The sequence below is a fragment of the Aeoliella mucimassa genome, assembly GCF_007748035.1.
In the GTDB taxonomy this organism is placed as follows: Bacteria; Planctomycetota; Planctomycetia; order Pirellulales; family Lacipirellulaceae; genus Aeoliella; species Aeoliella mucimassa.
The window spans coordinates 4,844,400-5,075,085 of the sequence record NZ_CP036278.1 but is presented as its reverse complement, the minus strand read 5'-3'; the positions used below and the strand labels follow the sequence as shown (position 1 = coordinate 5,075,085).

Annotated in this window: 182 protein-coding genes and 3 tRNA genes (2 of these 185 only partly in view); 107 read left to right on the top strand and 78 right to left on the bottom strand. The window is 58.5% G+C overall.

From position 1 onward, the window contains the following. The 3 genes from Pan181_RS19880 to Pan181_RS19870 all read left to right on the top strand — a co-directional run. Window positions 1–2,695 carry the 3' portion of an ATP-binding protein gene (locus Pan181_RS19880; RefSeq protein ID WP_145249395.1) on the top strand. Its footprint begins 3,377 nt before the window's first position, so 2,695 of the gene's 6,072 nt are visible here — the last part of the coding sequence; the start codon falls outside the window, past its left edge; it ends in the stop codon at window positions 2,693–2,695. 92 nt (window positions 2,696–2,787) lie between these two features. Continuing rightward, window positions 2,788–4,227 (top strand): GGDEF domain-containing response regulator, encoded by a 1,440-nt coding sequence (locus Pan181_RS19875; RefSeq protein ID WP_145249393.1) that lies wholly within the window; start codon window positions 2,788–2,790, stop codon window positions 4,225–4,227. Between the two features lie 135 nt (window positions 4,228–4,362). Next, window positions 4,363–4,448: transfer RNA gene (locus tag Pan181_RS19870), tRNA-Leu, on the top strand. A gap of 7 nt (window positions 4,449–4,455) precedes the next feature. Here the strand turns inward: Pan181_RS19870 and Pan181_RS19865 are convergent. Both Pan181_RS19865 and Pan181_RS19860 read right to left on the bottom strand, forming a co-directional pair. Continuing rightward, window positions 4,456–5,634, bottom strand: coding sequence for a tyrosine-type recombinase/integrase (locus Pan181_RS19865; RefSeq protein ID WP_197528535.1), 1,179 nt, complete (start codon window positions 5,632–5,634; stop codon window positions 4,456–4,458). A gap of 282 nt (window positions 5,635–5,916) precedes the next feature. After that, window positions 5,917–6,321, bottom strand: coding sequence for a hypothetical protein (locus Pan181_RS19860; protein ID WP_197528534.1), 405 nt, complete (start codon window positions 6,319–6,321; stop codon window positions 5,917–5,919). A 189-nt stretch (window positions 6,322–6,510) separates the two neighbouring features. Between Pan181_RS19860 and Pan181_RS19855 the strand changes: the two genes are divergently transcribed. Then, on the top strand, window positions 6,511–6,810 hold the full coding sequence (locus Pan181_RS19855) for a hypothetical protein (protein ID WP_145249387.1): 300 nt from the start codon (window positions 6,511–6,513) through the stop codon (window positions 6,808–6,810). A gap of 83 nt (window positions 6,811–6,893) precedes the next feature. Here Pan181_RS19855 and Pan181_RS19850 read toward each other — a convergent pair whose 3' ends face one another. From Pan181_RS19850 to Pan181_RS19815, 8 genes are all read right to left on the bottom strand, one after another. After that, complete coding sequence (locus Pan181_RS19850; RefSeq protein ID WP_145249386.1) at window positions 6,894–7,415, bottom strand: hypothetical protein; 522 nt, start codon at window positions 7,413–7,415, stop codon at window positions 6,894–6,896. Window positions 7,416–7,785: 370 nt separating this feature from the next. Then, window positions 7,786–8,058 carry a hypothetical protein gene (locus Pan181_RS19845; protein WP_145249385.1) on the bottom strand — a complete coding sequence of 91 codons (273 nt, stop codon included), beginning with the start codon at window positions 8,056–8,058 and terminating at the stop codon, window positions 7,786–7,788. 86 nt (window positions 8,059–8,144) lie between these two features. Beyond that, window positions 8,145–8,528 carry a hypothetical protein gene (locus Pan181_RS19840; RefSeq protein ID WP_145249384.1) on the bottom strand — a complete coding sequence of 128 codons (384 nt, stop codon included), beginning with the start codon at window positions 8,526–8,528 and terminating at the stop codon, window positions 8,145–8,147. Then, entirely contained in the window at window positions 8,529–10,349 is a 1,821-nt protein-coding gene (locus Pan181_RS19835; RefSeq protein WP_145249383.1) for a hypothetical protein, read from the bottom strand. A gap of 652 nt (window positions 10,350–11,001) precedes the next feature. Beyond that, complete coding sequence (locus Pan181_RS19830) at window positions 11,002–11,679, bottom strand: hypothetical protein (RefSeq protein WP_145248505.1); 678 nt, start codon at window positions 11,677–11,679, stop codon at window positions 11,002–11,004. 341 nt (window positions 11,680–12,020) lie between these two features. Beyond that, entirely contained in the window at window positions 12,021–12,941 is a 921-nt protein-coding gene (locus tag Pan181_RS19825; RefSeq protein WP_145248503.1) for a S49 family peptidase, read from the bottom strand. Next, window positions 12,938–13,537 (bottom strand): hypothetical protein, encoded by a 600-nt coding sequence (locus Pan181_RS19820; protein ID WP_197528533.1) that lies wholly within the window; start codon window positions 13,535–13,537, stop codon window positions 12,938–12,940. The genes Pan181_RS19825 and Pan181_RS19820 overlap by 4 nt, the downstream gene beginning before the upstream one ends. 1,355 nt (window positions 13,538–14,892) lie before the next feature. Further along, a complete protein-coding gene (locus Pan181_RS19815; RefSeq protein WP_145249381.1) occupies window positions 14,893–15,126 on the bottom strand; it encodes a hypothetical protein in 234 nt (77 codons plus the stop codon). Between the two features lie 392 nt (window positions 15,127–15,518). Between Pan181_RS19815 and Pan181_RS26265 the strand changes: the two genes are divergently transcribed. Beyond that, window positions 15,519–15,615, top strand: a tRNA-OTHER gene (locus Pan181_RS26265). Between the two features lie 371 nt (window positions 15,616–15,986). Here the strand turns inward: Pan181_RS26265 and Pan181_RS26665 are convergent. The 4 genes from Pan181_RS26665 to Pan181_RS19795 all read right to left on the bottom strand — a co-directional run bounded on the left by Pan181_RS26665 (window position 15,987) and on the right by Pan181_RS19795 (window position 22,993). After that, window positions 15,987–17,141, bottom strand: coding sequence for an eL24 family ribosomal protein (locus tag Pan181_RS26665; RefSeq protein WP_231943651.1), 1,155 nt, complete (start codon window positions 17,139–17,141; stop codon window positions 15,987–15,989). Between the two features lie 47 nt (window positions 17,142–17,188). Next, window positions 17,189–20,710, bottom strand: coding sequence for an efflux RND transporter permease subunit (locus Pan181_RS19805; protein WP_145249380.1), 3,522 nt, complete (start codon window positions 20,708–20,710; stop codon window positions 17,189–17,191). Continuing rightward, complete coding sequence (locus Pan181_RS19800; RefSeq protein WP_197528532.1) at window positions 20,700–22,169, bottom strand: efflux RND transporter periplasmic adaptor subunit; 1,470 nt, start codon at window positions 22,167–22,169, stop codon at window positions 20,700–20,702. Before Pan181_RS19800 ends, Pan181_RS19805 begins: the two co-directional genes overlap by 11 nt. Window positions 22,170–22,477: 308 nt before the next feature. Continuing rightward, window positions 22,478–22,993 carry a hypothetical protein gene (locus Pan181_RS19795; protein ID WP_145249378.1) on the bottom strand — a complete coding sequence of 172 codons (516 nt, stop codon included), beginning with the start codon at window positions 22,991–22,993 and terminating at the stop codon, window positions 22,478–22,480. 124 nt (window positions 22,994–23,117) lie between these two features. Here Pan181_RS19795 and Pan181_RS19790 point away from each other — a divergent pair, with 124 nt between their 5' ends. From Pan181_RS19790 to Pan181_RS19730, 14 genes are all read left to right on the top strand, one after another. After that, window positions 23,118–24,548, top strand: coding sequence for a TolC family protein (locus Pan181_RS19790; RefSeq protein ID WP_145249377.1), 1,431 nt, complete (start codon window positions 23,118–23,120; stop codon window positions 24,546–24,548). A gap of 100 nt (window positions 24,549–24,648) precedes the next feature. Then, a complete protein-coding gene (locus Pan181_RS26260) occupies window positions 24,649–24,789 on the top strand; it encodes a hypothetical protein (protein ID WP_197528531.1) in 141 nt (46 codons plus the stop codon). A gap of 27 nt (window positions 24,790–24,816) precedes the next feature. Further along, on the top strand, window positions 24,817–25,218 hold the full coding sequence (locus Pan181_RS19785) for a hypothetical protein (protein ID WP_145249376.1): 402 nt from the start codon (window positions 24,817–24,819) through the stop codon (window positions 25,216–25,218). A gap of 993 nt (window positions 25,219–26,211) precedes the next feature. Continuing rightward, on the top strand, window positions 26,212–26,664 hold the full coding sequence (locus Pan181_RS19780) for a Fur family transcriptional regulator (protein WP_145249374.1): 453 nt from the start codon (window positions 26,212–26,214) through the stop codon (window positions 26,662–26,664). 249 nt (window positions 26,665–26,913) lie between these two features. Then, the gene (locus tag Pan181_RS19775) at window positions 26,914–28,152 is read left to right on the top strand and encodes a GTP-binding protein (RefSeq protein ID WP_145249372.1); all 1,239 of its coding nucleotides are present in this window, start codon (window positions 26,914–26,916) and stop codon (window positions 28,150–28,152) included. Window positions 28,153–28,649: 497 nt separating this feature from the next. Beyond that, on the top strand, window positions 28,650–29,642 hold the full coding sequence (locus Pan181_RS19770; RefSeq protein WP_145249370.1) for a glycosyltransferase family 2 protein: 993 nt from the start codon (window positions 28,650–28,652) through the stop codon (window positions 29,640–29,642). Window positions 29,643–29,855: 213 nt separating this feature from the next. Further along, the gene (argC, locus tag Pan181_RS19765) at window positions 29,856–30,869 is read left to right on the top strand and encodes an N-acetyl-gamma-glutamyl-phosphate reductase (RefSeq protein WP_145249368.1); all 1,014 of its coding nucleotides are present in this window, start codon (window positions 29,856–29,858) and stop codon (window positions 30,867–30,869) included. Between the two features lie 103 nt (window positions 30,870–30,972). Further along, on the top strand, window positions 30,973–32,106 hold the full coding sequence (argJ, locus tag Pan181_RS19760) for a bifunctional glutamate N-acetyltransferase/amino-acid acetyltransferase ArgJ (protein ID WP_231943650.1): 1,134 nt from the start codon (window positions 30,973–30,975) through the stop codon (window positions 32,104–32,106). Then, on the top strand, window positions 32,103–33,101 hold the full coding sequence (locus tag Pan181_RS19755; protein ID WP_145249364.1) for a potassium channel family protein: 999 nt from the start codon (window positions 32,103–32,105) through the stop codon (window positions 33,099–33,101). The genes argJ and Pan181_RS19755 overlap by 4 nt, the downstream gene beginning before the upstream one ends. Window positions 33,102–33,404: 303 nt before the next feature. After that, complete coding sequence (locus tag Pan181_RS19750; protein WP_197528530.1) at window positions 33,405–34,310, top strand: DUF1571 domain-containing protein; 906 nt, start codon at window positions 33,405–33,407, stop codon at window positions 34,308–34,310. A 390-nt stretch (window positions 34,311–34,700) separates the two neighbouring features. Further along, window positions 34,701–36,269 (top strand): citramalate synthase, encoded by a 1,569-nt coding sequence (gene cimA, locus Pan181_RS19745; protein WP_145249361.1) that lies wholly within the window; start codon window positions 34,701–34,703, stop codon window positions 36,267–36,269. A gap of 56 nt (window positions 36,270–36,325) precedes the next feature. Beyond that, window positions 36,326–36,568 carry a hypothetical protein gene (locus Pan181_RS19740; protein WP_145249359.1) on the top strand — a complete coding sequence of 81 codons (243 nt, stop codon included), beginning with the start codon at window positions 36,326–36,328 and terminating at the stop codon, window positions 36,566–36,568. A 13-nt stretch (window positions 36,569–36,581) separates the two neighbouring features. After that, on the top strand, window positions 36,582–36,770 hold the full coding sequence (locus Pan181_RS19735) for a PIN domain-containing protein (protein WP_145249357.1): 189 nt from the start codon (window positions 36,582–36,584) through the stop codon (window positions 36,768–36,770). A gap of 120 nt (window positions 36,771–36,890) precedes the next feature. Next, a complete protein-coding gene (locus Pan181_RS19730) occupies window positions 36,891–40,085 on the top strand; it encodes a valine--tRNA ligase (protein ID WP_145249355.1) in 3,195 nt (1,064 codons plus the stop codon). 34 nt (window positions 40,086–40,119) lie between these two features. Here the strand turns inward: Pan181_RS19730 and Pan181_RS19725 are convergent, their stop codons facing one another. Further along, complete coding sequence (locus Pan181_RS19725; protein ID WP_197528529.1) at window positions 40,120–41,406, bottom strand: radical SAM/SPASM domain-containing protein; 1,287 nt, start codon at window positions 41,404–41,406, stop codon at window positions 40,120–40,122. Between the two features lie 405 nt (window positions 41,407–41,811). Here Pan181_RS19725 and Pan181_RS19720 point away from each other — a divergent pair, with 405 nt between their 5' ends. Further along, window positions 41,812–43,293, top strand: a complete 1,482-nt coding sequence (locus Pan181_RS19720) for a B12-binding domain-containing radical SAM protein (RefSeq protein ID WP_145249351.1) — start codon at window positions 41,812–41,814, stop codon at window positions 43,291–43,293. 574 nt (window positions 43,294–43,867) lie between these two features. After that, the gene (locus tag Pan181_RS19715) at window positions 43,868–44,263 is read left to right on the top strand and encodes a hypothetical protein (RefSeq protein WP_145249349.1); all 396 of its coding nucleotides are present in this window, start codon (window positions 43,868–43,870) and stop codon (window positions 44,261–44,263) included. A gap of 53 nt (window positions 44,264–44,316) precedes the next feature. On the opposite strand, the gene Pan181_RS19710 is transcribed toward Pan181_RS19715, so the two are convergent. From Pan181_RS19710 to Pan181_RS19665, 10 genes are all read right to left on the bottom strand, one after another. Further along, window positions 44,317–44,901 (bottom strand): SMI1/KNR4 family protein, encoded by a 585-nt coding sequence (locus tag Pan181_RS19710; RefSeq protein WP_145249347.1) that lies wholly within the window; start codon window positions 44,899–44,901, stop codon window positions 44,317–44,319. A gap of 402 nt (window positions 44,902–45,303) precedes the next feature. Then, window positions 45,304–46,866: an FAD-dependent oxidoreductase gene (locus Pan181_RS19705; RefSeq protein WP_145249345.1), complete on the bottom strand. Its 1,563-nt coding sequence runs from the start codon at window positions 46,864–46,866 to the stop codon at window positions 45,304–45,306. Continuing rightward, window positions 46,866–49,430 carry an NAD(P)H-dependent oxidoreductase subunit E gene (locus Pan181_RS19700; protein ID WP_145249343.1) on the bottom strand — a complete coding sequence of 855 codons (2,565 nt, stop codon included), beginning with the start codon at window positions 49,428–49,430 and terminating at the stop codon, window positions 46,866–46,868. The genes Pan181_RS19705 and Pan181_RS19700 overlap by 1 nt, the downstream gene beginning before the upstream one ends. Next, complete coding sequence (locus Pan181_RS19695; protein ID WP_231943649.1) at window positions 49,427–50,479, bottom strand: 4Fe-4S binding protein; 1,053 nt, start codon at window positions 50,477–50,479, stop codon at window positions 49,427–49,429. The genes Pan181_RS19700 and Pan181_RS19695 overlap by 4 nt, the downstream gene beginning before the upstream one ends. 23 nt (window positions 50,480–50,502) lie before the next feature. Further along, entirely contained in the window at window positions 50,503–51,120 is a 618-nt protein-coding gene (locus Pan181_RS19690) for a 4Fe-4S binding protein (RefSeq protein WP_145249339.1), read from the bottom strand. Then, window positions 51,117–51,956 carry an NHL repeat-containing protein gene (locus Pan181_RS19685; RefSeq protein ID WP_145249337.1) on the bottom strand — a complete coding sequence of 280 codons (840 nt, stop codon included), beginning with the start codon at window positions 51,954–51,956 and terminating at the stop codon, window positions 51,117–51,119. Before Pan181_RS19685 ends, Pan181_RS19690 begins: the two co-directional genes overlap by 4 nt. An 11-nt stretch (window positions 51,957–51,967) precedes the next feature. Continuing rightward, window positions 51,968–53,428 (bottom strand): PQQ-binding-like beta-propeller repeat protein, encoded by a 1,461-nt coding sequence (locus Pan181_RS19680; RefSeq protein ID WP_197528527.1) that lies wholly within the window; start codon window positions 53,426–53,428, stop codon window positions 51,968–51,970. Between the two features lie 398 nt (window positions 53,429–53,826). Further along, the gene (locus Pan181_RS19675) at window positions 53,827–54,294 is read right to left on the bottom strand and encodes a hypothetical protein (protein ID WP_145249333.1); all 468 of its coding nucleotides are present in this window, start codon (window positions 54,292–54,294) and stop codon (window positions 53,827–53,829) included. 12 nt (window positions 54,295–54,306) lie between these two features. Beyond that, a complete protein-coding gene (locus Pan181_RS19670; RefSeq protein ID WP_145249331.1) occupies window positions 54,307–55,488 on the bottom strand; it encodes a DNA polymerase Y family protein in 1,182 nt (393 codons plus the stop codon). Window positions 55,489–55,718: 230 nt separating this feature from the next. Then, window positions 55,719–57,053: a Gfo/Idh/MocA family oxidoreductase gene (locus Pan181_RS19665; protein WP_145249329.1), complete on the bottom strand. Its 1,335-nt coding sequence runs from the start codon at window positions 57,051–57,053 to the stop codon at window positions 55,719–55,721. A gap of 132 nt (window positions 57,054–57,185) precedes the next feature. Here Pan181_RS19665 and Pan181_RS19660 point away from each other — a divergent pair, with 132 nt between their 5' ends. Then, complete coding sequence (locus Pan181_RS19660; RefSeq protein ID WP_145249327.1) at window positions 57,186–58,292, top strand: FAD:protein FMN transferase; 1,107 nt, start codon at window positions 57,186–57,188, stop codon at window positions 58,290–58,292. A gap of 8 nt (window positions 58,293–58,300) precedes the next feature. On the opposite strand, the gene Pan181_RS19655 is transcribed toward Pan181_RS19660, so the two are convergent. The 5 genes from Pan181_RS19655 to Pan181_RS19635 all read right to left on the bottom strand — a co-directional run bounded on the left by Pan181_RS19655 (window position 58,301) and on the right by Pan181_RS19635 (window position 63,006). Beyond that, complete coding sequence (locus Pan181_RS19655; protein WP_145249325.1) at window positions 58,301–58,642, bottom strand: DUF5615 family PIN-like protein; 342 nt, start codon at window positions 58,640–58,642, stop codon at window positions 58,301–58,303. Beyond that, entirely contained in the window at window positions 58,623–58,943 is a 321-nt protein-coding gene (locus Pan181_RS19650) for a DUF433 domain-containing protein (RefSeq protein ID WP_145249324.1), read from the bottom strand. The genes Pan181_RS19655 and Pan181_RS19650 overlap by 20 nt, the downstream gene beginning before the upstream one ends. An 80-nt stretch (window positions 58,944–59,023) precedes the next feature. Next, window positions 59,024–60,700, bottom strand: a complete 1,677-nt coding sequence (locus Pan181_RS19645) for a DUF1598 domain-containing protein (protein WP_145249322.1) — start codon at window positions 60,698–60,700, stop codon at window positions 59,024–59,026. Window positions 60,701–60,789: 89 nt separating this feature from the next. Then, complete coding sequence (locus Pan181_RS19640) at window positions 60,790–62,133, bottom strand: M20 metallopeptidase family protein (protein ID WP_145249320.1); 1,344 nt, start codon at window positions 62,131–62,133, stop codon at window positions 60,790–60,792. Window positions 62,134–62,337: 204 nt separating this feature from the next. Then, window positions 62,338–63,006, bottom strand: a complete 669-nt coding sequence (locus Pan181_RS19635; protein ID WP_145249318.1) for a PEP-CTERM sorting domain-containing protein — start codon at window positions 63,004–63,006, stop codon at window positions 62,338–62,340. Between the two features lie 628 nt (window positions 63,007–63,634). Here Pan181_RS19635 and Pan181_RS19630 point away from each other — a divergent pair. Next, window positions 63,635–64,666 carry an acyl-CoA desaturase gene (locus tag Pan181_RS19630; RefSeq protein ID WP_145249316.1) on the top strand — a complete coding sequence of 344 codons (1,032 nt, stop codon included), beginning with the start codon at window positions 63,635–63,637 and terminating at the stop codon, window positions 64,664–64,666. A gap of 20 nt (window positions 64,667–64,686) precedes the next feature. Here the strand turns inward: Pan181_RS19630 and Pan181_RS19625 are convergent, their stop codons facing one another. After that, a complete protein-coding gene (locus Pan181_RS19625; RefSeq protein ID WP_145249314.1) occupies window positions 64,687–64,878 on the bottom strand; it encodes a hypothetical protein in 192 nt (63 codons plus the stop codon). Window positions 64,879–65,185: 307 nt separating this feature from the next. Next, window positions 65,186–65,800 carry a non-canonical purine NTP pyrophosphatase gene (locus Pan181_RS19620; RefSeq protein ID WP_145249312.1) on the bottom strand — a complete coding sequence of 205 codons (615 nt, stop codon included), beginning with the start codon at window positions 65,798–65,800 and terminating at the stop codon, window positions 65,186–65,188. Between the two features lie 199 nt (window positions 65,801–65,999). Here Pan181_RS19620 and Pan181_RS19615 point away from each other — a divergent pair, with 199 nt between their 5' ends. From Pan181_RS19615 to amaB, 12 genes are all read left to right on the top strand, one after another. Then, complete coding sequence (locus Pan181_RS19615; RefSeq protein ID WP_145249310.1) at window positions 66,000–69,095, top strand: glycoside hydrolase family 2 TIM barrel-domain containing protein; 3,096 nt, start codon at window positions 66,000–66,002, stop codon at window positions 69,093–69,095. Between the two features lie 407 nt (window positions 69,096–69,502). After that, a complete protein-coding gene (locus Pan181_RS19610; protein ID WP_145249309.1) occupies window positions 69,503–70,453 on the top strand; it encodes a LysR family transcriptional regulator in 951 nt (316 codons plus the stop codon). Window positions 70,454–70,559: 106 nt separating this feature from the next. Beyond that, complete coding sequence (locus Pan181_RS19605) at window positions 70,560–75,239, top strand: glutamate synthase-related protein (protein WP_145249307.1); 4,680 nt, start codon at window positions 70,560–70,562, stop codon at window positions 75,237–75,239. Window positions 75,240–75,328: 89 nt separating this feature from the next. Beyond that, entirely contained in the window at window positions 75,329–76,900 is a 1,572-nt protein-coding gene (locus tag Pan181_RS19600) for a glutamate synthase subunit beta (RefSeq protein ID WP_145249305.1), read from the top strand. 6 nt (window positions 76,901–76,906) lie between these two features. After that, entirely contained in the window at window positions 76,907–77,119 is a 213-nt protein-coding gene (locus Pan181_RS19595; RefSeq protein WP_145249303.1) for a SlyX family protein, read from the top strand. 88 nt (window positions 77,120–77,207) lie between these two features. Continuing rightward, window positions 77,208–79,256 carry a DCC1-like thiol-disulfide oxidoreductase family protein gene (locus tag Pan181_RS19590; protein WP_145249302.1) on the top strand — a complete coding sequence of 683 codons (2,049 nt, stop codon included), beginning with the start codon at window positions 77,208–77,210 and terminating at the stop codon, window positions 79,254–79,256. 27 nt (window positions 79,257–79,283) lie between these two features. Further along, entirely contained in the window at window positions 79,284–80,051 is a 768-nt protein-coding gene (locus Pan181_RS19585) for a (Fe-S)-binding protein (protein ID WP_145249300.1), read from the top strand. 51 nt (window positions 80,052–80,102) lie between these two features. Next, entirely contained in the window at window positions 80,103–81,476 is a 1,374-nt protein-coding gene (locus Pan181_RS19580; RefSeq protein ID WP_145249298.1) for a lactate utilization protein B, read from the top strand. A 42-nt stretch (window positions 81,477–81,518) separates the two neighbouring features. Continuing rightward, complete coding sequence (locus Pan181_RS19575; protein WP_145249296.1) at window positions 81,519–82,124, top strand: LutC/YkgG family protein; 606 nt, start codon at window positions 81,519–81,521, stop codon at window positions 82,122–82,124. Between the two features lie 188 nt (window positions 82,125–82,312). Then, entirely contained in the window at window positions 82,313–83,113 is an 801-nt protein-coding gene (locus tag Pan181_RS19570; protein WP_145249295.1) for a DUF1338 domain-containing protein, read from the top strand. Between the two features lie 71 nt (window positions 83,114–83,184). Then, a complete protein-coding gene (locus Pan181_RS19565; RefSeq protein WP_145249293.1) occupies window positions 83,185–84,330 on the top strand; it encodes a saccharopine dehydrogenase family protein in 1,146 nt (381 codons plus the stop codon). A gap of 37 nt (window positions 84,331–84,367) precedes the next feature. Continuing rightward, a complete protein-coding gene (amaB, locus tag Pan181_RS19560) occupies window positions 84,368–85,909 on the top strand; it encodes an L-piperidine-6-carboxylate dehydrogenase (protein WP_145252352.1) in 1,542 nt (513 codons plus the stop codon). A 62-nt stretch (window positions 85,910–85,971) separates the two neighbouring features. On the opposite strand, the gene Pan181_RS19555 is transcribed toward amaB, so the two are convergent. Next, on the bottom strand, window positions 85,972–86,391 hold the full coding sequence (locus Pan181_RS19555) for a TFIIB-type zinc ribbon-containing protein (protein WP_145252351.1): 420 nt from the start codon (window positions 86,389–86,391) through the stop codon (window positions 85,972–85,974). Window positions 86,392–86,449: 58 nt separating this feature from the next. Further along, a complete protein-coding gene (locus Pan181_RS19550) occupies window positions 86,450–87,205 on the bottom strand; it encodes a peroxiredoxin-like family protein (RefSeq protein WP_145249291.1) in 756 nt (251 codons plus the stop codon). A 235-nt stretch (window positions 87,206–87,440) separates the two neighbouring features. Between Pan181_RS19550 and Pan181_RS19545 the strand changes: the two genes are divergently transcribed. Beyond that, a complete protein-coding gene (locus tag Pan181_RS19545; RefSeq protein WP_145249289.1) occupies window positions 87,441–87,632 on the top strand; it encodes a DUF6800 family protein in 192 nt (63 codons plus the stop codon). Between the two features lie 48 nt (window positions 87,633–87,680). On the opposite strand, the gene clpB is transcribed toward Pan181_RS19545, so the two are convergent. From clpB to dnaK, 4 genes are all read right to left on the bottom strand, one after another. Further along, window positions 87,681–90,326, bottom strand: coding sequence for an ATP-dependent chaperone ClpB (clpB, locus tag Pan181_RS19540; RefSeq protein WP_145249287.1), 2,646 nt, complete (start codon window positions 90,324–90,326; stop codon window positions 87,681–87,683). A 464-nt stretch (window positions 90,327–90,790) separates the two neighbouring features. Then, a complete protein-coding gene (locus Pan181_RS19535; RefSeq protein ID WP_145249285.1) occupies window positions 90,791–91,111 on the bottom strand; it encodes a type II toxin-antitoxin system RelE/ParE family toxin in 321 nt (106 codons plus the stop codon). Next, the gene (locus Pan181_RS19530; RefSeq protein ID WP_145249283.1) at window positions 91,112–91,330 is read right to left on the bottom strand and encodes a hypothetical protein; all 219 of its coding nucleotides are present in this window, start codon (window positions 91,328–91,330) and stop codon (window positions 91,112–91,114) included. Between the two features lie 158 nt (window positions 91,331–91,488). Continuing rightward, the gene (gene dnaK / locus Pan181_RS19525; RefSeq protein ID WP_145249282.1) at window positions 91,489–93,399 is read right to left on the bottom strand and encodes a molecular chaperone DnaK; all 1,911 of its coding nucleotides are present in this window, start codon (window positions 93,397–93,399) and stop codon (window positions 91,489–91,491) included. A 413-nt stretch (window positions 93,400–93,812) separates the two neighbouring features. Here dnaK and pheA point away from each other — a divergent pair, with 413 nt between their 5' ends. The 11 genes from pheA (at window position 93,813) to Pan181_RS19470 (ending at window position 103,472) form a co-directional block, all read left to right on the top strand. Further along, window positions 93,813–94,862: a prephenate dehydratase gene (pheA, locus tag Pan181_RS19520; RefSeq protein WP_145249280.1), complete on the top strand. Its 1,050-nt coding sequence runs from the start codon at window positions 93,813–93,815 to the stop codon at window positions 94,860–94,862. Between the two features lie 121 nt (window positions 94,863–94,983). Further along, the gene (gene aroF, locus Pan181_RS19515) at window positions 94,984–96,009 is read left to right on the top strand and encodes a 3-deoxy-7-phosphoheptulonate synthase (RefSeq protein WP_145249278.1); all 1,026 of its coding nucleotides are present in this window, start codon (window positions 94,984–94,986) and stop codon (window positions 96,007–96,009) included. A gap of 131 nt (window positions 96,010–96,140) precedes the next feature. Then, a complete protein-coding gene (tpiA, locus tag Pan181_RS19510) occupies window positions 96,141–96,893 on the top strand; it encodes a triose-phosphate isomerase (RefSeq protein WP_197528526.1) in 753 nt (250 codons plus the stop codon). Between the two features lie 95 nt (window positions 96,894–96,988). Continuing rightward, window positions 96,989–97,366, top strand: a complete 378-nt coding sequence (gene secG / locus Pan181_RS19505; RefSeq protein WP_145249276.1) for a preprotein translocase subunit SecG — start codon at window positions 96,989–96,991, stop codon at window positions 97,364–97,366. Window positions 97,367–97,446: 80 nt separating this feature from the next. Further along, complete coding sequence (locus Pan181_RS19500) at window positions 97,447–98,319, top strand: YicC/YloC family endoribonuclease (RefSeq protein ID WP_145249274.1); 873 nt, start codon at window positions 97,447–97,449, stop codon at window positions 98,317–98,319. Window positions 98,320–98,391: 72 nt separating this feature from the next. Continuing rightward, on the top strand, window positions 98,392–98,979 hold the full coding sequence (gene gmk / locus Pan181_RS19495; protein WP_145249272.1) for a guanylate kinase: 588 nt from the start codon (window positions 98,392–98,394) through the stop codon (window positions 98,977–98,979). Continuing rightward, a complete protein-coding gene (locus Pan181_RS19490; RefSeq protein WP_145249271.1) occupies window positions 98,976–99,242 on the top strand; it encodes a DNA-directed RNA polymerase subunit omega in 267 nt (88 codons plus the stop codon). The genes gmk and Pan181_RS19490 overlap by 4 nt, the downstream gene beginning before the upstream one ends. Window positions 99,243–99,320: 78 nt before the next feature. Beyond that, entirely contained in the window at window positions 99,321–99,860 is a 540-nt protein-coding gene (locus tag Pan181_RS19485; RefSeq protein ID WP_145249269.1) for a flavoprotein, read from the top strand. A 134-nt stretch (window positions 99,861–99,994) separates the two neighbouring features. Further along, window positions 99,995–100,630 carry a phosphopantothenoylcysteine decarboxylase domain-containing protein gene (locus tag Pan181_RS19480; protein ID WP_145249267.1) on the top strand — a complete coding sequence of 212 codons (636 nt, stop codon included), beginning with the start codon at window positions 99,995–99,997 and terminating at the stop codon, window positions 100,628–100,630. 275 nt (window positions 100,631–100,905) lie between these two features. Continuing rightward, window positions 100,906–101,703 carry a hypothetical protein gene (locus Pan181_RS19475; protein WP_145249265.1) on the top strand — a complete coding sequence of 266 codons (798 nt, stop codon included), beginning with the start codon at window positions 100,906–100,908 and terminating at the stop codon, window positions 101,701–101,703. 251 nt (window positions 101,704–101,954) lie between these two features. Further along, window positions 101,955–103,472 (top strand): SHD1 domain-containing protein, encoded by a 1,518-nt coding sequence (locus Pan181_RS19470; protein ID WP_145249264.1) that lies wholly within the window; start codon window positions 101,955–101,957, stop codon window positions 103,470–103,472. 917 nt (window positions 103,473–104,389) lie between these two features. Here the strand turns inward: Pan181_RS19470 and Pan181_RS19465 are convergent. The 4 genes from Pan181_RS19465 to Pan181_RS19450 all read right to left on the bottom strand — a co-directional run bounded on the left by Pan181_RS19465 (window position 104,390) and on the right by Pan181_RS19450 (window position 110,231). Continuing rightward, window positions 104,390–105,337, bottom strand: a complete 948-nt coding sequence (locus tag Pan181_RS19465) for an outer membrane beta-barrel protein (RefSeq protein WP_145249263.1) — start codon at window positions 105,335–105,337, stop codon at window positions 104,390–104,392. Between the two features lie 226 nt (window positions 105,338–105,563). Further along, window positions 105,564–107,522, bottom strand: a complete 1,959-nt coding sequence (gene acs, locus Pan181_RS19460) for an acetate--CoA ligase (protein WP_145249262.1) — start codon at window positions 107,520–107,522, stop codon at window positions 105,564–105,566. 252 nt (window positions 107,523–107,774) lie between these two features. Continuing rightward, window positions 107,775–109,055 carry an aldo/keto reductase gene (locus Pan181_RS19455; RefSeq protein ID WP_197528525.1) on the bottom strand — a complete coding sequence of 427 codons (1,281 nt, stop codon included), beginning with the start codon at window positions 109,053–109,055 and terminating at the stop codon, window positions 107,775–107,777. A 45-nt stretch (window positions 109,056–109,100) separates the two neighbouring features. Continuing rightward, the gene (locus tag Pan181_RS19450; protein WP_145249261.1) at window positions 109,101–110,231 is read right to left on the bottom strand and encodes a 6-phosphofructokinase; all 1,131 of its coding nucleotides are present in this window, start codon (window positions 110,229–110,231) and stop codon (window positions 109,101–109,103) included. Window positions 110,232–110,588: 357 nt separating this feature from the next. Between Pan181_RS19450 and Pan181_RS19445 the strand changes: the two genes are divergently transcribed. Beyond that, window positions 110,589–111,971: a sigma-54-dependent transcriptional regulator gene (locus tag Pan181_RS19445; RefSeq protein ID WP_145249259.1), complete on the top strand. Its 1,383-nt coding sequence runs from the start codon at window positions 110,589–110,591 to the stop codon at window positions 111,969–111,971. Between the two features lie 67 nt (window positions 111,972–112,038). On the opposite strand, the gene Pan181_RS19440 is transcribed toward Pan181_RS19445, so the two are convergent. Genes Pan181_RS19440 through Pan181_RS19430 form a run of 3 tightly spaced genes read right to left on the bottom strand, consistent with a single transcriptional unit; the run spans window position 112,039 to window position 113,152 of the window. Next, complete coding sequence (locus Pan181_RS19440) at window positions 112,039–112,344, bottom strand: type II toxin-antitoxin system RelE/ParE family toxin (protein WP_145249257.1); 306 nt, start codon at window positions 112,342–112,344, stop codon at window positions 112,039–112,041. Window positions 112,345–112,352: 8 nt separating this feature from the next. Continuing rightward, window positions 112,353–112,664, bottom strand: coding sequence for a hypothetical protein (locus Pan181_RS19435; RefSeq protein ID WP_145249255.1), 312 nt, complete (start codon window positions 112,662–112,664; stop codon window positions 112,353–112,355). Then, the gene (locus Pan181_RS19430) at window positions 112,661–113,152 is read right to left on the bottom strand and encodes a DUF6960 family protein (protein ID WP_145249253.1); all 492 of its coding nucleotides are present in this window, start codon (window positions 113,150–113,152) and stop codon (window positions 112,661–112,663) included. The genes Pan181_RS19435 and Pan181_RS19430 overlap by 4 nt, the downstream gene beginning before the upstream one ends. Window positions 113,153–113,300: 148 nt before the next feature. Here Pan181_RS19430 and Pan181_RS19425 point away from each other — a divergent pair, with 148 nt between their 5' ends. Continuing rightward, window positions 113,301–114,806: a hypothetical protein gene (locus Pan181_RS19425; protein ID WP_145249251.1), complete on the top strand. Its 1,506-nt coding sequence runs from the start codon at window positions 113,301–113,303 to the stop codon at window positions 114,804–114,806. Between the two features lie 15 nt (window positions 114,807–114,821). Here the strand turns inward: Pan181_RS19425 and Pan181_RS19420 are convergent, their stop codons facing one another. Next, window positions 114,822–115,667 carry a hypothetical protein gene (locus tag Pan181_RS19420; RefSeq protein WP_145249249.1) on the bottom strand — a complete coding sequence of 282 codons (846 nt, stop codon included), beginning with the start codon at window positions 115,665–115,667 and terminating at the stop codon, window positions 114,822–114,824. A gap of 396 nt (window positions 115,668–116,063) precedes the next feature. Between Pan181_RS19420 and Pan181_RS19415 the strand changes: the two genes are divergently transcribed. Beyond that, window positions 116,064–117,209 carry a HEAT repeat domain-containing protein gene (locus Pan181_RS19415; RefSeq protein WP_145249247.1) on the top strand — a complete coding sequence of 382 codons (1,146 nt, stop codon included), beginning with the start codon at window positions 116,064–116,066 and terminating at the stop codon, window positions 117,207–117,209. Window positions 117,210–117,421: 212 nt separating this feature from the next. Here Pan181_RS19415 and Pan181_RS19410 read toward each other — a convergent pair whose 3' ends face one another. Then, window positions 117,422–118,663 carry a hypothetical protein gene (locus Pan181_RS19410; protein ID WP_145249245.1) on the bottom strand — a complete coding sequence of 414 codons (1,242 nt, stop codon included), beginning with the start codon at window positions 118,661–118,663 and terminating at the stop codon, window positions 117,422–117,424. Between the two features lie 242 nt (window positions 118,664–118,905). Between Pan181_RS19410 and Pan181_RS19405 the strand changes: the two genes are divergently transcribed. Further along, window positions 118,906–119,313, top strand: coding sequence for a bifunctional nuclease family protein (locus Pan181_RS19405; protein ID WP_145249244.1), 408 nt, complete (start codon window positions 118,906–118,908; stop codon window positions 119,311–119,313). A 16-nt stretch (window positions 119,314–119,329) separates the two neighbouring features. Beyond that, window positions 119,330–120,148: a hypothetical protein gene (locus Pan181_RS19400; RefSeq protein WP_145249242.1), complete on the top strand. Its 819-nt coding sequence runs from the start codon at window positions 119,330–119,332 to the stop codon at window positions 120,146–120,148. A gap of 55 nt (window positions 120,149–120,203) precedes the next feature. On the opposite strand, the gene Pan181_RS19395 is transcribed toward Pan181_RS19400, so the two are convergent. Beyond that, on the bottom strand, window positions 120,204–121,994 hold the full coding sequence (locus Pan181_RS19395) for an aspartate kinase (RefSeq protein WP_145249240.1): 1,791 nt from the start codon (window positions 121,992–121,994) through the stop codon (window positions 120,204–120,206). Between the two features lie 24 nt (window positions 121,995–122,018). On the opposite strand from Pan181_RS19395, the gene Pan181_RS26255 reads away from it, so the two are divergent. From Pan181_RS26255 to Pan181_RS19370, 7 genes are all read left to right on the top strand, one after another. Further along, window positions 122,019–122,231, top strand: coding sequence for a hypothetical protein (locus Pan181_RS26255; protein WP_197528524.1), 213 nt, complete (start codon window positions 122,019–122,021; stop codon window positions 122,229–122,231). A gap of 28 nt (window positions 122,232–122,259) precedes the next feature. Further along, window positions 122,260–124,293 carry a YgiQ family radical SAM protein gene (locus tag Pan181_RS19390; protein WP_145249238.1) on the top strand — a complete coding sequence of 678 codons (2,034 nt, stop codon included), beginning with the start codon at window positions 122,260–122,262 and terminating at the stop codon, window positions 124,291–124,293. A gap of 380 nt (window positions 124,294–124,673) precedes the next feature. Then, a complete protein-coding gene (locus Pan181_RS19385; protein ID WP_145249236.1) occupies window positions 124,674–125,585 on the top strand; it encodes an ABC-three component system protein in 912 nt (303 codons plus the stop codon). Further along, entirely contained in the window at window positions 125,582–125,842 is a 261-nt protein-coding gene (locus Pan181_RS27070) for an ABC-three component system middle component 6 (RefSeq protein ID WP_391483962.1), read from the top strand. The genes Pan181_RS19385 and Pan181_RS27070 overlap by 4 nt, the downstream gene beginning before the upstream one ends. A gap of 205 nt (window positions 125,843–126,047) precedes the next feature. After that, window positions 126,048–127,580 (top strand): ABC-three component system protein, encoded by a 1,533-nt coding sequence (locus tag Pan181_RS19380; RefSeq protein ID WP_197528523.1) that lies wholly within the window; start codon window positions 126,048–126,050, stop codon window positions 127,578–127,580. Window positions 127,581–128,531: 951 nt separating this feature from the next. After that, the gene (locus Pan181_RS26250; protein ID WP_197528522.1) at window positions 128,532–128,945 is read left to right on the top strand and encodes a CBS domain-containing protein; all 414 of its coding nucleotides are present in this window, start codon (window positions 128,532–128,534) and stop codon (window positions 128,943–128,945) included. Between the two features lie 64 nt (window positions 128,946–129,009). After that, entirely contained in the window at window positions 129,010–129,411 is a 402-nt protein-coding gene (locus tag Pan181_RS19370; protein ID WP_145249230.1) for a hypothetical protein, read from the top strand. Between the two features lie 79 nt (window positions 129,412–129,490). Here the strand turns inward: Pan181_RS19370 and Pan181_RS19365 are convergent, their stop codons facing one another. From Pan181_RS19365 to Pan181_RS19355, 3 genes are all read right to left on the bottom strand, one after another. Continuing rightward, window positions 129,491–130,717, bottom strand: a complete 1,227-nt coding sequence (locus Pan181_RS19365; protein ID WP_145249228.1) for a cofactor-independent phosphoglycerate mutase — start codon at window positions 130,715–130,717, stop codon at window positions 129,491–129,493. Between the two features lie 51 nt (window positions 130,718–130,768). Then, entirely contained in the window at window positions 130,769–131,110 is a 342-nt protein-coding gene (locus Pan181_RS19360; RefSeq protein ID WP_231943879.1) for a GxxExxY protein, read from the bottom strand. Window positions 131,111–131,217: 107 nt separating this feature from the next. Continuing rightward, entirely contained in the window at window positions 131,218–132,540 is a 1,323-nt protein-coding gene (locus Pan181_RS19355) for a homoserine dehydrogenase (RefSeq protein ID WP_391484001.1), read from the bottom strand. A 220-nt stretch (window positions 132,541–132,760) separates the two neighbouring features. Between Pan181_RS19355 and leuS the strand changes: the two genes are divergently transcribed. The 8 genes from leuS to ppk1 all read left to right on the top strand — a co-directional run bounded on the left by leuS (window position 132,761) and on the right by ppk1 (window position 144,755). Then, window positions 132,761–135,445 (top strand): leucine--tRNA ligase, encoded by a 2,685-nt coding sequence (leuS, locus tag Pan181_RS19350; RefSeq protein ID WP_145249224.1) that lies wholly within the window; start codon window positions 132,761–132,763, stop codon window positions 135,443–135,445. A gap of 61 nt (window positions 135,446–135,506) precedes the next feature. Continuing rightward, on the top strand, window positions 135,507–136,046 hold the full coding sequence (locus Pan181_RS19345) for an REP-associated tyrosine transposase (protein ID WP_145249222.1): 540 nt from the start codon (window positions 135,507–135,509) through the stop codon (window positions 136,044–136,046). 257 nt (window positions 136,047–136,303) lie between these two features. Next, window positions 136,304–137,257, top strand: coding sequence for an IS110 family transposase (locus Pan181_RS19340; protein ID WP_145249220.1), 954 nt, complete (start codon window positions 136,304–136,306; stop codon window positions 137,255–137,257). A 67-nt stretch (window positions 137,258–137,324) separates the two neighbouring features. Next, a complete protein-coding gene (locus Pan181_RS19335) occupies window positions 137,325–138,620 on the top strand; it encodes a glucose-1-phosphate adenylyltransferase (protein WP_145249218.1) in 1,296 nt (431 codons plus the stop codon). A 181-nt stretch (window positions 138,621–138,801) separates the two neighbouring features. Continuing rightward, window positions 138,802–139,668 (top strand): toxin-antitoxin system YwqK family antitoxin, encoded by an 867-nt coding sequence (locus Pan181_RS19330; RefSeq protein ID WP_145249216.1) that lies wholly within the window; start codon window positions 138,802–138,804, stop codon window positions 139,666–139,668. A 143-nt stretch (window positions 139,669–139,811) separates the two neighbouring features. Beyond that, the gene (gene ftsH / locus Pan181_RS19325; RefSeq protein ID WP_145249215.1) at window positions 139,812–142,079 is read left to right on the top strand and encodes an ATP-dependent zinc metalloprotease FtsH; all 2,268 of its coding nucleotides are present in this window, start codon (window positions 139,812–139,814) and stop codon (window positions 142,077–142,079) included. 42 nt (window positions 142,080–142,121) lie between these two features. After that, on the top strand, window positions 142,122–142,448 hold the full coding sequence (locus tag Pan181_RS19320; RefSeq protein WP_145249213.1) for a Dabb family protein: 327 nt from the start codon (window positions 142,122–142,124) through the stop codon (window positions 142,446–142,448). Window positions 142,449–142,550: 102 nt separating this feature from the next. Further along, a complete protein-coding gene (gene ppk1, locus Pan181_RS19315) occupies window positions 142,551–144,755 on the top strand; it encodes a polyphosphate kinase 1 (protein ID WP_145249211.1) in 2,205 nt (734 codons plus the stop codon). On the opposite strand, the gene Pan181_RS19310 is transcribed toward ppk1, so the two are convergent. Further along, window positions 144,752–145,516 carry a hypothetical protein gene (locus Pan181_RS19310; protein ID WP_145249209.1) on the bottom strand — a complete coding sequence of 255 codons (765 nt, stop codon included), beginning with the start codon at window positions 145,514–145,516 and terminating at the stop codon, window positions 144,752–144,754. The genes ppk1 and Pan181_RS19310 overlap by 4 nt on opposite strands. Before the next feature lie 1,112 nt (window positions 145,517–146,628). Beyond that, window positions 146,629–146,841 carry a hypothetical protein gene (locus Pan181_RS26245; protein ID WP_197528520.1) on the bottom strand — a complete coding sequence of 71 codons (213 nt, stop codon included), beginning with the start codon at window positions 146,839–146,841 and terminating at the stop codon, window positions 146,629–146,631. A gap of 507 nt (window positions 146,842–147,348) precedes the next feature. Here Pan181_RS26245 and Pan181_RS19305 point away from each other — a divergent pair. The 3 genes from Pan181_RS19305 (at window position 147,349) to Pan181_RS19295 (ending at window position 149,838) form a co-directional block, all read left to right on the top strand. After that, window positions 147,349–147,894, top strand: coding sequence for a CbrC family protein (locus Pan181_RS19305; protein ID WP_145249207.1), 546 nt, complete (start codon window positions 147,349–147,351; stop codon window positions 147,892–147,894). 397 nt (window positions 147,895–148,291) lie between these two features. Next, window positions 148,292–148,948 carry a hypothetical protein gene (locus Pan181_RS19300; RefSeq protein WP_145249205.1) on the top strand — a complete coding sequence of 219 codons (657 nt, stop codon included), beginning with the start codon at window positions 148,292–148,294 and terminating at the stop codon, window positions 148,946–148,948. Between the two features lie 407 nt (window positions 148,949–149,355). After that, the gene (locus Pan181_RS19295; RefSeq protein WP_145249203.1) at window positions 149,356–149,838 is read left to right on the top strand and encodes an FKBP-type peptidyl-prolyl cis-trans isomerase; all 483 of its coding nucleotides are present in this window, start codon (window positions 149,356–149,358) and stop codon (window positions 149,836–149,838) included. Window positions 149,839–149,915: 77 nt separating this feature from the next. Here Pan181_RS19295 and Pan181_RS19290 read toward each other — a convergent pair whose 3' ends face one another. Then, the gene (locus Pan181_RS19290) at window positions 149,916–150,242 is read right to left on the bottom strand and encodes a hypothetical protein (protein ID WP_145249201.1); all 327 of its coding nucleotides are present in this window, start codon (window positions 150,240–150,242) and stop codon (window positions 149,916–149,918) included. Continuing rightward, window positions 150,236–151,189: a DnaJ C-terminal domain-containing protein gene (locus Pan181_RS19285; protein ID WP_145249199.1), complete on the bottom strand. Its 954-nt coding sequence runs from the start codon at window positions 151,187–151,189 to the stop codon at window positions 150,236–150,238. The genes Pan181_RS19290 and Pan181_RS19285 overlap by 7 nt, the downstream gene beginning before the upstream one ends. A 135-nt stretch (window positions 151,190–151,324) precedes the next feature. On the opposite strand from Pan181_RS19285, the gene Pan181_RS19280 reads away from it, so the two are divergent. Beyond that, the gene (locus Pan181_RS19280) at window positions 151,325–152,863 is read left to right on the top strand and encodes a CehA/McbA family metallohydrolase domain-containing protein (RefSeq protein ID WP_145249197.1); all 1,539 of its coding nucleotides are present in this window, start codon (window positions 151,325–151,327) and stop codon (window positions 152,861–152,863) included. Between the two features lie 96 nt (window positions 152,864–152,959). After that, window positions 152,960–154,363, top strand: coding sequence for a DUF2092 domain-containing protein (locus Pan181_RS19275; protein ID WP_197528519.1), 1,404 nt, complete (start codon window positions 152,960–152,962; stop codon window positions 154,361–154,363). A gap of 44 nt (window positions 154,364–154,407) precedes the next feature. Here Pan181_RS19275 and typA read toward each other — a convergent pair whose 3' ends face one another. Then, the gene (typA, locus tag Pan181_RS19270; protein WP_231943647.1) at window positions 154,408–156,246 is read right to left on the bottom strand and encodes a translational GTPase TypA; all 1,839 of its coding nucleotides are present in this window, start codon (window positions 156,244–156,246) and stop codon (window positions 154,408–154,410) included. Window positions 156,247–156,687: 441 nt separating this feature from the next. Here typA and Pan181_RS19265 point away from each other — a divergent pair, with 441 nt between their 5' ends. From Pan181_RS19265 to Pan181_RS19255, 3 genes are all read left to right on the top strand, one after another. Further along, a complete protein-coding gene (locus Pan181_RS19265; RefSeq protein WP_231943646.1) occupies window positions 156,688–158,442 on the top strand; it encodes a hybrid sensor histidine kinase/response regulator in 1,755 nt (584 codons plus the stop codon). 49 nt (window positions 158,443–158,491) lie between these two features. After that, window positions 158,492–159,652, top strand: coding sequence for a metallophosphoesterase (locus Pan181_RS19260; RefSeq protein ID WP_145249191.1), 1,161 nt, complete (start codon window positions 158,492–158,494; stop codon window positions 159,650–159,652). Window positions 159,653–159,730: 78 nt separating this feature from the next. Then, window positions 159,731–160,387, top strand: a complete 657-nt coding sequence (locus Pan181_RS19255; protein ID WP_145249189.1) for a DUF2306 domain-containing protein — start codon at window positions 159,731–159,733, stop codon at window positions 160,385–160,387. Between the two features lie 6 nt (window positions 160,388–160,393). On the opposite strand, the gene Pan181_RS19250 is transcribed toward Pan181_RS19255, so the two are convergent. Genes Pan181_RS19250 through Pan181_RS19240 form a run of 3 tightly spaced genes read right to left on the bottom strand, consistent with a single transcriptional unit; the run spans window position 160,394 to window position 162,846 of the window. Beyond that, the gene (locus Pan181_RS19250) at window positions 160,394–161,161 is read right to left on the bottom strand and encodes a DUF1559 family PulG-like putative transporter (RefSeq protein WP_145249187.1); all 768 of its coding nucleotides are present in this window, start codon (window positions 161,159–161,161) and stop codon (window positions 160,394–160,396) included. A 57-nt stretch (window positions 161,162–161,218) separates the two neighbouring features. Then, on the bottom strand, window positions 161,219–161,992 hold the full coding sequence (locus Pan181_RS19245; protein ID WP_145249185.1) for a DUF1559 family PulG-like putative transporter: 774 nt from the start codon (window positions 161,990–161,992) through the stop codon (window positions 161,219–161,221). A gap of 44 nt (window positions 161,993–162,036) precedes the next feature. After that, on the bottom strand, window positions 162,037–162,846 hold the full coding sequence (locus Pan181_RS19240) for an enoyl-CoA hydratase/isomerase family protein (RefSeq protein WP_145249183.1): 810 nt from the start codon (window positions 162,844–162,846) through the stop codon (window positions 162,037–162,039). 158 nt (window positions 162,847–163,004) lie between these two features. On the opposite strand from Pan181_RS19240, the gene uvrA reads away from it, so the two are divergent. Both uvrA and Pan181_RS19230 read left to right on the top strand, forming a co-directional pair. After that, the gene (uvrA, locus tag Pan181_RS19235; protein ID WP_145249182.1) at window positions 163,005–165,869 is read left to right on the top strand and encodes an excinuclease ABC subunit UvrA; all 2,865 of its coding nucleotides are present in this window, start codon (window positions 163,005–163,007) and stop codon (window positions 165,867–165,869) included. Further along, window positions 165,862–166,185, top strand: a complete 324-nt coding sequence (locus Pan181_RS19230) for a hypothetical protein (protein ID WP_145249180.1) — start codon at window positions 165,862–165,864, stop codon at window positions 166,183–166,185. The genes uvrA and Pan181_RS19230 overlap by 8 nt, the downstream gene beginning before the upstream one ends. A gap of 15 nt (window positions 166,186–166,200) precedes the next feature. On the opposite strand, the gene Pan181_RS19225 is transcribed toward Pan181_RS19230, so the two are convergent. Further along, a complete protein-coding gene (locus Pan181_RS19225) occupies window positions 166,201–166,446 on the bottom strand; it encodes a hypothetical protein (RefSeq protein ID WP_145249178.1) in 246 nt (81 codons plus the stop codon). A 221-nt stretch (window positions 166,447–166,667) separates the two neighbouring features. On the opposite strand from Pan181_RS19225, the gene Pan181_RS19220 reads away from it, so the two are divergent. From Pan181_RS19220 to Pan181_RS19205, 4 genes are all read left to right on the top strand, one after another. Further along, window positions 166,668–167,705: a hypothetical protein gene (locus Pan181_RS19220; RefSeq protein WP_145249177.1), complete on the top strand. Its 1,038-nt coding sequence runs from the start codon at window positions 166,668–166,670 to the stop codon at window positions 167,703–167,705. 66 nt (window positions 167,706–167,771) lie between these two features. Then, the gene (locus Pan181_RS19215) at window positions 167,772–168,233 is read left to right on the top strand and encodes a DUF6717 family protein (RefSeq protein WP_197528518.1); all 462 of its coding nucleotides are present in this window, start codon (window positions 167,772–167,774) and stop codon (window positions 168,231–168,233) included. A gap of 112 nt (window positions 168,234–168,345) precedes the next feature. Then, window positions 168,346–168,669: a hypothetical protein gene (locus tag Pan181_RS19210; RefSeq protein WP_145249175.1), complete on the top strand. Its 324-nt coding sequence runs from the start codon at window positions 168,346–168,348 to the stop codon at window positions 168,667–168,669. A 136-nt stretch (window positions 168,670–168,805) separates the two neighbouring features. Next, window positions 168,806–169,795 carry an N-acetylmuramoyl-L-alanine amidase gene (locus tag Pan181_RS19205; RefSeq protein ID WP_197528517.1) on the top strand — a complete coding sequence of 330 codons (990 nt, stop codon included), beginning with the start codon at window positions 168,806–168,808 and terminating at the stop codon, window positions 169,793–169,795. 32 nt (window positions 169,796–169,827) lie between these two features. On the opposite strand, the gene Pan181_RS19200 is transcribed toward Pan181_RS19205, so the two are convergent. After that, complete coding sequence (locus tag Pan181_RS19200; RefSeq protein ID WP_145249171.1) at window positions 169,828–170,742, bottom strand: ThuA domain-containing protein; 915 nt, start codon at window positions 170,740–170,742, stop codon at window positions 169,828–169,830. A gap of 143 nt (window positions 170,743–170,885) precedes the next feature. Here Pan181_RS19200 and Pan181_RS19195 point away from each other — a divergent pair. Next, a tRNA-Ser gene (locus tag Pan181_RS19195) sits at window positions 170,886–170,974 on the top strand. 168 nt (window positions 170,975–171,142) lie between these two features. On the opposite strand, the gene Pan181_RS19190 is transcribed toward Pan181_RS19195, so the two are convergent. Both Pan181_RS19190 and Pan181_RS19185 read right to left on the bottom strand, forming a co-directional pair. After that, window positions 171,143–174,475, bottom strand: a complete 3,333-nt coding sequence (locus tag Pan181_RS19190; protein WP_145249169.1) for a M60 family metallopeptidase — start codon at window positions 174,473–174,475, stop codon at window positions 171,143–171,145. A 147-nt stretch (window positions 174,476–174,622) separates the two neighbouring features. Next, the gene (locus Pan181_RS19185; protein WP_197528516.1) at window positions 174,623–175,681 is read right to left on the bottom strand and encodes a helix-turn-helix domain-containing protein; all 1,059 of its coding nucleotides are present in this window, start codon (window positions 175,679–175,681) and stop codon (window positions 174,623–174,625) included. Window positions 175,682–176,170: 489 nt separating this feature from the next. Here Pan181_RS19185 and Pan181_RS19180 point away from each other — a divergent pair, with 489 nt between their 5' ends. From Pan181_RS19180 to Pan181_RS19170, 3 genes are all read left to right on the top strand, one after another. After that, entirely contained in the window at window positions 176,171–180,226 is a 4,056-nt protein-coding gene (locus Pan181_RS19180) for a PEP-CTERM sorting domain-containing protein (protein ID WP_145252341.1), read from the top strand. Window positions 180,227–180,384: 158 nt separating this feature from the next. Further along, window positions 180,385–181,434 carry a DUF1559 family PulG-like putative transporter gene (locus tag Pan181_RS19175; protein WP_145249165.1) on the top strand — a complete coding sequence of 350 codons (1,050 nt, stop codon included), beginning with the start codon at window positions 180,385–180,387 and terminating at the stop codon, window positions 181,432–181,434. Beyond that, the gene (locus tag Pan181_RS19170) at window positions 181,421–182,086 is read left to right on the top strand and encodes an EF-hand domain-containing protein (protein WP_231943645.1); all 666 of its coding nucleotides are present in this window, start codon (window positions 181,421–181,423) and stop codon (window positions 182,084–182,086) included. The genes Pan181_RS19175 and Pan181_RS19170 overlap by 14 nt, the downstream gene beginning before the upstream one ends. A gap of 17 nt (window positions 182,087–182,103) precedes the next feature. Here Pan181_RS19170 and tsaB read toward each other — a convergent pair whose 3' ends face one another. Next, window positions 182,104–182,808, bottom strand: coding sequence for a tRNA (adenosine(37)-N6)-threonylcarbamoyltransferase complex dimerization subunit type 1 TsaB (gene tsaB, locus Pan181_RS19165; protein ID WP_145249161.1), 705 nt, complete (start codon window positions 182,806–182,808; stop codon window positions 182,104–182,106). Between the two features lie 205 nt (window positions 182,809–183,013). Here tsaB and Pan181_RS19160 point away from each other — a divergent pair, with 205 nt between their 5' ends. The 4 genes from Pan181_RS19160 to Pan181_RS19145 all read left to right on the top strand — a co-directional run bounded on the left by Pan181_RS19160 (window position 183,014) and on the right by Pan181_RS19145 (window position 188,475). After that, window positions 183,014–183,766: a metallophosphoesterase family protein gene (locus Pan181_RS19160; protein WP_145252339.1), complete on the top strand. Its 753-nt coding sequence runs from the start codon at window positions 183,014–183,016 to the stop codon at window positions 183,764–183,766. A 193-nt stretch (window positions 183,767–183,959) separates the two neighbouring features. Further along, window positions 183,960–186,281 (top strand): YidC/Oxa1 family insertase periplasmic-domain containing protein, encoded by a 2,322-nt coding sequence (locus Pan181_RS19155; RefSeq protein ID WP_145249159.1) that lies wholly within the window; start codon window positions 183,960–183,962, stop codon window positions 186,279–186,281. 3 nt (window positions 186,282–186,284) lie between these two features. Beyond that, the gene (locus Pan181_RS19150) at window positions 186,285–187,622 is read left to right on the top strand and encodes a tRNA modification GTPase (RefSeq protein ID WP_145249157.1); all 1,338 of its coding nucleotides are present in this window, start codon (window positions 186,285–186,287) and stop codon (window positions 187,620–187,622) included. A gap of 127 nt (window positions 187,623–187,749) precedes the next feature. After that, on the top strand, window positions 187,750–188,475 hold the full coding sequence (locus tag Pan181_RS19145; RefSeq protein ID WP_145249155.1) for an SMI1/KNR4 family protein: 726 nt from the start codon (window positions 187,750–187,752) through the stop codon (window positions 188,473–188,475). 445 nt (window positions 188,476–188,920) lie between these two features. Here Pan181_RS19145 and Pan181_RS19140 read toward each other — a convergent pair whose 3' ends face one another. The 3 genes from Pan181_RS19140 to Pan181_RS19130 all read right to left on the bottom strand — a co-directional run bounded on the left by Pan181_RS19140 (window position 188,921) and on the right by Pan181_RS19130 (window position 193,532). Next, the gene (locus Pan181_RS19140) at window positions 188,921–189,718 is read right to left on the bottom strand and encodes a phosphoribosylformylglycinamidine synthase subunit PurQ (protein WP_145249153.1); all 798 of its coding nucleotides are present in this window, start codon (window positions 189,716–189,718) and stop codon (window positions 188,921–188,923) included. Between the two features lie 66 nt (window positions 189,719–189,784). Beyond that, window positions 189,785–192,700, bottom strand: coding sequence for a phosphoribosylformylglycinamidine synthase subunit PurL (gene purL, locus Pan181_RS19135; protein WP_145249152.1), 2,916 nt, complete (start codon window positions 192,698–192,700; stop codon window positions 189,785–189,787). Beyond that, window positions 192,684–193,532, bottom strand: coding sequence for a prephenate dehydrogenase (locus Pan181_RS19130; RefSeq protein ID WP_145249150.1), 849 nt, complete (start codon window positions 193,530–193,532; stop codon window positions 192,684–192,686). Before Pan181_RS19130 ends, purL begins: the two co-directional genes overlap by 17 nt. A 441-nt stretch (window positions 193,533–193,973) precedes the next feature. Between Pan181_RS19130 and Pan181_RS19125 the strand changes: the two genes are divergently transcribed. Both Pan181_RS19125 and hemW read left to right on the top strand, forming a co-directional pair. Further along, window positions 193,974–195,071: a DUF1573 domain-containing protein gene (locus tag Pan181_RS19125; protein WP_145249148.1), complete on the top strand. Its 1,098-nt coding sequence runs from the start codon at window positions 193,974–193,976 to the stop codon at window positions 195,069–195,071. Between the two features lie 36 nt (window positions 195,072–195,107). Then, window positions 195,108–196,241, top strand: coding sequence for a radical SAM family heme chaperone HemW (gene hemW / locus Pan181_RS19120; protein ID WP_145249146.1), 1,134 nt, complete (start codon window positions 195,108–195,110; stop codon window positions 196,239–196,241). A gap of 20 nt (window positions 196,242–196,261) precedes the next feature. Here hemW and Pan181_RS19115 read toward each other — a convergent pair whose 3' ends face one another. Next, window positions 196,262–196,828, bottom strand: coding sequence for a hypothetical protein (locus Pan181_RS19115; protein ID WP_145249144.1), 567 nt, complete (start codon window positions 196,826–196,828; stop codon window positions 196,262–196,264). 626 nt (window positions 196,829–197,454) lie between these two features. Between Pan181_RS19115 and Pan181_RS19110 the strand changes: the two genes are divergently transcribed. Then, window positions 197,455–199,248, top strand: a complete 1,794-nt coding sequence (locus tag Pan181_RS19110; RefSeq protein WP_145249142.1) for a YXWGXW repeat-containing protein — start codon at window positions 197,455–197,457, stop codon at window positions 199,246–199,248. A gap of 96 nt (window positions 199,249–199,344) precedes the next feature. Here the strand turns inward: Pan181_RS19110 and Pan181_RS19105 are convergent, their stop codons facing one another. Further along, entirely contained in the window at window positions 199,345–199,752 is a 408-nt protein-coding gene (locus tag Pan181_RS19105; protein WP_145249140.1) for a GNAT family N-acetyltransferase, read from the bottom strand. Between the two features lie 776 nt (window positions 199,753–200,528). Here Pan181_RS19105 and Pan181_RS19100 point away from each other — a divergent pair. Further along, entirely contained in the window at window positions 200,529–200,753 is a 225-nt protein-coding gene (locus tag Pan181_RS19100) for a hypothetical protein (RefSeq protein WP_145249138.1), read from the top strand. 17 nt (window positions 200,754–200,770) lie between these two features. On the opposite strand, the gene Pan181_RS19095 is transcribed toward Pan181_RS19100, so the two are convergent. Then, window positions 200,771–200,995 carry a hypothetical protein gene (locus tag Pan181_RS19095; RefSeq protein ID WP_145249137.1) on the bottom strand — a complete coding sequence of 75 codons (225 nt, stop codon included), beginning with the start codon at window positions 200,993–200,995 and terminating at the stop codon, window positions 200,771–200,773. A 327-nt stretch (window positions 200,996–201,322) separates the two neighbouring features. Here Pan181_RS19095 and Pan181_RS19090 point away from each other — a divergent pair, with 327 nt between their 5' ends. Then, complete coding sequence (locus Pan181_RS19090; RefSeq protein ID WP_145249135.1) at window positions 201,323–204,349, top strand: CHAT domain-containing protein; 3,027 nt, start codon at window positions 201,323–201,325, stop codon at window positions 204,347–204,349. 266 nt (window positions 204,350–204,615) lie between these two features. Further along, window positions 204,616–206,211, top strand: a complete 1,596-nt coding sequence (gene pckA / locus Pan181_RS19085; RefSeq protein WP_145249133.1) for a phosphoenolpyruvate carboxykinase (ATP) — start codon at window positions 204,616–204,618, stop codon at window positions 206,209–206,211. Window positions 206,212–206,319: 108 nt separating this feature from the next. Here pckA and Pan181_RS19080 read toward each other — a convergent pair whose 3' ends face one another. Continuing rightward, entirely contained in the window at window positions 206,320–207,069 is a 750-nt protein-coding gene (locus Pan181_RS19080; RefSeq protein ID WP_145249131.1) for a 4'-phosphopantetheinyl transferase family protein, read from the bottom strand. 2 nt (window positions 207,070–207,071) lie between these two features. Further along, window positions 207,072–207,851 carry a thioesterase II family protein gene (locus tag Pan181_RS19075; protein ID WP_145249129.1) on the bottom strand — a complete coding sequence of 260 codons (780 nt, stop codon included), beginning with the start codon at window positions 207,849–207,851 and terminating at the stop codon, window positions 207,072–207,074. 561 nt (window positions 207,852–208,412) lie between these two features. Between Pan181_RS19075 and Pan181_RS19070 the strand changes: the two genes are divergently transcribed. The 8 genes from Pan181_RS19070 (at window position 208,413) to dnaB (ending at window position 216,609) form a co-directional block, all read left to right on the top strand. Then, window positions 208,413–210,632 carry an AMP-binding protein gene (locus Pan181_RS19070; protein WP_145249127.1) on the top strand — a complete coding sequence of 740 codons (2,220 nt, stop codon included), beginning with the start codon at window positions 208,413–208,415 and terminating at the stop codon, window positions 210,630–210,632. A 263-nt stretch (window positions 210,633–210,895) separates the two neighbouring features. Beyond that, window positions 210,896–211,846 (top strand): ribose-phosphate diphosphokinase, encoded by a 951-nt coding sequence (locus Pan181_RS19065; protein ID WP_145249125.1) that lies wholly within the window; start codon window positions 210,896–210,898, stop codon window positions 211,844–211,846. Window positions 211,847–212,071: 225 nt separating this feature from the next. Continuing rightward, window positions 212,072–212,704, top strand: a complete 633-nt coding sequence (locus tag Pan181_RS19060; RefSeq protein WP_145249123.1) for a 50S ribosomal protein L25 — start codon at window positions 212,072–212,074, stop codon at window positions 212,702–212,704. Window positions 212,705–212,767: 63 nt separating this feature from the next. Then, a complete protein-coding gene (gene pth / locus Pan181_RS19055) occupies window positions 212,768–213,325 on the top strand; it encodes an aminoacyl-tRNA hydrolase (RefSeq protein ID WP_145249121.1) in 558 nt (185 codons plus the stop codon). A gap of 50 nt (window positions 213,326–213,375) precedes the next feature. Beyond that, entirely contained in the window at window positions 213,376–213,771 is a 396-nt protein-coding gene (gene rpsF / locus Pan181_RS19050) for a 30S ribosomal protein S6 (RefSeq protein ID WP_145249119.1), read from the top strand. A 113-nt stretch (window positions 213,772–213,884) separates the two neighbouring features. Next, window positions 213,885–214,352, top strand: a complete 468-nt coding sequence (locus Pan181_RS19045) for a single-stranded DNA-binding protein (protein ID WP_145249117.1) — start codon at window positions 213,885–213,887, stop codon at window positions 214,350–214,352. 78 nt (window positions 214,353–214,430) lie between these two features. Next, a complete protein-coding gene (gene rplI, locus Pan181_RS19040) occupies window positions 214,431–214,955 on the top strand; it encodes a 50S ribosomal protein L9 (protein ID WP_145249116.1) in 525 nt (174 codons plus the stop codon). A 193-nt stretch (window positions 214,956–215,148) separates the two neighbouring features. Continuing rightward, window positions 215,149–216,609, top strand: a complete 1,461-nt coding sequence (dnaB, locus tag Pan181_RS19035; RefSeq protein ID WP_145249114.1) for a replicative DNA helicase — start codon at window positions 215,149–215,151, stop codon at window positions 216,607–216,609. 28 nt (window positions 216,610–216,637) lie between these two features. Here dnaB and Pan181_RS19030 read toward each other — a convergent pair whose 3' ends face one another. Together Pan181_RS19030 and Pan181_RS19025 are read right to left on the bottom strand one after the other, a co-directional pair. After that, the gene (locus Pan181_RS19030) at window positions 216,638–217,294 is read right to left on the bottom strand and encodes a potassium channel family protein (protein ID WP_145249112.1); all 657 of its coding nucleotides are present in this window, start codon (window positions 217,292–217,294) and stop codon (window positions 216,638–216,640) included. 66 nt (window positions 217,295–217,360) lie between these two features. Further along, on the bottom strand, window positions 217,361–218,779 hold the full coding sequence (locus Pan181_RS19025) for a TrkH family potassium uptake protein (RefSeq protein ID WP_145249110.1): 1,419 nt from the start codon (window positions 218,777–218,779) through the stop codon (window positions 217,361–217,363). Window positions 218,780–220,119: 1,340 nt separating this feature from the next. On the opposite strand from Pan181_RS19025, the gene Pan181_RS19020 reads away from it, so the two are divergent. Both Pan181_RS19020 and Pan181_RS19015 read left to right on the top strand, forming a co-directional pair. Continuing rightward, window positions 220,120–223,005 (top strand): BamA/OMP85 family outer membrane protein, encoded by a 2,886-nt coding sequence (locus Pan181_RS19020; protein WP_231943644.1) that lies wholly within the window; start codon window positions 220,120–220,122, stop codon window positions 223,003–223,005. A gap of 61 nt (window positions 223,006–223,066) precedes the next feature. After that, a complete protein-coding gene (locus Pan181_RS19015) occupies window positions 223,067–224,203 on the top strand; it encodes a cellulase family glycosylhydrolase (RefSeq protein ID WP_197528513.1) in 1,137 nt (378 codons plus the stop codon). A gap of 24 nt (window positions 224,204–224,227) precedes the next feature. On the opposite strand, the gene Pan181_RS19010 is transcribed toward Pan181_RS19015, so the two are convergent. From Pan181_RS19010 to Pan181_RS18995, 4 genes are all read right to left on the bottom strand, one after another. Then, the gene (locus Pan181_RS19010) at window positions 224,228–224,488 is read right to left on the bottom strand and encodes a hypothetical protein (protein ID WP_145249107.1); all 261 of its coding nucleotides are present in this window, start codon (window positions 224,486–224,488) and stop codon (window positions 224,228–224,230) included. Between the two features lie 27 nt (window positions 224,489–224,515). After that, window positions 224,516–224,968 (bottom strand): hypothetical protein, encoded by a 453-nt coding sequence (locus Pan181_RS19005; protein ID WP_145249105.1) that lies wholly within the window; start codon window positions 224,966–224,968, stop codon window positions 224,516–224,518. 138 nt (window positions 224,969–225,106) lie between these two features. Next, window positions 225,107–225,988, bottom strand: coding sequence for a sigma-70 family RNA polymerase sigma factor (locus Pan181_RS19000; RefSeq protein ID WP_145249103.1), 882 nt, complete (start codon window positions 225,986–225,988; stop codon window positions 225,107–225,109). A 313-nt stretch (window positions 225,989–226,301) separates the two neighbouring features. Beyond that, window positions 226,302–228,128, bottom strand: coding sequence for a 30S ribosomal protein S1 (locus Pan181_RS18995; protein ID WP_145249102.1), 1,827 nt, complete (start codon window positions 228,126–228,128; stop codon window positions 226,302–226,304). Window positions 228,129–228,531: 403 nt separating this feature from the next. Here Pan181_RS18995 and Pan181_RS18990 point away from each other — a divergent pair, with 403 nt between their 5' ends. Together Pan181_RS18990 and Pan181_RS26660 are read left to right on the top strand one after the other, a co-directional pair. After that, window positions 228,532–229,221 (top strand): 3-keto-disaccharide hydrolase, encoded by a 690-nt coding sequence (locus Pan181_RS18990; RefSeq protein WP_197528512.1) that lies wholly within the window; start codon window positions 228,532–228,534, stop codon window positions 229,219–229,221. A 102-nt stretch (window positions 229,222–229,323) separates the two neighbouring features. Further along, window positions 229,324–230,686, top strand: the 5' portion of a protein-coding gene (locus Pan181_RS26660; RefSeq protein WP_231943643.1) for a family 16 glycoside hydrolase. Its footprint extends 131 nt past the window's final position; 1,363 of the gene's 1,494 nt are visible here — the first part of the coding sequence; the start codon lies at window positions 229,324–229,326; its stop codon lies off the right edge, out of view.

Genomic DNA, 230,686 nt, shown 5'->3' with positions numbered 1-230,686 from the left:
AGCATTGAAGGTAACCTCCGAAGCGGGCGTACAAAACGCGTATACCATTGCACCGTACGCTTGGGGAGCCACTGCGTTACGAGTGGCTGCCGAGACCAGTTCAGGAGCGACTCCGTTCTATCGTGAAGAATGCCTGAAAAAGGCCGAACGCTACGCCCGGGCAGCCGGGCGGGCGGGCATGGTTTGCAAGAACGACTTGCCACACGCTTACCGCGAGTTGGGCCTTGTGCTCTGCATGCGGGGTAAGCTTGCCAAAGGCAAACGGGCGTTCCATCTAGCCATTGCATGTGCTGAGAAGTTGCAGCAAACCTTGCAGAAAGCCGAAACGTTGCTGGCAGCTTCGCGTATCGGTCACGAGGCCGGTTGGCACGAAGCAGGGCAATTCGAACGACAAGCCCGTCGCATTCTGGCCGAGTCGCAAAACGACTCGTTGTCGACCGAGTCGACAAGTAACCAAGGGCCAGAGTTAAGCCTTTCGCTCATCGATCGATTCGATACCGTGCTCGACGCAGGCCGCGCGATCGCTTCGTCGTTGCTGCCGGAGAACATTCACTCACACGCGCGAAGTGCTGCTCTGCATATGTTGCGGGGCGAGGTGTGTCACGTGATTCCCGTTTCTCGAAATGGCGAAGTAGGCTGGAAGCACTGTTCGATCGATCGTCCTGGAACGATTGCGATCCAAATCGCCGAGCAGGCCATTCAGACCGGCAACGTGATGCGTACCGGCGATATTGATTCGACCCCCGACGAAATCGCTGCAGCCGAAGAAACGGCGTTCTCTGAACTGTGTGTACCGATCTACGTGCGAGGTAACGTGGAGCTATTGCTCTACGTCGCTCACTCAGGTATTCGAGGTTTGTTTGGTCCCGACGAAGCTCGCCTGGCGGAGTTCATTGCCACGATCACTGGCGCGGCACTGGAGAACGCCGAAGGGTTCGCTCAACTGCAAGACTTGAACATCACCCTGGAAGAACGGGTTGCCGAGCGAACCGCTGCGGCCGAATCACGGGCCGCCGAGTTGGCGATCTCGAACAAGGAACTCGAAAGAACCGCTCGCGAGCTGTTGAATACACGAGACGAACTGCGTGCGGCCAAAGTGGCCGCTGATCAGGCCAACGAGGCGAAGAGCCGATTCCTGGCAACCATGAGCCATGAAATTCGCACGCCGATGAATGGCGTGCTCGGCATGACCGAGTTAGTGCTCAACACCCCACTCGACAATCAGCAGCGAAATTACCTCTGCACAGTAAAGCAGTCGGGCAATGCGCTGTTGTCGTTGTTAAACGACATCCTCGATCTCTCCAAGATCGAAGCCGGTCGGATGGATTTGGAGCGTATCGAGTTTAGCTTGCATAAAGTCGTAGTTGACGCAGCGCGGTTGATGGCGGTTGCCGCATTCGGTAAAGGTATCGAACTGGTTTGCCAGGTCGATCCTGCGGTGCCTGATCATCTGCTAGGCGATCCAAATCGCGTGCGTCAGATCATCGTGAATCTCATCAGCAATGCAGTGAAGTTCACGGAGAAGGGACACGTCTCCGTTTCGATTGAAGTAGAATCGACCCGCCATACGGGTTGTACGCTGGTGTGCCATGTGCAGGACACCGGTGTCGGTATTGCCAAGGATCGGCTCAATGACATCTTCGAGGCCTTCCGCCAGGAAGATAGCTCCACCACCCGCAAGTATGGTGGTACCGGATTAGGTTTATCGATTACCCAGCAGCTCACTTCGCTGATGGGAGGCGAGATGTGGCTCGACAGCGAAGTTGGCGTCGGCAGTTGTTTCCACGCCCGACTTCCCTTCGATACGGTCGAAGTCGAAGGCGATTCAACAAGGTCGCCAAGCGTCAATGGTTGGAATGTGGCCGTGGTCTCCGATAGCACATTCACGGCCGACATCGCTGCTTCGCAGGTAAACCAAATAGGCGGACAAGTGGTCAAGCAACTAGTCTGTTCTGCGACTAACGCTCGATCGCAAGATCTCTTTGCCGATGTCGCAGATGCCGACATGCTGCTGATCGATGTGACCGCCGAGCAACTCAGCGATCTTGAAGCGGTGGAGTCGATTCTGAGTCAGGCTCAATCGTCGTCGCTGCCAATCGTGGCATTGCTGCCACTGGGCAATGTGGAGGTGGTGGAACTCTGTCGCACGCTAAATATCGATCACACCGTGATGAAACCCGTCGACTGCGACGAATTGATCGAAGTCGTAGCCGCTTGCCGCGAAGAATCGAAGAAAGAGCAATTCAGCACGAATAACATGGAGTCCGACTGTGCCCAACCGCTGAGCATTTTGGTGGCGGATGATAGCCCTGTAAATCAGGCGGTCGCCAAAGGCATGCTCGAACTACTCGGTCACGAGGTTACCTTGGCCGACAACGGGCAGTTGGCCTACGACGCGTTTATCGTTCAGTCGTTTGATCTGGTGCTTATGGACATCGAGATGCCGGAACTCGATGGTTTCCAAGCAACGGAGAAGATACGCGAATACGAAGAAGCGAATCCACGGCCGAGGGTGCCGATCTTTGCCCTCTCGGCTCACGCCAGTGCGGATTTCTGGCAACGTTGTAAAGAGGCTGGCATGGAAGGCTGCCTCGCCAAACCAATTGATGTGCAAGAACTACTTCAGGCGACAAATGCGATATGTTCGGTCGCTCCGAGCACCGTCGCTCAATACGAGGAGAGTTCTATCGGATAAGTCGGTAGTCATTGCTTCGGCAGTAATAACAGCACACTTTTAACTTCCCATTAGTTGCTGTCGAAGTTTGTAACTTTGTTGAGCTAACTTCCATGCCCCCTTTTGCATTTCCCTATCAACCGGTTTCGAATGATCATCGTTCGGAGCCCTTGCACGACACGTATCATAGTCAGGCGTTTTCCACCACTTCCACGTTCTCGCGTCGATGCCAGGTGTTGATCGCCGACGATGATCCGATTAGTCGTTCCGTATTGGCAAACATCTGTTCTTACATTGGCGCTCACTGCGAAGTGGCCGCCAGTTACGAAGAGGCTACCTGGAAACTAAGCTGCCAGGAGTTTGACTTTGCGGTGCTCGATCTGAATATGCCGCCGCACAATGGCCTAGAAGTGTTGCGAGTTATCCGTCAACACTATAGCGAAGCGGTGCTGCCGGTCGTGATTGTGACTTCCGACAGCGATCGACAAAGTGCTATCGCTGCTTTCGAGCTAGGCGCGAACGACTACATTACCAAGCCATTCGACTCGGCCACGGCGATCGCCCGCATTCGTACCCATTTGCGGATGCAACAAATGCAGCGCCAGTTGAGCGAGAGTATTCTGCGTTATCAGCTGGCCATGCAAGGTACCAACGACGGTATGTGGGACTGGGACCTGCTCGGCGATTGCATGTATTTCTCCCCCCGCTGGCAAGCGATGTTGGGCTTGGAGGAACGAGAGCACTTCGGCGCACCGAATCACTGGTTCAATCGTATCCATGAAGACGATCGCGATCAGATTTTCCAAGGTCTCAAGGCCCATCTGAATGGTGAGACTACGCACTTCGATTCGGAACTGCGGATGCATCATGCCAACGAAGAGTATCGCTGGATGCTCTGCCGAGGCAAAGCCGTGTTCGATGCAAATGGTCGCGCGACTCGCATGGCGGGATCGCTTACCGACGTGACCGAAGGGAAGTCGGTCGACGCGTTGACCGGGCTGCCTAATCGGGCGTTGTTCCTCGAGCGAGTCATGCGACGGTTCGCCCAGTTCCAGCGCGATACCAGCCGAACATTTGCGATTGTGTATATCGACGTCGACGACTTCAAGCTCGTCAACGACAACTTCGGGCACGCTGCGGGCGATTCTATCTTGGCTTCGTTGACCTACAACGTGCAGGCAAATATTCGCCGGCCAGACTCCGTGATCGCCCGACTGGGAGGCGACGAATTCGCGATTCTCATTGAGGATCTCAATTGCCGTCAGGCGGGCTACGTGATTGCCGACCGTTTATCAAAGGCCATTGCGAGTCCTTGCTCGCTGCCAGGCGAAGTGTCGTTTACCCCTTCGGCCAGCATCGGCGTCGCCTTTGCCGATGCGACGATGAACTCGTTTCACGATTTGCTGGACTCGGCCGATCAAGCGATGTACCAGGCCAAGCGTTCCGGAAAGAACAGCTATCACATTAGCGAACCAGCAGCCAGTGGACCACCTCAAGTCGACCGCGACATGCTCCCCACTCCCAGGCCCACCTGGCATAAACCACTGGGGTAGTAGAGCCGTGCAGACGGGGCGATCTTGCAGTGACGCCATAGCCGAGATTCCGCTCGACCGGCAAAAAACGACGAAAACATAACCCCTTTGACCTGCCGCCTAACCACGGCGTACCATATTGCTACCGATCACCACGGCCGAGTGGCGGAATTGGCAGACGCTCTGGACTTAAAATCCAGTGTCCAGAAATGGGCGTGCGGGTTCGAGTCCCGCCTCGGCTACTGGTTTTTAAGTAGTTTTGTGACCCCCGCCTTTACGACGGGGCTTTGATTTCTGCTTACTGTTACCTAAAGTGTTACCTGATTCGCGTTCTGCGGCTCTCCACAGCTCGTCGGCGGTGCTCTCGGCATTCTGCCCAACGTAGTAAGCCATGGTTGTTTGGATCGACGCGTGCCTCATCAGTTCCTGCAGCACTGGCGGCATGACCCGGCGTGACCAGCGGAATCCGAACCCACGCCGAAGGTCGTGGGCACTAGCAAACTTGCGAACTAGCTTCTCGACCGGGCGGCCCTTGTCGTCGTTGGTGCGCTTCATTCGCTCGTCGACCACGACGCCAGCTTTCTTGCCGATGCTAGTGATGACCGGGCCAACCGAGTGACGTGACCTGCTGTGTGGTGCCCCCGAATCATCCGTGAGCTGAAACACCCAACCACGCCGGTACCGCTTAGGGACTGTCTCAAGGTGCTTGGCAAACTCCGGCGTCATGGGTAGCAGCTCGTCGGTCCCTCGCTTCTGGGCCGATCCAGGGATACGAAATAGGGGTCGGCGCCCGTCGAAGTCGACCACGATCGCGCCGGGGCGATCGTCCCAGCTCAACAGCAGCGACTCACCAAGCCGGAACCCGCATTCCCACAGGCCGCGAAGATAGAACACCCAGGACTCGGCAGCTTGCTCGCCCACCACCTTCGCGGCTGCTTGTTCGATGCGCTCGAACTCCTCGGTGGTGACCGGTCGCCCCTTCATTCTTTTCTTAGTTCGCTGCTTCGGCATTTCGAACTCTGGAAGCTTGACCAACATGCCTTGCTTGTGTGCCCATCGACTGGCCCTCTTGAGCGATCGCAGCGTGCCAGCAATGTAAGCCTCTGCGCTTCCCTCGGCTCGCATCTTGGTAACCAAGGCGGTCATGCGGTGGGTGGTCAGGTCGCCAACGCGCTTCGGTCGGAAATACTCTCGGAACTTATTCAACGCGAGTACGTACCCGTAGGCCGTCGCCGGTGCCAGGCCACCGAGTGCATTCTCTTGGTAGTCTTCAACGAACTCCTCCCAGGTCACTCTCGGCGACCTCACGTAGCGACCTTCGCGGAGTTCGGCCTCCCAGATCGCGGCCTTTTTCTCGGCGGCTTTCTGATTGGAGGTTTTGGTAGATCGGGCGATATGCTTGTTCTCGATCGGGCAAAGGTACCTCATGTAGAGATTCGTTCTGCCCATGTCGACAACGTGGACCGTTATCTCCTCGTGCATCGCTGGCTTGCCTCCAGGTCTCAAGGGTCGGGTTTGTTGCTTCCATGCGATTCTGACGCATCCTGTGGCTGCCTTTCTGGCAGTTTTCACTTTCAACGTAGGTTGTCGACGTAGGTAGCTGACATACGTTGACAACCTACGTGGACGGCGGGAAGGTTCAGCCATTTTTGGCTGAACCTTTCGCCCTCTGAAACTGGTGCCAAAATTGGCACCGGTTTCCCAATGGGACTACATCATCGAAACGGCTTGCTCCCACGCTTCGATCGCCCCTTCGAAGAACCCTCGCATGAACTCACCCTCGTCGTAGAGCGTGACATTCTCTTCTCCGATCGCGTCGTCAAAGAACTCTGAAATCTCGTTTGGCTCTACCTCTTCAGGGTCATCCGAGACGATCGCCGCAATCACGGTTCCGATGGGGCCCAAGTGCGACCACTGAATCGACGAATTCTCCTCGTGAAAGTGCGCTGTCCAATACTCGTCAGCGTCTTGGCGATATTTCCAGAGCCTCTTTAACTGCGGTGCTTCGGCAATTTTTGAGGCCCAATCGAATCCCTCTACACGCCCCTCTCGGTACAGCTCCGCCTCAGAGCCTTCAAGGGACTTACGCAACCGAGCAACGTCGACTTGGGACATTTTCAACTCTCTGGGTCGTTTGGGTTGATGGCGGTCTGCCTCCAGGGAGAACACCTCCGCTGCGAGTGCTGACCAGTTCGTAGATTTGGGGCAGCGATCCATCCGCTTCCGAACGTCTGCCGGAATACTGATGGTCATCCTCACGTAACTTTGTGGCATAGCTAACTCCTGCTTTGCAGTACGTAACGGATGCATAATACGTATCGGGTACGTATTGGTCAACCCATGCCGGCCGCGACCGTTGCCGCGGTCTACGCTGCGGCCGGCGTGGGTCTCTCTACCTTAAATCAAGCCAAGCTCGGCCAGGCTCACTACCTGAATCTCGACGCGCTCGGGTTCTTCGACGTGGTGGCCGTGCCTCCTGCGGATCGCCTCGCAGTGGCGTGCGATCTCTTCGGGGGATGGGTCGGTGCCCTTTCCCTCTGGCCAGATTTGCTCTCGCTGGTAGCCGTGACAACCCCGTGCAACCAGATGGACCGTGGACGGTGAAACGCCGAGCCTTTCCGCTATCGCTCGTTGGGTGCCGTTGTTCGAATCGAGTTCTCGCTTGATTCGGTTGAAGTGTTCTCTTGTTATGCGTTCTTGCACGGTGCCCCTCCCTCCTGGACGGACCCGACGATTGGGGGGAGGTCGAGGTCAGCAATGCGATTCTTGCTTAGCTCAACCCACTCGCTCTTGGCCTGCTCGCGTTTCGTGTCCGGCTGAGTGCAGACCAGGTTATATAAAATGGGCAGCATGCTTGCGCGAATGCGTTCCCCTTGGGCGACGATCTTCGCCGCCTTGTGCATGTTGCAATCGCCTCCATGCATAACACTGCTGGCCATGTTGCCGAAACTCGTGAAGTCTCGCCTCTCCTGCTCGCTAATGACGCCCTCAGCCAGCAAGAACTCGGTCAATCTATGGATCTGCGGTCGACGAAGCGTTCGCCAGCCAGGGCACATGAGCGCCACGCGCTTAAGCAACCGCTCGACGGCCGTTCGCGACGTGCTGACGGCCGCGGCCCGGTATCCAGCATTCAGCAGGAACATGGCCTCGGCGAACTGATCGCCGGCGCAGAACTCTGCTCGGAGTAGTGGCCGGTAGCGGTTGGGCATTCGCCGCCAGGTCCACCGGAAAGCTACGAAGTGAGCCAGCCAGCACTGGAGATTTCGTGTAAGGGTAATTGCCATCGTTGGCGCACCTTCCCTGGTCCCAGCAGATTGCCGGGTCCATAAAGAAAGCGCGACCGCGCACAGGCTTTGCTAGGCGGCATCTGATACCGCCCGGGGTCCTCGCGGATTCCCCAAACCTGCGCGCGACCGCGCTCTGATTTCAGATAGGGATTTAGCATTTTCAGATGTCCTCTAATGTCGAACCACGGCTGGAAGGGGGCAACCATTTCGCTCGCGTGCTGCTTCCGATGCGGCTTTCGCCTGCCAATCAGATGCAGCGTGCGAGCTTCCTGGTAACACCTGTCGCCGTTGGTCAAACGGGTTTAGCATTCATGATCTTACGCACTTCTCCAGAAAGTTCAAGCGTACTTTCTTGGTGTTCACTAGCGATTTGTCCGGGCAACGTTGCCGGACCTTTTTTGCCACCGATTTCGCTACCCGACTTGCCGCTTACGCCAACTGTCTTTCCGGCTGCGTCGCGGGCGTCCCTAGAAATCCCCGGTAATTTTTCCGGCGATTTTTCCTCCCCCTTTTTTGGCCTTCCGACATTAGCGTCATAGCTGGCCTTCGCCGCCTTGTCGTACATGTCACGAGCGCGAGCAGCGACCATCCTGTGGGTCAAAAATCTCCGCCAATTTTGGCGGCAATTTCCAGTCGATCGACCACCACCGCCTACGGCGGTGGCACCAGGCCGACCTCCTGTTTCAACAACGCCAACTCCTCACGCAGCACCTTATTCGCGTTATCGATCGACTCGCGAGCGACGGCCTGCAATTCTGGCGGCAACTGTGCGATTCGCTTTTCCGCGACCTCGCTACCGAGCGTGAGCAACTCTTCGAACGTGCTGCACGCGCGGACCTCGTCGACGGTGACCAGGTCTTCAATCAGCCAATCAATGAAAGCCGCGGTCATGTGCTCGGCGGCCTGGTGCATCCGAACATCGATGTGGGGCAAGCCGACGTAGCAATCTACGAAGAGCTTGCGAATGTGTTGGTCGATCGTCATGGCTTTATTCTTGTTGGGAGGTGCCGGTGCGAGCGTAGAGGATTTCGTCATTTAGTTCTCCTGCTTCGTCGTTCCGCCGGCCGGCTCGCTCGTATTACTTTCTTTTTGCTCTTGAATGCCGAGGCTACGCTTCTGCACCTCCAATTGCTCTTCCAGCAGCGGAATGAGCCTTTGTAGAATGATCGCTTCGTTTGCGTTGCCGGGAGTCGACTGCAAATACTTCGCGTACCCAAGCCGGTTCTCAAGACCGATATATTCGTTCCGCGCCGCGCCTAGCACGATACTGCGATCATAACCTAGCGAATCTTGCGTGTTAGTCACGCCGCGACCGATCGCGGCCATGGTTGGATGGCCTCGGCGTAGCCATGATGCTTCGATGTCGTTCGCGGCCGCCTCGCTCGCCGATTCAATGTCGCCATACCGAAGCGCCGCGTCTTTCAACCGACCCGCCGATGCGGGCACCATATTGGCCGCGCTTACGCTAGGATCGACTTCGATGAACCGGCGAGCATCTAGGTAGCCATCCGCGTTTGCCAGGTTGCTACGAATGCGAGCGAAGCCTTCCCGATCGTTTTGCAACGCCGAGAACGCCATCGCCGCGTTCGATTCGCCCAACACATTGATAGCCGTACTGCCAGCATCTACTTGCGATTGAATGCTATCGAGCGTTTCAACTAGCGTGCCTTTAGCCAGGCCGCGACGGAGAAGCGAATTATAGAACGCGCCGAGCTGCGTTCCCGCCTGATCGATATTCCCCGCTTGCTTTTCCAACACCGCCAGAGCCGCCATCGACGAATCGCCGGCGTAGCCCAGTTCTCGCGACTGCTGCCCAAACTTGGTGGAGGCTTGGGCGGTCTCAGCCGCCGACACCTGCGTTTCCTTTGAGCTAACGCTGACTCTGTCGGCGATTTCGCGCAATGAATACCGGCCATCGTACAGATTGCCGACTTTGCTAGCCGACTTTCCGAACTCAATGAGCTTGTCGCCAGCGATTTGCCTGCTTTCGCCGATATCGAGGAGCGCCCTCACGTCCTCTTTCGAGTAGCCTGCATTCTTCACAGCGATCGCGAAATCACCGCCCTGCGAGTAATTCTCGAAGATGCCGCGTTTGACCGCTTCCCGAGCCACGCCGAGATTAGCTAGGTAATCTTCCGGCGAATCGCTGACCTGCTGCAGCTCGCCCAAGCTGCCGAGGCTTTCGACTACCGCGCTGCTGGCCGACTGCGCGGTTTGCTCCATTTGCCGAAGGGCCTGCATGGCCGTACTGGCCGCCGAGCCCACGCCCAGCAGGCCAGTCACGCCAGCTGCCAAACCGCTGAGCACCTGCTTACTGAACATACCCTTCGTGGCCGAAGTTGCCGCGTGCAGCTCGCCACGAAGCTGAGCGATCCTTCGGCGCCGCGTTTCGACGCTGATCGCATCCGCCCGGTGCAGCTTGATCGTTTCACGTAGCTGGCGGTTGAACGATTCCTGCGGGGTTTCCAGCGACTGCCTGAGCGTTTCACCCTGCTGCCGCAGCGCCTGCTTTACCCGTTCCGACTCCGCTGCCAGCTTGCGTTCGCTCTCGGCCGCCTCTCTCAGCTTCGGATCAAGCCGATCAAGCTGCTGACGCCAGCGATTCGCAGCGGCTTCGGCCTTGCCTTGCTCCAAGGCTCCCTTCTCGACGTAGTGGGCGAGCCGGGCGAGCTTGTGGTTGTACTGCTCGACCTTGTCGCCAGTCGCCGCGAATCGCTCCGCCTCGCTCTTGAGCTTCGCGAGGCCTTTCGCCGCGTCGGCCCCTTGCTGTTCCGACTTGTCGAGTTCCGCGTTGAGCTGACGAATCAACTCGACCGCACCGCGACCGGAACCTTGAAGTTCGAACTTTGTGCCCATGGCTGGAATCCTTTCTAAGAGCCTCTGCAAGTAAGTGATTCGGCGGGGTGTAAGTGCTGGAATCCCAGAGAAAACGCCCTTTTGGGGGCATTCGCCGCGCCGACTTACTTACTTACCCTCTCTGCCTCGAACAAATAAAAGTGCCGCGATTGCGGGCGGAGCCCACTGCGGGAGGGGGGGCGGCAAAGGACCCTTGGCCCCCGGGGGGGGTGGGGGGTGCCCCAGGGCTCGCCACAGCTCGCCTGCCAACGCCTCGCGTTGGCTTTTGCTTTGGCTCATCACCTGAGCCCTTTTCGTCAACCCAACGCAATAGCAGCCCGCTGGTGAATTCAAACGGCAGCGGGTGGCTCACACCTGTCCGACCAAAGCAGAGCCAGCCCGCCGCCGCCACACTCACCACGACTACCGAAACGCCTTCGGGGCAGGCGCGCTGAACGCGTCACACGCAACCCCGCCGTACCGCCTCTTGACCTCAAGGCAAGCCTCGCTCCAGCGGCAGTTCTTCTCCTGCTGGTACGCGGTCGCGATGGCTACCAGCTTCGCCTTCCGGTCCGCTTCAGGGGTAGCTTCGATCGATGCTTTTGTTGGAAATGCAAACATGTCTTTTTTCTCTCTCTGTGTAACAAAGTGGGGGGGAGTGGTTTGTTTTGCTTTACTCGGAGTCGTCGGCGATCATAGACACTTCAAGCCGCTTCATTCTCATCCACGCATGGATCGGCTCGCGAGCTGCCAGCGCTCTTTCGTCGAACTCGGCCTGCAGTTGATCTCTGCGTTCGATCTTTTCAGGCAGCGCCGCTTCGATTTCATTCAGCCAGGCAATCCATACCTCGCCATCTAGCTTGGGGTTATTTTTTTCTCGTTCATCGATCGCTGCCGGGCAATATAATCGAACCGCTTCCCAAACGATCAAAGCGTGGCCGCCGGTACTCGCCCAACGCCGAAGTGATTGCGATCCTTCGATTGAAACCCAACCTTTGTGCTGCTCGATTTCATCTTTCAATATGAATAGCTCGGAGAACTCTGCCTTTAGTTCACGCCGCGTGAACGCGACCTTGTCGCGAAGCGGCTGAGGTGCCCTTTCGAGAAGCCGCTCATAACAACTTTGAACACTCTCAAATGCGGCTCTCTTTTTATCGCGAATCGCTACCAGCTCTCGCAGCTTTTTTGCAAGCGAACTTGCCTGCTGCGCGAGCACCGGCTCGCGCGACCCCTCGGTAACATCAAGGTCTTCCATTTCGGCTCTGGTATTCGCGAGGGTCTTCTCGGCGGCGTCGAGTTCTGCCTTCGCAGCAACGACTGCGTTGTAGTCGCCGCCGAGTTCTTCGAGCATTCGCATGGTGCCTGCTCGCGAGCGAAGCAGCATCGCCAATTCGTGGACGCTCTCGACCTTCCTCTGGAGGTGTTGTACTTGGTGCGACTTTAAAAAGGACCACTCAGCAGGCGTGACGATCAGCTCGCCAGATACAAAATTACCATCGTGACGGTCCACCAGCTCATCCAACAGTTGCTCCAGTGCGACAAGCCTTATCAACTCATTGTGGCGTTCCGATTCGACGATCGCAGTGGCCTCGTCAGTGACAGGCTTTTCTCGTTTGCCGGCGGGCTTGGTTTCTGTTGCGTTTCCCATTCTTCAATCCTTGTAGTGGTGGGGGGGAGAGTGATTTGCTTTTTCTAGTGGAGCCGCCGGTAGTCGTCGGCAGCTTCGGCAAGTGTTGGGTATTTGCGTCGCAAAGCAGCCTCCTGTGATTCACTGAGGTCTGCCAAAAAGTCAACGCCGGGGTGCGCGGCGAGAGCCAGCTCGGCGTACTTGTCGTAAGCATCCTTGCCGCGGAGGTCGGCGTGCTTGTCGTTCGCGAGTACCGCCGCGATGGCCTGCTCGGGGGCTGCCACCTCGTCAACGAAGCCCCGCTTCAACGCTTCCTCTGCATAGTAGGTTTCGGCGGAAATCGCATTCAGTACCTGGTCGGAAGTCATGCGGCGTCGGCTGCACTTGGGAGGCACGCGATTGATGTATTGCAGGAACCATCTGCTAACTTCCTCGACCTGTGCGCGAACCGCTTCGATATCGCCCTCAGTGACAGGCACGCCGGGCATTCCGCGATGCTTCGCATTTGCCGAGGCAACCGGAATCACTTTAATGCCAGCCGCTTCATAAGCGGCGCTCGAATCGGTGAGCACCGAAATCACACCAACGGAGCCCACCACCGTTGAAGGCGAAGCGATGATTGTGGTGGCTTGCGAAGCGATCCAGTAGGCGGCGCTCGCTAGGTACTCACTTGCTATAACAGTTACCGCTTTCGCTTCGCTGAACTCTCGCACCAAGTCGGCCGTTTCAGGCACGCCTGCGACTAGACCACCCGGCGAACTCATGCGAATTATCACATGGCCAACAGCATCATTACGCAGAATCGAGTACAGCCTCTCGCGCACCCGCTCCAGATACCAAGGCGTCAACACGCCTTCGACCCAGCAGGTGGCGACCAGCTTCGAGTCCTCGCGAAAACGCACAACCTGGTGCGTTGGCGAAATCGCCAACGCTTCTTGAAGTTCAGCCGCCGCGGCCGGCAGCACTGCTGCCAATTCGTGTTTCATTGTGAATTACCTCGCGTAACTTCGGTGAACGTTTCGAATGCAAACGCTTCATCTCGGGAAAGCAACAGGCCGAACAACGACTCGGCCAACTCCGCGCCGATGCGATTGTCCCGCAGCCACAACAATCGTTCGCGTGACACCTGCCAGCCGACACCGGGGCCGGGCACCTGGGCGTCGTGCCACCGCCAGCCGGTTGCCAGCTCGGCGTCGAGCGTGCGCGCTGCGGTCATACCAACCGTTGATTCCGGCACGATGAACACTACATCTGCGAGGGTGGCCAACTCGAGCCCGTAGCCGCTACCATTACGAAGCAACAGGCCAACCGGAAGCTTGCGTAGATCTCGCAGCCAGTCGATTTCCTGACGAGCGAACGCGAATCCCTGCGTGGCTTGGGTGGCTGAGTCGAAAACGATAAACGTCGGCCGCGTGAAGCTCTCAATCAGGTCAGCCGCTTCCACCCACCGATCGAAATCAATCGTGCCACTCATTCGAAGCACGTCGAGCGACGGGTGCCACTCCTGAAAAACCTCGCCTGCAGCCTCGCCGCGGCCGACGTCGCCAACGAAAACTAGTTGCTTGCTGCTCGTGTTGTTCATCGCTTCCACCTGGACACGGGTTCGGCCCTGTTCGAGATAATTCCCAGCAATGAAGCCAACGCGATTCCCTTTGGTGGCTCGTTCGGTGGCCAACTGTTCAAGATCGCACTCGCAACCAATGGGTAGTTGTCTCGCAGAAGTGTTTCAGCTTCGTCGCGGCCAAGCTTCCTAACCTGTGCGTAGTGATCTCTGTGAAAGGGATCTACGTCGTTGGGAAGCACGCTCAGAGTTCTAACCATCAGATTTCAACCGTTTGTGGCACTGGTGAGTAATCGGAATCGCTTTCCAAGATTTGCACGATGGATCGATAGATTTGCTTTCCATCCCCTTTGTGTTCAGGGTGGTCAGCCACAACCCGTTCGGCCCACCGTCGTTTCTCGCGCTTGTCCCAACCTTCAATAACCGGGCCCCACTTCTGATGAAGCATTCGCCAGCGAGCTTCCTCCTGCTTTGATCGTTCCACCTCTGGTGGTGTGTACCCGTCTCGCCACGAGGGCCAGCCTTGATCGGCGTCGGTACTTGGCTCGCATCTTCGAATGCGGTTGTAGAGAGCAGCTTCTGGGTGGTCGAAGCCACCGCGGTGTTCTTTCCACCAGGCAAGCACCTCGCGAACCTGTGATGGGGGGGAGCCATTCGATCGAGCATCGGCAGTGCATCTGCTTGCATCGTTTACACCCGCCTTGAAAACCTCCCCCTCCACCTCCTCCCAGTCGTCTGCGGTGGTGGTGGAGGTTTCTTTTGTATCTATTCCTATATAGGGGGGGTCAATCTGACCCGGGGGTAGGGTCAAATTGACCCGGGGGGTAGGGTCAATCTGACCCCCCGGGGGGTCAAGTTGACCCGGGGGGTGGTCACTGTGGTCCGGTGCCTTTACCGGTGTCGAAGTGGTGCGGTTGTATTCTCTCTGATGCGAGTATTCGGCACTGCGATTAATCGCAAGATGACGAACCGCATTCCAGTCGATTGAGAGCTCGTTGGCAGCTTGGGATCCGTTATAGTTAGTTCCGGTGGTCAGAGTGACCAAGCCAGACTTTATCGCGTCAGCAACAGCACGCTTCGCGGTCGACCGTGAGTAACCATGTTTCTCCGCGATCGTTTGGTAGCTCCACCTAAGGGGCTTTCCCGTGCTGCCACAAACGCTCTCGATCGTTCGGATCAACGCCCATACCTTTGCAGACGCACCAGAAATTCGTAACGCCGATTCAAGCATCACATACCGTTCGCGCTTCCTAGACTCAAAATCTAGCGGCTTTTGGCTAGCATCAATGCCCATGGTCTGCTACACTCCGTGTGCTACACGATGTTCGCCCCGCCGAGGTGTTCCACTCACTCGGCGGGGTTTTTTTGTTCAGCCCTCACCCGCAAATCGGCTTTGGTAACTTTTCGAGTTCGTCGAGGTAACGAATCGCGTCCTCGCCGTCGATGTAGACCCGCTTGCCAATCCGCTTCTTGCGAAGCGAGACACCCTTTTTCGCCGCTGCGAGAATCAGCTTGTCGCCCACGCCAGCCGCCTGCTTGAATCCCAAGAGCGTGTAACGCATTCGCGGGTCGATTCCGATCGCTTTCTGGTTTGTGAGTTTCCTTGGCATTACCCAAACTCCCTTGCAAGTATTGGTGGTGTTGTTGGTGGCGCTTCCGTAAGCACCTCTTACGCTCTTTCGGCGCAAATCTCAAAATCTCGACACTTAAAGTTCAAAAACAAAAATCGCTTCGGTGGGCTACTGAGTAGGCAATAAAAAAAGCCACCAGGGTTCCACGTGGGAACTCTGGTGGCTTTGTTAAGTCAGGTGCCGCTGCTACCAAATTGTTGCGGCAAGGAATGTAACAGGTGTTCCTAGCTAGCGTCAAGCATGGGGGGGCAATCGTAATAACGACCGGCACCGCCAACCACTTGCGATAGCGACTCCAAGTGTTACCTTGGGTGTTACCTGAAATCAGTTTTTTGCATCGCTCAGAACGTGAAAAGAGAGCAAAAAACGCGAGCCTGGAGTGCATGGCAGTAACCTGAACGTACATTCAGTACACTTAAAATCCAGTGTGGGGTAACCCACGTGCGGGTTCGAGTCCCGCCTCGGCTAGTTGTGAACGGTGTTTCGCCTTGGGCATATCCCTTTTTGGCGATTCGTGGGGTTCAGTCGGTACCAGGCGAGGTGCAGTTCCGTACCATTCCGACGATTGCTGCACCAGATTTTGCAGCGTTTCAGGATCAGGCTCCATGACGGGGGAAGTTGGGGCAGTCAGTGGAGCTTTGTGGAAAGTCCTGCGCATTCCTTGAGAATGCACGGGGCATCCGGAATTGCTATCGCACAGCGAACCGACCACGATGGTTCCGTTCGATTGGTCTGTTATGGCAAGTTGGTTTCCAAACTTGTAACCATGGTTATTCATTAATCAGGGGCAGAGTAGGCCATGGCCTGGCTCTGCCCCTGTTTCGTAGTTGCGCTTGCAGCTACTTGGCCGCAGGCGGGGTGATACCCTGCTCCTTCAGCTTGGCTAGGTACTTCTCGGGCTCAGCGTTGAGCATCTTTGCGCAACCAGGGCAGCAAAGATAAACAACCTTGCCTTCGACAACGGTCTTGTAGGGACCGCCCATCGCGTCGAGCGGTTCATCCATTACCGGACAGAGCTTCTGTGCTGCGACAAAGGCCGCGTCGTCCTTCGTTGCCAGGACCACTACCGGCTTCGGAGTAGGCAGCGGAGGAAGTTTTGCCAGGTACTTCTCGGGCGATTTCTCCAGTGCTTTCAGGCAACCTTGGCAGCAGAGATAGACATCGCGATCAAGCCCGGTCACTTTGATCGGCGATCCCATCGATCCAAGAGGAGCCTCGGTCACCGGGCAGGTCTTCTGCAGTTTGATCGCTTCGGCGTCGGCCTCGGTTGCCGGCGCGGCGACGATCTTTTGCTCGATCTTCTTCAGGTACGTAGCAAAGTCGGCTTTTACCTTGTTGACACAGCCCGCGCAACAGACGTAGATGGTCTGCTCGCCTTCGGTCACGGCGATCGGTTCGCCCATCGAGCCGAGTTGCTGTCCACTAACAGGGCAGATACCTTGGGCGGCGATGGCTGCTGCCGTTTTCTGTGCTTCGGAAAGCGGACCCACAAACGGGGTCGAGAACGACACCGGGCGACGATTCGAACTCGCCAGGCCTGCCAGTTGGAACGTCAGCTCACCTTCGCGACCTGCTACACGACTCAAGTCGACCGAAACACTCAGCGACTTGGCCGATTTGTCCTGCTCCACCTCGGGATAGAGGTCGTAGCGGTAGCGCTTCGCGTCGCCCTTCAACTGCAGGGTGGCCGCCCCGCGAACTTGCTGAACATCAAGCGGTTGCCCCTGGGCATTGTAGGCAAATAGATGGATACCTCCCGATTCGAGCAGTGTCTCAAACTGGAAGTCGCCTGCCTGACTCACGACACCGCCGTGAGGGCCGGGGAGGGCCTGCTTTGGCTCTTCAGCCATCTCATGCCCAGCGTGGCTGGCGTCGGTTGCCGGAGCCATCTCGTGAGTAGCCGGCGAAGGCGACTCGCTCGGTTGTTGGGCATTCGCAGCCGAAGCTCCGAACAGTGTGAGTAGCACAAAGCTAAGCGTAAATCGCAAAACCATTTCTACCTTCCTTTCTCGTTGGTAAAAAACAAAACCAATCCCGCTGCTTATCCTTCTGCAGCAGGAACCAATGAATCGAGTGGGCTTTCCTCTTCGACACCTTCCCAGTGCCGATCAGCGAGTCCCATTTGCATCTTGAACTCTTTGTAGGCGCAGAACACCACCGGTACGACGAAGAGCGTAACCAGCTCGACAAGCATGCCACCGAACACGGGAATAGCCATCGCTCTGGCGACATCGGCTCCTCGGCCGGTAGACACTAACACTGGCAGCAAAGCCAGCACGGTAGTAGCCGTGGTCATCAAGCAGGGACGAATCCGTCGTTTGCCCGCTTCGATCGTGGCGAAGCGAATGTCTTCGACACTCGTGAGCTTGAGTCGCGTGAACACCTGGTCGAGGTACGTGGCAATCACCACACCGTCGTCGACCGCAATCCCGAACAGAGCAATGAACCCCACCCAAACTGCGGTATTCATTTCGGTGCCATAGATGGCCAGCAGAATCATTCCACCAGCGAAGGCCACTGGAATACCGGCAAAAATGGCCAGCGTGATCGGCCAATGGCGAAACTGAAGACAAATAATCAACAGGTTGATCAGCACCACGAGCGGTACCAGCCAAAACAGCCGCTGATTGGCCTCGATCTGGTTGCGGAAGCTGCCCACGGCCTCGAGCGAATATCCAGGTGGTAGCTCCAAGCGATTGGGGTCGCCGGCAGGCAAGTTTTGCGAGGCGTGCAAGTCTTCTTGAATCGCCGCGACCGATTCCAGCGCACCCGCCTTATCGCTCGTGGCAAAAGCGACGTGTGCCACGAGCCGAGCGTTCTCGCTATTGATGGCACCTGGTCCCCAGGTCGTCTCGAGCTTTGTAAGTTCCTCAAGGGGAACTACCGACCCAGCGTGGGTGACTACGGGCACTCTTGCGAGCTCGTCAATTCGTTCGCGAAGGTCGCGTCGATACCGCAAACGCACTGGATATCGCTCTCGGCCTTCGACGGTGTTGATCAGGTTCATCCCGCCGAGGGCAGTTTCCACCACACTGTTGACCATCTCGACGGTCATGCCATAGCGGGCGGCCGCTTCGCGATCTACGGTGAACTCAACATAAGGTTTGCCCAGCACGATGTCGGGACTAACTGTGCCGGGGTCTACGTAGGCAGAACTTCTCAGGTGATCTGCGACGGAAAGTGTTGCTTTGGCAAGGTCCTCCAGGCGGTCGCCGTAGATGCGGATAGCCATCGGGGCTTTGATACCACTTTGCAGCATGACGACTCGCCCTTCGATCGGCTGAAGTGGGCTGGCCTTGGTAATGCCTGGCAGGGTGGCAACTGCTACAATCTCGTCCCACACCTGCTTGGCGGTGATGCCCTCGCGCCACTGATCCTCCGGCTTCAGCATGATGTAAGTCTCAATCATCGCCGCTGGGGCGGGATCGAGTGCCGACTCGACGCGGCCGATCTTACCGAGTACATCCTTAACCTCGGGGATCTGCTTAATCAGATGATCTTGGGCCTGAAGCACCTGCATCGCTTGGCTAAAGCTGGCCGCCGGGTAAAGCGTTGGCATATAAAACCAACTTCCCTCGTCGAGCGCAATCCAGTCGTCCGATTTCAATCCACCAAACTCATCCTTCAGGTCTGCGTATCCAGGGAATTCATCGGGACGGACACCAAGTGTTTCTGCCACCTGTTCAAAGGGGCCCATAATCTTGGGCAAGCCGAAGTAGCCGCCAAGTCCCAGCAGCAATATCGTGATTGGTATCAGTGAGAAGAAGAGTTTGTGGGCGAGGAACAATCGCAAGATCGGCACGTAAGTCGCCACAATCGATTTGCTGACGATGCTCTCGTCGATCGGGCGAATGCGTTCCCGGCCCATCTGCCAGCCAGCCGCCGCGGCCAATGCGGTGACAATGCTTGTTGCCATCCATGGAGATAGACCGTATGCGGCGGAGATCTCGTCGGCCCACACGAAGTAGACCAACAGACCGGCCAGCAACGCAGTGGATATTGCGAGGGCGAAGCTGGTGAGTCGCTTGCCACTGGCGGTCCGCAGGATCAACCGGCACAACGCGGGCACAAATGTAATCGCAACAATCAACGCCGAGGCGATGGCAAACGTTTTGGTCCACGCCAACGGGCTGAACAGTTTGTAGTCTCGCCCAGTGAGAAAGAACACCGGCAAGAAGCTAACAATCGTCGTTGACACGGCGGTTACTACCGCGGGAGCTACCTCAGCCGCGGCGTTCGCGATCACCGTCAGCCTTGGAGTTTGTTCATTGGACGGTTCTTCCTGTTCCCAATCGGCCAGGTGTTGGTAGATGTTCTCGGAGACAATGATCCCCATGTCGACCATCGTACCGATCGCGATGGCGATGCCCGCTAGCGACATAATGTTCGCGTCGAGGCCGAACACCTTCATCCCGACAAACGACAGCAGCACCGCAACCGGCAACGTCGAGGCGACAATCAAGCTACTGCGAATGTGCAACAGGAATAGTAGAATCACGACCGCGGTAATCACGATCTCTTCCTGTAAGGCCGTGGTTAGCGTGCCGACCGTCTCGTCGATCAAACCCGTGCGGTCGTACACTGGCTTGATGGTGACCCCTTCGAGCGAGGGAGTAATCTGTTCTATCTTGGCCTTTACTCGATCGATCACCGCCCGAGGGTTTTCGCCATAGCGCATGACGACTACCCCGCCGACGGCTTCGCCGCCGTTGTAGTCGAGCGCACCGCGGCGGAAATCGGGGCCAAGCTGCACTCGGGCGACATCTTCGATCCGCAATGGCACCCCCTCTCGCTGCTCAATCACGGTTTGTTCGATGTCGCGAATTGCCTTGGCGGTGTCTCCATCGGTGCCGAGAAAGCCTTTGCCGCGGACGATGAACTCCATGCCCGACGATTCAATCGTCTTCGCTCCCACGTCGACGTTGGAGCCCTTGATCGCCATCATCAAACGATCGAGGGGGACATTGTGGAAACGAAGCTTGTCGGGATCAACTTCAATCTGGTACTGCCGGACGTACCCACCGATCGAGGCCACCTCGCTTACACCTTCCACCGCTTGAAGTTCGTACTTAACGACGAAGTCCTGCATCGATCGCAGGTCGGCCAGGCTCTTTCCCGATTCCGGCGGTACCAACACGTAGTAAAACACTTGCCCTAGACCGGTTGCATCGGGGCCTAACTGGGGAGTCACCCCCTCTGGCAGTTGGGCGGAAGCGGAGCCAAGTTGCTCTGATACCCGGCTACGCGCCCAATAGAAGTCGACCTCGTCTTTGAACGTAACTTGCACAAACGAGTAGCCAAACATGCTCTTGCCGCGCACGCTCTCAGCACCAGGCACCGCCAGCAGCGAAACGCTAAGCGGGTAAGTGACCTGATCCTCGATGTCTTTCGGCGAACGCCCTGGCCAGGGAGTCAGCACGATCACCTGGTTCTCGCCGATGTTGGGAATCGCATCGATCGGAATCGACCGGAAGCTATACCAACCAAAGGCGACGATCCCGATGGCAAGCAGCACCACCAGGGGTGCTTCCTTCACGCAGAACTTGACTAAACTAGTGAGCATGGGGTGCCTCCTGACTCATGGTCGTCGAGTCCTCCGAACCCTTCGAGGGATCGATTAGCGAAGGCTTGTTCTGCAGTTGCATCTGCGAATCGATGAGAAAATTGCCATCGATGGCGACCGATTCACCGACTTCCACTCCGTTTTCAATCACCACCTGGTCCGAAGTCATCGCCCCCACGGTGACCTCACGAAGTTCAAACACACCGGGTTCCGCTTCCACATAGACCACCGAATTGTCCCCCGCCATCAGCACTGCGGTGCGAGGAACAACGGTCACCTTCTGTTCTGGCAGCGGCACCTCGGAGTACCCCAGGTCCGACGCAGGGATCAGATCCATTCCACAGATCGGGCAGCTACCTGCTGCGTTGCGGATGATCTGCGGGTGCATCGGGCTTATCCATTTGCCTGCGAGGCCTGGATCGTACACCTCGTCTTGCGGAATAGCAGGCACGCGAATAGTCGCGGTTGCGTAGTCGCCCGGCTTCAGGCGATGGTCGAAGTTCGACATCTCCACTCGTACGGCCACGGTGCGCGATTTCTCGCTCACCAGCGGATCGACGAACGCGATGCGGCCGGTGTAAATCTCGCCGGGCAGCGATGCCAGTTCGGTTTCGACTTGCTGGCCAAATCGCACCGTCGCGGCATCGCTCGGGTAAAGATCAAGCATCAACCACACGGTGTTCAAATCGGCCACTCGATAAATCGGTTCGCCGGTCTTGATGTAGTCGCCTTCGACTTTGTGCTTGGTGATTACGGTCCCACCAATCGGCGAAGCAATTTGCAAGCGTTTCTGGGCTTTGCCGCTAGCCTGAAGCTCCTCGATTTGTCGATCTGTCATCCCAAGTTCGCGGAGATTATCGCGGGCGACCTCGCTTAAATTGTCCCCGGCAGCCGCCAACGTGTTGAGTGAAGGCGTGTTGAGGCTCGAGAGAAACTCCACCTGCGCGGAGTACAAGCTGGGGCTGTAGAGCACCACCAAAGGATCTCCTGCGGCAATTTCCACCCCTTCGTAGTCGGCCATTAGCTCTTCGAGTCGGCCATCGACGTAAGCCGCGATGGTAGCTACTCGCTCTTCGTCGTATTCGATGCGTCCAACCGTGCGGATGGATCGGTACACCATGTCTCGTTTGGCCTTCGCGGTACGAATGCCAATGATCCGCCGGGTCGCGGCATCAATCGACACGCTTCGTGCCCCTGAATCCGACGACATCTTCACAAGCTCCATCCCGCAGACTGGGCAGTCACCTGGTTCTTCGCTCGGCGTCGTACACATCATTGGGCATGCGTAAAGCTCTATGTCTTCCGGCGCTGGTGGGGCAGGAGCCGAGCCTGCAACCGTTTGCGGTTCGAGTTTCATGCCGCATTTAAAGCATTTGCCAGGAGTGTCCTGACGAACCTCTGGATGCATCGGGCATACGTATTCGACACGGGTGCCATCTGCAGTCGAATCAGAGGACATGTTATGAACGTGGTGTTCGATTTTGATCCAACCGAAACGCTGGCCGAGTCCGATCACGATCAGACAGACAACCACCGTTGCGATGACCAGTGCGCATTTGATTGCAAACTGCGCACTACTCGACACGAACTGAGTAAACCTCGACATAGCACTCGACCTGGAGCGATAGTGGATGAAGCGAAGGGATAGCAGAACGTTGCAGGCTAGGATGGGCGAGCAACGGCTTGGAGAATTACCACCGGAGAGAATCGCTCAAGACATGCAGCAGCCTTTGGACCGCTAGAGAGCGCGCACCGGTAGCCTTCGAATCAGATCCGCCAGACGCAGAGTCGTTGTTGGGCGCCGTCGGAGAGAAGAGTCGCGGATAAAGATTCCTGGCGACCTGTCGGCAGTTTGCAAGCTTCGTCGTTGCAGAGTGCCAACGAATCGCCGACCATTGTTAGCTTAAGTACTAGCTGTTGAGCGACTGGTTGCTGCTCGGGCGAGGGAATCGCCGGAACTCGGTCCGACAGCCCGCAAGTGCATACATCCAGTAATTCCGGGGCCACGTCTTTTTGCTCTGTGTTGAGCGATTCTTGCTCGCAGCAGCTCTTTGCCAGATCTTGCTCAGGCTTCGCGGTTGCTTGCTTCGGTGGGCCGCAGCAGCAACAGCGATCGTCCGGTCCATTTACCGCACAGCACCCACACCCTTGGCAGGTGGTGGACTCGGCTGGCTGGGCCTCGCAGTCCATTCGCGTTGCAGCCGGCAATCCAGCGGCCGGCAGCAACAACGCACCGGTTACGCAAAGATTAACGGCTAATCGGAATGAACGGGATTTCATCATCGAGAGGGACGATAGGTTAAAGCGTGTTTCGCGACAACAGGAACATTATCGCGTGGACGGCTAGCCTAATCAATGTTAGCTCGAAACCGCCTTTCATAAAGTCCCTTTTTACGAAAGCAAGCTCGTGGCCCCCCCCAGAGTCGCTGTTTTCTGCTGGATTCTGGCCGCTACGCTACTTGCGTGCGGATGCCGGCAGGACCCAGTATTCCAAGCTGCAGTCGACACTACCGCTCCTCCCACTGTCGTTGCTGGTGACGAGGAATCGTCGGACCTTCAACTGGTGCAGCACGAGATGGCAGAAGGGGAGGAATCCATCGTCCAGCTTCCCGAGAGCCCGATCAGCGAGGCGCGACCAGTCGATTACTATGTCAGTCTCGCTCGCTCCACTCATCCCAGAATCCAGGCAGCTCGGGCGCGAGTCGCCGCGGCGAGCCAACGGGTTCCTCAAGCCGAATCGCTAGAAGACCCGCTGCTGACGAACAGTTTCTATCCGATCTCCGACCAAGCCCTGCAAACTGCCGCTGGCCGCGCCGGCAACACGCTCTCGGTTTCCCAGAAATATCCCTGGCCAGAAAAGCGGTGGACAAAGGGAGAGATCGCCAGTCGCGAGACTCAAATCGCCGCCTCGATGCTTGAGAAGACCGAGCTGGAAATCGAGGAGTCGGTAAAGCTCGCGTACTATGAACTCTGGTTTGTGCAGCGGGCCATTTCGATCAACGAGAAGAACCGAGAGATTGCCGTTGAGCTGATCACGCTCGCCAAGGCTCGCAATCAGGCGGGCGGTAGTCAGCAGGACGTCCTTCGGGCGGAATTGCAAGTCGACAACATCGACGACCAGCTTATTCAGCTTCGGCAACGCAAAGGTCTGGCCCAAGCTGACTTGGCCGCGCTCATCCAGCAGCCAGCCGCCGAGGGCATCGTCGCGGTCGACCAATTGGATAGTTCTTCGACCTACGACGAGGTGGATGCCCTGTTTGCAGCAGCAGCCGAGTGCAGCCCGAAGCTCCGCGAGCTTCGTTGGGCAGTGTCGCGGGACCGCGAGAAGCAGAAGCTGGCTTGCCTGAACACTCGCCCCGACTTCGTGTTGGGGGCCGGCTGGCAGTCCATCACTGAGACCGATGCCGTGTCGCCAGTAGCGAATGGCCGCGACAATGTGAACTTCATGGTAGGGGTAACGCTTCCCGTCTGGAGAGACCGAATCGACGCCTCGATTCGCGAAGCCTCGGCCGCGGTGTCCGCTTCTTCTCGCGAGTATGACGCCGCGCGGGATGATACCTACCGAGAGATTCGTCGACTTACCGAGCAGGTGTACGCTGCCAGTGAGCAATTGCGATTGTACAACGAGCGAATCTTGCCCCGAGCAAGAACCGCTCTGCAACTTGCCTCGGCCGACTACCGCGGCCGCCTGGTCGACTTCGGCGAAGTGACCGACGATTTCTCCGACGTGCTGATGATCGAACTACAAGTCGCCCGAGCCGAGGCCACCCTCGCGGGAGCGATGGCCCAACTGCACCGCACCGTGGGATGCGAAGTCTCCTTGCCAGCTCAACTTTAATGGCGTAGCCTGTTGCCGAACTGGATTTCGTATTACTTGCGCGAATCAGGGATCTTGGCAACAGTGCCGATGCGTCGCTTAGGTCCAAAACGGCGGACAGATGAACACGTTGTCGACCCTTCCGGCGACGACCGCCAGTAGCAGTGCGAAGCTCTTGGCCGACGAGCAGGTGCATTGGGACAACACCGCCAGCTTTTCACCGAAGTACGTCGACCACTCTACCCGGACCACTAAACCTTAAGCCTTGGGCACGTACGAGAGCGAACCGATGATTTCACTTGGCAGCGTACTAAAAGGGCCTGAGTTATCAGGTTCCCAAATCGACAGTGCGATAATGGCGGCAACCAAGGCGGCAGCAGAACTTCGAGGGGAGTTCAAGTTCGGCAGCAGTCCCGCTGTGAATGTCGTGTTTCACGTGCCAGGGAGTACGGGAAGTCCTGACTGGGATGGACTGCAAAACACCAAATTTTCGCGTCAGCAGCAGCTGCTTATGGTTGTGGTTGCGGTACCTGAGAACATTGTTAATTCTGCAAATCCCGAAGACTTTGTGATCAAAAGTCTCTACGGCGCCAATGCTGTTGCATTCGAGTTCTTCCGACAGAAGGACATGGATTTTCCGTTAGTAGAGGCGGAGCAACTGGTAGCAAGCATCAAGGCTCGCATAACATAGGCAGCGTAGCTTAGACTCCATTACCATCGCTCACACGATTCGGACAGTCACCTCATCGCTTGTGGCAGAAGGGGGCACTTAACCATTCTAGTGCCTAATCGCCATGAGTGATCACTGCTCCTTTCTGAGGACAGAAAAGCGGACATTCAACGCCTCTTCGGCCCATTGTTTGCCCAGTTGAGTGTGTGGGGGTGTGTCCGGTCAGCAAGACCAAGACGCAAGTGGTTGGGAATTCGTTGCGCCGAGATTATCTGCAACGGACAGGACCTGTGTGAGGTCCTCGGCGGGCGCAGCGGAGCCTGAAGGAGGGTGGCCACGACAGGCTATCTTTTCTTATCAGTTTTTGCTGGAAATTGGCCACCGGTGGTGTTCTAATGGATAGGTGGTGTGTGGTCCGTTGTTAGTCGTCAGTAGTCCGTTGTTGGAGGATGGAAAAATGTAACCGAGTGAACATGAAATTCAGTGAAACCATCTGCCACGCAAGCGCGCTGTAGGAGCGGTATCTGACCGCGATGGCCCTTGTGTTGGGTTCGCTGCTGCGCGGGTGTCAAAACTGTAGGCTTTAGGCTGTAAGCGGTAGGCTGAGATCTTTCAGTCGCTGGAAGCTCCCGTCAGGATGACATTCCGCTATCCCAAATCCCCAATTGTCTGCCAACTCAAAATACTTTCCCACCCATGGGAATCTATTTTAGGCACTTTCCGTGGAGGTGTTGATGCAACTTCTTACTGGTAAACGACTTGCGATATATTCCCAGCGAGAGAATAGATTCCCACTCGATGCGTTTTGGGAAATGGGAATCTATTCGAGCGCGAAAACCACTGGTTTTGTAGCGTGCGTGCAGATTCAATTTTCCCATTGGTGGGTAAATTGGGAATCTATTCGTCGAAGGTCTCCTGTGGACCTACATACAGTCTGCTTGCATTTGCAATGAACCTGCAATTGGGGTACTTTTAGAGTCCTCTATCTCACCTGTTTTCTCGGACTCGCGTACCATGAAATCCGCCGACCAAGACTTCACTGTTGCCTGGGCAAAAGGGCTCTTAAAGGGGGCGGGGCTGCGGAGCACGGCAGCTCGCGTTGCGGTGATTCAGCAACTTGGCAGAATCGGCACTCCGGTGAGTCACGCCGAGGTGGTGGAGTGTCTCCGTGACTTTGGGTTCGACCAATCCACCATCTTTCGTTGCTTGCAGGAGCTATCCGACGCAGGTCTGGTGATTCGACTCGACCTTGGGGATCAGGTTCGCAGGTTCGAACTGCGCACCACGGAAGGTGATCAGGAGCTAAATCACCCGCACTTCATGTGCGTTGATTGTGGCACGCTCTCGTGTCTTGAGGAGTTCACCTTCTCGCTTTCCCCCAGTCGAGGCCCACGTCGCAACAAGATTGGCGAGATTACCGAAGTGCTTCTGAAGGGGCACTGCGGCAACTGCCTCGCGAAACAATAGATGCTTGCTGGGCGTACTTGCAATTCAATTGCACGTGGGTAATAATTTCGCGTGTTGTGTGGCTCTGTCCCCTGGCGAGATGTGCGCTGCGAGTCGAGTGTGAAGTGTATCTGAGTGTCACTGCGCGCATGCGCTGGGGCTGCCCGTCTGCTTGCCATCCTCGCTGCAATTCGACGCTCGCGAACTTCTCGCATCTAAGCCACGCCCGACGAACACAATAAACGCAACTCCAAATTAGGAACTCTTGATATGAATAAACTACCTGTCACGGTACTCTCCGGATTCTTAGGAGCCGGAAAGACCACCGTTCTGAATCATGTGTTGGCAAATCGCCAAGGATTACGCGTAGCGGTGATTGTCAACGACATGAGCGAAGTAAACATCGATGCTTCGCTCGTGCGTGGTGGTCAAGCCTCGTTGAGCCGAACTGAAGAGAAGCTAGTCGAAATGACGAATGGATGCATCTGCTGCACACTACGTGAAGATTTGCTCCAAGAGGTCGCAGAATTGGCCAGGGAAGGCCGCTTTGATTATTTGCTGGTCGAATCGACCGGCATTAGCGAACCGATGCCGGTTGCCGAAACGTTTACTTTCGCCAACGAAGAGGGGCAGAGCCTGTCGGACGTGGCACAGCTCGACACGATGGTAACCGTGGTGGATGCGTGCAACTTCTTTCGAGACTTTGGATCGTCTGAAAGCCTCGTCGACCGCCGCATCGGGCTAAGCGACGAAGACGAGCGGAACATCGTCGACCTGCTGACCGACCAGGTCGAGTTTGCCAATATCATTTTGCTGAACAAGTGCGATCTGATCGACGAAGTGGATAAGAAAACACTGCTCGGAGTGCTTCGCAATCTCAACCCGAAGGCTCGCATCATCGAAACCGTGCGAGGGCGTGTCGAACCTTCGATGATTGTCGGCACCGAGTTGTTTTCGCTCGATGAAGCGAGTGCCCAGCCAGGTTGGTTGGAAGTTCCCCGTGGTCAGGAGCAGCCAGAAACCGACGAGTACGGTATCACCAGCTTTGTCTATCGCGCGCGTCGTCCGTTTCACGCTGGTCGCCTGTGGGAGAACCTGGATTATGTGGATGGCATTCTCGCTGGCGTGGTACGCTCCAAGGGATTTCTCTGGCTTGCTTCGCGTCACGACCAGGCGTTTACTTGGTCGCAGGCGGGCGTCTCGGTGCAACTCAATCCAGCGGGCATCTGGTGGGCAGCAGCACCCGACGATGCATGGCCGCTCGACTCTCCGGAGAATGCTGAGATACTCGAGGAAATCAAGAAGGAGTTTGAGGGCCCCTATGGCGATCGCCGGCAGGAGATTGTGTTCATCGGGGTCGACATGGACCGACCGGTCATTGAGTCGTTGTTGGAGGAGTGCTTGCTGACGAACGACGAATTGAGCCAAGGCCCCGCTGTCTGGAGCACCTATGAGGATCCGCTGCCGACATACGAATGGGGTGAGCCCGATGTGGTAGCCGAGGAATAGGCTGGTCATCGCGTCCGGCGAAGATTCATGCGGAACTACCAGGCAGGCATTGTTGGTCGTCGAGACGGCCAGCAATGCCTGTTTTGCTCTTCCTCTTCTTTCGGAACTTGCTATTCCGAGCAACGTGGTGGCTTTGCTATGGTTCCGATTCGCGACATGCGGTCTTAAGAAGCTACCTAAGCAGCTTGCTCTCGATCGGTTGCGATGTAGAGTACTCGTGCACTGCCCGTTTCGGGATCGATAAGTACTGGTTTTATAGTGATTGTCGCTTGGTGGGATTCTCCGCTCCGTTGGAAGGGATGCCAGTCGATCGGATTGCCATACTTGCCGGCAGGCAACGTGGTAACGGTATTCCGTGTGATGAAAGATGATGTCACTTAGCCGATAAGTCCCACATCGGGGCGACAGTGGTTTTGTTGCTGGCGGGCCAGATGCTAGCAATGCAGGCAAGATGGGGCGGTGAGTGATGGGCGGTTTCGTCGGAAGCTGATCAGCAAATGCGAACGACTTGTTTAATTAGCAATTTTAACTATCGCAGTTTTGTGTGCGAAGCAGTCGATAGTGCGCTCGACCAATCGGTCCCCTTCGATGAGATCGTCGTGATCGACGATGGGTCGGAAGACGGTAGCCTTTCGCATCTCAAGGAACACTATCGCAACGAGTTGCGGGTGGCCGTGTTCGGTAAGGCCAACGGCGGGCAGCTTTCCACCTTCAATAAGGGGTTTCAGCGGACCACCGGCGAAGTGCTCTTCTTCCTGGACGCCGACGATCGCTATCGCCGGCAGTATGTCGAGCAAGCGCTCGATGCTTACCAACAGCACGAAGCCGACTTCGTGATTGCAGGAGCCGCGAACTTTGGCTGCGATCGTCTTGGCCAACGCAAGACAGCGCCACGACGCGACCTTGGTTACTCCACCATTGCTACCCTGCTTGGCAATGCGTACGTGGGGGGACCAACGTCGGCGCTTTCGATGCGGCGGAGCATCGCTGAGTTGGTGCTGCCTTATCCGGCCGAGAGCGAATGGCGTACCCGGGCCGACGACGTGCTCGTACTGGCCTCATCGATTGTCGGTGCCCGCAAGTTTCATTTAGGAGAGTCGCTCATCGACTATCGGGTGCACGAATCGAATCACTTTGCAGGGCAGCAGTCGGATAGCGTGACCAAGCTGCAGCACGCCATGGCAGTGAATCGCTTGAAGCAGTGGTACGCGAATAAAATGGGATATGGCGTCGAGAGTCTTGCGCCGGCATTGCATCGTGAGTTCCAGACCATCCAGCGCCCAACCCTGCAGCAATGGCGGAGCTATATGTCGATTTCGTGGCACACTCGTATGCCATGGCTGGTGCGAGCCAGGCACTTTGGCGAGACCGTAAAGCACTATTGGAGCCAGCGTTTGCGGGGACTCTCGACTCCGAAATCGAACAATGGCGAGGCGATATCGCCTGAAGACCTGCCGAGTTCCGAATCGGTGGCCCGCCAGGTAGCCTGACCGCTGATCGCCATCATTCTCGGCTCGTCCGGCGAATGCTCGTCCCACTCAAACCCTGCTCGCAGCGGACGTTTAGCGAACCCCTGGGCACTTTCACGGGTCTGTTGGCCATCCGAAAGCGTGGCTCCCTCCTGTAGCGATGGGCCTCGGAAATCGCTAAAATCAGATGCTTTATCGAGCGTTTGCGTCCGTTTACTTTGAGCGAAGGTTGTCATGAAAACTCGTGTTGCGATCCTTGGAGCCTCCGGGTACACCGGTTTGGAACTCGCAAGACTACTACTCAGGCATCCTGCGGCGGAGATCACCGCGCTCGGTACGCGTTCGGAAGAAAGCCCACACGTGTCCGAGGTACATCCCTCGTTGACTGGTCAGCTCGACCTGCGCCTCGAACCACTCTCGGCCAAGCAGCTCGCCGAACGGGCCGATGCGGTATTCTGTTGTTTGCCACATGCGGCCAGTGCCGAGGCAGTGGCTGGGTTGCTAGCCGAAGGACTCAAGGTGGTCGACCTGAGTGCCGACTACCGACTGCGCGACGTCGCGGTGTACGAAGAGTGGTACAAGGTGACCCATCCCGATCCCGGGCGGCTGGCCTCGGCCGTGTATGGCCTGCCCGAATTGTACCGCGATCAAATCAAGCAAGCCGACTTGGTAGCGAATCCCGGTTGTTATCCGACGTCGGCCATTCTTGCACTATATCCTTTGCTAAAAGCTGGCGCGATTTCCGGTGAGGGAATTATCGTCGACAGCAAAAGCGGTGTCTCAGGCGCTGGTCGTACGCCGAAGCCGGCGTTCCACTATCCTGAGTGCAACGAAAGCCTCTCCGCCTATGGCGTCGGGACCCATCGTCACATGCCGGAGATCGATCAGTTTCTCACTGAAGCGGCCGGCAATGCGGTGGAAGTGATATTTACCCCTCACCTGATACCGATGGATCGTGGTATTCTAAGCACTAGCTATGCGTCGCTTGCCAAGGGTACAGATACCGGTGGCTTGCTCGAAGTGCTGCGAGAGTTTTATCGCGATGAGCCCTTTGTGGATGTCATCGACACGCTGCCGGCGACCAAGCATGTTGCGTTTACCAATCGCTGTCATGTGACCGCCCGAGTGGTTCGCGGCCGAGCGGTGGTGGTGAGCGCGATTGATAATTTGATAAAAGGTGCGAGTGGTGCAGCAGTGCAGAACTTCAACCTTATGTTTGGACACGACGAGATCGCAGGGTTAATCTAGAACCTCTCCATTCCTAAATACTGCCCTTAGACCCTAACCATTTATGACCGCTCGATTCCCCACCGGATTTTCAGGTAGCGCAGTTCACGTTGGCATTAAGAAGATGTCGACCAAGGAGGACGTCGCGCTCGTGGTATCGGACCGCGCGGCCGTGGGAGTGGGAGTCTATACCCAGAATCTAGTTTGCGCCGCGCCGGTCGACTTCGATCGGCAGTTGACACCGAGCGAGACAATTCGCGCGGTCGCTATCAATTCGGGCGTGGCCAATGCCTGCACCGGTCAGCAAGGTGAAGAAGATTGCCAGGAAATGGCCCGCTTGACTGCCGAAGCCTGTGGCCTCGACGAGCGGCAAACCTTGGTGCTCTCCACCGGCGTGATCGGCGTGCACCTGCCGATGGAGAAAATTGCCAAGGGAATTAGCCTGTCGTCGGCAACTCTAGCCAACGACAACGACGCCCTCGAACGAACCGCGCGAGGTATGATGACCACCGACACGGTCACCAAGATTCGAGGACGCGACTTCAAGGTGGACGACGTAGCTCTGAACGTCACTGGTCTGGCCAAAGGGGCGGCGATGATTGGTCCCAACATGGCGACCATGCTGGCCGTGGTGATGACCGACGCGAACGTGACGATGCGCGACGCCCATCAGGCGCTCAAGGACGCGGTAAGCGAAACCTTCAACTGCATTAGCGTCGACGGACACACCAGCACGAATGATAGCGTGCTGCTCTTGGCCAACGGCGCGGCCGGCGGCCCGGTGCTCTCGGGTCGCGGGCTCGACATGTTCCGGACGACGCTCTTCGAAGTCTGCGAAGACCTGGCCCAGTCGATTCCAGCCGATGGCGAGGGTGCCACCCATCTGGTCACGGTCGAAGTGCATGGCTGTCGCACGCGGGCCGAGGCGGTGAAGATTGCCAAGACCATCGCCGATAGCCCGCTCGTGAAGACGGCTATCGCTGGTGCCGATCCGAACTGGGGCCGAATCGTTTCGGCCGCTGGTTATGCAGGGGTTTCGTTCGACCCCCGCAATGTAAGCCTGCATATTAATGCCATGCTGGTTTACGAACGCGGCGCACCGGTCAAGTTCGACGAGCAAGTCGTATCGCAATCGATGGCAAGCGAGAAGGAAATCAGCCTGCTGCTGATTCTCGACGAAGGTTCGGCCGCCGCTCGCTTCTGGACTACCGACCTTACCGCCGAGTACGTTCGCCTGAACGCCGACTACACCACATGACGGCTCTGATCCGAATCCGCCAAGCTGTGCTGGCACTGGCCATCGTATTCGTCGTGGCCGTGGTGGGGCACCACTGGCTTACTGGTAAGCCGTGGTTGGAGAGTATCTATTACTTCGTGATCACCGTGTCGGGTGTCGGATACACCGAGGAAAGCGGCGTCGAACCAAAGCTGCAGCTCTTCTCGATCTTTGTCATCCTGATCGGCATGTTCGTACTGGGTTACACCATTACGCTGCTATTGCAGGTGATGATCGAAGGCCAAATCAATCGTATGTTGGGTATTCGACGCATGAATCAAGAAATCGAAAAGCTGAAGGGGCACACCATTATCTGCGGCCTGGGACGCATGGGGCAAACCTTGGCCGACGAGTTCGATCGCCGAGGTGTGCGCTACGTGGTGGTCGAGCACGATAACGACGCTGCCATCGCCGCCCGGGCGGAGAACATGCTGGTCGTCACCGGCGATGCCCTCGACGAGGAAACCCTGATGGCCGCCGGCATCGAGCGGGCGGCTACGTTTGTTGCCTCGTTGCACTCCGATGCCGACAACGTGTTTCTCACCCTGACTGCTCGCAATCTGAATCCGGAGCTACGCATCATCGCCCGCGGCGAGCTTTCCACCACCGAGAAGAAGCTTCGCCAGGCGGGGGCCAACGAAGTGGTGCTGCCCGCGCTGATCGGAGCCCGCCGGATGGCAGCCATGGTCACCCGTCCCCACACGGCGGAACTCATGGACCTGATGGCCGGCAACAAGTCGATGGACGCCGACCTGGAAGAAGTGCTGATCACCGACGAAAGCCCGATTCTCGGCCAGACCATCCGCGAGATAGCGCTCCGCAGCACCCACCAAGTGCTGGTGATTGCCATTCGCCGGATCGACGGGGAGATGCTGTTTGCACCGGACGCGAACACCCAGTTTGAAACTGGGGATACGATGATCGTAATGGGCCGGCACACGGACATTGTGAACTTCAAGAAGGCGAATAAGGTCTAAGTTGGGCGTCTGGGGTGTTCGGGTGGTCTGGGGGTGCTAGCACTCCAGCGATCCATCTTGCGATTTGCTCCGTACTGTTTTAAGTGTTCGCGGTCGCGGAGAGCGTGCGTTAAACTGCACCTGTTCTGACGGTTGTGACGACAAGTGCAGGCGAGAAATTGCGGGGGCACCCTCGCTTGAGCATGGGAGACCTTACCTATGACCTACAATCAATCAAGGTCTTTTCTACCGACGGCGACATCGAGGTCGTTGTTAGCTCATCAAATTAGGAGTCATCGGATGGTATTGCGCACCCATAAGATAATGCTACTCAGAACATTCGCTACATTCGCGGCCATGTTGGCCTTGGCTTCTAGCTCTTCGCTCCTCGCTCAAGAGGAGGAAGCAAAAGAAGAGCACGCCGAAAAGCTGGCTTCGTACGTGACTCCCCTTACCGAGCCCAGGACCGAGCGGCAAAAACACCCGCTCTATCCGGCGCTCAAGTTGGCCGAAGAGTCGCTGCAGTCGATCAACGAAAACGTGCAAGATTACACCTGCAATATCGTTCGTCGCGAGCGGATCGAAGGCCAACTGCGTAGCTATGAGTTCATGCGTGCCAAGGTCCGTCACCCGCAGCAGAGCGACGAGACCGACGTGCCGTTCAGCGTGTATCTGCGATTTGAAAAGCCTGCGTCGGTCGAAGGTCGCGAAGCGCTGTACGTCGAAGGCGAGCATGCCGGCAAGGTGTTTGTTCGCCGCGGCGGGCAGCGGATGTCGTACATGAGCACCTACATCAAGCCCGACAGCCCGTTGGCGATGAGGGAGAACCGGTACCCAATTACCGACATCGGTTTCAAGCGCATGATCGAGCGACTCGTCGAGGTGATCGAAAACGACATTCAATACGATGAATGCGAAGTAAAGTACTTCGAAGGGGCCAAGGTCGGCGATCGTAAGTGCACTCGCATCGAGGTGATTCATCCGGTTAAGCGTGATCACTTTACCTTTTACCGTGCGATGGTGTTCGTGGATGACGAAGACAAATTGCCGGTCGGTTACGCGGCTTACTATTGGCCTCGCGAAGAGGGAGGTCCGCCTCGCCTGCTCGAAGAGTACATCTACACCGACGTAAAGCTGAATGTTGGACTCACCGACGAGGACTTTGATCGCGATAACCCCGATTACGAGTTTAGCCACGAAAACGAGGAAGAAACCGCCGAGGACGAGTAGTCGATCCGTCGCGCCTGCGAGCCATCGCTCGGTGGTTTGCGGCTTGCCTCGGCTTGATTCTCCTGCATCCGGTAGTACACTTGAGGGCTTACCAGCCGTTTCCCGCGAGAAACTCCCATGACCCAAGTCCGCCAAATAACCGATCGGCCCACTGCGATTCGCGGTCGAATTATTATTGGCAACCCACGGCGGTCTTAGGGCGGTACGGCAAAACCCGGTACAATCCCAACCCTGAGGCCACAAGCCTCGGGGTTTTTTTGTGGACTCGCCGGTCGACGTAAGAAGCTGGCACTGCGTTTGACGAAAACAAGCTGATAGCCAATGAGGCAAAGGCTCGAAACCCGGATCACTACTCCCTGACCCCTGTCCCCCGACCCCTGAATCCTCCCCATGCACATCGAAATCTACGACACGACGCTTCGCGACGGCGCCCAAGGTGAGGGTGTTAATTTCTCGCTGGAAGACAAAGTGCTCATCGCCCGGCGGTTGGACGAGATGGGATTCGACTTCATCGAAGGGGGATACCCGCTTTCGAATCCGAAGGATGCCGAATTCTTCCAGCGCATGGTGGCCGAGCCCCTTAAGCACAGCAAGGTCTGCGCGTTCGGCATGACCCGTCGCAGGGGGGTGAAGCCGGCCGACGACCCCGGCATGAAAGCACTCATGGAGTCGCAAGCTCCGGTGATCACCATCGTCGGCAAGACCAGCGACTTTCACGTGAAAGAAGTGCTGCGGGTGTCGGAGCAGGAAAACATCGACATGATCGCCGAGACGGTCGAGTATTTCGTGCAGCAGGGCCGAGAGGTGATTTATGATGCCGAGCACTTTTTCGACGGCTGGAAAGCCAACGCGGAGTACGCCGCGAAGACGATCGCTGCGGCTGCTTCGGCCGGGGCGATGCGTATCGTGATGTGCGACACCAACGGGGGGACCATGCCGGAAGAAGTCGCCCGCATCGCCGGCGAGGCGGCCGCGAAGGTCGATAAGCCGCTCGGCATTCATACGCACAACGACTGTGAACTGGCCGTGGCCAATTCGCTGGCCGCGATCGACGCCGGCGCGATCCACGTGCAAGGCACCATCAACGGCCTGGGCGAACGGTGCGGCAACGCCGATCTGATTTCGGTGGTCGCTAATCTGGCCCTCAAGAAACAAGGCTACGAAGTGCTCGAGCAGGGCGAGCTCGATCACCTTACCGAGCTGTCGCGCTACGTGTACGAAATCGCCAACATGAGCTACCGCATCAACCAGCCGTTTGTCGGCTCGAGCGCGTTCGCTCACAAAGGTGGCATGCACGTTCACGCGGTCAACCGAGTCGCCGAGAGCTACGAGCACATCGCCCCCGAGACGGTCGGCAACGAGCGTCGGGTGCTGGTGAGCGAGTTGTCGGGGCGGTCGAACATCATCGCCATGACTACCAAACACGATATCGACGAAGACAAGGCGCTGATGGATCGCATCTTGCGCGAAGTGGTCGACAAGGAGAATGCGGGCTACCAGTTCGAATCGGCCGGCGCTTCGTTCGATTTGCTCGTCAAACGCATCTCGGGCACCTATGCTCCTCACTTCGAATTGGTGAAGTTCCACACGTCGGTCGAAAGCCGAGGAGGCCAGCCGGTGACCGAGGCCACGGTGAAACTGCTGGTCGACGACCAGGTGCGACACGAAGTGGCCGAAGGCGATGGTCCCGTGAACGCGCTCGACGCGGCACTGCGAAAAGCCCTGAACGGTTCGTTCCCGAACCTGCGGGGCATGCAACTGGTCGATTATAAAGTGCGGGTCATCAACAGCGAGGCAGCCACCGCGGCCAGCGTGCGGGTGGTGATCGAAAGCCGCGATGCCGATGGCGAAGTCTGGGGCACCGTCGGGGTGGACGAAAACGTCATTCAAGCCAGCTGGGACGCCCTGGTCGACAGCATCGAATACAAGCTTTGCAAAGACGAGGGGAAAATGGCGTAGCGTAGCGTAAACTGCGATTTGCTTGATACACTTCGAGCGTGGGGTAGAAAACAGCAATGGATTACACCATACATAACGTGAACGATTCCCTCGACGCCGCCATTCAGGAGCGGGCGCGAGAGGAGTCGAAGTCGGTAAATGTCGTGCTGCTCGAAGCACTGACACGTGGGCTATCGTCCAAACCATCAGCCCCGGTGGCCGGAGAACTCGCCGACATTTTTCCGGGTGTTCCGCTGGAACCTGAAGTTCTGAAGGCGATAGGAGATCAGCGTCGTGTCGAGCCGGAAATCTGGCAGTAGAAGCAGGTGAGTCGTGCTGTTGTTGGCCGACGAATCGACGACTCACTACTACAGCGATTTGTTTGTCGCTCTCAGGAAGTTGGGTAAGCAGATTCCCACGAACGACCTGTGGATCGCCGCCCTGGCATTGCAGCACGACCTGCTGCTCTACACCCGCGATGTCCATTTTCAGTCGGTTCCGGGGCTTAAACTCGTGGATTGAGGACTGTTGGAGCCTGATTTTGGGGTGCCGAAGGCCTGCGATCACCCTTTGCGCACCCGCGATTTTCCGCGAAAATCGACGTTTTGCCCTCTGCCCTTTCCCTATCCGAATCGCCTTTTCATGAAATCCCTGCCCTCGCAGTACGATCACGCCGCCGCCCAGGAAAAATGGTACCCATTCTGGGAAGAAAAGGGGTATTTCCACGCCGATCCCAAGCTGTCGCAAGTTCCCGATGGCAAGCCGCCTTACACGGTGGTCATCCCTCCGCCGAACGTCACGGGGGCCCTGCACCTGGGGCACGCGCTTAACAATACGCTGCAGGATATTTTGATTCGCATGAAGCGGATGCAGGGATACAACACCTTGTGGATGCCCGGCACCGACCACGCCGGCATTGCCACCCAGGCCCGCGTCGAGAAGCGACTGCTCGAGACCGAAGGCAAGTCGCGGCACGACCTCGGCCGCGAGGGACTGGTCGACCGCATCTGGCAATGGAAAGATCAGTACGAAGCCCGCATTCTTGGCCAGCTCAAGCAACTCGGTTGCAGCTGCGACTGGGAGCGAACCCGCTTTACGCTCGACGATACCTGCGCCCGCGCGGTTCGCGAAACATTCTTCAAGCTGTTTCGCGATGACAAAATCTATCGCGGCAAGCGGCTGGTGAATTGGGATACCTACCTGCAGACCGCCGTGTCGGACGACGAAGTGTTCCACGAAGCCGTGAAGGGGCACTTCTGGCACTTCCGTTATCCGGTCATCGATCCCAAGCCCGGCGAGCCGACCCACGTGACGATCGCCACCACCCGGCCCGAAACCATGCTGGGCGACACCGCGGTGGCGGTGCATCCCGACCCGGCGAAGCAACTCGCCAAGGTCGAGGCCGAACTGCAGGAGAAACTGGCCGCGGCCCCTGCCAAAGAGAAGGCTCCCATCGAGGCCCAGCTCGAAGCCCTGGCCGAGCGCAAACAAACCAAGCTCAAGCAGCTCGAAACCCTTCGCGATATGGCCCTCCGTGGAGTGCAGCTCGAATTGCCGCTCACCGGGCGTACCATTCCGCTGGTCGCCGACATCTGGGCGAAGCCAGAACTCGGCTCTGGCTGCGTGAAGATCACCCCCGCGCACGACGCGAACGACTACGACGTCTGGCAACGCAATCTTGAGATCGGCGCGATCAACATCCTCAACCCCGATGGCACCCTGAACGATAGCGTGCCCGAGAAGTACCGCGGCCTCACCATGAAGAAGGCCCGCGAAGCGGTTGTCGACGACCTTACGGAGCTGGGCCTGCACGATCCCGAGACCGATCGCGAAGACCGCGAGATAGACCTGGCGCACAGCGACCGCTCGAAGACCCCGATCGAGCCTTACCTGGCCGACCAGTGGTTCGTGAAGATGGACGAGCTGGCGCAGACCGCGATGGACGCCGTGACCAACGGCAAGGTGAAGATCGTCCCCGAGCGGTACGGAAAGACCTACCTCGACTGGCTGAGCGAAAAACGCGACTGGCCGGTTGGGCGCCAGTTGTGGTGGGGCCATCGGATTCCAGTGTGGACTTTGACTCAGCCTGATCCCAGTGGTTATACGCAGGAAGAGCTCTTGGCCAGAGACGAGGTAATCGAAGATAAGATTGAACACTGGAAAGAGGAAGGAAGAGTTGCAGTTATAAATCGGGGAAGAACTGAAGGATTGAGTTCTGCACAACAAGAAGCTGAGGTTTTGGATCCTCGCTATAGTTTTGAAATGTTGTGTGTAAGAGATGATGACCCTGAAATTATTGGTGAACTTGAAGCAATGGGACTTTGGAAGCAAGACGAAGAAGTCCTTGACACTTGGTTCAGCTCCGCCCTCTGGCCGCACTCGACGCTGGGTTGGCCCGAAGAGACCGACGAGTTGCATGCGTTCTACCCGACCACCACGCTGATTACCTCGCGCGACATCATTACGCTGTGGGTCGCCCGCATGGTGCTGATGGGTGAGTACAACATGGGCGAGGTGCCGTTCCACGAAGTCTACATTCACCCCAAGATCCTCGACGGCTTTGGCGAGACCATGAGCAAGTCGAAGGGAAACGGTATCGACCCGCTGGACGTGATCCAGAAGTTCGGGGCCGACGCCTTGCGGTTTGGTATTGCGTACCTCACCACCGAGACGCAAGACGTTCGCATGCCGGTGGAGTTCGAGTGCCCGCACTGCGATGCGCTGATCAAGCAGACCAAGAAAAATCGTGTGCTTCCTGCGATCAAGTGCGATAAGTGTGGAGAGTCGTTCAGCACGCAGTGGGCCGAAAGCGACGAGGACCTTGCTCTCAAACGCGGGGCGGTGGTGAGCGACCGCTTCGAGCTGGGCCGCAACTTCTGCAACAAACTGTGGAACGCCGCGCGGTTCTCGCTGACGAATCTCGAAGATTACACGCCTGGCAAGGTGACCGATGCCGATCTTCTGCTCGAGGATCGCTGGCTGCTGTCGCGGCTGGCGACCGTCACCCGGCAGACCTCGCACGCGCTGAACACGTACCGCTACGCCGACGCCGCGCGGACGCTGTACGACTTTGCCTGGGACGAGTTCTGCAGCTTCTACATCGAGATGGCCAAGGCCCGCTTCGATGTGCCCGAGCAACGCCCCACGGCCCAGCGAGTGCTGGCTTACGCGCTCGACACGCTCGTGCGTTTGCTGCATCCGATGGTTCCTTTCTTGACCGAAGAAATCTGGAGCTTGCTAGGTAAGGTTTGCCCCGAACGTGGTGTGCCGACCCCGGCCGCGGCCGAAGAGAGCGTTTGCATTGCCACCTGGCCCGAGTTCCGGGATATGCGGGGTTGGGTCGATCACGACATCGAAGCCCAGTTCGCCGAGTTCCAAGCAGTGCTCGGCGCGGTTCGCGAGATTCGTAGTCGGCAGAATATCAACATGAAGGACTCGCTGGAGTTCCGAGTGAACTGTCCGCCGCAAGTCGCTGAGCGACTTGACGCGATGCAGCCCTATTTTGCCAAGATGGCCAACGCCACGGCGACGGAGCTAAGCCCCAAGGTCACCGCGCCGGACATCGCCGCGAGCATCCCGCTCGCGGGCGATCTGGTTGGCATCGAAGTGCATGTGGACGTGAGCCAGTACATCGACGTCGAAGCCGAGACCAAGCGGCTCGAGTCCGAAGAAACGAAGCTGACCAAGTACATTGGTTCGCTCAACGGCAAACTCAGCAACGAGAAGTTCGTTGCCAACGCTCCGGCCGAAGTGGTAAAGGCCGAGCGCGACAAACTGGCCGACGCCCAAAAGCAACTCGACAGCATCAAGCTAGCGCTCGAGAAGCTGAAGAAGTAAGCCAGGCGGGTCGCCATGCGTAATTAAGGCTGGTTTAAGCCGCGTGCATATCGCCTGACTTCAGGTCGGCGAAGAATCGCGGTAGCTGCCCACTATTGCAGTTCGCGCACAGTTCCACCGCTTCGTCCCCCACCAGCGGCAGGTTCTTGCCTTGTAGCTGTCGGGCGGCGGTGCGGGCCAGGCACTCGGTGCGCGGTGCGCGGGCTGCGCAGTTCATCTTTTGGTAGAGTTCCGCGACAGGTTGCTCGAGCACGTTGCCAAACGACGCCGGCACAAAGTCGCAAGGCCAGAGCTCGCCAGTCGAGCTAATATACGAGTGCATCACCCCCGCTCCGCAGCCGAACTTCTCCGGTCCCTCGGTAAAGGTAAACGAGCTGACCTTCGGCAGGTCGAGGCGTAGCTCGTTGATCTCAAACTGCAAGTCGTGCAGCATCTTGATATCGTCGGGCGTGTAGAAAATGTCCTCGGCTTCTTCGGTGTCCGACAGCTCACCGCTCGGCACTGGCTGGTGGATGCGCACCTCGTGAGCACCATGCTCTCCAGCGGTGCGGAACAACTGAAGCAGGTTGTCGCGAGTCAGCAGGTTCTTGTAGACCACCGCGGAAACAATGGTGTAGAGCCCCGCCCGCGACGAGTTCTCGATGCCGGTCAAAGCGTATTCGTACGCCCGCGGATTGCGACGAAAGCGGTTGTGCTCTTTCTCATCCGGCGAGTCGAGACTCACCGCCAGGTAGAACAGCCCGCTCTCTTTGAGCGACTCCGCCCGCTCTGGCGACAACGCTCTGGCGTTGGTGAACAACAGCGTCGTGCTGCGGTCGTCGATCGAGCGAATGATCTCCTCCAAGTCGCGACGCAACAACGGCTCCCCGCCCGAGATGCCAAAGTAGGCGACTCCCAAATCCTGCAGGTCGGCGAACACCTTCTTCCACTGGTCTCGCGACAACTCGCTGCACTTGTCGGGCGTGGTTGCTCCGCAGTGCTCGCAGCGATACTGGCAGCGCGTCGTGATGCAAACATGCGTCGACAGCGGAGCCGAGCGTCGCCCTTGGGACAGGTCGCTGAACATCGTTTCGGTGTTGGCCGCACCGCTTAGGAACGTCTTAAACGCCGGCGATGGCATCGGCGGAAAGAACGAACTGACCACGTACTTGTCGTCGAACGGGATGATCCGTTCCCCGCGCGCGGCACCTTCGAGAATCTTGAGCTGGCTTCGCGAACGGTAACTCGGGTCGTTGCGGAACTCGCGATCCATATCCACGATGAACTGCAGGTACTTGTAATCGCTCAGCATGGCTTGAACATCTTGGCGGTGGGTTAGCATCACGGTACTCCTACTCGACAAGTGTTGAGATAGATGCAACGAAGGGCACAACTGCGGCCAAGCGAGCTGCGCAACGTTTGGACAAGGAAGCGACAAGCTCGAATCAATGTACTCGCGGGTCGGAATCAACCCAAGAGCGCATTGGTTCGTACTAATACTATCGGGCGTGTCGTCGCGGTATCTCAATCGCTTTCGCCGCTGGCGAAGCGTATCGACCCGATTGCGGAGTGTGCGGTGTGCGATCGTGGCACATGCTACCACGCAAATCGTGTCGCTTCCGCCCGCTAGCGAGTGCGCAGCGTAAGTTCGCTCTCGTGCGCAATCGCTACAAGGTGTAAAGTTCAAGTTCGCTGGTGTAATCGCGGTAAGTGGTTGCACAATGTTTAAACGGATAAGGAGATGGCCATGCGTGCCTTGCTTATTGCCCCCCAGTTCCCCGACACCTTTTGGTCGTTTCGCCATGCGTTGCGATTTGTGCGCAAGCGAGCGTCGTTCCCGCCGCTGGGGTTGTTGACTGTTGCTGCGTTGCTGCCGCGTGAGTGGGAGCTGCGTGTTGTTGATACCAATGTGAGTACACTGACCGACGAAGACATCGCCTGGGCCGAGTCGGTGTGGATCGGCGGCATGACCATTCAAAAGGAGTCGGCGCTCGACATCCTGGCGCGTTGCAAAGCGGCCGGAGTCACTACGATCGTCGGCGGACCGATGGCGACCTGCGAGCCCGATATGTTTGTCGACGCGGATCATCTGGTGCTCAACGAAGGGGAAGTGACAATTCCGCCATTCCTGGCCGACTTGCAAGCCGGCGAGGTCGAGCGGGTGTATACCAGCCCGCTCAAGCCGGAGCTTGATAGCTCGCCGACTCCGCGGTGGGATCTGATTAACATGAAGCATTACGCTTCGATGAGCCTGCAGTTCAGCCGTGGTTGTCCGTACGACTGCGACTTTTGTAACGTGACTGCGTTGCTCGGCAAAAAGCCGCGTACCAAGCAGCCGGCGCAGGTGATCGATGAACTCGACGCCCTGTATACCGCTGGCTGGCGGGGACCGGTGTTTTTTGTCGACGACAATCTGATTGGCAATCGCAAAGAGGTACGTAGGCTTTTGCCGGAGATCGCTACCTGGCGCAAAGGTAAGAAGCCGCTTCCGCTGTACACCGAAGCAACCATCAACCTGGCCGACGACGAACCGTTGCAAAAGGCGATGGTCGATGCGGGCTTCGATACCATTTTCGTGGGCATCGAGACTCCCGACGAGACCGCCTTGAAGGAGTGCAAGAAAACCCAGAACAGCAGTCGCGACCTGACGGCCGACGTTCGTAAGCTGCATCGCGCGGGTCTGCAGGTGCAAGCAGGTTTTATTGTGGGATTCGATTCGGATACGCCCTCCATATTTCAACGCCAGATTGATTTCATTCAAAACAGTGGTATCGTGACCGCGATGGTGGGATTGTTGCAGGCGCCGGTCGGCACGCGACTGTACGAAACGTTGAAGGAGCAAGGCCGGCTGCTCACCAACATGACGGGCGACAACGTCGATGGCTCGACCAACGTGATTACGAAGATGCCGATCGATCTGTTGAAAAATGGGTATCGCAGCATCATGGATAACATTTACTCGCCGGAGGCTTACTACAAACGGGTGAAAGTGTTCCTCAAGGACTACAAAGCGCCCGACGTTTCGAAGGGCATCGCGTGGTCGCAAATCGCGACGCTAATCCGCAGCATGTGGGGCCTCGGCGTGGTGAATCGCGGCCGCTGGCAGTTCTGGCGGTTGCTCGGCTGGACCGTCGCCCGCCGGCCCCAGCACTTCGCCCTGGCGGTGCGGCTCTGGATTTACGGGCATCACTTCCGCGAGGTCTGCCGACTTCGTTTGGCGTCGCCTTAGTCGGCCGACTCCCCTCACTCGCTCGACAGTAGCGAGCTAGCAAAGCACCGTGGTTGCGACCGTCGGATCTCTCCACCCGAGATTCGGCGGTCGCTTTTGTTCCCCCATTTCCCGAAAAACGATCCGTGGGGGCATTTCTTACGACACCGTGCGATCGCGTAACCTGCGTCATTGCAACCACTTGCGACACAGGTCGTTGTCGTAAGTCGAAGTTCAATTGTCCCACTGGGGGCTTTATTCGAATCATGGGAAACCAATCCTTAGAAATGGACGCGCGGCAAGAAGTTAGCAACCGCGCAGTAAGACAGCATCTCCCCCAGCAACAGCGGCTGGCAGAGTGCCCAGCAGCGCGGCTAGCGGAATGAGAATAGGAGTGAGTTGTGCATGTGACAGTACGGAACTGTCACGTGTACATTAGCACATTTGGTGGCCAATTGCTATCGAAAACTTGAGAGATGACGAGCGACAAAATGCCGCAAATAGGCCGGAATCTGCTTGATGCCATCGAAGCATTTCGCGGATGGGATGTTATCGCGTGAGGTCTGCCTGTCCTTGGCAATAGTAGGAGAAATCGATGGCAGCAGCTTCCAGGCTTCCAGTTCCAGAGTCACTCGCCATCGCGGTCGACGATCACGACCGGGCTGCGATTGAACGGTGGTGGAACGAACTCACCGCCGCGCAGCAGGCGGAGTTTCTGGAAGTGGCAACCTACGAACCCGATCGTATTGCTACCAGAGTCGACACGACAGTTGGCGAAGGGGCTGACCCTTACGACGAGTGGTACGAATATCTCGTGAATCAGGATCTGCGCTTTTACTTCGACCGCTCCCAGCCGATTGGGAGCTACAACGTCGTGTTCCCCATTCTTCAACCGCTTAGTGTGGCAGCCGACATTAAAGTGGTGAGCCATTTACTCACCCGGGGCGTGAACCCAGATCGTGCGGGCTCCAAGGAGAACGACACGGAATAACATCCTCACAGGTACACAAGCATCTGGGCGTGCAGCGAAGTCGTTTGAAATAACTATACGTAGATGAGCCCTTCGTCTTCATCGTAGGTAAGTGCCCCGCTCTCGACTCCCTTCACGATAAGTTGGAGATAGGCAGCCCACGAAGGAGCGATCAGTTTGCGTTCGTCCATGTCGTGCGGGGCATAGATGACTTGTCCAACGCTGCCTTCCGAAGAGGGCTTCATGTCGACACAGATAAAGTCGCCACATCCGTTGCCGGCAACCGGTATCCAGCCTTCGCTCCACCACACCTCATCAATACCCGTGTCTGGATCGGCGGCGGCGTCATCGAAGTCTCCGTCGTCGATCAACTCTTTCCAAATCTTCCACTCGTCGCCGATCTGTTCAATAGGTAGTAGGCAAAATGCCATCTCGTCAGCCAGCCCAGGGAAGATATTCAACTCGCCTTCCCCATATTCCACACCATTCTGAGTGAGGTACGATTCTTTCAAGTCTGCCGGGAATGCGAACCCTATCCTCTTTTCAATAGCCTGGATGGCTTGTCCTGAAGTAGGACCAGGCAAAGCGTCTGCCAAACTGGGAACGTTCTCGGCCAACCATGCTTCCAGTGATTGCCAGGATGCTTGAATATTAGACATTGTTGAGGCCTACCAAATGGGATAGATGCTTGAACGGAAACCAGTGAAGATGCTGCCTAGAAATTGGAAGAGAATGCGAGGATAGCGCGACGCGACCAGTACGAGGCGAGTGCCGTTTTAGTCGCCCTCCGATTCCGCAACAAAAGTCGTGCAACTAGAGTGCATTGGAACTGCTTTTCGTGCCTAAGGCTAGTGACCCCGATACCTGTCAGCAACCGAGAGCAAACCAGGTAAGGGGGGAGGGGGAAATGGTTGTGGAGGAAGAGAAAAATCCGCATGGTACCATCGAAGTCGCGTGGGAACGTGGTGTCGAATTGTAATACGAATGAGAGTCGTGCAAACACTTGGCTGGTACCTAACACGTGGGCGGTAGGTGCTTGGGAATCCTGTTTGCGATCCGCTTTAAACCGGCATCTTTAGCAATTGAATTGCCCCGGTGGGGCACGACTCGGCGCACTCGCGGGCGGCAGAGCCGAGGGCCTGGTCGAGCGTGTAGCCGGGCGGGGGGGCGAGGCGGGTGTGGATGCTGCGGCCGATGATCGCCAGGCCGGCTGCGTCGGGGGCCTCGCGGGCGAGCGTCACGCAGATGCCGCAGAGAATGCACTTGCCCGACTCGAGTTGCACGTCGGTCCCCACGATCTTGCCTTCGTAAGGTCGCCCTTCGTGTCGGTAGTGATGACTATCGCACTCGTACATGGCCGCGTAGTGATGCAGCAGGCAATTGGCCAGTGCGCGGCAGTCGCACTCCAGGCACCGCTCCGCTTCGCGGCTGGCGGCTTCGTCGGAGGGTTCGATGGTTAGTAACTTCGGATCGACGCGCGGGGTGTCGACGGTACCATCACAAAAGTCGCAAAGCTCCTGGTTCGTGAGTCGGGCGAGTCGCGACTCGAAGGTCCGCCGGCGGTCGGGAGGATCGACTCCGCGAAGCCAGTGGTCGATGCACTCGGCGGCCAGTTTGCCTTCGGCCACCGATTGCACGACGAGCTTGTAGGTGCGAACCGCGTTGCCGGCCGCGAACACCGCGGGGCGACTGGTCATGCGAGTTTGGCCATCGACCTGAATGCCGCTCTTGGTGGTCGCGATGTCGGCCTCGACGAGCCACGTGAGTTCCACCCGCCCGGTCGCCAGTAGCACCGCGTCGGCTTGTTGCTCGAGCGCGGTGAAACGCTCGAACGAGTCGACCGCGTGGAGCGACTGCGTTTCGACCCCTTGGGCGAGGGCCACCGAAGCCTCGGCCCGCAGCACTTCGGCCGGCAATTTGTCGGCAAAGTCGTTAGCGAGCCGACCGCCTGGCTCCGGATGGTCGTCAATCATTTGCACCGCGTGCCCACGCTGCGACAGATGGTACGCGGCCGTGAGTCCGGTGGGGCCGGCACCGATCACTACCACGCGTTTGCCAGTCGAGCGGGCGATCGGCGGGGCGTAGCGATCGTCGCTCGCCAAGTCGCGATCGGCCACGAACTGCTTGATCTTGCAAATCGCCGCTGGGCTGTCGTGCTGACCCCGGCGGCAAGCATGCTCGCATACCTCGGGACAGACTCGCCCCAGGATGGCAGGCAGGGCAATCTCGCGCTTCACGGTTGCCAAGGCTGCGCGATACTCTCCATCGGCGACCAGACGCAGCATGTTTGGCACGTCCATGTGCGCGGGGCACGTGTTCTGGCACGGCGCGCGGCAGTCGCCTGCGTGGTCGGCCAGCAGGAGTTCGATGCTCATCCGCCGCAGGTCATGGATCTCTGGCGTTTCGCTGGCCACCTGCATGCCGTCGGTGACCTGCGTCGAGCACGAAGGGACCACGCCCGAGCCTTCGACTCGCACCAGGCAGGCCATGCAGGAGTTGTGGGCTTTGTGACCATCGAGCTTGCACATCGCTGGCACGTCGAGCCCGATTTGCCGGGTCGCTTCGAGGATGGTCGAGCCATCAGGCACTTCGACCGGCACGTTATCGATGTGTAGTTTTACCATCAACTCATCCCCACTGGTTTGCGCGGCGCGGCTTTCGCGCGGGGACTCACGGTTTCGATCGCCAGTTCGGGACAAGTGGTTCGGCAGGCATCGCAGCGGGTGCAGAGATCAAGGTCGATGGTGTGCTGCTTGTAGGGCGTTGCTTCGATGGCGGCCACCGGGCAATGCTGGGCACAGAGCGTGCAGCCGACGCAATCGTGGGTCACCACGTAGTCGACCAGCGGCTTGCATCGCGCGCTCGGGCAATGCCCCTTGAGGTGGGCTTCGTACTCGTGGCGGAAGTATCGCAGCGTGGTGATCACCGGGTTCGGGGCGGTTTTGCCAAGGCCACACAAGCTGCCGAGTGTGATGCCGTGGGCGAGCGATTCGATTTCGTTCAAATCGTGTGGCGACGCTTTCCCTTCGCACAGCTTGTTCAGCAGGTCGAGCAGTTTGCGGGTGCCGACTCGGCAGAACGTGCAGTGCCCGCAAGATTCCTGCTGGGTGAACTCGAGGAAGTAGCGGGCGACATCGACCATGCAGTCGGTATCGTCGAGTACCACCAAACCGCCGGAGCCCATGATCGCGCCGAGTTCGCGGAGGGCTTCGTAGTCGACCGGCGTGTCGCACAGCTCCGCGGGGATGCATCCGCCGGAAGGGCCGCCGATCTGCACCGCCTTCAGGGTACGACCTTCGGGCACGCCGCCACCGTAGTCGTCGATCAGCTGGCGGATCGTAGTACCCATCGGGGCTTCGACCAATCCGCCACGGCGAATCTTGCCGGCGAGCGAAAACACCTTGGTTCCTTTGCTGGTGGTGCTTCCCAGGTCGGCGAATGGCTGGCCGCCGTGCCGGAGAATCCATGGCACCGCGGCCAGGGTTTCGACATTGTTGACCAGCGTGGGGCGGCCCCACAAACCTGCGACCGCAGGGTAGGGGGGGCGATGGTGGGGGGTGCCGCGGTGGCCCATGATCGACTCGATGAGCGCGGTCTCTTCGCCACATACAAAAGCGCCGCCACCTTCGACGAGCTCGATGGAAAAGTCGAACGAACTGCCGAGGATACCTTGGCCGAGATAGCCTTTGGCCTTGAGTTGCTCGATGGTCTCCCGCATCCGGCGAACAGCCACGGGATACTCGCCGCGGACGTAAACCACCCCGCGACTCGCCCCAACCGCGTAGCCAGCGATGAGCATGCCTTCGAGCACACTGGCCGGCGACGTCTCCATGATCGAGCGATCCATGAACGCGCCGGGGTCGCCTTCGTCGCCGTTGCAGACCACGTACTTGTCGCCGGAGCCATCGGCCACGATGCGCCACTTGCGGACCGTGGGAAAACCACCCCCGCCGCGGCCGCGGAGTCCGCTGATGTCGATCTCGCTCAGCACCTCTACGGGCTTGAGAGCCGAAAGGCATTTGGCCAGCGCGGCGAAGCCCCCTTGTTGCTCGTACTCGTCGAGCGACTGCTGACGATTGCCCGCCCAGAGTCCGGTGATAATGCTGGTATCGCTGTTCGACTCCGCGCTGGAAAGCAACTCCGCAGCGGGCACTGCGTGCGCCGAGTCGTCGGCGGGGGACTCTCCCCCCAGGCGGCGGGCGCACCAGTCGAGCAGTTGCTGCCAGGAGAGTTGCCCATTCGCGGTTGCGTTGTTGCCACCTTTGCGCGGGCGGTACTTGCGGCTCTTCGGCGACTCGAGGCACGCCTCGACGATCTCCGGCAAGTCTTCCACACGCACGTGGGCCGAGAGTTCTCCGTCGCGCGATACGACCGGCGCGAGGTCGCAGCAGCCGAGGCAGCCGACCGTTTCGACCGTCACCTGCTGGGCGAGGTCGGTGTCGTTGCCCGGCGCGATGCCGAAATGGCGGTAGAGTTCTTCGACTACGCGGTCGGCCCCCGCGACATGGCAGGCGGTGCCGCGGCAGACCTCGACGCGATGCTTGCCGCACGGCGTAGTGCGGAACCGAGCGTAGAACGAAGCCACCCCGGCGACATGGGCGGGCGTGGTGCCGGTGATGCGGCAGAGTTCGTCGAGCGCTTCGGTCGGCAGGTAGCGGTACTCCTCCTGAATCGCATGCAACTGGGCGATCAGCTGCTGCGGTGTGTTGCCAGTGCGGTCGACAATGTCGCTAACCTTCGTCAGGTCAATCGGCGGTGGAGCCTGCCCGGTGCTCGCAGGTGCAACGATGGAGGGCTCGTCGCCGGTGCTGGTTGGAGTCGTGTCGTTCGGTCGCGGAAGGCTGTGCTGAATGGTTTCTGGCAAAGCGGGCTGGCCCGTCGCTGGGCTGCGGAGCAGCAGCACCATGACGGCCGTCGAAACGATCGCTCCCAGGCTGAACGTACGAATCCGGCGGTCGCGGGCGAGCGACTCGTCGGTTTGCTGTTCGACCAACGAGTAGAGTGCGTCGTTCGCTGTGGGAGCCTCACGAGCAGCCTGCTCCGCCTGGTCGAGGCTCTCGCGACTCGCAGCGTAGGTGTTGCTCCAATGGACCGAATCTACCAGCAACACCACCAGGCAAACCGCCAGCACGGCCGCGGTCGCGTAGCCGGCGAGTCGTCGCAGTCGTGCTGGGAGAGCAATCCTCACTTGGCGGCCTTTGCGGTGGCGGGATCGCTTGCTGGTTTCTGCTCGCTAACCAGGTTTTCGATGTCGACCAGCTCGATCTGGCCCCACTTGAGTTGTTGCCGAGGGCAATGGGCAAAGCACCGCCCGCACGCCAGGCAAGTCGATCGCTTGGCGCGAAGGTCTTCGATCGCACCGAACGGGCAGCTATCGACGCAGAGCCCGCAGTCGAGTTCTTCGTCGGGGGTGATGCTGACTGGCCAGAACGAGAACCGCGAGACGATGGCCAGCAGCCCGCCGTACGGGCAGAGGAATCGGCAGTAGGGGCGGCCGATCACGGTGCCGATGAGCAGCAGCGCGACGCCGAGGCCCATTAGCCAAGCGACGCCGGTCATGCGGAAGAAGCCGACAAACGGATCGAACCGGCAGATGATGAAGTCGCGCTGCTCGGCCGGCAGCACCGCGAACCAGATTGCCAGCCCAAGGTAGACGTACTTAAAGAGTCCTCCCCAGCGATCGATCCAGGCGGGCAGTTGCATCGGCCGCAAGAGCACGACGTCCTGAATCGCTCCCAGTGGGCAGACTCCACCGCAAAACACGCGGCCGAACAACAGCGCGGCGAGCAGCGGTAGCAAGAAGAACACCAGCACCACCATCGGCACGGCCAGTTCGGGATCGACGATCGAAGCGGCCACGTTCTGCGTTGCGCCGATCGGGCAGACACAGCCTTGGCGGTAGAAACCAAAGTAGGCGAGCGAACCGAGGGTGACCACCGTGATGACCCACCGCCGACGCCCGCGATGCACCGCGTAGGCGATCGCCCCCATGCCGGCGATCAGCAGTATTACGTCCAACCCTTGTAGCCAAACCGAGCGAGGGAGCGACTGTTGCACTTCGGGCAAAGCGTAGTCGCCGCCGATGTCGTCAACCTGCGGAGCGGTGGTTGCCTGGCGGGTGTATTCCTGGTGCGTATAGTCCTGCGCCTGCGCTAAAGCGTAGGGTAGCAGGGCGAGTAGCACGAGCACGGCCATGAGTTGCCGCGCAGTCCAAGTTCGATCCTTCTGGTTTGCCATGTTGCACCCGCAGTCCGCGTTTGTCACGCGTGACCTCCCTCGAGGGTGGTCGGCGGGGCGGGCTCGGGGCCGACGCGTCGGTACGCGTCTTCGGGGCAGTTGGTCGCGATCGTGCAGCGATTGCATCGCAAGCAGAGGTCGGACCGCACTTCGAGCCGAATCGAACCAAGCCCGGCCGGCGCTTTGCATTCCATCACGCACCGCCCGCAGCCGTTGCACTTCTGCTCGTCGATGGTGTACTCGTAGTAGTTGTTGAGCGGGTCGTACTCGTCGAACACGCCGATCGGGGTCCGCGTGATCGCGTCGCGGGGGCAGAGCTTCTTGGTTGGCAGGCCATCGGGGCCTACGGGGCTCATCACGTCGAAATACGCTGGACAAATGCAGCAGCGGCCACACTCCGCGTGGTTGTTCACCGCCCGCACGGCGGAGAGTGGCAGCACGCAGCTTGTCGCACATTCTTCGCACACGTTACTGGCCCCGGCGACTCCCAAGCGGATATTCACGCAATGATTGGGAGAGATGGTCCAGATGTCGTGCTCCGACGCTCGCCGGCCGAGCTGTACCGCCACACCGCCTATGGCAGCGGCACAGGCGACCTGGCCAGAGCGTTGGAGGAACGTACGACGATTGGTTTCGCTCATGGGATGGCGACTTCCTCCGCAACTAGCGAGAACAGTTCGATGGCTCGACGGGCTGGGTCGCTTACGTAGAGATTGCCAGTGGAGTCGAAAGCCAGGTCGATGTTCGCCGTGTTGGGATTGAACAATGGCGATTCGATGAGCGTCAGGTACTCGCCGACGCTACTGTAAAACTTGACGCGGGGCGGGGCCTTCTCGCTGACAGCGATCACGCCGTCGGCCGCCACGGCGATGTTCGTCGGGTTGCAGCAGCCGCCAAAATCGGCCGGCGAGTGCATGCCGAACTTGCCCCACTTGTCGATCAGCTCGCCAGCGTCGTTGAAGCGCTCGATGCGATGCTTCTGCGGATGGGCAACAAGCAGCGTTTCGGTGCTGGCCTCGCTGCACAGGTCGAGCAGCCCGTTGGGAATCATGTAGCCGCGAGTGTTCGCCTTGGTGCCGACTTCGCCGAGGTATTTACCGTCGCGGGTAAACTCGTGAATCGTGCGATTCGTGGCATCGGCCAGCAGCAGGTGATCGCCCACCGCGGCGATCGACGTGATTCGCCCTAGCTGATTGTTGCGAATGGTGCGAATCCGCTTGCCCTCTCGGTCGAGCTGGAATAGCGCGCCATCCATGCCGACCCACAGCGCGTCGTCTTCCGCCAGCACGCACCATCCCAGACCTGGCAGCGGGATCTGTTGCTCCAGCTCACCGGTATCGGAGAACTGCTTGATATGATCGTCGCCGACGGCCAGTAGTCGATCGTCGGGATCGACTGCGATGCCGGCGAGTCTCATTTCGAACAGCACCCGGCTGCCCTGTTCGATGGTTAGCGACTTGTGATGGGTAAATCTCATAGCAGGTTCATCTATTGAAGCTTCGAATCGCTGGTGTCCGCCGCAAGGGTTTGCTCACGAACATCCAAGCACAGCATTTTGCCTAAGTCGCGGACCAGAAGCTTGCCGCGAACAATCACAGGCGGGGCCCACACGTCGGGGCCACTCAGTATTTTGGCTTCGGCCAGTTGCTGGTACTCGTCGGCCTCGGCATCGATCAGGCGGAGCGCCCCGGAGCGGCCATCGAGTGCGAAGAACATGCCATCGGCGAGCACGTAGCCACCGAGGTCGAACGACTTCCGGCGGCTGTTCCACACCTCATTGCACTCCATATCGAGGCAAGTCCACAGGCCACGGCTCTTCTTGCCGACCCCGTAGATTTTGCCGTTGTGGACGATCGGGGTGTGTACTTCGGAGTTCCAACCGTCGGTCGGGGGAGCCAGCGATAGCAGCTCTTCGGCCTTCCAGGTATCGCCGTCGTGAGTTACCTGGCAGACCGCGGTGCGGGCGCCATAGCTGCTGGTGACCAGGAACTTGCCGTCGCCGAGCGCTAGTGGGGTGGTGGGGACCGCGGTGCTGAACTTCCAGGGGAACTGCCAGAGCATCGCGCCGGTTTCGGCGTCGATGCCGACCAGGCCTTGCATGGTGTAGTACGCGTACTGGCGAACCCCATCGAGCTCGACCGGCATCACCGACGAGTGAGTGATGAGTTGCTGGTCGGGGTTGGGCGTTTCCCACACCGGCTCGCCGGTTGCTTTATCGAAGGCTACCAGCAGTGCTTTGCCGCCGGCAGCGATAATCACCCGATCGCCCTCGATCAGCGGGCATTGGCCGTTGTACCAGGCGGGAATCATGCTGTCGTACAGCTTAGGAAGGAACTTTTTCCAGATCAGGTTGCCATTGCGGGCGTCGAGGCAGTGCAGCTCGCACTTGGGATCGATGGCAAACACAAATCCGCCGTCGGTGGCTGGTGCCGAGCGGGTGATGCCGTGGTTTGGGCGAATCTCCTTCTTTACCTTGTAGGTCCACTGCTCCTCGCCATCGTCGAACGACAGACAGCGGACCATCCACTCTTTGGTCTCTTCGTTGTAGTCGTTTAGATAGACTCGGTCGCCAACCACGGAGGGAGACGAATAGCCTTCGCCCACAGTGGTTTCCCACAACACGGGGGGACCCTCGGCTGGCCACGAGCGGGCCAGCTTCACCTGACTATGCACCTTGGCATCGTTCTGCTGGCCGCGGAACCAGGGCCAGTCGTCTTCGGTCAGCTCGACCGGGGTGGGAAGATCTTCGGGGGCGATAACCGGCTGAGCGGGCTCTTCGGCGGGGGCCGATCCTTGGCCAACCGCTCCTGTCTCTGTATCTCCTGCCGGAGAGCCCGCCGCCGGTGTGTCGTTTGTCTTGGCTTGCTCGGTGGATGCCTTCTCTTTGCAACCGACAACGAGGCACAGCATAGCGACTAGTAGCAGACTTACGCAACCGTGGCGTGTCATGATGAGTTCCCTGAGTCCTATTCCAGTACTGGCAGCAAGCCAATGGAGGGTGGCAACCGAAACTGCGAACGAGCAGTTCATGAATCCTATCGAACCACCACGCATCGCTGTTGGCATCGCGCGAACCGTGTTGGTGGTGGCTCCCTATTGCAGGAAGCATGCCAAACGTATCCGGATTCGGCAAAACCGATTTCGGCGCAGTCGGTGCGCTTAATTGCCGAGAGAAACAGCGGAGAGAGAATGGAGAAGATCGCGTTTCGAGATCCGCCTGGCACGGTTGTGTGGGCTATAGTGACACGCGCGTGCGATGACGCACACTGTGCACGAGCGATAACACCCCGATTGAACCGACCCGGCACAGCCGCGCACGAAGCGTCGTAGCACGGCTGCCTGGTTGTTTAAATCTCCTGATTTACCAACAGCGGCATGCGATCGTGTTTGGTCATGGTCTCGTAGTAGTGGCTCGCTTGTTGGGTAAGCATGTAGACGTGCGGCCGCTCTTGCTCGTCGTGCACGACGACTCCGTCGAGTCCTTCGGTGATTTGAAACCACACGCCTTTCTCCAGGCCGAAGTCGGCTGGAATCATCACCTTCTCGGGCTTGAGCCAGCGCCATTTGCCAGCTTCCAGGCTTTCGATACGGCACCAACCGGTGCGGGGAAGTCGCGACTCCTTGTTGCCGCGGTTGCCCCACTCGTAAATCTGCATCTGGCCATCGTGCATCACCGGCAGTTGCACCACCCGATCGGTGTACATGAAATGCAATTCAGGATCTCCACCGCGCGACACCACGCGGCTGGCGAGTTCGAACTCTTCGTATAGCTCCTGACGCAGGCGAGCGCGGAGAATGGAAATGCCTTTGCACATGAGACTTGCACCTCAGAAACAACTTTTGCCGTAAATGTCGCAGATGTCGTAATTGTTGGCTGCGTCGCCGTACACGTCGACCAGCGGCAGCGTCGCCCCGCTACGCAGAACGAACCGCCCCATTCTATGATTGATCTCGCGCTTGATGTCGGATAATTGCGATTGTTCGAACAAACTTCGTTGCCGCCGCCCGGCGGGACGCAGCCCGCTGGCGATCACGTGCATGTAATGCACAAACGCGGTGTCGGGCTGCCATGCACGGGGAAGCATGTGCAGGGCTGCCTGGAGCAGGGTTTCGAAGTCGCCTCGGCTGCCGAGCAGGCTGCACCGCTCCGAACGCTCGGGAGCGTCGCGAAACAGCAGCGACAGGATGAGCTGATCGCAACACAATTCGTAGTGGGTGAGTGCTTCGACCAGTCGCTCGACGTTGCGAACGACGAACGCCTGCACGCGCTGGGGATCGCGACTCGCTTTGCCAATGCTGCCGCCGCGCGACACGAACTTATGCGTTGGGCGAGTGGTTTGCACGGGCTGCACGGGGGTGCCATTGAGTTCCCACCAGAGGTCTTCGCCGCGCTTGGTAAGCAACCAGCGAATAAACGCCCGATCGGCAGCAGCAAACTGCTCGCACGTATGAATGCCATACTGGGCGAGCCGCTTGGCGCTACGTTTGGCGATGCCGGTAACGTCGGTAATCGGTCGCTCGTGCAGCAGCTCGCGACGCTGATCCTCGGTTAGTACTACGCCGCAGCCGAAGGGTTTGGACGAGTCGGAAATCAGCTTGGCGAGCGTCTTGGTCGGCGCAATCCCCACGCTGACCGGTACGCCGACCTGGTGCAGGATGTCGCGCTGCAGTCGTGAGCCGATCGTGGCGTCAGGGGCGACGAAAAACTGCTCGTCGATCGAGTAAAACTCGACCTGCGGGCTGATCTTACGCACAACCGATAGCATCTTGCGACTTACCGACTCGTACCATACGAAGTCGCGTTTGACGTACACCGCCTGGGGGCAAAGGGTAATGGCCTCCCAGATCGGCACGCCGGTCGCCACGCCGGCAGCTTTCATTTCGTAGCTTTTGGCAATGATGCAGGCCCCGTGGTTACCCAATACCCCGACCGGCATGCCTCGCAAATGCGGAAACCGCACCCGTTCGGCAGAGACGTAAAAGCAATCGGCATCCACATGACCTATCATGTGGCGGAGTGTAGTGTGAACGGGTGTTCATGTCAAGCGATTCGGGCGAGCGGTTTTGGGCACCGGACCGAGGATCCCCAAAAAACGGGATCGGATGCATGGTTTATGCAACCATTCATAGCCGACGAGCTACAAAGCGTCGGGAAATACACAAGCATTCAAAAAAACGCGAGCCACCAGAGTGGCTCTGGTGGCTCGCGTGCGGGTTGCGTTGTTTAGCGTTGGTTTGCTTAGACCTTGAGGATCTCGAAACCAGGACGTGGCTTGCGGGCCATGAAGCCAGCCGCCTGTTCGTCGCCGACGATTTGCTCGGTGTGCGGGTCCCACTTGATGGTGCGTCCCAGGCGAGCAGCGATGGCCGACAGATGGCAGGTGTTCATCGTTTGCACGTGGGTGTAAACGTCGGACACCGGCTGTCCACCTTCGCGGATGCAGCGGTAGAAGTTCTCCTTGTGGCCTTCGAACGGCTTGTCCTTGTACAAGGCCCGCACCGCTTCGTCGTTCCACACGTCTTTGTCCCAGTTCTCTTCGATCGGCTTGCCAGTGATCTTGCCACGATTCACAAAGAGCCGGCCCTTAGTGCCTTCGAAGGTAACGCCGTTGTCGCCACGGCTGGTCACGTGCAGCTCGACACCATTGGCGTACTTGCAGATCACGTTGAAGTCGTGCGACGTGTTATAGCAGTTGTCGACGGTCGGGTAACCATCTTCGTAAGGCACTGGATGCTTGGCGTCGGTGCCGTTGATTTCGACCGGGCCGTCGCCTTCCTTATCCTGGTTGAGCGCCCAGGTGGCGATGTCGACATGGTGGGCACCCCAGTCGGTGAACTTACCGCCGGAGTACTCGTACCACCAACGGAACTCATAATGGCAACGCCTCTGCATGTAGTCGGTGAGCGGAGCCTGGCCGAGCCACATGTACCAGTCGAGATCGGCCGGAGGAACCACTGCCTTGAACGGGCCACCGGTCGGGCTGCCATTGATGCCAGCAGTGACTTTAGTGATGTCGCCCAGCAGGCCTTTATGAACCATGTTCACCGCACGCAGGAACAGGTCTCGCTGGCTACGTTGCTGCGTGCCGACCACAAACACGAGTTCGGGGTGTTTCTTGCAGGCGTTGCGAATCAGTTGGTTTTCTTCCAGGGTAAGCGTAAGCGGTTTCTGGCAGAAGACGTGCTTGCCGGCTTCGAGGGCTTCGACGGCAATCTTGGTGTGCCAGTGATCGGTGGTAACGACGCTCACCACATCGATGTCGTCACGATCCAGCACCCGGCGGTAGTCTTCGTATGCGTCGGCCTTGCCTTTGCCGATGCCATCGTGGTTCTTCGCACGCAGGCAATGTCCCATGTCGACATCGCAAACTGCCAGCACGTCGCCGAAGTGGGCATGATGCTGGGCGTCGCCGGTGCCCATGCTACCGACACCAATGCAACCGATCCGCGGGCGATCGTTCGCCTCGTCGTTGGCAAACGCCTTGGTGGTCCAGCTAAACGGCACCGCCGTGGCAGCGGCCGCGATGGTGGAATGTTGAAGGAAGTCGCGACGAGAGTACGATGAACGTGACATGCCTGTCCTCGTAGGTACTGTGGGTGGGAATAAGGCGACCCGCGGGTCGAAGGTGAGTATAAGCGGCAGGCGTTCGCGACGCAAAAAAGTACCGGGCAGGCGTCAGAACGTGTTCGTATATATAATGCTGGGATGAGCAGCGAGCAACCTACGCACCGACGAGAGTTTATTACTGGCCGTACCGCGGGCAAGCTGGTGCAGGGGGCTGCGGGGCGGGCGGCCGACCACTTTACGCAGTTTGCCGACGCGTTATCGTTGGGCTCACCGGCCCCGACCGAACCGGTTACGCCCGGCTACGTGCTTAGTTTGTCGAGAAAAGCGATGGCCTGCGAGTTCGAAATTCGGCTAAACGCGGATCGCCGAGGAGACGATCGACAAACCGGGGCCGCGATGGAGGCCCTCGATTTGGTGGAAGAACTGGAAGACCAAATGACCGTCTACCGCGAGGTCGGCGAGATGGTCGAACTCAACCAGCAGGCGTCCCACGATTGGGTGGAAGTGGAGCCTCGGCTGTTCGCGATGTTCGAACTGGCCGACACCTTGTACCAGCAGACGGGGGGGGCGTTCGACATTACCGGGGGACCACTTTCGCGGGCGTGGGGGTTCGATGTGCGTCGCGGACGGATTCCCACCGAAGAGCAACTGACCGCCGCCCGTTCGGTGGTGGGATGGCAGTACGTGGAGCTCGATCGCGATCGTCATCGGGTGCGTTTCAACAAGCCAGGTGTCGAGCTGAACGTGAACAGCATCGGCAAAGGCTACGCCGTGGATCGCGCGGCCGAAGTGCTGGCCGAGCAAGGCGTCGAGAACTTTTTGTTCCATGGCGGGCGAAGCACGCTGCTCGCCCGTGGGCAGCGTACCGGCTGCGAAGGGTGGACCGCCCGAGTGCGACATCCACTCCGCCCGCAGCAAGTGGTTGCCGAGTTCACACTACTCAACCAAGCGCTTTCGACCTCGGGGGCGGCGACCCAGTCGTTTGTGATCGGTGGGCAGCGCTACGGGCACCTCATCGATCCTCGCACCGGTCAGCCGGCCGACACGATGCACTCGGTCACGGTGGTCGCCGACAACGGTGCGCTGGCCGACGCGCTCTCGACCGCGTTCTTCGTGATGGGCGAACAAGCCGCGGTCGACTATTGCGAGCAGCATCCCGAGGTGCAAGCCTTGCTAGTGCTCGCCGGCAACACGCCCGGCGAAGTACGACTCCGCCCGCTGAATCTGGTAGAACGCGAGCGATAGAAGACTCGCTAGAGAAACTCAACGTGGTTTTGCATCTCTTCCGGCGTCAGGACCTCGGCGATCAGAGTTAGCCCACCGATGATGGAGCCAATGGCTGTTTGTTGAGGAGCGTAAACAATACCGGCGTGATCAACTTGCATCGCGTGCAATCGCAAGAAATCGGCGTCCTGCGAAAAAACGACGCGCCCCTGCGAGCGGGCAAACTCCAGGTGTTCGATGTCGCTCGCGGCGAGCATCCCTGCTTGTTGCACATTGAGCACATCGATGCCGCGCTCCCGCAAACCAGCTGCTACCGCAAGGGCAACATGCTCGTCCAAGTAGTATTGGATTTTACGAAGCGTCGGCGGCATCTTGGCCGAGCCTTCCGTGGAGCTTCGATGGGGTCGACTGCTTCAGCTGTTCGATGAACTCCTGATTGTCGACCACCAGCTGCTCGACTTCGTCGCGATGATCGAAATAGTAGGCGAGCGCTGCGTGAACCGCTGCAACTGACAGCCCGTGGTTCGTCGCAATCTCGTCGGCCGAAAGCCCCATGCGATCGTACCAGACAACAATCTGATGTACCGTGATGCGATGCCCGGCAAGATGTGGTTGACCACCACAGATGCCAGGGGAGCAAGCGATGTATTGATCGAGAGTCTTCGGCGACATGGCTGGTTTCTGCGCGCGAACAGGGGACGAAGCTACCTGTATTGTAGCCCAAGTCACGGGCTCCGGCGAACAGAAACCCGCTATTCCAAGTCCCACCACCAGGTGCCTGGTTCGACGTGGGCTGGCTTTTGGCGATGGTAGTAGTCGAGCTTCTCGGAGGGGGACACTTCGCTGCGGAGCACGCCTTGGCTGTCGAACCAAACGCCGCCGCTCACGGCGGCGAGTATCTTGGTGTCGTCGACCAGACGATGGTTGAGCAGCGAGTCGACCTCTTTCGGCGGGTTGTATTTGGGGAGCGGCAACAGCTCAGCATTGAGGAACAGCACCGGTTGCCAGTTGGCCAACTGGTACAAGTCTTCGCCATCGAGCAATGCAGCCACGATGGCCAAATCGAAGACGTTGCGCAGTTCGCCATACACCGGATATTTCGCAGCAAGCGTCGCGTATTCGGCAGTGAACTGGTGGGCGAACTCCTGCGTGGCGTCGTCCGACTGCCCGGTGTGGATACGCTCGCCACGTTTGGTGAGCAGCTCGTTCTCCGACAGCACGCAGACCCCCGGGCCTGAGAGTTCGATCGCGGTGTTTTCGGCGTTTCTCGCAACCCCTGCGTAGTTGGTTGAGAACCACCACCTCAGCACGTTCATTGCTGGCTGCGTGTCGGCGTTGCGAGCCACGGTGTCGAGGTAGCTCTCGACGCCTGGCACCGCTTCGTCGAGCCCGATGCCGACCTGCTTCATGTGATGGTCGGCTTTCACCAGCACGTGGGCGACATGGGTGCCGGGATCGATGCCGAACACTTCGATGTCCTGCCGACCTAGTGTTTCGCGAAGCTCGCCGAGCCAACGATCACGGGCGCGCTTGCCTGGCGGAAGCGGCCTTTTGCCTGTGCGGTCGAGAAACGCCTGGGTCGATGCCAGATTCTCCTGACGCGGCGTGATCGAGCACCCGAATGGTTTGTGTTGCTGTTCGCGCTCACGGCGGAGCAGCGTAAGCAGGTCGTCGAGTCGCACGACTGGCATGTGAGTATCGGTCGAGACCAGGCGGTTCTGATCGCTCAAGGTCCAATCACCTGCTGGGCCCGCGAGAATCACGTCGCCGAGGTCGGGGTGGATGTAAACGTATTCCACCCGCTGCAGTCCGGCGAGCACCAGCATCGATTCGTCGAGCGGTTGGCCTTGCTGCATGCGCTGGTAGATGGCCGCTTCGAGCCGCGGCAGCGACACGCATCGCATGCGAGCGGCGTGTCGCACGTCGCCCGGTTCGATGGTCTCGGGGAGGGTAGGCACCTCGAGCGAGGCGGTCAGCATCTTCGGCTCAGCCTTGAACTCCTGCAGCAACCCGGCCGAGTCGACCCACACTCCGTTGGGGAATGGGCGGATGTCGGCGGTGCCGCCGTTGTCGACCCACGAATCGGGATTCACCGTCGAGGTAACAAGGTCGATCAGCGAGTCGAAGTCGGCGTTCTGGGCACCGCCCTGGAACGGGCCTTGGCCGTTCGCCTGACCGTTGTTCGCCTGCCCTTGGTTCGGGCCGTTCGAACCGGGGAAGAAATTGCCACCGTTGTTGCCGCCGTTCGGGATGAACGCATTCGGCTGGGCGGCCGCCATGGACGAGCCCAACACGATGGCAACGAACGCCAGCAGTAGATTGGTAAGCGAAACACGTTTTACGACGAACGACTTAGGCAAATAAGCCATGTCCCCAGTGCCGATGTCCTTAGTCCCGATGTCCTTAGTCCCGATGTCCTTAGTCTCCATCTCCCGTTCTCCTATCCCCAGTATCCGGTGTCCGATTCCTAAGGGCCACGATACCCTACCGTGCCAGCATTCGGGGGAAACGGGCTGAATTATTCCGCCGACTCGCTTTTTGGCGCCAGCAGGTCGAGGGCGATGGCGCCCATGGTCGCGATGCCGGTGCGGAGCGCGGGCTCGGGATCGGGGTAAAACTTCGGCGAATGCAGCGACGGCGGCGGGGTGCCATCGCTCGCGTACTGGTCGAGCCGCTCCTGGTTGACCACGCCGAGCTTGAACATGCAAATCGGAATGCCAGCCTGCCCGTAACGGCTGAAGTCCTCGCCCCCCATGGTGGGCTGGCCGCGCTGCACACGCTCGTCGCCGAGCAAGCGTTTTGCTACCACCTCGGCCTTGGCAACGAGTTCGGGATCGTTGTAGAGCGAGGGCGTGCCTTGATCGACCACGATCTCGGGTTCGGGGGCCCCGGCGCTAAGCGCGGCCGCCTTGGCTTTGCGCTCGATGGCCTCCTGCAGGTGCTGACGCACTTCGGGCGCGTAGCTTCGTACCGTGAGTTGCAGGTGGCAGCTATCGCCGATCACATTGTGCTTGGTTCCTCCCTCGATCGCCCCCACAGTGACCACCGCTGGCTCGGTGGCTTTAATCTCGCGACTGACGATGGTTTGCAGGTCGAGCACTAGCTTGGCGGCAATCACAATCGGGTCTATCGTCGTCTCCGGATACGCCCCATGACCTCCGCGGCCATGGATGGTGATGTCGACGCTATCGACATTCGCGCACGAGAAGCCCGAGGTAAAGCCCACTTCGCCCGCAGCGGTGTCGGCCGACACGTGCAACGCGACCGCAAAGTCGGGGCGGGGGATGAGGGCGAGCAGCCCATCGTTGAGCATCGCTCTGGCCCCTTCGCCGATCTCTTCGGCGGGTTGCATCAGCACCACCACGGTTCCTTGCCAGGCTTCGGGGTGCGCGGCCAGCATGCGGGCGACGCCGATCAGGTTCGACATATGAATGTCATGCCCGCAAGCGTGCATCACGCCGACCGATTGCCCACGATCGTTCTTGGTGCGTACTTGCGACGCGTACTCGCGGCCAGTCTCTTCCACCACCGGCAGGGCGTCCATGTCGGCCCGCAGCAGCAGGGTCTTGCCGGGACCGTTTGTGAAGACGCCAACCAGGCCATGCCCGCCGATGCCGATCTGTACCTCGGCGCCGAGCGCCCGAAGTTCGGCGGCCATCCGGGCGGCGGTATTCGCTTCCTTCAGCGACAGTTCCGGCGCTAGATGCAACTCGCGATAGAGCGTGGTGATCTCCTCCACCTGCTCGGCGGCAAACTGTTTGGCGAGTTGGTCGCTCGCGGTGGCCGTCGGCGATTGCGCTTCGCACATCGCAGGAAGCAGCAGGCCTACCGAACAAAGAAGGATAATAGAGCGACTATTCATTCAGTGATAATCCGGGATCAGCAAGGTACGTAGATAGGCCAGAGGGTTGAAGATGCAACCGATAGGCAATTGTAGTTTATCTGCCTCGCCTGGCAATTCGAGCCACAAGCCAACGCCAGGCAACAAAAAAGCCCCTCATCACGATCACTGCGAGCAGTGTCATGATGAGGGGCATGAATTCCGTCGAGTTGCGTTCGGCAAGCGTTAGCGGCGAACACGCAGCGCGAGCAGGCCACAAACGGCCAGCAGAGCCAACGAAGTGGGCTCAGGCACGGCCGTCAGCGAGACGCTCTCGATTTGCCAGTTTGGCAGCGAAGCACCTTTGGAGTACTCGTCGTTGGCCATCAGGAACTGGATGGCCAGGGTGTCGCCAGCGGTCATCGTGCCGAGGCTCGCGGTGCTGGTGATCGGGGCAGGGTAGCCAACCGAATCGTCACCAAAACCATCAAGACCATTTAGGTCGTGGTTGCCAATCAGGTCGAACGCGGTGTAGCCATTTTCGGTAAAGGCATCGCTGAGCACTTGCTCGAAAGTACCGCCGTTGACACTCGTGAATACGGCACCGCCATCCCAGGCACCACCTTCAATGCTATAGAAGTGCGAGAAAGAAAGATCAACCGCACCCGTTTCGGTGATGTCGATCAGCGGACTGGTGAGTCGAGTGTGTGAAGGTTCGCCCTTTTCAGAGGTACCATCGGTAAACCAAGCTTCGGCCACCGAATCATACGTCCAAGGACTTTCGGGGGCATTGTCGTCGGTCACCGTGTAGCCACCGTCCGAGCCACTGAAGTCTTCTTCATAGATGACTTGAGCCATGGCCCCTGGGGCGCATAGCAAGGCAACAATGGTTGCCATCCAGATTCTCTTGAGCACGAGGTCTCCTCCTACAAATAAATAGGTACACAAAAAGATGTCGTATCACTACAAAAAGGAAACCAGCAGAACACCAGCATGCACAGAGTGCGCACGCACTTGCTATCGTTCCCTCCGCCCACGCACCATTCCAGCGAAGTTGCATCCAATAGTCAAGAAAAAACTGACAATAAGCATGTGGATTAAGACGATCCCGGAAATTAGCCCTTCGATGGCGTTGCAAAGTCTGCGGACACTACGAAGATTCGATGGCGACATTCCGGCTTTTCAGCCAACTATTCCGAAAACCTACCGCGTGAACAACGACAGTCGGCCTCTTACCGATGGTGATCGTCGATCCCTCCGATGCCAGGTCCGCTCGCAACTCGGATGCCCTCCGACAGTGGTTGGTTTGGTCGTCGTCGACAGCCATCGAGGAGCGACTCTGCAACAAGTTGCGTTTTTTTGATACCGATTTCCAGCGCGTTGCCTAGCGTAGGTGATAGTCGGCACCCTACACTAAGGCAGTTTGCGAGGAGGGCTCTCTGAAATGGACGCGGCCGATCCTCCTGCTTTGATCGCAACCGACCGCGTGGCTCGCTCTTTCTGACGACGATTTCCCCCTCCTAGCAACGAGTACGAGTCGAACATGGCAACCGATACGGTATCGGAAGAAGTAGAGTTGGACCGACTTTCCAACTCCATCGACGAACACGACGAAGTGGCCGACGACGATCCTCGCTTTCGCGATCCGCTCGCGTGGCCTGATGCGACGACGAATCCGGTCCGCATCCGTTGGCAGTACGCGATCAGCATCGGTCTGATTCATCTGCTCGCTTGCCTGGCTTTCGTGCCGTGGCTGTTCAGCTGGACCGGCGTAGCGCTCTGCTTCCTCGGGCTGTACGTGTTTGGCACCCTCGGCATTAACCTCTGTTATCACCGCTTGCTAACGCATCAAGGCTTCGTCGCGCCGAAGTGGCTCGAGCATGGTCTCGCGTTGCTTGGCGTTTGCACGCTGCAGGACACGCCCGCTTGCTGGGTGGCGATGCATCGCATGCACCATAAGTACTCTGATACGCAGCCCGATCCCCATAGCCCGCTAGTGAATTTCTTGTGGGGCCATTGTGGCTGGTTGATGGTGGTGAATCGCGACTTTCGCAACGTGAACTACTACGAACGCTTCGCTCGCGACATTCTTAAAGATCGCTTCTACATGCAGCTCGAACGCCACTCGCTGTGGGCGATCATCTACATCGGGCACGCGCTGCTGTTCTATCTGGCCGGCTTCACCATCGGTTGGCTGACTGCAGGCAGCGTGATGGCCGGGGTGCAATTCGGCGCAAGCCTGGTGGTGTGGGGCGTGCTGCTGCGAACCGTGCTCACCTGGCATATCACGTGGAGCGTGAACTCGGTTACCCATTTATGGGGTTACCAGAATTACGAGACCCGCGAGAACAGCCAAAACAACATTCTCATTGGACTCGTAAGCAATGGCGAAGGCTGGCACAACAACCACCACGCCGACCAACGCTCAGCCGCCCACGGGCATAAATGGTGGGAGTTCGACATCACCTGGCTGACCATCCTGATGCTCGAGAAGCTCGGCATTGTCCAGCAAGTGGTCCGGCCAAAGGCTTGGACCAAACGCGAAGTGCCCAAGCCCCACTTCCAGGTCGACTAGGCCAAGTTGCCCACGCACGTTCAGCGAGGGTGGCCATTTTTGCCAAGCGAAATCTGGAATGAATTCCGAGGTTCAGCAACTTCGGGATCCGACGGTTTTTTGATCGCAATTGGCCACCAGTTTTTCTCTAATAGAGCGTGCACCACCAGCGGATCGGTGCTGCGCTGTTTGAAAACTTGGTAGGCCAGTTCTGGTTGGCAGCTGATGGCCATCGAGCCGTCTCTCGCCCCCCGGTTCCGAGGTGGGAGATCCCGCGAGAATAGTTTCCCATGGGTGGGAATCTATTTTGGGCAACTTCACCGGACGTGTTGCCGTAAGTCGCTTTTGTAAAACAACTTACGGTAATTGCGCAGCGCGAAAATAGATTCCCATCGGATGCGTTTTGGGAAATGGGAATCTATTTCAGGCCGAAAACCACTGGTTTCATAGCGTGGGCGAAGATTCAATTTTCCCATCGGTGGGAAAATTGGGAATCTATTCGGGGAACGCCCGAAATCGGCAGCGAATCACCGGGCATCCTTATTGGGCCGATTCGCCTAACAAGGCGACAATCCTCGGCACGATCGCCCGCATCGCCCGCGAGCGGTGGCTGAGCGCCCGCTTCACCGCGGGGCCGAGTTCGCCGAACGTGCGATGGTACTCGCGGACTTCAAAGAGCGGGTCGTAGCCAAACCCGTTGGTGCCGGAAGGCTTGGTGCGAATCACCCCCCGGCAGGTGGCCGAAGTTTCGGCGCGTACCTCGCCGGTGGGGTCGGCGAGCGTCACGTGACAGTAATACTGTGCCCCGCGGCGCTCGGGCGGCAGTCCGTCGAGCTTCTCGAGCAGCAGCCGGTTATTGTCGTCGTCGGTCGCGTCGGCACCGGCAAACCGAGCCGAGAAGATGCCGGGTGCTCCGTCGAGGGCGTCGATCTGGATGCCACTATCGTCGGCCAGCACCCAGGCACCGAGGTTTTGGGCCTGTTGCACGGCTTTTAGCCGCGCATTGGCGGCAAAGCTGTCGCCATCCTCGACGACTTCGATCGCGTTGGCGAAGTCGGCCAGCGTGGCGACGGACAGATGAAAAGGGGCGAGCATTTCGGCAAGCTCGGCACCTTTCTTCTTGTTGTGTGTTCCAATTACTAGTGGAGGTGTCATTTCCGCAGTTTACCGTATGCGGAAACGAAAAGAAGGTACACTTACGACACCGGCCCGCCATGCTGCGGGTTGCCCCCGCTGCGAAGTGTGGCGATTCTCGTGGGGCGCATTTATAATGACCGTTTAGGTTTTTTCGATTCATCGATTGCTAACAAGGTGGTAGATCGTGGTCCGAACACTTTTCCTGCTTCTGATCTGTATGACTTTAACCCCCGTGGTAACTGCCCAACCCGATTGGGAAAACGAGCGGGTGTTCCGCGTGAACAAGGAGCTTCCGCGGGCGACCGGCTACCCGGCTCCCAGCGAAGAGGTAGCGCTCGAGCGCAATGCGGAGACGAATCCTTGGGTGCAAACGCTCAATGGTCAGTGGAAGTTCAAGTGGTCGCCCGATCCATCGAGCCGTCCGGAAGAGTTCTTCAAGCCGGAGTTCAGCACCGAAGAATGGGACGAGATCGCGGTGCCAGGCAACTGGCAACTGCAAGGCTATGGAGTGCCGCTCTACACGAACGTCACTTATCCGTTCAAGGTCGACCCGCCGCGAGTGATGGGCGAGCCCCCTGCGAACTACACAAATTATAAAGATCGCAATCCAGTGGGTTCGTACCGTCGCACGTTCGCGGTGCCAGAGGACTGGGAAGGCAAGCCTGTGTTCGTGCAGTTCGATGGAGTCGACTCGGCGTTCTACCTGTGGGTAAACGGCGAGAAGGTCGGCTACAGCCAGGACAGTCGCACGCCGGCGATCTTCGATTTGACGAAGTACCTGAAGCCGGGCGACAACACGATCGCGGTCGAAGTGTATCGCTACAGCGATGGAAGTTACTTGGAAGACCAGGACTTCTATCGCCTGAGCGGCATCTTCCGCAACGTGCAACTTTACACGACCGGCATGACTCATCTGCGCGACGTCGCGCTGCATCCAACGCTGGATAAGAAGTACGAAGATGGCGAGCTGTACGCAGATGTCGAGCTGATTAACTACGCCGAAGGGCCATGGCACGTCGATCTGCACGTGGAGCTGCTCGATAGCGAAGGCCGAAAGCTCGGCGAAGCGGTCACCAAGGACGTGGCCGTAGGGCACGATGCCACCTCGGTTCGCACCGCTCCGATCGCGGTGAAGAACCCTGCGAAGTGGACCGCGGAGACCCCGAACTTGTACAAGGTGCTGGTCAAAACTATCGGCCGGCAAGGCGAAGTGATCGAAGCGGTCAGCTACCGCGTTGGCTTCCGCACCGTGGAGATCGAGGATGGCCAGCTGAAAGTAAACGGCCAGCCGATCCTCGTGAAAGGGGTAAATCGTCACGAGCACGATCCGACGACCGGTCACTACGTGAGCCGCGAGTCGATGCTGCAGGACGCGAAGCTGATGAAGCAGTTGAACGTGAACACCGTGCGAACTTGTCACTATCCTGACGATCCGTATTGGTACGAACTGTGCGACGAAATCGGGCTGTACGTGATCGACGAGACAAACATCGAATCGCACGGCATGGGCTACGGCGGCGGTTCGCTGGCCAAGCAACCAAGCTGGGGCCCGGCGCATCTCGATCGGGCGAAGAACCTGGTCGGCCGCGACAAGAATCACCCCTCGGTCATCATCTGGTCGATGGGCAACGAAGCCGGCAACGGAGCGAACTTCGAGAACAATTACGCCTGGTTTAAGCGGACCGATCCCTCGCGCCCGGTGCAATACGAGCAAGCCTACGAAGGTCGCGACACGAACAGCGATATTGTCTGCCCGATGTACGCCGGGATTGAACGCATCAAAGAGTACGGCAGCCAGCCGCAGACCCGCCCGCTGATCCAATGCGAGTACGCCCACGCGATGGGTAACAGCGTCGGCAACCTGCAGGACTACTGGGACGTGATCGAAGCGTCGCCTTACCTGCAGGGTGGCTGCATCTGGGACTGGGTGGATCAGGCGCTGTGGAAAGAGGCCCCGGAAAACGACCGCGGCATCAAGCAGTTCCTCGCCTACGGTGGCGACTTTGGCGACATCCCCAACGATGGCAACTTCTGCTGCAACGGGGTGATCCGAGCCGACCGCGTGCTGAATCCGCATGCGTGGGAAGTGAAGAAGGTGTACCAGAACATTAAGGTCACGCCGGTCGACATCAACCATGGCATGATCCTGGTGACCAACAAGAATACGTTCGCGAATCTGAATCAGTACGTGGCAAAGTGGACCGTGCGGGTCGATGGCAAAGTGGCCAGCCGCGGTTCGTTGGGCAAGCTCGATGTTCCGGCTGGCGAGGATATTCAAGCCTCGATTCAATGGCCGAAGCTTCCTGCTGGCGAAGCATTGCTGACTGTTTCGTTTGAGCTGGCCAAAGAAAGCCTCTGGGCACCAGCCGGTCACGTGGTGGCCTGGGACCAGATGGAGATCGGCACCACCTCGGCCAAGCCAGCCAGTGAAGCCAAAGCCGGACCGATTGAACTGCAGGAGACCGATGCGATCGTCCGCGTGGTTGGCGACGACTTCCAAGTGACGTTCAGCAAAGCCAACGGAGCGCTCACCGCCTTCCAGGCTGCCGGACGCGAACTGCTGGCCGCGCCGCTTGTGCCGAACTTCCGCAAGGTGCCGAACGACAACCAGCGGGCGCAAGACATCTACCGCAAGGACTTCCGTGGTTGGATGCGGGCGGCCGACGCAGCTGAGCTGAAGAGCATCGACGCGACCAAGAAGGGCAATGGAGTCATGGTGACCGTGGAGTGGCTGTTGCCGACCGCGCACAACGCGGAGTTGAAGGCGGACTACTACGTCGCTGGTACCGGCGAAGTCGACGTGCAGTTGGTGGTCGATCCCAAGCAAGACCGGGCGATGCCGTTGTTGCCGCGGTTCGGCATGACGATGGCCTTGCCGCAGAACATCGACCAGATCGAATGGTATGGTCGTGGTCCTCACGAAACGTATTGGGATCGCAAGTCGGGCGGTGAGATCGCCCTGTACGAATCGACCGCTGAGGAGATGCCTTACGCGTACGTGCGTAGTCAGGACACTGGTAACCGCACCGATACGCGGTGGTTCTCAATCGCTGGCAAGTCGGGCGACGGGCTCCGCGTAGAAGCGACGCAGCAGCCTGTGAGCTTCAGCGTGTTGCCTTATACGCTCGACGACTTGATGCAGGCGAAGCATGAGTACGACTTGCCGCGGCGGCCGTTCAACACCGTGTTCATCGACTCCAAGGTGCACGGCGTCGGCGGCGATAACTCCTGGGGCGCCCGCACCCACGAGGAGTACACGCTGCCGGGTAACGAGAGCCACACGCTGCGATTCCGGTTATCGCCGCTTCGGTAACCTGTAGCCGATTCCCCCCGCGGGGGGCGGCCATGCTAGTACAAATTGCCTTATTTTCGAGGGCGATTCGATAGCGATCGCGCCTGCGGCTGGCCGAATGTGTGAATGGTATCGGTAACTAAAGTTTATCTATTGTCCCGCCTGGGCTGTGATTCCCCTGGCTAGGGCATTGACAAGCGAAGTGCGGACTGGCTAGCATTCGTATTCGCGATTTTGCGGAGGCCAACTATGCGGGGCACTTATGTCCCACTGGTGGCTCAGCTTGGCTTTTCTTCCGGACGTAATTCATCCGCGAAATCGCTCGCCGGTTAGAGGGGATCGGCACAGAGACTAGACATCAGAGGTCACTTTCCACGAAAGCTGGCCTCGCGGCTTAAGGAGCGCGCCGACAAACGCTTGGAAACTGTATGTACTTCAAACCGCTAAGAATCTTCTGCGACGTTGTCCGCCACCGTAGCTTCTCACGAGCTGCGGACGCGAACGGTGTATCGCAGCCGAATGCTAGCCAAGCGGTGCATCAGTTAGAACAACACCTAGGCGTGCAGTTGCTCGATCGCTCGCGCCGCCCGTTTGTGCTGACTGCCGAAGGCGAGCAGTACTACGAGGGGTGTCGCAAGCTGCTGGTGTCGTACGATTCGCTCGAACGCAAAGTGCGTTCGCTGCACGATGCCGCTGAAGCCCGGGTGAATGTTGCTTCGATCTACTCGGTCGGCTTGGCGCACATGAGCCAGTTCCTTAGTGATTTCCGCACCAACTATCCCGACAGCGATGTACGTCTGGAGTTCCTGCATCCCGACCGCGTGATTGAACTGGTCGAAACGCATCAGGCCGACTTCGGTATCGTCAGTTACCCGCAAGAAACCAAGGTGCTCGCCGCAGTTCGCTGGCGCAACGAGCCGATGGTCATCGTGGTTCCTCCTTCGCACAGCCTGGCTGACAGTGACCGTGTGCCGCTCGAGAAACTCAACGGCGAGACCATGGTGGCCTTCGCCCGCGGACTGAAGATTCGCGAAGAGATCGATCGCCAGTTCGCACTCCGCAACGTGCAAGTTTCCGTCGGTTCGGAATTCGACAACATCGAAATCATCAAGCGTGCTGTAGAAGCCGGGCATGGCATGAGCCTGTTGCCTGAGCCAACTGTGCAGCACGAGCTGGCTGCCGGATCGCTTGTCGCGATCGAACTAAGCGGCCAGCAAATCACTCGCCCGCTGGGCATCATGTACCATCGCGATCACGAGCTGAGCAATACGGCCAAGCGCTTCCTGGAGTACCTCCAGCAGCACGCCGACGATCAGCTCGTAGCTCCTCTGATAGACTCCCAAGCGACAGCTAACCATAACCACACCGTGAAAGCTTAAGAGGTCTCACCCTTCCGGTGAGACCTCCAAGGCAGCGAGCCACCAGGCCCGCTGACCGCAGAGCTCCTCCCGGGTGGGACCGACGAATCCCTCAAGGACCGCCGTCATGGATACTCGACATCAACTTACGCACCTGCCCCCTCAGCAAGGCCTGTACGATCCGGCCTTTGAACACGATGCCTGTGGTGTCGGGTTTGTCGCCCATATCAAAGGCGAACGCAGCCATCAAATCCTGGTGGATGCTGAGATTGTGCTTCGCAACATGGATCACCGTGGGGCGTGTGGGTGCGAACCGAACACCGGCGACGGTGCAGGCATCCTCACCGCGCTGCCGCATGAATTCCTGTCGCAAGTCGTCAAAGCGGATCTCGGGGTCGAACTGCCGGCTCCCGGGTTGTTTGCCGCTGGTAATGTGTTCTTGCCACGCGACGAGAAGCAACGTGCTCAATGCAAGCAGGTGGTCAACCAATTGGTTGTTGCACAAGGGCAAAAACTCGTCGGTTGGCGGACCGTGCCGGTCGATCGGGCAAAAGCCGATCTGGGGCCCACTGCCCAGGCCAGCGAACCGCACATCGAACAGTTGGTGATCGCCGCCGGCGACGGTTTCCAAGGCGAGGCCTTCGAGCGCCAGGTCTATCTCATCCGCAAGCAGGCCAGCAACAAGCTACGAACCGACCAGTCGATGTCGCAAGCTAAGATGTTCTACATCTGCTCGCTGTCGACCAAGGTGATCATCTACAAGGGAATGTTCACCACCGACCAGTTGTTCCAGTACTATCCCGACCTGGCCGACGAGCGCTTCACCAGCCATTTGGCGATGGTCCACTCGCGGTTCGCGACCAACACGTTCCCTTCGTGGGATCGGGCGCAGCCGCTGCGGTTCATGAGCCACAATGGCGAAATCAACACGGTTCGCGGCAACGCGAATTGGATGTTCGCCCGCCAAGGCGTAGTGAAGAGCGAACTGTTTGGCGACGAGCTTCAAAAGCTGTTCCCCGTAGTCGAGCCCGACTGCAGCGACTCGGGTACGTTCGACAACGCGCTTGAATTCCTACTGATGAACGGCCGCACGCTGCAAGAAGCCGTGATGATGATGATTCCCGAGGCGTGGCAAAACCATGCGACCATGCCAGAGGATAAGCGGGCGTTCTACGAATATCACTCGGCCCTCATGGAGCCATGGGATGGTCCCGCATCGGTCGCGTTCACCGATGGCAAGTACATCGGAGCAACGCTCGACCGCAACGGTCTGCGTCCCAGCCGTTTCTACGTGACGCACGACGATCGCGTGATCATGGCTAGCGAAGCGGGTGTGTTGCCGAGCATCGAGCCGGAGAACGTGAAAATCAAAGGCCGTTTGCAACCGGGCCGCATGTTCCTGGTCGACTTCGAGCAAGGCCGACTGATTCCCGACGACGAGCTGAAGCACGACTTTGCCAGCCGCCGGCCATACGCCGAATGGCTTCGCCAGCAGCGGATCGATCTGAACGATCTCAAGCCAAACAAAGAGCCGCACGGGTTCTATCCCAAGAGCCTGCTACAGCGGATGCAGGCGTTTGGCTACACGCTCGAAACCATGCACTTCATGCTGTTGCCGCTGGTCAAGGTCGAGAAAGACCCGATTGGCTCGATGGGTAACGACTCGTGCCTGGCCTGCTTGTCGGACAAGCCACGGATGCTGTACGACTACTTTAAGCAGCTATTCGCCCAGGTGACCAACCCCGCGATCGACTCGATTCGCGAAGAGGTCATTATGTCGCTCGAGTGCTACATTGGCCCTGAGCAGAACCTGCTCGAGAGCACCGCTGGCCATGCTCATCGGTTGCGTCTACTGCATCCGTTCCTTTCGAACGAGCAACTCGCTGCACTATTGCATATAGAAGACAATCCCGAAGTGGCCGGCGATTGGAAGACTCGCACCATCGATATTACCTGGTCGCGTGCGGCCGGTAAGGAAGGCATGGTGCAAGCGCTCGATCGCATTTGTGCTGAAGCCGAGATTGCCATCGACGACGGTTACACGATCATCGTCCTTTCCGACCGCGCGATAAGTGCCGATCGGGTGCCGGTAAGTTCGCTACTGGCGGTCGGTGCGGTGCACCATCATCTGGTGAAGGTTGCCAAGCGTACTCGTGTGGGTATCGTGGTCGAAACCGGCGAAGCCCGCGAAGTGCATCATCACTGTTTGTTGATTGGCTACGGGGCCGATGCCATTAATCCTTACTTGGCCTTCGAAGCGTTGTGGAAAGCACGCCGTGATGGAATGCTCGATGACTGCGACATGCAGTTGGACGAGGAAGAATCGGGCGAAAACCGCGAGCATCCCGCCATCGGGCTCGACGACGAACTTTACGATCCGGTGACGCGCGAAGATCACGAACTGGCGGCTCGCTATCGCAAAGGTATCACCAAGGGCATGCTCAAGGTGATGGCCAAGATGGGCATTTCCACTTTGCAGAGCTACAAGGGGGCGCAGATTTTCGAAGCCCTCGGACTGCGAGACGAAGTGATCGGCCGGGCGTTCGTCGGAACCGCCAGTCGCATCCAAGGTGTTGGTTGGGACGTCCTGGCCGAAGAGGCAATGCGTCGCCATGCTTTGGCCTATCCCGAGAAGGGCGTCCCCAAGCTCCCCGTGTTGCCGAATCCAGGCGAGTTCCACTGGCGTGCCGAGGGCGAACGCCATATGTGGGATCCCACCGCGATTGCCGATATCCAGGTGGCCGCTCGCGCAGGCGATGCGGGTGCCTACGAGCGGTTTGCCAACCACATCAATAACGATTCGCGGACCCGTTGCCAGTTGCGTGGGTTGCTGACCTTCAAGTCGGGCGTGAACAATGGTCCGATCTCGATCGACGAAGTCGAATCGGCCAAAGACATTGTCAAACGGTTCTGCACCGGGGCGATGTCGTTCGGCTCGATTTCGGCCGAAGCCCACGAGTCGCTGGCGATTGCCATGAACCGCCTCGGCGGCAAGAGCAACACCGGCGAAGGTGGCGAAGACCCCAAGCGTTGGACTCCCGACGACAATGGCGACTCGCGCCGTAGTGCCATCAAGCAAGTGGCCTCCGGTCGGTTCGGCGTGACCATCAACTACCTGTCGAACGCCGACGAGATTCAAATCAAGATCTCACAAGGTGCAAAGCCGGGCGAAGGTGGCGAGTTGCCAGGCCGTAAGGTCGATGACAACATCGCCCGCATTCGTTACTCGACGCCGGGCGTCGGTTTGATTTCGCCCCCGCCGCATCACGATATTTATTCGATTGAGGATCTCAAGCAGCTGATTCACGACCTGAAGAATGCGAACCGCTCGGCTCGCATCAGCGTGAAGCTGGTATCCGAGGTCGGTGTCGGCACCATCGCTTCCGGTGTGGCCAAGGGCTACGCCGATCATATTCTGATTTCCGGCGACGGCGGCGGCACCGGTGCTTCGCCGCTGACGAGCATCAAGCATGCCGGATTACCTTGGGAACTTGGCATCGCCGAAACGCATCAGACGCTCGTGATGAACGACCTCAGAAGTCGCGTGGTGTTGCAAACCGATGGTGGTTTGAAGACCGGTCGCGATGTGGTGATCGCGGCGATGCTCGGGGCCGAAGAGTTCGGTTTCTCGACCGCTCCGCTCATTACCCTGGGCTGCATCATGATGCGTAAGTGTCACCTGAATACCTGCCCGGTAGGTGTCGCGACGCAGGATCCCGAGCTCCGCAAGAAGTTCAAAGGCAAGCCAGAACACGTGGTGAACTACCTGTTCATGGTTGCCGAAGAGGCTCGCAAGCTGATGGCCGAACTCGGGTTCCGTACCATCGAAGAGATGGTTGGCCGAGTCGATTGTCTCAATACCTCCGAAGCGATTGCTCACTGGAAGGCCGAAGGGCTCGACCTCAGCAAGTTGCTCACGCCGGCCGTCAAGCCGCGACCCGACGTTGGCGTGTACTGCACCCAAGCTCAGGATCACGGCCTCGACCTGTCGCTCGATATTCGCAAACTGCTCGACCTCGCGAAGCCAGCTCTCGAAGATGGCAAGCCGGTGAAGGCAGAACTCGAAATCATCAATACCGACCGCACGGTTGGCACCATCCTGTCGAACGAAATTGCCAAGAAGTGGGGCCAAGACCTACTGCCCGATGGCACCATCCACTTCAAGTTCAACGGTTCGGCCGGTCAGAGCTTTGGAGCCTTCCTGGCCAAGGGCGTAACGCTCGAACTCGAAGGCGACGGCAACGACTACATCGGCAAAGGCTTGTCGGGTGGGCGCGTGATTGTCTATCCACCGAAGTCGTCGACGTTTGCTCCCGAAGAGAACATTCTGGTGGGTAACGTTTGTTTGTACGGAGCCACCAGCGGCGAAGCCTTCTTCCGCGGGCGAGCGGCCGAACGTTTCTGCGTGCGGAACTCCGGTGCCCGCACGGTGATTGAAGGGGTCGGCGACCATGGTTGCGAGTACATGACCGGCGGTCGCATCGTGATTCTCGGGCCGACCGGGCGTAACTTCGCGGCCGGCATGAGCGGCGGCGTCGCCTACGTATGGGCTCCCGATCGCGACGTGTTCCGCATCAACTGCAACCTTGGCATGGTCGATCTCGACGATATGGTCGACGAAGCCGATATCGCAGAGCTGCGAGAGCTTATTGAGTTGCATGCCAAGTACACCGGTTCGTCGATTGCGACCGAGGTACTCGATCGTTGGGACGACGTGCTCGGCGAGTTCGTGAAGGTGATGCCTCGCGATTACAAACGCGTACTGGAAGAACAAAAGGCGGCCGCCTCGATCGGCGCAGGTGCCTGATGCGAAGCCCCGCCGACCTGCGGCGGGCACGCAGCCCTATCCACATCGAATATTCACTACACAACCCCTGACCCCTGGCTCCTCCGACAATGGGCAAACCTACTGGATTTCAAGAGTTTAAGCGCGAGGCGGTTCCCTATCGCGATCCGTTGGAGCGTTCCAACGATTACCTCGAAATTTTCACGCCTGCGCCTGAGCAGCAGCTGCGTACCCAGGGTGCGCGTTGCATGGACTGTGGTGTTCCCTTCTGCCAGTCAAATACGGGTTGTCCCATCGACAATCTGATTCCCGAGTGGAACGACCTGGTGTACCACGGTCGCTGGCGCGATGCGTTGCACCGGTTGCACAAGACGAATAACTTTCCCGAGTTCACAGGCCGGGCTTGTCCCGCGCCGTGCGAGGGATCGTGCGTGCTCGGTATCAACGAACCGCCGGTAACGATCAAGAACATCGAGAACGCGATCATCGACCGCGGTTGGGAAGAAGGGTGGATCAAGCCTCAGCCGCCGGAACAGGAAACTGGCAAACGCATCGCGATTGTCGGCTCTGGCCCTGCTGGGCTGTCGGCGGCTCAGCAGCTGCGCCGCCGTGGGCATGCGGTCACTGTGTTCGAGCGGGCCGATCGCATTGGCGGTTTGCTCATGTACGGTATTCCTTTCATGAAGCTCGGCAAAGACGTGGTGGAACGCCGCCTCGACCAGTTGCGGGCCGAAGGGGTTGAGTTCCGCACTTGCACGCATGTTGGGAGTCGTACCGATTTCGAGTCGGGCCACATGACCGGCATCATGAAAGAGCGTGGGCTCGATATCACCGTGATCGACCCTAATGACCTCATGAAGGAATACGACGCGCTGTTGATGGCTACCGGAGCCACGAAGCCGTTTGATCCCACCGGCAAGTGTCCTGGTCGGGATCTGGAAGGGATCCATTACGCGATGGACTTCCTGACTCGCAACACGAAGAGCCTGCTCGACTCGGAGCTAAAAGATGGTGAGTTCCTGTCGGCCAAGGGCAAGAACGTCGTCGTGATCGGCGGCGGCGACACCGGTGCCGACTGCATTGGTACTTCGCTCCGCCATGGCGCGACGAGCATCGTCAACTTCGAACTGCTCGGCAAGCCGCCCGCCGAGCGTTCGCCACAGAATCCCTGGCCGGAGTGGCCGCGAGTGTTCCGCGTGGATTACTCGCATGCTGAAGTGGAAGCTCGCACGGGAACCGATCCGCGGGTCTACCAAGTGCTGACCAAAGAATTCGTCGGCGAAAACGGCCACATCACCGGCGTGAAGACCGTGGAGGTCGACTGGTCGAAGCCAACGGAGATGGCCCCCTTCTCTGAGGTGGTCGATAGCGAAAAGGTTTGGCCTGCCGACCTGGTTCTGCTGGCGACTGGCTTCGTCGGTCCCGAGCCCGAAGTCGGCGACTTGCTTGGTCTGGAGAAGCAACAGCCGCGTCGCGGCTGGGAGACCATCAAGGCCGAACATGGCAAGTTTGCGACGAGCGTCGAAGGGGTGTTTGCCGCTGGCGACTGCCGACGTGGACAGTCGCTCGTCGTGTGGGCGATTAACGAAGGCCGCGGCGCCGCTCGGGCGATTGATGAGTTCCTGATGGGCTCGACCAGCATGTCGGCTCCCGGCATCAATTTGCCTCAACAGGTGGTGTAAGTCGCGATGGCCGAGGATCGTCAGACCCAACTCGAAGAACTGCTGGCCCACCAGCAGCACCTGATCGATACACTGAACAGTGTGGTGACTTCGCAACAAAGCGACATCAACACACTGCAGCAGAAAACCGACCGGCTGGAAGCGAAAGTAAAGCTGCTGGCCGAGTACATGGAACGGGTCGGCGAGGACTTGCCGCACGAAAAACCGCCGCATTATTAGGGTTGTTGGCGGATTTTCTGGACGAGTGCTCTGGGGAGACTAGAATGCTAGTGTCCCGCCTGCCCACCCGTTCGCCGCCAGTTTGTCGATGCCCGATTCGTCTCGTAGTGTTTGGAAAAAGCGAATCCTTCTGGCCTTGCTAGTAGGGTGGCTCGCGGCTTTGGCCGTGAGTTTTGTGGCCATTCCACGGTTAATCCTCGATGGGTTCGATGGCAACTCATTTGCCTCGATGAACCAGCGCATCGAGTCGCATCGCAAGTACGGTGAGGCCCTCGGCGAAGACCGCACCCGCGAGTGGTACGTCGCCTGGGCACAGGCCTACGCCTGGAAGTCGGCCGCGCTGGCGACGCTGCTGGCGGTGTCGGCCGGGGCGTTTGTCGGTATCGACTCGCTGCGAAGGCGGTTCTGGAGATTCCTGTTTGCTGCCGAAGCTCCCTTGAACCTGGGAGTGCTCCGCGCGGTGGTCTTCGGCATGCTGCTAGTATTGTTGTGCACCGAGCCAATCCTCGAGTTTGCTGCCTGGCCGCGAGAGAACTTCGTCTGGCCCTCGGTCGCGGGGCCGATCCTGTCGCGGTTGCCGATTAGTGTCGACATCGTCGGCACGCTTCTGCCGATTGCCATCGTAGCGACCGTATTGGCGATGCTCGGCTGCTTCACTCGTACCACCGCGCTTATAAGTGTGTTGCTATCGTTCTATCTGCTGGGCATTCCCCAGTGCTCCGGCAAAGTGAATCACACGATGCACCACGTAGTGCTAATTGGCCTGTTGGTAGCCCTCTCGCGAGCCGGCGATGGCTTTTCGATCGACTCACTGTACTATGCGTTCCGTCGCGCCGACCAAGGTCAGGTCGCCCGCATTCATCGTGCTGTGCGTTATGGCTTGCCGATCCGGTTTGCGATGATGGTCCTGGCGTTCAGTTACTTCTTTCCAGGCTTCTGGAAGATCGCCAGCAACGGCACCACCTGGATCTTCAGCGACAATCTGAATAACCAGATGCTGCAGAAGTGGTTCGAGATCGAGACCTTCCAGCCAGTGCTGCCGTTGTACAAGATACCCGGCTTCGCCGCCCTGGGAGCCCTTACCGCGGTAGTCATGGAATTGGGGTGGCCGCTCGCACTGCTTTGGAAGCCGACTCGCACCTTGTGGGCGTGCATGGGACTGTTGTTCCACAACATGACCAAATTGCTGATGAACATCAGCTTCTACACCATGCAGGCCATGTACGTGATGTTCGTCGACTGGCAATGGCTGCTGGCTTATCTCGGCCGAAAGCTGTTCGCTGGTCCGATGCACGTGATGTACGATGGCAACTGCCGGATGTGTCGCCGGACGATGTCGATACTCCTAGCGCTCGACTGGCTCAAACTGCTCCGCCCGGTAAGTGCTTTTGATCGCGAGCAAATCGACCAGCTTGGCCTGGGGCATCTGGAAGACGACGCCTTGATGCGCGACATGCACGCGGCCGAGTTCGGAGCGACCCGCGAGTACCACATCACGCGCGGTTTCGACGCCTACCAGCGAATCGCCTGGCGGATGCCGGTGCTCTGGCTCACGTTGCCGATTGTGTACTTGCCGCCGGTTGCTGCGTTGGGCAAGAGCATCTACCGACGGGTGGCCGATACGCGTGCTTGCAGCGTGCCGATTCGCCAGACTGCCGAGCAACCGCAGTTGCTCCGTTGGTGGCCGGTGCCGTTGATCATGGTCGCGGTGGCGATTCTCTCTGCCCAGGTGGTACTCGGAATCGGCCGCAAACGCATGGCCTGGCCAGTTGCCTGTTACCCACTGTTCGATACGATTTCCAGCTCTACAATCCGTTGGCCAGAGTTCGAAGCGGTGCTCGCCGACGGATCGACCATGGTGCTCGACGACGACGCGCTTCGCGACCATTTTACCGAGTCGCGATATGTTCCTCCGCTCAAGCGATTTATCGGACAACCTGTAGATCGGGAGGAGCTTCGCAAGCTGGCCGAGTCGTTTGTTCCCGTGTGGGATAAGGCGGGTTATTTGGGTGACTCGCATCCCCAGCAGCTGTCGGTGTATATTGCTACCTACGAATTAACGGGCCCAGCCAGGCCTGCCGAACCCACGGAGCGCGAACACCTGCTCGATTTCGAGTGGGACGAAGTGGCTCCCTAGCTTCTCTCGAATCCCAGCGGAACTCGCGTGAACGTCGGACTCTTCATTCCCTGCTATATCGACCAGTTCTATCCCCGCGTGGGATTGGCCACCGTAGATCTACTTGAGCGGTTTGGGGCTACGGTCGACTATCCAGAACAACAGACTTGTTGTGGTCAGCCGATGGCCAACACCGGCTGTCAGGACGATGCGAGAGTCGTTGCCGAGCACTTCCTGCAAACGTTTAAGGACTACGAATACGTGGTCGCACCCAGTGGTTCTTGCGTCGCGATGGTTCGCCATCATTACGCGGGGCTGTTTGGCACCGATGCGCGCGTGGAAGCCATGGCGAAGAAGACCTTCGAGCTGTGCGAGTTCCTAACCGATGTGGTCGGCGTGGAACAGGTTGAAGGGGAGTTTCCCTTTCGCGTTGGCTTGCACAATGCTTGCCATGGACTGCGGGAGCTGCGTCTGGGGAATCCCAGCGAACACATGGCCCAGCCGTTTAATAAAGTCGCCTCGCTACTCGCCGGCCTGCGAGGTCTGGAGCTGGTGGAGCTGTCGCGTTCCGACGATTGTTGTGGCTTCGGCGGCACGTTTGCTGTTTCGGAAGAAGCGGTGAGTTGCCAGATGGGCAACGATCGACTGGCCGATCACGAATCGGCTGGTACCCAGGTGTTGGCCTCGGCCGATATGTCGTGCTTGATGCACTTGGGGGGACTCGCCCGTCGGCAGAACAAACCGCTGGCCGTGATGCATGTGGCCGAAATCCTAGCCGGCTACGAAGTGCCACAGCCATCGCCCGCCCGTTCGTAGTATTCCGTTTCCGCTTATCCTTTCCGTTGCCTTCAGCCCCGTGCCGAGTATATGTCTCACGCCACTGCCGCACGAGAGTTCATCGCCGATTCCCAGCGAACCAAGTGGCACGACGAAACCATTTGGTTTGTCCGCCATAAACGCGATCTCGCCGCTGCCAGCGTGCCTGAGTGGGAACTCCTGCGTAGCACGGCCTCGGCCATCAAGCGTCATACTCTCTCGCGGTTGGATGAATACCTGGAGCAGTTCGAGCAAAACGCGATTCGGCATGGCATCAAGGTGCATTGGGCCCGCGATGCGGCGGAGCACAACGAGATTGTGCTGAAGCTGCTCAAGGAGAAAGGCGTCACGAACATCGTCAAGAGCAAGTCGATGCTCACCGAAGAGTGCGGCTTGAATCCTTACCTCGAAGCTGCCGGCATCGAAGTCGTCGATACCGACCTTGGCGAACGCATCGTGCAGATGCGAAAAGAGCACCCGAGCCATATCGTGCTGCCGGCGATTCATATCAAGAAGGAAGAGGTCGGCGAGCTGTTCCACGAGCAACTCGGAACCGAAGCTGGAGCGGCCGATCCCAACTACCTGACCGAAGCGGCCCGCAATCATCTGCGCGACAAGCTGCTAAACGCTGGCGCTGGACTCACGGGGGTGAATTTTGCCATTGCCGAAACCGGTGGCATTGTGGTTTGCACCAACGAAGGCAATGCCGACCTGGGTACCGCGCTCCCTCCCATTCATATTGCTTCGATGGGTATCGAGAAGCTGATTCCGCGCCTGGAGCACCTCGGCGTGTTCCTGCGGCTATTGGCCCGTTCGGCCACCGGTCAGCCGATCACTGCTTACTCCTCGCACTTTCACCGCCCGCGTGAAGGTCAGGAGATGCACATCATTCTGGTCGACAACGGACGTAGCGGCATCCTGGCCGACGAAGACTTCAATCGCTCACTCAATTGCATTCGCTGTGGAGCTTGCTTGAATACGTGCCCGGTGTATCGCCGGAGCGGTGGGCACAGCTACCACGCGACCGTGCCTGGGCCGATTGGTTCGGTGATCAATCCGGTCCGCGACCCGGCGAAGTTCGAGAGTTTGCCGTTTGCGTGTAGCTTGTGCGGGTCCTGCTCGGAAGTCTGCCCGGTGAAGATTCCGTTGCACCATCAGCTCTACGCCTTGCGTGGAGTGATCGCCGAACGCGGGCTGCTGCCATTGAGCAAGCGGGCGCCGTTGTGGTTTGCCACCGCGGTGTTTCGCCGGCCATGGCTGTACCGGGCAGGGGGGCGGATGGCTCGCATGGTACTCCGCTGTTTGCCGCGAGCACTCGTTTACAATCGGCTAAATCCATGGGGCCGTCAGCGGGAGCTGCCGGTCGTGCCCGAACAATCCTTCCGCCGAGCCTACGCGGATCGCCAGGCAAAGCGATCAAAGTAACCGGCCGTTGGTTCGCAATCACTTAATCTGCATTCATTTACTATGAGTTCTTCTCGCAAGCATATTCTCCAGCAAGTTAAAGCGAACCGCGCTGCGGAATTCGAACTACCCTCACTCGATCAAGACTGGCAGACGTTCGGCGATCCGCTTGAACGATTCTGCGAAGTGCTTACCTCGACCGGTGGCAATAGCCTGCGAGTGAACGATTTGGCTTCAGCCAACGAGTGGTTCGAGCAGCGCATTTCGGGGAACGCGGATTCCCAGACCATTTCGCTCGTCGAAGGAGTCGGCCGCTCGACGCTCGAACTCGACCAGCTTGAGACCCCTCAAGAACTCTCCGGACTGGATTGGGCGATTCTCCCAGCGGAGTTCGGTGTCGCCGAAAACGGCGCTCTGTGGGTTACCGACATCAACGCCAAACACCGAGCGGTTTATTATCTCTGCGAGCACCTGGTGCTAGTACTGCCCGCAAGCCAGGTGGTTCACAATATGCCGCAAGCGTACGAGCGGTTGGCCGGTTTTGCCACCGACGATACGCCGCCGTTTGGCTGCTTTATTGCGGGCCCTTCGAAAACGGCCGACATCGAACAATCGCTCGTCATCGGTGCCCAGGGGCCAAGATCGCTCGATGTCTTGCTCATAGTGTAGAAACTCCTGCGCTAACGGTGATTGCAGAGCTGGGACACGGCAGCTTAAACTCGACTATGTGACGATTCATTCGTCAGCCACCGCTATGGGTGGCTGCAACTTAACCGTTCTCGTGTTTCAGTCTGCTGGTCGGGTAAACCGCTGGTCAGGTGGAAGCATGGGCGTGCACCTTGCACTAGGAGCAAGCGATGACCCCCGAGGAATTCTTCTCTTCACTGTGGACCGACTACGTCGCCATGGCGCCTCAAGCTCAGCAAATACGCCAGGCTTTTGAGTCACAGGGCGAGACGGTTTCGAACGATCATGTTGCTTTCCGTACGCTAGGGCTCGAGCCGATTGGCATCGAACGCTTGGAGCCTCACGTGCTTGCGCTCGGGTATCGTCAGTTGGAGCCTTATGAGTTTCCCTCGAAGAAATTGCGTGCTTATGGCTACGTGAGCGATGCACCCGATGCTCCTCGTATCTTTCTCTCCGAGCTGAAAGTCGAAGAGCTGAGCGCCGAAGCTGGCGAAATCCTCCGGCGATGCGCTTCGCAAGTCGACGCAACCAAGGTGGAATCGCCCGAGGTGTTGTGGAGCGGGCGTTTGTGGGACCCGGTAACTTGGGACGAATACCAATTGCTCGCGAGCGAGAGTGAGTACGCAGCCTGGGTGGCCACGTTGGGTTTGCGGCCGAATCACTTTACGATCAACGTTAACCAGCTGACGCAAACTACCGAAATCGAAGAAGTGCTGCAGGTGGTGGAAGGTCTTGGCTACGCGGTAAACGACTCGGGCGGCCGCGTGAAAGGCTCGCCAGCGCAGCTCCTGGAGCAAGGATCGACGATGGCCGACCGCATGCAGGTCGACTTCGCCGGCGGCGAGCAGCACGAAGTACCAACTTGTTACTACGAGTTTGCCAAGCGATATCCCGACAGCACCGGTAAGCTGTTTCCCGGTTTTGTTGCGACGAGTGCCGACAAGATTTTCGAGTCGACCGACAATAAGTAGGCGGATGTTACCCTCACCCGGCTCACCGAGAGCTACCGTTTTAATCCGTTGTTTTGAGAAGAGGTTCTGCGTTGCCAGAGAGAAAGAAAATCGGCATCCTTGGTGCTGGCAAAATTGGTCGGGCGATCGCTAGGTTATTGCACCATTCGGACGATTACGACGTGCTGGTCGGCGACGTTTCGCAAGTAGCGCTCGATTCGCTTGCTGCGGTAACTCCGGTTGCCACGAAACTGGTCGAGGTCTCCGATAGCGAGCAAGTCAAAGCGTTTAGCGAAGGGTTAGACGCGGTGGTTTCGGCCTGCTCGTTCGACGTGAACGAAGGCATCGCCCGCGTGGCCCTCGAGGTCGGTGCGAGCTACTTCGACCTGACCGAAGACGTAGCGACCACTGCTGCTGTGCGTTCGGTGGCCGAGCAAGCAGCCGACGGGCAGATCTTCATGCCGCAGTGTGGTCTCGCCCCGGGATTCATCGGCATTCTCGCCTACGATCTGTGTCAGCACTTCGACAAGCTCGACCGCGTGAAGATGCGTGTCGGCGCGCTGCCTTTGTACCCTGATAACATGCTCAAGTACAACTTGACCTGGTCGACCGATGGCCTGATCAACGAGTACTGCAATCCCTGCGAAGCCATTCGTGAGGGCATTCAGGTGCAGCTGCAACCGCTTGAAGGCCTGGAACAGTTCGCCCTCGACGGCGTCGACTACGAGGCGTTCAACACCTCTGGTGGTCTCGGCACTTTATGCGAAACCCTGGCCGGCGAAGTGCACGAACTCGACTACAAGACAGTTCGCTACGTGGGGCATCGTTACCTGATGAGCTTCCTGCTCTCGGGGTTGCGATTCCACAACCAACGTGGTCTGCTTAAGGAGTTGCTGGAAGCTTCGGTGCCATGCACGCATCAAGACGTTGTGCTGGTGTTCAGTACGGTTACCGGTTGGAAGAACGGCGAATACAAGCAGTTGTCAGATGCTCGTAAGGTGTACCATGGCGATATCCATGGAATCGAAGCCAGTAGCATTCAGATTACCACTGCGACGTCGTTGTGTGCGGTGGTCGACCTGTGGCGCGACGGTAAACTGCCCAAATCGGGTTTTGTTCGCCAGGAGGATGTTCGCTTGCCCGACTTCCTGAAGAACCGTTTCGGTGCGCCGTACGCTTCGGCCACCCAGGTTCGCGCCCCGATCGCCAGCGACCCCCGACCCGAACTGCAACCGTAGAACAGTCGACTAGACTGTTCCTTGGAAAGGACTCGTGATGCAACTGCCCGAGCATATCTTGCCCCCCGCCGATGGCGATACGTTCTCCGGCCTGTGGGCCCTCGACCCGTACCCTCGCGGCGCGGCCGGCGAGGTGTTTTCGCCTTGTTCGCCGATTGATGGAAAGCCAACGTGCCAGATTCGCGCCGCAACTGCCCCGCAGGTGGGCGACGCGGTGATGGCGGCCGAGCATGCCTTTCGCCAGTGGCGCACCGTGCCGGCTCCTCGCCGAGGTGAGTTGGTACGACTAATCGGCGATCTCGTTCGCGAGAACAAGTCGAAGCTGGCCGAATTGATCACGCTGGAAGCTGGCAAGATTCGCCCTGAAGCGGAAGGTGAGATCCAGGAATGGATTGACGTCTGCGAATTCGCGGTCGGACTCTCGCGGCAGTTACATGGTCTGACCATCGCGACCGAAAGGCCCGAGCACAGTTTGATCGAGCAATGGCATCCCCTCGGTCCGGTTGGCGTGATTTCGGCGTTCAACTTCCCCGCTGCAGTGTGGGCGTGGAACGCCATGATCGGCCTGGTTTGTGGCGACCCCATCGTCTGGAAACCGTCCGAGCAAACCCCGCTCATCGCCCTGGCGTGCAACCAGATCGTTACCCTCGCGGCAGCCCGGTTCGGGAGCGACGCTCCTAGCGGACTGTCCACCGTGGTGATCGGCGGAGCCGATGTCGGCGCGGCCTTGGCCAGCGACCCGCGAGTGCCGTTGGTTTCTGCCACTGGTTCGGTGCCGATGGGACGCTCGGTAGCGCAAGTGGTCGCCAGTCGGTTAGGACGCAGCCTGCTCGAACTCGGCGGCAACAACGGCATGATCGTTACCCCATCGGCCGATCTCGATATGGCGATTCGGGCGATCACGTTCGCAGCCGTTGGTACGTGTGGTCAACGCTGCACCAGCTTGCGGCGATTGTTCGTGCACGAGTCGGTGTACGACGAACTCGTCGAGCGACTGCAGAAGGCTTACTCGTCACTGCCGATCGGCGACCCGCGCGAGGATGGCACGCTGGTCGGTCCACTCGTAGATGAAGCTTCGTTCGACAAAATGCAGGCCAGCCTGGCGGCGGCTCACGACGAAGGTGGTCACCTGCTCTGCGGCGGCGATCGTGTGTTCGACGACGTACCCGAAGGGGGCGTCTACGTGCAACCGGCCATCGTTCGGCTGCCGCGGCAAACGCCGATCATGCACGAGGAGACCTTTGCTCCGCTCATGTACATGGTCGCTTACGAGAACTTCGACGACGCAATCGAGATGCATAACGCGGTGCCACAAGGGTTGTCGTCGGCCATCTTTACCAACGACATGCGCGAGGCTCACAAGTTCATCGGCCCAGCGGGTTCCGACTGCGGGTTGGCGGGCGTGAACATCGGCACGAGCGGTGCCGAGATCGGTGGTGCCTTCGGCGGTGAGAAAGAGACCGGTGGCGGTCGCGAAAGCGGCTCCGACAGTTGGAAGCAGTACATGCGACGCACCACCTGCACGATCAACTACGGTACCGCACTGCCGCTTGCCCAAGGCATCCGCTTCGGCGACTAGGGGCAGTTGCCCCTTCCGTGTTGTTAAGTGCCGACAGTTGTTTCCTCGTGGCTCCCAAGCAGCTAGCCGAACGCAGCACTCGCGGCTCGCATGAACGCGCGAATCGCGCTGGTGTCGTTCATTTGTTGTAGTTGCTTTTGCTCGCCGATAATCGCGTCGAGTTCGTTGTCGTCCACCCACACACCGTGGCATTGATCGCAGCGGTCGATCTTCACTCGCTTCTTGTAAGTGTAGGTCAGCTCGTTCAAGCGACCGTCCGCGCAGCGAGGGCAACGCATGTAGCCATCCACTTTGCCGGCAACGACTTCGGGATTGCCATATTCGCGTTCGAGTTCTTGCTCGATGGCCGACCGTTCGAGCTTGCGGACCTTATCGAGTTCGCCAGCGTCGAACCAAATGCCGTCGCAGTGATGGCACTTGTCGAGTTCGATTCCGTCGACCTGCACCGTGGCAAGTTCGGCTCCATCACGTGGACATTTCATGCGATGTCTCCCTGTGGTGGTCGCCGGCTACTTGCCAAGTGCAGTCGGGGCAACCACGTTATTCGTTGTCGAGTGTCTTTACGGCCTTAATGATCTCTGCCGGCTCGGCTCGCTTCTTGTAGTCGGCGTCCAGGAAAGCATAACGAATTACGCCTTGTCGGTCGACAATGTAGGTCGCTGCGAGCGGAAGCTCCATTGTGTCGTAGCCATTCACAGCGGGAAGCTTCAGTCGATCGCGATAAATGCCCGTGATCAGATCGGAGAGCGGAAAGACGATGCCGTACTTGTGGGCCAGCTCGCTTTGGCTGTCGTGCAGCACTTTGAAGGTCAGCTCGTTCGCTTCGGCGGTTTGTTTAGCGTTCTCAGGCAGCTCGGGGCTCAACACCACGAGTCGGGCGCCGGCTCCTTCCAGTTCGCCGAGCGATTCTTCCATCGCCTTGAGCTGCAAGTTGCAGTAAGGGCACCAACCGCCCCGGTACCACATCAGCACGATCGGCTGCTCTTTCCAGAGTTCGCTCAGTGTGACCTCTTCGCCATCCCAGCCCGCTAGTGTTCCATCGGGGGCCTGGTCGCCGACCTGCTTGGCGGTCTTCTCGATCTTGCTCTCGCGAACCTCATCGATGGCCTGCTTGAACTTCATGCGGGTTGCTTCTGGTAGCCGATCGACCGACTTCTTGTTTGTCTCTTCCAGTTGTTCGGCCAGCGTCTTGGTCGGCTCGTCGGCAGCAGCAGGCTGGTCTTCGGCAAAAGCGGGCACTGCCAGGGCCGACAGCAGCAGGGCAGGGAGCGTCAGGGTTCGTGTTTTCAATTTCATACTCCAGGTGAGGGATGGGGGAACCAACGTGGTGGTGCCGAATCATACGAGCCAGGTCGCGGCGGTTCTGTAAGGCGTTTCACACCCTCTGGCAGCGGATACCTGCAAACCGTGCCGGCGAAAACGGGCCCCGCACGGCAAAAACCGAGGTTTCCCCCGCCTTTTCGCCCAGGCAATCGGTGGTTACAATCACAAGCTTCAAAGAATCCATCCTCCCAGTACTGGAGCGTCATACATGCCTGGTAGTGAACGTCAACGCGAGATTCGTCGTCGCCGCAAGCGTCGCGAAGGTCTCACCAAACTCAAGTCGCGTCTTTCAAAGGCTTCTCCTAGCGAGAAAGCTGAGATCGCCCGCAAGCTTCGGGGAATGACTCCCGGTGCCGAGGTGTTGATCGAAGACTGGAAGCTTGAGGAAACCGATCGCTAAAGCAGGTGGCGCTCCCTTGGCGGAGCGCCACCTAAAAGCGTGTTGCGATTAACTTCTCGTGAAAGTGAACGCCGGATCGTCGTAGCCGATCTCCACGGTGGCACCTTCGGGGAACTCTCCCTTCAGTAGTTCCGTCGCCAGCGGGTTTTGCAGCTGTTGCTGCACCACACGCTTGAGCGGTCGTGCGCCGTACATGGGGTCGTAACCCCGGTTGGCAATCTCTTGCCGCGCGGCGTCGGTCACCACGAGCTCCAGGCCTTGCTTGTTGAGCAGTCGCTCCAAGTGCGATACCTGCAGATCGACGATATGGCGGATCTCGTCCCGCCCGAGCGGTTCGAACACAATCGTCTCGTCGATACGGTTCAAGAACTCCGGCAGGAACCTCGCCGACAGGGCGTCGGTCACCGCGCGGTGCATCTCTTCGGTCGAGCCTCCTCCGCTGGCCAGTTCCTGAATCATCTGGCTGCCCACGTTCGAGGTCATCACGATGATTGTGTTCGTGAAGTCGACCGTGTGTCCGTGGTTATCGGTCAGTCGGCCATCGTCGAGCACCTGCAGTAGGATGTTGAACACGTCGCGGTGGGCCTTCTCGATTTCGTCGAGCAGCACTACGCAGTACGGACGCCGGCGGACCGCTTCGGTGAGCTTGCCACCTTCTTCGTAGCCAACGTATCCGGGAGGAGCACCGATCAGCCGACTCACGGTGTGCTTCTCCATGAACTCACTCATGTCGAGTCGCACCATCGCGTTCTCGTCGTCGAACATCACTTGCGCGAGTGCTTTGCAAAGTTCGGTCTTGCCGACGCCGGTAGGCCCGCAGAACAGGAACGAACCAATTGGCCGGTTCGGATCCTGTAGTCCGCTGCGACTACGACGCACCGCGTTCGCCACGGCTTCTACCGCGGTATGCTGTCCGACCACGCGTTGATGCAGTCGCTCTTCGAGTACCAGCAGCTTCGCCCGCTCGGTCTCCATCATGCGATTCACCGGAATACCAGTCCAGGCGCTCACCACTTCGGCAATTTCGTCGGGACCGACTTCTTGCCGCAGGAGTTTGCGTTTGGAGCTGTGCGGTTCGCTTTCCGCTTCGTCTTGCCGAGCTTCGATTTCGGCCAGTTGCTTTTCGAGCTTTGCCCGCGATTGATCGAGCTGCGACAGTTTCTGGTAGTCGGCCTCGTCGGGGCGGTGGCCGCTCGATTGTTTCTCTTGCACGGCCGTGTACTGATGCTCGAACGCCAGCTTGGCTTCCTCGAGTTGCTGCCGCACGCTGGCGACGTCGCCGACGCCAAGCTTTTCGGCTTCCCATTGTTCGCGAAGGCTGGCGAGTTGATGCCGCAAGGTTTCCATCTCGGCGTTAATTTCTTTCAGCCGACCTTGCGCATGCTCCTCGGTCTCTTCCGCCAGTTGTCGGGCGGCGAGTTCGAGTTGGGTGATCTTGCGCTGCACCTCGTCGATTTCCTGCGGCACGCTCTGCAGTTCCATCGCCAGACGGCTCATCGCTTCGTCGACCAGGTCGATCGCTTTGTCAGGCAGATGTCGGTCGGCAATGTAGCGATCCGACAACTCGGCCGCGGCCACCAGGGCGGAGTCTTTGACCTTTACGCCTTGATGATGAGCTTCGTAGCGAGGCTTCAAACCGCGGAGGATCGCAAGTGTATCGTCGACGCTTGGCTCGCCGACGAACACCGGCTGGAATCGCCGCTCAAGTGCGGCGTCCTTCTCGATGTATTTGCGATACTCGTCGAGCGTCGTCGCCCCGATGCACCGCAGCTCGCCGCGGGCGAGGGCTGGTTTGAGCAGGTTGGCGGCGTCGCCCGAGCCTTCGGCCGCCCCGGCGCCGACCACCGTGTGCAGCTCGTCGATGAACATGATGACGCTGCCGGCTGAGTCTTCCACTTCGCGAAGCACCGCCTTGAGACGCTCTTCGAACTCACCGCGGTACTTGGCACCTGCAACGAGCGCGCCCATGTCGAGCGCGACCACTCGGCGGCCCTTCAGGCTTTCGGGCACGTCGCCTTGCACGATGCGCAGCGCGAGCCCTTCGGCAATGGCGGTCTTACCAACGCCAGGCTCGCCGATGAGCACCGGGTTGTTTTTCCGTCGGCGGGAAAGCACCTGAATCACCCGGCGAATCTCGTTATCGCGGCCGATCACCGGATCGAGCTTGCCTTGCTGCGCGCGTTCCACCAGATCGATGCCATATTTTTCGAGCGCCTGGAACTTGCCCTCGGGCTCCTGGTCGGTCACCCGGGCGGAACCGCGGACTTGCTGCATGGCTGCAAGCAGATCTTTCTCGGTAATCGCGTTCAGTTCGAGCGTGGCCGAAGCCTTCGACTTGGTTTTGGCCAGCGCCAGAAGCAGATGCTCGGTCGAGACAAACTCGTCCTTCATCGCTTCGGCTTCCGCCTGGGCGGACTCGAGCACGCGCGTCAGCTCCGCCCCCACGCTCGGCGGCGACCCGCCCGACGACTTCGGCAGTCGGCTAAGCTCCGAGGTGATCATCGACTGCAACTGCCCTACGTTGGCGTTCATCTTGGCCAACACCGGGCGGACGATACCTTCGGTCTCGGCGATTAAGGCCGAGAGCAAATGCAAAGGCTCGATCTGCGGATTGCCTGCGTCGGCAGCAAGTTCCTGCGCACGCTGCACCGCTTCTTGAGCTTTGAGGGTCAGTTTATCGAATCGAAAAGCCATGGTCTTGAGAGATGGGGGTAGCTGGGATTAGGAGGGACGAGAGTCGACTCAACGTGGGACGTTTTGTTGGAGTTGCCCTCTGGTATTTCTACGTTTGCGTTGTCGTTTAGTTTCCCATTTCTGCGCAAACGATTCGTTGGGAATCTATTCTCCTGCAAGCTGTGCTGGGCTCTGAGTGTTCGTCCTTGTTGCCAGTAGTCATCGTTGCCGATTATTCGCGATCGCGCATCCCGCATTCTATCGCGCCTGGTGGCCATTTCTAAGTGAAAAGTAGTCGGGGCTGGGAGCGTGTACTGCGAGCCGGACATGAAAAAAGGCAGGTGCGAACACCTGCCTTAAGCAACTTTGATGTTCGCTGGTTGTTCGATATTCTTGATGAAACCTTGGTTTGATCGATCATAGTTGTGATCGGTCTGTATTTAAGTCGCCGAGAAACGTAACTTAGCTCGTTTATTTGCGAGATATCAGAACTCGTCACTCTCCAGATCCTGCTGGGCGACGTGTCGCACCCTTAAGACGGTGACTTGTTGATCGTTAATGGCGAGTATGATTCGATGGGTGGGGCGACGACCAATTCCAAACAAGAGTTGTCGAAGTCCCAGTTCACGTAACCCTTCTTCTTGTATTGCTGGGTAGCGAGTTGCACTTTCTTTCAAAGAAGCGATTCGCTCGAAGATCTCAAGGTACCAGCGGTTAGCTTGTTCTTTGGAGCGATGCTCACTCCACCAGTCGTACGCGGCTTGGATGTCACGGGCAGCCGACTGGGTTATGACGACACGAACCATTTAATCGGCCTGAGGAATACTGTTCTTTTCCCGAAAGTCGCGATCAAAGTCTTCGAGGTCCTGCGTGCGTCCATGTTTCACGTCGTCCAAGCCTTCTTGAATCGCTAGACGTTCACGGTCGCGATCCAACAAATGTTGGATGTAGTGATTGACACTGGCAAAACCTGCCGCAGTAGCCTGGGAGCTTAGATTGAAGCTGTCGTCGATATGAATCTGCATGGCAAAGCTCCTTGTCTCCGTCTCACCAAGCTATGAATCCAGCTGAGTGTCTTGGAAGCACCCACCGCAACCAATCGTACTAGCGTTTGGTTGCAGTGGGCAAGTTCTTCGCTTTCGAGAAGCTAGGACTAATCGCCCTTGGCGACTAGCGTTAATCCTTAGTTCTCTTTTACTTCAAACTCGGCGTCGATGGCGTCGTCGTCGCCGGAGGTGCCAGCGGTAGCGCCGACCGTTTCGTCGTTGACGTTCGCACCGGCTTCGGCGGCCGACTTGTACATGGCCTCGCTCATGGCATGGCTGGCAGCTTCGAGTTCGGACACGGCCGACTTGATCTTGTCGGGATCCTCACCCTTAGCCGCTTCGCGTACCTTGGCAATGGCGGCTTCGATTGGCTTCTTGTTCTCTTCGCCAATCTTGTCGCCTTGCTCGTTAAGCGTCTTCTCCACTTGGTAGGCCAGCGTATCGGCACGGTTGCGTGCTTCGACCAACTCGCGTTTCTTCTTGTCTTCCTCGGCGTGAGCGGCCGCGTCTTCTTGCATCTTCTTGATCTCGTCTTCCGACAAGCCAGAGGATTGCTCGATCTTCACGGTCTGCTCGGTGCCGGTGCCAAGGTCCTTGGCAGCGACGTTCAAAATACCATTTGCGTCGAGGTCGAACTTCACTTCGATCTGCGGCACGCCACGCGGGGCTGGCGGAATGCCTTCGAGGTTGAACTCGCCAAGCAACCGGTTATCGACACACATCTCGCGTTCGCCTTGGAACACGCGAACCGTGACCGCGGTTTGGTTATCGTCGGCAGTGCTGAACACCTGCTTGCGTTCGACAGGGATCGTGGTGTTCTTTTCCACCAACTTGGTCATCACGCCACCCAGGGTTTCGATACCGAGCGACAGCGGAGTGACGTCGAGCAGCAAGATGTCCTGCACGTCGCCAGCCAGCACACCACCTTGGATGGCCGCGCCGACTGCTACCACTTCGTCGGGATTCACGCCCTTGTGCGGGTCCTTGCCAAAGATGTCTTTGACCAGTTCCTGCACCTTGGGAATACGAGTGGAACCACCCACGAGCACGACTTCGTCGATCTTCGAAGGATCGAGCTTGGCGTCCTGCAGAGCTTGCAGCACGGGGCCACGCACACGCTCCACCAGTTTGTCGACCAGTTGCTCGAACTGGGCGCGAGTGATGTTCATTTGCAAGTGCTTGGGACCGCTGGCATCGGCCGTGATGAACGGCAAGTTGATGTCGGTCGACTGGGCCGAGCTGAGTTCCTTCTTGGCCTTTTCGCAGGCTTCCTGCAGACGCTGCAGGGCCATCTGGTCCTTCCGCAGGTCGATGCCTTGTTCCTTCTGGAACTCGGAGGCCACGTAGTTGATCAGCTCTTCGTCGAAGTCGTCGCCACCGAGGTGGGTATCGCCGTTGGTGCTGATCACGCGGAACACACCGTCGGCCACTTCGAGGATCGAGACGTCGAACGTACCACCACCAAGGTCGAACACGCAGATGGTTTCTTGAGTGTTCTTATCAAGACCATAAGCGAGCGACGCGGCCGTGGGTTCGTTGATAATACGAGCCACTTCGAGACCGGCGATCTGGCCGGCATCTTTCGTGGCTTGACGCTGAGCGTCGTTAAAGTAGGCCGGTACCGTGATCACGGCCTTGTTCACTTTGTGACCCAAGTACGACTCTGCCGACTCCTTGAGCTTCACCAACACCTTGGCCGAAACTTCGGGCGGAGTGTATTCCTTGCCAGCGATGTTGACTTTCACGTAGTCTTCGCTGCCGCCGATCACTTCGTAGGGCACCATCTTCTCTTCGCTGGCCACTTCGTTGTGACGACGGCCCATGAAGCGCTTGATGGAGTAAACCGTTTTGGTTGGGTTGGTTACCGCCTGACGACGAGCCGGCTCGCCGACGAGCACTTCACCCTTGTCGGTAAACGCGACGACGCTGGGGGTCAGGCGATTGCCTTCAGGGTTTGGAATGACCTTGGCCTCTTTGCCTTCCATTACGGCGACCACCGAGTTGGTGGTACCAAGGTCGATACCAATGATTTTTTCACCACTTGCCATGAGATTCCTCTCTTCCGTTGGTCGCCGTGGCCCTGGGTTGGTTGGAGGGCAACGGCCAATATGAAAATGCAGTTTGCGGAGGTTTATGTTCATACGGTAGCCCGCTGTGGGCAGACCGTGTCGCAGGCAGAGAAAAGCAAAGTGCATGCCGATAGGGCTATCATTGCCCAAAAAACGATGTAAGATGTTTGCAGTAAAGGGTTTGCGACTTTCTGTGGAGTCTCAGGCTCGGCTGGCATCGGAGCTGGTCGCTGCCAAATTGACATTCTGCTTCAAAAGGCATGCCCTGCTAGCGACCGAATTGGCAGTCAAGTTGGCAGGCGGCGGAGTGCAACTTCCGCCAGAATAAGGACTTAGAATTGGGCATCCTGCTCTCCCGAGCAGACCGCCCGACGACAAGCCAGGGACCGAACATGGCGAAGAAGAAGACAGCACGCACCGGTGGACCGAAACGTGAGATCGACAAACTCGATCGCGAAATTCTGAAGCTCATCAACGAGCGGGCGGAGCTCGCCAGCGACGCGCGAACCGACTTGTCAGCGGTCGTGCAGAAGGCGATGGAACGCAATCGCGGGCCGCTCGACGGTGAGGCCATCGGGGCGGTGTTTCGCGAAATCTCGGCCGCTTGCCAGTCGCTGTCGCATGCCGAGCGGATTGCCTATCTCGGCCCCGAGCACACGTTTAGCCACATCGCGGCCATCGAGCAGTTCGGCGTTGCGGCCGACCTGGTGCCGGTGGCTACGATTGCTGCGGTGTTCGAAGAAGTAGAGCAGGGGACCGCCGCGTATGGCATTGTGCCGCTTGAAAATTCCACCGATGGCCGAGTGAGCGACACCCTCGAGTGCTTCGCCCGCTCGCAGGTGAGCATCTGCGGCGAGCTGCCGCTGGTGATTCACCACTGCCTGCTCGGCAGCGGTTCGCGGGCGGAGGTGCGACGTGTCGAGAGTAAGCCGCAAGCACTCTCGCAGTGTCGCAATTGGCTGGCCAAGCACCTGCCAGGTGCCGAGTGCCATCCGGTCGCCAGCACGGCCGATGCCGCCCGCAAGGCGGCCAGCGATCCGAGCGTGGCGGCCATCGCCAGCGCCCAGGCAGCCAAGGCCTACGGGCTCGAGGTGCTGGTGCCGAACATCGAGGACAACAAGGACAACGTCACCCGGTTTGCCGTGATCGCCCGCGAGATGGCCGGCAAGTCGGGCAACGACAAGACTGCGCTAATGCTCGAGATTAACCACGAGCCGGGCGCCCTGGCCGACGCGATGGGCGTTTTCAAGCGAAATCGGCTGAACATGACCTGGATCGAGAGCTTCCCGGTCGCGGGTAGCCGCGGGCGGTACTTGTTCTTCATCGAATTCGTCGGCCATGCGACCGAAGCCCGCAGTAAGAAAGCCCTATTGGCCTTGGAGAAAAAGGCCCAGCAGCTAGTGGTGCTCGGGTCCTATGCGCATCGGGAGCCTATTGGGTAGAGTAGGGGCGAGGATTCAGGCAGTGGGGCTAGCATTTCCCCCGTTGCTGGCGTCCCACGATTCCCGACCCTGACCATCGCTTTTCTATCTCCCCCACCTCTGAGCCCCGACTCTTCCTGCCATGATCATCATCCTTAAACACGGTGCTACTGACGAGCAGGTCGATCATGTGATTGAGCGGATCGAGGCCATGGGGCTGCAGCCTCATTTGAGCAAAGGGACCTATCGCACCGTGATCGGCGTGATTGGCGACGAGGAAAAAGTGCAAACCGCGCCGCTCATGGCGATTCCTGGCGTGGAAGAAGCCATGCCGGTGATGCCGGCCTACAAGCTGGCGAGTCGCGAAGCCCATCCTCAGCCCACGGTGGTGGAGGTCGGCAGCGGCTCGGCGATTACCAAGCTTGGCGGTGGCCATTTTGGCATGATTGCCGGCCCCTGTGCGGTGGAAAGTGCGGAGCGACTCGACGAGATCGCCGCTGCCATCAAGGCAGCCGGGGCCAACATCCTGCGCGGCGGGGCGTTCAAGCCGCGGACCAGTCCCTACTCGTTCCAGGGACTCGGCGAAGAGGGGCTGAAGATCCTCCGCGAGGTCGGCGACAAGCATGGCCTGCCGGTGGTGACCGAAGTCATCGATCCTCGCCATGTGGAATTGGTGGCCGAATACACCGACATGATTCAGCTCGGCGCCCGCAACATGCAGAACTTCGTGCTGCTCACCGAGGTTGGCAAAACCCATAAGCCCGTGCTCATGAAGCGCGGCATGGCAGCCACGATCAAAGACCTGCTGATGAGCGCCGAGTACGTGATCGCCAACGGCACGACCGAAGTGGTGCTGTGCGAGCGGGGCGTCAAGGGCTTCGACAACGCTTGCCGCAACATGCTCGATATCGCTGCGGTACCGCAGGTGCAGCTGATGTCGCACCTACCGATTATCGTCGATCCGAGCCATGCCACGGGTCGCCCCGAGTTGATTCCCGCCTGTGCGTTGGCCGCCGCGGCCTGCGGAGCAGACGGAATCCATATTGAAGTTCATAACTGCCCCGAGGAAGCCATGAGCGATGGTCCCCAGGCGCTACTGCCCGAGCAGTATGCCACCCTGGCGGCTCAGATTCGCAAGGTGGCCGAAGCGGTGGGCAAAACGTTTTAGGTCTTGGGTATCGGGTGCTTGCCGCGGCTAGCCGTCGCCTGGCTCTTCACCCCTTACCCAACAACTAATAACTCGTACCGCCAGCACGGCTGGTCAGGCGAGACACTTGTGTTTTGATGGAGATCCAAATTATGCGTCGCACATTGATCGCTGGTAACTGGAAGATGAATACCGATCACGCTACGGCCGTGGCTTTGGCCGAAGGCGTGGCGAAGGGAGCCGGCGACGTCGAAAACGCCGACCTGCTGGTCTGCCCGCCGTTCATCTATCTCGAGTCGGTAAACAAGGCCCTGGCCAACTCGCCAGTCGCCCTGGGTGCCCAGAACATGTACGCCCAGCCGAATGGTGCGTTCACCGGCGAAGTGAGCGCCTCGATGCTGACCGACGTCGGTGCCGAATACGTGATTCTCGGCCATAGCGAGCGTCGCAACATCCTCGGCGAGACCGACGCGGTGGTCAACGAAAAGACGATTGCCGCCCTCGAAGCTGGCCTGGTTCCAATCGTGTGCGTGGGCGAATTGCTCGAGCAACGCGAAGCTGGCAAGACCGCCGAAGTGATCGAAGAGCAGTTCAAAGGCTCGCTGGCCGGTTTGTCGGCCGAGCAGGTGGCCAAGCTGGTGATCGCCTACGAGCCGGTTTGGGCCATTGGAACCGGCAAAGTCGCTACTCCTGAGCAGGCCGAGGAAGTGCACGCTGGTCTTCGCAAACTGCTCGCCGATAGCTACAATGGCGAGATTGCCGACACGGTTCGCATTTTGTACGGTGGTAGCGTCAAGCCTAGCAACGCCGCCGAATTGATGGGCCAGCCGAATGTCGATGGTGCCCTCGTGGGTGGTGCAAGCCTGAAGGCGGAAGACTTCCTGGGCATCGCCCTGGCCTTGTAGTGCCCCGCCGTTGAGATCAAAGTCGGCAAGAATGGCACTGCTGGCCGGTCCAGCAGTGTCACTCGGCCGCATTTAACTTTCAACCAAAAGAAACCATGGAAATCCTGTTCAAGCTCGTTCTGTCAGTGATCGCCCTGTTCATGATTCTGCTCATCCTGGTGCAGAAGGGACGCGGCGGCGGTTTGGCTGGTGCACTTGGCGGACCTGGCGGTTCCAGCGCGTTTGGCGCCAAAGCAGGCGACGCCTTCACGAAGATCACCGCTTACACCGCGCTGTTCTGGATGGTGGTCTGCATTTCGGCCTCGCTCTATTTTGCCAACGGCAAAACCGGCGTTGGCGGCGACGCCCAGCTCGAAGGTTTGAGTCGTCGTGCCCCCGCTGGTGCGACCTCGTCGGATGCCGGAGCTGATGCGGGTGCCGGTGCCGAGTCGGCCCCTGCCGCTGGCGACACCGATACTTCCGAAGCCGAGTAATCCCCCCGTCGCTTGGCACTTGTCTGCGTGATTCGAAAACAACGGTCTCTTCGCGAAGGGTATCTGCTGTGCTGCTAAGCATGACTGGCTTTGGCGAAGCCCATAATCGGTTCGACACCCTCAGCGTGGCCGTCGAACTGCGGACCATCAATTCGCGCCATTACAAACTCAGTTTACGGGCGAACGAAGGCTACGGAGCCCTCGAACCGCAGATCGATGCCCTGGTTCGTAAACGGGTGCGCCGCGGGACCGTGCAGCTTAATCTGCATGTGCAGCGGGCGACCAAAGCCGACGATTACCGCATCAATTCCGAGGTGCTCATCGGCTACCTCAATCAGGCCAAGTTAGTCGCTCAAGCGACCGGCGCCAGCGACAAGATCGCCATCGGCGAGCTGCTGACCCTGCCAGGCGTGATCGACGATCGCCGTGCTCCCGAGCAAAACTCGCAGGAAGACTGGCCCCACATCGAGCCAACGCTCCGCGAAGCCTTGGCCGCGCTCACCAAGATGCGTGAGGCTGAAGGACGTGCCTTGGCGGCCGACCTGCAGGAAAACTGCCAGATAATCGGCGAGCAAGCCGCGGCCATCGAGCGACGGGCTCCTGACGTCTCGGTCGGCTATCGCGAGCGACTTACCGAGCGGGTCAACCGATCGCTCTCCGAGCTGAACGTGACCGTCGAACCGGCCGATCTGCTGCGTGAGCTAAGTCTGTTTGTCGATAAGAGCGACATCTCCGAAGAGCTCGTGCGGCTCAAAAGCCATCTAGTGCAGTTCGACGCGACGATTAACGCCCAGGACAGTTCGGGCCGCAAGCTCGAGTTCATTTCGCAGGAAATGGGTCGCGAGATCAACACCATTGGCTCGAAGGCCAACGATACCGAGATCAGTCAGCATGTCGTCGAGATGAAGGCTGCCCTGGAACGCATTCGCGAGCAGGTGCAGAACGTCGAGTAGCGGTCGGCAACCATCGCCAGCAAGCCTGGTGGCAATCTCCCACCCTGTAAGGATTCCAATCGAGCCGACGCCATGCCCTCCGAGTCGCCTAGCCCAGGACAACTCGTCATTATCTCCGGCCCCTCTGGGGTGGGGAAATCGACCGTCGTGGCAGCGGTGCTCGATCGGCTGCAACCGGCGGTTCGGCTGAGCATTTCGGCCACCACGCGTGCTCCCCGACCGGGCGAGGTCGATGGCCAGCACTACCATTTTCTGACTGCCGAGGAGTTTGCGGCTCGCCGCGCGGCTGGTGAGTTTTTGGAATGCATGGAGGTTTTTGGCCGTGGGCACTGGTATGGCACCTTGCTCGACGAAGTTAGGCCTAGTCTAGCCCGGGGGCAATGGGTTATTCTGGAGATCGACGTCGACGGTGCGCGCAAGGCCCTTGAGCAATTCCCCCAGGCGGTGACCATCTTTATCACCGTGGACGACCAGGAATTGGAGCGCCGGCTCCGCGCTCGGCGTACCGACAGCGATGAGGATATCCGCCGTCGGCTGCAGGTAGCCCGTCGCGAAATGGCTCAAGCCAGCAATTACAGGTATCAGGTAGTCAATGACGAGGTCGACCACACAGTCGACCAGATCGCCCAAATTTTGGCCCAAGAGGGACTCGACGCATGATCGATGCGCTCAAAGAAGAAGAGATTGTGAACAAGGTGGGCGGCCGCTTTAAGCTGTCGACGCTCATCCAGAAGCGGCTCGTGGCCATCAACGGCGGCGCCCGTCCGCTGGTGGACATCGATACCGACGAGAAAATGGAAATCGTGGTGCAGGAGATCCTGCAAGACAAAATCTTCCTCGGCTCCGGCGGCGAAGTTCGCACCGTGGCCGACGAACCACCCACGATGCACGATGGTCCCGAAGTGGATCTCTCCGCTTTGTAAGCTGTCAGCATTCAGCGAACAGCAGTCGGCCCTCGCTGGCTGCTGTGAGCTGACCGCTGACCGCCGAAAGCACTGCCCATGTCGCACGAAATCCTCCTTGGCGTTACCGGCGGAGTTGCCGCCTACAAGTCGGCAGCGCTGGCCAGCCAGCTTGTTCAGGCCGGCCATGGCGTGAGTGTCGTGATGACCGACTCGGCCACCGAGTTCATCGGTCCAGCAACGTTCCGGGCGCTTACCGGCCGCGGAGTTGCCACCCAGTCGTTCCCGCCGCACAGCCATCCGCTCGGCCCGCACATCGAACTCGCCCGGCAGGCCGATTTGATGGTCATCGCCCCGGCAACGGCCAACACGCTTGCGAAGGCCGCCCATGGCATCGCCGACGATTTGCTCTCGACGCTGCTGCTGTCGTTCGAAGGCCCCGTGCTCATGGCCCCTGCGATGAACTGCGAAATGTGGGCCAAGCCGGCCGTGCAGCGCAACGTCGCCCAGCTGGCCGAAGATGGCATTCACTTCGTCGGCCCCGACGAAGGTTGGCTAAGCTGCCGCGAAAAGGGAGCCGGCCGCATGAGCGAACCGGCAGCCATCGCCACGGCGATTGAAAAGCTGCTGGGGGAATAGCGGCCGATTGTCTTGAAGTCGGCTGCAAGTAGGATGGTGGCCCGAACCCAGCTTCATTCGTTTCACGATTCGTATCCCAAGTGGTAGGTGCGAGTCCCCATTCCACGTTCGCGTTCCCTAGGTAGCTCTAAACCATGGCCAGAATTCTCATTACCTCGGGACCAACGCGGCAGTACATCGATCCGGTGCGGTATCTCACCAATGGTTCGAGCGGGCGGATGGGACGCGCGCTCACGCTTGCCGCCTTGGAGCTAGGTCACGAGGTGGTGGTGATCTCCGGGCCGGTTGAAGTCGACTATCCCGAAGGGGCGATCGTGGTGCCGGTGGTCTCGACCGAAGAGATGATGGCCGCCGCCCGCGACGAGTTTGCCACCTGCGACGGCTTGATCGGCGCGGCCGCTCCCTGCGACTACCGCCCCGAGGTGATTGCCAGTAGCAAGATCGCCAAGACTGGCGAGCCACTGCGGCTCGAATTGGTCGAGACCGACGACATCGTTGCAACGCTCGGTGCTGCGAAGGGCAACCGTTGGGTCGTGGGATTTGCCCTTGAGACCGAAGACCATCGCATTCGGGCGCTCATCAAGCTCGAACGCAAACACTGCGATCTGATGGTATCCAATGGCATTGAAGCCATGCACGCGACCGATAACTCGGTGGAAGTGCTCAGCCCCGCTGGAGAGGTGCTCGCCCAGATAGAGGGATCCAAGACCGACGTCGCAACCGGGCTGTTGAGCATCGTCGACGCGCGGCTCATCCGCGGCGAGCGCTAAGCACCGCCGCGCTCGCCTGCTGCCTACTACGCCAGGTGTAATCGTTCTATTCGTTACAGGCCGTCAACGAACCTGCGGGGCAACGCCTCGGCTGGCAAACGAGTTTCAAGTTCAGCCAGCGGTGAGCTAGTCTTCCAATGATAGTTTCCATCCTGTAGCCAGTACCGCCGCCCCAGTCGGACGGTCCGCCACGGAATGACCAGGTCCTGCCTTTTAGGGGGACTCGCACCTGATGCGAGGACGATATGATGACGCGCATCGATAAAACTGAATTCATGAAAACACAACGCCATGGCACCTCGCTGCTCGAGGTCACCGGATGTGTACTCGCGGTGGCTGTCGGCGTTTGGCTTGGGGCCCGCTACCTGGGACTCGACCTGCACGCGGCCGCGTACACGACCTTGGCCGACACCGCGGTGATGGACTCGCTGCCAGCCGACTGGCGGCTGCCACCTCCTCCCGGCATGGAACCTTTGACTCCCGAACAACAAGCCGCCGCGCTGAGTGCCGAGCTGGAAGCGTTGCGTCTGGAGGCCGAGAATCTCGACGACGGGGAACCGGTAGAAGTGAGCACCGTTACGATTGAAAGCAATCAATCGCTGCACCCGATGCTCCTTGAGCGACGGGAGCATACGCTTGCCTTCTGGTCGAAGCTCGGCGGCATTCGTGGCGAAGTCGAGCGGCTGCAAGCCACGGCCGATGAATCGCTGAACGAACAAAACGTATTCAAAGTGCTCGAAGTTCGCCGGCGGGCCTACTTGTACGGCGCAAAGGCCGTGAAGTTGGCGATGTCGGACAATATCGATCCCCAAGCGTTGCAGTTTGCCGAACAACTGGCAAGCTGGTACCAGCACGGGGCCGACCTGTACGCCGAAGCGATCAACGTCTGGCAAGGGCAGCATTTGCCGAACTCGGGACTCTCGAGCGACAAGCTGCTTGAGCAGGTTCAGCAGCAACATAACAACGAGGCCATGCTGCTGTTCGAGAAGAGCGGCCGGCTGTGCGAGGTACTGTTCCGACGGTACCAGGTGGCTTTCCCCAGCATTGAGGAGCCAAAGCACGACAATCAGTAGCCCGGTCTTTCGGGCATCGCCGCATGTTGGGGTGAGCAAATTGGGGTGTTGAGTGAGGGCCAAAAGTGGCCCTTTCGTGGGAATTCTAGCGAAAAAGCGGGGATTTTCGGACTCTGAAAGCTCCAGGGACTATGCTTTTGCCCCGCGGCGTGGGTAGTATAGTTTTTCACACGGAAGGTATTGGCACCCCACGGAATCCAGGGGTTCGACGAACATAAGTTCATCTTTTGCGATCATAGAGAGATTCACTCATGCGTCTTCGTACTTTCCATCGCCTGCTTCGCGTATCCCTCGTGGCTATGCTTTGTTTGTGCTTAACCGTCGACCCCGCTAAGGCCTGCCAATGGCTGTCGCAGCGGTGGTTGTGCCGCAAGCCCTGCGTGGTGGTGTGTGCCCCTTCGCCTTGTTGCGATCCTTGCTACGTACCTTGCTGCGAAACCACAGTGGTCACTTCGTCGCCTTGCGACTGCGAGACCACCGGCGAAGTGATTGAGTCGACCGAGTCGTCGGCTGCTTCCGAACCAACCATGGCACCCGAGCCCACCCCGGCCGATGCCCCAGCAACGTTCGCCGGCGAAGAGCCCAAGACCGATCGCGCAGTGAACAAGCCGGTGGAAGAGGAAGTACCTCCTTCGCTTCCCACGGAAGAGCCCACCTTGGTCGCACCTCCCGTGGTCGAAGAAGCTGCTCCCGCGGAACCCATGGTCGAAGAATCCGCCGTGGGAGAACCTGCGGTCGATGAGTCACCTGTCGTGGAGCCGGCTGTCGAGGAATCGATTTTCGGTGAGCCCGCCGTCGAAGAACCAGCGGTGCTAGAGCCCACCGTCGAACCAGCCGACGACAACCTGTTCGGCGGCGAAGATGCGAGTGACGACAACCTGTTTGGTGCTCCTGCTGAAGAGCCAGCTGCTGAGCCCGCCATGGAAGAAGAGCCCGCTGAGGAAGCCGCCGACGACGGTCTGTTCGGTGGTGCTGGCGACGATAGCCTGTTCGGTGCTCCTGCCGAAGAACCAGCTGCTGAGCCTGCCATGGAAGAAGAGCCCGCTGCGCAACCCGCCGACGACGGTCTGTTCGGTGGTGCTGGCGATGATAGCCTGTTCGGCGCACCTGCCGAAGAGCCGGCTGCTGAGCCTGCCATGGAAGAAGAGCCCGCTGAGGAACCCGCTGACGACGGTCTGTTCGGTGGTGCTGGTGACGACAGCCTGTTCGGTGCTCCTGCCGAAGAGCCAGCTGCTGAGCCTGCCATGGAAGAAGAGCCCGCTGAGGAACCCGCCGACGACAATCTATTCGGTGGTGCTGGCGACGATGACCTGTTCGGTGCACCTGCCGAAGAGCCGGCGATGGAAGATTCCGGCATCGAGGTCCCCGCGATCGATGCCCCTGCTAGCGACAACCTATTCGACGCCGGTAGCGATGAAGACGACCTGTTCGGTGCTCCTGCGGAAGAACCCGCTGCGGATGAGCCTGCTGCTGACGAGAGCGAATCGACCGACGAAGACGACCTGTTCGGCACTGGCTTCGGTGCAGTGTTGGAGCAACCAGGTGGTTTCGGCAGCTTGAACCTGCGTCACTGGGTCGACAACACCGGAACCTACACGGTCAACGCCCGCTTGCTGGCTGTCGGCGACGGCTTCGTCCGCTTGATGAAGGACAACGGCCGCACCACGACGGTTCCGTTCTCGCGCCTGAGCGACGACGACCTGTCGTTCGTCAATCTGCAAGCCGCTGCTCAGAAGTCGAAGACTCTGTCGCGGACTGCTTCGCGTTAAGCGAAACATTACAACTTCAAGCGAAGTGGTGGACCCCAGCGGTCTGCCACTTCGCTTTTTTTATGCGCGATAGTCTGCCTGGGGGCGAGCGGTCTCGGTGGTAGGTCGGTCGTGCGATCTTTCGCCCGCGGGATCGAGGGGGAAATCGGTCTCTCAAATGGCCCGCTTTTCACTGGAAATTGGCCACATATGGTGTTCTAATGGACAGGTGTGTGAGGCTGTCGGCTTTCAGCTATCAGCTATCGGCTGTTGGCTTTTTATGAAAGGAGGTGAATCAGATGTGATGTTTTTCTAAATGTCAGACTCAAAGCGACGCGCAGGCGAATGGTTGCCGGCGTGGGAGTTCGCTGCTGCGCGTGTAGGTAAAGCGGTTGGTGGGGCTGCGTCGCCGGAAGCTCCTGGACCCACCCTACTACTCCTTCAAGATGACCTCCCCAAGTCAGAAATCATCATTCAGAAATCATAAATCCAAAACTTCCCTGTCCCCCGAATCCTGATTCCTGACTCCTCCCCCAGAATAGTTTCCCATGGGTGGGAATCTATTTTGGGCAACTATCGCGGAGGTGTTGATGCAACTTATTACCCACTAACGACTTGCGATAGATTCCCAGCGGGAAAATAGATTCCCACTCGATGCGTTTTGGGAAATGGGAATCTATTCGGGCGCGAAAACCACTGGTTTTGTAGCGTGGGCGGGGATTCAATTTTCCCATCGGTGGGAAAATTGGGAATCTATTCGTGAGCGGTGGGAATCTATCCGGCTCAGGTGCGGGAAGATTGGCACTCTGGGGGGAACTGCGAAGTTCGACCGAGCGGAGAGCCGCAGAAGTTGCGAGCACCAAGGAAGGCCCGTCGATGCCGACTCGTGCTCCACTTGCTTCGGTGACACCGGCACAGGGCGCTGCAGCGCCAGGCAGCTACCAGGTTCGCTGGGCGGCGGGGCTCGACCATCCGCTGGAGGGACGCCCGCCGTAGCGCCATTCGAAGCCGATGGTGAGCGTGAAGTTGTGCATGCTCGAGGCCGAGTTCTGTCCCCAGGCAATGTTGTCCATCGCTTCGGCGCGGATGGCCATCCACCGCTCGGTCTGGTACTTGATGCCCAGCCCCATGGGGATGGTGAACAGCGTGTTGTCTTCGCGAACCCCGCTGGGGTTGATGAAGTCGAGATCGGTCAGCCCCATCCCAAGTCGATAATAAGGACGCACGCGCGAATCACCCCATGGGTAATACATCAGCGATACGTCGTACATCATCAGCGTGTTGGTGTTCTGGTCGTTCGAATCGACACTGCTGGCGAACTCGGGCGTGGTCCAGGTCATGCGGGCTTGGGCGCCCCAGTAGTGGTCCCAGTCCCATCCCAGGTGGGCGGCGACCATCAGATCGTTGTTGCTGGTGTTGTTGCTGCTCACGTCGTTGGCCATCAGGAAAGCACCGGTGTCGATGCCAAACTCGTAAGGGCGATTCAGCCAGCTCGTGGTTCGCAGCGGTTGCCCTTTGCCGATGGCTCGCCCGTCCATCATGGAATGGCGAAACCGCATCCGCTCGCGCCAGTCGCTCCAGCGGCTACCCGACGAGGCGGGCTCGACCATGGGGCCTCCCCACTCGTCGGCGCACCAGTCGGAGGGAGCGACATCGCCGGCTGCACCCGGCGGGTAATCGCCAGACACTGGTTCGAGCATCGGAGCTGCGCTCATCGTCGGAGCAGGGGAGTAGGTTTCAGGCGCCGGTGTTGGAGTCGGCGGAGTTGTTGCGGTGCTTTCGGCCGAGGTCCGCAGGATCATGCTCTGTGCGCCAGCCGGAGTGGCCATCGCGACAGCAGCGACCACCACGCATGCTACGTAGCACGTTGGTTGGAGCCAACTCATCGCATTGGAGCCGAGTTTCCGCACGTTGTTTTGATGCACTGGAGATAAGAGCCAACCTGCCGGCGCAGCACCGGCGGGCCATCGATAAGGTGCGGGAGTATGGCAACCCGCCCGACTGGAGTCAAGTTGAATGACAGAACCACCAACCACCCATAAAGAAACCTGCCTGCTAGCAGCACTAGCAGGCAGGTTAGTGCCATTTGGTTTTTCGCGAGGATCGGCCCTGTTAGGCTTCCTTTTCTCGCAGCTTTGCGAGCACCGTGTAGTCTTCGAGCGTCGTGGTGTCGCCCGCCGCTTCGCGGCCAGCGGCAATATCGCGAAGCAAGCGTCGCATGATTTTGCCGCTGCGAGTCTTCGGCAGCGACGAGGTAAAGCGGATGTCGTCCGGCACGGCCAGCGCTCCAATCTCCTTGCGAACATGCTGGCGGAGTTCTTCGCGAAGCTCCTCGGTCGGTTCGGCGTCGCACAGCGTGACGAATACCGCGACCGCGTCGCCCTTCAGTTCGTGGGGGCGTCCCACTGCGGCCGCTTCGGCCACGGCTGCGTGCGAGACCAAGGCACTTTCGATCTCAATCGTGCTCAATCGATGGCCCGACACGTTCAGCACGTCGTCGATACGACCCATGATCCAGTAATAGCCATCCTCGTCGCAGCGGGCGTTGTCGCCGGCCAGGTACTTGCCTTTGACCCGCGACCAGTAGACCTGCTCGTAGCGATCCATGTCGCCCCAGATGCCACGCAGCATGCCGGGCCAGGGGTGAGCGATGGTGAGCATGCCACCTTGGTTGGTGTCGACTTCCTGGCCATCGGTGCCGACGATCGACGGGATGATGCCTGGCAGCGGCTTGGTGCAGCTACCTGGCTTGGTAGGAATCGCTCCCGGGAGCGGGCTCATCATGATGCCGCCGGTTTCGGTTTGCCACCAGGTATCGACAATCGGGCAGCGTTCGCCGCCGATCATGCGGTGATACCACATCCAGGCTTCCGGGTTGATGCCTTCGCCGACGGTGCCGAGGATTCGCAAGCTCGTAAGATCGTGTTTCTTTACCAGGTCGTCGCCCCATTTGATGAACGCCCGAATGGCGGTCGGAGCGGTGTAGAAGATGGTCACTTTGTGACGCTCGATGATGTCCCAGAACCGATCCTCGGCCGGATGGTTCGGTGCGCCTTCGTACATCATTACTTGAGCGCCGGCCGCGAGTGGTCCGTACACAATATAGCTATGCCCGGTAATCCAACCACAGTCGGCGGTGCACCAGTAGATGTCGTCGTCGCGGTGATCAAAGACCCATTCAAAGGTCTTCTTGGCATACAGGTTATAGCCGGCGGTCGTGTGCTTAATGCCTTTGGGCTTTCCGGTGGAACCGCTGGTGTAAAGGATGAACAGCGGAGTCTCGCTATCGAGCGGTTCGGCAGGGCAGTCGGCCGAAGCCGAGTCGACGACGTCGTGCCACCACACGTCGCGACCTTCCTGCATGGTGGGGGCGTCGCCGGCACGTTTGAGCACCAGGCAATGTTCCACGGTGGGACTCTTGGCGAGCGCTTCGTCCACGGTTTCTTTCAGCGGCAATACCTTACCACGTCGCCAGGCACCGTCGGAAGTAATCACCAGCTTCGCCCCGGCGTCGTTGTTGCGGTCGGCAATTGCCTCGGCCGAGAAGCCAGCGAAAATCACCGAGTGCACCGCGCCGATGCGGGCGCAGGCCAGCATGGCAATCGCCAGTTCGGGTGTCATCGGCATGTAGATGCTTACGACATCGCCGACGCCGATGCCGAGCGACTTCAAGGCATTGGCACACTTGCTTACTTCGGTCTGCAGCTCGGCGTAGGTCAGCGTGCGTTGGTCGCCAGGTTCGCCTTCCCAGATAATCGCGGTACGATCTCCGCGACCTTCGACCACGTGTTTATCGACGCAGTTGTAGCAGGCGTTTGTTTTGCCGCCGACGAACCACTCAGCGACCGGCTCGTTCCACACGAGTGCTTTGCTAAAGGGTTCGAACCAATGCAGTTCGTCGCGGGCGAGATCGGCCCAGAACTTGGGAGGATCGGCAGCAGCTTGCGTCCACAGGGCCTCGTACTCCTCCATGGACTTGATGCGTGCCTGAGCGGCAAACTCAGCCGACGGCGGAAACACCCGCTCTTCGCGCATCACATTGCTAATTCCACCACCTGCCTGTTCTGCCATAGCCGCAGACTCCTACCTGTCTATTTACTTGGGGAAACGAAAAGGACCGCGAAAAGGATAAGTAAGTGTCGCGGACCTCGCACTGGATGTCAAATCGGATTTGCTGGTCGCCAATGCGTTGCGGAAAGCAGCGAACCCCAGCTTGGCAGCCCCAGAAGAGTCAAGTCGCGCTGCAGCGGACCAATCGCCAGCGGACCCCCAACGCCCGGCGGTGAAGCGATGCGAGATATGCGTTCTGGGCACGCTAGCTGGCTAGCTTTGGCTGAGCCGTTTAAGTTCGGATCCGCCGAGAAGTTTGTGCGTTTCGGCGAGCCAGTCGCGTACATGCTGGGCAAAGGGGGAATCCTTTACCGCTTTGTTAAACTGTTCGTCCGAGATAGATTCGAGATTCTTGGCATTCAGCCCCTCGAACCAATGACCTCCGTTGCCGAGCAGGTTGTAACGCATCTGCCCGTATTCGACCATGTCGTACGCTTTGGCCAGATTGCGAAGCCAGAGCATGATGGCCATGCTCATGTAGCCGGGCGATTCTTCCCAATCGGGCAAACCCTCGGCGAACCGCGTGGCCACGTCGGCACCGACGGCCTGCTGCATTGCCTGGTCGAGCCGCTCGACGATCGGAGCGATCGTGCTACTGGCCTGCTCGATCATCGGCAAGCTCGATACTTGAAGATCGAAGTCGCTAGGCCGCGCGGCACCGAGGCTCAGCGTGTGCACTTCGGGGCGGGCCAGGCAAAACAGGGTGTTGAACACGATCGGGTGGAGCGGGGCGCACAGCTCGGTGAGCTTATCGGTCGGACGATACAGCATGCCCCCTTTGTCGTTGGGCGAAATGATAAATACGCCCAGATCATGCTCGTGGGCCAACTCAATGGCCGGCCAGTTGGTTTGGTTGATGTAGTACCAATGCAGGTTAACGTAGTCGAAGCCACCGTCGCCCTGGTGCCCAATCGCGTCGAGAATCGTCGGCATCGCAGCATGGGTCGAGAACCCGATGTGCCGAGCCTTGCCGGCGGATTGCAGGCGTCGCGCGATACTCAGGCATCCTCCCGGGCGGACCGACTGCCAGAGCAGCTCATGATTATTGATGCCATGAATGGCCAGCAGGTCGACGTAGTCAAGGTTCAGTCGGTCCAACGATTCTTCGAAGTGCTTCTCGAACACCGCGGGATCGGCCTCGGGGGCAATTTTGGTTTGCACGATCAGCTCTTCCCGCGGCAGCGTCGGCAAGATCACCCCGAGTTGTCGCTCGCTCGAGCCGTAGCCGCGAGCGGTTTCGATATGCGTGATGCCGAGTTCCAGGGCCCGCCGGATCGTGGCTTCGAGGTTTCGCTGGTTTTCTTTCTCGACATCCGCGAGCGGCATGTCGCTCCACGATTGCTGGTAACGCATACCCCCGCAGCTGAATACGGGCATCTGCAAACCGGTGCGGCCAAAAGTACGGTAGATCATGCTCAAACGACGCTCGAGGGTCCACGTGAATGCCAACGCTGCGATCGCCGGCTTCGAGTTTGCCGACGACGATCGTGCCATTTACGTTATAGCCAAAGCGGTTTGGAAGCAACGGAGGCCGCGAGCCTACTCGTCGCCCATGCAGGTTCCGACGCGGCGGGCCGCTTCGACCCACGGGTGATCGGTCGGTACCAGCTTCTTGTTACCAGCGACCTTCTCGAGTGGCACCGCAGCGGTGGAATCGCCCTGCGAGGCAACCATGTAGCCATATTTCCGATCGGCGAGCAGTCGGGCACAGGCGGTGCCGAGCTTGGTTGCGAGCAACCGGTCGGCAGCCGAAGGGGTGCCACCCCGTTGCAGGTGGCCAAGGATCGTGAGTCGCGATTCCATGCCGGTGCTCTCCTCCAGTTGGCCAGTGAGCAGCAGCGTGTGGTCGACGTGGTCTTCATGAAACTTCTTGAGGGCGTCGGATGCGGCTTTCTTTTCGTCTTTCTCCTGCGCGTCCTTCTTTTCCTGCAGCAGTGTGTCGATCTGCTGTTGCTGCTCGATGGTCACCGCTCCCTCGGCCACGGCGACGATGCTGAAGCGATGGCCGCGACGGGCGCGTCGTTTGATGGCTTTGGTAACGAGGTTGGGATCGTAGGGGATTTCTGGAATCAGAATCACATCGGCCCCGCCTGCGATGCCAGCCCCCAGGGCCAACCACCCGGCGCGATGCCCCATGAGTTCGACCACGATCACCCGATGATGACTCGTCGCGGTGCTATGCAGGCGGTCGATTGCTTCAGTGGCAATCTGCAGAGCAGTATCGAAACCGAACGAGACGTCGGTCTCGGCGATGTCGTTGTCGATGGTCTTGGGCAACGTCACCACGTTGAGCCCCGCTTCCACCAACCGCATGGCATTCTTCTGGGTTCCGCCACCGCCGATGCAGACGACTGCTTCAAGCCCATGACGGTGATAGTTCTCGACGATCACGTCGGTCATGTCTTCGGTACGGTCGCCAATCGGCATCTTATGGGGCTTGTCGCGGCTGGTACCAAGGATGGTGCCGCCGTCGGTCAGAATGCCCGAGAGTTGATCGCTGGTAATGCGAAGCGTGCGGTCCTGGACCAATCCGCGAAAACCATCGCGAAATCCAATGACGGACATGTTGTAGTGATCGAGCGCCGCCTTACCAAGGCCGCGGATAGCAGCATTCAAACCTGGGCAGTCACCACCGCTTGTGAGTACCCCAATACATGTATCGGTTGGCATTCGATTCCTTTTTTCTGTTTCGCTGGGCGTCGGTTCGTTGTTCGACCTTTTCTATCCTACCTTTTACCCGTGAAGTGGGAACCCGCCCCGGCAGGGCGGAACCCGCAACCGTTGCCAGTCCAAGGGACTAAATGGATACGATGCACCGGTCGCAACCAGTGAATCCGCCTGTGCGGGTTGCACCGGCTGGTGCGTGGCAGCCAGGAATCATTCCTGCCAATGTGCCTCAAATAGGCATGGTTTGTTGACCCTTGGCAACGCGTAACCTAGATATTTCTGTGGCTCGGGCTACCGGCTTTTGCGTCGCCCCCGTTGTTGTTTTCGTTAATCATTGTCGCGCCTAGAGCGCTTGTCACCATGTCGAACGCCAAGTTACTGCTCGTTGACGACGACTACCAAGTGCTCGAGTCGATGACCGACTGGCTCTGTAGCCAGGGGTATGAAGTCGATAATGCACGCGGTTGCGACGATGCCGTAAAGGCCTGCCAGCAAACCACCTACGATTTGGCGCTGGTCGACGTGCGGCTGGGACAGGACGACGGATTCGATTTTCTGAAGCAAGCCATCCAACGCTGGCCCAGCACTCAGGTGCTTATGATGACCGGCTACGGCACCGGCGACATGGCTGTCGATGCCATTCGTGCAGGTGCGTTCGACTTTCTCACCAAGCCATTGATCGACGAAGAACTGTTGATGGCTCTCGAGCGGGCGTTGTCGCAACGCAAGGTGCTCGACGAGAATACCCAACTCAAAGCCGAGCTCGACAAGCACTTCGGCATGGGCAACATCGTGGGACAAGATCCCCGCATGCTGCGTGTGTACGAAATGATCGAGAGCGTCGCGGATACCCGCGCTACCGTACTGGTGACTGGCGAGAGTGGCACTGGTAAGAGCATGATCGCCCGGGCGATTCACCGCCGTAGCGGCCGCGCGAAGGGCCCCTTCGTGGAAGTTGCCTGCGGTGCGCTGCCAGAGAATCTGCTGGAAAGCGAACTGTTTGGTCACGTCGCTGGTGCATTCACCGGGGCCACGACCGACAAGACTGGTAAGTTTCTGCAAGCCGATGGCGGTACGATCTTCCTCGACGAAATCGGCACCGCCAGCCCTGCGATGCAGGTCAAGCTGCTGCGGGTACTTCAAGAGCTGGCGTTCGAAGCGGTCGGCGGATCGAAGACCTACAACGTCGATGTCCGCGTGATCCTCGCAACCAACGAAGACCTGGCGAAGAACGTCGCCGATGGTAGCTTCCGCCAGGATCTGTACTACCGCATCAATGTGATCAACATCGAACTCCCTTCGCTTCGCGAACGGGCGAGCGACGTACCGTTGCTGGCCGAACGTTTCCTGAAAGAAACACTCGAAGACGTCGGCCGCGACGTTGCTGGCTTCAGCGACGATGCGATCACCTGCCTGCAAAACCATACCTGGCCGGGCAACGTTCGCGAACTACAGAATGTCGTCGAACGGGCGGTGTTGTTGGGCAAGGGGCCGCAGATCGAAGTGAACGACCTGCCGCTGGAGCTACGCACCGGAGGCAACACGAACAGCTCGGCCCGCTTCACCATTGGCCAAACGCTGAAAGAAGCCCTCGAAGGGCCCGAGCGGCAGATCATTCTGCAAGTGCTCGAGTCGAATGGCTGGAATCGCAACGCAACCGCCGACACTCTGGGCATCAACCGAACCACGCTTTACAAGAAGATGAAGCGTCTCGGACTCGAAGATGGTGCCCCGCTGCACTAACTGGCCTCGCATCGTACGCCTTCCGCTAGCCGATTCGATCCATGCTCTTGGGATGCGTGCTTTGGCGTTACTCTTCTTTCAGCCAATAGCCTGCATCGCGTGAGGAGTGAGCAACAGCAAGAATTAGTACCTCGGTGTCAGTCACCTCGTAAATGACACTATAGGGATAACGTTGCAACAAGTAGTGCCGATAAATAGTGCCAAACTGCTCCGGAAGATACAGAGCATACCTGTTGGGCGAGGAGCGAATCTCTGAGATCGCTCGCTCGAACTCGCCAACGAATCGATCGGCTGCATCGACGGACTTGTCGAGATAGTGCGCGAAGATTGCAGCGAACTCGCCATTCACCCTGGACGAAACTCGGAAGTCCATGGCGACGCCTACTGATGACGGGCGGCTTCAACTTGAGCGCGGGCGTTGCGGATCATTGCATCCACATCGACTCCCAAATCTTCGCCCGATTTCATGGCTTCAGATCGTTTCCGCAATGCTTCTCCCAATTTGGGAGCTTCGAGATTCCATACATCCGAAGGTTTAATGCTGTGAATGATCTCTTCAGCCAGTTCACGACGCGACGCTTCGGGTAACGCCAAGGCGGCATTGAGAATATCGGCTTGCGTAAGATTGCTAAGGTCCATTTTGGCGTCCCATGAATGAGGGGCTAAAGCTGTCTGCCATTTTATCCCAATCATTCGGAGGTATCTACTTCGTATTCGCCGCTATCGCTCTCCGGCGGTTCGACTCGAACTTCGTATCTGGTGTCGGTTGGCTCCACGTGCTTCAGGTCAGCGGCTGTGTAGTTTACCGGGTTATCGAGTGTTTCATCCGCTTCAGTCACTTGGTAGCGGATCACACCGCTGTGATCGTCCCAGTGCATTTCGCGGATGATGCCGGTGCGATGTTCGTTCTGCATGCCGCGGGTGCGAATCTCGACCATGTCGCCCAGGTTGTAGCCTTCCCAGTCGAGTTCGCGCCAGAGCGTGCGGTGGACGCGAAGCGTCAGTTTGCCGTACGTCAGTACGACGCACTCGCCTTGCATGCCGTCGCGGCGCCAGATGCGGGGACTAGGAATCACCCGGCGGGCCAGTTCGACATCTTCGGGGTGAACCCAGTCGTTGCCGTTTTCGGGCCACCAGGGGTAATAGCCGTACTTGGGATCGGTTTTCAGTGGCAATGTCATCGTGAAAAAGGCCGTCTGTGCGGATATTTGCGAAAAAACGTACCGATGCCCCACCAGCGTATCGCCGTTGGGTCACCTATAATTGTACGCAAGAACGTCACCAAATAGAGCCACCCTGCCGCCCAACGTTTGTCCCGAGCTTCGCACCATGCGTACCGAAAAATTCCTAGAACACCATGGCGTCTCCACCAATCCCTTTGCGGAGGAGGACGCGCAAACCGATCCGGTGTTCAAAAACCGTTGCCGCCTGAGCACTTACCACCCCGCGTGGGATAAGGTGTTCGGCGACCCGGCCGACCCGGCCACTTCGATCGTGTTCGGCGAGAAGGGGGCCGGCAAGACCGCCATGCGGTTGCAGATTATGGGCAAGCTGGCCGAGTTCAATCGCGAGCATCCCGACAGCAAAATTTGGGTGATCGAATACGACGACTTCAATCCGTTTCTCGATCGCTTCGCCGACCGACTCCCCGCCCGCAAACAGCGCGACCCGGCCAAGGTGCTCGACGAGTGGAAGCTCTGGGATCACATGGACGCCATCCTTTCGCAGGGGGTGACCAACCTGGTCGATCTGGCGCTCGAAGCACAAGGGCAGGGCAATCCCTCGGCGAATCGCATTCCCAACGATCTGCGCAACAAACTCGACAAGCATCAGAAACGCGACTTGCTGCTACTGGCTGCGTGCTACGACGATTCGCTGGCCGAGTCGTTCTCCACCCGCACGTCGCGGTTGCGTCGGAAGCTCTGGCACAATTCCTGGTCGACGCTGCTCGCGCCGCTGGCGGGTGTTGTCTCCTCGGGCTTGATGCTTGCGCTGGTGATCTGGCTCTGGCGCAACGAGAACCTTACTGCGTTCTGGGGATGGCTCGCAGTCATCCTCGCCATCGGTGGCTGGATTCCATGGTTCGTGCGACTCTGGCGGTGCCACTTCCAAGCCCGCGGCGTTGCCAAGCAGGTTCGCGTGCTGAAACGCGACACTTCGTCGCTACGGCAGCTTTTTATGAAAGTTAGCGACCACGAACTCCATGGTCAGCCGCTCCCGAATCGGCGACGAACCGACGATCGTTACGAGCTGCTCTCCAAGTTCCAAGGCGTGCTCCAGTCGCTCGGGTACACCGGCATCGCGGTGCTGGTCGACCGTGTCGACGAACCGCATCTGGTGAATGGCTCGGTGGAGCTGATGCGAGACTTCGTCTGGTCGATGCTCGATAACAAGTTCCTCAAGCAGCCAGGCGTGGGGCTGAAGTTGCTGTTGGCCAGCGAGTTGGTCGAGCACCTGAATCGCGAGTCACGCGACTTCCACCAACGCGCCCGCATCGACAAACAGAACATGATTCCTTCGCTCGACTGGACCGGCGAGGCGCTTTACGACCTGGCCAACGCCCGGCTCGACGCCTGCGCCAGCGAAGGGACCACGCCGAGCTTGCGGACCATGTTTGCCGACGAGGTCTCGGATCAGCGTTTGATCGATGCGTTTCGTTCGCTGCGGGTGCCGCGGAACCTCTTCAAGTTCCTCTATCGGGTGATCGTTGCGCATTGCAACTCGCACACCGATGCCAACCCGGTCTGGCAGATTCCGAAGGAAACGTTCGAGTCGACCCTGGCCGTGTATAGCCGCGAGCAGGCGGCGACCGATCGCGGGCTGTCGGCAAGCTAAGTCGAATCGCCTTGCCTAGGGACTCGACTGGCTGGCAACCCGAACCGCGCTCTCTTGCGATTTGGCCGCAATTGCCTGGTAGCGGGCGGCGGTTTCATGGCACAGCACGCCCATGCTGACGCGAGTTGGTTCGTCGATCGCTTCGAGCTTGCGCGACAGGTTTACCATGCCGGCCGGATTGTTCTCGGCGGTCTTCGAGAAAGTGCCGACGAACTTCATCGTCTCGGTGAAGTTATGATCGGCGGTCTTGGTCAGCAGCGGCTGGATGGTTTTGGCCACCAGTTCCACGCCGAGCCGATCGATCAGCACCCACGAGTCGAGTCGCGCGGTAACGTAGGGTCGGCCATTCGTTTCGACCACCGAGCCACTCCGGAGCAGCAGCACACTGCGAGCGGTGATCTCGCCCGGGAGCGGCGCTCCTTTGTAGGTGCCTTCGCAGTAAAGCAGAATGCTGTTCTGGGCGTCGTCGTTCCAACGATCCGAGAGCACTTTGAGTACGCCGCTGGTGCCGTTGTCGTCGGTCGCACGATAGGTGTCGTCGCTGACCTTCTCGAGAGTCAGGTTGCAGACTCCCATCATCTTCCACAGCTCGGTCACCACTTGGGGATTCTGTCCCAGGTAGTTGAACACCTTCGGATCGCAATCGATCACGCGGGTCGGCATGCGGCGGTAGATGGAGTTGTTGCGGACAACGTACTGCACCATTCGCTGTTCGTTATTCGCCAGATACTTCCACGGAATCGAGCGCGTGGCCTCGTCCTGCGCCTCGCGGCTGCCGGTTGCGGCCATCGGATCGGTTTCGGCACTGGCCTTGGTGGTGATAACCATGGCCAGCAGCATTCCCGCGGCGGCGATTCCCACCGTCGTACTCCATCGCATCATACCCTGTCCCCCCAGGTGTCGAGGCGCACCGCCTCGGCGGTTGGCAAACTCTGCCGGTCTCAACGAGTTTTTCGGCAGTTCGAAGGAGCGAACGTAAGCCGAAATCGAAACTCCCCGTGCTGGCATCCGCTGATTGCTCTTGTACGAAGTGATCTAAACCACCAGAATCGCCAGGCCTGCCTTCCGGGCTTTGCCGAACGCTGGCGGAGCTAGCTATCGAAGGCTTGTAGGCTCCTCTAATCGAATCACCTTCTTCCGACTGTCATGTGGCGACGAATCCCCTTTAGCTCAGCCGTGGTGCGAATGTTGCGAGCGACAGCTCGCAGCAGGCGAACCTGGCAAGTCGCTGGGGTTTTGCTAGCAGCGACAGCAATCGTGCTAGGTTTTTTTCGCTTTGGCACTTGGGCCACCCTGCAACGCGTTGCCCACCAGATTCGTACCACCGACGATAGCACGGCTGCACAGTTGGTGCATCGCTTGACGTTGTTCGGCGAGTCGGCCTACCCCACGTTGATCGAAGCTGCCAACTCCGAACGCTCGGCCGTGGCCCTGGCTGCCCGCGATGAACTCGACAACCTGGTCGAGCAATGGCAACAAGAAGCGTTCTTACATCCCACATCGTTCGATCTCGACGACAACGCATTGCCGCTAGCGAAGAGCTTGGAGCAAAAGCTTCCTGCGATGACTGCTAGCGGTCGGCGTTGGTCGCGAATCAAGCTGATCGAACTGTTGGACATGGCCCAGAAGCAAGCGTTTGGCCAGCGATGGGAGCTGATTCGCGTTTGCGATCGGGCGCTCTCGTCGCTTCCTCCTGAAGAACCGCGGGCGAACTTCGAGCCCGATGTGGAGTACCGTCTGACGCTCGACGCTCCGGTCGAGATCGAGGAGATTTTCGTCGAGCAGCCAAGGTCGATCGACTTGCTGCCAGTGCCTCAAGAGGTTTCGCTCAACGATCCTCCCCCGGTCCCTCCAACGGAGGCCGAGTCCCCTCAGGTGGTGAAGATCAACGAACCTGCTCCCCTGCAGTTGGAAGAGATTCCGTATCCTACCTCCGAGGACGAACTGACCGATTGGGATTCGACGGTCGAATTGCAGCCGATTCCCCGCACTCCTATAGAAGCGGCCGAAGAGGCTTTGGTGGCCCAAACCGATTCCGACCGAACGCTGTTTGAACTGCTGGCCAAGGGAGACGACGCCCAGCAACAGTCGGCCGCCCGAGCCCTGTCGCAACGCGGCTACGGCAGTGCGTCGCCACTCGACGCTCGCATGATGATCTCTCCCTCGACGACCGACCGAGTCGCCTTGGTGAGCCGAGTGATGACCGCCCCGCGGCTGGAGCCCACCAAGTGGCTCTGGCGTCTCGCCCATGATCCGGCTGGAGAAGTGCGGGCGGCCGCGCTATCCGGCATTCGCACCTCGGGCAACGCCGAGATGATCGAAGCTGCCTACGAGTTGGCTCTACGCGATGCCGACCCGCGAGTTGCGACCGAGGCCCATCAACTACGGGCGATGATGCGCTAGCCAATCGCACGCGTATCGATGCTGCGGTGTTGTCAGGCACCCTTCTGTAACATTCGGGCAGAACTATCGGGCACAGTGCTGAGCCATGCTTTGTGATGCAATGAAGCGCACCAGTAGTCGCTGATCGTTCGACGAGCGATGATGCCGTGAGCGAGAACTACCACCGAGCCATTTGAGCTGCAGCAGGGCGGTCTGATGAAAAGTCGAGCGGACTATCGCCGCATCGTTCCTTCGACCACCGACACATCGGCGGTCTGAATGTTGCGATTGCCATACTGCGGCAAATAGCCTCGCGTGCCGGAGACGCCAACGCGTTGGCCGAGCAGGCTCTGCAGATTGAGCGACGGCGATGGGGTAATAAAAGTCACCACATTTCCTGCGTCGTCGACGAGGGCGTAGGGGGGAGCATTGCCTTTGGTCGAGACCACCGGCCGCAGCACACCTACTGCGTCGTACTTCGCCAAGGCGGGGTCGGCCGCGGCGTTACCAGCGATGGGGGTGACGTCGTTGGAGAGCGTGGTGGGGGGAGTTTGCGGTGTAGCCGCAGGAGTCGTCGCTGCTGTGCTCGCAGTGCGAGATTGCTGCGAAATCGCAGCGAACCGATTCATGCGACTCGCCAGGTTGGTGATCGCTTGCTGCTCGGCAGGCGAGGTCGCGCGGCTGAGCATGGCGGCCGCTTCGCGTTCCAGGTCGTCGAACACCCACAGATTCACTGGACCCGACATGCGACGCGAGAGTTGGATCTCAAGTCGATCCATCTCGGCGGCAAACCCTTGTGGGGTCGCTGGGGCAGGGGGGCTCTGGGGGGTAGTGGTGGTATTGGGGCCAGTCGAGAAGCCCTCGAGCGGAGCCAGTTCGTCGTTCGACACGCGAACCACTTCGTTGTCGGCAGGAATCGCGACCGTCGGTTCGCCCTGTGTCGCGGCCGTGTTGGTGGTGCGGTTAAGATCAACGCGGGGCTCGGAGTGCAGTACGTCGCGTTCGCGTACGTAACGAAACTCTCCAGCTGGCGGGGCAATGGTGGCCCACTGCGAACCGGTTGCTTTGCCGTCGTCGATTACTTGCACGAGTTCGCCAGCGTCGAGACGAACCTGCACCGAACTCATGCTATCGGACATCACGCTGCCAACTCGGCAAGGTGTCGAGTCACGCTTTACACGGGCGACCTGGCCATCGGTATCGAACTGTAGTGCGGAGCGGAGCACCAAACTGTGGCTCCCCGCGGGAGGACGAATGGCCAGCCACCCATCGCGAAGCTCTTCGTACACTTCGCACTCCGTACCGACCGGCACTTGCTGCGTGGGGTAATTGTCGTCACTTGCATAGCTGTAAATCTTCGCGCCGGAATCCCCCACCCACACGCGGTAGGGTTGTTCGAGCGGTTCGGCATGGGCAAGCTGCAAGGCATTGCAGAGGCTAAAAAGCGTGAGCAAAAATAGTGGTAGTTCGCGCATTGCGACGACCTGAAGGTTGGGGAAGATCGGAAGAGTTTTGCTGGCTTGTACGAAATCGCCCGCTACGGCTCAAGCCCACTCAAGATATCTGGCCAACGAATGTGCTGTCCCGGGTCGCCTTAGCTAGCTATAATAAAACAACCGACCCACGTGATGCTGAATTGCTAGCATTCACTCCGTCGTGAGAAATGTTGCGGGTTACAGGCAGACTTACATCGTCAACTTGCAGAAGGAATCGCGACATGCCCGTTGCCATGGAGCTCTCGCGGATCATCATCAGCGAAATCAACGACAGTCAAGTAATCTACTTGAAAGAAGTAGACGGCGACCGTGCGTTCCCCATACTCATTGGAATTTTCGAAGCGACGAGCATCGATCGTCGCGTGAAGAACATCGACACCCCCCGTCCGCTGACGCACGACCTGCTGGTCGGCACCGTCGAGGCGATGGGCGGCGAGTTTCAGGACGTAGTCATCAGCTCGTTGCACGAGCACACGTACTACGCCCAGCTGCGAATTCGCCACGAAGGGGAGCTGATCGAAATCGACTCCCGCCCGTCGGATGCCATCGCAGTCGCGGTGACCTGTGACCCTCCGCTACCGATCTACGTGGCCGAAGAAGTGTTTACCGAGATCGAAAACGAAGGGTAAGGAGCCTGGTGCAGTCATGGAAGCTCCAGCGCTTTTTACGACCGAGCAGGTCCTCCGCGGCATTCAGGCTTACGTGACGGAGCACGTGGATGAAGAGTTAGTACTCCATCCCGACGCTTCAGTAAGCAAGTACTACGATGATGTGAAAGAGAGTCACGACTGCCCGTTGTGGTTTTTGATGGAGTTGTCGGACTACTTTGGCTTCAAGTCGAACGAGCGACATTGGATTGTTTGGCTCAAGTTGCCCCTCAGTCAGTGGGTAAGCCCCAGCGAGGGGAAACGCTTGTGGCAAGACTGGCAGGACGAAACTAGTCGCAAGATTACGGTTCGCAAGATGGCCGAGTTCATCGCTCGCCGTGCGCCGGGGGCCTCGTTTGATCCGGTCACCGTATTTGGTGTGCACTGCAGACCAGCCGGGGCGTTTCGCGGCTTATGCGACTTGCCCGAGCTGCAAGGCAAGCGAGTCGGTCCGTCGACCTCCATCTTTGGTCAGTTGGGGAATTCGAAGACCCGAACTTTGTGGGGCCGTGCGGGGTGGGCTTCTGGTTTTGTACTACCCGCGTTGCGTAAAACGGCTTCCGAAGCTTGGCTCGAGACTTCCTACGGAGTTTCGCTCTTCGTAGCAGCGGTACTTGCCATAGCAGCGGCATTCCTGCTTATCTGGGACGATATCTTCCCGGCCATGTGGATGGTTGCTGTGGCAGCCATTGGTCTGCCGGCAATTGTGCTTTGCTTTCTCGGTTCGATTGCTGATCAGTTTCGCAACCCACTCCCCGAGGGGATCACCACTTTCGGCGATCTCGCGCGGTTGATTTCCAAAGCTCAAACGCCATAAGTTCTTGGTTCACGCACCGCGTGGCGGTACGGCTGGCGGTTCGTGTGTTCTTGCTTTAACGCTCGATCACATCCGCGAACACTTGCTTCAAGGCGGCCAGACCGGTTTCGCCTTGGGGGCCGTCGACCACCACGTTCACGCGGACTTCGCTGGTCGAGATCATGTCGACGTTGATACCAGCGTCGTACAACGCTTGGAACATCCGGGTGCCGACTCCAGTATGGCTGCGAATGCCGACGCCGGTCACGGTGAGGATGGCGATCTTATCGCAGGTGGTCATTTCGCCGCCGACACGGTCGATGAGTTCCTGGATGATCTTGCCAGCTTTCGCCAGATCGTTCTGAGGAACCGTGAAGCTCAGGTTCGTGCGGCCATCTTCACCGACGCTTTGCACGATCATGTCGACCAGCACGCCCTGGCTGGCGACCGCTTCGAACACCTCGGCAGCGATGCCAGGAACGTCGGTTACGTTGGAGATCGAAACCCGGGCCTGCTCGGTGTCGAGCGCGACGCCATGGATGGTAAGGTCTTCCATGTGTTGCAGCTTGGCGACTACGTCGACCGCGTCGGCTTGCTTTCCGGGGGTCGTGGGTTCGCCAAACGTGGCCCGCTCGTGCGGCGGCTTGTCGAGTTCAAACTCGCGGTGCACCGCCCGCAGGGCGTCGGTCATGCGGGCGCGTTCGACGAGCACCGACACTTTGATATCGCTAGTGGTGATGGCAATGATGTTGATGCCCATCTCGGCGAGCGAGCGGAACATGCGATCTGCCACGCCGCTTTGGGTGGCCATGCCGAGACCGACGATCGAGATCTTCGCGACGTCTTCATCGTACGAAACATCTCCCCCGCCTAACTCAGCGGTGGCCTCCCGCAATGCTTCCATCGCTCGCTTCAGGTCGCTCTCCGGAACCGTGAAGCTAATGTCGGCGGTGCCGCCGGCTCCCAGGTTCTGCACGATCATGTCGACCGTCACGTTCTTGGCCGCCAGGCGGGAGAAAATCGCCTGGCTCGTGCCGGGTTGGTCGGGGATGTGCCGCACGGTCACACGGGCTTCGTCCTTGGTCAGCGCGGCCCCGCTTACCGGGCGGTCGGCGCACTCCGATTCGGTGCTGATCACGGTGCCCGGCTCGTCGGTGAACACTGCACTGTTCTTCACGTGGATCGGCACGCAGAATTTCTTGCCGAACTCAATCGAACGGCTATGCATCACGCCCGCGCCGAGGCTCGCCAGCTCCAGCATTTCGTCGTGGCTCACACGATCCATCTTGCGGGCTTCGGCCACCAGTCGTGGGTCGGTGGTAAACACGCCGTCGACGTCGGTGTAGATTTCGCACTGCGAGGCGCCGAGCACCGCCGCCAGGGCGACGGCCGAAGTGTCGCTGCCGCCGCGGCCGAGCGTGGTGATGTTCCAGTCGTCGTCGATGCCTTGGAAACCGCACGCGATCACTATGTTGCCCGCGTCGAGCAGCTTGCGAACTCGCTCGGTGGAGATCGAGCGAATGCGGGCCTTGGTGTGCGAGCTGTCGGTGTGGATGCCGATCTGCCCGCCGGTCAGGCTCACCGCCTTCGCGCCGAGGTCGTGCACGGCCATCGCCATCAGGGCGACCGAAACCTGCTCGCCGGTCGAGAGGAGCATGTCCATTTCGCGAGCGGGAGCGTCGCCGCCACCTTGGCACACCTGGGCAGCCAGGTCGACCAGCAGGTCGGTGTTCTTGCCCATGGCGCTCACGACCATCACCACCTGATTGCCCGCCTGCTGGGCGCGAATCGCCCGTCGTGCGGCGGTACGAATCTTCTCCGCGTCGGCGACGCTGGTTCCACCAAATTTCTGTACGATAAGGGACATGGACGTTTAGGTCGTTCGAAGGGAATGTCTGACGTAAGGCAGCCCGACTCGCCATGGCGGCCGAGCCAGATCCAAAGCTGGTTTGCGTGCGATTATAGCGATTGGTTGCCGCTTTGTATGGGGGCAGGGGGCGGCCCTCGGCGGGCTTTGCCGCACCTGGTTCGTAGCGATGCTAGCGCGAACGCCAACCTGCAAGGTAGCTATCCACCGCTAGTCGCTCAGCGAACGCCTGTCTGATGGCCGCATGGCTGTGTATAATCGGGACATGCAACTCCCCATTATCAATAATCCCCCGTCTCCTGGCCAGACGGCCGATGCCCTGGCGTCGCTGCCGATTGTCTCGCATCAGGGTGTCGCGCCGAGCCCGCCGCTCCCTGTGAACGCCGAAGAAATGCGCGCCCGCGGGTGGGACGAAGTCGACATCGTGTTCGTCTCCGGCGACGCTTATGTCGACCATCCGAGCTTCGCGATGGCCTTGCTCGGGCGGGTTCTCGAGGCCGCTGGCTACCGCGTCGGCATCGTCAGCCAGCCCGACTGGCACAGCTGCGAAGCCTGGAAGACCTTTGGCCGGCCGCGGCTGTTCTTTGCCATCAGCGGTGGCAATATGGACTCGATGATCAACCACTACACCGCCAATCGTAAGGTCCGCAACAGCGATGCTTACTCGCCGGGCGGGCGGATTGGGTTGCGGCCCGACCGGGCGACGCTCTCCTACTGCCAGCGCGCCCGCGAGGCGTTCAAAGGGGTGCCGGTGATCGCGGGGGGAGTCGAGGCCTCGCTGCGGCGGCTCGCCCACTACGACTACTGGAGCGAGAAAGTCCGCCGCTCGATCCTGCTCGACTGCAAAGCCGACCTCTTGGTCTACGGCATGGGCGAGGACGCCATCGTCGAAATCGCCCGTCGGCTCGAACAAGGCGAGACCGTGAAAGACCTGCGCGACATGCGCGGCGTTGCCTACGCGATGGGGGCGTCCGAGACCCCGCCCGACGACGCCCTCGAGATCCCCAGCTTCGAAGCGGTTCGCGACGACAAGTACGCCTTCGCCGAAGCGACCAAGATGATCCACAACGAAACCAACCCCTACAACGCCAAACGGCTCGTGCAATGGCACGACCGTCAGGCGGTGGTGGCCAACGCGCCGCCGCTACCGGTTTCGCAAGAAGTGATGGACCGCTTATATGGGCTGCCCTACACGCGGGTGCCGCACCCGAGTTACAGCGAGCCGATCCCCGCGTTCGACATGATCAAAGACTCGGTCACCATCATGCGTGGCTGTTTCGGCGGTTGTACGTTCTGCTCCATCACCACCCACCAGGGCCGCATCATCCAGTCGCGCAGCAAGCAGTCGATCCTCGGCGAGCTGGAGCAAATGTCGGCCTCGCCCGACTTCAAGGGCATCGTGAGCGACATCGGTGGCCCCACGGCCAATATGTACGAGATGAAGTGCACCAAGCCGGAAGTCGAAGCGGTCTGCCGCCGGCAATCGTGCGTGCACCCCACGGTTTGCAAACTGCTCGGCACCGACCACGGCCCGCTGATCGAGTTGATGAAAGACGCTCGCGAAACGCCCGGCATCAAAAAGGTGCTGGTCTCCAGCGGCATCCGCATGGACCTCGCCCGGCTCTCGCCCGAGTACATGCGCGACCTGGTGCAGCATCACGTCGGTGGCCTGTTGAAGGTCGCCCCCGAGCATACCGACCCCGACGTGCTCAACAAGATGCGAAAGCCGAGCAACGACGACTTCGAAAAGTTCACCGAGGTGTTCAAAGAGGAGTCGAAGAAAGCGGGCAAGAAGCAGCACATCGTGCCGTACTTCATTGCCAGCCATCCCGGTAGCGACCTGCATGCGATGATCGACCTGGCGATCTTTCTCAAGCGGTCGGGCTACCGGCCCGATCAGGTGCAGGACTTTATTCCTGCGCCGTTCGACGTGGCCACGGCCATGTACTACACCGGCATCGATCCGTTTACCAAGAAGCCGGTGCATGTCGCCAGCAAGCTGAACGATCGCAAGATGCAACGCGCGCTGATGCAGTTCTTTAAGCCCGAGAACTACTTCGAGGTTCGCAAGGCTCTGTTGAAAGCAGGACGCGAAGACCTGATCGGCGGAGGCTGCGACGCGCTGATCCCCGAGAATCCCCCGCCCGAAGCGTTCAAAGCCCGCCGCAAAGACGCGAACGCCCGGTTCCGCGGCGACTACGTCCACGGCAACGACAAAGCCGATGGCAAGAAGAAAAAAGGGAAACGCAAACAATCCCGCCGCGCGCCGGGCAAGGGGTACCGTCCGGACCGGAGTTAAGGTGGGAGCGAATGTTATGGCTTCCCACATTTCTGACTTATCAGTGTTGAGCAATATAGCAGTTTTCTCGAAGACACCAGTTTGGATAGAAGACCTGCGTGGCAGGATACTGCTGTTGTCTCTCAGAACATGATTGTATTGTGGCTCGTGAGGAGTTATCTTCCTCTCAGGGAGAACTTCTAGCTTTGCATCTCGAATCTATGAGGGCAAATGGCCGCAAAACCGATACCAATTTACTATTAGGTGAATTGTCGTCGTTTAAATGGGGAACTCTTACGTTTACTCTGGAGCGACTTGTCCACTACAATGATGAACTGCACTCTTGAATTTGTGTGTTTGTACACCGTAGGTAAGCTATTCTCATAATCTGGCGTTTGCCGATGGATCGTTTTCAGCGTAGTATGTTTCGCCTTCATGCGAAAAACAGTTATTTGGAACTGAAACGCCAAGAGTTTCAAGCATGGGTTGGCAGAATATTTGAATTTGGATTTGTGGGTGACTACTTGGTCATTCGCCTAACGCAGGGCGATGGTGGACTCGATGGGATCATCCTTAGTCAAAACGCTGTGGTTGCAGTCTATGCACCTCGAAGTACTACTAATTCAACCTTGAGGGATAAGATTGAATCAGACTTCAACAAAGCTCTCGAGACAGTTACCTCCCACGATGTTCAAATGGAGAAGTTTGTCTTTGTCCACAATGACGAAGGACTGACCAAAGAAATTGGGGTTACTCTCCTTGGGCTGAGGCAAAGTAATCCGGACATTTCCTGTGAAGTGTGGACTTTTGAAAGTCTTTGGAGGTTGATGGAGTCTCGGCTTTCTGAAGACCAGTTGAATGACTTGCTTGGTGAGGTTCCAAATTCACAGGAAATGGCCAGGCTAGAAATGCCTGCCATCCGGGATGTTGTGCAGCATCTAGCTGCAGTTAAAGCAGATCCTCTGCCACTTGGAGACATCACAATTCCAGATTCCAAAAAATTGGAATACAACCAATTAAATGAGTACAATCAGCACATACTGAGAGGAGGCCGTTCAAAGCTTCGGAAAGTTGCACAGTACTTCGATGGAATGACTGACCCAACGATTGGCGAGGAGATTGCCGAAGGATTTCGAAAGAAATATGCTGCTTGTCGTGAGTCTTCTATATCGCCCGATGAAACATTTGAGACTTTATGGGACTTTGCTGGTGGCAACCACTTCACAGTACCTTCTCAGCAGGCTGGTGTTACAGCAGTAATCTCACACTTCTTCGAGAGTTGTGACATTTTTGAGAACGTGCCCGAATCATGATTCTTCCAACCAAGCACCTTCAGAGTGATCGATCTTTGATTGCGATTGGAGCTGAAATCATCAAGTTAATTGAGCAACCAAAGTCTATCTCTGTACTTTGGCTGGAGATTCAAGAATTGAGTCTCCACAGTAATCGACGATTGTCATTTGATTGGTTCACACTTGCTATCGCGATGTTATACACATTAGATGCAGTGGAACTGCGTGGGCACAGACTTTGTCGACGTGAGGTATCGAGTGATTCATGCAATAAGTAGCTCACTTGCGACTTTTAAGCCTGTCAGGTTGCGTTCTGGTTTGAATCTGATTGTTGCTGAGAAGAGTCAAGGAGCAACAACTCGGCAGACTAGGAACGGATCTGGCAAGTCCAGTCTCATTCGTATTATCGACTTCTTGCTCGGTTCACGTTGCGAAGCTGATTCGATCTTTCGTTCGACATCACTTGAAGACAAGCAGTTCTCGATGACCTTCGATTTGGGGGGGCAGAAAACCACTGTTTCTCGCTGTGGAGGAAGTAAGGGGCAGCTTGTCGTCGATGGCGATTTTTCCAACTGGCCAGTTAAGCCAAAGATTGATATTCCTACAGGTGATCATAGGATCAGTGAAAACGACTGGAGGAATGTTCTTGGCAAAATGATGTTTTCTGTTTCAGATGATATAGAGCCTTATGGACCTACTTTTAGATCGATGATCTCTTATTTTGTGCGACGTGATTCAAGCGGTGGATTTCAGGAAGCACAAAAGAATTCTACTCAGCAACAGAATTGGAATGTGCAAGTAAATCTTGCCTATCTGTTTGGGTTGGATTGGCAGATACCCCACAAGCTGCAGCAGGTACGGCTGAATGAAAAATCATTGGCGGCACTGAGGAAAGAAGCAAAGAGCGGTGCGCTTGGAGCCTTAATTGGCAATGTCGGGGAACTTCGAACGAAGCTGACAGTCGCTGAGCGAGAAGCCAAAAAGCTCAGTGAAGAACTTTCTGAGTATCAAGTTCTTCCAGAGTACCACGAGCTAGAAAAAGAGGCTTCGAGCTTAGCTGTTATGATCTCAGAGTTGACCAGTGAAAATACTCTGGATATGGAGCGAATTGAATCGCTTAGTATGCAACTTGAAGGAGAGACACCGCCAGAAGAGTCTGTGATCGAAGAGCTCTATAAAGAAGTTGGTGTAGTCTTACCTGGTCTTGTGCGTAAGCGACTTGATGATGTGCGTGAGTTTCACTCTGCTGTGATTCGGAACCGGCGTATTCATTTGCAGGGTGAGATTGATGATGCTATATCCGAAATTGATAAGCGTAATGCCAAGATGGCTGAGTGTGATACTCGACGAAAAGAGATCATGCACACACTTAATAGCCACGGTGCGCTCGACCAATTTTCAAAATTGCAGGAAGAGCTTTCTAGGCAAAGGGCTTCAGTTGAAGAGCTCAAGAAGAAAGTAGCTCTCGCTAAGCAGTTAGATTCAACTTCTACGGAATTGACTATTGAAAGAGCTCAGATCAAGAAAGACCTTATAGCACATTTAGATGAAAAAGCAGATCTCTTGGGAGAGTCCATTATAATTTTCGAAGAGTTTTCCAAGCGAATTTCTGATCATGAAGGTAGTCTTGTAGTAGAGCCAAAAGACAATGGGCCTGAGTTCTCGGTCAATGTGGAAGGGAAGGAGAGCAAGGGTATTCGGAACATGCAGATTTTCTGCTTTGACATGACACTCGCTGTACTCTGGTCAAGGCAACAGTCTGGTGGTCCTGGCTTTCTTATCCATGACAGCCACCTTTTTGATGGCATGGATAGTAGGCAAGTAGCAAAGGCAATCGAGATTGGTGCCGAGCAAGCCAAATTGAAGAAGTTTCAGTACATTGTTTGTATCAACTCCGATCAGTTGGCCGCAGCAGAATTTAGTACTGGTTTCGATCCTTTTTCGTATCAAAATGATGTGGCAATTACGGATGCCACTGATGATGGTGGAATATTTGGAATGCGACTAAAAGAGTAGGCATGAGTAGCAATAGTTGATCAGTTGATTGCAGACTACCTGCTGATACTTCAAGCGTTTTTTGTCTGTAGCTTGGACGATTTCGCTTCTCCTTTCTTCTCCATTTTCTTCTCGCAATTGGCCACCGTACCTGTTCTAATGAACATGCGTAAATGCGTGGTCGTGGTGGCCTCGTAGGCGCTGCCGGTGCGCGCGGGGCGTGTGCCGGGAGGGTCGCGCATGCGCTGTTGGTTTTTGCCTCGCTCCGAACGCTCGGGGGTGTTTACCCCAAGCCCGGGGGGGAGGAGAGCGTCGAATAGATTCCCACTTACCCAAAATAGATTCCCACATGGGTAAATTGAAATTCCACTTCCGTCGATCGCTATGGTTGCAAGTGCTTATCAGTACACCACTTGCGCAGCGGGGGATCGTCGTAAGAATTTACCCATCCGATCGTTTTTGGGGCAAATGGGAATCTATTCTCCCCCGCCGGCCCGGCTGGGAAGCTGTCGGCTGGGTGGTTTCCCCCATCCCGGTCAGCTGGTTTTGCTGTCGACTTCATGGACGAGTGATGCTTGGAGCGATCGCTGCTCGCAGCGTCCCAGCGAATCACCCGTGGCAAGCTGGGCAATCCGCTGGCGATTTATTCACGAAAAGTTGCCGCGCTATCCCCACCAGAACGTCGTGCAGCGAACCTTTCGCCGAGAACACCAACCTGTCAGGTGGGGATTCGCTGGGCGGGCGAGACTCGCGGGATCTCTCGTGGAAAGCAAGGGAATTCGTCGCGCGGTTTCTCGGCCGGCGATCGCGAGCAAATCGCGGGTCGGGCATGGGGATTCCCCGCACGCAGGACTCATCGACGCAACCGCTACAACCGAGTTCCGCCGGGGTAGCTCGGCATCGCTTGCTGGGGTTGCGGGAGTGCTATGTTTTAGTGGATCGACTACGCAACTCGACTCGGAAAGGATGACTATGTTTACCGTACGCGATGTGATGACCAAGCACGTGGTAACTGTCGACCCTGATGCTCCCGTGGAGGAGGCCATCGACCTGATGCTGCGACATCGGGTGAGCGGCCTACCGGTCGTGGCTTCGTGCGGGCAGTTGCTCGGCGTGGTCACCGAGTTCGACATCATCGGTGTGTTCAGCGACCCCGATACCGAGCGGTCGAAAGTGTATCACTTCATGACCCGCGATCCCGACGTGGTCGAAGCCCGTAGTTGCGTGTACGAACTGGCCGAGAAGTTCCAAGCCCGACCGATCCGCCGGTACCCAGTGACCGAAGGTGGCGAGCTGGTCGGCATTGTCAGCCGCCGCGACCTGATCCGCCTGGTCCGCCAAACCCGCGCTGCGGTGCAACACGAGTGCGAAGAAGCGCTGGTGTAGCGCTCCCGGCGAGAAGGAACCAACGGATTGCGTCCCTAGAAAGTACTTTTCACCCTGGTGCTGTATGAAAGCTGGTCTTTATTCCATCGCGACAAAGCAGAATGACATGGCGGAGGATGCCATGGTGGATCCCGCGTGTTGCGTTGATCAGCTTGTTGATATCACGCGAGCTGAGGTCGAGTTGCTGCTCGACTATCTGGCTGCGGAGTGCGACATTCGGTTACCGCTAGCGGTGCCCACCAATCGTTTGGCTGGGTACCACGCAGTCGCGACGCTGAACCCCCACGAAGCAAAGGTGTTACGAACACGACTGCAGAAAAAGTTACGCGGCGTGACGCTCCACCAGGTGTGCAACGCCTACGGACGCGCCAGCGAGGGTGGCACCGAATGGTACGAGTTTTTGTGCCGACAATCGACCTGTGTTACGAGCGACGATTGCCAACTAGTGCTGGCCTTGCCGGTTTAGCAAAAAAGGCCAGCCATTTGCCCTGTTTGTTGTCGCAATTGGCCACTGCACGTGTTCTAATGAACATGTGTTGAGATGCTTACCCAATAAACCACCGCATGGCGTCCCAGCCTTCGTCGAACGCCAGGTCGGAGTTGGCCGCGGCGGTGTCGCCGTACTCCGTGGCGGTGTCGGCGGTGATGCCGGTGCCGGCCATGGCGACGGGGACGTTGCCGTGCGTGTGCTTCTTGGTGCTGAGGAACGTGGGGTGATCGGGGCTGATCATCACGCGCCAGTCGCCTTGGGCGTCGAGCGCCTGGTGCAGCGGGCCGACGATGTCGTGATCGATGGCCTCGATGGCTTTCACCTTTTCGTCGGCGCGGCCTTCGTGCGAGGCTTCGTCGGGAGCCTCGACATGCACGCAAACGATGTCGTACTTCGAGAGTGCGTTGATGGCGTAACGCCCCTTGGCGGCGTAGTCGGTATCGAGATAACCAGTCGCCCCAGGGACTTCGATGCGATCCCAACCCACCAGGGCCGCGATGCCCCGTAGTAGATCGACCGCGGTGATCATCGCCCCACGGGGACCGAACTTTTCGGTAAACGGCGTCAGGCTCGGAGCCCCGCCTTGTCCCCAGAGCCAAACGTTGGTTACCAAGCGACGACCGGCCGCCTGGCGATCCTTGTTCACCGGATGTCCGGCGAACACGCGAGTCGAAGCTTCCATCAACTCGACCAGCAGGTCGCTACCTGGCCCACGAGGGTAGGCCTCGGCGATGGTGAGGTCGGTCCAGTCGTGTGGGGCCTCGGTGCGAGTGTCGTAGTTGAAAGGAGCCGCGAGTTTGTCGCCTCGCCAGATGAGCAGGTTGCGGTAGCTCACACCTGGCACGAACTCGAGGGCACCTTGGAACTTGGGATTGCTGGCCACTTCGGCCTGCAGCGATTTCAACAACGCGGTCGACTCTTCGGTCGAAACGTGATCGGCCGTGAAGTCGACCATTACCGGGCCGTGGCCGAGATCCTCGACCGTGACCACGTTGCAGCGGATCGCCCAGTCGTTGGGGGCCAGCTCGATGCCCTGAGCAGCTGCTTCCATCGGTGCGCGGCCGGTGAAGTGCTCGAACGGGTTGTAACCAAGCAGGCTAAGGTTGCCGATCTCCGAGCCGGCTGGCAACTCGCGAGGAGTATGGCACGCCCGAGCGACCACGCCGGCTGTTGCGAGAGCGTCCATGTTCGGCGTGTTGGCTGCTTCGAGAGGCGTCTTACCACCGAGCGAAGCCTGAGCCTCATCGGCTGCCCCGTCGGGAATGATGATGATGTATTTCATGTGGGATTTCTTTAGAACCACAAAGACTCAAAGGACACAAAGAGAAGAGCCCTAGTGAATCATGCGTTTGATGCCATCTTTTATTAAGGAGACGTTGAAGTTGATAAGGAATCCAAGTCGAACGTTTGCAAGCTTCAAATAGGTTAACAGTTGTGCTTCGTGAATCGGAGCTAGTTGATCGACCGACTTAAGCTCAACGATTACACAGTCGCTTACTAGTAAGTCAATTCGTAATCCACCATCAATAGTAGTGCCTCGAAATTTTATCGGTAGATTCAACTGCCGCTTTAAACTAAGACCCATTCTAGTTAGCTCGATCGTCATGCACTTCTCGTACACCGATTCCAGTAGTCCGGGACCTAGCTCGCAGTGAACATTAAACGCTGCTTGCACAACTTGTTTAGCCACCAGTTCGACATCGTCGGGTAGTTTGCCGAGCCTAACCACGTTTCCCCCCTTTGTGATCTTTGTGCCTTAGTGGTTCACCCACCCAACCGAACTCAATCCCGCAGCCACATCCGTACGGGGGCGGTTCTTACGCTTTCGAGCGAGGCGATGGTTTGGCAGGCTTTCGCGGCGGCGGCTTCGGTGGTTTCGTGGGTCATGATCACCAGGGCGACTGGTTCGCCGGGCGAGGTCGACTCGTGCTGCAGTACTGAGGCGATTGAGATGCCGCTCTCGCCGAGGGCCTTGGTGATTTGGGCCAGGACGCCGGGGTGATCGTCGACATTCACCCGCAGGTAGAAGCGGCCGCGAGCGCCGGCGTAGTCGGCAGGCGATACGCGGGCAGGGCGGTTCGACCAGAGTTCGAGTGTCTGGAAGGTAAGCTTCGTGCGACCGACGGCCGTGTCGATCATATCGGCCACCACGGCGCTAGCGGTCGGCATCTGTCCGGCACCCGGCCCGTAGAACATCAACCGCCCGACCGCATCGGCATCCACGCGGACCGCGTTGAACGGCCCGTTCACTTCGGCCATGGGGCTGCCAGCCTTGAGCAACGTGGGCGAGACGTGCAGTTCGAGTCCATCGTCGACCAAGTCGGCCACGGCGAGCAGCTTGATCTTGTAGCCCATCTCGCTGGCGTATTCCACGTCGGCTACTTGCAGCTTGTCGATGCCGGTCCGCGGAATGTCCTTCCATTGGGCTCGGGCACCGAAGGCCAGGTGGGCGAGGATCGACAGCTTCTGCGCGGCGTCGGTGCCGTCGACGTCCATCGTGGGATCGGCTTCCGCGTAGCCCAGGCGTTGGGCTTCGGCCACGGCGGTGTTGTAGTCATCGCCATCCTGCATCTTCGAAAGGATGAAGTTGCTGGTGCCGTTGAGGATGCCATGCAGCGAAGTCACCTGGTTAGCGCTCAGGCATTGACCGATGTTGGCGATAATCGGGATACCGCCGGCTACCGAGGCCTCGAACGCGACACTGCGGCCAAGTTCGCGAGCGGCATCGAAGATCTCGGCTCCATGTTCGGCCAATAGTGCCTTGTTGGCGGTCACCACGTCTTTGCCCGCCTTGAGCAGCTTGAGCATGATGGTGCGGGCGGGCTCGATACCGCCGATCAGCTGGGCGACCACTTCGATGTCGGGATTGTTGATGACATCGTCCACATTGTCGGTCAGGATTCCGGATGGCAGCTCGCAATCGCGGGCCTTCTTCAGGTCGCGGACCACGGCTTTCTCGAGCCATAGCACCCGCCCTGCGTGCCGAGCGGTACGATCGCCATGGTCCAGTAACAACCGAGCGACCCCTGCGCCGACCGTGCCTAGTCCGATGATGCCAACTTTGGTTTTTTCCACGATGGGTTCCCGCTGATTGAGGACCGCTATCTAGCCCTGGGTGAACATGGGGGGGCAGGGTTGAGAGTACTGAATTATCCGAAGTTCTCCCTGCCTACCTTGGTTCGAAAACGACCTGTCATGGTAGTTTGCCATTTGCCGGAACGTCAACGCCCACGGCGGTTTGCGCTCACGTGGCGAACCGGTAGAATCAACGGTTTGTCCATGACTGTTCGACGATACTATTCCCCACCTTATATCTTCCACGCACATGCCCCGGTATAACCCCGCGACCATTGAGCCCAAGTGGCAAGCCTTCTGGGACGAGAACAAGACGTTTGCCGCACCGGCCAAACCCGCGGAAGGGCAGGCCAAGCTCTACGCCCTCGACATGTTCCCCTATCCCAGCGGAAACGGGTTGCACGTCGGACACCCCGAGGGCTATACGGCCACGGATATCACCTGTCGGGCCGCCCGCATGCAGGGCAAGGCAGTGATGCACCCGATGGGGTTCGACTCGTTCGGGTTGCCCGCGGAAGAGCATGCTATCAAAACCGGCGAGCATCCCCGCGTGCAGACCGAGCAGAACATTGCGACCTTCCGCCGACAGCTCAAGATGCTGGGCTTTAGCTACGACTGGGACCGCGAAATCGCGACCACCGACGTCGAGTACTTCCGTTGGACTCAGTGGATCTTCCTGAAACTGTACGATACCTGGTTCGACAAGGAGCAGCAGCGGGGCCGCTCAATTGGCGAACTCGAGGTGCCGGAGCACGTGATGGAGATGGGCGAGGACTTCGCCCGCACGTGGGTCGACGAGCAGCGGCTGGCCTTTCAAAGCTCGGCCCCGGTGAACTGGTGCCCGGCGCTCGGCACGGTGCTGGCCAACGAGGAAGTAATCGATGGCAAGAGCGAGCGGGGCGACCACCCGGTGGTCCGCATGCCGCTGCGGCAATGGATGCTCCGCATCACCGCCTACGCCGAACGGTTGGAAAAAGACCTGGAACTGCTCGACTGGTCCGAAGGCATCAAAGCCCTGCAACGTAACTGGATCGGCAAGAGCACCGGTGCCGAGGTCGACTTCTACGTCGGTACCGGCGAGTCATCGGGTGCCACTAGTTCTGTCAGTGCGGAGTACAAATCGTGGACCAAAACCCGCAGCGAAACCGGCTATCCCGAAAAGCCAACCGACGAGGTGCTCCGCATCTACACCACACGGCCCGACACGCTGTACGGTGCGACCTACATGGTGATCGCGCCGGAGCATCCCTACGTCGATCGCCTGACCACGGCCGACAACGCCAAAGCGGTAAATAAGTACTGCGAAGCGGCCGCGATGAAGAGCGACCTCGACCGCACCGAGCTGGCCAAGGAAAAAACCGGCGTCTTTACCGGCAGTTATGCCATCAACCCAGTGAATGGCGAGCCGGTGCCCATCTGGGTGGCCGACTACGTGCTCATCAGCTACGGCACCGGTGCCATCATGGCGGTGCCCGCGCACGATGAACGCGACTTTGAGTTCGCCCAGCAGTTTAACATTCCGATCAAGGCAGTTATCCAGCCGGGCGATCACGTGTCGGCCGAAGACGCGGCGAAGATCCTGGCTGGCGAGATGGTTTACACCGATCCGGGCATGGCCATCAACTCGAGCGACTACAACGGACTGAAGACCGAAGAGTTCAAGGCAAAGATCACTGCTTGGCTCGACGAGCAGGGGCTCGGTCGCCAGGCGGTGAACTACAAGCTCCGCGACTGGCTGTTCAGTCGCCAGCGGTTCTGGGGCGAGCCATTCCCCATCCTCCACGAGCTGGACGACGAGGGGAACAAGACTGGCCACATCATGGCGGTGCCAGAAGAGGACCTGCCAGTTGACCTGCCCCACCTCGACGACTTCAAGCCGCACGGTCGGCCCGAGCCTCCATTGGACAAAGCCCCCAACGAGTGGCTGTACCCAGTGATTGATGGCGTGAAGTACAAACGCGAGACCAACACCATGCCGCAGTGGGCGGGGAGCTGCTGGTACTACCTGCGGTACCTCGATCCCGAGAACACCGAGGCCCCAATCGATCCCGAGATCGAAAAGGCGTGGATGCCGGTCGACCTGTACGTCGGCGGTGCCGAGCACGCGGTGCTGCACCTGCTGTACGCCCGGTTCTGGCACAAGGTGCTCTACGACCGCGGAGTGGTCAGCGCACCCGAGCCATTCCAGAAGCTGGTGAATCAGGGAATGATCCTCGGTGAGAACAACGAGAAGATGTCGAAGAGCCGGGGCAACGTGATCAATCCGGACGACGTGGTCCAGGAATATGGGGCCGACTCGCTGCGGTTATATGAAATGTTCATGGGGCCCTTGGAAGCTACCAAGCCGTGGAGCATGCAAGGTGTCTCGGGCGTGTATAACTTCCTGGGTCGGGCCTGGCGACTGGTCGTCGACGAGCGGGCGGACGAGCTGGGACTGGCTCCGAGCATTACCGACGAGCCGGCCAATGAAGCCCAACTTCGCACGCTGCACAAAACCATCCAGGCGGTGACCGACGACATTGCCAATCTGTCGTTTAATACCGCGATTGCCCGCATGATGGAGTTCGTGAACTTCTTCACGAAGGAGAAGCAGGTACCGCGGACATGCGTCGAACCATTCGTGCTTTTGTTGTCGCCATTTGCCCCGCATATTGCCGAGGAGTTATGGCAGGTGTTGGGTCACGACGATACACTGGCCTATGAGCCTTGGCCGCAATTTGATGCCTCGCTTGCTAAAGACGAATCGATTGAGATTCCTGTGCAGGTAAATGGCAAAGTGAAGACCAAGGTTCAGGTCGCCCCGGATGCCGATAAAGAAGCAACCGAGTCGGCCGCCCGCGCCGACGCGAAAGTGGCGGAACTCATCGACGGTAAGGAGCTGGTAAAGCTGATCGTCGTGCCGGGCAAACTCGTCAATTTTGTGGTCAAAGGCTAGCTGCAATAAATTGTAGGAGGGCTCTCCGAGCCCGATAGCCAGAGTTTAGACCGATAAACCTATGAGCAACGAATCAACCAAAGGACGTAGTGCCAACCTCCGCAGAGGTCGTGTCTCGGTTGATTTCGCGGCATACCTTGTGACCAAAGTGGTTCACCATCGCATTGAGGTTTTGGGTAGACCCGAGGTTGCAGAAATACTGATCGATAGCTGGAATCACCTGCGATCAACCGATCGAATCAAGTTGTTTGCTTTTTGTGTGATGCCAGATCACTATCATCTGGCCTGTATGTTAATGCCTGGCGAAACATTGTCGCGAGTCATTGAAGACACTAACAAGTTTACAGCTCGGAAGATCAATCAGCTTGTTGGCAAATCCGGGCAATTCTGGCAGCAAGGCTTTTATGACCGAAACTGTCGTTCGCCGGAAGAATTGCACGAACGGTGTGTCTATATTGAGCACAATCCGGTGAGAGCCGGTTTGGTAAAATACGCAGAGCACTGGCCATTCAGTTCAGCTAGTCCAGATCGAAAAACCACCTTGGATCGAGAATGGTGGCCTGAAACGGGGGGGAATTCCAGTCACCCCCAAGGGGTTTGAATTGGCGAAACGTATCGGGCTCGGAGAGCCCTCCTTGTATCTTGCAGAAAGGTTGGTATCAATAACCGAGCCGTCTTCTGCGGAGTGAGCGCAGCGAACGTAGCAGAAGACGGCGGCCGCCGGTAGATCGTGCCCTCCTGGGTCCTCACGAGACCGAAATTGTAGCTGGATCGCCGGTCGGCCGCCTGTCGAAGTAGCCCGAACAGTCGCCGGAGCTGTCTCATCAACAAGCTCGTATAAGCAAGGAAGGGTAACCGATGGAAAACAGTTTGCAAAGTACTTGGATTGGGGTTGATGTTGCCAAGCGTCATTGGGACGTGGTCGTTGCCGGGCAAACCCAGGTGCATCACTTCCCTGCCGACCAAGAGGGATGCCAGCAACTTCAGCAGTTTCTCGCTCAGCATCAGGTAACCCATGCCTGCCTCGAAGCGACAGGAGGCTACGAACGAATGTTAGCCGACTTCCTTCGTGAGCAAGGGATCGTGGTGAGTATCGCCAACCCACGTCAGATTCGCGATTTCGCCCGTGCTCAAGGCCAGCTTGCCAAGACCGATCGTCTCGACGCGCTAGTGATCGCTCGTTATGCGGTACTGATGCAGCCCAAGAAGACCAAAAAACCCTCGGAAAACGAGCGGAAACTCGGTTCCCTCCGGACACGTCGGCAGCAAGTGAGCGATGCTCTGACGCGGGAGAAAAACCGGTTGGGTACACAGCACGATGACTTGGTGCGCCAGTCGATTGAAGAAGCCATTGACTTCTACCAACGACAGCTTGAACAGCTCGATCAACAGATCCAACAGCTATTACAAGCCGACGATCAGTTTCGAGAACGCTCGGCACTGCTGACCTCGGTGCCTGGCGTGGGGGCAACGACGGCCGCAGCCTTGATCGCTCACTTGCCAGAGTTGGGATCGCTTAATCGTGGCGAAGCGTCACGTCTTGCAGGCCTGGCACCGATTAACCGTGATAGCGGAACCTTGCGAGGCAAGCGGATGATTGGCGGCGGCCGAGCGGTCGTACGCAAGATGCTCTACATGCCCACTCTCGTCGCGACCAAGCATAACCGAGTCATTCGCGAGCACTACCAGCAGCTGCTGCAACGAGGCAAAGCCAAAATGATCGCCCTTACCGCCTGCATGCGAAAACTACTACTGATACTCAATGCCATGATTAAAACAAATTCCACCTGGAATGACCCCCGGGAGACTTGATTTTCAAGACAGTCGCTACAGCTTTTCGCTCAAAAACATGCGACTCTAGAATTACTAGGAAACAACCATGAGAAGCATCTCGGCAGTTATACTCGGGGGTGGTCGCGGCACGCGTCTGCAGCCACTCACCACGCATCGCTCGAAACCAGCAGTTCCGTTGGCCGGTAAGTATCGATTGATCGATATTCCGATTTCGAACTGCATTAACAGTGGTATTAATCGCTGCTACGTGCTTACGCAGTTCCTGTCGGTCAGCCTGCACAGCCACATTCGTGGTACGTACCGATTCGACGCCTTCAGCGGCGGGCTGGTCGAAATTCTGGCCGCTCAGCAAACGCTGGCCACCGACGACGATACCAGTTGGTACCAGGGTACCGCCGACGCGGTTCGCAAGAACCTGCGTTATTTTACCGACCATCATACTGATCATGTACTGATTCTCTCCGGCGATCAGCTGTACCGGATGGACTTCAGCGCCATGCTCAAGACGCACGAGGAGAGCGGTGCCGCGATCACCATCGCCGCCAAGCCGGTGCATCGTCACGAGGCCAAAGGCCTGGGCATCATGAAGGTCGACGAGTCGGGCCGCGTGATTGGGTTTGTGGAAAAGCCGACCACGAACGAACAGCTCGACGAAGTTGCCATGGACCCCGCTTGGGTCGACTCGCTCGGGGTTACTGCAGACGGCCGCGAGTGCATGGCCAGCATGGGTATCTACCTGTTCTCGGCCGACGTGCTGACCGAAACGCTCAATAACTCGACCCATTCCGACTTCGGCAAGGAACTGCTTCCCGAGGCGATTGCTAACCGCCATGTGCAGTTGCATCCCTTCGACGGATACTGGGAAGACATCGGTACGATTGGTTCGTTCTACGACTCGAATCTGGCCCTCTGCAAGCCGGATGCCCCGTTCGACCTCGGCGACGCCGACGCTCCGATTTACAGTCGGCCGCGATTCTTGCCGCCGACTCGTGCCGATGGGGCCGAGATCAAAGGCAGCTTGATTGCCGATGGTTGCACGATTCACCCTGGGGCGAAGATCGAGAACAGCATTATCGGTCTCCGCTGCCAGATTGGCTCGAACGTGACCATTCGCGACTCGATTGTGATGGGTGCCGACTTTTTTGAGACTCCCGAACAGGTCGCCAAGAACGCATCGGAGTGTGGCACCTGGCTCGGCATCGGCGAAGGTGCCGTGGTCGAAAGAGCGATTGTCGACAAGAACTGCCGTATCGGTGCCGGTGCCCGAGTAAGCTGCGAAAGTAAAGAAGATCTTGACCTCAGCTTGAATTGCTGCGTTCGGGACGGGGTGCTGGTTGTGCCTAAAAACACGATCATTCCGCCCGGCTGGAGCCCCAAGTAGGCGTGCTTCGCACACGATTGTCATAATCGTGCGCGGTGCCCGAAACAAAAAAGAATGCCAAGCCGCGCGAACGTGGACGGCCCGAGCTGCGTATGGCATATTGAATACTTTGGGTCCTCGTAAGGGCCGCAATCCGAACGTTTTGCAACGCCAGCCTATTCTGTAACGGTTTCAAACTGCTATGAGCTTTTCCAAGTCTACTGCGGCCTGGCTTGCGCCGACCGCATGTTTCGGTATCGCCCTGTGGGTGGGCACTGCCAGTCACGTCGCCCAGGCCCAAGAGCCGGCCGATTCCACTACGGTAGAGGACGACACTCCCGAGCTGGTTCCGCAGCAAGAGAGCATGGAGATCGAACCCTACACCGGCCCCCCGGTCTACCTGCCGGAGCCCGATGCTCCTCCCGCGGCAACACGCGTGGAAACACAGACCGTCACCGACTACTACGATCCCGAAACCAAAGCAAAGCCTCGCGTCACCCGTACCGTGGTGAAGTTCTCGGACGACAGTCTGAAGAACGACGGCGAATTCTTGGAATACTACGAGAATGGCCAGCTGTTTACCAAGGGCCAGTACACTTCGGGTGCCCCCGATGGAGAGTGGACTTACTACCATCCCGATGGAACCACCGCCAAAGTGGTGACCTACAAAGCTGGCCAGCCCGATGGCAAAGTGGATGTTTACCGAGCCGATGGCACGCTGAAGGCCGAGCGCATCTTCAAGGAAGGCAAGCGCGATGGCAAATGGCTGCTGTACGACGATACCGGTAAGCAACCGCTGGTCGAAAGTACCTACGATTCCGGCGAGCCGAGCGGAGTTTGGCAGTTGTGGTATGCCGATGGCCAAAAACGCCGCCAGATTCCCTTTGTGGACGGCAAGAAGGATGGCACCGTCGTCGAGTGGACCGAAGAAGGCGAGAAACGAGCCGAAGTGTCGTTCCAAAAGGGAATTCAGCACGGGATTTCCCGGCTCTGGACCGATGACGGTCGTATGTTTGAGCAGGAATATAACGAGGGACGGTTGATTTCGACCAAGGAAATCGATCAATAACCGGCAGTTTCGCTGCCGATTGCCTACCCTCGCCTGTATTTCAGCGTTAGTTATGCCCTACAATATGGCGGCCCTGGCGATTTTTTGCCTGGGTCGCCTGTTTTTGCGCCAATGCACCCCTTTGGTTTGACCCCGCCGAGCGAATGTCGGAAAAGCCCACCAATCCCTCCCCCGCCACCCCTCCGTCGTCCGACGCCAAGAAACCTTCCGCAGGTAAACCACCCGTGCGGAAAGGTGCCCCCCCTACATGGCTGTTCTTTGTGCTGGTGCTCGGCGTGCTGCTGCTCTTTAGCTCGGCAATGGGCGAGAATCGGGAAGAGATTCCTTACTCCTTCTTCCACGAACAAGTCGCCAAGAACAACGTTCGCGTGCTGACTGTCGAGGGACAGCAGGCGTATGGAGAATTCATCGTCCCTCCGACGAAGTCGGAGCTCGAAGCGGCTCGCTTGAAGGAAGCCCAAGAAGCGGAAACCGCGGAAGAGACGAAACCTGAAGCCGAACCGTCGACGACACCGGAGTCGACAGAAAGCGATTCGACCGACTCCGCCTCGCAGCCGTCCGACGAAAACCCCGAGTCATCCGCGAGTGACGAATCGGCTGCCGAAAGTGAAGCCGAAACTGCCGACGAAGCATCGACGGCCGATTCCGAATCTACTTCTACAGAGTCGAGCGACCAAAGCGATACGGGCGACGGCAAGTCGGCCACCGATGGCGAAGAGCGAATCAATAAAGAGTTCGTCGTCACACTGATGAGCCCTTGGGTCGAAAACTCGCTGACCGAGTTCTGGCTGGCACACAACGTGAAGCTCGAATCGAGCTTACCGACCGATCTGAGTTCCATCCTGTACGCGGTTTGGGTGATGCTGCTCATCGGTTTCATGATCGGCATGTGGTACTTCATGCGTCGTACCCGCGATCAAATGATGGGCGGCGGCATGATCGGCGGTGTCACTCGCAGCCCGGCTCGTCGTTATGAAGCCAGTGAGAGCATCCCGGTAACGTTTAACGATGTTGCTGGACTCGAAGGAGTGAAGAGCGACTTGCAGGAAGTGGTCGATTTCCTTAAACGCCCCGAAGATTTCCAGAAACTCGGCGCCCGTGTGCCGAAAGGCGTGCTGCTGATGGGCCCTCCCGGTACGGGGAAAACGCTGCTGGCCAAAGCCGTAGCCGGCGAAGCAGGCGTGCCCTTCTTCTCGATCAGTGGCTCGGAGTTCATCCAGCTATTCGTCGGTGTGGGTGCGAGCCGAGTACGCGACTTGTTTAAGACAGCCAAAGCGGCTTCACCTGCCATTTTGTTTATCGACGAAATCGACGCGGTGGGCCGCCAGCGAGGTGCCGGCTTAGGTGGCGGGCACGACGAACGAGAGCAAACCCTCAATCAAATCCTCAGCGAGATGGACGGTTTCACACCGACCACGAGCATCATCGTGATGGCCGCGACCAACCGCCCCGATGTGCTGGATCCTGCGTTGCTGCGTCCCGGACGGTTCGATCGCCACATCACGGTCGATCGCCCTTCGCTCGAAGCCCGCAAGGAACTGTTCGAGGTGCACACTCGCGAGATGCCACTTGCCGACGACGTGGACTTTGACCGGCTCGCCCGGGCGACCGTGGGCCTGACCGGGGCCGATATTCGCAATCTATCGAACGAAGCCGCGCTGTGGGCGACGCGTCACGATAAGCAATTCATCAACATGGAAGACTTCGAATACGCCCGCGATAAGGTGCTGATGGGCCCCAAGCGAGACGACGTGATGACGGAACACGAACGCAAGCTGACTGCTTATCACGAAGCGGGTCATACGATCGTTGCCTGGAAAGTCGCGGGGAACGATCGCGTTCACAAAGTCACGATCATCCCGCGTGGGCGCGCAGCTGGCGTTACTCAACTGGTGCCTGAAGCCGATCGTCACAACATGGGCGAGTCGGACATGCTGGCCACCTTGGCGATGGCCCTCGGCGGGCGGACTGCCGAGAAGATCGTGTTCGACGAGTACAGCACCGGCGCTGAAAGCGATTTGAAGCGAGCCACCGAGCTGGCGCGTCGCATGGTAACCCTCTGGGGCATGAGCGAGCGTTTGGGCCCCGTTGCATTCCAACAAAGCGGCGACAATCCCTTCCTCGGGCGCGAAATTGTTCAGGAGCATCGTCATTACAGCGAGCACACCGCCCAGGTGATCGACGAAGAAGTAGCCAAGGTTTTGCACTCCGCAGCCGACCGCGCCCGGCGTTGCCTGATGGAATACCACAGCGAACTCGTCGCCCTGTCCGAAGCGTTGCTGGAACGCGAAGAATTGAACGAAGCCGAGATCGGTGAGATTCTAGGCCCTGTCGCTTCGCGAGATCGCGATCAACGAAGTATCTCGATTGCTCCGGGAGGCGGCACCTCTTCGCGCCGGCCTTCAACTTAATGAAGCAATCTCACGAATCCCATCCGAACCACTACTGAAGCTATGTCTGATACCTCTCATTTGCCAGTTGTCCACTCTGTTTACTTTAGCCTGGCTGACAACAGCCAAGCGAACGTTGATGCACTGATTGCCGATTGCAATCACTATCTCACCGGGCACGATGGCGTACTTTTCTTTGCAGCTGGCACGCAAGGCGAAGGGTTCGATCGGCCGGTGAACGACCACGATTTCGACGTCGCGCTGCTGGTGGTTTTTGACAATCGTGCGGCTCATGACGCTTACCAAACAGCTCCCCGGCACCTAGAATTCATCGAGAAAAACAAGCCAACTTGGGCGAAGGTGCGGGTATTCGATTCGGTTGCGAAGTAGGAAACGTCCGGTTTTTCCGGCCTGTTCCCCGTTGTACTGTAGAATTACGGGGGGAAATACATCCACCTGAGCGGAGGTGACTAGAGATCTTGGGGAGCTTCGATGAGCGATACTGTCTTTCTTCCGGAACATATGATCAACCGCGAGTTGAGTTGGTTGGAGTTTAATGCGCGCGTGCTGGAAGAAGCGCAGGACGAAAGTAATCCGCTGCTCGAACGGGCCAAGTTCCTGGCCATCTTCACTTCGAATCTCGATGAGTTCTTCATGGTTCGCGTGGCCGGGCTTCGCGAACAAATCTTCGGCGGCATGACTCCACAGGACAAAGTGCCGGATGGGCTTTCGCCCATTGAGCAGCTGCATCGCATCTCGCAACGCACACGCGAGCTGGTCAGTCAGCAGTACGACTGCTGGAACAATTCTATTCGGCCGCAGCTCGAGAAGCATCAGATTCGCATTCTCGACAAGGACGAACTTAGTGCGTCGCAACAACGGAATCTTGATAAGTTCTTCACGCAGCGGGTGTTCCCGGTGGTCACTCCAATGGCCATCGACCCGAGTCACCCCTCGCCGCGGTTCCATAATCGCGGGCTCTATTTGGCGGCAAATCTGAAGCGACGCTCGGGCATGGGACCCGAAACCATGTTTGCCGTCGTGCAGTTGCCTTCGGTGATGCCGAGGTTCATTCCAGTCGAACCCGATGGCACAACCGAATTTGTCTTGCTTGAAGATTTGGTAGGCGATCGGCTGTCGCAATTGTTCGGTGGGTACGACATCGAAAACTATGGCACCTTCCGTATCACTCGCGACATGGATGTCGAACTGCTCGAGCAAGAAGGCGACGACATGCTCCGCGCGATCGAAGCCCGACTGCGTGCTCGACAACGAAGCGAGGCGGTACGGCTCGAAATCTCGAACACGCTGCATCGCTCGTTGCGAGATCGGATCATTGGCGAAGAAGCGATCCATCACGGAGATCCCGGTACTTCGCGCGGATACGACGAAGTGTATTCCATCGATGGCATGCTCGACATGACGGGATTGTTTGAACTTGCCAAGCAAGCAGGGCACGAAGACCTGCAGGATCCACCATTCACGCCACGCGTTCCGGAGCGACTTGCGGCCGACAGCGACCTGTTTGCACGAATTGCCGAACATGACATTCTGTTGCACCACCCGTTCGATTCGTTCCGCCCGGTCGTGCGATTCGTGCAGCAAGCAGCTCACGATCCGAATGTGCTTGCCATCAAGCAGACCCTTTACCGCACCAGCGGCGACAGCCCGATCGTCCAAGCGCTGATGGAAGCAGCCGAAAACGGCAAGCAAGTAACCGCCCTGGTAGAGTTGCAAGCCCGCTTCGACGAGGCCAACAACATTTCGTGGGCTCGGCAAATGGAACGTGCCGGCGTGCACGTCGTGTTTGGCTTCATGAAGATGAAGACGCACAGCAAGTTGGCCATGGTCGTGCGGCAAGAAGGCAATAAAGTCCGCCGCTACGTGCACCTTGGCACTGGCAACTATAATCCAACCACCGCGAAGCTCTACACCGACGTCGGTCTGTTCACCTCCGACAAAGACATCGCCGACGACGCGAACGCCCTGTTCAATTTCCTCACCGGATACTCGCAGGAGTATTCTTGGAAAGAGCTGGTGGTCAGCCCGCAGTACTTGCATCAGAAGACGCTTGACTTGATCAACGAGCAAACAGACCGTGCTCGCCAAGGCAAGTCGGCACGCATCCTTGCCAAGCTTAATTCGTTGGTCGATCGCGAAACCGTGCATGCGTTGTATCGAGCGAGTCAGGCAGGAGTCGAGATCGATCTGGTGATTCGCGGCATTTGCTGTTTGCGACCTGGCCTTCCTGGCATTTCCGAGAATATTCGCGTTCGCAGCATTGTGGATCGTTTTCTCGAACATACCCGTATTTTGGTGTTTGGCGAAGGATCCCGGCAGAAGGTGTTTGCCTCGAGTGCCGACTGGATGCCGCGCAACTTCGAGCGTCGAGTAGAGGTGATGTTCCCGATTCAAGATCCATTGATCCGGCAAAAGATTGTCGAGGGGATCTTGCCCGTCTACTTGGCCGACAACCAACGCGCTCGCGTGCTGAATGCCGATGGTACTTACTCCCGTGTGGTACGCAAACCAAGTGACCCGCCACGTCGTAGTCAAATGGAACTCCTGGGGTTACCGGTTGTTGATCACGAAGTCGCCGCGCCGAAGTTGATGGAAGCCGCTTCGCCGCAACGACGTTCGCACAAAGAACCCAAAAAGAACGCGAAGCCTAAGAGTCGTGCGAAAAAGCGGGCTTAACGCGATGGTTGGCTGTCGGCGTGCTCTTGCTCCTTTCGCCACTGCTGATAGCGTGATTCGCAGGTCAAGCAGTACCAATCGTCGATGCCCGAGTGATGGGGAGCCTCGCCCCAGAACTTAGCTAGCGGAAACTGGTGCACTTCCGCTGGAGGAGTATGCTGAATAAATAGGTGGTTGGTAGGCATCTGGTAAGGCAGTAACTTCTCGTGGTGCACTCCGCAGTACCGACGGCTACCCACTTGGTAGCTCTTCGGCAGCGCTCCACATTTGGGGCAGTAACCATCGAGCGGCGAACTGGTTTCGGTGGTCGTGCTACAGCGACAGTAACACTTCGATCGCTGCGCTGCTGTGTGGGGGTGAACCGGATCGATGCGAAACGCATGAGGCCGGTCGCCGCATAGCGGGCAACCGGAATCTTCGGAGTCGCCCCAAGCGTATTCGTGTCGACAGTCTCGCTTGCAAATGGCCGTGACTTCTACTTGCTGGAGTAGCAGCGAATCATAATGACAATCGGGACAATGCAGCGCGGTACCGACGGGTGGGTTGAACCGCACCTCTTCCAAATTCGTGCAACGTCGCTCCAGATCAGCGGTGTATTCGTCTTCAAGCGAGTCTGATTCGTCAGGTACAACCATCGATACGTCGCACAGCACCGATTGGCTGGCAGAGAAGAGAGGAAACCAGAAAAGCCGATGATGGCGGCCCGAGCGAACCATCCGCGTGTGATATCCGCAACAACAGATCGCTCGCAGCAACTTCATCGCGAGGGTCTCCCGTTGAAAGTTGATTGATATCACTGAGACTAACACCGCGGCAAGCTGCCTGACAACTCGGCTGACCATGGCACAGAAACAGCTTGCAGCAACCGAAATTCTCGACCAAGGCTGGGGGACGAAATAGATTCCCAACGCTGGGCAAATAGATTCCCAATTTACCCACCGATGGGAAAATTGAATCTCCGCCCACGCTATAAAACCAGTGGTTTTGGCAACGGAATAGATTCCCATTTCCCAAAACGCATCGAGTGGGAATCTATTTTCGCAATGGGAATCAATCGCAAGTCGTTTGTCAGTAGTGAGTTGCATCAACACCTCCGCGGAAAGTGCCCAAAATAGATTCTCACCCATGGGAAACTATTTTGAGTTGGGAGTTGGATGTTGGGAGTTGGATGTAGAAATGTCATCTTGAAGGAGCTTCCAGCGACTGAAAGATCTAGCCTACCGTTTACAGCCTAAGGCCTACCGCTTTGACACACGCGCAGCAGCGAACGCCCACGCCAGCAACCCTTCGCCTGCGCGTCGCTAAAAGTCAGACATTAAGACAAGCATCACATCTGATTCACCTCCAATCACTAAAAAAGCCAACAGCCGATAGCTGAAAGCCGACAGCCAACGACCACCTGTCCATTAGAACACCACAGGTGGCCAATTCCCAGCGAAAACTGGTGAGATCCGAAAAATCGTTTAGCCCGCAGCCGAAGGCGATGGCTAGCGATGTGGAATAAGAGCGACCACAAGAATTCTCACGCAGAGACGCCGAGCCCGCGGAGGATAAGAGCACCACCGAGAGCCAGTCAGCGTCGACAACTGAGCCGCCCCCCTCTCAAGCATTCGGTGAAAGGGAAACATCCCCCACGCAAAGGGTTGCGCCGCTGGGGGGGAGTGAACTGCGAGAATTTCGGCAAGGTTAACTTGCTTGGGGCGATGAAACTTAGTGAGTCTTGGAGATTACCGAAGTGATAGAGGTTGTGACAACCGACGTGAGTTAGGAAGCCCCTAAAACCTGCGTCGGATGATGTAGCCGAGACTGTTCCACTCTTAAACAAAAACCTGCCCCCTTGCGTCAGTAGTAGGCGATCGGCTTTAGTGAACTGCTAGGTGCCACTGCGGAGGAAGCCCTTTGCTGCAACAATGAATAGAACAGCACCGATGACGAGAGCCGGCCAAGCAAGAGGTGTAGCGAAGCGAGGAAAGTAAGTTACTGCAAAGACTCCGAACGCAAAGCCGAGTAAAACCCTTGCGATTATAAACGCCCAGATCTCTGCGCCGGTCAGTTGCTGGACTCGCTGGCGGTTGCTTTCAAGCATGATCTTCCCCGGGGTTGTATGACGACACCGAACCTATAATGAGCTACAAGTCGTCAGTATAAGCGGTGACCACGCAGGATTCTTCAAAAGTGGACCGGAGTAGTTCGGCGGTCTAGGCAACCAGCCGCGGCGTGACACGCCGACGCATTTTTTGAGCCGTCCAAATATACAGCGGTGCAGTTCCCCTCTGTCAATTCGCCGGTCGCCAAATTGCCGTCGGTGTGCCCAACCTCAGCCGCTTTGAGCCCGGCTCTTCGACGCATCAGCGTGAAACACCCAAGCCGCTTAGCCACCAATAACTCCCGATAGGTCCACTTTTCGCCAAAACGGTCTGGGGTGATGAAGGCTCGGCACCGGCGGCCTATTACCCAGAAAACGCAGCGACAGAGAAGCAAGCCATGGCTACAATTCAACTTGCTGCTACCTATTGTCTGCGCGTTAGGCTGACAATAGTGCAGGCGACAGGAGATAGGCAGAGACTTCCTGTAACCAAGCTAGGGACACGCCGTGCGTGAGTTCAAGTACTTCCGTGATCCACAGAGCTTCGCCTATATGTGCGACGACGATGCAGAGTGTAGCGTTTGCCATTTGCGTTGTCAGTGCTTCGACGGCTCAGGGTTCTTCGGCTTGGGCAGCGTGCAGGCGGTATGTCCTGATTGCCTGTCATCTGGCAAGCTTGTTGAGATGGATATTGAAGCGAATGAGGTGACAGACCCGAGGGCTGAGATGGTCCTCGGTGAGAACTGGAACGAAATCGTGAATGTTGTCTGCTACATGACACCTGCCCTGCCGACTTGGCAGGATAATGAATGGCCACTGGGCAAGAACGACCTCTGTGTGTTCGTCAAGATCGCCGACAAACACGATTTCGCCGACAAGGAAGAACTCATTCAGGCCATTCCTGAAGACATGCACTTCGGTCATTCAAGCGATGACTTTTGGGGTATGCTTCCGGACAAGAAGGTCACCTCAATCAAAGACGGCAACTATGATGTGTCCTTCTATCTATTCGATGATAATGGCGCCAAGGTCGTTACTTGGGACTGCAGCTGAATCCCCTAACAAGTCGCTCGAGCGGACGCAGCTGCGCCTCGCCACTCAGCTTTAACGTTAGGCAGGTAGCCGGCCGCCCCTAACTGCCCGCGGTGTGCCCAACCTCAGTGACTTCGAGCCCACCTCGTTCGACGCATCAGCGTAACACACCCAAGCATCTTAGCCACCAACAACGCCCCTCAGGTCCACTTTTCGCCAAAACGGTCTGGGGTGATGAGCGCTCGGCACCGGCGGCCTATTACCCAGAAAACGCAGCGACAGAGAAGCAAGCCATGGCTACAATTCAACTTGCTGCTACCTATTGTCTGCGCGTTAGGCTGACAAAAGTGCAGGCGACAGGAGATAGGCAGAGACTATCTATAAACAAGTAATTCGCTCAGAGAGATTGCCATCACAAATGGTGCACGAAGATGCAAAGATTGAACTAGCTCGACACGCTGGTATTGTCAACGAATACTACGAGGATGGATTCATTGGATGCCTGCGACCGTATTCAGGGATTCGAGTAGATAACTTTCACTCGGTAGTTGAATCGTTGCTTTCCGTTGGAGTTGACTTTGCGCCTGCAACGACGATCGAATGCTGTACCACAGAGGCAGTTTACAGAATTACCGTGACTGCTCGTCGATGGGGAGTTGATGATGACGGCATGTTGGTCCGCAGTAACCTCATATCGCCCGACGATCGCAGGCAACTACTCCGGTGGATCACAATCATTGAAACGATGATGTTGGATCTTCTCGCAGGTCATCAACCTCACGAGACAATACACGGATACTGCGAATACGTTGCCGAATGTGGCTGGGGTGAAAATGCGGCGTTTTTTGTCCCACTTCTTGGCTCAGCAATCGAAACCGATGAATTCGGCGATCGACTTCAGGTACACTGTGCTGCTGTTACTCGCTTGGGCGCAAAAGCGATTGCGATTTACGATTCCCTAGTTCTCGCACGGCAACGCAAATGGGAGTGGTACGAACCCCACGAACAATGTGCCGCCGAAATGCTTGGCTACATTGATCGAGCACTCGCGTCGATCGGCACTACACAAACATGAGCCGCTACGAACCATGTCGTACACCCGAGTGGCGAAAACTGGCGTTTGTCAATGAAAAATCTCTTATGAAGACCATGTGATTACTTATGTTTCTGCAGCGGACCTCATGCACTTCGTGCAGCGCGCAGTGTCGGACTTGTTGAGTTCGTACCAGCATCGGGGGGCCTCCAGAAAGCATGCCTCCGCAGCCAAGCCGGGCTGGCACTTCCGGCTACTGAATATCACGCTCTCTTACTCCACTCCCCGCCAGAAGGTGATCCAGCCAACTGATCGCACGGCGTACTTGCTGCGAGGGCCGCTCCCACAGGCGGCAGGGGGAGGGGGTTCATTTCGCCCGGAATTTGGTAGGCTAGGGGGGTGCCGACTTACTGGCGATTATTCGAACTACAGCAAGAATTGAGGTACCCATGCCCATTGAAGCCAACTCTGCCGTTGCGATCGATTACAAGCTGACCGATGATAACGGGCAGATGATCGACTCGTCCGAGGGGCAGGATCCGTTATGGTACCTGCATGGGCACGAGAACATTGTCCCCGGTCTCGAGCGGGAGCTGACCGGCAAGTCGGAAGGGGACAGTTTCAAGGTGTGTGTCGCTCCTGAGGAAGGTTATGGTCCTCGGAACGACAGTCTGCAGCAGGAAGTGAGCCGCAAGAACTTCGAGGATGCCGGCGAATTGGCGCCAGGCATGCAGTTCCAGGCCAACACCGAAGCGGGCCCGATGGTATTCACCATTACCGAAGTGACCGAGGAAATGGTAACGGTCGATGCGAACCATCCGCTGGCCGGCCAGACGCTGAACTTCGACATTACCGTACGCGAAGTTCGCGAAGCCACGGCCGACGAAATTGCCCACGGCCACATTCACGGCCCTGGCGGGCATCAACACTAGAGCTTGCCGGAGGCTCTACGCTGGAGCCACATCGAGCATCGAATCATCACGCTGAAGGCGGCAATTGTTTGCCGCCTTCAGCTTTTGGTTTCTCCATCGCCAGGGGGCTCGGCCAGCGTTTCGCCGCTGCGAAGCTCGTTGCTGCGAGGCTTCGGCGGAGTGCGATTTGCGGTAGAGGACTCCTCCGAAGTGCCGGTAAACCGCGATGGGCGAGGGGAGCGGTCTTGCCGCGCCCAGCGGCCTCCGAGCAGCACGACGACGATCAGTAAGGCACCCAGCAACCCTAAGCCCACCAAGGCCAGGATGACCGCGGCTCGCCGTGGCGGATCGAGTCGTTCGAGTACCGTATCGGCTTTGTTGGCCTGGTCGGCGACCTCGGCCATCAGCATGAAGAGGTTTACCATCGTAAGTCTGCGCGAGGATTGCGTTGATCGCGTTGGACTATGGCCGCGATCTTGGTGCGTTCCTCCTCGGTCATGTTATCGGGCAGGATGATTTGCACTTCGGCGTACAGGTCGCCGGGCTCGCCGCTGGCTGGTTTCACCCCTTGCCCGCGGAGGCGAAGTTTCTTGCCACTCGAGGTGCCTGGGGGAATCGAAATGGTGACCGTCCCGTGAGGAGTCGGCACGTCGATTTTGGCCCCTTCCACGGCTTCGGCGAGTTTCACTGGAAGCTGAATATCGAGACGCTTGCCGCTGCGTTTGAAGTAAGGGTGTGGGGCGACGCGGACTTTGATCAGCAGGTCGCCGGGCAGGCCCATGTGGCCAGGCTCGCCTTGTCCGCGGAGCCGAATCTTCTTGCCGTCTTCAATCCCGGCAGGAATCTTCACCGAGATGGTCTCGTTCTTGCCGGTGCTTCCCCGACGAAGCGACACGGAGGCTTCGCCACCCTTCACGGCCGTGGCGAAGGGGATTGTAAGATCGTACTCCAGATCCTGTCCTCGCTTAACGTCGGGTTGTGCTGTGCCTTGGGCACCGCGCGAGAAATTGCGGAACAGGTCGGCGAATCCGCCCCCCATGCCGGGGGCACCACCGCCGCCGCCGAATAGTTCGTTGAAGTCGAAATCGTATTGACCACCGCGAGCCGCGCTACCGGGCCAGCCTTGCGGACCAGCGCCGCCTGCGCCCATTTGCTCGAAGCCCGCTCCGTAGCGGTCGTACATTTTCCGCTTCTTCTCGTCGTTCAGTATGTCGAACGCCGCTTGTACATCCTGGAACTTCTTCTTGGCCGACTCGTCGTCGGGGTGAAGGTCGGGATGGTACTTTCGCGCAAGGTCGCGGTAGGCCTTGTTGATCTCTTCTTGCGTGGCCTTGCGGTTGACGCCAAGCGTTTGGTAGGGGTCTGCTGCCATGCCAATCATGGGTTCTGGTAACTTCTTGTTTCAGGGGGCCGGCTGAGCCGATTCGAACCATTCTAGCTGTTTTGCTGCCTTTTTGTAGCGACGTAGCAGTATAGGCCGCTCCCTCGAGCATGCTAAGCTTGCTACATGTCAAATATACTACGCATTAGCCTGTTTATTCTGTTCGCTGGCTCTCCCACGATGTTGGGATATGCAGCTACGCCCGACGGACAGCTGCAAATTAATATTATCGACCCAGCGACTCAGACCCCGCTACCGGTCCGGATTGAGCTGACCAACACTCGCGGAAGGACCGTTCGGCTGGGGAAATCGGCCGCGGGAGCACTCGGAAATCACTTCTATCTCACAGGGCAGGGCGTGCTGGGGCTGAAACGGGGCGATTACCTGTTTACCCTCGATGCGGGGCCTGAATATAAGACCCAGCGGGGCGATTTCAAGATCGAACGCCATGCCGACGACTCGAAAGTGGTCGAAATGCATCGGTTTACCGATCTCGAGAAGGAGGGGTGGTACGCGGGCGATTTCGACTCGGTGCGGAACGCTAAGGACCTGCCGTTGATGGCGCAGGTCGAAGCCTTGCACTTTGTCCCCTCGGTAGCTTGGACCTACGATGGCAAGAAGTGGAGCGAATCGCCGCGGAACATCATGTTGCCCGTCGACGAGGTCGATCCGCAGGCGGCCGGGCGCAAGCTCGGAGCTTACGCGGCGCGTGTGGAGCAACCAGGAGGAACCCTGCTGCTGTTTGCCGATGAACCAATGGTGGAGAAACCTTTCGAGGTCGAAGCAGGCTGGTCGACAGAGAAAATCCTGCTCGCGGCCGTCGAAGCCGATTTGCATGTGGTGGCTGCTTCGCCGGTAGAATGGGAACTGCCAGTCTGGATAGCTACCGACGAATTGAGCACCGTCGCATTGCTCACCCGCAACGACTATGGCGATTATCGCCAGGGGAGCGACAAAGGGACGCGACCTCGCGACACTTCGTTTTACCCTGGCAAGCAAGGACAGGCACAATGGGAGCAAGCGGTCTACTTCCATCTGCTGAACTGCGGGTTGCAGGTGACTCCGGTCGCTGGCAGCGGTTCGGGGGCGAACGAGATGCCGCTTGGTTCGAATCGCACCTACGTGTATCACGCAAATGCGTTCTCGCCCGAAGCCTGGTGGCGAGGTGTTGAGCAGGGAGCGACCGTTGTGACCAATGGCCCACTGCTCCGCCCGCAGGTCGGTGGTCAGCCCCCTGGCACGACTTTCTCTCTCGGTAATGGTGGGCAAGTGGACTACCAGGTGGGACTCAATCTGGCGAGTCGCGACGCCCGGGTGGAATACCTGGAGGTCATCAAGAATGGCGAGACCTTCGCCGAGGTACGGCTCTCCGACTGGGTGGCCAAGAAGGGGCAATTGCCGCCGGTGTCGTTTGACAGCAGTGGATGGTTCGCTGTGCGGGCGGCCACCACGGAGGAGCAAAAGTACCAGTACGCCCTGAACTCTCCTTACTACGTCGAAAGTACCGAAGGGCCGCGGGTGAGCCGCGAATCGGTCGAGTTTTTCTTGGCCTGGCTCGACGAACTGGCCGAATTGCCGGCCGACGAGCGATCGGCCAGCGAGGCCGAAATCGCCAAAGCACGCGAATTCTGGCAGCAACTTCTCTCCGAAGCCAACGCCCCGTAGGCACAAACAGCATTCGCTCCAGCGGCCGATTGGCGTAGAATGGCGGCACGCAGTGTTGCCCCGCCCGCCTTTCGCCATCCCACCAGGAGCCCCCTCATGCTGTGCCGGCTTGTGACGAGTCTCGTTATCGGTGCCTTCGTTTCTCTACCTGTATTGGCCGAAGAACCGAGCCCACCGGCCACGGAGCCTTCAACGGCTGAGGCGATTCTGCGATCCGCCACCGAGCGCATCACCCAGGCAAAATCCTTTACGGTCGACGCCAAGGCAAGCGTGGTCGTAGGGATGCCGGGTTTCGAACACGAAAAATATGGCCGCTACAAAGTGGCCGCCGAACGCCCGAACCAGTTGCTGGTGCTGCGGACCGATGGTGAGATGGGGGGCACCGTGGCTAACGATGGCAAGAAACTGTTGATGTACAACGCGGAACTGCAGCAGTACATCGAAAGCGAAGCAGCCCCGTCGCTCGATATGCTGAGCAGCGACTTTGGCATGATGTCACTGCTGGAAGGGGGCATGGGTGGTTTATTTCTTCCTTTGCTAGCCGACGATCCCGTCGCTCGACTTACTGGAGGGACAACCGCCAGCCAGGTGGTCGGCGTCGAGAAGATCGATGGATTGGAGTGCCACCATCTGAAGTTCGAGCAGGAAAGCTCTGACCTCAATGTCTGGGTCACTACCGGCGCGGCACCGACGATTCGCCGAATCTCGCCCGATCTCTCTAAGCAGTTTGCTGGCGAGGAAGGAGCCGACGACTTCTCGATCACCGTGGTGGTCGATCTGCGAGCTTGGGACCTTCCGGCCGAACTCAACGACGAGATGTTTGCCTTCACTCCCCCCGCTTCGGCGGAATTGAAGGAGGAGTTTGCGGCTGTTGCTCCGTCGGCGGTCATGCCGCCGATCGCTGCGGGACCTTCGCACCCACCGCTACTGGGAGAACTGGCCCCCGAGTTTGCTTTGATCGAGCTTTCTGGCACCAAGGCCTTTGAGCTGAAGCCGCTGATCGGACAGAAAGTCATTCTGCTCGACTTCTGGGCTACCTGGTGTGGTCCCTGCCGCAAGGGGCTGCCGACCATCGCCGAAGTGGCCAAGGAGTACAGCGACAAGCCGCTCGCGGTGTATGGGGTAAATGTTCAGGAAGATGCCGACGCGATTCGCGAGTTTCTCGATGAGACAAAGCTCGAGCTTCAGGTGCTGCGTGACGTGGGCGGCGAGGTGGCCAGTAGCTACCAGGTGACCGGCATTCCCCACACAGTGCTTATCGGACTCGACGGGCGGGTGCAGGTGGTTCACGTCGGGGTTGCCAGCAAAGAGGAGCTTACCGCCCAGATCGACGCGCTGTTGAATCGCGAAGACCTGGCGACCAAGCAACTGAATGCCGAGCAACCCGAGGCCGCGGCAGAGTCTGAAGCCGATGCTGAGCCAAGCGAGCCGGAAGCCGAGGAACCAGCCAAAACGCCCGAAGCCGAGCCCGCACAGGCGGATTCAGCTTCGGGAGAGTAATCGGTTGTAACCCGAGGTAAACGGGCGCTTGGTAATGCTGTGGGCTAGCTGCCAGCCTGACGGCTGGCCCGGCGGCGATCGGACTCTTTGAGCATGATCTTCCGCAGGCGAATCGTCTTGGGAGTGACTTCCACCAATTCGTCGTCGTCGATGTATTCCAGGCAGGCTTCCAGCGACATTTCGCGGACTGGCCGCACCTGGCTGTTGTCGTCCTTGCCAGCGGCGCGAACGTTCGTGAGTTTCTTACCGCGAACTACGTTGACCACCAGGTCGCCGCTCTTGCAGTTTTCGCCGACCACCTGGCCTTCGTAGACCTCGTCGCCCGGTTTTACGAAGAACGATCCGCGATCGTACAACGCGTCGAGCGAGTAGGCGGTGACCGGTCCTGGCTCGTTGGCGATCAGCACGCCAGCCGTGCGGTGCGGCACGGCGCCGCGTAGCGTTTCGTAGCCGTGCAGCGTGTGGTGAATCACCGCATTGCCCTGCGTGGCGGTCAGCAGCCGGCTGCGCAGGCCGATCATCGCCCGGGCGGGGATCGAGAATTCCATGTGCACGAAACCACTGTTGCCGGTCTTGTAGCCCATCTTGAGCAGTTCCGCCCGGCGATCACCCAGCAGCGACATGACCGAGCTTTGATGCTCGTCGGGCACGTCGACTACCAGCAGCTCGATCGGTTCCTGCTTCTGGCCATCGATTTCGCGAACCACCACGTGCGGCTTGCCCACGCAGAGCTCAAAGCCCTCGCGACGCATGTTTTCGATCAAAATGCCCAAGTGCATCAAACCACGGCCGCTCACGCGGTATTGCTCCATGGTCTCGCCCGGCTCGACTCGCAGGGCGACGTTCGAGCGAAGTTCGCGTTCCAGGCGGTCGCCGATCTGGCGGCTCGTCAGGTACTTTCCGTCTCGGCCGCTGAGCGGGCCATCGTTCACACGGAACGTCATGTGCAGCGTCGGTTCGTCGACCGTCACGGTCGGCAGGGCCTCGGGCTTGCCGGCGTCGGCGATCGTGTCGCCGATATTGATGGGGTCGAGCCCCACGACCGCGCACAAGTCGCCCGCTTCTACTTTCTTGACTTCCTTGCGTTCGAGCCCCTCGAACGCCAGCAATTGCAGGATTTGCTGGTTCGAAACGTTGCCCTGTCGGTCGATCACGGCCACGCGCTGACGGGCTTCGAGTTTGCCGCCGAAGATGCGGCCAATGGCAATACGGCCCACGTAATCGGAGTAATCGATGCTGGTGACCAGCAGCTGGGTATTGGCCGTGGGGTCGGCAAAACGTGGCGGCGGCACCCACTCGACCATCGCTTCGAACAGCGGACGCATATCGACTCGCTCGTCGTCCAGCGAATTGGCCGCCCACCCTTCCTTGGCCGAGGCATAGACAGTCTGGAAGTCGAGCGCTTCGTCGTCGGCACCGAGGTCAGAGAGCAGGTCGAAGACCTCGGTCACCACTTCGTCGGGACGCGAATCGGGACGGTCGACCTTGTTGATCACTACCAGCGGCCGCAGTCCGCAGGCCAGGGCTTTTTGCAGCACGAATCGGGTCTGCGGCATCGGCCCCTCAAAGGCGTCGACCACCAGCAGCGCCCCGTCGGCCATGGTGAGCACCCGCTCGACCTCGCCCCCAAAGTCGGCGTGGCCCGGGGTGTCGATCAGGTTGATGCGGTAAGTGTCCCCATCGGCAGCTTCGTAGGTGACCGCGCAGTTTTTGCTGAGAATGGTGATGCCGCGCTCGCGTTCGAGGTCGCCGGTGTCGAGCACCAGGCCGTGCTGACCGCCGGCGCGGCGGTCGAGCTCCTCGGAGCGGTACAGCCCCGACTGGTACATCAGCTTGTCGACCAAACTGGTTTTGCCGTGGTCGACATGGGCAATAATTGCCACGTTTCTAAGCAGGGAAGTGTCGGCGTACATGGGCTGGTTTGTTCGCAGGCGGGGGGGCAGTCGAGGGGGCAGTCGAGGGGGCAGGGGGGCCGGAACCGCGGTTCCGGGGTGGGCTTTCCCGGGTATCCAGAGAAAGGCATCCAGAAACAGCTTGTTGTACTCCCCACGCGAACGGGTTGTATAGGCCGGTCGGGATATTCCTTCGCCATTTGAGCTCAGGCGGCAAGATTTGCCCGACCAGACGCGACTTCCTATTCTGCCGAAGCCGATAACGGTAATTAGGAGCTTCCGGATAGCAAAGCTTGTTGCCGTCGGAAGATCATCCTATACTTTGATGATACGTAGATTTGCGTCATTGACGCCCTGCTTCGGCCACCAGCCAGCCGGCCAACGAGCAGGACGCCGTATCCCCGAACCATCCCACCCCAGCGGGGAGCGATTGTGCCCGATAACGCGCACGAAAGCCGAGACATTGGCGACCACGAAGTCGCTGTAGCAGGACAGAAACCGCAGGTGCTTTGCCTGGGCGGTAGTAACGATCAAGTTGCAGCCATCCAGCAACGCTTTGGCGACCAGATGCACGTGGTGCGTGTTGGATCGCCGATGCGAGCCATGGCGGAACTTGCCCGCGGAGATTTCGTAGGCGTGTATGCCGACGCGGAACACTTCTCCGCCGCCTTCGACGCGGGGCAGGTCATGCAGAATCAGCAGATTCTGCAGAGTATGTCCGACGGGGTACTGCTTCTAGGCAGCGACAACGTAATCATTTGGAGCAATGGCCGACTCGGCGAATGGGTCGGTGTGCAGGACGTTGTCGGTCAAAATCTTTACAGTGTACTCTCCGATCCCGAGATCCTCGGTTCCGAGTTCTGCCCCTTCGGTCGGGCGTTGAGCACCCAGCACCCCAGTGCGAGCACGCTCCGCTGCGAAGACAACCGCTGTTACCGAGTGCATGCCGCCCCGCTGTTTGAGGGTAGCGAGCAAAGCCGGCACCTGGTGGTCACCATTCGCGATGTGACCGACGAGTACCACGAGCGCCAGAAGCTGGCCAACATCCATCAAGCCGGTGTCGAACTAGCCGACCTGACCCCCGACGAAGTCGCCGACATGGACTTCAACGGGCGGATCGAACTTTTGAAGGACAACATCCTGCATTGCACACAGGACGTCCTCAAGTTCGACGTGGTCGAGATTCGCATGCTCGAACAATCGACCGGCTCGCTCAAGCCGCTGCTGGCGGTCGGCATGAAACCGGAAGCTGAAGCCCGCGAGTTGATTGCCAGCACCGAAGGCAATGGAGTCACCGGTTGGGTGGCAGCCACTGGTCAAAGCTATCTGTGCGAAGATACCAGCAAAGACGGCCTGTACCTCGAAGGAAGCCAGGGAGCCAAAAGCTCGATGACCGTGCCGCTGATGCTGCACGACGACGTGATTGGTACTTTCAACGTCGAGAGTCCCGAGGTCAAAGCCTTTACCAACAGCGACTTGCAGTTCGTCGAGATCTTCTGCCGCGACCTGGCAGTTGCCCTCAATACGCTGGAGTTGCTGGCCGCTGAGCAGGCAAACACGGCCGCTGCCAGTGTCGAAGCCATTCATCGCGCGGTGGCCCGCCCGGTAGACGACATCCTGAACGACGCGGTGAACGTGATGGAGCGTTACATCGGCCACGATCCCGCCGTGGTGGAACGCTTGCAACGTATTTTGATGAACGCCCGCGACATCAAGCAGGTGATTCAGAAGGTGGGACAGTCGATGGCTCCATTAGAAGCGCGCCCCGCATCTTCGCGACCCGAGCAGCGTCCCGCCCTGGTGGGCAAGCGAGTGCTGGTGGTCGACGAAGACGAGAGTGTTCGCAGTGCCGCGCACGCGCTACTCGATCGCTACAGCTGCGTGGTGGAAACCGCCCACGACGGCAACGAAGCAGTGCTCATGGTCCGCAACCTCGGCCAGGGGCAACGGTACGATGCCATCATTTCCGACATTCGCTTGCCCGATATGTCGGGCCACCAACTCATGTTGAAGCTGGCCGAAATGAGCGAGCATGTTCCGCTGATTCTGATGACCGGATTCGGCTACGACCCTGGGCACTCCATCGTCAAAGCTCGGCAAGCAGGCCTGAAGCACGTGTTGTACAAACCGTTCCGCCTGGATCAACTACTGGAAGCCGTAGAACAAACGGTGACCCCCGAAGCCTGATCCTCGCCGCGAACCTTTCCGCATCACTTGCCCTCGCTCGATCGTCATCATGTCGATGTTTGTCCGTTTGCTTCTTTTTTTAGTGGCCATGGGTGGCAATTTCACCTTCTGGGTGGCCGTGATCAATCGCACCCACGCGTATGGCTGGAATCGCAAGTTCGTCGATGTGCTGATGCTGATCTGCCTGCTGGCGGTAGCCGTGGCTGCCTGGCCGCTGGCGCTGTTTGCCGCGGGAACTAATTCGGTCGCCTACTTGCCCGCGCTGCCGGAGTGGCTCGTGCAAGGTTGGGGATGGGCCTCCGTAGCGGCCGCGGGGCTGATGTTTGCTCATAACACCTGGCGATGGTTGCACCCCGAACGCCGAGGCGGTACCGGGCAGGTGACGCGCATGCCGCTGGATATGAAGGTCGAGGACTCCAGCGAACTTCTCGCTGAGGGAGTTCCCCAGAAGCTCGGCGCGCTACCAGGCAACCAAGTGGTGTCGCCGGAGTGCGTGGAGATGGAGCTGCTGGTGCCAAACCTGCCAGCGGCCTTCGAGGGGCTGAAGATCGTGCACCTGTCCGACCTGCATATGTCGGGGCGCATCAAGCAAGCCTACTACGACACGATGGTCGACTACGCGAACGACTGGCAAGGCGATCTGGTGGTGATCACCGGCGACATCGTCGAACGACCTTGCTGCTACGATTGGGTCGAGCAGACGCTCGGCCGGCTCGAAGCACGCGACGCCCGCCTGTTCGTGCTCGGTAATCATGACGTAAAGGCTGGCCCCGACGAAGTGCGGCGGCGACTCACTGCGATTGGGTTCCTCGACGTCGGTTGTCGCTGCGAACGCATCCGGATCGAACGTGGTACCTGCCTGATCGCAGGCAACGAGACTCCCTGGTTCAGCCCCCCGCCGCTGGTTCCTCCTAGCAACGGTGCAAACGAAACGCTGCGAATCGCCCTGTTGCACACGCCCGACAACTTTGCCTGGGCGCAAGGAAATGGGTTCCACGTCGCCCTGGCGGGGCATAACCATGGCGGGCAGGTTCGCTTCCCGATCATCGGGGCGCTACTTTCCCCCAGCATTTATGGCACCCGCTACACGGCCGGCGTGTTTCGCTCGCCGACGACGGTCATGCACGTAACGCCTGGCACCGGATCGATGTCGCCAATTCGCTGGAACTGCGCCCCCGAGCTCAATCTGATCACGCTCCGCAAGGCGTAGCGACTGGCGGTCGCCGAGCACGACTTGCTACCATGGCAGTGCCAACTCGTCGTGATTCCTCAATCGCTATAGCTACACATGCTCCGCCAATTGCTAGAGATGCCGTACTGGAAGGTCGTGCTATTCGCCACGATCGCTATTGGCACCGTCGGCATCCTGGCGAACTACCCCGACTACTTACCGCCGAACTTTCACGCGGTCTTTCTGCTCGGCCGGCAAGGCTACTTCTTTGGCATCTACCAATGGGCGTTCTACGCTCATTTGATCGCGGGGCCGGTGACTTTGGTGCTAGGCACGCTACTGATGAGCGAAACGCTCCGCAGTCGCTGGCCGAAAGGGCATCGCACAATGGGGCAAGTGCAGGTGGCCGCTGTGTTGCTGCTGCTTTGCCCTAGCGGGCTGGTGATGTCGTACTGGGCGATGAGCGGTGTGATCGCTGCAGTGGGACTGGCAACGCTTGCGATGCTAACCGCGGTGAGCATCCTGCTGGGATGGAGGGCTGCTGTGGCAGGACGCATGGATGCCCACCGGCGGTGGATGCTGCGAACCTTCGCCCTGCTCGCCTCGTCGATCGTGCTACGCCTGATAGCAGGCACGACCGAGTGGCTGCAACTGCAAGGCAACTACCCGCTGTCGGTCTGGGTGTCGTGGATCGCTCCGCTCGTGGTGGTCGAACTCTATCTCCGCAGCCGACGACGAGCGCCCCAAGTCGCCCGTACCTCTTTGGCGAAATAGCCAAACTCACTCCCCCAGCTTCTCCCCGCCCGCCTTGGTAGCCATCGCCCGCAGCACTTCGTGGTCGATGTCGACTTCAATCAATTCGGAGTGCCCGTCAACGTATCCGACGATGAATACTCCATGATGGTTGGCTTCCGACTCCTCGGTGATCGCGAGCAGTTCTTTCAGGGTGATATCGCGTGGTTCCATCCACTCGATCTGACTGCCAGTCAGTTCGACAAGCAGCAGTGTGCTACTGCTGCCATCCGTGATTTCGCTTAGCTTGCAGGGAGTACTTCCGTTGAAAACACACTCGGCACCGGTCACGGCTACGTAGCTGGTGTAATTGTCGTCGACAGCGTCCATGGGGCATTTGTATTCATAAAGGGTTGTCCGTCGAGCGATGGCGTTGGTCTCGTGGTCCCATGGTTTGGTCAGATCGATCTTCTCAGATACCGTTTCCCCTGCAAGGTAAGGCAAGATCAGCGTGCGCCAACTGTGGAGCGGGTTTCCTTGTTCGTCGACCGAGTAGGCAGGGGGGAGCTCACCATGCTTCGATTCGTAGCCCAAGATCGCCAGGTTCAATTGTTTGACGTTGTTAATGCATTGATTCCGATAGGCAGCAGGGCGGGCACTGCGTACTGCTGGCATCAACAGCGGAACCACAATCAGCATCAGCACCGCGATCAGAAGTCCCGTCCGAATGAACTTGGTCTTGAGGCTCGCCGGCTGAGGGTGAGCATCGTCGGTGCTACGGTAGGGGTTGTCTTCTTCGGGTAGGTGGGGCGACATTGTTGTGCCTGTCAAAGTGGAATGGGAGTCGCTAGCTTCATCTTGCGATAGAGAGACTTACTCGTTGATCTTCTCTTCGCCTGCTTTTGTCGCCATAACGCGAAGTGTTTTGCTGGCGAAATCGGTGTCGACTTGTGCAACGCTCCCGTCGGCGTAACCAACGTGAATGCTACGCGAGTGAGGCAAATGGCCTTCCCCTGGCAGCTTCAGCAGCTCTTGGAGCGAGATATCGCGTGGCTCCATCCACTCTATCGTCTGGTTGTTGACCTCGACTACCAGCAGGGTTTCGCTCAGCAGATCGGTGATTTCGGCTAGATTGCAGGGAGTGCTTCCGCTAAAGATGCAATCGTCTCCCACAACTGCCACGTAATTCGTGTGGGTGGAGACATCGCTTGATTCAGCCGGGCATTGGTAGATCCAAACGTTTGCTTTCCTGGCATCTGCATTGACGGGATCGTCCCAAGGCTTAGTCAGATCGATTTGATCGTACAGCTCCATCTGCTCCAGGTAAGGAAGAATTAAGGTTCGCCAACTATGGAGCGGATTGCCCTCTTCGTCGACCGTGTAAGCGGGAGGGAACACTCCATGCACCTCGCGGTAGTTGATGAGTGCCAGGGAAATCTGCCGAACGTTGCCAGCGCAGATTGCTGCATCAGGCACCCCACGGCCAGTACGTCCCGCGGGGAGTAGCAGCACCGCAATCACGGCGACTGGCAAGAGCACAATGGCAAAGAACAGCAGGGCTTTCAGCCAGAGTGGACGGCCGTGATGACCGTGGCCTGTTTCACTGCTGTGAAAAGGGTTTTCGGATGAGCTTTGAGTATCAGCCATGAAACGACTCCCCCTCGCGTGAGTGTTGATTGGATGACGTTCGCTTAATCCCACACTGGTTCACGTCCCTCGGCCGCTGCTTTTAGTCCCTCTTCGGCCGCGGGGGTGGTTCGCGACGTGGCCAAGGCAATCGAGCCACTGGCCAGGTCGGTAAGTAGTTTCTCTCCAATGGTCTCCATAAGCAACCGTTTGGTTAAGCTCACCGCTTGCGGCGAAGCCGTCGCGGCCGCCGAGCCAAGTTCCATCGCTCGCGCCCACAATAAGTGTTGCGGTACGATTTCGTGGTATAGCCCGAGTCGATGGGCTTCCACAGCTTCCAACGTTTGTCCCAACACCGCCAACCGCGCAGCGATTGCCGCATTAGTCCGATACGCAACCAGCGGCGCGGTGAGCCCAGCGACTAGACCCTGCTTCGCTTCGGGCAGCGAGAGTTCAGCCGTGTCGCAGGCCAGCACCATGTCGCTCGCCATGAGCAGCGCGACTCCCAGCCCAGCCACGGGGCCATTGACGGCCGCGATCACCGGCTTGGGAAACTCCAATAGTTCGGCCAACAGTTGTTGCACGTCGTCGGCCTGGTCGCCCCATTGCTGGTGCAACTCTACCGCATTATCGGGCTTGGTTTCGTGGTCGCGGGCCATCTCCACCAGGTCGTGCCCGGTGGTAAAGGTGTCGCCGGCGCCGGTGAGCACGATCGCTCGCGCGCGGCTGTCACGGTGCAGGTCCTGGATGGCGGTCGCCAGCTCAGCGAGTGTTTGCCGCGAAAGTGTATTGCCCTGCTCGGGACCATTTAGCAGGATCGTGCCCACCGGAGCGGTTACTTTCACTTCGATCGGAGTCGCGGCAGGTTCGGTCATCGGAGGTTTGTGTGCTGGGGTTTGCGCTGAATGAGGGGCATTTTTCCGGCCCGCAACGTCTGGCCGCATCATGGCGGAACGCCTGCCAGCAGTCTGGCAGCGAGTCGGCCTACGGCTTATCATAAACCGTTTTGCTAGTCGGTCCCTACGCCAATTGTATGAAGCCTACGGCCCCCATCATTGTTCGCGGAGCACGCACCCACAATCTGCGTGAGGTCGACCTCGACGTCGCCCGCGGGCAGCTCACCGTTTTTTGCGGCGTTTCTGGTAGCGGGAAGACCAGTATGGCGATCGATACGCTCCACGCCGAAGGGCAGCGGCGGTACATCGAGAGCTTCTCGGCCTATACCCGACAGTTTCTCGAACAGCTCGACAAGCCCGACGTCGACCAGATCGAAGGCGTGCCGCCGACCATCGCGGTAACGCAGCAGAACCAAAGCCGGTCGAACCGTACCACGGTCGCAACCACCACCGAGGTGGCCGACTACCTGCGATTGTTATTTGCTCGGATCGGCAAGGTGTATTGCACCGAATGCGGTCGGCGGGTCGAGGAACACTCACCCGAGTCGATCGCACTGAAGGTGGCCGACCTGCCTGAAGGCCTGCGGCTCATGGTCGCGTACGTACTGGCTTCGGTCGAAATTGACGACGCCAGTCTGATGATCGACGACCTGCGGCAAGCAGGGTTCCTGCGTGTGATCGTGAATGGCACCACCACCACGGTGGACGACATCGATCCGCAGCAACTCGCGGCCGCTGACGAAGTGCTGGTGATTGTCGACCGACTCTCTACGGGGAATCTTGGCGAAGGGCGAGCGCAGGAGTCGATTGAGTCGGCCTTGGATCAAGGTCACGGCAGTTGCGTCATTCTCTGGCAAGCCGACGACGGTACCACCGACATTGATGGTCGGCGTTGGCACCGTCGCGACTACAAGACCGACCTGCACTGCGCGGCCTGCGATCGCGATGCGGTGCGGCCTGAGCCTCGTCTGCTCGATTTCAACAGCCCGCTGGGTGCGTGCACCGAGTGCGAAGGCTTCGGCAGCGTGTCGGAAATCGATATGGGCAAAGTAGTGCCCGACGAATCGAAGACCCTCAAGGAGGGAGCGGTCGCCCCGTGGAACACCCCGGCCTACGCTCACGAGTTGCAAGAGCTGCTCGCGTTGGCCGACGATTACAAGCTGCGGATCGATGTGCCTTACTCGGAGCTGACCGAGGAGGAAAAGCGAATCGTCGCCGAAGGGGTGCCGGAACGCGATTTCGGCGGGCTTGCCGGATTCTTTCGCTGGCTAGAGAAACGGAAGTACAAGATGCACCTGCGGGTGTTCCTGAGCCGCTGGCGTTCGTACCGCGATTGTCCCACCTGCGGCGGCGCGCGTCTCCGCCCCGAAGCCCTGGCCGTGAAAGTCGATGGCCGAAATCTGGCCGAGCTGTACGGTATGGAAATCCGCGAAGCCCTCGCCTGGCTCGAGTCGCTCGAACTCGACGAAACTCGCCGAGCGATCGCCAAGCCGCTATTGGCCGACATTCTGCCAAGGTTGGGCTATCTGGCCGAAGTGGGAGTCGACTACCTCACGCTTAATCGTCCGCTCCGCACGCTCAGCACCGGCGAAGCTCAGCGCGTCGCCATGACCACCACGCTCGGTTCGGCGCTGGTCGACATGCTTTACGTGCTCGACGAACCGACCGGCGGACTGCATCGCAGTGACTCGTTGCGGTTGCTTGATTCGATTCGCAAGCTTCGCGATCGAGGCAACACAGTGCTGGTGGTGGAACACGACGAAACCCTGATCACCGGCGCGGACCAGGTGGTGGAGTTCGGCCCGCTTGCAGGTACCGAGGGGGGCGAGGTGGTGTTCCAGGGGCCTCCTTCCGAACTGCCGACTGCCGAGTCGAGCCCGACCGGCGACTGGCTGGCTGGCCGCCGGTTGCTGGGGGACTCCGAGAATCGCCGCCCTGCCGAAGCGGGCATGCTCACCCTCATCGGTGCCAGCGGTAACAACTTACAGAACATCACAGTCGACTTCCCGCTGGGCGTGTTCGCCGCAGTGACTGGCGTCAGCGGGGCTGGCAAGAGTACGTTGGTGCAACAAACGCTCTATCCGGCTCTCGCCGAGCGACTCTACAAAGCGAGCGGCAAGTCGGATCACCCGCCGCTTCCGTGCGACGACCTGTTGGGGAGCGGTCAGTTAGAGGACGTGGTGCTCGTCGATCAGTCGCCGGTCGCTCGCTCGCCCCGTTCCAATCCAGTAACCTACGTCAAAGCGTTCGATCCGATTCGTGCCTTGTTTGCCGAGCAGCCCGAGGCTTCGCTCAAGGGTCTCACTGCAAGTCACTTTAGCTTCAATGTCGAAGGTGGGCGGTGCGAACGCTGTCAGGGAGCAGGGCAGATTGAAGTCGATATGCAGTTCCTGGCCGACGTCTACATGACCTGCGGCGATTGCCAAGGTCGACGTTACAAGCCCGAAGTGCTGGATGTTGCCTACCGCGGGGTGCCGATCGACGAAGTGCTCGACATGACCGTCGTCGATGCATTCCGCTTCTTCCGCGGGCACAACAAACTGCAATCGAAACTCAAGTGCCTGCTCGACGTCGGGCTGCACTACGTTCGACTCGGCCAACCAGCCAACACCCTGTCGGGCGGCGAAGCCCAGCGGCTCAAGCTCGCTAGTTACCTGTCGGCCAAACGCCGTGGACGCACGCTGTTCATCCTCGACGAGCCCTCTACTGGGCTGCATTTCTCAGATGTGGTGCAGTTGGTCGACTGCTTCGACGCGCTGATTGATGTCGGGCACTCGGTGCTAGTGGTGGAGCACAACGTACCGCTGCTGCAGGCAGCCGATTACATCATTGATATCGGTCCCGGGGCCGCCGGCGACGGGGGCCGCGTGGTGGCCCATGGTACCCCCGAGCAGGTTGCCAAGTGTCCCGAATCGGCTACCGGGCGGGTGCTGGCAGTTGCCTTGGAGCGGCAAGCTCGCTCCATCGAAGAAGCGCGTCGCGAGGAAGAAGCCATTGATTAACGGAGTTCACATCGCGAGTCGCACTGCTGATCAAACGTTGGCCGTGCTGGAGCTTACGCCGGTGATCGATCCACCGCTCGGCGATGGCATGGTCGTCGTCGGGGCGGTACGCGGACCTTACAGCGAGCGTTCGCACACACTACCGGCTGAGTTTCCGCTAGCTGACGCCGACGATGGCAAGCTCGTCGCCCGCATTGTGGATCCCTGCTACGCGACCGATGACTTACCGATGGAGTACGTCGTAGAACTCTACGCCAAGCAGGGGGCGGAGACGCTTGGTGAGTACAAGACACGAGTGACGCTGCGCGCGAAGTAAACGCGGCGCAATTTCTTAGCAAGCAGCGGTCGCTTCTAGTTCGACCGGTTCCAGCTCGTTCGCCCGACGCAAGAACTGCGGCACCGGCGACGGAACCACTCGTGGCAATCGTTGCTCAATCCACTTCCTCGCTGCCTCACGCGTGGCGAGATTCGCCATCACGAACTTGGTACCCTCTTCCACGTGATCGCAGCAGATCAAATGCCGCGTGCGCGTCGGGTCGTAGGGGTCGGGCAGGGGAATAATTTGTAGCTTGGGCATATAAAATCGTAGGTCACGCTCTACGAGCGTAAAGTCAGCCCACACTGCTTTTAACACAATTTGCATGAAACGGCACCCAAAGAGGGGGGCGTAGGTAACGACTGCAATGTTTGCTAACACCCCCTGCGACTGGTGTGATATACTGAACCGCTCGCAGACGGGCAATGCGAAAGCTACCCGCTAAAAGTAGCACTATTCAACGAGTTTTCAGGAGGGGAACGATGAAGTCGTACTGGTTGATTGCATTGGCAGTTCTGTTGGTTGGGAGCTCGGTTGCTAGCAACGATGCCAGAGCACAAGGGTTATCCGAAGAGCAGGCGATTACTGCCAAGACCGGCAGTCTGGACGCCATCGCCGATCAGTTCAAGCAATACCCTCAGGTGCAACTGTCGCACCATCGCTTCGGGACCACTCCGAATGGCAAACGCCACTTTATCGGAGAGTTCGGAGCCGAATACGTTGCGCTCGTACTGCGAGAACTCCCCAAGCACCAGCTGATCGAGATTCGATTCGACCTGATCGTCATTGGCTCGTGGGATGGTAGCAATACGACCTATGGTCCCGATTTCTGGAACATGGGCGTCGTCGGTGGTCCGCAGCTCATTCATACCACCTTTAACAATTGCGACCCCATCGGCACCCACCAGCAGTCGTACCCCGACAACTTCCCACTCGGTCCCTACGAATCGCGAACCGGATCGTCCGAGTCGTTCAGTTTGGGATTCGAGCGAAGCATCATGGGGAGCCGGCTGGGGTCAACGGTTTATCCGGTCCGCGTCGTCGTGCCGCACACGAGCGACGAGTTCGCCATGTATTGGTCGGGCCAATTTAGCGATCGTAACGACGAAGCACCCGGCGAGAACAGCAACAACAGCTGGGCGATCACGAATCTCGACATCCGAGTCGACAACCGACCGACCCTGACCGAGGAGCAGCTCTCCAAGCTGTGGACCCAGCTCGGTAGCCAAGACCCAGTGCAGGGCAATGAAGCATTGTGGGATTTGGTGGCAACAGGCGATCAGGCGACCGCCTGGATCGGCGAATCGCTACAACGGGCAAACCAGGAGCCTGCCAACGAGAAGTCGAGTCGTTCCACCAAGCAGCCTACGCTCTCGAGCCGCAAGCTGCATCGCACGCATCACCTTCTGCAGGTCATTGGCACCCAACGGGCCAGAGAACTAAAATGGCAAATGGACCGCCCAGGCGGGCCGTATGCACTGCAGCCGGAGTCGATTGAGAACTACGAAATGTTCGACTAGCGCGAACACGAATCTCGTCGTCAGTAGCTGCCGACTTTTCTTTCGCGTGTGACCAGGGTAACCAGCATGGCCGACTCGAAGTTTCAGCTTAAGCGTGTGGTAGGAGCCATCACCATTGTGTTGGTCATCGGCACCATTGCCGGTTGGTGGTTCGAGTTGTTGCCCACAGGCAACCGGCGGATACCTCAGAATGCGATCATGGTGATCGCCCCTTACCGCTACAACGGGACTTGGGTGTTCGACGATAGTCGCGCGGGCCTGGTTCGCGAACCTTTCGTTGCTGGTGTGCCGGAGATGATCGACGCGCTCGTGGCCGACATCCCCGATGCAAACAAAGGGTTTCGCCTCACGTTTTCGGCCAAGCCGTTTCCCGACTACCAGAAGAAACTCACCTGGCTCCGCGGCGATATGGAAGGCAATTTCTACCGGTTGGACGATCCTCCGATGGAAGGATGGATCTGCCCGGCCATGTTCCACTACTACGATAAGGCCCCGCCTGAGCTGTACGTAAAAGCCGATCCGCTGTAACGATCGTTCTGTCGATTCCCAGCAGGACTCGGGCTTAAGGCGAAAAGGACAAAGCAACTGAATGCGTAATGTGTTGCTTCGCTATGATGGATATCACTAGGAGACAATCAGGATGAACGGAGAAAATGCTTATCAGTCGCCAGAAACTGCCAGTGTGCGGCCACCACGTCGGCGACATTTGCTGGTGCGGATCGGACTGGGATGCCTGTGGTTCCTCGTGATATGGTTTGTGTCGAATGCCATTATTGGTGGTTTCGTCGGTGCCATGGCGGGGGCAAACGTCGACTCTCCCGAGTTAGCCGCACAGGCCGGGTTTAATGCCTCGGTGGCTTTCTTCGATCAGTATCGGATGCCGGTCCTGGCGACTCAGATCTGCGGAACGATCTTGCTTGGGTGGTTCGGCATCCTGCCGGGCACTCGCGAAATGATCAAGTAAGTAGCTTCCGCTCGCGAAATGGCCCATTTTGCGGGTTGGCGACGATAGGTTTTGCCGGCGTCGGGTGGTTATAATGGCGGGCTCGGTGCTGAGCATCGCTACCTCCGAAAATCCCCCCTCCGCTATGAGAGTTTTCATGAGTTTCCTTCGTGCCTTGCTTTCTTCAAGTTTTGCATGCTTCGTACTCGCGACCACAACGCTGCATGCCCAGCAAGTGGGCGAGCAGATCGAACGCCAGGGCGACGAGATCGTCGTCTGTGGGCAGTTGTTTCATACCACAGCGCCGGTAAAGCTTTGGATGGATCCAGGCGGGTACGATGCGTATCGCATTGAGCGGCGGTTCGTTCCGTTCGAGAAATCAGATTGGGATACCACGCTGGCCGAGGCCAAGCTCGACTCGCCCAACCGCTATGGCATTCGCAAGGAGCCGCTCACGCCTGACGAACTCGAACAAGTCCGCGGCGGGGGATGGGATCTGCCGCTGCTGCAGAAAGTGGTCGACCAGTTCGTGATGCACTACGACGTGTGCGGCCGCAGCGAAACTTGCTTCAACGTGCTGCACGACCATCGCGGGTTGAGCGTGCACTTCATGGTCGACGTCGATGGCACCATCTACCAGACCCTCGACCTGAAGGAGCGGGCCTGGCACGCGACGATTTCGAACACGCGATCGATCGGGGTCGAAATCGCCCACATCGGTGCTTATCGCTCGGCCGATGCCGAACCGCTGAAAAAGTGGTATCAGGTCGGCGACGATGGCATCGCCCAGCTCAAGTTGCTCGAGCATACCAGCGATCCCAGCTTGAATAATCCTCTCGCCCGCCCAAAAATCGTCGAAGGCACCATCCAAGGCACCAAGCTCTATCAGTACGACTTCACCGAAGCCCAGTACGACTCGCTCATCAAGCTCACCGCAACGTTGTCGCGCGTGTTCCCCAAGATCAAGCTCAACTATCCCCGCGACGAAGAAGGCCAGTTGATTCCGCGGGTGTTGCCGAAGGAAGACTGGCAAGACTTCCAAGGCGTGCTCGGGCACTACCACATCCAGAAAAACAAGACCGATCCCGGCCCGGCCTTCGACTGGGAGAAGGTGATCGGCGGCGCGAAAGAGTTGGTCAAAGAGTAGGGCAGGGTAGGGGAGTCCTACACGACCGCGCGTTACTCAACCCTCGCATCGAGCAGAATCAGGTCGTTAAAGCGGTCGACGTTGTGGCCGCCGCTCCAGGCGATGCCGCGCATCAGCAGCAGGCGGAACATTGGGTCGTCGAACGTCCACATGTAGTGCCCTGGAATCGACACAAACACTCGGCCTTTGCCTGGCTGGTAGGTCCAGAACTGCGGGGTGTCTTCCCCCTCTTCGCGACTGGTACCGAGCAGGTCGATTTGCGTAGCATCGCCGCGGAGTCGCCAGTAGGTTTCGTCGCGCCACTCGACGCCGGCAAAGTTGCGGGCGACGGGATGATCGCTGGCCGGGGTAAAGTCGATATTCAGCTCGCCGTGCCGGTAGCCGACCGCCCCGGCCTTTGAGGCCAGCCCGATCCGCTTGGCAAACTGCTCCGGCTGCTCGTTGCCATTCACGGCCCAGTGGATGTAGACGAGTCCCCCGCCGTGGGCGAGGAACCGATCGATGAGTTCCGCGCGGGCGTCGTTCCAGTCTCCCTTTTGGTAGAACACGATCACGTCGGCCGCATCGGCTTCCTCGGGGGTTGGGAACAGCCAGGCGGTTGCCACCTCGGTACGTGGGGCCTTGGCCAGTAGCTTGCTCCACACCTTGAGCCAGGCAGGGTAGTCGTGTTCGCCGAGGTTATGATCCTTCGGGCCAGCGACCAGCAGCACCTTGAGCACCTCGTCCGACTTCGGCGTGGGGTCCTCCCCCTTCAGGGCCGCGTCGACATCGTCCATCGACCGGGCCGGCGGCGGAGTCATCCCCCCGTAATCCGGCATGTGAAACGAGGTCGGCTCGTCGGCCCCAGCGTATCGACCGGCAATACAGACCATTGCTAGCAGCACCGTCCCGCGAATCGTGGGGGAAAATCGACGCGAACCATTCTCCAGCAATCGGCACTTAACCATGAGAGACCTCGAAACCCGGGAAGAGAAGCAGCGGTGATTCCGTTATTATCGCTATTCTCAGGCCATATGGAACCATGGAAGTGGAGGTTTCCGAGAAGCGAACTTTCAAGCTACAATGGCGTGTCTATCGCCAATGTCATCACGGTCGGGTGGCAGAGTCTGGTTGATTGCACCGGTCTTGAAAACCGGCGTGCTCGAAAGAGTACCGGGGGTTCGAATCCCTCCCCGACCGCTTGCTTGCCCCCCTGGGCGAAGATCTTGTTTTCACCCTCCGCGAGCGGAGGGTCGGCCTCTCAGGGCCGGGGAGGTGCTTAGGCTTTGCGGGAGAGATTGTGTTTTCCCTTACGCGGGGGCGTTTACAAGCTGGCTCGACCGGGCAGCGGTGTGTGCCTCGCGGGGCTCATCGCCGCAGGGTTCGCAGCGTCTCTGCCAGGCTGCTGACCGCGGTATCGAGTTCGCCTGGTAGGAGGTCGCCGAACGCGCGGTCGAGGCTCGTTGCTCCGGTCGCTCGCTGTTCTGCTTGTACGCGTGTCGATGCAAACGTTGCTTGCGAGCGGGCGGTCTGCTGGATCGGTTCCAGCAACGGAGCGGGGGTAGCTGCGGAGCCAGTTGCCGACTGTCTTGGTCGTGCATCGAAGTTGCGGAGCGAGCTGCCGGATGGTGCGTTGCTATTGTCGATGTTGGCTACTGCCAGTGGTGCCGATGAATCGCCCGCGTTGTCGGCTTCGACCGAAACCTCGCCCGGCCCGACGGACGAAGCCGAGTCGCTAGCCGTGGCAGTTTGTGGCCCGGCGAGCAACGCGGCCAACGACGGTGGCTCGGCGTTGTAGTAGTCGTTCCACGCTTGTCGCAGCAATGCCCAGTCGGCAAAGTCGGTGGTTCCGTTGAGGTTCAGGTCGCCATGCATCAACTTCTCCGCATCGCTCAGCCCGGTGGTATCGCTCCGCCAGCCATCGACGAACAGCTGCACGTCGTCCATATCGAGCAGATGGTCGCCGTTCAAATCGCCAGGGGTGGCGATCGTGATCGACACCGTAAACGCTTGCACGTTGCCTGCGTCGGATTGATAGGAGACCGTCAGCGTGTCGCTACCAAACCCAGTAGCCGGCTCGTAGGTGTAGGTACCGTTGCCGTTGTCGGTAAGCGTGCCATGCTCCGGCTGCGAGACACCGACGAACGTCGCCTGCCCGCTCATTTGTAGCCCTTGGTTCCCCGGCGAGAACTCAATGCTTTCGCCGGTGGTCAGGTCCCACGAGGTATCGAGCGTCGTAGCGAGTGGCATCCAGTCGGGCAGGTGCGATACGGCGTTCATAGCCGACTGGCTGACTTCGAGTCCCCAGGTATCGACCATGAACTCGGTCATGTCGTAGCCCACCTCGTTCGACCAACGGACCAACCATTGATCCTTTTCTTGCTGATTGGTCGTCGGAAGCAAGCTGGGGTTCGTCGCGTTGTCCTGCTCGTAGCCAGTGAACACTGCCGCGTAGGTTTCCCAGCCAAATCCATCGGCTAGTTGGAACCAGAACGACCAGCGGTCCGACTTGCTGGAGTAGCCTCCGCCGCCGCTTACGTCGCTAACTGCATGCTGCAGCACCTGCACCGGATCGGCCGACCACGACCAGCCGCCCGAAGGATTGTTGGCCAGTGTTTCGAGATTGTAGTTCGAGAAGATGTTGACTGACACTTCGCCATCGCCATCAAAGGTCCACCAACCTCGCTGATGGTTGTGCCCGAGTTCGTGGAAGTCGCCCCACGAGCCATTGGCTTGCAAATCGTTCCAATCAGCCAGGTTGCCCCAGTAAACGTCGTATGCCTGAATCGGGAAGCCCGAGTGCGCTGCACCGGCCGAGATTTGGACATCGACATTAATGATCTCGCGCCCGGTCCGTGGATCGAGTCGGCCGGCCAAGGCGTCCTGATCGACGATGACCTGCTGCCACCATTGCATGAGCTCGGTGGGACTAGTGAGCGCGGCGCTCTCACTCGATCGCTGCACCAGCATGATGTCGTCGGCCACAAACACCGCGTACGGGGCGGGCTGATCGCGAAGCGTGTTGATCCACTCTTCGTCGGTGGTTTCGCCAAGCACGAAGTAAGGTTGGCGAATCGCTCCCTCGATGGTGATCTCCAGCTCGCCGAGGTTCACCGGTGTTGAGTAAGCGTTGCCGCCGAGGTCGATGAAGATCGAGCCACCAAACGCATTGGCCACCTCGATGGTTGTGGAGTCGATCGCGAACGAACGATGCACCACCGGCAACCGCTCCCAGCTCGAACGCTGCGCAATGTTATCGGTGTGGGCGTTTACGCGGATCGTAAAGCCTTGGCCGACGAGTGCCTGAGGAACCGTGATGGTCACCAAGTCGCCAGGAGCCGCGTAGAGTCCAGTCGCTTGCCAGCGGGTGGTGCTGGTATCGATGGTCACCGTATCGGTCACACGGGGAGCATCGTCGGGAATCTCGCCATAGAGTATTTCGGCCGTGGGATGAGCCACCACTTCATCGGGCGGAGTGTTCTGCAGCAGGTTGGCCTCGTAAAGTAGCACCGCTTGGTCGAGCGAGTCGCTCACTGGCGAACTCGGCGTAGCTTGCACGGTGGAGAGCCGCGAGGCAAACGCTTCGGTAATGGCGATCGCCAGCGGATGATCCTCTGGCAGCACATCGAGCGCCAGCTGCAACGCCATACCCGCTTCGTCTTTCTGCGCGGTGGTTGCCGATGCCCCTTGCCAGTAGGCTTCGACAAACTCGAGCGCCTGCGTGGCGTTGCTTAGTTCTGTAGGTAGGTTATCGGCATCAGTCGTACCGTTGCGGAAGCCAGTGCTCCAGGCAAGTCCCGCTTTGCGAAGCACCTGGTTGCCGTCGAGTTCGACGATGTCGCTACCGAGGGATTGGTATCCCCAGCCAGTGCCGCCGGTGATGAGTCCCCCGCCGCTGGTAACGAAGTCTTCGACCGCGGCCATCTTGGCGGACGATACCGATCGGCCAAGCTCGGCAATCAGCACGTCGGCTCCAGCGAGCAGCTGTTCCCAATTGTTCGACTGCGTCACGTTGGTGTAGCCCTGCGACTGCAACCAGTTGCGGGTGGCGGTGGTCGCGGTGACGATTACCTGATTCTTACCCGCGATGCCGGAACTCCAGGCAATACTGTTTTCGAACAGCGTGCCGGTGTCGAGTTGATCGCCGACCTGCCCCATGTTGCTGACGTAACCGTTGTGGCTGAACGCGACAATCTTGCCCGAGTCCCAGTAGGCGGCCGCGACCATCGCGCGATAGTCGCCATCGTGCATCACGGAGAACGCCCCCTCTCCGGCCGAGGCGTCCGGAGGATCGAACACGGCGATCGTGCCAGGCGCGCCGACCACTGCGATATTCGACACCCCGTTGAGCAGCTCGTTGCGAGCCGCGGCCGCAGTGGCGGGCGACACTAGCGCGGCCACTTCTGGCACCGTGGCCCCCAGATGGTCGCGGGCGATAGTGTAGTCGCCCAGATTCACGACGCCATCGAAGTTTCCGTCGGCCGCCAGTAGCTCGTTATTGGCAACATTGCCATACTGAGCTTTCCAGACCTCGAGGTCTGCTATCTCGACCACTCCATTCAAGTCGTAGTCGCCCATGCCGATGGCCATCGCAGCGGCCGCATCATCGGGGGCGATCGAGAGCATTTGGCGCTCTTCGAGTGGTTCGAGTCTCAAATCGCGAGAACCGACGCCAAGCGTACGTCGAATCCGTGGTGCCATGGTGCTGTTCCTGAAAGAGATCGTTGTTGGCCCATCGGCCGAACAGGGGAACTATTACCATAACCCAGGGCGGCAAATCGCAGTAGGTATATTTGTAAACCTGGCGACGCAATCCAGCAGCCTGAGAGTTATCGCCAATCTGCCATGCTACGACGACAGTTTGCGGTAATCGCTCGGCGACACGCCTTGCGCTTTGCGGAACACGCGATAGAAGTGAACGTAATCGTCGTACCCGCACAGGCCCGCGATCACACCCGGCGAGATGTCGGTTTGGGTGAGCAGCCAGCGGGCTTCCTCCATCCGCCGCTCGAGGATGGCTTTTGCGGGCGTTTTGCCGGTGCTGGCGACGAAATGCTTGTGGAACGTCACCCGCGAGACCTTTTGCGTGTGATCGATCACGTCCTGCACGGTGACCGGATTGCAGGCGTGAGTATGGATAAACCGCAAGGCCTCGTCGACATTGCACTCGTCCGATTGCTCCGAGCCAGTGGAACCTCGCTGAATGGTAATGAACCCACCAACTAACACCACCTCGTTGTACACCGTGTTGTTCTCAGCCATTTCGAGTGCCATTTCGGCTGCCCGTGCGCCAACCTTCTCGCCGCGTGCACGCAGGCTAGTGACCGTGGGCCGAGTGGAGGTAGACACTTCGAATCCGTCGCAACCGACGATCTGCACTTCTTCCGGCACTTGGATACCGAGCAATTCGCACGCCCGGGCGATGTAGCAGCCGGTCATATGATTCTGCGAAAACAGCCCCACTGGTTTACGGACTCGCTTGAGCCAGTCGGCGAACTCCGGGTCGACCGTTTCCATGAGGTGCAGGTCTTTGAGCGAATCGGGCTCCTTGAGCCAGTAGCTTTTGTAGGGAAGGTTGTGCTTCAGCGCAAATTGCTTGTATCGGTGCTGAGTGCTGAAGGGGCCCCGGACTTCGCCCATCGCTACCTGGCAGATATGGTCAATGTGGTTGTCGTGGAATATTCGGGTAACCGAAGTGTAGAACTCTTCCGCGTCGCCCAAAACCACTGCCATCTTCTCGCTTGGCTGGGAGCGACTGGCATTCACGACAGGGATGTCCGAATCGAGAATCGGTTTCAGCAAGCCTATTTGTTCCGAAGCAACAAAGCTCACCACAGCCAGGGGACACCAACTCAATAGCGCTTGGAATGCTTGCGGATCGCGCAGTGAGAAGTCGCGAACAAACATTCCATTCTTCGGTGTTCCGAAGTGACACACACCGACTGCGAGCTTCCTCATGTAGTCGTTGAGCTCGTCAGAAGCAAAAGCCAAGCGTTTAAGTTGGGGTTCTAGCCTTTTCCGCATACGACGCACCTGTAGGCGCTTGGGTTTGGTGAAATTTTGGCTTAATTGAAAAAAAGATTGTTACTTTACAAATATACATACTGCCGGAGGGAGTGATCAATTAAGTTCAGTACTTGGACAAACTATCGGCGGTTCATTGATGAAAGCCGTGTGTTTGCTTATGGAGTTAAATGACTTGCACTTTTGAGATTTCTTTTGCTGTTTTGCCTGTCGGCCGTCAACGATTCGACCTCATTGAACGGCCTGAAGCTTCTCTCGCCCGGGGGAAAAGGTTGCCTTTGGCAACTTCGGGGAGTGGAGGCTAGTAGTACACCATTAAGTTTGCACCAGTGCGCTAAAGTATTTCCGCGTATCTTCAGGAGTTTGATAGCGATGACGTTCCCTGCCCGATCGTATCTATGGCTGGCCCTCATAGTTGGCGCGGCCTGCTGCTGTGTAAAAACCGAAGCCCAGATTATTTCTTTCAATTTCAGCGAAAACAACGGCAACCAAATCTTCAACGGCGGCGAGTTGATCGGTCCTCTAGATACCGATAGTGCCAACTGGAATGGATCCACGGCAAGCGCTTCGGGAAGCATGAGCAACCTGATCGACGATTCCGGAATCGATACCGGTGCTTCGATTACCTGGAGTTCTTCGAATGTCTGGTACAACGGCGACGGTACCGGCACCGACGAAGCCAAGCTATCGGTCGGTTATCTCGACGATGGTGGCTCGGGCATTTCGGTCAGTGTCTCCGGTATTCCTTATGCCAGCTACCGCGTTTACGGTTTGCTGGCTTCTGATCAAGGCGATGAATACGACACGCTCGACTTCACCGTGAACGGAGCTTCGGTGTTTGGTGCAGCAACGGCCCCTGCCTACGGTGGCATCAACGCTACCAGTGCTGCGACGGGCGACTCCTGGGCGCTAGCCGACGGAACTAACCGTGGAAATTACTGGACCATCAATTCCTCGGGAAGTTCGCTGTCGATTCAAGGCAACCCTCGCAACGGTTCGCAGCGCGGTTCGATCACCGGTTTGATCATCGAAGAGATCGACGACATCATCTACGACGTTGCGCTACGTTTGAGTGTCGATCGCGACACCGGCGACGTGATGCTCAGCAACAACACCGGTTCGACGGTGGAATTTGCCGGTCTTGGTCTGCTATCAGGCAATGGTGCGTGGAATCCCGAAGCATGGACTTCGATTACCGATACCTACGACTCGGATGGCACCATCGGAAGCGATGATAGCTGGATGGAAATCGTTGATTCGCAGGAAGAATTGAGCGAAGCGACTCTATCGACTGGCACCATCGCCCAAGGGCAGTCGATTTCGCTCGGCTCCGCACTCTGGCGCCAGTTCCCCTCGGAAGCGGATTTGTCGTTTGAGTATCTGGTTGCTGGTGATGCCGATGCCACGAAGGGTATCATGGAAGTCGTTGACAGCGATTCGAGCAACGGTAGCACCACCTACGAGTATGGCGACTACAACTTCGACGGCGTGATCGACGCCCTCGACTGGCCGACCCAACGCGACGGCTATAAGAGCGATTTGACTGGCTTGTCGGTGGCTGAAGCTTACTATCAAGGCGACTTCGACGGCGATGGCGACAACGACATCGACGACCTGCTGGCCTTTAAGGAAGTGTTCATCGCGAACAACTCGGCCGCTGCGTTTGCCGCATTGCCGCAAGCCAACTCGGTGCCCGAGCCCACTACGTTGGCCCTGTTTGGCTTGGTATTAGCTGGTTTTTGCTGTGGTCGAAAAATGCGTCGCGGGTTGGCCTTGGTCGCTTGCGTGCTGACCGTTTTCACCTTGTCTGCCAACGTGGCCACCGCTCAATCGGCAATCAGCATCAACTTCATCGGCAACGGCGTTGCCGTCGACGGTCCTGCCGGACAGGTCAATTCGACGAACTGGAATAACTTCTCAGGCAATCTCGGTTCCAGCACCTTGGTCGATCAAAATGGCATTAGCACCGGTGCTGGCGTTTCATGGCACTCGGCTACCACTTGGTCGGCTGGTCCCGAAGATACCGAAGAAGCGAAGCTGTTGCGTGGTTTTCTCGACGATAACGGGGCGACTGGCATGAACGTCGAGATCGCCGACATTCCCGCTGCAACTTACGATGTCACCGTGTACTTCAACACCGACTCTGGTGATGGAACCGTTGGTCTGTTCGATATGGACATTAATGGCACCAACTACACGACCAGTGGAGCATTTGCCATTAGCTCTGGCATGATCGACTCTGGTAACTCAATTACCGCCAGTGGTTTGTCTGGTTTGCTTACGCTAAGTTCTCCGGCTCGTACAAATCCTGGTATCAGCAATATTGCTGGTATCGAAATCACCGCTTCGAGTTTCCTTAGCGAAGCGGAAACCGCTCTTACGCTCGAAATCGATCCCACGAGCGGACTGGCCCAAATCGTGAACGATACGACCATCGCTGCTGCAGTGCCGATGGAGTACTACGAGATTTCTTCGTCCAACAACAGCCTAAACGAGGCTGGTTGGAGCCCACTCGACGCAGGGCCTGGCGATGCCGATGGTTGGGAAGTGCTCGGTGGCGCTAGCAATGGCTTCCTGTCAGAATTCCACCTGACTGGCAGCCAGTCGCTCGAAGCAGGCCAAAGCATGTTCCTCGGTGCCGCCTATCAGGCGGGTGCTGGCGAGCAGCCCGTTGAGTTCTTGTACCGCAATGCAGTTTCGGGACTCATGCGAACCGGTAATGTGGAGTTCACTACCGTGGTCGCACCGAGCCTCGATGGCGACTTCAACGGCGACGGCATCGTGAATCTCGGCGACTACACCGTGTGGCGCGATAACCTTGGCTCGCCCGAAGGCGATCTGCTGTCGGGCAACGGCAACGGTTCGGGTACCGTCGATAGCGATGACTACGATCTTTGGAAGGCCAACTTTGGGAACGTCTCTGGAGGCGCTAGTGGCAGCTTAGCTGCCTCCAGCGTCGTTCCTGAGCCTTCTTCGATGTTAATGCTAACCGTGCTCGGCACGATCGCCTTGGTGGTTGGCGCACAACGTAAGGGAGTATTGAACGCGATGTTTTCAAGCGTAGCCTCAAAGGGAACTGCCGCTGCTCTGTTGATTGCGGTTGCGATCTGCAGTCAGGCATCGGCTCAGGTAGCCAATGTCACGGTCGATCGTTGGTATCAGTTAGGCGACGACGAAACCGCTACGGAGAACACCACCATTGGTTCGGAGAGCGACGGCTATACCTACGATTCGCAAGGTCCGAGCGGTGCCTACATCGATCTGCAAGTCATTGGCAATCCAACCTACGTGAGCATGGGCGCTTCGGGGTTGAATCGTCCCGGTGCTGGCAACACGCTGGGCGCTCAGTTCGATGGCGATGGCGATGTGCTCTACACGAACCTGCCATTGAATCGTCCCGATGTCTTGGCCGGTCCTACCGAGCTTGGTGAACAAGGCAACGCTCCCAATCTGCCGTTGATCGATCCCAATGGAGAGGATCCTTACCCCTTTAATTATGACGGCATTTCTGCTCGTGGTCTGCAGATGTGGGTTTATCCCGAAGCAGGCTCGAAACTTGGCACCGAACGTCAAGTGGTTCTGATGGACACGATGACCGCCGGTGGTGTTGCCATTACTGCCGATGGCAAGTGGACTCAGATCAACTCGTACCACGTGAATGATACCGACATCGAAGCCACGGTCGACGTGGTGGGCGACACCTGGTACCACGTGATGCACCACATCTATACCGCCGGCGACGATTTCGCTCCCGAAATTGATGGTGGCAAAGACTTCAACGAGTTCATGTCGGTAGTCTACGTCGACGGAATCGCGGTTTCGGCCAACGCCGATACTCAGCCACCCGAAGCGTTTATCTCGGGAGGTACTCGGGTTGGGCAGCTCACCATCGGTGCCGCCGAACTCGAAGGCGATGGTTTCGGCGCGGTACATGGTGAGTACTTCGAAGGGGCGGTCGACGAAATCGAGATGTACGTCTATGGCGACAACACCGGCGTCACTACCTCGCCTGCTGGCAAGAACTACGGCACATTCAACCTGTTTGAAGATAACGCCTGGATTGCTGCAGAGCTCGATTCGCTACTCGGTGGATCCGACCTGATTCCCGGCGACTCGAACTTCGACGGCGTGATCGACGACATCGACGTCAACGCGGTCGTTTCGAACTGGCGTTCGGTCAATCAGTTCCAAGGTGCCCACAACACCGTGACCGCGGGCGACTTTGGCACTTGGCAAAATGGCGACTTCAACTTGGACGGTATGGTCGACTTTAGCGACTGGAGTATCCTGTGGGCCAATCACCCCGATCCAGGTTCGTTGAATCTCGGCGAGTTGCTTGCTGGTCAAGCGGTTCCCGAACCGACCTCGCTCGTGATGTTGTTGCTGGCTGCGACCTGTGGTCTGGCTTGGAAAATGCGGAAGAATTAAAGCGAAATTGACTCATCTTACCGACTCGCAATGGCACGAATCGCGGCATCTTCCGATCTAAATGATTGACAGAAGATGCCCGATTCGAGCTATAACTACATTTCACAGTTTCTCGGAAAGCTGTCGACCACCCATTCTCTTGGTGCAGGAGTGCTGGAATGAAGACAAAACGGAATGCCGCCTTTACGTTGGTTGAACTGCTGGTGGTGATCGCCATTATCGGCATCTTGGTAGCCCTGTTGTTACCCGCTGTGCAAGCAGCTCGCGAAGCGGCTCGACGCGAAAGCTGTCGCAACAATCTAAAGCAACTCGCTTTGGGTGCGATGAATCACCAATCCACCATGAAGTTCTATCCCTCTGGTGGATGGGACTACTTCTGGGTCGGTGACGCTGATCGCGGCTACGGCGAAAAACAACCTGGTGGGTGGATTTACTCGCTGCTCCCCTTCATTGAAGAGACCGCTCTGCACGATCTGGCCTCGGATGGAGATCCTGAGAACATCACTGCACAGCAGAAAATTGGGGCAACCCAGGTGGTGCAGCAGCCGGTCGATATGATCCGCTGTCCCTCGCGTCGGGTCACGTCGTTGATGCCGAAGCCGTGGGATGGAGACTTCATTGCCTACAATGCTCAGAACGTATCCGGAGGCGGACTGGTTGGTCGCAGCGACTACGCGGCCAACACCGGCGATCAGTTGCACAACCAATATGGTAATCAGCCATCGACGATTGCAGCGGCAGCCAATTTTGATTGGTGCAACAGCAAGACCGGCAAGAAGACCTCCAGTTGTTTGGGAGTGGCCGAACTCAACGGCATCAGCTTCCGTCGCAGCGAAGTGGATATTCGTCACATCACCGATGGTACGTCCAAGACTTTCCTCTACGGCGAAAAGTACCTGAATCCAGCCAACTACATCACTGGCAACGATGGTGGTGACAACGAAACTTGGTGCACTGGCTACAACAACGACAACTACCGCAACGGCTACAATGCTCCACAGCAAGACACCGAAGGGGTACCAGACGACACCCGTTTCGGGAGCTCACATCCGTCAGTTTTCATGATGGCCTACTGCGACGGTAGCGTGGATGCCATCGAATACGACATCGACAGCTACGCGTTCCGTGGTGCTTGCAATCGTAAGGATGGTGCCGTGGATCACGAGCAGTATTACAATCCCCAACGCGACAGTGGTGGCCGCCGGTAACGCTGGCTGGTTGATCAATTCGGTTCGCGGCGATGATGCATTGAAGGAGAGTGCGTTGAAGGTTCAGGCTGCGTGTGTAGGGTTGCTGCTGGTAGTCACCGGTTGCGGCGGGATGAATAACGACGACTGGCGAAGCAAGTCGGTAAACGTTTCGTCGGCCGCAAGTAGTGCGTTCGAGAAGCTCGACACCAACGGCGATGGTCAGCTCGATAGTTCCGAGCTCGAGAGCTGCCCCGCGTTGCGCGACAGCCTGCAACTGTACGACTCCAGCGGCGATGGCAACATTGCCAAGGACGAACTCGAGAGTCGTCTGAGCACGCTGTTTGCCAGCGATGCAACGCTGGCAAACATCACGTGCACGGTGCTCAGCAGCAACCGCCCGGTTGCCGGGGCGACTGTGAATTACGCGCCGGTCGAGTTCCTGGCCGACGTGCTCTCTCCCGCTCAAGGCACGACCGACTCCGCAGGCATCGCCCGGCTGACGTACGCCGACGCCGACCTGCCGAGCAGCTTGCAGGGACGCGACTTGATGCTCATCGGTCTCTACAACGTGACGATCACCGCAGGTGGGGAAACCAAGACCTGCGGGCACGAAGCGAACTCCAGCTCGCGCGAGGGGGTGAACCCCACGTTCGACCTCAAGAAGCTATAAGCCTTCGCGATATTCGGTTACCGCTTGGCTGCAAGGGCCTTTTCCTCGGCCGCGCTCAAGCGGTGGTAATGCGGCACCAGGGCGAACGGATCGACCCCGCCCTGGCGGTTGATGATTTGCCAGCCAAGCTGGCCGACCGTCGCCGCGTGAGGGGTGCAGTCGGCCTCTGGGGCCATCTCGGCTCCCTCTGGCAAACGTACCGCATAGCGGGCCGCCGCCGGCCCGATTACCACATCGCCCGGCTGAAGCTGCTCGAGCCAACGTTCGGCTGCCAGCAGCTGGGTGGGATCGCTCTCGCCCAGGGTTTGCCGCATGTCGGTCGTGTAGCAGGCAGCGAATAGATCGCCCCGCTGGGCGTCGACCACTCCCCACACCCGAGCTGCCTGGGCCGGCGCCTGCGCGGCCAGGGTGTCGAGCGTGTTGACTCCGGCCAACGTGGTTTCGCTGGCATAAGCTAAGGTTTTGGCCGCGGTCACGCCGATGCGGAGCCCAGTGAACGACCCCGGGCCGGTCACCACTGCGATGGCCCCGAGCTGGCTAGCATCCATGTTGTGGGATTTGAGCAGTTGGTGCATTGCAGGCACCAACGCCTGGGCGGTACGCTGATCGGCAGCGAGTGCAACTTGTTGCAGCAGCTGGCAATCGGCCGGTTGAGCCTCGAGCAAGGCTAAACTGGCTATTTTTCCGGAGGTTTCGATCGCAAGGATAATCGGTGGATTCATGTCGGCCCGCTTGACGCAAGTTCAATTGAGTCTTAGATTTGTGAGTTTCGGACAGGACTATCACCCAGTATCGTCGGCCAGGTGAGCGTTGGGTTGGGGCGAGTTGCCTCGATCCGTTATATTAGCAGTTCTGTTCGCGAGCGGGCGTTCGCAACCTGGCACACGCGTTTGACGCGTATTTAACTGACGCGAGGCACGATCGGTGTTGAAGCGGGCAATAATCAGCGATATTCACGGCAACGTCGAGGCACTCAAGGCTGTATTGGAGCACATCCGCAGTCAGGGAGTGACCGAAATTTTTTGTCTGGGCGATATTATCGGCTACGGACCCAATCCTTGTGAATGCTTGGATTTGGTGATCGACAATGCGGCGGTCACCATCTTGGGTAACCACGACCAAGGTGCTCTGTTTGATCCCGAGGGATTCAACAGCGGGGCCGAACGGGCGATCTTCTGGACTCGGGCGCAGCTGGAAAATGGCACCGGCAGTCGCGACGACACCGACCGTCGGTGGGATTTCCTCGGCGCACTCCCGCGGGTCCACCGCGATGGCAACTGGCTGTTCGTGCACGGTTCGGCTCGTAACCCCGTGAACGAGTATGTGTTCCCCGAAGATATCTACAACCAGAAGAAAATGGACAAGCTGTTCGGCCTGATCACGCTTGGCTGCTTCCAGGGACACACGCACGTGCCAGGTGTGTTTACCGAGAGCCGCAACTTCCTGTCGCCGGACGAGACAAACTACGTTTACAACGTGACCGATCAGAAATTCATGATCAATGTCGGTTCGGTCGGTCAGCCCCGCGATGGCGACAATCGCTCGTGCTACGTGGTGCAGGAAGAGCATCAGGTCACGTTCCACCGGGTGGATTACGATCGCGATGTAACCGCCAACAAGATTTACGACATTCCCGATTTGGACAATTTCCTCGGCGACCGCATTAAGCAAGGTCGCTAGCAGAAAGGTCCAAGATTCGTTGCCTTATGGCGAATAAGCGAATTCGTTCGCCTCGCTCGCTTTGCGTCGAAACTGCCCTGTCGCAGGACGACCTCGCCAACACCCCCCAATACGCCCGCCGTACGCCGGAAGGACTGGAACCGAAGTGGATAGGAGATACGTCAACTTTCTCATCACGGCTTGCGCCATACTTATGCTATGGACGCTCTTCAATCCTCCCAAGGTGGTGAAGCCCAAGCCCGATGCCGATGCAAATGCGGTTGCCGAAGCCGAGGGTGGCGACGCTGCAGGCGCTGAGGGCGACGATCCGGCATCCGGCGAAGAGCAAGGCGACCAGGCTCCGCCGGCCGAGCAAATCGTGGCTCCCGAGGTCGATTCCCCTCCGTTCGTCACGCTCGGATCGATCGATCCCGATAGCCCCTACCGCATGGCGGCGACGTTCGACACCCACGGGGCGACCATCCGCCGCATCCAGCTCGCGAGTCCCAAGTACCGCGATTTGCACGACCAGTCGGGGTTTCTCGGCCAGTTGGAACTCACTGATAGCCCCACCGGCGTGGTGATCCAATCGGTCACGCCCGGCAGCCCAGCCGCCCTGGCCGGCGTCGAGGCCGACGACGTGCTGACCTCCATCCAGCCGGCTGCCAACAGCAAGATGGTCGGCGGCGACATCAAAGAGGTCGCCGATTTCGCGCTTGCCATGGCGAAGTCGAAGCCAGGCGAAGAGGTCACCGTAACCGTTCAACGGGGCGGGGCCGCCAAGACGCTCACGGCCAAGCTGATTCGCCGGCCGCTCGAGTTGATCCGCCCTGAGCAAGAGAACATCTTCCTGCACAGCGATAAGCTGCCGCCGGAATTCGAGGCCCACCCGTCGCTCGAAATCACCATCAGCCGCATCGAACCGTACAACGGAACCGTGCAGGCGTTCGACAAGGCCAACGCCGAGCTCGTGACCGGCGTGTGGGCAGTCGACGATACCGTGGCCGACCAACTGACCTTCAGCAAGGTGCTGCCGGAACTCGGCATCGAAGTCGTGAAGCGGCTGAAGATCGCCAAGGACGTGAGCGAAGAACAAGCCACCGAAGATACCAACAACGAAATCACCTACCACTTTGAGTTCGATGTCGAGATTCGCAACCTGCTCTCCACTCCGCAGCAGGTGCAGTACGTGTTGCAGGGTCCTAACGGGCTGCCGATCGAAGGGTTCTGGTACGCCAGTAAGGTCGGCCGCGGATGGTCGGGCTACGGCATTCGCGACGTGCTGATGCGAACCTACGGCAGTGCCGAGAAAGACTTTGCGTGCCGCAATATCGCCAAAGGTAAGATCAACCCGTACGGCGATGGCGAGTCGCTCGCTTACATCGGTGTCGACGCGCAGTACTTTGCCGCGACCATGGTGCCGCTCAAGCAGGCGGTCGAAGAACGCTGGTACACGACGTTCACCCCGGTCATTGCAAGCACGAAAATCGACGACAAGAACAGCTACCAGCAAAAGTATCAGAACTCGAGCTTCAAACTCACCAGTCAGATGCTCGAGCTGGCCGCCAAGGACGAAGCGGGCTCGTCGAAAACGCATGCTTCGACCTTGTTCACCGGGCCGAAGCATCCCGACCTGCTGGCAGAGTACACGTTGCCGGCCGCGCCGCAGCAGTCGCTCGACGACTTCGTGTACTACGGCTACTCCGGCAACCTGGGCATTCCCCAGTTGATGGTCGGCATCCTGAACTTCTTCTACTCGTTCCTCGGCAACTACGGCCTGGCGATCTTTGGCCTGACCGTGCTCGCCCGCGGGTTGATGACTCCGCTCAGCCGCAAGCAAGCCAAGAACATGGCGATGATGCAGGAACTGCGCCCGGAGATCGATCGCATCAAGGAGCGTTATAAGGACGACACCCAAGCTCAGATGAAGGCACAGCAAGAGCTGTTTGCCAAGCATAATTACAATCCGATGGGCGGTTGCTTGTTGATGTTCATTCAACTGCCGATCTTCATCGGACTCTATCGGGCGCTGATGGTCGACGTCGACCTCCGCCAGGCGTCGCTGATTCCCGGACTACGTTGGTGCTCCAACTTGGCCGCTCCCGACATGCTGATCGACTGGTCGGGCATGCCGTGGCCGCAGTGGTTCCTCAACGGCGAAGGCATGTTCGCTCTTGGCCCTTATCTCAACATTCTGCCGCTGGTCACGGTGTCGTTGTTCTTGCTGCAGCAAAAGATGTTCATGCCCCCGGCGGCCGATGAGCAAGCCGAGATGATGCAGAAGGTCACCAAGTTCATGATGTTCTTCATGGGCTTCATGTTCTTCAAAGTGGCTGCTGGTTTGTGCTTGTACTTCATTGCCTCGAGCATCTGGGGTATCGCGGAGCGGAAGATGATTCCCCGCCCCGAACCACCGAAGACCAACGTGCCCAAGACGTCGGTTTCGAACAAGCCGAAGAACTCCGATCGCGATTCGACGGCCAACAAGAAACTGGCGACCAGCAAGGCCAACAAAGGCGGCAAGAAGAAGCGGTAGCGCATGGATCTCGACGATACCATCGTCGCCGTGGCGTCGGCCACCGCGGGTGCCCCGCGGGGGGTGATCCGCATCAGTGGCCAGCAGGTTCGCCAGGTAGCCACCGCGCTACTGGCCGAACCCTTGGCCGGCGACTGGCCCACGCGCCCCACGGCCATTCCAGTCACGCTGCAATTGCCGGAGCAACGCACGCTGCCGGCTCGCTGGATGGTATGGCCTGGCACCCGCAGCTTCACTTGCCAGCCGACGGTCGAAATCCACACGCTCGGCTCCGCTCCCTTGCTCGAACTCGTGGTCGCCCAGGCCCGCGAAGCGGGCGCGCGACTGGCTGAGCCGGGGGAGTTCACGCTGCGAGCATTCATGGCTGGCCGCATCGATCTGACTCAGGCCGAAGCGGTGCTCGGGGTGATCGACGCCACCGGCGAGGCCGAACTACAAACTTCGCTCAAGCAACTCGCGGGGGGACTCGCGACTCCGCTGGCCGAACTCCGCGAAGAACTGTTGCTGCTCCTGGCCGATCTCGAAGCGGGGCTCGACTTTGCCGATGAAGACATCGAGTTCATCGCGGCCGACGTGCTTGTCGCGCAGCTCGAAGTGGTGCACCAGCAGGTCGCCCACCTGGCCCGACAGGTCGAAGCTCGCAAGCTCGATACCGCGCGGCCACAAGTGGTGCTCGTCGGTCCGGTGAATGCTGGCAAGAGCAGTTTGTTCAACGCACTCGCCGAGCGGTTCGGCACCTCGCCGCATCGCACGCGGGCGATCGAGTCGCCGGAGCGCGGGGTGACTCGCGATTACCTCACAGTCGAGGTGCGGCTGGCGGGGGTCGATTGTCTGCTCGTCGATACGGCGGGCATCGAGACCATTGCCGAACTATCGCCAGCCAGCGAAGCCCAGTCGATGACCACCATCGCTCGCGAAGCGGCCGACATGCTGCTGGTTTGTAGCGATGCCAGCGAAGCGGGCGAGGCTCCACTGCCGGTTGGTGAGAACGTGCTGCCAGTCGTCACAAAAGTCGATCAAGGTGGACCCGCACTGCATGGCCTGGCTACCAGCGCCCGCACTGGCGAGGGACTCGAATTGTTGGCCACTACCGTCGGCGAGCGACTCGCCAGCGAGGATAGCGACCTGGTGCCAAGCACCGCGCAGCGTAGTGCTGCCAGTCTGCAGGCGGCCGAGAAGGCGATTGCCACCGCCCAGCAACTGGCCGAGTTGGGCGGGGCCGAAGAACTCGTGGCCACCGAACTACGGCTGGCCCTCGACGAACTCGGCCAGGTGGCCGGCGTGGTATACACCGACGACGTGCTCGATCGCGTGTTTAGCCGCTTCTGTATCGGCAAGTAATCATTCCCCCCAGCTGGGCGACTCTCGCCAGCGACGAAAACAAGCTTCCCGCCAGATCGCATCGCCAGTATGCTGTAGTGGAAGCTTTGGGTGCAGCGAACGAACATCGGGCGCGGGGGAAGCGACCATGACACCTCTCGAAGTAATCTGCGCGGCCGAATCGATGGACCTCGTCGATGTCGATGGTCTGGCGATCGAGCTGACCTGGTTGCCTCCGCTGACGGAGGAGGAAATCGACCAGTTCGCCAGCGAGCTTATCTGCCCGCTCCCCACGGAGATTCGCGAGTTACTGCAGCACGGCCGAGGCTTCTCGGGGCCCACGACGACCGACGTGGTCGACTTCACCGGGCATCACTTTCCCTTTGAGTGCGACGAGATTTTTCCCCATGGCCTGCCGATTGCCTCGGATGGCTGCGGCAACTTTTGGGTGGTCGATCTCGCGCCCGAGAGCACGACGTTCGGCCCCATCTACTTCGCCTGCCACGATCCACCAGTGGTGCTGTACCAAAGTGCGACCCTGGCCGAGTTCCTCGCCGAGTTGCTCCGCGGTTGCCGGCCGCCACACGAGAGCCTGGTGAGCCAGGTGCACGCCGACCGGCCGTTTCGCGTATGGCAGACCAACCCCGAGGTCCTCAGCTGGGAAGCGTGCCACGAATCAAGCGACGAGGTGCTGCAAGCGTTTGCCAGTCGGCTCGATACGAGCTGGCAGGTAATCGATTTGCGGGCCGCCCCGCCTGGCATGGGGTTCTCGTGGGGGCGCTACGGACCGAGCACCGCTGTGCAGCGCCATGGTACCCTGCCGGTGTTCGCTTACCAGCGACCCAAGAGTCTGTGGAGCAGCTTGTTTGGTTGAGTCGCTCTGTGAATAGCGGGCAGTAGCAACTCGCAAACCGGCATCGCAGCTGAAGCATTGGATGGCGTGAGAATTCATCCATCGTTAGTTCGTTGTCAAAGGCCAATTCGAAGATTCTGCCACTTCGTTTTCCTTGCTAGTCTTCGCCAGATTTGAGTGGGAATTGGCCACCTAGGTTGATCTAATGAGATTGCACGAACGAGAGGACGTGCGATGCTCTTTGACAATTGAGAAGTGGTAGCACCAGCAAAGCGAATCGTTGGACCGGAATCGGTCGCGATTTGTTTTGCCCCCAGGGGGCAAAACGGTTTCGCACTTGCGCCACGGGCGTGCAGCGCAAGTGGTTGCTCTAAGCGAACTTAGCGAAATCGCCGGCGACGTAAGAATTGCCCCCACCCATCGATTTTCTTGCCAATGGGGGCAAAACGCGGAATCCGAGCGGTGGTTAGGCGAAGTACTTTACCGCGTTTTCGAACAGCTTCATGCCAGCTCCGTCGCCGGTCAGACCGTTGCGGGTCCACTGCGGATGCTGATGGGCGAACAGGAACCGCTCAGGGTGCGGCATCAGTCCCAGCACTCGCCCGGTCGTGTCGCAGATGCCAGCGACGTCGCCGCAGGCGCCGTTCGGGTTGGCAGGGTAGGGCACCGCGGGAGCCATCGTGGCCGCGGTCGCTAGCGCCGGCTCGCCGACCGGCGTGTAACGCAGCACCAGTCGTCCGCTGGCGGCCAACGCGTCGAGCGTCGCCTGATCGCGAACCACGAACTTCCCTTCGGCATGAGCCACCGGCAGTTCGATTTCGTCGAGTCCGCTGAGGAACACGCACTCCCCAGGAGCGACACCGAGCTTCACCCAGCGGGCTTCGTAGCGGCCGTTGTTGTTCCAGGCCAGTGTCGCCTGCGGGCCTTCGGCATCGTCGACATCGAGCAGGCCGGTTTTCATGAGCACCTGAAAGCCGTTGCAGATGCCAAGCACCAGCTTGCCGGCGTCGCGGAACTCGAGCAGCGCCTCGGCCAGACGCAATCGCAACTGGTTGCCGAGGATTCGCCCCGAGGCAATGTCGTCGCCGTAGCTGAATCCACCTGGGATCGCGAGCACCTGATGCTCATTGAGCAACTGAGGGTTGTCGAGCAACTCGCGAACATGCGCAGGGCGAGTCGTTCCGCCAGCTTGTTCGAAGGCGAACGCGGTTTCCTTGTCGCAGTTGGTTCCAGGGGCGCGAAGTACTAAGACGCGAGGGGACATGGTCGTTTGGCTTAGGGCTAAGGGAGGAAGTTGCGTGGAGGGTGAACCTAGGGCAAGGCGACTCGACTACCAAGCGAGCGGTTGTTGCCAGGCTTGCTTGACCGCGGTGAGTTCGGTATCGATCACCGGCTTGCCAGCCGAGGTGATCGTGAGCTTACTGCCAGCGGTGGTTTGGCCCAGCTTGACGCAAGGCACGCCAGCCATGGCTTGTTCGAACTCGCCCGCCCGGTCGGCTTTGACTTCGATCAGGAAGCGGGTGTTCGACTCGCTGAACAGCTTGCTGGCCGTCGAGGTTGCCGAGTCGATCGCGTCGAGCGAAAGTTCCAGGCCAATGCCAGAGGCGAACGCCATTTCGGCCGCCGAGACCGCCAGGCCACCTTCGCACAGGTCGTGGCAAGCAGCCACCGCGCCCGACTTGATGGCCGAGTGCACCGCGGTGAAGACCTGCGGAGCGAGTTCGACATCGACAGTCGGCACCTGCCCGCCGGTCAGATCGCGGACCAGCGCGAAATGCGAGCCGCCGAGTTCGTCCTTGGTAACGCCGACCAGATAGACTGGATTGCCAGCGGCCTTGAGATCCATGGTGACCGCCTGACTGGCGTCGTCCATCTGACCCATGGCACTGATCAGCAGCGAGGGAGGAATGGCAATCGTTTGCTTGTTGCCCGACTCGTCGAAGTAGCTGAACTCATTGTTCAGGCTGTCTTTGCCGCTGATGAACGGGGTGCCCATCGCGAGCGACAGGTCGTGACAAGCCAAAGCCGCGCGAACCAGCGAGCCAAGCGTTTCGGGCTTTTCGCAGTCGCCCCAGCAGAAGTTGTCGAGAATCGCGATGCGCGTGGGATCGGCACCTACAGCAACGCAGTTGCGAATCGCCTCGTCGATGGCACTGGCGGCCATGTGGTAGGTGTCGAAGTTGCCGTAGTGGGGATTCATGCCGCAGGAGATGACGATCGCTTTTTTGCTATCGATCACCGGGCAAACCACCGCCGCGTCGCCTGGTCCATCCGACTGGTTACCAACCAGCGGTTTGACCACGCTGCCCGACTTCACTTCGTGGTCGTACTGGCGAATGATCCATTGCTTGCTGGCCACGTTGAGCGAGCCGAGAATGCTCGTGAGCTCGGCGGTGTAGTCGTCCTGCTCGGCGGGGTTCAGCGGTTCGGTCGCTGGCGGCGAATAGCGAGCTTCGCGAACCACCGGCGGGCGGCCATCGTGCAGCAGCGACATCGGCAGGTCGCCGACTACCTGGTCTTGGTACTTCAGCACCAGCCGACCCGTGGGTTCGAAGCGGCCGATGATCGTCGCTTCGACTCCTTCAGACGCACAGAGGTCGTGCAGCTGTTGCCAGTTTTCTTCTGGCACCGAAACGACCATGCGTTCCTGGGCTTCGGAGATCCAGATTTCGGTGTAGGAGAGGCCTTCGTACTTGAGCGGGGCACGATCGAGCCAGACTTCGGCGCCGATCTTTTCGCCCATCTCGCCGAGGGCACTGCTGAACCCGCCGGCACCGCAGTCGGTAACCGCGGTGTAGAGTTGCAGGTCGCGAGCCTTGAGCAGCACGTCTTGCACCATTTTTTCTTCGATGGCGTTGCCAATCTGCACCGCGCCGCCGGAGAGGTCTTCGCTTTCGTGCGTCAGCTCAGCGCTCGAGAAGGTCGCGCCATGGATGCCGTCGCGGCCAGTGCGGCCGCCGATCGACACCGCGTAGTCGCCCGGCTGGGCCGTGCCGAACGCCTTGTCGTGAGGAATCACGCCGACGTTGCCGCAGTAGACCAAGGGGTTGCCGAGGTAACGCTCGTCGAAGTACACGGCGCCGTTCACCGTCGGAATGCCCATGCGGTTGCCGTAGTCGCGAACGCCAGCGACCACGCCCTGCATCACCCGGCGGGGGTGCAGCACGCCTGGCGGCAGGCTGTCGGCCGGCGTTTCAGGCGGGGCGAAGCAGAACACGTCGGTGCTGCAAACCGGCTCGGCCCCGAGCCCGGTGCCGAGGATGTCGCGGATCACACCCCCCAAACCGGTGTTGGCCCCGCCGTACGGTTCGAGGGCCGACGGGTGGTTGTGGGTTTCGACCTTGAAGGCCACGTGGCAAGTGTCGTTGAAGGTAACCACGCCTGCGTTGTCGGCAAATACGCTCACGCACCAGTCGTCGTCGCCCCACTGCTTACGCAGCGTTTGCGTGGCGGTGAAGATGGTTTCCTTCAGCATGTTTTCGAACTGCCGCTCGCCTTCGGGGCCGTTGTAGCGAATCCGCCCCGCCAGGGTTTTGTGGCTGCAGTGCTCGCTCCAGGTTTGGGCGAGGGTTTCGAGTTCGATGTCGGTTGGCTTCCGATCGAGATCGCGGAAGTACTTTTGGATGGTCTGCATCTCTGCGAGTTGCAGGTAGAGCTGACCCTCGCGGCTCAGACGCATCAGGCCTTCGTCGTCGAGCGAGTCGAGTTCCACGGTCTGCAGCGAGAACTCGTAGGGCCGACCGACATCGAGGTGATCGAGCGTAAGCGGGCCGACCACCACCTGTTCGATGGCGTCGTTCGCCAGCAAGCGGGTCGCCAGTTGGTCGACGCCTGCTGGGTCGAGGCCGCTGATCCAGTACTTGCGACAGGTGCGGACCAGCGGTGGTTCGATGCCAAGGTCGGCGATCGCCTGCTGAGCGCTCAAAGCCACGGGGTCCATCACGCCCGGCTTGGGGAGCACATGCACCAGCACGCTATCACTAGTGAGCCAAGCTGGCGAGCTAGTGAGCGAAGCATCGCCCGACTGAGCGACGACCGAGCGTTCCACGACCCTATCGGTCAGCAGTTCGTCGGTGATACGTTGCGCATCGTCGGCCGAAAGGTGGGCTCCTTCGAGCAAGAAGGCCCGCGCACTGGCAGCAGCAGACGGTTGGGCGAGGCCAAACTCGGCGGCTTCGTCAATCAGTTGTGTGGCGTCACGGTCGAGGTCCTCGCGGACCGGTAGTACATCAATTTCCCAAAGCATCGCGGATTTTCTTCCCTTCGAAGAGAAGTTCTTCGAGTTTGTCTCCGTCGTCGGTCGCAATGGCCGTACGAAGAGCCGTTAACTGAACATTAAAATGATCGAGTGCAGCGAGCACCTGCTCGCGATTAGCCAGAAAGATTTGTCGCCACAGCGTGGAGTCGGCCGCTGCTACGCGCGTGGTGTCGGCCCAACCGGTCGCTGCCAGGCCGAGCAGCTCCTGCGGTGTGGTCAGCGCCAGAGCGGTTGCCAGGGCGTGGGGCAAATGGCTGGTGACCGCCAGCGCGGCGTCGTGTTCGTCGGCCTGCAGCAAGATGGTGCGGGCGCCGAGGGCGTGCCAGAACTCAGCGATCTTCACCGTCGGTTCCAACTCGTTCTGATCGCTCGGGGTAATCACGACCATTCGTTTTTCGAACAAGTCGGCCCGGGAGAAATCGGGTCCGGTGTTGTGATCCCCCGCCAGCGGGTGGCTTCCGACGAATTGCGACGCCCGCGGGCCGCATTTCTCACAAATATCGCGAATAATCGCTTCCTTGGTGCTGCCGACATCGGTCACCAGGCAGTCGGGACCAACATGCTCGAGCACCTGGGCCACCTGGTCGGCAACCGTCTCGACTGGCGTGCAAACGACCACCACGTTGGCTCCAGCGACTCCTTCGGCCAGATCGGTGGTCGCTTCCGTCACGGTTCCTATCGACTGAGCATGCGACAATTTGCCCTTATAGCGGCCGATACCTATGACTTCTTTAGCAAGTTCCCGTTCTTGCAGGGCTTTGCCAATCGAGCCTCCCAGCAGGCCGACGCCGATAATCGCAACCTTATCGAAGTTTGGCATAGGGTGTGCAGATACGGGGAAGTTTTAAGAGGACGGGTAACAGGGTTGTGCCCCGATAATACCAAAGCGGTCCACCCTTGCCGCGGGGGGGCACCCAGCCCTGGAGTCGGGATTCCGGTTAAGCCGACTGCGCTGCTTAGCGAATCTAAACCAGCTGTCGAATGTGCACCTCCTGAATTGCTCTTTCCGAAAAACTTCACTGAACGGAAAATCACGTTAAATTCCAATACTGACTGCTGCACCAGTTCCGCAAACAAACTATATAATGCCAGATGGATGGTTCGATACTCCGACTTGGATTCGCCTCGATTGCAGTGTTATGGCAAATCGATCGTCCTTCTACCAAATACTAGTGGGGTCGCTAGGTAGGGCCGACTAGCGCTGGGAAGCGCATAGCGGTTGGCCACATCGGGGAACTCTAACATCGAAAGCACGATTGTCATGTCTCGCCAAATTCGCGTTGCTTGGTTCATTTTTGGTATCGCCGCATGCCTGCAGGCGAACCTGTTCTGCTCGAACTTCGCCAGCGCCCAGGAGTGGCCCAAGAAGATGTTCGAGACCACGGAGCACGATTTTGGCACCGTCGCTCGCGGGTCCGACACCGTCTACAAGTTTGAAGTTACCAACAAGTTCGTCGAAGACATTCACCTGGCAAGCGTTCGTTCGAGCTGTGGTTGCACCACTCCGTCGATCGAAGGCAACCTGATCAAAACCTACGAAAAGGCCTACGTGGTCGCCAAGTTTAACACTCGCGCGTTCACCGGGTACCACAGTGCAACGCTGACCGTAACGATCGATAAGCCTTATCCGGCCCAGATTCAGCTCCGCGTCCGCGGCAACATTCGCGGCGACGTGGTGTTCGAGCCGGGCGGTATCAACTTTGGTACCGTCGATCAGGGCGCGCAGCACGAGAAGAGTGTCCGCGTCCGCTACGCAGGCCGCAGTGGCTGGGAAATCAAAGACGTCGTCACCTCGAACGATAGCAGCGATTACTACGAAGTCGAGCTGAACGACCTGCAGCGCCGCGGCGGAGTCGCCCAGTACGAGCTGATGGTTCGCCTGAAGGAGACCGCACCTGCTGGTTACCTGAAGGATCAATTGGTGCTGGTTACCAACGACAGCAACAACCCCCGCATCCCGCTCGATATCGAAGGCCGCGTGACTCCCGAGATTTCGGTGATGCCGGAGAACTGGGTGCTGGGCGATGTGGAGCCTGGTAGCGAAGTTTCCAAGAAGCTGATCGTCCGCGGCAAGACTCCCTTCACGATCACCAAGATCGATTGCGACGACTGCTTCTCGTTCGAGTTCGGCGACGAAGCCAAAACCACCCACGTGGTATCGTTGAACTTCCGCGCTGGCGAGCAACCTGGCCAGCTGAAGAAGCAAATCAGCATTCACACCGATCGCGGCGAAACATACAACGCCACCTGCACGGCGTACGCCAACATCATCGAGCTATCGACGCCTGAGTCGGATCCCGACGAAGGCACCTCGACCGCGGCTCGCGAGTCCGACTCGAGCCTGGCTGGCAATCAGTAACGCAGCCCCGGCGGCAATGAATGTCGACTCGCTAACATGCCTCAGGCTGCTTACATCCATGTGCCGTTCTGCGCCCATCGATGCGGCTACTGCAACTTTGCCGTGGTCGCAGGGCGGGGCGAGTTGGTGCCGGCTTACTTGGATGCGATCGATCGCGAGCTGGCCTCGCTGGTCGACGAGCCGCAGCCGGTTATCACGCTCTACTTCGGCGGTGGAACCCCGACCCAATTAGGGTGCGAAGGGCTCGAGCGGCTGGGCGAGATCGTGCTCGCCCATCACCCGCTCTTGCAATCCGACACCCGCGGTTACGAGTGGACCATCGAGGCCAACCCAGCGGATATGTCGACCGACATGGCGCGAACGATCGCCAACAGCGGAGCGAACCGCCTGAGTTTGGGTGGGCAGTCGTTTCGGCCCGAGAAGCTGAAACTGCTCGAACGCGATCACACCGCGAGCGATATCATTCGCTCGATGCAGCTCGCCCACGAGCACAAGCTGGCGGTGTCGCTCGATTTGATCTTCGCAACGCCGGACGAGACGCTCGACCAGTGGCATCGCGACCTGCAGCAGGCCATCGATTTGCAGCCCGAGCACATTTCGGTCTACGGGCTCACCTTCGAAAAGGGCACCACTTACTGGGGCCGCTTGCTACGGGGTGAGCTGGTGGAGTCGGAAGACGAGCTGCAACGCGACATGTACCTGTCGACCATCGAGCGGCTGAATCAGGCGGGCTACGAGCACTACGAGGTCTCGAACTTCGCGCGGCCGGGCCATCGCAGTCGGCATAACGAAACCTACTGGCGGGGCGACGAGTACTTTGCCGCTGGGCCCGGTGCAGCCCGTTACGTGGCCGGCGTTCGCGAGACCAATCATCGCAGTACCACCACCTACCTGCGACGTGTGCAGGCAGGCGAGTCGCCAGTCGCAGAACGGGAACAGCTCGACCACGAAGCTCGCGCTCGCGAACGGTTGGTATTCGGACTCCGCCGCTTGGAAGGAGTCGATCGGCAGGAGTTTCAAGCAGCCACTGGCTATGCGGTCGAGCAACTGGCAGCCGAGGCGATCGACAAGTTCGTCGACATCGGTCTGTTGCAGGTGGACGACCACCGCGTGAAACTCACCCGCGAAGGGCTTCTGGTTAGCGACGCCATGTGGCCCGAGATGCTGTAATTCTCCGGCCTTCCGCCCGATTACATCGGGGCGCGTGGCAACTGGCGGGCGTGGGGCGGAACCTCGCGCGGCGGCAGCCGCTCACCGGTTTCGTCGGCCCACACCTGACGCTCTTCGTCGCTGGCGTAGTATCGCAACCAGATGGCGGGGTCGCCTTCCACATTGGCACAATCCCAATGCAAGAAGCTGTTGCGCTTCGAGAGTTTCTTCTCGTAGCTCGGCAGAATATCGCGATAGATCAGCGTGTAGAGCTGGCGATCGTCGAGGTGGTTCGTGAAGTCGAGTACGATTTGCTTTTCGTACAGTTGCTCCACGACCGTATCGAGCAGTTCGCTCAACTGATCACCCGCCAGGTGATCGGGATGCGGCAGCACCAGTTCAGGATCGAACCATTGGCTGATCGGCACCATCGGCGCCCGCTCCCAGTCGAGCATCGACTGCAAGAATTCGTTTTCGCGATGCGTCGACATCGCGCGGTAGTCGACACTACCGATCGACTCGTCGAACAAGGGTTCCAATTCGTCCCGCAACCGTGCGTTACGGAGCAGGCTGTCGACTTCGTCGTGCTGAGATTCAGAAAAATACATAGCAGGCTTGCAGCGGCATCGACCGCTGCGCAAAGTGGGCTTCTGGATTCATGGAAGCACTCCGGCGCTCCCGTGATTTCGACTTTACCAACCGGTTGCGGATGGAAAAAGACTTTGTTGCCAATGGATCGAGCAAGTTACGAAAAGGCAACAGACAGAACCGCTACGACCGGCAAGGTCGCCCCGCTTAGCCCATACGACCGGCAGAGTAGCTGCTAGCGGCCAAGCCGATTCCGGCGAACTGGCGAGAACCTCTCAAGAGTTGCCAAGGTCGACTAGAGAGATGAATGCTCGTTGCGCGCGAGTGCTATCACGATTTGAGACAGCTGTCGTCGTTCTGACGACAGTTTGATGCTCTGGCAACCAGTCTGATCGCGGGTTGCTCGTCGGTCGACCAACTTCTGAAGTCGGACAAAGGCCAAGCGGGAGCTTTTCCAAACTCCAGGCAAAAAACGGCTGTATTCAGGCGAAAGACCGATTCTGCCAGGAGATTCTCGCTTCCCTGGCAGGCTATCGAAACGTCAGGGAACTGCGAATTCGCCCTGTTTGCGGGTAACCAGTCGGCGAATGGCGCTCCGTTTGCTTTTTACTTCGACGAACCCATTATTCGTAAGGAGTAACCGTTGATGTCTCGCCTATTTTCCTGCGTTAGCAGGTGCACGAAGTCGCTCATGTTGGTCGCCGCTTGTTGCAGTTTGCCGGCCGCGACTCTCGTGGCCCAGCTGCCTCCCCCGCCGACCCCCGACTACTCGGTGCAGCAAAACGAGTTGTCGCACCAATTCACGGAGCTTAGCCGTGGCCCGATTCACGAAGCGTTCGCGCAGCCATTTGGTGGTTCGCAGTCGTCGTTCGTGATCAACCGTCAGCCGCCCGCTAAGGTCTCGGAAGTCCCTCCCAGCATCGGACCGCAGAGTCGCGAGTTCCAATGGATCCCCGGGTACTGGGGATGGGAACCTGCCGACGAGCGATTCGTATGGGTCAGCGGTGTTTGGCGGCTTCCGCCCGAGGGCAAAGTATGGAAACCTGGCTATTGGGAGCGCGTTGATGGCGGCTACGCCTGGGGGTCGGGCTATTGGTCCGATGGTTCCGACCTGCTAGTGCTGGCCGAGCAACCTCCCGAACCTCGTGAAGAGAATCCCGGCGCGCAGCCCACGCCGTCGCACATCTGGGTGCCTGGCTGTTGGCAACCTGGCCGCGAGCGGTTTGAGTGGCGCCCTGGCTTCTGGGCGCAAGGCTACGATGGTCTGGTGTGGATGCCGATGCGTTACAGCTGGACTCCACAAGGCTACGTCGTGGTGCCTGGCTATTGGGATTACCAACTCGAAGACCGCGGTGTGCTGTACACTCCGGTCGTGATGAACGAGAACGTCACCAGCAGCTATCGCTACTCGCCGACTTCGGTGGTGATGGTCGATCGTTTGCCAGTTCACCTGTTCATCAACATGAACTACGGCCACTACTGCTTTGGCAATTACTACGACTATCGGATGCCGCGCAATAACTTCGTCGCGTGGACTACCTACAACCAAGGCTACTACTACGATCCGCTGCGGATGTTCTATACCACGTTCCACCGCGATCGGTTTCGCCAGTTCCAAACTCGGCACGACTACTATCGCGACCACCGTGATATGCGTCCCCGCAACACCTGGCAGGCGCAACGCGATTGGCAGCGCAACGGACGCGTCGACCTGGAAGATGCTTTGCTAGCGGCTGGTTCCGACATCCTACTCAACGGGCGGTACTTCAATCGCCGTCGTGGTTATGAGTTCAATAACCAGCCTCGTCGCCATGAAGTGCTACGCGTGGATCGTGATCGCCTGCTCGAAGCGGAAAAAGACCGCCGTGAAGAGCTTCGCGATCAAGAGAAGTCGCGAAACCGTGATATCCGCGACTACATGGAGAAACGCGAAGAGTATCAGAAGAAGCTGCAACAGCAGGAGAAGGAGCAAGTTCGCGAGCCTTCGAAGGATCGCCAAGACTTTATCCGCCAGTTTTCTAAAAACCGCGATCAGCAGCTTCGTGACATCAACCAACAGCGTCAAGAGCAGCAACGGCGCACGTTCCAGAAGATGCAAGATCAGCAGCGTGATGCGATCAAGCGTATTCAGGAACAACAACGCGAAGCGGTCCGAAAACGTCAGGAGCAGCAACGCGGCTCGGCGAAGAAGCAAGCTGAGCAGCCTCGTCCGCAAGCAAAGCCCGAGATGCGCAGGCCTGATTTCCGCAAGCCACAGCAGCCCAATCGTCAGCAGTCCAATCGTGGGCAGGCCGAAGGGAATCGTGGCAACCGCGGTAACCGTGGGCAGGCCAACAAGGCACCTTCGAATAGAGGGCCTTCGAACAAAGGTTCCTCGAACCGAGGAGCGTCGAGCAACGGCTCTGGTAAATCGCGCGGCAAAGGAAAAGGCAAAGACTAACTCGGCGTGTTGAGTTAGCACCTTGATCAACACTTCCGGCTTGGGAGCTTCCCGAGTCGGTAGTTTTTTATGCGCGGTACATTGCGAACTTGCTGGTTACTGCTGCGGCGAGCGCAGCCAGCACGAGTGGTGCGGCTTCATGCCGATGTGAGGGTAATACGTTTCGGCCTGTGGTGCTGAGAGCAGCAGCAACGTGGTCGCGAGCCCCGCATGTTGGTGAGTGTGGTCGATGAGTTGCCGACCGATGCCTTGCCCCTGATGCGACTGATCGACGGCCAGGTCCGACAAGTAGGTGCAGTAGCTGAAGTCGGTAATCGCCCGCGAGACGCCGACCAGCAGCCCTGCGGTATCCCTGGCGGTAACGATCACGCTGGCATGACGCAGCATCTCGGCGATGCGCGGTAAGTCGTCGACCGGGCGTCGCGCGGCGAGAGTCGACCGCTCCAGCACACCGACGAACTCCTCGACCGACAGCTGCGGTTCGACCGCGTAGGTAATCGTCATCGCAGCGACCTTTTCGTGCAAGAAACTTCGGTAATACAAACAGGATTAGTACAAACAGGATAGCTCGGGGGATTGGCAATCGATCTGGACGCAACCCACTGGCATGGCGAGCCTGACTCACCCTCCAAGACCGCGACGATCACTCTTCGGTTCGGGGGCCAGGGCCGCCGCTGGGAACACTCGATCGACTTGGCGGTTACTGCTGGTTTTTTGCTCGCATTTGGCCACCCAATCGGGTCTAATGGGTGTGTGGACGCATGTTCATGCTCGCCGAGTGGCGGGCGATCTTTGACAATTTGAGTCGGCGTGGTAAGTCACGGCAAGAACGGCGCTTGGAAGTTCCAGGCAGTCGAGGTTCGCTGCTGCGCGGTTGTCAAAGCTGTAGGCTTTGGGCTGTAAGCGGTAGGCTGGATCCTTCGGGTCGCTGGAAGCTCCCCGCAGGATGACATTCCGTAATCCGCAATCCCAAATCCTCAATCGGCCCCCCTCCCCAGAAATAGTTACCCATGGGTGGGAATCTATTTTGGGCACTTTCCGCGGAGGTGTTGATGCAACTTATTACCTATCAATGACTTACGATTGATTCCCGCCGCGAAAATAGATTCCCACTCGATGCGTTTTGGGAAATGGGAATCTATTCGAGCCCGAAAACCACTGTTTTTTAAGCTTGGCCCGAGATTCAATTTTCCCATCGGTGGGAAAATTGGGAATCTATTCACCATGGACCATTCCTCAGGCGGGCGGCGCACGAAAATAGCCCCCAAGTTTGGGGGCTGATGTTTCGAGCAAGGCGATATCGGCGCGCGGCTGCGATATCGCTCGGCATCGCGCTGCCAGTGCTGCATCGCTGGCGGTCGAACACCAAGGCTCACGCCCAGTGCATTCGCTCGCAGCGCAACGTGTCAGCTCGCCTGGCACTGTTCGGCGACAACCTGCTATGCGTCACTCAGGCAGCGATCTGCCAGAGTCGCAAAGCGAGAGTCACTGCGCCGAGTAGCTGACGCTGGTGCGACTTGGCTTAGCGATTCTGCGGAGTGCTTTCGGTTTGTGCCTTGGCTTCCTGCATGGCGGCCGCTTCGCGGGCCAGCTTCATTTCAGGGCCTTTGGGAAAGTACTGCACGTCGTCGCCACGGTAGTAGGGGCTCGGCAGCACCTGACCGGAGTAGACGCCCTGGCAGCCGGTAAGCGCCATCGAAGCGAGAACAACAAGGCCGCAAGTGGCGTGCTTGAGTTTGTGATTCATCCGTCGAACCGTTTTTGTGATGAGTTTGGACGATCGCGGAAGGCCGCTGTCCGAAATGGAATTCTGTGATGCAAACGGGGCGCACGGCCAGCCGTTACCACCGTTATCGTCCACTCGACCGGCAAGGTTTAACATTTGGAACGTTTTTTAACCCTGGTTGCTAGCAGCCAGGGGATGTCGACCCGATCGATGGCCCGATCGATGAAAAGATAGGTAATTACCGCGAGCTGGAAATTCTGCAGAATTGCGGGATAAATCGCCCACCTTGGCTACGAATGGTAGAATACGGCAACGTCTGTCCGTCGATCCCTTTACCCCCTAATTGCTATGCTTGCACAGCCTTTTGATTCTCGCTCGTTGACTGCAATGCTGGCATGGGCTTCGCTGCTGGTTGTGGCCGGGCTCCACCAGCCAGCGCTGGCTCAGCTCGGCAGCACGACGCCGACGCAGGGCTACTACATGGCGATCGAGGAGCTCTACGAGGGGGATTATCGTGGGGCATTGAAGGATTTCCAGGGCGAAGTCCGCGGCGGTATCCGCATCGGTCTGACGCGTTGGATCGATTCGATCTGCTATCAAACCATGCTCGGCGAAACCTATTACCAGATGGGCAACACGAGCCAGGCCCTGGTGGAGTTCGATGCGGCCTGCGAACTGTATTTGAGCTACCCAAAGTGGCTGCTATCGGTCGACTTCCGCCAAGCGATTCGCCCCGATGCGAACCCCGTGCGGCGCATCGCCCCGTGGGGGCGCCCGCAACGTCAGGTCACCTACGGGCAGCTGCCCGATACCATGCTGATCCAGCAGGGAGAGATGATTACCGAGCAGCGGCTGCAGCAAGGCGGCACGATTCAGAGCCAGCAGATGTGGCGGGTCGACGTCGTCGAGGTGGTGCGTGCAACCGCCCTGGCGATTCGCCGGCGAAACGAGATTCTCGGGCCGCTCGGCAAGACCGATCGCATGAGCAAGAGCCTGGTCGACACCCTCGCACGAGGCGACACGACCCAGCGGAATCACTGGTCGGGCGTTTGGAGTGAACTGCTGCTGGCGACTGCTCAGCAGGGCATTGGTGAGTCGCAGCAAGCGCTCGCTCACTTTTCGCGAGCCGCGTTGATTGATGGTCGCTACGATCACGACCTCACCGCGGCCGCATTGCTGGGGCAAGCGACCATCGCCCTGGAGTCGGGTAACGCCCAGGCGGCGCTGAACCTGGCGACCGAGGCAAGCTACGCGGCCTACGCCTACGAAGACTACGATCTGCTCGGTGCATCGTTCGAACTGATGCATCGGGCCTTCATCGCCGGTGGCGGCGAAGGTGCCTTGGCACAGCTCGACGTTGCTGCTCAGTGGGCGACTCGCAAGAACTTCGATCACCTGGCGGCAACCTGTTTGATCGGCGAGGCCGAGCAGCTTGTCTCCTCCGGCGATTCTCGCACTTCGTTGGCGAAGCTGGGAGCCATTAGCACTCGGCGACGCGACTTAAAGGCGGGACGACTTGGTCCCTGGCGGCGATACGTCGAGGCCTTCATCGCTTACGAAGAGAACAATGCGAAGCTAGGCGATAAGGCGATTGCTGAAGCCATCGTGCAGAATCGCGCCCAATCGCTGCGGAACTTCCAGATCGGGCTCACGACTGGTCGCGTGGATAGCGGCCGGTTGCCGACGCGTGAAGCGGTCGACTTGTACGCAATCTTGCTGCGAGAGCCGCTGGCTGCGGATTGGGCGTACAGTCCACTGGAAACGCTTACGAACTTGACGACCCCCTACGAGGGAGCGATGAATCGGTGGTTGCTGTCGGCGCTCGACCGAGAGCAAGTGACCGATGCGATCGACATTGCCGACTTGGCGAAGCGACGGCGGTTCTGGCTCGCCCAAGGCATCGGCGGTCGACTGCTGGCGATTCGTCACTTGCTGGAAAGCGACCCCGTGTTGCTGTCGCCTGAAGCGGCGGTCGAGCGGCGCGACCTGCTGCTGCGTGCTCCCGATTACAGCAAGCTGGTGGAGCAAGCGGCGGAGATTCGCGCCGAGATCGACGCGAAGCCGATGGCCGACGACTCGGGCAAGATGGACAACAACCAGTACAACCTGCTCAAGCGCCTGGCGAGCAACGCCGAGCAGCGCGAGGCACTCATCCGTCGCCTGGCGATGCGACGCGATGCGACCGACATGATGGTTCCGCCTCGCATGAATGCGGCTGCCCTGCAGCAGAAGCTCGATAAGGGGCAAACCGTGATGGTGTTCCATCAAGCGGGCAACGCGGTGTTTGGGTTTGTGCTGCTCGACAAAGACTACCACCTTTGGCGATTGCCGGATGCGGAAGTGATGGCCGAAGCCACCGGCGACATGCTGCGAGCGATGGGCAACTTTACGCAAAGCCGAACGCTGACGACCGAAGACCTGTCGCTTGAACTGTGGAAGCCGATGGCCATGCAGTACGGCGACCTGTTGTTCGAGGAGTCGCGGATCAACCTGACGAACACCAAAGAGCTGATCGTGATTCCCGACGGGGTGCTCTGGCACGCGCCGATCGAAGCGTTGATGCCTACGATCGGTGGCAACAAGGACTTTGTGATCGACCGTACTCCAGTGCGATACGCGCCGACCCTCGGCTACGCAATGCCGAACGCCAAGCCGATGCGGCCGATTCGCACTTCGATCGTGGCGGCCGAAATCGGCGCAGGAGCGACCGACTTCTTGCCGCAACAGGCAGCCGAAGAGATTGCCAGCACCGTCACTGGTTCGGTGGTGCTCAACGCCCCGGTAACGACTCCCACGCCGCTGATCGCCAGCATGGCCGAAGAACTGGTGGTGCTCGCCACTGCGGAAATCGACCCCAGCGAACCCTATGCGTTCACGCCGATGCCGCTCGATCGGCCGACATCGCGCGGGACCTTGGGAACCTGGACCGAGTTGCCACTGCCAGGGTGCGAACGCATCATCCTGGGCGGCATGCGAACCGTCGCCGAATCGGGCCTCAAGGCGCGAAGTCGCTCGCGCAATGCCGAAGCTGTAGTGCCCGGGCCGGAGATGTTCCACGCCAGTTGCACGCTGCTCGCCAGCGGGGCGAAGACCGTGATGCTGAGTCGCTGGCAAACCAGCGGCAAGACCCAACGTGACCTGCTGCGTGAGTTAGTGTTAGAGCTACCGCACACGACCGCCGACGAAGCTTGGCGGCGAAGTGTCGCGCTGGCGCGACGGACCAATTTGGATCCCGATCAGGAGCCGCGATACAAGCGAGCCGATGCAACCAGCGAGGTGCCGACCGCAGAGCACCCATTCCTATGGGCGGGGTATCTATTAGTGGATACCGGCTACGATCCCCGCCCAGCCGAAGAGGAACCCGCGCAGCCGTAAGCCACGGAGGTGATAGCTTATCCATCTTGCCCGCTTTTAAGTGGTTGAGCTGTCGGCTGTGCGAGCGAACTGACGCACGTTGGCACACTTTTGTGTGCGATAGTGCGCGCGTGGCTTTGGTTGTTCAGTGCGTAATCGCACGAAACAGCGATCAAACATGCAGTTCATTTTTTGCTGGGTTGTGGCACGCTTATTGCTTCGGTAGGCTGCCAAGTAATTCAGCTTTTCCATTTCTACTTTAGCCACGATCGGATCCGAGAACTGCCATGAATGTTCCTGTCGACCTGTCTGTTTATGGAATAACAGTCAAGAAGGTCCTCCGTAATCTTTCGCCAGCGGAACTGTGCGAACTGGGCGTCGAAACTGACGGCGAACAGTTAACAAGCAGTGGAGCTATTAACGCCAACTCTGGCGCGAAGAAGGGCCGCAGCCCGAAAGATAAGCGGGTTGTCAAAGAAGCCTCCAGCGATAACGACGTATGGTGGGGCAACGTAAATATCCCGTTTACTGAGGACTCGTTTGGTAAGAATCGCAAGATGGCGATCGATTACCTGAACACCTGTGATCAACTATTTGTTCTCGATGGCTATGCCGGTTGGGAACCAGAAAACCAAATCAAAGTTCGTGTCATTTGCTCGCGAAGCTATCACGCTTTGTTCATGCATAACATGCTGATCCGTCCCACGAAGGAACAGCTAGAATCGTACGGCGAACCTGACTACGTGGTGTTCAACGCTGGTTGCACCGAAGCCGATCCATCGGTCGAAGGTGTCGAAAACACCACGAGCGTAGCCTTGAACTTTGCCGCTGGCGAGTTCGTGATTCTCGGTTCGCAATACGCAGGCGAGATGAAGAAGGGTGTGTTCACCATCATGAACTACCTGATGCCGAAGAAGGGCATCCTGTCGATGCACTGCTCGGCCAACGAAGGCCCAAAAGGCGACGTGTCGCTGTTCTTCGGTCTGTCGGGTACAGGTAAAACCACGCTCTCGGCAGACGTGAATCGCGCCCTGATCGGCGACGACGAACACTGCTGGTCGGAAACCGGTGTGTCGAACATCGAAGGTGGTTGCTACGCAAAGACCATCAATCTGTCGGCCGAGAAAGAGCCGGAGATTTACGGTGCTATCAAGTTCGGTACCGTGTTGGAAAACGTGATCGTCGATCCCGAGACTCGCGAAGTGGACTATGACGATGTGTCGCTTACCGAGAACACTCGGGCGAGCTATCCCATCGAGCACATTCCCAACGCCAAGATCCCTTGCATCGGTGGTCATCCCAAGAACATCGTGTTCTTGACCTGCGACGCGTTCGGTGTACTGCCACCGGTCAGCAAGCTGACCCCCGAGCAGGCGATGTACCACTTCATTAGTGGTTACACGGCTAAGGTGGCTGGAACCGAAGTCGGCGTGACCGAGCCCGAAGCGACGTTCAGTGCCTGCTTCGGTGCACCGTTCCTGGTATGGCATCCTTCGAAGTACGCCGAGCTGTTGGCCGAAAAGATGCGAAGCTACGGCGCTACTGCTTGGTTGGTGAACACCGGCTGGAGCGGCGGTGCCTACGGAACCGGCGAACGCATGAGCCTGAAGTACACTCGGGCGATCATCGATGCGATTCACGATGGTACGCTGGTCGATGCTCCCACCGCCACCGATCCGGTGTTCGGCGTGGAAGTACCCACCGAGTGTGCGAATGTGCCGAGCGAGATCCTGGTCCCCAAGAACACTTGGGCCGACAAGGAAGCCTTCGAGAAGACCGCTGGCAAGCTCGCTAGCTTGTTCGTGACGAACTTCAAGAAGTTCGAAGAAGGTGCTTCGGACGAAATCAAAGCAGCTGGCCCCAACGTGGAAGCCGCTGTCTAATTGCCAAGCAATTAGCTAAGTAAACGACAAAGGGTGCCATGGCTGCGAGGCCATGGCACCCTTTTATTGATTAGGCCCTCACTCGTTCAGGTGACGGTATCTCGTCGCCTAGCCGAGGTCGGTCATGCGATAGCAGCGAACTTGAGCTGGTTGCTGTTCGACTGCGAGCGAAGCTGCTAGATGCGAGGGGCTCGTAAGATCCATCAGCACGACTGCCGAGTGACTGGTGTTCCAAGTCGGAGGAATCGCGACGGTATTGACCGACTGCTCGCCCGCTTGGGTGTTGAGTTGTTCGACTCGCGCAGTGAGTCCCAAGCCGGTCAGCTTGACGATCGCCTCTTTGCGAGTCCATGTCTGAAAGAAGTAACGTACCGCTTCGGTAGCGGGCGACTGGTGATACGCAGCGAGCTCTTCCGTGGTGAAGTGTTTGCTTGCGAGTGAGTCGCGCGTGGTGACTTCGCGGAGCTGTTCGCAATCGATCCCTACGTTCGACTTCGACACGGCGAGCAGCACTTGGCTGCTGGTATGGCTGAGATTGAAGTGCAGCTCGCTTCCCGGGAGCGACGGTTTGCCTAGCTGCGAAATGTGGTAAGCAACCTGCTGCGGAGCGACTTGCAGGTAACTCGCGAGAACGCGTCGCATCCCCAGGTGAGCGCCAGCGTAGCGTTGCTTCAAAGCAGTAGTAGCAAGCTGGTTGTGCCATTGCTGCTCGGCAGCATCGAGCCACGAGAGGCATTCGTTCGTCGCAGCAAACTGGTTGGTATCCCAGCTCCAGACGTGCAGCTCGTCGCTGGCCAGCGAGCAGGGAGCTTGCTGCCAGTCGACAGTCTCTGCTTCGAGCAGGGAGGGACACTGCATGGTTACTGGTCCCCCAGCTCTGGCAACGCGGCGAGAACCATCGCAATCGCTGGCGGAACCGCCTTCGACGTCGCTTCGCGCCGCGGGGCGGGGTGCAGGAAGAAATGTCCGCCAGGCATCAAACGCATGGCAAAGTGGCGGCTGGTCAGCTCCCGCCAGGCGTTTAGGCGATGGACCGCTACGCCGGGGTCGTTGGTACCGCCGAGCGCAAGGATGTCGACCGGCAGCGGTTCGCCGGCGATGTATTCGTAGGTCTCGATCATCTGAATATCAGCCCGCAGCGGCGGCAGCACCATGGCCATTAATTCGGGCGACTCGCGAACCGCAGCCGGGATGCCGTCGTACCGATTCGAGACTTCGTCGATGAAATCCTGATCCGGCAGCTGGCCGATCGGCGACTTCGGCTTGGTGCCGCGCGGTGCGCCGCAGGCGGCGACAATCAGTTTGTGGGGTAAGGGGAGTTGGCGATCCACCAGCCGGCGGGTTACCTCGAACGCCACGTATCCTCCCAGACTGTGACCGACAAACAGGTGCGGAGCAGGGGGGAGCGCGGAAATGGCTTCAGTAATCTCGTCTGCCAAGTGCGAGAGCTCGTCGTACACCGGCGCGGCGAGCCGATCCTCGCGGCCAGGCATCCGCATCGGCACGAGCGCAACATCCTCCGGCAGGTAGCGTTGCCAGCGATAGAAAACGGCCGCACCACCACCAGCATGAGGGAAGCAAAACAACCGCCGGGGGGCGTCCAGGCGTATCGATTCAGGGAGTAATGGATGAAGTGTCACGCGATAGCTTTGTGCTCAGTAATCAATTTCTATCTCACCTGTAACAGATAGACATCCCAAGCGTAATAGGTAGTGAGCAGGGAGTTTGCCTCTGAAGGTGTTGATTCGACGATCGCTCGAGAGAGCAAGGACTTATTGTAACCTGCTTCATAGTAACTAGTTAGGTGCATTGCTGCGGGGTAGCGCCGAGGGTGCGGAACAGAATGATTTTAGCGCGTTTTAGGTCTACAAGTATTTTGCAAGGGTCTTACGTCGCGGCAAATTGGCACATAAAATAGAAAACTTGCCCAGGAAGGGGGATCGCGTAGGAATGGACTCTGCCGAACCGCGTGTACGTGGGAGGGCACAAGGTCGGATGGCACTGACTAGGTCCTGTCCTGCGGGACGCACCACTTAAAACGGCGCGGCACTGGAACCTGCAACACTGGTAACCCGAAAGCCGATACCGTGCGATGAGTCGAACTATTGGCTTGTTGCTATTTCCCATCGCTCAGTCGCTAGGCTGAGGGTGCCTTACCTTCCTCCCAACGCCTTAGCTCTGCGACCCCAGAACGAGTAACAATGGCCTCTGTGATTCTGCAACGTGCTCAAGTACTCGACTCCATGGTGGACCTGCTTCGCCAGCAGGCGGCCCGCTTTGGAGAGCGAACCGCATACGTTTTCCTCGACGATCAGGAAGGCGAAGTTAGCATTAGCTTCCGCGAGCTCGATATTCGCGCCAAAGCGATTGCTGCCAACTTGCGTACCGAACTCGAACCGGGAGATCGCGCACTGCTGATCTATCCCGCGGGACTCGAATTCATCACCGCCTTCTTTGGCTGCCTGTACGCTGGGGTGGTCGCCGTGCCGGCCACGTACCCGAAGCCCCGCCGGCCGTTGCCGCGGATGGCGAGCATCGCCCGCGATAGCGGAGCCTTGGTCGCCCTTACCACCAGCCAAACGCTCGACACGGTTGATATGTCGCAGCAAGACGAGGCCGTGGCCTCGATGCGGTGGCTCGCGACCGACGAAGTCCCCAGCAGCGAAGCTGAGAACTGGACCTCGCCAGGACTCGACAGCGAGCAATTGGCCTTCCTGCAATATACGTCCGGCTCGACCAGCGACCCCAAGGGGGTAATGGTCTCGCATGGCAACTTGCTTGCCAACCTCGAGGCGATTCGCCAGTCGTTTGGAATCGAGGTCGATCACACTGGCCGCGACATCGCTACCGGAGTCTTCTGGCTGCCTGCCTACCATGATATGGGATTGATCGGCGGCATCCTGACTCCTTTGTTTGTCGGTGGACGCAGTGTGCTGATGGCTCCCGCGTCGTTCCTGCAGAAGCCGCTGCGTTGGCTCGAAGCAATCGACAAGTACGGGGCGACTATTAGTGGTGCTCCCAACTTTGCCTACGAATACTGCGTAAAACGAACCACCGAGGAAGAACGGGCGAAGCTCGATTTCTCGGCCTGGCAGCTTGCTTTCTGTGGAGCCGAGCCGATTCGGGCCGAGACCGTGCGGCAGTTCACTTCGGCCTTTGCGGTAAGCAAGTTCCGCCCCGATGCGTTCTATCCCTGCTATGGTTTGGCCGAAAATACCTTGCTTGCTGCTGGCAGTGAGCATCGCCGAGAGCCAACCGTTTTGCGGGTCGATCGCGAATCGCTGGCTGCAGGTAACGTGCAAGTCGTGGTGAATGGCAGTAGCCAGCACGCACAAGAGCTGGTTGGCTCGGGCACCGCGCCGGCCGAGCACCGCGTGGAAATCGTGCACCCGCTGACCGGATCGGTCTGCCCCGAAGGGGTCGTCGGCGAAGTGTTGCTGCAAGGTCCAAGTGTCGCCCAGGGCTACTTCGGCCGCGCCGAAGAGATCAATCGTAACTTCCACACCCGAGTTCGCGGCGTCGAAGGCGAGTTCCTCAGCACCGGCGACCTGGGGTTCTTTTACGAAGGCGAATTGTTCGTCACCGGGCGTTTAAAGGACGTCATTATTATTCGTGGCCGTAATCACTATCCGCAGGATATCGAAACCACGGCCGAAGCGGCTCACGAAGCATTGATGCCGGGTGCTGCGTTTAGCATCACCGTCGGCGACGAAGAGCGACTCGTGGTTGTCAATCAGATTGATCGACAGCTAAGCAAAGCAGAGTACCCCAAAGTGGTTAGCGCCATTCGGCAGGCAATCGCCGACCAACACGAACTCGACTGTTACGCCATTGTGCTAATTCGTCAGTCGTCGTTGCCGGTGACCTCGAGTGGAAAAGTGCAACGGTCGCTCACACGCGACCAGTACATGGAGGCGAAATTACGTGTTGTTCACGAATGGAAACAATCAGCGCGCCCCGCGACCAACGGCAAAGCAAAACGACCGGGCAAAAACGGTTCGGGGACGAATGGAACTCTTTTGGCGGGCGATGTATTCGGCGTGGAGCAAACCGCCGAGAGGATCGAAGCCTGGCTGGAAGAGTGGCTGGTAGACCGCATTGGGCTGGATCCAGCCGAAATGCATCGCGACAAGCCGTTTGCTGAGTTCGGGGTCGACTCACTGACCGCCGTGGAATTGAGCCACGAGCTGGAAGAAGAGTTCGGCGTGCCATTGCCACCGATCGTGGCCTGGAACTACCCGACTCCTGCAGCGCTCTCGCGGTACCTGGCCGAGCAATCGATCGGCCAGCAAGAGCCAGCGGCCGAACAGGCGACTGACGAAGCAGCAGCGCCAGTCGACGATGCTGAACTCGAAGCGATGCTCGCCGAAATCGAAAACCTTAGCGACGAAGATGCCGAGCGGCTGCTCGAGGGCGAATAGTCGCTGGATAATCGTGGCAGATAAAATCGGATGGCGGGCATCGCGATTCGTTTCGATTATGGGCGAAGCCGCGCAGTGAATTCCCGTTGGCAACCGCCATCCAGCATGACAATTTGTTGTGTTGCCCGCGGCGAAATCGCAACGCCCCGGCTATCAAATGGGCACGAATCCTGGCAAAATATGTTGCCCTGGGCCGCGGTGGATGCGTGCCCCTCGTTCACCGAATCCGCTAGCACGAGCGGGTGTTTCAAGGGCAACAAGTGATGCAGGACATCAAACTCTTTAGTGGCTCGGCAAATCGCGAACTTAGCGAGCAGATTGCCAAGTACCTCGGCGTACCGCTGGGCAAGATCTCGCTGGGGCGGTTTCCCGATGGCGAAATCTCCTGCAAGGTCGATGAGGACATTCGCGGCCGCGATGTGTTCCTGATTCAGCCGACCTGTCCGCCGGTCAACGAAAACCTGATGGAACTGTTGATCATGATCGACAGTTGCCTGCGGGCGAGTGCCGAGCGCATTACGGCCGTGATTCCTTACTACGGCTACGCTCGCCAGGATCGCAAGGACGAAGGCCGGGTGCCGATTACCGCGAAGCTGGTCGCAAACATCATTACCCGCGCGGGAGCCGATCGCGTGCTGACCATGGATCTGCACGCCGCACAGATTCAAGGTTTCTTCGACGTTCCGGTCGACCACTTATATGCAGCTCCAGTGCTGAATCAGCACTTTATCGAGTCGGGTATCGATCTCGACAATATCGTGATTGTGAGTCCCGACGAAGGAAGCATTAAACGAGCACTGGGGCACTCAAAACGCCTGGGCGGTGAAGTGGCCATTATCGATAAGCGTCGCACCAGCGCCCAAACCACCGTGCAGGCGAACCTACTGGGGGGCTCGGTCGAGGGCAAAGTCGCCTTGATGTTCGACGACATGATCTCTACCGCTGGCTCCATCTGTGGGGCAGCCAAGGTGATTCGGGATTTTGGTGCGAAGGAAATTCACGTAGGTGTTACCCATCCGGTGTTCTGTGGCCCCGCGCTCGATCGCTTGGAGCAGGCAGATATCACCAGTTTGGTCTGCACGAACTCCATTCCGCTCGGGTCCGAGATCACGGATCGGCTTCCCCAGATTATTCGGTTGCCGGTCGATCACCTGGTGGGGGATGCGATTAAAGCGATCCACCGAAACGAGTCGGTAAGTAAGCTATTTCGGTAAACCCTGCGGTTTACCCGGGTTTCACGGGGCTATCCCCCCGCCCGGCAATGCAGGCAGCTTACCTATCCGGCCCAAAATGATCCGAGAATTCTGCCGAGGGACCGCTTGAAATCCGGACGGAAACTCGCAAAATAAGGGATTCTGCCAATCCCATGAGGCCGTGCCTGATCGGTACCTTTCCACCGACCTTTGGCAGGCGGCCTCCTCCATGAGAATAAACCGACGATGAGCGAAACACTTACCGTTAAGAAGCGAGAAACCACCGGGTCGCGTTCCAGCTACGCTTTGCGTCGCGATGGCAAATGCCCTTTGGTGTTGTATGGGCACAACGAACCCTCGGTTCATTTGTCGGTCCCCTACGATCAACTGTCGGCCACCTTGCGTCACGGTGCAAAGCTGGTACAGCTCACCGGCGACGAAAGCGGGCAGGCCATTCTGCATGACATGCAGTGGGATACCTTCGGTCGCTATGTGCTCCACGTGGATTTGCTGCGTGTCGATGCCGGTGAATTGGTGACCGTTGAAATTCCTGTGGAAGCCAAGGGAGAAGCCCCTGGCGAAGTTGAAGGTGGCATTATCACCTGGGTGAACCACTCGGTGGAAATTGAGGTTACTCCAGCCGCGATTCCTGAAAAGCTTCATGTCGATTTGGCCGGAGTGAATTTGGGTGATACGGTAACGGCCGATGCGATCTTCGACCTGCCCGAAGGGTCGAAGTTGGTGACCGCCGCTGAGCGAGTGATCCTGAACTGCGTTGCTCCTGCAGCGGCCGACGCCGACGAAGAAGAGGATGCTGCGGCATCCGGTGCCGAGCCCGAATTGGTTGGAGACAAGGGCGAAGAAGCCGACAGCGAATAGTATTTGGTTGCTTGAAGCGGTTGGTTGGGTAGATACACAGTGACCTGAGGTTGGCCGGCAACGATGAAACTAGTCGTGGGGCTCGGCAATCCCGGGAAAAAATACGACGATACGAGACATAATGTAGGTTTCGACCTGATCGGCGAGCTGGCCAAACGCTGGTTTGCCGACCCGGTCCGCGAGAAACACCAGTCGCTCATTGCCGAAGCAAATTACTCCGGCGAAAAAGTGTTGCTGGTGGCCCCGCAAACCTTCATGAACCTTTCAGGCGTTGCAGTTCGTTTGGTGATGGACTTTTATAAGCTCACTGCCGACGATTTACTGGTCGCCTGCGATGATTTTAACATACCGCTCGGAACGCTCCGTCTTAAACCCAAAGGGTCTGCAGGCGGGCAAAACGGGCTCAATAACATAATCCAGCAGGTAGGCACTCAAGAAGTTCCTCGGTTGCGAATAGGTATTGGGCCGGTCCCCGAACGGTGGAGCACAGTGGATTTTGTGCTAGGCAAGTTTAGCCGCGATGAGCAGCAGCTTGCTGACCAGTCCGTGCGTCGAGCCGCCGACGCCGTGGAGTGTTGGCTAACTGACGGAATCGGCTCGGCGATGAACCGGTTCAACTAGCACGTAACCTATTACCACCTATACAGCATCGCTGCCCTGGAGACCTTAAATTGCAAACGCAAGTTTACGAAGGCCTGTTCATTTTCGATTCCAATCGTTTTGCTCGCGATCAGGAAGCCCTGCCGGGTGAAGTGGCGGAGATGATCACCAGCGAAGGTGGCGAAGTTCTGGTGAGCCGCCTGTGGGAAGAGCGTCGTTTGGCGTATCCCATCAATGGCCAACGCAAAGGCACCTACTGGCTGACTTACTTCCGCTCGCCTACCTCGGCGATCTCGGTTCTCAATCGCAAGTGCGAGATCCACGACGGAGTGCTTCGCCAGTTGGTGATCAAGATTCATCCCAGCCTGGTCGAGCCGATTTTGGCCCACGCCGCGGGTGTTCCTCAGGAAGTCGAAGAAGAAGCCGAGGAGACTGCCGACGAGCCAGTGGCTGCTTCGGCCGAATAAGGCGACAATGGATGGTTCTGCTTGCAGCCGGACCAGCGACACGATAGACTGCGGCTTGTCGGTACGTATGTACAGTTTTCGGCAAGCAAGGATTTCAAACGTAAGGTTTCATCATGGCTAGCTTCAACCGAGTGATTCTGGTCGGCAATCTGACCCGCGATCCCGAGTTGCGCTACATTCCCAGTGGAACTGCGGTCGCGGAAATCGGGATGGCGGTCAACGAGCGTGTAAAGCGCAACGACCAGTGGGTCGATGAGGTGAATTTCTTCGACGTCACCCTGTGGGGTCGTACTGCGGAAGTGGTCAATCAGTACTTGAGCAAGGGCTCATCGGTGCTGATCGAAGGCCGCCTGAAGTACGATACCTGGGAAAAGGACGGTCAGAAGCGTTCGAAAGTCAAAATCATCGGCGAAAAGATGCAGATGCTTAGCGGTGGTGGAGCCGGCGGCGGTGGCGGAGGAGGCGGAGGCGGTCGAAGCTCCGGCAACGCTCCCCATCGGCAACAACCTGCCAGCCACGACAGCTACGACGATTACTCTAGCGCTCCCAGCATGCCACCGGACGACGAAATTCCGTTCTAATGGCCATGGCTGAGGACAGCCGCTGTTTCCGATTATAATCTTTCCGAATCATTACTAACTTTAGCTACCACGTCAGCCATGCAAACCAAAGCCAAGCACAAAAACAAGGGTTTCAAGCGTCTTCCTCGCGGTGAGCACGGCGGAGTCCAGTTGCTGCTGATTCAGTCGGTTGCCGACCTTGGCAAGCAAGGCGAAGTGGTAGAAGTGAAGCGTGGTTACGCGCTGAACTACCTGATTCCACAGGGACTGGCCACGATTGCCACCGATCATCACAAGCGGATGGTCGACAAGCACAAGGCCAAGCTGCAACAAATCGAACTGGCCCGTCAGGCGGAACTTCGCAGCTACGCTGCCGAGATTTCGAAGCAAAGCGTTACCATCGAGGCAAACGCTACCGAAGACGGGCATCTCTATGGTAGCGTCGGTGCAGTCGAGATCCTGGCTGCTCTCAAGAAGAACGACGTGCACCTCAACGCCGATCAAATCCGTCTGGATGGTGTGTTGAAGGAACTCGGCCTGTACACCGTGAAGATTCGCCTGTCTTCGGAAGTCGAAGGCGAAGTCAAGGTGTGGGTGGTTCCCAGCGTTGGCGTCGACGACTAAAGCGTCTCCGAAACTGCGGTTTCGGATCACGTTTGAGAGTCGCAGGAAACAGATCGGGCACGTGAAAGCCTCGGTGTGCAACTTGCGATAGTCGCTGGCTCGGCATCAGAGTGCGGAATACCAAGCATTTGCTTGTGCGTAGTGTATTGCACTGCGCGGTCGTTATGTCTTGTTACGCAAAAAGGAGTGCGCGATGGCCGACCACGACCGTTCTGATGTCGATCATAAGAAGTCACGTAAGGGAAAGCACCGCGTCGATAGCGCCGAAGGGCTGCTAGAGCGCCAGATGCCTCAGGCAGTGGATGCCGAGCGGGGCGTGCTGGGCAGCTTGCTGCTGCTGCCGGAGAAGTTCGACGAAGTCGCGCTGATTCTTCGCCCCGACGACTTCTACGACGATTCGCATGCGTGCATCTATCATCACTTGATCGAGATGCATGATAGCGGCAAGCAGATCGATCCGATGCTGTTGGTGCAGCACCTCCGCGACGCAGGCGATTACGAACGCATCGGTGGAGCCGCGTACATCGCTGAGCTAGGCGAATCGGTCCCCACGGCCGCCCACGCGGAGTTCTACGCTCAGAAAGTGCAGGAGAAGGCCACCCTGCGGGCGCTCATCCAAGCGAGCACCGACATCATCCGCGACTCCTACGATCCAACGATCGACTCGCGACAAATGCTGAGCCGGGCGGAAGAACGTGTGTTCTCCATCCTGGAAGAGAAGGGCAACTCGCAGGTGACCTCGATTCGCGAGGTGCTGCAGGAGTCGCTCGCCCGACTCGACGCTCGGATGCGGAGTGACCACACTGCCGGCGGTGTCGAAACCGGGTTCGAAGATTTCGACGAAATGTCGGGCGGTCTGCGGGCGAACGAGTTGATCATTTTGGCCGCTCGCCCGAGTATGGGTAAAACAGCCCTGGCGATGAACATCACCGAACACGCCGCCATCGATTGTCAGGCACCCACGCTGTTCGTCAGCCTCGAAATGTCGAAGCTCGAACTTGGCGATCGTCTGCTTTGTTCGCGGGCTCGTGTGAATGGTCACCGCTTGCGTAACGGTCATATCAGCAAAGAAGAGAGTCAGTTGCTCATTCGCACCGCGAACGAGATTAGCTCGGCCCCGCTGTACATCGACGACACGCCTGGTCGTACGATGACCGAAATCGCCGCTGCGGGACGACGCTTGAAGCGTCGGCATGGATTATCGCTGGTGGTGATCGACTACTTACAGCTGATCGAGCCCGATAACTCGAGCGACCCTCGTCAGGAACAGGTGTCGAAGATCGCTCGCCGACTCAAGGGCTTGGCACGTGAACTTTCGGTGCCAGTGTTGTGCCTTGCACAGCTCAACCGTCAGGTCGAATCGACCCGCGACAATAAACCACAGTTGAGCCATTTGCGTGAGTCGGGAGCCATCGAGCAGGATGCCGACATCGTGATGTTTGTGCATCGTGAAGAATACTATCAAACCAACGAAGAAGATCGGGCGCGCGTGCGTGGTGAAGCCGATCTGTTGATTCGCAAGCAGCGTAATGGTCCGACAGGCGACGTGAAGCTGACCTGGTTGCACGACTTCACACGCTTCACCAATGCGGCTCCGGAGCCACACGAAGAATTCGCCAGCTTCGGCGGCGGTGGTGGTGGAGACGAATTTTAGATTCGCTGCTCTCTGTTTCGCGGATCCGTTACTTGATCTGAGCAACGTGATCGAGCGAGTTGTCGCTGCCCGCGACGAATAGCGTTTCCGAATCGGTCAGCCGATGATCGGGATCTGGCGAAGGGTGCGTTTCGCCGGTAAGGCAATCGTGTAACGCGACAATGGTAAGCGAATACTTCTGTCTTACATTTAGCTCGCGAATGGTTTTGCCAACCCAGGCATCTGGCACGCTCATTTCCTGAATCCCGAAATCGGCTCCCAACTTGTCGTAGTTCAGGAGTCCCGACTTGGTGAGCTGCGCGGCGAGTTCGATCGCGGTGTCATGTTCGGGGAAAATGGTTTGATGCACGCCCAATCGCTCCATCACTCGAGCATGTTGCTGCGAAACCACCTTTACGCAGATCTTAGTGATCTTCATGTCGAGCAAGGCCATCGACGTGAGCACACTAGCGGTGATGTCGTCGCCAGTCGAAACGACTGCCGCGTCGGAACCTTCGGCCCCTAGTCGCTTGAGCGTTTCGATATCAGTGGCGTCGCCCACCACCGCCCTCGCGACTACCTGACCAACGCGGTCTACGAGCACTCCATCTTGATCAACCGCAATCACTTCATGCCCATTCTCAGCCAGGCTGAGAGCGACCGTGGTGCCAAAATTTCCAAGTCCGATGACCAAGAAGCGTTTCATGAGTTAAACCTATCCATCTCTTACAAAACAGATTGAGCAGGGCGAATGGCGAAGCTTTGAGTATCTCTAGCCAACGATGACATCCTCGTGGGCGTAGCGGAAGGTGCCTCGTTGGGCGAATCGAACCTGCAGTACCGCTGCCAGCGACAAGGGGCCAACGCGACCAATGAACATGAGGAAGATGACTACCCAGCACGCTTGAACGGATAGATGGGATGTTGCTCCCATCGAAAGGCCAACCGTGTTAAAGGCACTCACGACCTCGAATGCTTCCACGAGAAACAGTTCGTGTTGTCCAAACAAATCGCCGATGCCCGCTAACAGGAAAATACCAAATACGATGATGCCACCTCCGACCACAAGCAGGCCGACTGCCCGCTGAACGGTTTCGTCGGGAATCGAACGCTCAGCGAACGTAACCGACTGTCGAGCGCGAAGCCGGGACGAAGCCAGCAGCACGAGAATTGCGAGCGAGGTGACTTTAAAACCGCCGGCCGTGGATCCAGGGGCCCCGCCGACGGTCATTAATAAGATCGTGAGAAAGTTCGTGCTGGTGGTCATCGACGCGTAATCAACCGTGTTAAATCCGGCAGTACGCGGAGTGATGCTCAGGAACAACGCATTGACGATTCGATCGGTCACCGAAAGCTTGTTAAGGCCTTCGTTCCACTCGAATAGCAGGAACAAACTGGCGCCGACGAAAATCAACAGCATCGTACTCCAGAGTACCAGCTTGGTGTGGAGTGAGAGCGTGCGTCGTTTGTGCTTTGGCTTTTGAAAGTAGCGAATCAGTTCTTCCATCACAACAAAACCGAGTCCACCGCTAATGATCAAGCACGAGATCACGAGCAGCGTTGCGGGCGATTCGCTGAACTGTACCAGCGAGTCGCTATAGGTCGAGAAGCCAGCGTTGCAGAATGCACTGACCGAATGAAAGATGGCAGGCCAGATGGCCTCGCGCCAGCCCATTTTGGGAACCCACAAGATATAGAGCAGTAGCGCGCCGATGCTTTCGAAAGCGAACGTAAAGCGAATGACTGCTAGTACTAGCTTGCGAGGGGTGATCTCAGAGAGTCCCGGATTGATGACCGTGGCTGCCGCCTCGGAGCGAAGCGACGGCCTTCCTCCCAGCGCCATGATGACCAGCGTCGCCAAGCTCATCATGCCGATGCCACCCAACTGAATAAGCAGCAGCAAGAACAGTTGGCCCTGAAACGTGAAGTACGTCGCCGTGTCGACAACGATCAACCCCGTGACGCACACAGCACTGGTTGCGGTGAAGGCCGCGTCGGTCCACCCCAGAGGAGCCTCTTTATAGATGCCTGGTAGTACTTTCAGTCCGATGGTGCCTAGCACGATCAGTAGCGCGAACGAGCCGACAAAGACTTCGGTGTTCTTGAGCGAACTCCAAAGTCGGCGGATTCCACGTAGGAAGCCTTGAAAGCGAGGAGGCTTGGCTCCCGGTATTCGGGGTCGAGAAAACATGAACACAGTTACTTATTCGGTGGTATCAGTATTCGGTGCTCGGAAACCCGGCCCCCAAGGTCAGTATTGCTATCACTCGACTTTCGCAGGTTTGCCACTGGTAGGCAAGAGTACAGGCATCACGAGAATAAATGGAACGTAACTCGGCGTTAGTCATCATCTTTGATTTCTTCTTCCCTGCTGCTCCCTGATTTACCCAGTTGTGCAGGTACCCGTAGGGGCCAGTTTTCCCACTCCAGGTGGGATAGATTCCCACCGCTTACGAATAGATTCCCAATTTACCCACCGATGGGAAAATTGAATCTGCGTGCACACTACAAAACCAGTGGTTTTCGGCCTCGAATAGATTCCCATTTCCGAAAACGCATCGAGTGGGAATCTATTTTCGCGATGCCTGGCGATCGTAAGTCGTTTGTAGTAAACAGGTTACATCAACACCTCCGCGATAGTTGCCCAAAATAGATTCCCATGGGTGGGAAACTATTCTAGGGAGGATTCAGGAGTGAGGGGTCAGGGGACAAGGGGTAGATGGGGGGCATTTTGGGAGAGCTGCCAGAGACTGAAGAATCTCGCCTGCAGCTCAAAGCTTGGAGCCTACGGCTTTGACGACCGCGCAGCAGCCTGCGCCCACGCAAGCATCCCTTCGCCTGCGTGTCGCTAAGAGTTCGAGTTCATCGCAGGTATCACATCCCAATCACCTCCAATCATCAACGAAGCCAATGGCCGATAGCGGAAAGCTGACAGCCTTAGTTGCCTGTTCATTAGAACACTGTCAGTGGCCAATTTCCAGCAGAAAGTGGCCTCGGAGAGTCCGTTTTCCTCTTTTGTTCGCAGCCAATGATTGCACTAAGCGCCTACCCTCGAGATGCTCACACCAGGCTAGATGTCCGTCTGCTGGTAGTGCTGTCGAGAGGGTCTCTGGAACGGAAAAACACGAGAAAACAGGGCGGGGTGGGCCATTCGTGTGTCCGCAGTGAAACATCTTGCATGCGGTTCGCGGCGAATCTGTCTTGTCAGGTTCGGGCGATTGTAGTATCCCTTGCCCGCCCCGTAGGGTTTGGCCGGCAGATGCGCAACGGATTGTGGCTGCCTGGTCCTAGCGAACCTCTTCTGAAAAAGAGCCTCGTCGAATGCACGCTGAATACGCAAAACACTTACCAGACAATCGAAGCATCCCTCGCCACCTCTGTTGGTTGGCGTTACTCGCTACGCTGTGCCTGCCGAATTCGGTGGTCCGCGCGCAGGCTGGGATGAGTGCTGGCCAACTTGCCGGAAGCCTATTTGGTAAAGATGAAAAACCTGCAGAAGGAGCAGGGCCTTCGATAACCGCCACTAATCAGGTGGTTGCTGATATTCGTATCGAAGGAGCCCGCTCGGTACCTGCCCCTACGGTGCTTAAAGAACTCAAGACTCGTATCGGTCGTCCCTACGATCCACTGTTGGTACAAGCTGACGTGAAGCGACTGTTTACGCTCCCTTGGTTTGTGAACGTGGAAACCTATACCGACCAAAGCAACGATGGTGTCGTCGTCATTTTTAAGGTCGTCGAACGTCCCACGGTTCGGTACATCGAATTCCTGGGTAACAACAGCATCAAGGACAAGAAGCTGCTGAAGGAAACAGGGCTGAATGTTGGGGGAGCCTTGAGTCCCTATCAGGTGGAAGAAGCCCGTAGCCGAATCGAACAGCTCTACAAAGAAAATGGCTTTAATCGCGTGCAGGTGCGCGTGGTAGAGGGAGATCAGTCTGGCGATCGGGCGATTGTGTTCGATATCAACGAAGGACCCCAGCAGAAGGTCGGGGCGGTTAAGTTCGAAGGCAATCAGTTTGCCAGCGATGGCCGCTTGAAGACCAAGATTCAAACCAAACCCGGAATGCTGTTTGGTTTGTTCAAAGGGTACATCGATCCGAAGAGTCTCGAATCGGATCAAAACCGTCTGACGAACTACTATCGCCAGTTTGGTTTCTTCCAGGCGCGTGTCAGTCCCATCCTGGAATGGAGCGACGACGATAGCAGAGTCACCATTCGTTGGATTATCAACGAAGGACCGCAATCGTCGGTGCGGCAAGTTCGCATTCTCGGCAACGAGCTTTTTGCGACGACGGATCTGAAAGCAGGCCTGAAGCTGCAAGACACCAACCAGTACGAACAAGCCAAGCTAACTGGCGACGTCGAATGGCTCAAGGAACTCTATGGCAGCCGAGGCTATGTGTTTACTGACGTGAAGGCCGACGTACGCTACCTCGACGAGCCTGGTCAGGTTGATTTGGTCTACACGATCGACGAAGGGGAGCGTTACCGCGTCGGACGAATCTTCGTTCACATCGGCGGCGAGAATCCCCATACTCGTATCAGTACTGCCCTCAATCGTTTGTCGATCAAACCGGGGGAGATCATGGATATTCGCGAAATCCATGCGAGCGAACGCCGGTTGCAGGCGAGTAGCCTGTTCTTGGCTGACCCTTCCCGAAACGTTTTCCCGTCGATTTCCTTCCGCATTCCGGAAGTAGAAGACGAAATGCTTGCCAGCGACGATCCTGTGTATCGGGGGCAGAATCCTGCGCCTGAACCTGCTGATCCAGTAGTACCCGTGCAAGGAAAGCCGGGCACCTACATGGTGGAGCGTCCCAGCATTCCTGGTACGCCTGGTAGCAATATGGACGTGCACTTGTATTTCGATGGAGATTCGACGGAACCGGAAGTTACTGCAGTGAAACCATCGGTGTATACGGTACATAAAACGCCCGTTGGTTCGACAGCTAGCGATTCCGGTATTCGAAACAAAGCTTACAGTGGGTTGAACTTTAAAACTTCCAGTCCATACCATCAGGCTCCCACGGTGCCCTCTTTGCAGGACACTGTCATACGGGGGCAGTCCCCCGATCCCATAACGGTGGGATGGGCCAGCGGTAGTACTCCGGAGCCTCGCTCGGCTTCGGAATTGATGCCAGCTGGAGTGGGGGGGCAAGTGGTACAAGCGACCGGGCCGAGTGCGGTGCCTGCTGGTGCGAACCAAGTGAATCAGGTGCAGTACAACGAGCAGGGACCGTTTGGACCTCCTCCAGTTCCCCCGACGAATGTCAGTCCCATTACCCCCTATCCTCAGGACGATTTGATCGTGCCTGGCACCAATGGTCTGCCGACGAGTCTAGATCCTACCGTTGATGTGTTTCTGGATCTCGAAGAAACCCAGACTGGTCGTTTCATGCTCGGCGTAGGTATCAACTCCGACGCTGGTGTTGTTGGACAGATCTTGTTAGACGAACGCAACTTCGACTGGCGGCGACCTCCACGTAGCTGGCAAGACGTCGTGAACGGCACTGCCTGGCGCGGTGGTGGTCAGCGGCTGCGTATCGAGGCAGCTCCTGGCTCGCAAGTAAATCGCTACCTTGTGAATTTCCAGGAACCCTTCTTGATGGGAACTCCTATCAGTCTGGGACTTTCTGGTTCTTACTACGATCGTCGGTACGAAGACTGGGATGAAGGCCGCTTGGGCGGCAAGATCTCGCTTGGTTACCAGTGGGTGCAAAGCGATGTCTCCACGGTATTCACCTACCGCGGCGAGAGCGTCAACATTAGCAATCCCTCGAACTCGGCCGAGCCTCAACTCGCCGAAGTGCTAGGCGACAACGTGCTGCATGGGTTCAAAGCCGCGGTGGTGAACGACACCCGCGATAGCACGTTCCTCGCGACGCAAGGTCATCGCCTGGAGTTCTATGGCGAGCAAGTGATTGGCACCTACGACTATCCTCGTATCGGATTCGATGCGAAGAAGTACTTCCTGGTGCATGAGCGGGCCGACCACTCGGGCCGTCACGTGGTGAGTTTGACCAGTCAGGTCGACTACTCGGGAAGCAACACACCGCTTTACGATCAATACTTTGCCGGTGGTTTTTCGACGATGCGTGGTTTCGACTTCCGAGGAGCTTCGCCGGTCTCGAATGGGGTAATCGTGGGTGGTGAGTTCCTATGGTTGAACTCGGTGGAATACATGTTCCCGATCACTGCCGACGACATGTTCCACGGCGTCGTGTTCTGCGATTTCGGTACCGTGGAACCTAAAGTCGAGATCAACGACTTCCGGGTGAGCCCTGGTTTCGGATTCCGGATTACAGTACCCGCAATGGGCCCGGCACCGATTGCGTTGGATTTCGCTTTCCCGGTGGCCAAGGCCGATTTCGACGATACGCAGGTCTTCAGCTTCAGCATTGGCTTCCTCCGGTAGCATTCCGGCAGGGTCTCGATTATTCTGGACTTCGCACCCTTTTCTTGATTGCGAGGTTCCTATGAGTCGAATGGTCAGCTTGTTGTCGTGTTGTGCTGCTTTGGTCGCACTAGTTGGTAGCTTTGGTGGTTCTAGTGTTTCTGCGGCCGAGCAATGGTCGGCGGAAAAGGCCAACGAGTGGTACGACGAGCTACCCTGGATGGTCGGCTGCAACTACGCACCAGCAACGGCCATCAATCAGCTCGAGATGTGGCAGGCCGACACCTTCGACCCCGAGACCATCGACATAGAACTCGGCTGGGCGAGCGACATTGGCTTCAACACAGTGCGTGTCTTCCTGCACGATGTCGCTTGGAAGGAAGACCCTGATGGATTCTTCAAGCGGGTCGACAAGTTTCTCGAGATTGCCGACCGCCATGGCATTCGGTCGATGGTGGTGATTTTCGACGGAGTCTGGGATCCCGATTCGCAAGCCGGGCCACAGCGCCGCCCTCGTCCTGGGGTGCATAACAGCGGATGGCTGCAGAGTCCCGGTCGCTACATCCTGTCGAACGACGAGCGGCAAGATGCCCTTGAGCCCTACGTGAAAGCAGTGGTAAAGCGATACGCCAACGACAAGCGGGTGTTGATTTGGGACTTGTTCAACGAGCCATGCAATACCAACGCTAGCAGCTATGGACCGTTAGAGCTACCGAATAAAGACGAGCGGGCAGAGCGACTAGTCCGCAAGACATTTGCCTGGGCCCGCGAAGTGGGACCAAGCCAACCTCTGACGGTCGGCTTCTGGCAAGGTGGTCCCTGGGATGACTCGGAGAAGTTGAATCTCACCCATACCGCAGCGGCGGAGTTGAGCGACGTGATTACTTTTCACGACTATGGCGACGAAGATTCGTTGCGCGGACGCATCGACGCTCTGAAGACCTACGGGCGACCCATCATGTGCACCGAGTACATGGCCCGCGGCAACGGCAGCACCTTTCGCATGGCGCTACCGATCATGAAGAGTGAAAACGTGGGGGCTTACAACTGGGGATTGGTTGCCGGCAAGACGCAAACCAACTATCCCTGGCAGACCTGGCAAATGCCAATCATGGGCGAGCCCAAGCCATGGCACCACGAGGTGTTCTACTCCGATGGCAAGCCTTACAGCCAGGAAGAAGTCGAGCTGATCAAGCAACTCACCGAACGCGGAAAGTAGTCACGCGTTCGGGTATAGCCATGCTTACCAGCGGTAACCCCATTGGCGGTACCCACCGTTGTAATCACGCTGTTTGATCGTCGCAGGGCGATAATAATCGGCGCCAAACCATCCCCAACGAAACGTAGGGGTCGGCTGCACCTGCATGGGTTGCGCAGGGTACTGCGGATACGGGGCGACGATCGGCGGAGCTGTGTATGCCGGCGGCGAAAACGATTGCGGCGGTGCTGCTTGCACGCTGGTTGATAGCGCTAGCAGTACGGCAAAAGTGACGAGTCGTTTCACGGTCGAGCCTCCTGCTCGGTGTCTCGTTTATGGCATCGGTTCCGGTGTTGCCCCATAAGGCATGACCGGCATCGGGCTGTAATAGCCGCCGTTGCCATAGTAGTAGTTGGGAACTCCCAGGATCACATTGGGTGGACCATAGAGGTTGCCAAAGTAGGGAGCGTAACTGCCGCCCCAACGCATTCGGTAGTAGTCGAGGTGATAAGGGTAGGGACGCTGAAAATAGCCTCCCGACATTTGTGGTTCGCGGTAACGCGGCGGTGAGTCCGCATATCCGTGTCGTTGGTAGTTGGAACCTCTGCGGCCAGCATAGGGGCTATCCATCGCTCCGCCGTACTGCCTGCCGGTAGGTTCCGCTCGACTCGGAGTCGCCTGATCGCGGTGCCGCTGATAAGTGGGCGCTTGCCCGCGCACATTATCAACTTCGATTGCTGTCAGCACCACTGCTGCTAGCATGATGCACCCGTAAAGTCGACTCATGTTGTCTATGCTTTCTAAGTCGGAAAGTTCACTCACATCCTCCATGCTAGGCAGCGAAAAAGCCGAACGTCAAGAAAATAGGCTGCAATCCACCCCTGATCAGCCGCCAGTGCAAGCAGTAGTAGGGGCTGGGTGCTATCAGTCGTCCTTGCGAACCGCTCCGAACAGGAGTTTGCGATCGCGAGGATCTTCCAAACCTGCGGCCATCTTCTTGAGTGCTTCGGTTTCAATCTGGCGAACTCGCTCGCGAGTCAGCCCCAACTGCTCACCGATTTCCTTCAGGGTTCTCGGTTCGTGACCTTCTAGGCCAAACCGCATCTTCAACACCGTGGCTTCGCGGGTGTCCATCGACGAGAGCATCTGCATCACATGGTGCAGGCTGTCGGACTCAACCAGCGTGTCGTCAGGAGTTCGTTGGCGCTCATCCATTACTAGGTCGCCGAGGCTCCAGCCCGCTTCCGCCTGATCCGTTTGCGGAGTCGCGTTGTAGATCTTGATCGCCTTCTTGATGATCGGCAACTTCTTCTTGGGCAGACCCAGAATGCGGGCGATCTCTTCCGGCGTCGGCGTGCGATCCAACTCCTCGGTGAGACGCGCGGTAGCGCGCCGCCACTTCGAGAGCAGCTCTACCATGTACGCGGGAATGCGGATCGTCTTGCCGGTGTTGATCAAAGCTCGTTTGATCGACTGCTTGATCCAGTAACTGGCATAGGTGCTGAAACGAGTACCCATCGCAGGATCGAATCCTTCGACGGCTCGCAGCAAACCAAGGTTGCCTTCTTCAATCAAGTCTTGCAGACTGAGGCCTTTGCCGGAGTAGCCACGGGCGATATTCACCACGAGACGCAGATTGGCACGAACCATTCGGTCGCGCGCTGTCACGTCCCCTTCGCCAATACGAATGGCCAGTTCCTTTTCTTCTTCAGCGTTTAGTAGCGCTGTCTCATTGATTTCGCGCAAGTAGGTTTCCAGCGGTGTTTGCACGGACGAACTGGATTTGCGCTTCTTGGTAGAGGGCATAATAAGGTCGGATCGATTGGAGGCTGTGCACGTACCGCCGATCAAGGCGGGAGGGCGTCGGCGGTACGTGCACCTTGTACGGTGGGCGAGGATACTTTAGGTATCGACCCTGATACTCGCCAATCTGTAAACCCTTGCGATTGACGTAGCCTGGACCGATTATGCGTAAGGCGCGGACACTGACGAACAATCGGCCTTCGAACCAGCGCACAAAAAAAGCGGCTCTTGTCGTAGGACAAGAGCCGCTTTGTGATTAGCACTCATGCGGAGCGGTGTGCGATTGCAACAGCCGATCCGATTGTGAGGTTGGCGACTATTCTTCGCCTTCTTCCGAAGTTTCAGCAGCAGGAGCTTCTTCGGCGGCAGCCTTGAACAGCGGGCCGGAGTCGCCTCCGATACCACCCTTCAGTTCCTTGCCATCCGAGGTGCGATTCTCTGCCATTTCGGCTTCGATCTCGTCCTGCTCGGCCCATTCGACACGCTTGCGCGACAGGCCAATCTTGCGATCGTCGATATCGACACGCAGTACCTTGACCTCGATCTCGTCGCCGACGTTCACCAGGTCCGAGGGATTCTCGACCTTGTGATCGGCCAGTTCCGAGATGTGCAGCAAGCCTTCCAGACCATCTTCCAGTCCGACGAATACGCCGAAGTTGGTGATCTTGGTTACCTTACCGCTGACCAGTTGGCCAGGTTGGTAACGATCGGGAATGTCGGTGGCCCAAGGATCTTCGTCCAGCTGCTTGAGGCCCAGCGCGATACGGCGACGTTCCTGGTCGACCGACAGCACCTTGCACTCGATTTCCTGGCCCTTTTCGACCACTTCGCTGGGGTGACCAATCTTACGGGTCCACGACATGTCGCTGACATGCAGCAAGCCATCGATGCCTTCTTCGATTTCGATAAAGGCACCGTAGTTGGTGAGGTTCCGCACGCGGCCTTTGACCATCGAACCAGTGGGGTAACGTTCGATAACCTTGTCCCATGGGTTGTCCTGGGTTTGCTTCATACCCAAAGAGATTTCTTGCTTCTCTTCGTTGATACCAAGCACGACCACTTCGACTTCGTCGTCGATCTGAACCAATTCCGAAGGATGGTTGATACGCTTGGTCCACGACATCTCGCTGATGTGCACCAGACCTTCGATGCCATCTTCGAGCTTGACGAAGGCACCGTAGCTCATCACGTTGACAACCGTGCCCTTGACCTTCGAGTCCACCGGGTACTTCGTGGCAACGTTGTCCCACGGGCTGGGCTGCTTTTGCTTGAGGCCCAGGGCGATTTTCTCTTTTTCGTAGTCGATGTTGAGGATCATCACCTCGATCTCGTCGTCGATCTTCACCATCTCGGATGGATGGTTGATGCGCCCCCAGCTCATGTCGGTGATGTGCAACAGACCGTCGATACCACCAAGGTCGACGAACGCACCGAAGTCGGCCAGGTTCTTGACCACACCGGTGCGGACTTGACCTGGTTCCAGTTCCTTGAGCAGTTCGGTCTTCTTCTTGGCACGCTCGGCTTCGATCAAGCTGCGGCGGCTGACCACGATGTTGCGACGGGTTTCGTCGATCTTGAGCACCATGCAGTCGATGGTCTGCCCAATGTATTCTCCAATGTCGTGCGGACGGCGGATGTCCACCTGGCTGGCAGGCAGGAACACGTTGACGCCGATGTTGACGAGCAGACCACCCTTGATCTTGCGCTCGACCACGCCCGAGACCGTGTCGCCTTCATGGACTTTCTCCATGACGCTGATCCACTTCTCGATCTTCTCGGCCTTCCGCTTGCTCAGAACGATCATCCCGCGATCGTCGTGGCGGCCAACCACATCTTCTACGTCCTCGACCAGGACGCGTACGGTTTGCCCTATCTCTGGCGGTTCATCGGCGGAGTCGCCGGTTTCTTCGTCTTCCTCCCACTCGCTGCGGGGAACCATGCCCTCGCTTTTGTAGCCGACGTCTACGATGACGAATTCGTCGTCAACACGAACGATCTTGCCCTCGACGATTTGCTCGGGCGAGATGTCGGTGTCCTCTTCCAACATCTCGGGCGGCAACTCTTCCATCAGCCCAATGCCGATGTCCTCGTTCCATTCTTCTTCCGAAACGTCAAACTCACGAATTAAATTACGATTGACCATGAAATACCTGTTTGGCGAGCGGCGAAACGAGAGGCAACGCCGACGGGGCGGTGCAGGGGGAGGAAAAGGCCGGTCGCCAACCTGAGTGATAGGGGTTACATCGATTGGCCGGGCTCGGGGACTCTCCCAAGGCCTGGAAAGCGGCTTTTCGATAAGCCTGTGATCTTACCAAAATAAAAGTACCCACACAACTTAGGTGTTAGGCTTTTAAGGCAGATGCGATTCCGCCGCCGGGAGGGCGAGGCAGCCGAAGACGAATGTCGCCCAAAGTGGCTAATTTGCCTGTTTGTCACAGGGGCATTGAGCTGCGTGACACGGCAATTCGCGGAAGCTACAATCAAATCCACTGCCTCCATGAGTTTTTCCAGTATTCAGAGCACCATTTATGAGGAGTCTCGAGAAGATGAGCGAACTAGTACGCATGCGTTGGATGTGGGGTTTGGCCCTGGTTGGGGTCGTCGCCCTGGGGGCGGGGCGGCTCACGGCCGAAGAAGTTGCCGAAACCAAAGAAGCCGCCGAAGAAGAAGGCTGGATCAGCCTGTTCAATGGCAAAGATCTGACCGGCTGGGAAGCCAATGAGAATCCTGAGACCTTCAAGGTGGTCGACGGCGAGCTGATCGTTAACGGCGATCGCGCTCACCTGTTCTACACTGGCGATGTCTGCGATCACGATTTCACTAACTTCGAGTGGAAGTGCGAGATCATGACCAAGCCGAAGTCGAACTCCGGCATGTACTTCCACACCAAGTTCCAGGAATCGGGCTGGCCCGAAAAGGGATACGAGGTGCAAGTAAACTGCAGCCATGGCGACAACAAGAAGTCGGGCGGCCTGTACGCAGTGGAGGACGTGCTCGATAAAGCTCCTCACAAAGACAACGAGTGGTTCACCCAGCATGTGATCGTCAAAGGCAATCACGTTGTGATCAAGGTAAACGGCGAAGTCACCTGCGATTACACCGAGCCAGAAGACGTCGAACGCCCCAACGGTTTCAAGGGTCGCGTTTTGTCGTCGGGTACCTTTGCCATCCAGGGCCACGATCCTGGTAGCGAGGTGCACTTCCGCAAGATTTTGGTGAAGCCGCTGGACGAATAATCGCGTTGATTCGATGACCACGCCCAGCGGATCCCCCCAGACAAAGCGGGCTATTCGCTGGGCTTTTCTTTTTTACTACTCAGAAATCAGGAGGGTGGTTTGATGCGTCTCCATCGTTTGGCATGGGTTCTCTTTTTATGCTTGGGGCTCACTCAGGTTGCGGCAGCCGAAGAAGCGAAGGATTGGAAGGTACTGTTCGATGGCACCTCGCTTGATGCTTGGTGCGGATACAACACCAAAGGCGACTCGGCTCCAGAAGGTTGGGTGATCGAAGGGGACGTGCTTACGCGTACCGCGCAAAGTCCCGATCTGATGACCAAGGAGAAGTTTGAGAACTACGAACTTAAGTTCGAGTGGAAGATCTCCGAAGGGGGGAACAGCGGACTCATCTACGGGGTACAGGTAACTGATCAACCTTCTTATGTCACTGGCCCCGAATATCAGGTGCTCGACAACAAAGGCTGGAATCTCAAAGCGACCGATACCACCGCTTCCGGCTCGTTGTACGGTCTGTATGGTCCTTCGGAAGATGTCGCGAAACCAGCCGGCGAGTGGAACACCGGGCGCATTCTTGTCGACGGAAACCACGTGGAGCACTGGTTGAATGGCAAGAAGGTCGTGGATGCCGAGATCGGCAGCGACGATTGGAACAAGCGAATCGAAGGCACCAAGTTCGCTGCTTGGAAAGCATTTGCTAAGCAAATGAATGGCCACATCGCCTTGCAGGACCATGGCCACCAGGTTTGGTTCCGCAACATGAAGATTCGCTCGCTAGGCGAGAAGAAGACTGCCGAAAAGAAGGGGCCGTTGCGCATCCTGCTTGTCACCCAGAGCGGTGGTTTCCAGCACTCGACCATCACCCGCAAGTCGACCGATCTCTCGCACACCGAGAAGATCATGACTCAGCTCGGTATCAGCACCGGACTGTTTCACATGGACTGCACGAAAGACGTCGAGAACGACTTCAAGCCCGAATTGATTGAGAACTACGACATCGTCATGTTCTTCACCACTGGCAAGATGTACGACGACGGATCGCGGTTGCCCATCAGCGAAGAGACGATGAAGTGGTTCCTCGATACCTACATCAAAGAACAAGGCCATGGTTTTCTTGGCGTTCACTCGGCAGCCGATACTTTTGCCGACTACGAACCCTATTGGGACATGATCGGCGGCAGCTTCAATGGCCACCCTTGGACTGCCAACACTACGGTGACTGTGAAGGTGCACGACCAAGATCATCCCGCTTCGGAACCCTGGGGATCGAGCTTCGTGATTACCGACGAGATCTACCAGTTCAACCATTGGCAACCCAAGAAGGTACGGGTGCTGATGAGCTTGGATATGGAGAAGACCGAACTCAAGAAGCCCTATCACGTACCTGTGCTTTGGGTGAAGGACTACGGTAAGGGACGCGTGATGCACATGAGCCTTGGCCATCGCGAAGACGTGTGGACCAACCCCA

Coding starts and splice junctions, on each gene's coding strand:
- Pan181_RS19140 (WP_145249153.1), bottom strand. CDS start 189,718: ATGTCCCCTCGCGTCTTAGTACTTCGCGCCCCTGGAACCAACTGCGAC.
- Pan181_RS19625 (WP_145249314.1), bottom strand. CDS start 64,878: ATGGCCATCAGCTGCCAACCAGAACTGGCCTACCAAGTTTTCAAACAG.
- Pan181_RS19475 (WP_145249265.1), top strand. CDS start 100,906: ATGAAAACACAACGCCATGGCACCTCGCTGCTCGAGGTCACCGGATGT.
- Pan181_RS19875 (WP_145249393.1), top strand. CDS start 2,788: ATGCCCCCTTTTGCATTTCCCTATCAACCGGTTTCGAATGATCATCGT.
- Pan181_RS19595 (WP_145249303.1), top strand. CDS start 76,907: ATGGCCGAGGATCGTCAGACCCAACTCGAAGAACTGCTGGCCCACCAG.
- Pan181_RS19730 (WP_145249355.1), top strand. CDS start 36,891: ATGAAATCCCTGCCCTCGCAGTACGATCACGCCGCCGCCCAGGAAAAA.
- Pan181_RS19695 (WP_231943649.1), bottom strand. CDS start 50,479: ATGGCAAACCAGAAGGATCGAACTTGGACTGCGCGGCAACTCATGGCC.
- hemW (WP_145249146.1), top strand. CDS start 195,108: ATGCCTCAGGCTGCTTACATCCATGTGCCGTTCTGCGCCCATCGATGC.
- aroF (WP_145249278.1), top strand. CDS start 94,984: ATGATCATCATCCTTAAACACGGTGCTACTGACGAGCAGGTCGATCAT.
- pth (WP_145249121.1), top strand. CDS start 212,768: ATGAAACTAGTCGTGGGGCTCGGCAATCCCGGGAAAAAATACGACGAT.
- Pan181_RS19605 (WP_145249307.1), top strand. CDS start 70,560: ATGGATACTCGACATCAACTTACGCACCTGCCCCCTCAGCAAGGCCTG.
- Pan181_RS19650 (WP_145249324.1), bottom strand. CDS start 58,943: ATGTCGCCGAAGACTCTCGATCAATACATCGCTTGCTCCCCTGGCATC.
- tsaB (WP_145249161.1), bottom strand. CDS start 182,808: ATGAATCCACCGATTATCCTTGCGATCGAAACCTCCGGAAAAATAGCC.
- Pan181_RS19805 (WP_145249380.1), bottom strand. CDS start 20,710: ATGCTCACTAGTTTAGTCAAGTTCTGCGTGAAGGAAGCACCCCTGGTG.
- Pan181_RS26245 (WP_197528520.1), bottom strand. CDS start 146,841: ATGCTTGAAAGCAACCGCCAGCGAGTCCAGCAACTGACCGGCGCAGAG.
- Pan181_RS19545 (WP_145249289.1), top strand. CDS start 87,441: ATGCCTGGTAGTGAACGTCAACGCGAGATTCGTCGTCGCCGCAAGCGT.
- Pan181_RS19470 (WP_145249264.1), top strand. CDS start 101,955: ATGCGTCTTCGTACTTTCCATCGCCTGCTTCGCGTATCCCTCGTGGCT.
- Pan181_RS19260 (WP_145249191.1), top strand. CDS start 158,492: ATGTCGATGTTTGTCCGTTTGCTTCTTTTTTTAGTGGCCATGGGTGGC.
- Pan181_RS19300 (WP_145249205.1), top strand. CDS start 148,292: ATGGTGCACGAAGATGCAAAGATTGAACTAGCTCGACACGCTGGTATT.
- Pan181_RS19785 (WP_145249376.1), top strand. CDS start 24,817: ATGATTTCACTTGGCAGCGTACTAAAAGGGCCTGAGTTATCAGGTTCC.
- Pan181_RS19395 (WP_145249240.1), bottom strand. CDS start 121,994: ATGTCCCTTATCGTACAGAAATTTGGTGGAACCAGCGTCGCCGACGCG.
- Pan181_RS19015 (WP_197528513.1), top strand. CDS start 223,067: ATGAGTCGAATGGTCAGCTTGTTGTCGTGTTGTGCTGCTTTGGTCGCA.
- Pan181_RS19080 (WP_145249131.1), bottom strand. CDS start 207,069: ATGCAGTGTCCCTCCCTGCTCGAAGCAGAGACTGTCGACTGGCAGCAA.
- Pan181_RS19285 (WP_145249199.1), bottom strand. CDS start 151,189: ATGGCAGCAGACCCCTACCAAACGCTTGGCGTCAACCGCAAGGCCACG.
- Pan181_RS19830 (WP_145248505.1), bottom strand. CDS start 11,679: ATGCTCGAAGAACTCGGCGGCGACTACAACGCAGTCGTTGCTGCGAAG.
- Pan181_RS19620 (WP_145249312.1), bottom strand. CDS start 65,800: ATGACACCTCCACTAGTAATTGGAACACACAACAAGAAGAAAGGTGCC.
- Pan181_RS26255 (WP_197528524.1), top strand. CDS start 122,019: ATGTCTGACGTAAGGCAGCCCGACTCGCCATGGCGGCCGAGCCAGATC.
- Pan181_RS19000 (WP_145249103.1), bottom strand. CDS start 225,988: ATGCCCTCTACCAAGAAGCGCAAATCCAGTTCGTCCGTGCAAACACCG.
- Pan181_RS19105 (WP_145249140.1), bottom strand. CDS start 199,752: ATGACGATTACCTACGCGGTCGAACCGCAGCTGTCGGTCGAGGAGTTC.
- Pan181_RS19575 (WP_145249296.1), top strand. CDS start 81,519: ATGAGTTCTTCTCGCAAGCATATTCTCCAGCAAGTTAAAGCGAACCGC.
- Pan181_RS19860 (WP_197528534.1), bottom strand. CDS start 6,321: ATGTCCCAAGTCGACGTTGCTCGGTTGCGTAAGTCCCTTGAAGGCTCT.
- Pan181_RS19340 (WP_145249220.1), top strand. CDS start 136,304: ATGGAAAACAGTTTGCAAAGTACTTGGATTGGGGTTGATGTTGCCAAG.
- Pan181_RS19780 (WP_145249374.1), top strand. CDS start 26,212: ATGAAATCCGCCGACCAAGACTTCACTGTTGCCTGGGCAAAAGGGCTC.
- Pan181_RS19065 (WP_145249125.1), top strand. CDS start 210,896: ATGCAGGACATCAAACTCTTTAGTGGCTCGGCAAATCGCGAACTTAGC.
- Pan181_RS26665 (WP_231943651.1), bottom strand. CDS start 17,141: ATGGTTTTGCGATTTACGCTTAGCTTTGTGCTACTCACACTGTTCGGA.
- Pan181_RS19025 (WP_145249110.1), bottom strand. CDS start 218,779: ATGTTTTCTCGACCCCGAATACCGGGAGCCAAGCCTCCTCGCTTTCAA.
- Pan181_RS19490 (WP_145249271.1), top strand. CDS start 98,976: ATGATCGATGCGCTCAAAGAAGAAGAGATTGTGAACAAGGTGGGCGGC.
- Pan181_RS19445 (WP_145249259.1), top strand. CDS start 110,589: ATGTCGAACGCCAAGTTACTGCTCGTTGACGACGACTACCAAGTGCTC.
- gmk (WP_145249272.1), top strand. CDS start 98,392: ATGCCCTCCGAGTCGCCTAGCCCAGGACAACTCGTCATTATCTCCGGC.
- Pan181_RS19380 (WP_197528523.1), top strand. CDS start 126,048: ATGACCTTCGATTTGGGGGGGCAGAAAACCACTGTTTCTCGCTGTGGA.
- Pan181_RS19400 (WP_145249242.1), top strand. CDS start 119,330: ATGGAAGCTCCAGCGCTTTTTACGACCGAGCAGGTCCTCCGCGGCATT.
- Pan181_RS26250 (WP_197528522.1), top strand. CDS start 128,532: ATGTTTACCGTACGCGATGTGATGACCAAGCACGTGGTAACTGTCGAC.
- Pan181_RS19550 (WP_145249291.1), bottom strand. CDS start 87,205: ATGAAATTGAAAACACGAACCCTGACGCTCCCTGCCCTGCTGCTGTCG.
- dnaB (WP_145249114.1), top strand. CDS start 215,149: ATGGCCGACCACGACCGTTCTGATGTCGATCATAAGAAGTCACGTAAG.
- Pan181_RS19225 (WP_145249178.1), bottom strand. CDS start 166,446: ATGCCCAAGCTACAAATTATTCCCCTGCCCGACCCCTACGACCCGACG.
- Pan181_RS19675 (WP_145249333.1), bottom strand. CDS start 54,294: ATGTGCAAAGGCATTTCCATTCTCCGCGCTCGCCTGCGTCAGGAGCTA.
- Pan181_RS19680 (WP_197528527.1), bottom strand. CDS start 53,428: ATGACACGCCACGGTTGCGTAAGTCTGCTACTAGTCGCTATGCTGTGC.
- Pan181_RS19335 (WP_145249218.1), top strand. CDS start 137,325: ATGAGAAGCATCTCGGCAGTTATACTCGGGGGTGGTCGCGGCACGCGT.
- Pan181_RS19125 (WP_145249148.1), top strand. CDS start 193,974: ATGTCTCGCCAAATTCGCGTTGCTTGGTTCATTTTTGGTATCGCCGCA.
- Pan181_RS19205 (WP_197528517.1), top strand. CDS start 168,806: ATGAGTTTCCTTCGTGCCTTGCTTTCTTCAAGTTTTGCATGCTTCGTA.
- Pan181_RS19180 (WP_145252341.1), top strand. CDS start 176,171: ATGACGTTCCCTGCCCGATCGTATCTATGGCTGGCCCTCATAGTTGGC.
- Pan181_RS19440 (WP_145249257.1), bottom strand. CDS start 112,344: ATGGACTTCCGAGTTTCGTCCAGGGTGAATGGCGAGTTCGCTGCAATC.
- Pan181_RS19250 (WP_145249187.1), bottom strand. CDS start 161,161: ATGTCGCCCCACCTACCCGAAGAAGACAACCCCTACCGTAGCACCGAC.
- Pan181_RS19850 (WP_145249386.1), bottom strand. CDS start 7,415: ATGCCCAACCGCTACCGGCCACTACTCCGAGCAGAGTTCTGCGCCGGC.
- Pan181_RS19255 (WP_145249189.1), top strand. CDS start 159,731: ATGCTCCGCCAATTGCTAGAGATGCCGTACTGGAAGGTCGTGCTATTC.
- Pan181_RS19770 (WP_145249370.1), top strand. CDS start 28,650: ATGCGAACGACTTGTTTAATTAGCAATTTTAACTATCGCAGTTTTGTG.
- Pan181_RS19825 (WP_145248503.1), bottom strand. CDS start 12,941: ATGAAACACGAATTGGCAGCAGTGCTGCCGGCCGCGGCGGCTGAACTT.
- Pan181_RS19410 (WP_145249245.1), bottom strand. CDS start 118,663: ATGCGCGAACTACCACTATTTTTGCTCACGCTTTTTAGCCTCTGCAAT.
- Pan181_RS19030 (WP_145249112.1), bottom strand. CDS start 217,294: ATGAAACGCTTCTTGGTCATCGGACTTGGAAATTTTGGCACCACGGTC.
- uvrA (WP_145249182.1), top strand. CDS start 163,005: ATGAAGCCTACGGCCCCCATCATTGTTCGCGGAGCACGCACCCACAAT.
- Pan181_RS19600 (WP_145249305.1), top strand. CDS start 75,329: ATGGGCAAACCTACTGGATTTCAAGAGTTTAAGCGCGAGGCGGTTCCC.
- Pan181_RS19290 (WP_145249201.1), bottom strand. CDS start 150,242: ATGGTAAACCTCTTCATGCTGATGGCCGAGGTCGCCGACCAGGCCAAC.
- purL (WP_145249152.1), bottom strand. CDS start 192,700: ATGCTTTGGGAAATTGATGTACTACCGGTCCGCGAGGACCTCGACCGT.
- Pan181_RS19710 (WP_145249347.1), bottom strand. CDS start 44,901: ATGTCTAATATTCAAGCATCCTGGCAATCACTGGAAGCATGGTTGGCC.
- Pan181_RS19210 (WP_145249175.1), top strand. CDS start 168,346: ATGAACGGAGAAAATGCTTATCAGTCGCCAGAAACTGCCAGTGTGCGG.
- rplI (WP_145249116.1), top strand. CDS start 214,431: ATGCAAACCAAAGCCAAGCACAAAAACAAGGGTTTCAAGCGTCTTCCT.
- Pan181_RS19715 (WP_145249349.1), top strand. CDS start 43,868: ATGGCAGCAGCTTCCAGGCTTCCAGTTCCAGAGTCACTCGCCATCGCG.
- Pan181_RS19740 (WP_145249359.1), top strand. CDS start 36,326: ATGGATTACACCATACATAACGTGAACGATTCCCTCGACGCCGCCATT.
- pckA (WP_145249133.1), top strand. CDS start 204,616: ATGAATGTTCCTGTCGACCTGTCTGTTTATGGAATAACAGTCAAGAAG.
- clpB (WP_145249287.1), bottom strand. CDS start 90,326: ATGGCTTTTCGATTCGATAAACTGACCCTCAAAGCTCAAGAAGCGGTG.
- Pan181_RS19705 (WP_145249345.1), bottom strand. CDS start 46,866: ATGGTAAAACTACACATCGATAACGTGCCGGTCGAAGTGCCTGATGGC.
- Pan181_RS19865 (WP_197528535.1), bottom strand. CDS start 5,634: ATGAGGTACCTTTGCCCGATCGAGAACAAGCATATCGCCCGATCTACC.
- Pan181_RS19220 (WP_145249177.1), top strand. CDS start 166,668: ATGAAGTCGTACTGGTTGATTGCATTGGCAGTTCTGTTGGTTGGGAGC.
- Pan181_RS19390 (WP_145249238.1), top strand. CDS start 122,260: ATGCAACTCCCCATTATCAATAATCCCCCGTCTCCTGGCCAGACGGCC.
- Pan181_RS19535 (WP_145249285.1), bottom strand. CDS start 91,111: ATGGTTCGTGTCGTCATAACCCAGTCGGCTGCCCGTGACATCCAAGCC.
- Pan181_RS19795 (WP_145249378.1), bottom strand. CDS start 22,993: ATGATGAAATCCCGTTCATTCCGATTAGCCGTTAATCTTTGCGTAACC.
- Pan181_RS19200 (WP_145249171.1), bottom strand. CDS start 170,742: ATGGTTAAGTGCCGATTGCTGGAGAATGGTTCGCGTCGATTTTCCCCC.
- tpiA (WP_197528526.1), top strand. CDS start 96,141: ATGCGTCGCACATTGATCGCTGGTAACTGGAAGATGAATACCGATCAC.
- Pan181_RS19485 (WP_145249269.1), top strand. CDS start 99,321: ATGTCGCACGAAATCCTCCTTGGCGTTACCGGCGGAGTTGCCGCCTAC.
- Pan181_RS19330 (WP_145249216.1), top strand. CDS start 138,802: ATGAGCTTTTCCAAGTCTACTGCGGCCTGGCTTGCGCCGACCGCATGT.
- cimA (WP_145249361.1), top strand. CDS start 34,701: ATGCACATCGAAATCTACGACACGACGCTTCGCGACGGCGCCCAAGGT.
- acs (WP_145249262.1), bottom strand. CDS start 107,522: ATGGCAGAACAGGCAGGTGGTGGAATTAGCAATGTGATGCGCGAAGAG.
- argJ (WP_231943650.1), top strand. CDS start 30,973: ATGTCGACCAAGGAGGACGTCGCGCTCGTGGTATCGGACCGCGCGGCC.
- ftsH (WP_145249215.1), top strand. CDS start 139,812: ATGTCGGAAAAGCCCACCAATCCCTCCCCCGCCACCCCTCCGTCGTCC.
- Pan181_RS19640 (WP_145249320.1), bottom strand. CDS start 62,133: ATGAATAGTCGCTCTATTATCCTTCTTTGTTCGGTAGGCCTGCTGCTT.
- Pan181_RS19365 (WP_145249228.1), bottom strand. CDS start 130,717: ATGAAATACATCATCATCATTCCCGACGGGGCAGCCGATGAGGCTCAG.
- Pan181_RS18990 (WP_197528512.1), top strand. CDS start 228,532: ATGAGCGAACTAGTACGCATGCGTTGGATGTGGGGTTTGGCCCTGGTT.
- amaB (WP_145252352.1), top strand. CDS start 84,368: ATGCAACTGCCCGAGCATATCTTGCCCCCCGCCGATGGCGATACGTTC.
- Pan181_RS19530 (WP_145249283.1), bottom strand. CDS start 91,330: ATGCAGATTCATATCGACGACAGCTTCAATCTAAGCTCCCAGGCTACT.
- Pan181_RS19430 (WP_145249253.1), bottom strand. CDS start 113,152: ATGACATTGCCACTGAAAACCGATCCCAAGTACGGCTATTACCCCTGG.
- dnaK (WP_145249282.1), bottom strand. CDS start 93,399: ATGGCAAGTGGTGAAAAAATCATTGGTATCGACCTTGGTACCACCAAC.
- Pan181_RS19450 (WP_145249261.1), bottom strand. CDS start 110,231: ATGCCAACCGATACATGTATTGGGGTACTCACAAGCGGTGGTGACTGC.
- Pan181_RS19725 (WP_197528529.1), bottom strand. CDS start 41,406: ATGCTAACCCACCGCCAAGATGTTCAAGCCATGCTGAGCGATTACAAG.
- Pan181_RS19060 (WP_145249123.1), top strand. CDS start 212,072: ATGAGCGAAACACTTACCGTTAAGAAGCGAGAAACCACCGGGTCGCGT.
- Pan181_RS19685 (WP_145249337.1), bottom strand. CDS start 51,956: ATGAGATTTACCCATCACAAGTCGCTAACCATCGAACAGGGCAGCCGG.
- Pan181_RS18995 (WP_145249102.1), bottom strand. CDS start 228,128: ATGGTCAATCGTAATTTAATTCGTGAGTTTGACGTTTCGGAAGAAGAA.
- pheA (WP_145249280.1), top strand. CDS start 93,813: ATGGCGAAGAAGAAGACAGCACGCACCGGTGGACCGAAACGTGAGATC.
- Pan181_RS19110 (WP_145249142.1), top strand. CDS start 197,455: ATGTCTCGCCTATTTTCCTGCGTTAGCAGGTGCACGAAGTCGCTCATG.
- Pan181_RS19555 (WP_145252351.1), bottom strand. CDS start 86,391: ATGAAATGTCCACGTGATGGAGCCGAACTTGCCACGGTGCAGGTCGAC.
- Pan181_RS19295 (WP_145249203.1), top strand. CDS start 149,356: ATGCCCATTGAAGCCAACTCTGCCGTTGCGATCGATTACAAGCTGACC.
- Pan181_RS19095 (WP_145249137.1), bottom strand. CDS start 200,995: ATGAATCACAAACTCAAGCACGCCACTTGCGGCCTTGTTGTTCTCGCT.
- Pan181_RS19645 (WP_145249322.1), bottom strand. CDS start 60,700: ATGGAGACTAAGGACATCGGGACTAAGGACATCGGGACTAAGGACATC.
- Pan181_RS19775 (WP_145249372.1), top strand. CDS start 26,914: ATGAATAAACTACCTGTCACGGTACTCTCCGGATTCTTAGGAGCCGGA.
- secG (WP_145249276.1), top strand. CDS start 96,989: ATGGAAATCCTGTTCAAGCTCGTTCTGTCAGTGATCGCCCTGTTCATG.
- Pan181_RS19130 (WP_145249150.1), bottom strand. CDS start 193,532: ATGCCAAACTTCGATAAGGTTGCGATTATCGGCGTCGGCCTGCTGGGA.
- Pan181_RS19590 (WP_145249302.1), top strand. CDS start 77,208: ATGCCCGATTCGTCTCGTAGTGTTTGGAAAAAGCGAATCCTTCTGGCC.
- Pan181_RS19280 (WP_145249197.1), top strand. CDS start 151,325: ATGTCAAATATACTACGCATTAGCCTGTTTATTCTGTTCGCTGGCTCT.
- Pan181_RS19455 (WP_197528525.1), bottom strand. CDS start 109,055: ATGGCACGATCGTCGTCGGCAAACTCGAAGCCGGCGATCGCAGCGTTG.
- Pan181_RS19005 (WP_145249105.1), bottom strand. CDS start 224,968: ATGAGTCGACTTTACGGGTGCATCATGCTAGCAGCAGTGGTGCTGACA.
- Pan181_RS19610 (WP_145249309.1), top strand. CDS start 69,503: ATGTACTTCAAACCGCTAAGAATCTTCTGCGACGTTGTCCGCCACCGT.
- Pan181_RS19385 (WP_145249236.1), top strand. CDS start 124,674: ATGGATCGTTTTCAGCGTAGTATGTTTCGCCTTCATGCGAAAAACAGT.
- Pan181_RS19660 (WP_145249327.1), top strand. CDS start 57,186: ATGAGCAGCGAGCAACCTACGCACCGACGAGAGTTTATTACTGGCCGT.
- Pan181_RS19115 (WP_145249144.1), bottom strand. CDS start 196,828: ATGTATTTTTCTGAATCTCAGCACGACGAAGTCGACAGCCTGCTCCGT.
- Pan181_RS19720 (WP_145249351.1), top strand. CDS start 41,812: ATGCGTGCCTTGCTTATTGCCCCCCAGTTCCCCGACACCTTTTGGTCG.
- Pan181_RS19045 (WP_145249117.1), top strand. CDS start 213,885: ATGGCTAGCTTCAACCGAGTGATTCTGGTCGGCAATCTGACCCGCGAT.
- Pan181_RS19480 (WP_145249267.1), top strand. CDS start 99,995: ATGGCCAGAATTCTCATTACCTCGGGACCAACGCGGCAGTACATCGAT.
- Pan181_RS19090 (WP_145249135.1), top strand. CDS start 201,323: ATGCTTGCACAGCCTTTTGATTCTCGCTCGTTGACTGCAATGCTGGCA.
- Pan181_RS19190 (WP_145249169.1), bottom strand. CDS start 174,475: ATGGCACCACGGATTCGACGTACGCTTGGCGTCGGTTCTCGCGATTTG.
- Pan181_RS19665 (WP_145249329.1), bottom strand. CDS start 57,053: ATGTCACGTTCATCGTACTCTCGTCGCGACTTCCTTCAACATTCCACC.
- Pan181_RS19185 (WP_197528516.1), bottom strand. CDS start 175,681: ATGTTTGTTCGCGACTTCTCACTGCGCGATCCGCAAGCATTCCAAGCG.
- Pan181_RS19275 (WP_197528519.1), top strand. CDS start 152,960: ATGCTGTGCCGGCTTGTGACGAGTCTCGTTATCGGTGCCTTCGTTTCT.
- leuS (WP_145249224.1), top strand. CDS start 132,761: ATGCCCCGGTATAACCCCGCGACCATTGAGCCCAAGTGGCAAGCCTTC.
- Pan181_RS19500 (WP_145249274.1), top strand. CDS start 97,447: ATGACTGGCTTTGGCGAAGCCCATAATCGGTTCGACACCCTCAGCGTG.
- Pan181_RS19840 (WP_145249384.1), bottom strand. CDS start 8,528: ATGACGAAATCCTCTACGCTCGCACCGGCACCTCCCAACAAGAATAAA.
- Pan181_RS19145 (WP_145249155.1), top strand. CDS start 187,750: ATGACACCTCTCGAAGTAATCTGCGCGGCCGAATCGATGGACCTCGTC.
- Pan181_RS19570 (WP_145249295.1), top strand. CDS start 82,313: ATGACCCCCGAGGAATTCTTCTCTTCACTGTGGACCGACTACGTCGCC.
- Pan181_RS19310 (WP_145249209.1), bottom strand. CDS start 145,516: ATGAAGTTGCTGCGAGCGATCTGTTGTTGCGGATATCACACGCGGATG.
- Pan181_RS19405 (WP_145249244.1), top strand. CDS start 118,906: ATGCCCGTTGCCATGGAGCTCTCGCGGATCATCATCAGCGAAATCAAC.
- Pan181_RS19820 (WP_197528533.1), bottom strand. CDS start 13,537: ATGAACAACACGAGCAGCAAGCAACTAGTTTTCGTTGGCGACGTCGGC.
- Pan181_RS19690 (WP_145249339.1), bottom strand. CDS start 51,120: ATGAGCGAAACCAATCGTCGTACGTTCCTCCAACGCTCTGGCCAGGTC.
- Pan181_RS19215 (WP_197528518.1), top strand. CDS start 167,772: ATGGCCGACTCGAAGTTTCAGCTTAAGCGTGTGGTAGGAGCCATCACC.
- Pan181_RS19630 (WP_145249316.1), top strand. CDS start 63,635: ATGGCAACCGATACGGTATCGGAAGAAGTAGAGTTGGACCGACTTTCC.
- Pan181_RS19800 (WP_197528532.1), bottom strand. CDS start 22,169: ATGTCCTCTGATTCGACTGCAGATGGCACCCGTGTCGAATACGTATGC.
- Pan181_RS19655 (WP_145249325.1), bottom strand. CDS start 58,642: ATGCCGCCGACGCTTCGTAAAATCCAATACTACTTGGACGAGCATGTT.
- Pan181_RS19240 (WP_145249183.1), bottom strand. CDS start 162,846: ATGACCGAACCTGCCGCGACTCCGATCGAAGTGAAAGTAACCGCTCCG.
- Pan181_RS19615 (WP_145249310.1), top strand. CDS start 66,000: ATGACTTTAACCCCCGTGGTAACTGCCCAACCCGATTGGGAAAACGAG.
- Pan181_RS26260 (WP_197528531.1), top strand. CDS start 24,649: ATGAACACGTTGTCGACCCTTCCGGCGACGACCGCCAGTAGCAGTGCG.
- Pan181_RS19155 (WP_145249159.1), top strand. CDS start 183,960: ATGCTATGGACGCTCTTCAATCCTCCCAAGGTGGTGAAGCCCAAGCCC.
- Pan181_RS19070 (WP_145249127.1), top strand. CDS start 208,413: ATGGCCTCTGTGATTCTGCAACGTGCTCAAGTACTCGACTCCATGGTG.
- Pan181_RS19845 (WP_145249385.1), bottom strand. CDS start 8,058: ATGTACGACAAGGCGGCGAAGGCCAGCTATGACGCTAATGTCGGAAGG.
- Pan181_RS19580 (WP_145249298.1), top strand. CDS start 80,103: ATGTCTCACGCCACTGCCGCACGAGAGTTCATCGCCGATTCCCAGCGA.
- Pan181_RS19320 (WP_145249213.1), top strand. CDS start 142,122: ATGTCTGATACCTCTCATTTGCCAGTTGTCCACTCTGTTTACTTTAGC.
- Pan181_RS19815 (WP_145249381.1), bottom strand. CDS start 15,126: ATGCCAAGGAAACTCACAAACCAGAAAGCGATCGGAATCGACCCGCGA.
- Pan181_RS19245 (WP_145249185.1), bottom strand. CDS start 161,992: ATGGCTGATACTCAAAGCTCATCCGAAAACCCTTTTCACAGCAGTGAA.
- Pan181_RS19755 (WP_145249364.1), top strand. CDS start 32,103: ATGACGGCTCTGATCCGAATCCGCCAAGCTGTGCTGGCACTGGCCATC.
- Pan181_RS19345 (WP_145249222.1), top strand. CDS start 135,507: ATGAGCAACGAATCAACCAAAGGACGTAGTGCCAACCTCCGCAGAGGT.
- Pan181_RS19670 (WP_145249331.1), bottom strand. CDS start 55,488: ATGATAGGTCATGTGGATGCCGATTGCTTTTACGTCTCTGCCGAACGG.
- Pan181_RS19175 (WP_145249165.1), top strand. CDS start 180,385: ATGAAGACAAAACGGAATGCCGCCTTTACGTTGGTTGAACTGCTGGTG.
- Pan181_RS19425 (WP_145249251.1), top strand. CDS start 113,301: ATGCGTACCGAAAAATTCCTAGAACACCATGGCGTCTCCACCAATCCC.
- Pan181_RS19100 (WP_145249138.1), top strand. CDS start 200,529: ATGTTTCGAGCAAGGCGATATCGGCGCGCGGCTGCGATATCGCTCGGC.
- Pan181_RS19465 (WP_145249263.1), bottom strand. CDS start 105,337: ATGAGTTGGCTCCAACCAACGTGCTACGTAGCATGCGTGGTGGTCGCT.
- Pan181_RS19835 (WP_145249383.1), bottom strand. CDS start 10,349: ATGGGCACAAAGTTCGAACTTCAAGGTTCCGGTCGCGGTGCGGTCGAG.
- Pan181_RS19855 (WP_145249387.1), top strand. CDS start 6,511: ATGCATAATACGTATCGGGTACGTATTGGTCAACCCATGCCGGCCGCG.
- Pan181_RS19750 (WP_197528530.1), top strand. CDS start 33,405: ATGCTACTCAGAACATTCGCTACATTCGCGGCCATGTTGGCCTTGGCT.
- argC (WP_145249368.1), top strand. CDS start 29,856: ATGAAAACTCGTGTTGCGATCCTTGGAGCCTCCGGGTACACCGGTTTG.
- Pan181_RS19435 (WP_145249255.1), bottom strand. CDS start 112,664: ATGATTGGGATAAAATGGCAGACAGCTTTAGCCCCTCATTCATGGGAC.
- ppk1 (WP_145249211.1), top strand. CDS start 142,551: ATGAGCGATACTGTCTTTCTTCCGGAACATATGATCAACCGCGAGTTG.
- Pan181_RS19370 (WP_145249230.1), top strand. CDS start 129,010: ATGAAAGCTGGTCTTTATTCCATCGCGACAAAGCAGAATGACATGGCG.
- Pan181_RS19150 (WP_145249157.1), top strand. CDS start 186,285: ATGGATCTCGACGATACCATCGTCGCCGTGGCGTCGGCCACCGCGGGT.
- Pan181_RS27070 (WP_391483962.1), top strand. CDS start 125,582: ATGATTCTTCCAACCAAGCACCTTCAGAGTGATCGATCTTTGATTGCG.